A 230,686-nucleotide genomic window follows, 5' to 3' on the forward strand; every position below is an offset into this window, starting at 1 on the left:
AAATTAAAGATTTGGAAGATGGCAGACAAATGATCGATATGGTGATCTCAGCACCGGATCGGGATTACGCAACAGAAATCTATTACGATGTGAAGAAAATTGAACATGTAATGAGCGTAGAAGTGGAGCAATTGTAAAAAGAGCATGTCACCTCATGACTAGATGTGGTAATCTATCAAGTGGAGACAATTATCAGACACTGGAAGGGAGAACAATATATTATGTCAATCACAGCGTATGAAGGACAATATGAAGGAGAAGCAGCTATCTGGTTGAAAGCCGGTCGTTATGAGGCAGCTATTCTGCCAGGCATTGGCGGCAACCTGATCTGTTTCCGTGATACCGAAAACGGATATCGCTTCCTGCATGAGCCTGGAGCTGAAGAGATGGAAGCCTTTAAGGCAAGTCCGGGGATTCACGGAATTCCTGTATTATTTCCTCCAAATCGTTATGAGGATGGTAAATTTCCATGGAATGGTCAAACTTATCAATTCCCAGTAAATGAAGTTGCAACGGGCAACCATTTACACGGATTTTTACATACTGCAGCTTGGGAAGTCGAAGAATTTGGCAGCGGTAAGACTGAAAGCTTCGTAACCGTATTCATCAAGGTGGATGAGAATCATCCTTCTTATCAGTATTTGCCACATAAGTATACGATCAAATTGCGTTATACCCTCGGCGAAGGAGGATTATCTCAACAGGTGCTGGTACACAATGATGGAGAAGATGTGATGCCTTGCTTGCTGGCATTCCACACTGCAATTAACGCACCTTTCGCACCAGAAAGCAGTGCACAAGATTACCGCGTAAAAGCTACTATTGGCGAGCGCTGGGAGCTCAACGACCGCATGCTGCCAACAGGCAAATTCCAGGCGTTGGAGCCAGGAGAAGTTCAGCTTCGTGAAGAAGGTGTGAATCCATATTTTGCATCGATGGACAATCACTACACGGCTGTACCTCAGAACGGACGCAACCGGATGGAGCTTACTGATAGCAAAGCCGGAGTAACCTTGGTGTACGATGTAGGGACTTCGTACAAACAATGGATGATCTGGAATAATGGTGCTACAGAACAGTTCTTCTGCCCTGAGCCACAAATTAACTTGGTGAATGCGCCAATGGTAGATCTTCCTGCTGATGAAATCGGCTTGTTCAGCCTGAAACCAGGCGAATATTGGGAAGAAAGCAGCCGCCTGTACGTAAAATAGAGTTCAGTTGACATGAATAGGTTATAAAGAAGGGGCTGTCTCAAACGTAGTTTTTCTACGATTAGACAGCCCCTTAAATTTATCTCTTACTAATAATCTCTTCATTAATCTGTTCAATGATGTCTTGGATACTCTTCGAACCAAGATCACCTTCACCACGTTTTCTTACAGAGACAGTGTCGGAATTTTTTTCGTTCTCTCCAAGTACGAGCATGTAAGGTGCTTTTTCAAGCTGAGCTTCACGAATTTTGTAGCCTAACTTCTCATTTCGGATATCTACTTCGACACGAATGCCAGCCTTCTCCATGTGATGCTTCACTTGCAGTGCATAGTCAACATAGTTCTCAGAGACTGGCAATAACTTCGCATGAACAGGTGCGAGCCACAGTGGGAAAGCCCCAGCGAAATGTTCAGTAATAATCCCCATAAAACGATCGATCGACCCATAAACAGCGCGATGGATTACGACCGGGCGATGTTTAAGATTATCTTCCCCGATGTAAGTAAGATCGAATTTCTCTGGCATTTGCCAATCTAGTTGGATTGTTCCACATTGCCAGCTACGTTTTAGCGCATCTAAGATATGGAAATCAATCTTAGGTCCATAGAACGCGCCATCCCCTTCATTCACACGATATTCGATCCCGAGATTGTCTAATACATTTTGTAAAGATTGTTCAGCCTGATCCCATAATTCTTCAGATCCCATATAATCTGCCGGCCGAGTTGACAATTCAATCTTATACTCAAAGCCGAACACTTGATAAATATGGTCAATCAGTGAGATTACCCGTCTTATTTCATCCTCAATTTGCTCTGGCAAAACGAAGAGGTGAGCATCATCCTGGCAGAAAGTGCGGACTCTCATCATCCCGTTCAGTGCTCCGGAATATTCATGGCGATGCACTTGACCGAATTCCGAGATACGGATAGGCAGTTCCCGGTAGGAATGCAGATTATTTTTGAAAATTAGCATATGCCCAGGGCAGTTCATCGGCTTAAGGGCAAATTTTGTTTCATCTACATCTGTGAAATACATATTGTCCTTGTAGTGATCCCAGTGTCCTGACTGCTCCCAAAGCCGATTGTTCATCATCAGCGGTGTACGAACTTCATCGTAATCTCTCTGTCTTTGTAATTCCCGGGCAAAGTTCTCAAGCTCTGTACGGATTGTCATTCCCTTGGGAAGATAGAAGGGCATGCCTGGAGCTTCTTCAGAGAACATGAACAACTCAAGTTCTTTGCCAAGCTTACGGTGGTCACGTTTTTTAGCTTCTTCAAGAAACAGTAAATGTTCCTCTAACTGCGCTTTTTTAGGAAAGGCAGTTCCATAAATACGTTGCAGCATTTTGTTATTGGAATCTCCACGCCAGTAGGCACCCGCTACATTCAACAGCTTAAAGGCTTTGACCAAGCCAGTAGAGGGAAGATGTGGCCCACGGCAAAGATCGGAGAATTCACCTTGATCATAAATAGTTAATACTGTGTCTTCCGGCAGATCATGAATAAGCTCCAGCTTTAAAGGCTCATTCAGCTCTTCAAAAAGTTTAATGGCCTCTGCGCGGCTCACCACACGGCGGACAATCTGGTGATTCTCTTGGATGATTTTCGCCATTTCTTGTTCGATTGCAGCAAGATCATCAGTGGATAGAGGTTTCTCAATATCAATGTCATAGTAGAAGCCGTCTTCGATAACAGGACCTATGCCTAGCTGGACAGCTTTATCTCCATATATACGTTTTATGGCCTGCGCCATGATATGTGCAGTACTGTGTCTATAAACCTCAAGACCGTCTTTGCTATCCAACGTAACAATATCGAGCCGGCAATCATGTTCGATCGCTTGGTTTAGATCAACAGATTTTCCATCAATTTTTCCAGCTACAGCATTTTTTTTCAGACTGGTACTTATGGCACCTGCTGCTTCTTTAATCGTTGTTCCTTGCAGTACCTCTCTAATTGTTCCATCTTGCAGTGTTACCTTGATCTTCATGATTTTAGCCTCCATTTCTCAAATATTGTTAGTTGTGAACGCAAAAAAACGCATCTCTCCCAGAAAGGGACGAGTGCGTTCAGCTCGTGGTTCCACCCTAATTCGACCTGTCATATAGACAGGACCTCATTGGTATCCGATATCGGGGATAAATCGGTGCCGCATACTACCGAAAAAACAAAGTTCTACGGATTCAGCGCCACGGCTACAAAGGGGTAACTTCACAACCGGTAACTGGAGAAGCTTGCAGCCTGGACTTCTCTCTCTGGACAGTTCGTGTAGGAAATCATGTCTTTGATCATTGCCATATTCTGTTGCTAGTTAATATTACTCAATAGTATTCGATAAAGTCAAGGGGGGAGGTGCACAGAAATCGGATGATCGTTTCTCCGCGGTCTTCATTTGCTTATTGGTAAAGGAAATGAGGATGGACTTGGCGAATTTATATTTCAACATGCTTAAGGGGGATTGTAATGCAGATTATTGCCATGCTGACGATGCTAATCGACCATATTGGCTATATCTTTTTCCCGGAGAATCTTGCTTGGAGATATGTAGGGAGAATAGCTTTTCCGATTTATTGTTATGGGCTTGTGCAGGGACATATCCATACTTCATCCAGACCTAAATATTTATTTCGGTTGCTCTTGATTGCGATTATTGCCCAGATTCCCTATAATCTAGCGCTAAATTCTGGTGGCTGGAACGTGGTGTTTACGTTATTGCTGTCAGCAATCGTACTGGTAATTTTGGACAAGCTGCCTTCACTATGGCTTGGTATACCTGTGGTAATTGCTGCTATAGTGTTAATGGATTATTACCCTATAGATTATAATGCGTACGGTTTGCTCTTAGTATTGATTTTTCGTTATACGAAATCGTACTGGCTTGTTGGAGCCCATCTGGCACTGAATCTTTTCTATATGTTTTATAATTATTGGGTTGTACAGATGCTCAGTATTTTACCTACCTTGCTGATTGCTTTTACGCCTTTAATTTGGGATCGCTTGGAGCGGCACCGGGTTCCGCGCTGGATGTGGTGGTCATTTTATCCTGCACATTTACTGATGTTGGCGATAGTTAAGGCTGTAATTTACAAGGATTGGGCTCAGATCGAATGGCGAAGTTTGTTGAATATCTAAACATTTTACAATAAAAGGAACTTTGATTTACAAAACTTACCTTAGCTGAGATAATGGATTGATTTCACAAAATAAGATGAAGGAGACATGCTATGAGTAGAGTTAAAGCGAAATTGAAGTGGTTTTTGCCTTTTGTCGCACTGATGCTAGTTCTTGCCGGCTGTCAGTCGGTAGGGGGGTTCGATGTTAATAAGGCGTTGATTGGGGATGTTGATGTTAAATCATCAGAATCCAGTATGACTTTTTCCATGAATGCTGAGCCCATAGAGGGAATTAGCGCGGAAGATAAGGAAATGGTTGATCTTATTAATTCTTTTTCCTTGAATATTAGTAAAGCTAAGTTACAAGATAATGGGAGTTTATCGGCCCAAGGAACTGTTGGTTATAAACAATTGAATATTCCATTCACCTTGTTTATGGACAAACAAACACTTGCTTTTACAGTTGAAGGAGCAAAACAACCGTTCTACTTCCCTGTACAAGGATACGATGAAATCTTAGGTGAAGTAGGCTTGGATACGGCAAAAGCTGAAGATGTCAGTAAGCTGTTGACGAAATTCGTTGTTAAGAATCTTCCAAATCCTGGCGTAATCAACATTACACCGGTTAGTGATGCTGTGTATGGTGAGCAGTTGAACATGACGAAGCTGCATGCAGAAGTGACTGGTGATGAGCTTCCTGCATTGTTAAAAGGCTTCCTGAAGTCTGTTTCCAAAGACACAGAAGGTTTTACTGAATTGGTGGGTGGTCTTTACGACTATCTGTACCCTGTGATCAAAGCTATGGATGAAGACGGTTCTGGCGATATTTTCAATCTGGGATTCGGAGATATTCCACTGGATGATAAAGAAGCTGTCGTAACTGTATTGCATGATGCTGCCAAATTGGCTGTTGATGCATTGCTGCTAGTATATGACAATCAAGTGGACAGTCTTTACAAATCAACTCCTGAGATGAAGACCGTGTTGAGTAAGGATACGAAGTTATCTGTTGATATTTTCGTTGATAGTGCTCAGCATGTGCGTAAACAGAATGTTGATCTGAAAGTGGCGCTTCCGGGTACCGAGGATTTCCCATTGAAGAGCCTCTCGCTTAAAGCTTCCAGTCAGATTTGGAACATTGGCGGTGCTGTAACCGCTGATCCAATCAGCACTGAAGGTGCACTTGATATTTCTTCCGGACTTACACCTGGAGAGACTTTGAGAAACTTTGCCCCAGATTCTGATGTATATCGTATATTGAAGGATGATCTGGGCATTACGAAGAGAACCATTGTTATCGAACCTGATGACGAATATTATTACCCGATTGTAGACAAGAACACTACTTATATCCCACTGCGTTATTTGGCAGAAGATTTAGATGCTACTGTAGAATGGGATACGGCCAATCGTGCAATTAACGTTACTGATGGTGTGTACGGAGATAAACTGGTATTCAAAATCGGTTCTTCCGAAGCCTTGATTAACGGCACGGCTGTAAAGCTTGCCCAACCTGTATTTGTTGACGAGTATGGCGATGCATATGTATCCTTGCGTCTGCTTGCTGAAGCGCTTCATGCTACTGTGTCGGTAGATGAAGATGGTTGGATTACTATTGTACGGAAATAGTTGTATCTTAACGATTAATTAACACAATAAACCCAGCTTCCATCTGACGCATAAATGCGGGTGGAGGCTGGGTTTTTTATATGAAATGCATAATCCAGTTATTGCTTCGTTAATACCACCTCTAAAGCTATATTACTAAGTTCTTTGTCCTCTGTCATACTTTGGATGTATCCACCTAAGAAGCCTTCTTGTAGGCCTTCCCAAAGCTTGTAGCCTGGCATCGCTTTAATATCTTCTGAGGAGCTGCCGGCTGTCCCCGCGAAATATCTTACATTTAGCTTGGCCATTACCTCTGCCATCGATGCCTTTTCAGACTGCGTAAAGGAACTCTCCTTTAAACCATCCATAGCTTTGTTATAAGAGTTTGTAGCAAAAGTATCCTCAGCATAGGTCTTGAAGTTTAAAAGATTCTGATCTGTATTGCCATTAGCTTTAGCCCATCCCTCTACATTTAAGGGCGTTGCTTCATAATTGACGGTTCTGCTCAGGGGATCGAAGGTCATCGCTCCGTATTGATGTGGATAGACAGCCATTGCACTTGTTGCGATATCATAAATTGGTGTTTCTTCCGAAGAAGTTACCGGGTCTACCCGGATGTCCTGCATATGGATATGGCCTGACAAGACTAAATTAAGTTCATTTTCACGAAGTACCTTTATTGTTTCCTGACTGTTATTCAGTTTAAAGCCTGAAACAGACATAGAGGTGTGGCTTAGTAGATTGTGGTGCATAACCGTGAGAACAGAAGCATGCTCCTTGGCAGCCAGTTTAACAGAATTATCTATCCATGATAGGGTAGAGGCGGTCAGGCGTCCGTCCGTTTGGGGGAAACCGTATTTCTGATTGTTATGATATTGGCTGCTGTCAATCATAAGGAGCCATAAATTTGGCGATGCCTTAACGATGTAACTTAGTGATTCTTTATCACGTGATACAGCTTCTTTGTAACCGAAATCCTCATACATCTTGGTAAAGTCTTTGTCTGTAATGGAATCCGTAACAAGCTGCTTATCCCCGCTGAAGGATCTGGCCCAAGGATTAAATAAATCGTGGTTGCCTGGAATGACATAAACAGAGGTTCCTTGTGCTTCGATTCGCTTTAATTTTTGGGTTAGCTCCTGATGGCTGCTGCGTTCTCCGTTATTTGTTAAATCTCCACTCAGGATGAGAAAATCAGGCTTCTGCTGCTCAGCGTCATAAACCAAGGTTTCAAGGATTTCATCACTGTAAGGCAGCATTTTTCCATCACCGCCAGTTACATATTTTTGAAAAGCTGTACCGCCATCCTGTAGCTTCTTATCTAAGAAGTGAGTGTCCGTTGCCACCCAGAAAGTGAGGGGGTGAAGATCATTCGGATCTTGTGCTGTTGAGGTTAAATTAGACGAATTTGTGTCTTTACAGCTAGTTAGAGCCAAGCTCATTGAAAGGAGCAGCAATAATGAGATTAAGGCTGATTTTCTATGCCGAACAAGGGCTTTCTCGCTTGGGAATTTCATGATTATAACCTTCCTTCTATACATTTGCTGCACTATTGTAGCGCATTTTAGCTCGTGGTGTATATCGGAAAAGGAAGAGGGCAGTTTCTAGCCCGCCTGAAGTGATTAATGATTAATAGATCAGGTGCATAATTAAGCCCATAAATGCGACAATAAGAGTTGGCAACGAATATATCCGACAAAATAAGTTGTGAATAACTGTTGTGTTTTCAGAAAAAAGGTGCTAAGATATACAAAAGTAAGTTACTAAAATTAATGGAGGTAGTTATTTTATGTCTAACAATTTCTTTGAAGCAGTAAAAGGAAGACGTTCCATATATGCCCTTAGTAAAGAATCTACGATTTCGGATGCACAAATTGTAGAAATCGTTGAACAAGCGGTGCTACATAGCCCAACTTCTTTCAACTCCCAAAGCTCAAGAGCCGTTGTTCTTCTTGGAGAACAACACGATAAACTATGGGATATCACTACAGAAACATTGCGTAAAATCGTTCCTGCCGAACAATTTGAAGGAACAGCGCAAAAATTAGCGTCTTTCAAAGCAGGTTACGGTTCCGTACTATTCTTCGAAGATCAAACGGTAGTGAAGAGCCTGCAAGAGAACTTCGCTCTATATGCTGAGAACTTCCCAATTTGGGCTAACCAATCCTCTGGTATTCTGCAATTTGTAGTATGGACAGCACTTTCTGAAGCAGGTGTAGGTGCATCCTTGCAGCACTATAATCCACTGATTGATGATGAAGTAAAAGAAGCATGGGGCATCCCGCAAGAATGGAAATTGATTGCTCAATTGCCATTTGGTAAAACAGTTACTCCTGCTGGTGAGAAACAATTCCAACCGATTGAAGATCGTGTTAAAGTCTTTAAATAAGTGAAATAAGCGTTTGAAACCTCCTTAACCAGGCTAAGTATGTATATAGACTGGTTAAGGAGGTTTTTGGTATGCCATGGAACAAAGAGGATTATCCAGAATCATTGAAGAACTTCACAGCACCTGTTCGCAATAAGGCAATCGATATTGCGAATGCGCTCCTCGAAGATGGTTATGAGGAGGGGCGGGCGATTTCAATTGCCACAGCGCAGGCGAAAGAGTGGGGGGAGAACCACGATAAACAAATCCGTAAAAAAGGTCATTAAGGCTTAATCAAAGGCCTGAACATAGAAATAAAAAAAGCAGGACAGCGTTTATTAACGCTTGTCCTGCTTTTTGACGGGCACAATTATTTAGTGGATTCATTTCCTGCTGCTGCGCTTGCAGTTGGCTCAGCTGTTGCAGCTGCATCTTCTTTAGCGTCAGTAAGTGTGTTCGTGATTTTTGCTTTTTCAGTTGTTTCTGACATCCAAGTGGAGGACAGAGTGGAAACCTTTTGCGAAACTAGTGTTTTACGAATTTCATCTTTCTTTTCTTCCAGTGTATAATCTTTAGCATCTTTATGGTCGGTTACTTTAATGATGTGATAACCATAATCGGATTTGACAGCATCACTGGTTTCACCAACTTTTAGCTTAAAGGCTACATCAGAGAATTCAGCTACCATATCGCCACGTTTGAAGAAGTCTAGATCTCCGCCATTATCCTTGGAACCCGTATCAGAGGATTTTTCCTTGGCAAGAGTAGCGAAATCTGCGCCTTCTTTCAGTTGTTTCAGAATTGCATCTGCTTCTTCTTTAGTCTCAACGAGAATGTGGGAAGCGCGAACTTGTTCTTCTTCACTGAAAGTAGCTTTATTTGTGTCATAGTATTCTTTGATTTCATCATCCGTTACAGTGACTTGTGGCTCAAGGATTTTACGCAGCTTTACTTGCAGCGGCATTTGCTTTTTCAAGTCGTCTACAGTCATTGAGCTTTGGGACAAAGCAGCATTAAAGGCAGCTTCTCCACCGAATTGTGCTTTAAGATCTTCAAGTTCAGTGTTGATGTCTTCATCTGTAACAGTTACGTTAGCTTTTTTAGCCTCTTGATCAACAAGCTCAGTTGTAATCATAGATTGCAGCGTGCTTTCTCCGCCTGCTTCGATCAATTTATCATAAAGTTGTTCTTTTGTGATTTTTGTTCCGTTTACTGTTGCAACAGCTTTTTTGCTGTCGTCTTTTTGGACGACCAGAACAATGATTAGTGCTGCAGCTAATACGATAGAGGCAATCATCCAAGCTTTATTGCTTCTAGGAGCTGTCGGAGGTGTAGGTGGCGTAGCGTTGTTCGCACCGACTTTGTTCATTACTGGAATACTGTCTGCTTTTGTTGTATTCACAGGTTCCTCAGCAGCAACTTGCGCTACTTCAACCTCTTCATTGATAATCTCGGAAGTGTTCAATTCTTCTTCCGTGGTACCGTTGTTTTCTAAGTTCTCATTTCCATTCAGATCTTTTTTGTCCATTATTAGTAATGACTCCCTTCAATATAGGTGTTGCTTGTCTATTTACAACTTTAACAGAAATCCTAATCCTAAACCTTAAGAAAGTATAAAAAAAGGCAGGATCTTTTTAAGTTTCTATTAATAAAAAGCAAAAAGCCGGAAATGGCATCAGTAACATGCCCTTCCGGCTAATGGGAATAAGATGTCTACTTCAGTCCTTTCAGAAGATGACGAATGCTTTCTTGTTTTCGTCTTGGGACACGTACGTTTTTAGCATACAGGCCCATTTCACCGAAATAAATGCAGTCATCTGCGATAGAGCTGATCTTGTTCAGGTTGACATAACAGCCACCGTACACATGATAATAACTTGAATTGGACAACAATCGATTTAATTGCTCGGCAGTCATTCTCTTTTTTATGTTATAGTTTCTGCCGTGAAAAATGACCAAATCATGGTCCCCGACCTTAAAGAACAGAATGTCTGTTTCCACCTCGAAGTCCTCGTACACATTTCTGGCTTCCAGCAGGATGCTACTCATTCATGTTCCCCCTTTATACGGAATAAAAGACTAATGTTAGCGCTTTCATTATATCACAACAGTTAATCGTTGGAAAGACCCATTTTTGAATTGTTTCGTACATTTCTAACTTTATCGTTTGTAATTAACGTTTAAAAATTGTAGATTATATAGATGATCACATCTAATGAGTGTGAAGTAGCAATACTTTTGAGGAGGAATATAGAGATGAATGAGCAGAATAAGTTATTGCTGTTTACAGGTTCTTATGCAAGTGCCGCGGAAAGCGGAGTGCAGGTGTTTGAATTCGATGGAGCTGCAGGTGGTACGCTAAAGCTGCTGGATTCGGTGCAGGGCTTAACTAATCCTACCTTTGTTAATGTAGATACCGCTGAAAAACGTCTATATGCTATAGGAGAAAAACCGAATGGTGAGGGTGGAAAAGAAGGCGAGGTTGTTACCTTTGCCATTGATCCAAAAGACGGGAAATTGAGTGAACTGAAACGCATTCCCTCCATGCCTGCTTCTGGCAACCGTCAAACAACCACCTGCCATATCAATAGAGATTTGAATGATGAATACGTTGTTGTATGTAGTTATCATGGTGGAAGCGTTGGTTTGATCAAATTAAATGAAGAGAAAGCTGCGGATCAATTAGTTGATGTGGCCGTACATTCAGGTCATGGCCAGCATCCTGAACGGCAGGACCGCCCTCATCCCCATTCCGCTATTTTCAGTCCGGACGGGCAGTATGTGTTTGTATCGGATCTTGGGCTTGATTTAATTCGTGCCTATAGAATCAATAGAGAAACCAACAAGCTAGAAGTGCATGGTGATACGGCGCTGCATCCAGGAGCGGGACCACGCCACTTCACTTTTCATCCAGACGGAAAGTCTGCTTATGTAATTAACGAGGTGGATTCCACCATTACATCGTTTACATATGACAGTGCCGCAGGCACTCTGCATACTGTAGATACAGTGCCGACGCTGCCTGATGATTTTAACGAAGAGAATACTTGCGCTGAAATCGCCATTTCCAAGGACGGAAAATATCTGTACGCTTCAAACCGTGGGGCTGATAATATCGCTGTGTATGCTGTGGATAATGCATCTGCTAAGCTTACACATCTGGAATATGTATCTACTCGTGGGGGACATCCACGTCACTTCGCATTGACACCAGATGGAGCTTATCTTATCGTGGCAAATCGTGATGCGAATAACCTGGTTGTATTTTCAATAGAAGCGGCAAGTGGCCGACTCGAATTTACTGGAAATACAGCTGAAGTATCCAAACCGGTATGTGTGAAGCCCGTAAATGTTCCTGTATAAAGTTACTCCATTTGAAGAGTGAATCAGTGATCTTGGGAAATGCTAAAGGGAACACCGGATATAAAGTCCGGTGTTCCCTTTTTTTGAAAATAAAAGCCTGTGATTATCTGGTTGATGAGGTGAATGAGGGAGTAGACTATTTGAGCGAAACGGGCTTAAGAGGTACAATAGTGGATACTGCAGATTTGAATAGTACATTTTGCCTGCCATCACCTTGACCTTGTAAAGTGATTGTGAAAGCATCGTACGAGGTTACGAGCCCTTGCATTTTCACACCATTCGTCGTAAAAATCGTCACAGGCACCTTTGTGGAAATGAACTGGTTCAACAATCGTTCTTGCAATTTTAAACTCTCCACTTTGGCAGCACTCCATCTTCTGTGAATTTTTTTCTCTCAATAATTATAACATGGGTTAGTCCCTCACTGGAAATGAGATCAACAGTCACCTGAATAGACATGGAGGTATTTATGCTTTATTATCAGAACTGGTCTAGAGCTTTTCGCTTTTTTTTAGGGTTTGCTGCTTGTTTCGCCGTTATAGCTGTCCTTGTAAGTATGAATAAGGTATCAACCTTTGATAACTATATTATTGATGGGGTACAATCAGCGGAATCACCGGGGTTGACCTCATTCGCCAAAGGTTTATCTCTGATTGGTTCCTCTAAGATCGCTATTGGCCTATCTATCGTTACCATGGCACTGCTCTATTTTTTGCTGAAACACCGATTTGAATTAATCTTGTTCCTGTGGGTTGGATTAGGCTCACAGCTCTTGAATACAATAATGAAGTTATGTTTTCACAGAGAACGTCCGAATTTACATCGCATTGTTGAAGAGATTGGTTATAGTTTTCCGAGCGGGCACTCAATGGCAGCATTCTCTTTGTACGGTGTTATTGCCTTTTTATTGTGGCGTCATCTGCGGCGGAGGCATGAACGGGTCTTATTAATAATGTTCGCCGTATTCATGACCGTGGGGATTGGCTGGAGCCGTATCTATCTGGGTGTTCATTACCCGAGTGACGTAATTGGGGGATATATGGCTAGTGGCGCTTGGCTGATGTTGTCCATTTGTTTATTTCAAATCTACAAGAGCTCGCGTAAGAAGTAGGATAGATACAAAAACGGATATCTTTCATAACGCATGAAGATATCCGTCTTTATGTGTAAGAGGATTGTTTAAGGAGTCGTCACATGTTGTTCAGATGTTTTGCGATCCTGGAATTGCCCCATTTTGCTTATTCTTTGCTTCAGCATCGCAGGAAGTCCTGCTTTAAGCTTTTGGGCTTCGTCTTTTGTCAGACGTCCTTCGGTGATGGCTTGATCCAGCCGTTGGTTTGCCGATTCGCAGAGCTTCTGAATATATTGATCTTCCGTCCAGCCTTTTTTCTCAAGAGCAAGCTGCGGGAGCGTTTTGCCTGCTTTCAGGCTATTGATTAGCTCTGTACGATCCATTTCCAGCAGTTTAGCCGTTTCAAAAATAATGAAATGTCCACCAGCCCTAACCTTTCCGTCTTTTCCTGGATGGTGACCGTGACCTTTCTCTGAAGGATGGGCACCAGGTGCGGTGGCTGTAGGGGTTACTTTCTCAGCAGAAGCACTTCCGATTGGCGCAAGAGCTGGAGACAGGCTGAGAAAAATAACGGTCGTGAAAGTCATTAATCTTTTGATATTGTTATTCATTCACTCACCTCGTATGTTATGTGATAGGCACTACTCGAATTAGTATTCCCTGAAAGCTGAAAGAAACATGAGTGAGAGCTTAAATGTTCTTAAAATTCATCAACTCCAGGCTGGGGTAATTAGAAGTACGAGGGTTCGCTGATGTTCATATTGTAGCGTGGGCTAATTTTTAGGAGGGATAGGTTTGGCTTTAGGAGCTCGCATATTTAAAACAGGTTTGGCCGTTACGCTAGCCCTGTATTTAGCTGTAATGCTTCAATTTCCTTCTGCCGTGGGTGCAGGGATTGCGGCGATTTTCGCTATGCAGCCCTCTATTTATCGCTCTTGGCGTTATTTTCTTGACCAGCTCACGACTAGTACAATGGGGGCCGTTCTGGCTTTACTCGGAGGGATGCTGTTATCCAACAGCCCAATAGCAGTCGGTTTGGTCTGTATTCTAGTCATTATGATCAGTATGAAAATCAACCGGGCGGATACGATAAGTCTTACGTTAGTTACTGTAATAACAGTGATGGAGGCTTCGGGTGAATGGCAATTCGCACTTAATCGTTTTTTATTAACTTTGACAGGTATTGTTTCTGCATTTCTAATCAATATTATTGTCGTTCCTCCAAAACCTCGTAAGCAATACATTAAGCAAATTGAGAATGTTTTTTCAAGCCTCTCTTTATTGCTGAGAACAGCGGTTTCTCATGAGATGAAGGAAAGTGTATTTCGTGATGAAAAAAATGCTTTGCATTCATCCATAAAATCGTTGGCTGATAAGTATGCATTGTTTGAGGAGGAGCAGAAGCAGTTAAAACGGGCCAAGTATAGCCAGACAAGACAAATGGTTGTGTATAAGAACCTGTTAGCTTCTTTGCAAAAAGGTTACGATGTTCTCGAGGCCGTAGATCGGCATTATTTCCAGGCGGATCGGACCGAACATACAGATGCTCTATTTGATAATCATTTGGAACATTTAATCAAATATCATCAGCACATCTTACTTAAGTTTGAAGACAAATTAAAGCCCAATGCCAATGAATCTGAACCCTTGGGAGAAGACAATGATGAATTCCTGAATACCGCGATTTTGGGGTATAATGCAGAGAAAATAGGTCAGCTGCGTTTATATGTTGTGGCTGCTGCAATTTATGATTACGGATATCAATTGGAGCGCTTAGATAAAGTGGCCGATCAGATGAATCGTATAGCGGAGGATAAAGAATCTGTGCATGAAGCCTAAACATAACCTTGTGAAGAGCAACATATAAGCTTTGTAACAGCAAAAAATCCGGTTCCACAGGGACCGGATCATCTATTTAAGAGAATACTTGAAATCTCAAACTGAAATTGCTAAAATGATAAGATATCGAATAAGTATGCATTTAAAAACATAAATATGCAAATTTATCATATCATGATTCAAATGGAATGTCAACCTTCCAAAAGGGGATGAAATGTAGTGGATAACAATGAAAGTCAGTGGAAAGAGGAACAGGAACGGGTTGACGGAGTAACCAAGCTTTTGTCCGCCCATATTCGCAATTTATCAGAGGAGCTTGGACTTCATCGTAGTGATGTAGTGGATATGCGGAAAGACTTCTGGGAAGAGGTAACCGTAAACTTCAGTAGCCCGGATGATTTGGGAGAAACCTCAACAAGTCTTCGCCAACAGTCCCAAATCCTAAATGAACGGGAACGTCATCATTTGCAATCAAGCAAGGCGCTGAAAAAATATAAAAAGCTGGTTGTCTCTCCTTACTTTGGCCGAATTGATTTCACAGAGGAACCAACGGGCGGGCTGGAAAAGATTTATCTAGGGATTGGATCTTTGATGGAGGATGATGGCACCTTTTTGATCTATGACTGGCGTGCGCCTATCTCCAGTCTGTATTATGACGGAGCACCAGGTCCTGCAGCTTATGAAACACCTGGAGGATTAGTCTCCGGAACAATGAATCTTAAACGCCAGTTTGTTATTGCTGACGGTGTAATTGAAGTTATGTTTGACACTGGGGTTACGATCGGGGATGAGCTGCTGCAGCAGGTGCTAAGTCATAGCGCTGACGATCGAATGAAAAGTATTGTTGCTACAATTCAAAAAGAGCAAAATGCGATAATCCGCAACGACAAAAGCCGGATGCTAGTTGTGCAAGGAGCAGCGGGAAGCGGAAAAACCTCTGCTGCATTGCAGCGGGTAGCTTATCTTCTATATAAATACCGTGAAGTATTATCAGCAGATCAAATGCTGCTGTTCTCACCGAATCCGCTGTTTAACAGCTATGTATCTACAGTGCTCCCGGAGCTAGGCGAAGAAAATATGCAGCAAACAACGTTTCAAATGTATTTAGAACATCGTCTTGGACATGAATTCCTGCTGGAAGATGTCTTTAGTCAGACCGAAAGTTTACTTAATGCTCCTGAGGGTCCTGAGGTTGCTATACGTAGAGAAGGCATTGCCTATAAATCGTCCGTCCCTTTCCTTGATGTGATTCGGCGGTATGCTACGTTGTTGGAACAGGAGGGTATGCTTTTTAAGCCTTTAATGTTTCAAGGGAAAGCAGTGGTCAGTAAAGAAGAAATGGAACGCCAGTTCTACGCGTACGATCCTGCCATAAAGCTTGCAAATCGTGTGGATTTGATGATCCGCTGGCTGCTTAAGAAAATTGCAGATTTTACTCATGAGGAAAGAAATGCGAAGTGGGTCGAAGATCAGATCGAGCTGCTGGATTCCAGCGATTATCACCGTGCATATCAGATGTTGCGTCGGAAGAAGAAAGCTTCGCAGGATAGCTTTGATGATTTTGATACGGAAAAAGAAGTGTTATCTCGTTATGTAGTCAGCCAGCGGCTCAAACCCCTGCGTGGTTGGACTAAACGGGGTCGATTTGTGGACGTTAAGGGCTTGTACAGCACGTTATTTACAGATCGCGAGCTTATGGCGCGCCTCAATGGAGATTATCCTTTACCAGAGGTGTGGGATGATATCTGTGAGCAAACATTGGAATCCATTGGAGTGAACGAGCTTGCTTATGAGGATGCTACGCCATTCCTTTATCTGAAGGAGTTAAGCCAAGGCTTCCGGACCAACACACTGATCCGCCATGTGATTGTAGATGAGGTACAAGACTATTCTCCATTCCAATTAGAGTTCATGCGGCGTTTATTTCCAAGAGCAAAAATGACCGTATTAGGCGACCTGAACCAGGCCATTTATGCGCAAGGTGAGGTACTGGGGGATTTGTCTAGTCTCGTAAGTATATATGGTGAAGAGAACACAGAAGTGATCTCGTTAACCCAAAGCTACCGTTCAACTTATGAGATCGTGGAGTTTACGCGGTCAATGATCCCTGGAGGAGAACGAATCGTACCTTTTAATCGGCGGGGAGAAGAACCCCAGATAAGTGTGGTATCCAGCGAGAAGGAGCTTCTGAATGCTGTGGAACAGGATATCCGCAAGCTGCATTCTGAGGGATATCATTATGTGGCGGTCATCTGCAAAACAGCGGAGGAAAGCGCAAGGGTTCATGCTGAACTGAATCGTAGCCTGCCGGTGAGACTTGTTACAAAGGAAACACCGAATTTTCAGAAGGGGACACTGGTTCTGCCTGCTTATTTAGCCAAAGGCGTGGAGTTTGATGCGGTCGTCATCTATGATGGCTCGGCTGAACAATATGGCAGAGAAAGTGAACGCAAATTGTTTTATACGGCGTGCACTCGGGCTATGCACTTGCTGCACATTTTTAGTCTGGGTGAACCTAGCCATTTTATACCGTCCGCTAATGTGGCATCTTTAAGCGCCGGGTCGCTGTAAGCATAGATTTCTTCATTTTAAGATCGTCCTTTCCGCAGCAGCGGAGGGACGGTCTTTTTGTTTTCATGAATAAAGAAGGGCGAACAAACCACAATAAAGAATGTTGTACACAATGACAAAGGTGGTCAGTTCATGAAGGAAAGAAAATGGGATCTGCTTGCCTTAGCATCAATCCCACTAATAATGACCCTCGGTAACTCCATGCTGCTGCCTATTCTGCCGCAGATCTCCAAAGAACTCGGCATTAGCGCTTTTCAAGTCAGTATGCTGATTACCGTGTATGGATTGATGGCAATTGTAATGATCCCTATTGCAGGTTATCTGTCAGACCGTTTTGGGCGAAAGAAGGTTATTCTTCCGAGTTTAATCATTGCCGCAATTGGCGGTGCTGTCTGCGTGGTGGCTGCTTGGTTTATGAAGGGGGTTAGCGCTTATTGGGTGATCTTAGCGGGGCGTCTGTTGCAAGGAATTGGTGCAGCGGGTGCTTTTCCAATTGTAATCCCCTTTGTAGGCGATTTGTTCAAGGAAGAAGAAGATGTGAGCAAAAGTCTGGGAATCATTGAGACCTCCAATACGTTTGGTAAAGTACTCAGTCCAATTCTTGGTGCCTATCTTGGGATATGGCTCTGGTTTGCTCCTTTTATTGCAATTCCCATTCTATGTCTAATTTCATTTTTGTTAGTCTTATTTCTGGTCCGAAAACCCGAAGCAAAGGATGAACCTGAGAAACAGGAACTTCGGGCGTTTTTATCTGGAATTGTGAGCGTTTTACGTAAAAAGGGACGTTGGTTGTACGCTATTTTTGCCATAGGCGGCATCTGTATGTTTGTGACCTTTGGTGTCCAATTCTATTTATCAGAAATGCTGGAAACTAAATATAAAATGCACGGAGCGACGAAGGGGTTTGTGCTGGCGATACCGCTTGCCCTCTTATGTCTGTCCTCCTATGGAACAGGAAAGATCATTGGTCAGAATAAAACGCTAATGAAATGGCTGGGCTTTGGGGGCATGGTGTTACTGACTGCGGCGATGATTTGTGCGGGATTCAACAAAGGCATTTATTTTTTAGTAGGGTTTATGGGTTTAGGCTGTGTTGGAATCGGAATTGTACTTCCCTGTATGGATGCTTTAATCACGGAGGGGATTGAGAAGGAGAACAGCGGCACAATCACCGCTCTTTATAGTAGTATGAGGTTTATAGGGGTAGCGTTGGGGCCACCGGTGGTATCGTTGCTGCTAAGCAGCGGGCATTGGGTCTTGTTTGCGTTGATGGCTACAGTAGGGGCAATTGGTGGATTGCTGACCTTGTTTGCAGTAACTCCGAGTAAGGGGGATAAGGGGGAGCCAGGCGTTAAAGACACAGAGAAGGTAATTCCTCCAATCTGGCCGAAACGTATTCGCCAAACCTCCTCAATGTCTCTGGATGGAAAAAAGGGCTATCCCTAAGCTGCGTTGCCGCAGCTTGTGGGATAGCCCTCTAGATAAAAGAATAAAAGATATTCTTAGGCTTGTGGAACAGATTCCCAATCCTTCAAGAAACGTTCAATACCGTTATCTGTCAGCGGGTGCTTCCAGAGGGTTGGCAGAAGTGAACCTGGGATTGTAGCGATGTGTGCACCAGCAATAGCTGCTTGCTCAACATGAGCAATGTTGCGGATACTTGCTGCAATGATCTCGGATTTCAAGTTGTAGTTAGTCAGGATAGTCTTCAGATCCTTGATCAGCTTCATTCCGTCAACACCGATATCATCCAGACGACCAACGAAAGGAGAGATATAAGTTGCGCCTGCTTTAGCAGCCATCAAACCTTGAGCCGCGGAAAATACTAGTGTAACGTTAGTTTTGATGCCTTTTTTAGTAAGCTCATAACAAGCTTCCAAGCCATCTTCAGTCATAGGGAGTTTAATTACAACGTTTGGAGCCCATTCAGCAATTTCGTATGCTTCTTTAAGCATTTCTTCTGCTGTAAGTCCGATTACTTCTGCGCTTACAGGTCCTGGAACGATTGCAACGATTTCTTTGATAACATCCTTGAACAATCTTCCTTCTTTAGCGATCAGCGAAGGGTTAGTCGTTACGCCATCCACTAGTCCTAGGCGAGTAATACGTTTGATTTCTTCAATGTTTCCGGTATCCAAGAAAAACTTCATTTTAAATTTCCTCCCTTGATTTCCATATGGATTGACAAGCAACATTCATATTTACATTATGAGACATGCAAATCAAAGTTTCAACTGTTATTTTGAATATTTCAAAATAACTTTATAGAATCAGTATTACCTGTATGCGCTGAATTTCAGATAATATAAGATTGGCTTAGGCCTCCCTCCATGATAATATATAACCGGAATTGTTATTTTGGAGTGGGAGGTGGGGATGGGATGATGTATGCGATATTGGTGATTTTACTTGTGCTTGTGCTGGCAGCAGCGGGATTCCTTGCCTACCAAAACAGCAAGTTGGTGTCTAATCAGAAGAAACTCGGTACTTCATCAAGTGATCCTTCCCTTATGTATTCTATCTTTGACCAATCTAGTGCAGCTGGTGTTGAAGAACCTGAGGCCATTCCGTTATTTCAATACACTGTATTTGCGCGGTCGAATGGAGCGGTTGTTGTGAACAAGCCTGTAGCTATGATTATTTTGTGCAGAGTTGCAGCGGGAAAAGGGGATTACTTATTGGCTGATGTCGAGCGTAATATGCTTGACAAGATTAGTAGGCCAATGCCTTTGGATGCGTATTCTGAGCATAAAGCCTACTTACACAGGACGGCTAATCACACAGAAAAAGAGATGATTCTCAATCTAGAGGATGCAGTGAATTTACAATATACATAGAGTAGGGTGAAAAATATTGATTTTTTGCTCTGCGCAAAGCATAATACAAATTTGGATATAAAAAAGAATCAAACAGCCGGAAGCAATCGCGTTTTATGTAAACACAGCTACCGGCATTGTTTGGTAAAATAATGGATGGCAGTCAGCCTTAGGCATGATATCTCCCTACGGGTGCATTAAGCACCCATTCCAGCATCATGACCATATCTTCAACTCTAGTGAGCTGAGCTTGTAGGTTATCTTGCTGTGGGCTGTTCTCTGTTAATGAAGCTAATCTTGATTCCAGAGATCTGCGCTGCAGTGTCAATTCGTTGATTTTAGATTGAATTTGGTTTTCGGTTCTCATCCGGAATCCTCCTGAACAATAGGTGATTTCAACATCATCATAGATCATTATAACGGATAACATGGGGGTAATAAAATGAGTATCAATGTTAAACAATTAGCCGCGGAAAAAGCAGTGGAATTTGTAAAAGATGGCATGAAGATCGGCCTTGGCACTGGATCTACAGCCTATTGGGCGATCAACAAGCTTGGTGAGCGCGTCAGTGAAGGTCTAAAAATTACCGCTGTAGCAACCTCCCGTGCTTCCGAAGAACAGGCGCGTGAACTTGGGATTCCAATCGTAGCTTTTGGAGATATTGATAGTCTGGACCTGACCATTGACGGAGCGGACGAGCTGGATAGTAGTCTACAGCTTATTAAAGGCGGCGGCGGCGCGCTGCTTCGGGAGAAGATTGTTGCGAGTAACAGTACTCGTATGATCGTTATTGCTGATGAGAGTAAAGTGGTAAACACACTTGGCAAATTCCCGCTGCCTGTGGAAATTGTTCCTTTTGCATGGGAATGGACTGTGGCTGAACTTGCCAAGCTGGGTTGCAATCCTGAATTGCGTCGTAGCGGAGAAGAGCTGTACAAGACAGATAACGGCAATTACATCGCAGACTGCCGGTTCGAAGTCATTGAGTCCGCACCGAAGCTGGCACTGACCATCCAAAGTATTCCGGGACTTGTGGAACACGGCTTATTTATTGGAATTGCAGAAATGGCTATTGTGGGTAAAAAAGATGGAAGTATTGAAATTATAGAAGCTAAGCCAGGCAATTGATCATTCGTAGATCTGGAGAATCTAGCAGATTACGGAAGCTGAGAGCATTGACACGGATAGGGCTGACTCTGTATAGTGCTACTGTTATCTATTGGATGTTTATCGGTTTTGGGCGAGAGATCCATACAGGTGGCCCGCTTCAGTACAATTTGATTCCATTACGTACGGTGTCACTTTATTTCGACATGAATAACGGGGTATCGCTGATCAGCCGGTTTGTGAATCTGCTTGGAAATGTTGTTGTGTTTATTCCATTTGGTATACTAATTCCACTTGCAAAGACACGGCCAATTTCTTGGAAAAGAATCTCTTTATATGCTGTTCCTTGCATCCTGCTTTTGGAGTTTCTGCAAATGCTGCTGCATGTCGGAAGCTTTGATATTGATGATCTATTCTTAAACATGTTAGGGATATGGACAGGTTACTGTATGTTTCGAATCGAGTACAGAAGCAACAGAGAAGGAGGAATGTGAACAATGTTGGTAGATCTTAAATCCCTTATTGGTTCGCCTGAGGTGAACGAGCTGTTGACGTATGCGGTCATTGATGACCCCAACGCGTTGGAGCAGACATCGTCTGAGTACAGCGAACAAGCCGGGCTGCAGTTATATGGCTGGGAAGAAGAAGAACTCCTGCTTGGTCTTGTAGGCTTCGAAGAAACCGAAGACGGTTCTTTGGACATTCGGCATATTGCCGTCTTGCCAGAGAATAGAGGGAAAGGTTATGCACGGGGAATGATTCTGGAGCTGCTCGCTACTCGTCAGCCGCGTTATCTGGTAGCTGAGACTGAGGATGAAATCGCCGCAGATTTTTATCGTAGTCTAGGGTTCATGGTGTACAGCTTAGGAGAGAATGAAGCCGGAATTGAAATGTTAAGATGTGTATACGAAGTTGAAGAGACCGAGGATGAGGACTAAAAAATCTTTGAAGGTCATAAAATGGCAGGTCGAGAGGAATCTCGGCCTGTTTTTTTTGCGTTTTGCCTTTAAATGCCCGAAAAAAAGCCAATTGACTTTTATAAAAGCAGGTATTATAGTTTGACAATGAAACTGTTCGATAGTTGAACTATATTTTGGAGGTAGGAAGCTTTGGATAACGAAGTGCAACATTGGATCAATCGCTACATGGATGCTTATTTGATTGTGACAAGACAAGTAGCAGCAAGAATTAAAGATAGTATTGCGGCGGAGACAACGAATGATCAGTATCAAATTCTTCGGTTGATTAATGCTCAGGAACAATGTACGTCTACATATCTTGCTGAATCTTTTTGCGTGGGTAAAAGCTCCATTACTGCAATCATCAACAGATTGGTGCAAGCGGGTATAATCGAGCGAACTCGTGACGAGAATGATCGCCGCCAGGTGTATTTGTCGATGTCTGAGCACGGAAAAAAAGTTTTTGAAGCAGCGGAGACGCAGGTACATGAAGTGATTTCCCCGTATTTGTTTCATTTTGAAGAGAAGGATATTGAAATGTTCGTCATGATGTTCGAGAAGCTGGCGAATTTAATTCAGAATGATGATGGAGGGAAGAATCCATGAAGACGATTCTAAAAGCAAGATGGGCGGTTATCGCAATCTGGCTCGCTGTGGCCGTAGTTTTGGTCATGACGGCCCCTTCGTTCTCTGATCTTGTACGTGAGAAGGGGCAGGTTACTGTACCTGATGGCTATTCCTCATCTAGAGCGGCAGAAATCTTAAAGGAAGCGGCGAATGATAAGGGCGGAGAGACACTGCATCAGGTAGCTCTTGTATTCAATAATCCAGAGGGAATCGGAGCCAATGAAACAGCTAGTATCCAGCAGGGCGTTGAGAAGTTGGCTGCGAATAAGGAGACGCTGCAGATCGATTCCATCACCGATCCTTTTTCACAAAGTGAGCTTAAGGATACGTTGATTGCCAAGGATGGCAAGACGATAATGGTGGCGTTGTCTATCAAAGGCGGAGGAGAGTCTGTCACCGCACTTCCTGATAAAGTGGATGAATTACTCACAGATGTTAAGGCGGATCATTATTTAACCAGTGAGGGTTTGATTACTGAGGATATGATTGCTAGCTCGGAAGCCGGGCTTAAGAAATCGGAGTATATTACGGTAGTCTTTATTTTACTTATCCTGTTCGTGGTATTCCGTTCGTTCGTGGCACCGTTTGTTCCGCTACTGACGGTAGGACTCAGCTATATTGTTTCTCAGTCCGTTGTGGCTTTTTTAGTGGACCGTTATGATTTTCCACTATCTACATTTACTCAAATCTTTATGGTTGCGGTCATGTTCGGGATTGGTACGGATTATTGTATCCTGTTAATCAGTCGCTTTAAAGAAGAAATGATGACAGCAGAAGATACCAAAAGTGCTATTATTGCAACCTACCGTAAGGCTGGGGGAACGGTGTTCTATTCCGGACTTGCGGTATTCGTAGGTTTTGTAGCGATTGGATTATCCAAATTCATTCTGTATCGATCGGCGGTAGCCGTTGCCGTGGGGATTGCGGTTATGCTGCTGGCGCTTGTAACCATTGTTCCATTCTTCATGGCGGTACTTGGCAAAAAGCTCTTCTGGCCTTCACGCGGCAAGCTGGAGCACAGTGAGAGCCGTATTTGGGGAGCAGCAGGTTCTTTTTCCTTAAAAAGACCATGGGCCGCGCTGCTAATTGTTGCAGTAATCGTAGCTCCGTTCCTTGTTACCTATAGCGGAAAGCTGTCCTTCAACAGCTTGGAGGAAATTGGCTCAGAATATGCCTCGGTAAAAGGATTTAACATCATTTCGGATAGCTTCGGGCCGGGTGAATCCATGCCTGGCAAGATCGTAATCAAAAATGATGATCGGATGGATACTTCAGAATATCTTGGACTTGCAGAAAAAATCAGCCGCGAGCTGGAAAAAGTGGACAGCGTAAAATCGGTGCGCAGCATGTCTCGTCCAACGGGAGAGCTGATCAGTGATTTCTTAATCCCGAATCAGGTGGGGACTTTATCTGACGGTCTGGATCAGACCAGTGAGGGATTGACCAAGATTCAAACGGGATTGTCTGAAGCTAGTAAACAGCTGAGTGAAAATGCACCTAAGCTTACAGAGGCTGCTCAAGGCAGCGCTAAGCTGACGGAAGGCACAGCAGAACTGAAAGATGGGATCGTCGCGTTAGGCGATGGGCTGGCACGTATTGAGAGCGGAATAAAAAGCGGCTCAGCTGGTGCAGGAGAAATCAAAGCAGGACTTCAACAGGCAGCTGCTAGTGCCAAGCAGCTTGCGGATGCCAATACGAAGCTGCTGGAGGGATATAAAAAAATCGGCAGCGGTTTAACTGCGCTGAATCAAGGGCTTGGGCAGCTTCCGCAGCAGCTGCAAGGTGTGGCAGAAGCGTTGAAGGGACTGGATGGTTCTTTTAATGGTCTTGAGAGCAGTTATCCGGAAATTCTGCAGGATGTTAATTACCTGACCATTAAAGGCACCGTAACGCAGAGTGGTACTGGGGCAGCACAGCTGGCAGCGGGTCTCGGGCAGATCTCAGAGCAGCTTAAAGGAGCAGCAGCTGGCTTAAATGAGGCGAATGCTGGCTATGCCAAAGCTTCGGCAGGGCAAACCGCACTCGCACAAGGTTTAGCTAAGCTTGTTGCGGGCATCGGTCAGCTGCAATATGGGCTGGAGCAGGCCGCAGCAGGCCAAGGACAGATCGTAGATAAAATTCCATCCATTACTAGTGGACTAGATCAATTGCAAGGCGGACAGCAGCAGCTTGCGGATGGTTTTGGTCAATTAACTGGGCAGATAGGAGCCTTAACTACTGGTTTAAGCGACAGTGCAAACGGCTTGAAACAAATTACCAGTGGGCTGGGCTCTGCACAAGATTATTTGAATCAGATTCAAGCGGCTAAGGATGATGAGCTGAGTGGATTCTTTGTACCGGCTGAGGCTCTTGAAGCTGAAGGTATAGAGCAGGTATTTAATACCTACTTGTCTGACGACCGTAAGGTAATGACGCTGGATGTAGTATTCACTGAGAATCCATATAGTTCAGAAGCTATTGACAGTGTTGATGATATTCAAGCAGCAGTAGATCGTGCAGTGAAAGGAACGAAGCTGGAAAATGCAGAGTCTGCAATCAGCGGGGTTACAAGCAGCCAGAACGATTTACGTAATATTTCCAACGAAGACTACACACGTACAGTAATTTTGATGCTGGGTGGGATCTTCATTATCTTGGTGTTGCTGCTTCGTTCAATCGTAATGCCGATTTACCTTATTATTTCTCTTTTGATTACTTATTTTTCAGCATTGGGTGTTACAGAGGCTATATTCGTTCACCTTCTGCACTTTGAAGGGATTACCTGGACAACGCCATTCTTCAGCTTTGTTATGCTGATTGCACTTGGTGTAGATTATAGTATTTTCTTAATGGCCCGCTTTAACGAATATAAAACATGGGATGTACGGGAAGCGATCCTGCATGCTATGCGCAATATGGGAACAGTCATTCTTTCGGCGGTAGTTATTTTGGGCGGCACCTTCGCATCGATGTACCCTTCAGGGGTATTGTCGATGATGCAGATTGCAACAGTGGTGCTTGTAGGGTTGGCCTTGTATGCACTAATCTTCTTGCCGTTTTTTGTTCCTGTTATGGTGCGGATCTTCGGCCGTGGGAACTGGTGGCCATTTGCGGTCAAACAAAGTGGAGAACCCACTAAACAAGATGTAAACATGTAATCACTCTACACAGCAAAAAACCTCTAGTGTTTGCCTAAATAGGCGGCTAGAGGTTTTTTTGTGAAAATATAAGTACAAAGTTTATTTCATTTTGGCAAAAAAGCTACGTAACGCCCAGCCGCGTTCTTGCCGTTTTTTATATTTGGGTAGCGAACGGTAAATGGCGGTGGATTCGTCGAAAGCACGTTTAGCATCCTCAGTTCTGCCCAGTGCTTTGTACATGGAGCCGGCTAAATAATAGGCTTCACTAGAGGAAGATTGAATCTCTTGAAATTGAGTAACGTAATGCAACGCTTTATCGTGATTTGTATGGCGAAAGGTTTCCGCTAACCGAAGATATGGCTGACCATATTGGGCTTTTCGGTTGATTTCTAGACCTCGAAGCATCTGATCTTCGCCTTCTTCCAAAGCGCCCAGCTTAAGATTCACATGACCCAGCTCCACCCAATATTCGGCAGATTGTTCGTAACGGTCTTCGATCTGTAGCAGGATATCCTTGGCTTCCTTGTATTTTTTACGTTCTGACAGATTCCGGGCTAAATCAAATTTAGCAGAAACATCATTTGGATTCAAAGATACTGTTGTGCGCAGCTTGGAGATTTGCCGCACTCGTTTGAAGGGCTTTGTAATACTAGGGAAAATTCCCACGTATCGCCGATCTAAGAAATATAAGATAACAAGCAGGATGAATAAAGCCAGAAAAGGGTTGCCCACTAATCTGAAAAGCATCATAATACCTATAAATTTAAGCATGATTTCCCTCCATGATCATTTGGTTCCGGTATTGCGGTTGAATAAGAGTAGATCTAAGGCAGCGTAATTATATCATAATTCAAACCAATCTGAATCCCGGGATTTAAGATAAACTACAACTTTTGTCAGCTTTATAGCGTCTTAGTGTAATAGAAATAATAATTACAATAATATCATAAGAAGGGAAAATCAAGATGCACTTATTTTCAAGGAAGCTAAGGCTGTTTAGTTTGTTGGTTTGTTCAAGTCTGGTGACTGCATTGTCTGTCCCTCAAGTTATAAGTGCAGCTCCATCACCTGGGAAGTTGGGTGGGATTAAGGAGATTGTTGCTTCGCCAGGTTTTTGGGGTGGAAGCTCTTTTGCGGTGGGAACTGACGGAGATGTTTGGTCCTGGGGGAGTAATGTTTTTGGTCAATTTGCTAATGGTACCGCCGGGCCTGAGGGGTGGACGATTACTCCCCATAAAATAGCTGGGCTTGAACATACGAAACAGCTGGCGATCGGCGAAGCGTACTATGTAGCGCTGAACGAAGACGGTACGGTTAAGGCTTGGGGAGATTATCGGGATAAGAGTGTAGCAGAAGCTGGCAATGGGGCAAGTGCTAAACAACACAAGGTTCTGCTTCCTCAAGGGATCTCAGGAATGAGTGATGTGGTTAGTATATCGTCAGGATTGCATAGTGCATTAGCTTTGAGAAACGATGGAAGTCTACTCCAGTGGAATCCTCCAGAAGCTTCAGATGTGGGCTATACAGAGCTGCCTGCTGCCACTAAGGTACAGGGTTTGAGCGAAGTGAAGTGGATCGGAAGCAGTATTTATCATGCCGCCATTCGAACTAACGGTACGCTGTGGATTTGGAGTGCTATCCCGCAAACAGAGAACACGAATGTGATGAAGAAACCGACCCCAGTTAAGGATTTATACCATGTAAAGTCCGTCTCTATGAGCGATCTCAGTATACTGGCTTTAACCGAGAGCGGGAGCGTCTGGGGAACAATTGACAGCAATAATTATAACGAAGTCACGATGAGCAAGATGCCAGGTCTTACGGATATTGTATCTGTCCAGACGAAAAACGGGTTCAATCTTGTTGGCAATAAAAAAGGAGAATACTGGGTATGGAAAGCTGGTACCTCACTACAAGGTCTGCAAAAGATTACAGCCGTAAAAACGATCTCAAAACTTACGCTGGATTTAGACAACTTTGCAGCTGTTAAAAAAGATGGCACCGTGTGGACTTGGAGTACCCAACCATCAACCGACAACCGTTTAGTTTTTACGCAGCCTAAGTTAATAAAAGGATTGAGTGATCCTGTTTCTTTTGCCATGGGTGAGAATAGTAAGTATGCAGTCCTGAAGGATGGAACAGCTGTGGCTTGGGGAACAAATAGGTTTGGTCAACTCGGAATTAGCGCGGTTGATTCACGTCCTTTTACTATATCTCCTATTTTAAAGCCTGTTACTGTAATTGTAGATGGTCAAAAAATGGATTCCGCACAGTCTGCTATTTTTATGGATGGAAGTGTAAAAGTACCGATTAGGGATGTAGCAGAAAGTCTGGGATATACCCTGTCTTTGGAGGGGGAACTGACGTTGACGAAAGCTGGGAAGAAAATTTCATTACCATCAGCAGAATCCATTAAAGTAAGCTATACTTCTCTAGTGCCAGCAGCGGCTTTGGCCAAAGCTACAGGTCTATCTGCGGAGTGGAATAGTACGCTGTACCAATTAACATTACAAACAAAAAGATGACTTACATTTAACACATATATTAATATTCTGAGGTACAATAAGTGAATTAATCTCAATTTCACCATAATAACCAGTCTGGAGTGATAGGAATGGCTTTTACAATATGTGTGTTTGCCGGATCGAATCCAGGTCTTAACTCTGAATATACGGAAATGGCTAGGGAATTAGGTTATCATATAGCGGCACAAGGCTGTAGGTTGGTCTATGGAGGTTCGCGGAATGGCCTTATGGGACAGGTTGCGGACGGGGTACTCGCTAATGGTGGCGAAGCTGTAGGAATTATGCCAGTGGATCTTTTTCAAGATGAAATCAGACACTCCGGATTGACGAATCTGATTGAGGTCTCTAGTATGCATGAACGTAAGGCGGTAATGAGCGGTATGGCGGATGCTTTTATTGCTTTGCCGGGAGGTCTTGGAACCTTCGATGAGCTATTTGAAATTCTGTGCTGGATGCAGATTGGTATTCATCAGAAGCCTATAGGGCTGCTGAATGTTCGAGGTTATTTTAATCCACTGCAAGCCTTGATCTCCCATAGTGTGGCTGAAGGTTTTGCACCAAAAACTGCACTTCAAATGCTGCATATGAACTCAGAACCCGAATATCTGCTTGAACTGATGAGAGGGCGAGTGGATCATAATAATGATGAGAAGGGGAAAGCAAGGTTCCCGTCTCAGCGCTAGAGCAATAAGAAATATGAACAACCTCCAGCTATTTTTATATGGCTTGGAGGTTTTTTGACATTAGAAGAGATAAAACTGTTTAAACTTTGGAGAAGATGGGTAAATAAGCCGTAAGTAACCAAGCAGAAATGCAAATTTCAGGAACATCACGGAAGGAGGTTGAAATCCAATGAATGTGATCGTACATAATCTTATGGCTTACAATCATCAGTTTTTTAGACCTCAGCCCGTGGTCAATCCCAAGCAAGGAAAAGCAGACAAGAAGAGAATGAGTTTCCAGGAAGTTCTGAATGAGAAAATGAAAGCGTACAGCACCTACAACAAAAATTAAAGATGAAAGCTATACCCTATGTCTGTTAAAGAAAGCCGGAACGCGATGATCCTAGAGATCATTGCATTCCGGCTTTCTTTAGGGTCTAACCTCAAAAAATTCGCAGCTCTTGCGTGAGTAGTAAGTCAGATCACTAACTCTAGATTGAATAACAACATCGAAATCAGTGAAGCGGACAACGGTTGCTCCTGAATTTACTAAATGATCGTCCTGAAATACACGAACAGGTAATTTGCGGTCAACGGCTTCTTGGAAATCGCTGTCGCTTAGCAGCGGGCGGTTAATGGGCATGGGAAATAACTCCTTTGATCATGTAATGAAGTAAGAAATAAAAATAGTATACCTGCGGAAGCACAAGAAATCCAATTTAAGATGAAGTACACGTATTCTGTGAGGAACATATTTGGACGAAATTTTATACTCCCTCCTTAGACATAACATAGATATGAATGGTTTCGTAATTATTTCCACCATAAATCGGAAGTTTACCTCCTCAAAAAAAGAATTTAAACCCTGTACACTAATTCTTGTAAGAGAAACCTTTGAAAGGGGTACAGGGGAATGAATAAAGTAAAACACTTGGCGCTATCGTTAGTCGCTATCATGCTCGTAGGTTCACTGGCAGCATGCGGAGGCAACAACGCCGAGAACAACAACACATCAAACAAAAATGCAGGTAACAACGCAGCAAGCACAAGTGAACCTACTAAGGATGAGGGAACAGAACCGGCTGAGAAAATCGAACTTTCTTTCTGGACACTGGGCAACGTGAACTACGAGGATTTAGCGAAGGAGTACACTAAGGAACATCCAAACATTACGATCAAAGTGCAAAATACCGGTGACCAAACCGCTCACCATAATAATTTGACCACTGCTTTGTCGGCTGGATCGGGTGCGCCTGATATTTTCCAACTTGAAATCGGTTTCATGGAACGTTTCATCAACGCTCAGGACAAGTTCTATAACCTGAATGATCTGGGTGCCAAAGATATTCAAGCCAACTATCTGGATTGGAAATGGAAACAAGCTTCTTCCGTAGATGGCAGCTTCCAGCTAGGTCTTCCAACAGATATCGGTCCAACGGTTGTATATTACCGCACAGATTTGGCTGAAGAAGCTGGACTGCCAAGTGATTCAGAAGGATTCGGCGCTGCTATTGATACTTGGGATAAGTTCGCAGCTGTTGCCAAAGCTTTCAAAGAGAAAACAGGCAAACCATTTGTAGACCTTACGGATCTTACCTTTAATGCTTTGCGTGATCAATCTGCTGATGAAATCTATTTCAGCAAAGCTGATGGCAGCTTTATCGGAGATACCAATCCGCAAGTCAAAAAAGCTTATGATTTCACGGTTAAAGGTATTCAAGAAGGCTGGATCAGCAATGTTATGCTCTGGTCTCCTGAATGGGGTCAAGGCATGAACGACGGTTCATTTGCAGTAGTTATGGGACCAGCTTGGATGGCGGGAAATGTTAAGAGTAATGCTCCAGACTCCTCTGGCAAATGGAAAATTGCTCAGCTCCCTGAAGGTGCTGGTAACTGGGGTGGCTCGTTCCTGACGCTGCCAAAAGAAGGCAAACACTCGAAAGAAGCTTATGACTTTATCGCATGGATGGATAACAAGGAAAACCAACTGGAATCTTTCAAAACCAAAGGCCTTATGCCTTCCATTCCTGCCCTGTATGAAGATCCTGCATTCGTAGATTTCAAAGATGATTTCTTCGGTGGACAACAAACCGCTGTAGAATTCGGTAAAGCAGCAAACCGGGTAAAACCTGTATACTACGGTCCGCTTCACGACCAAACCGATACTTTCTTCAAAAACGCCTTGAAAAATGTGTTGGAGAAAAAAGCAGATCCGACCAAAGAATGGAACGAAGCAGTAAAACAAGCGAAAACATTGGCTGAACGCAGCTAAGATTTCAAGCTTATGAAATTCAATTTCTAGAAGGTCCGGATTCATAGAGTGAAACATTCTCTGTGAATTCGGATTTACACGTTAGATTACCTGGAGGTGTGACATGGCACAACCTGTTATTTCAAGTCCGCATGCCGAGAGCAAGCGCCGCTTTTTAACTGAACAAAGAAGGAGCCGCATCACTGCTTACACGTTTATTTCGCCCTTTTTTATTCTGTTCTCGATATTTGGACTATATCCGATCTTTTTCACGATCTATCTCTCGTTCTTTAAATGGGATGCCCTGAATCCTATGAAATTTGTAGGGTGGAAAAACTATGATCTGGTCACAAGTGATCCGACCTTTTGGATTTCTTTTAGCAACACGTTAATTATGGGGCTTATGGGTACTGTTCCACAGATATTACTAGCTCTATTGATTGCTGTTTTGTTGAATTCGGCGATGACTCGCTTTAAGAAGACGTTCCGGGTTTTATTTTTTATGCCTAATATTACGTCTATCGTTGCGGTTACGCTCGTGTTCAGTACACTGTTTGGCAACAACGGAATGATCAACTGGATACTAAACGGCTTGGGACTGGATAGTATGGCCTTCAACTCTGGCTGGTGGGGCGTTAAAATCGCCATTTCTACGATGGTAATGTGGCGCTGGACGGGATATAATGCCATTATTTTTCTATCAGGCTTGCAAAGTATCCCTACGGATCTATATGAAGCGGCCCGTATTGACGGTGCGAACAGAAGACAACAGCTAACCTTTATAACGTTACCGCTATTGAAGCCATTCATTGTATTTGTTACCTTGCTTTCAACTATAGGTGCCTTGCAGCTGTTCACTGAGCCTTATGTATTTTTGGGCCAAGCGGGAACTGGATCTACACGTCAGGAAGGAATCACTATGGTTACTTATTTGTATAGCGAAGCATTCCGCAACGGATTTTTTGGTACGGCAGCAGCTACGGCAGTCTTGCTGTTCCTGGTCACGATTATTTTCTCTGTCCTCAATATGCTGGTCTCAAATCGCATGGGTGGAGATACGGGAGGGGGTAAAGCGTGAGTACGCTGCGTGTATTTAAAAAAGATCCGGATGATCTAGGGATCATCGGCAAGTTAGGATTTTATCTGCTGTTGATTGTTGGTGCGCTCGTGTCCATCTTTCCTTTCTACTGGATGTTTGTAGTTGGCACTAATGACAGAGGCGCAGTATTCCATGTGCCACCTTTGCTTACGGTTGGAGACCAGTTTTTTGAGAATTTCCAGCGGGTACTGGACAAAACAGACTTCTTTCAAGCCTTGGGCAATTCTTTATTTGTCTCATCTATGGTTACAATATCAGTCGTGTTTTTCTGTACACTGGCAGGTTATGCCTTTGCCAAATATGAATTTCCGTTTAAAAATTTTCTGTTCTACTTTGTAATTGCTACATTATTTGTGCCACAGCAGCTTGGTGTATTACCTACTTACGTAATTATGGCCAAGCTCCACTGGATAGACTCTTTCAAGGCACTTATTGTTCCGGCGATGGTTAATGCCTTCGGGATCTTCTGGATGCGGCAGTATATCACTACAGCTGTACATACGGAATTGATTGAAGCAGGTCGGATCGATGGCGGCGGACATTTCCGGATCTTCTGGAACATCGCTATCCCGGTCATTACTCCAGCTATGGCTACACTAGGTATACTGAATTTTATGACCGTTTGGAATGACTTCTTCTGGCCTTTAGTGGTACTGAAGAATCAAGAGCATTTCACAATTCAGATTGCGCTCCAGCAGCTGTTCTCCAATCGCGATGGTCTAGACTACGGAATGATCATGTCAGCAACATTTACGGCAACCTTGCCACTGCTGATTGTATTCCTGTTATTTAGCCGCTGGGTGATTGCTGGACTTACTTCAGGAGCTATTAAGAGCTGATCTTACTTTTTGATCTTTACAGGGAATAGGCGGTTTTGTGAAGAATACTAGAGGACAGAGACAGCAGGGGGAAGGGGAATATCATGAAACTCCGCCGTAAAATCTTGTTCGCTATTATTCTTCTCGTCTTTATTCCGGTTATTCTGATGGGGATCGTCACTTACGTTAATTTTTCTAATGCAATGGAGAAAAAATCAAGCAACTTCTACTGGATTTCACTGCTTGAAACGGATCGAAAGCTTAAATTCGCGCTTAGTGAAATCACCTCGATCACGAATTCAAAAATTACGCAGCCGGTTGTTCAGCAATCACTGAAGCAGAAGAACTTTGTAATCACTTATGATCGAAAGCAGGAGCTTAGCAGTTATCTCATTGATCATCCAATGATTACTTCATTTAGTTTTTATAGTAAAGATCGTTTAATTTATCAATACAATGCATCGATGTCTTTTGAGGACTTGAAGAGACAAAGCTGGTTTGACGCAATGGAAGGCGCCGAAGGGCGGCCTGTGTGGTCAGGACCGGGAGAAAACGGCTCGGAGATCTCCGGCAATCCGGTACTTGTACAAGCAAGAGTAATCAAAGATTCATATTCTCTCGAAGATATCGGATATCTGGTTGTTAATGTAAAACCTGATTTATTGGATCAGATTTTCTGGGAAGCAGCAACCCTTAAGAAGGGGGATATTTTGCTGGTCAACAAGCTAGGAAATATCGTTTTTAATAAATCCGGTGAACATATTGGACAACGCACAGAGTTCCCCTTTTTACAAAATGATTATGCTAAGGAACATGACTATTACATCGACAACTATCAGGGGGAAAAATCACTCATAACCTTCCTACCTTCTCATAATGCAGCCTGGTATTTAGTAGCCATTACACCTATGAATCTCATCTCGTCAGAATCTGTATCCATCCGGAATATTGCGATTATTTTAAGTACAGTTTCGCTGTTGTCCGCCATTTTGTTCGACCGCTATTTCGTACGGAGGCTCGTTCATAGTATTAATAGTGCGGTTAACGGGATGAAGCGGGTGAAGCAGGGGATATTTACGCCGATCACTACACCCTATCGTGCTGATGATGAAAGTGATTTGCTGATTGATGGCTTTAATCGGATGAGCACGCAGATCAATGAACTGCTTGTGCAGGTGGAGACTGAGCAGGGACGTAAGAAGGAAGCAGAAATGCAAGCGCTAATGGCGCAGATTAACCCTCATTTTATTTATAATTCACTCGAATCGATTAATTCGATGGCAGTGCTGCAAGGCAATAAAGATATTAGCAAAATGGTCATCTCACTCGGCAAGCTGCTGCGAATCAGCATCAGTCAGAATCAGGAGCTGATTCCGCTGCATATGGAGTTCGAGCATGTCCGTCATTATTTGGATATCCAGAAGTTTCGTTTTGAAGATAAATTCTCGTATATCATAGATCTTTCGGATGGTCTTAGGACGTTCATGACACAAAAGCTGATCGTTCAGCCGATTGTTGAGAATGCGCTGTATCATGCGATTGAGCAGATGGAGGACCCAGGGGTCATTGAGATTACGGCCTATGAAATGGGCATGGATATGATCATTATCGTAAAAGATAACGGCCCCGGCTTTGACCTTGCCAAGATGATGAGTCTTTGGGATAACGAGGGAAGTGCTCAGAAGAAATACAGTGATAGCGGCGTGGGGCTTAAAAATGTGCATGAACGCTTGAATATTCGGTTCGGCAGTCCATACGGCATACTAGTGTGTTCATCCCCCGGCTTTGGTTCAACCATCCGAATCCGAATACCAAAAATACTGCCGTAATCGACCGTACGGAAAGAAAGGGGGAGAATGTTATCAAAAAATGGTTATTGAAATGGGGCTGGATGTGGTTATATCTAGTGCTGATTTCGGGTGCGGTTTTATTTATAACTTTAGGAAAGCAAGAACCCATTGAAGATGATTCACCAGAGAAAATCACATTAACTTTCCGTCATTTCTGGATTAAAGAGCATGATCGGCCACTGTTGACTATTTATGAAGATATCGTGGACAAATACCAGTTAGAGCATCCAAATGTGAAAGTTAACTTTGAAGGTGTGGATCAGACGTTGCACCGTGATCAAAAGCTGAAGAACGAGATGGTTACTGGCACCCCGCCAGATATGTTTGTTTTGTTCGGTGGAGCGGAAATTGAGCCCTATGTGCGCTCTAAGCGTCTGATTGATCTGACGGATTTCGTCCGGGAGAATGCGCTAACCAATCAATTCAAGGATCTGGATCTCTGGACCTTTGACAACCATATTTATGGCTTGCCCATTGAAGGGAATGCTGAACCTTTATATTTTAATAAAACCATATTCGAAAAGCTCGGTTTGAAGCCGCCAGAAACGCTGCAAGAGCTTGATGCTGCCATACTAAAGCTGAAGTCGGCAGGATATATTCCATTTGCACTTGGCAACGAGGATCGTTGGCCCGCAGGAATTTTTGCACATTATTTAATGGATCGTTATGCCGGCGCCGACTTGATCGAGAAGCTGATCACTGGTGAAGATCAAGCCAGCTTTCAGAATGAGGCGTATTTAAAGGCTTTTCAGCACTTGGAGCAATGGATCAAAGAAGGTGCCTTCAGTACGAAATCGAATGCGTTATCCACAGAAAATGCGGTGGGACTATTTACGAGCGGCAAGGCTGCGATGTATCTGAACGGAAACTGGGATATCAATTTATTTGCCGGAACAGCAGCTCCTAAGGATTTTCAAAATGAGGTAGGTGTTATTCCGTTTCCCACATTGAAGAAGGGGGAACAACCTTCGATTGCCGGCGGTTATACATTTGGCATCGGTCTTTCCTCCGAACTAAGCGGAGCGAAGCGGGAGGCTGCACTCGATCTCATGAAAGCTTTTTACACCCAGGAGGTTCAGACTCGGATTGTATATGAAGGGTTGAGAATTCCGTCCATGCGCATCGCCTTTGATCCTGACAAGACAGGACCCGTATTCGCGCAAGTCATGAATATGATGGAAGTTAACCGCAAGAGCTTTGTCCCTTATGATAATGTATTGTCACCAGAAGTGAAAAAAACGTTCCTGAGTGTTATAGAACAGATGATTAACGGAGAAATGTCTGCTGAGCAAGCGTTAAAGCAAGTGCAGGCATCCTCCATTCAATATTGGAATTTGATCCAAAGCTCAAGTGTACAATGATGCTGGAGGTACAGGGAATGGATGAGTTACAAGAGAAATATAAAGTAATAATCGTGGATGATGAGCCGATTATTCTTCGTAGCTTAAAAGCAGCCATTCCATGGAATGATCTTCAGATGGAGATTGTGGGAGAGGCCCGAAATGGAGAATTAGCTCTCCGCTTGATAGAAGACACTTCACCACATATCGTGATTAGTGATATTCGCATGCCCGTAATTGACGGGATTACGTTGATGAAGGAAGTATTGTCTAAAAACCCGAAGCTGGTGTTTATTTTTATAAGCGGGTACGGAGAGTTCGAATATGCAAGAGAAGCATTACGTCAAGGCGCTTTTGATTATTTATTGAAGCCGATCGATCATGATGAACTGGTTGAAATGCTAAACCGCGCCAGAACCAAGCTGGATGAACAGAAGCAAAATGATCAGCTGATTCATTCTGTCCAGATGTTGTCACTGCTTGCACGTGAACGTCTGTTTGCAGAAATCACTTTGGGAAATGCAAGGCCGCTTGAGCATCTGAAATGGCTGGAGAACAGTGAACTGGAGAGCGGATATTTCATGGCTGTTGTCCAGTTAGATGACTACACCACACTGAGCAGTCAATGGAGTGTAGAAGAAAAACGGCTATGGCTGTTTGCAATCCGCAATATTGTGGAAGAATGGTCACTGGAGCATGGCGTGCTGACGGTTTTCCCGTTTCATAATGGAGAGTGGATACTACTGTTCCCTGGATCTTTAAGCGCCAGCAGGAGAGAACTTGGTGAACATTTGATAGCGGGAATCAAGAGATACTCCAAGCAGTCTTGTTCCGTAGGCATCAGCCGCACCACACAAGGCATTGATCAATTAAGTACGGTTTACCCTCTGGCCGCGAAGGCCTTATATCAACGGTTCTATTCGGGTCTTGCCGGGGTCTTTATTGATGAAGAGATATCGTTCCCAAGCAGTAAAGAGGTGAAATACCCAAAAGAGCTGGAAACCGCGCTGATAGAAAGTATACGTACCTTAAATAGAGACCGGATGTGGTCTTTATTTGATAAGCTTGCTTTATTTATTGAGTCACAAGCTGTTCCTAAGGATATGGCTGAACGTCTTCTTGTTGAACTGATTGTTGTTTTGTATAGAAATTATGAGTATTTGAATATAAATTCAGATTGGTCCTTGCATGGATTACTTAGCAAGATGCACAATCTCGGCACTTTAAATGAAGTGATCTCTGCTCTGAAAGAAGAGTTTGGTGTGCGATTGGAGCAAGGGAACAAGCCTGTGAATCGCGAGGATACGCGTAGCGCCATCGAGAAAGCGAAACGTTATATTGAGAGTAATTACCATAAAGATTTAAGTATTGAGGAAGTAGCGGAGCTGGCTGATCTCAGCATCAGTCATTTCTGCACTTTATATAAGCAAATAACGGGATATACCTTTTTGGAGTATGTTACACACTGCCGGATGGAGAGGGCAAAGTATATTTTGCAGAGCAGCAACGTAAAAGTGTATCAGATAGCTCCTCTTGTCGGTTATCAGGACCCACGTTATTTTACACAGGTTTTTAAAAAGGCTAGTGGTCAAACACCAACAGAATACCGAGAAGAGCATACTAAGCAGAGCCATTAACGAGGAGGTAAGGGATGGAATTTCATTTGGAGATGATTGTTAAGTGTTTAACGAACCACAAGCTGCAGAAATATTGGAAAGGGTTCGAGGCTGTTTCTTTTGCATTTTATAATAAGGATAACGTGTATCTGTACAATCATCCCAAATTCAAAACGGTAGGATATCATCCACATTTGCTTCCTTGGAGTAATGAATTCTCAGGAGATACCATCATCTTATATGAGGATCACCCTACAGCCATCGTTAATCTGGAATTACATGAAGAATTCGAAGACTTGTACGCCATTTGTGTACACGAATTATTTCACGGTTATCAATTCCTGATGGGAGATGAACGTTATGCAGATGAATTATTGATGATTACCTACCCTTTATCCCTCGAAAATATGGAATTGCGGATTCAAGAAAGACATCATTTATATCTTAGTGTAATGGCAGCTACTATTGAAGAGCGTAATCACGCAATGTACAGATTTATTGCCATCCGTCAACAAAGAGAACAACTGCTTGGGGAGTACGTGCTAAATGAATATCTTATCGAAACGCTGGAAGGACCCGCTTGGTATGTTGAATTAAATGCCTATGCCGAAAAATCCACCCTACCTAATGAGGAAGTATTGCACAAATTCAGTTCGTATTTAATAGATGAACTTGAATCTTCGGCTAATATCAGAAGAAGCTGCTACGGTTCTGGTCTGTTTATATGTTTGCTGCTGGATGAGCTTCGGACCGATTGGAAAGAAGAGTTTATGAAGTCGGAGTTAAGTTTATATGCGTTTTTTAAGCAATTTGTGGATCAAGTCATCATTCCCTTCGAGGAGATATCCATCAGCAAAGAAACGGAAGATATTATGCGATCGGTCAAAACAATCAGGGAGAAGGAATTCATTGATTTTATCAGCCTGGAAGGGTACCACCTGTATATTGAAGGAGATATAAAATCTACGGGTTTTAATCCTATGGGTATTATTGGTGGAGATGAGAAATGCATTCATAAGAATAATTTACGAATCCAAATCAATGATGCGGAGTATTTTCTGGAAAAGCCAGTGATTAGCTACTATACAGCTGACCTTCGAAATATTAATAAACTGCACCTCGTACTAGATGAACCTCCAACTTTTAATAAAGATTCGTTAATCCTTAATGGAATTGGTGAGATCAAAGGTCAATACGAAGTGAAGGAAGATGGATGTTGGCTGCAATGCTAACGTAATTTAAATGAGAAGGAGAGTATGACATTTGTCATACTCTCTACTTGATGTTTATGACTTATAGGATGACACTTTATCTTCTATACTTAGAGTAGATGAAAAGATCCTTAGCCGGACACATCAAGGAGGAAACGATATAGATGACTACAAAACAGACATCACAGCTCTCCAGCCTTAAAAAGAGTGTAGCCCCTTACGAGAAAAATGACCGCAACGCAAGTATAAGACAGCTCATCAATACTTTAGGACCACTTGTGCTGTTATGGGGCGGAGCTTATTTCTCTTTATCCGTTTCCTATTGGCTCACCCTTCTGTTAGCTATTCCTGCAGCAGGATTTGTAATTCGAACCTTTATTATTTTTCATGATTGCACACATGGATCGTTTTTTAAGAATCGTAAAGCGAATGATATTATCGGAACGATCACAGGTGTACTGACACTGGTTCCTTATCGGCAGTGGAAACATAGTCATTCCATTCACCACGCCAGCTCCAGTAATCTCGATAAAAGAGGGATCGGCGATATTTGGATTATGACGGTCGAGGAATACGCAGCGGCTTCCTTCTGGAAACGTCTATATTACCGGATTTACCGCAATCCCATCGTGATGTTTGGTCTTGGACCGATTGCTGTTTTTATGATTCAGTATCGTTTCAATGTTAAAGGTGCTAGACGCAAAGAGCGGATGAATACCTATTTGACGAATATTTCAATCGCAGCGCTTTATGGCTTGCTAATATGGGCTATTGGCTGGCAGGCATTTCTTATGGTGCAGCTGCCTGTAGCATTTGTATCAGGGTTTCTCGGCATATGGTTGTTCTACGTCCAACATCAGTTTGAAGACTCTTATTTCGAGAATGAATCTGAATGGAGTTATGTGATGGCCGCGGTTGAAGGTAGCTCATATTATAAGCTGCCGAAGGTGCTGCAATGGATTACGGGCAATATCGGCTTCCACCATGTGCATCATTTAAGTCCAAAGGTGCCGAACTATAATTTGGAAAAAGCGCATAACGCGACGCCACCGCTACAAAAAGCAACAACGATTACGATTGGTACCAGCTTGAAGGCCCTTAATTTCCGTCTTTGGGATGAGGAAAATAAACGATTCATTAGCTTCAAAGAGATGAAGTCCATATTAAATAAACCGAAAACTGCAGGCGAGGTCCTGCAAGTTCATAAGCCCAGACTCCAGGGAGAATAATGGCTACATTGTAATCAAATAGCAGCAATATGGAAGGTTAGAGCCGGAGAACTCATTCGCGCTCTAATCTTTTTTCTCTTTATCGTTGTGGTTCACCGGATTTTACCGGATTTATGCTAGAATAAGGTGAGTGGCATATGGCAAAAAGGAGAGCAAACATGCAGAAGTGGCATCATATTTTTCATAAAAGTACAGGTCTTAGCCCTTATGTATGGGTCGTATTTTATATTCTACCGTTTTATTTCATCTTTCGGTCCTCTTCTCCCTACCAGGTAGTTTCGGGAATCTTGATGATCGCTGTGTTTTTTGTTTGTTATGTGCTTTCTTTTGTCTCCAAGGGTTGGTTAGTTTATTTTTGGACGAGCGTGCAGATACTGGTCTCTATAACGATGACGTTGTTGTTCGGATATATGTATTTTGCGCTTTTTTTAGCCTTTTTTATTGGGAATATCCAGAATCGAGTAGGGTTCTTCACCCTGTACTCCATTCATTTGCTGACTACGATTATTACGATCAATTATGAGCTGCTGTCGCGTAATCCCGTATTTATCAGCCAGCTTCCCTTTGTGCTTGTCAGTATGATTGCAGTGATCCTGCTGCCAATCAGTACCTATAACCGCAATAATCAAGGGAAGCTGCAAGACCAATTGGAGGATGCTAATAAGCGTATCTCAGAATTAGTTAAGCTCGAGGAACGCCAGCGGATTTCACGTGATCTTCACGATACATTAGGTCAGAAGCTTTCGTTAATTGGTCTGAAAAGTGATTTGGCAGGAAAGCTTATCGACAGTAATCCGACGCAAGCCAAAGCCGAGATCAATGATGTACGCCAGACGGCAAGAAGTGCACTGAAAGAGGTCCGGGAGATGATTACGCGAATGCGCGGCATTCGGCTTGAGGACGAACTCGTTCATATTCAGCAGTTTCTTGCGGCTGCGGAGATTGACTATGTTTTGCAAGGCAATCCTAAACTGTCTAATACTTCATTGATTACGGAGAATGTGCTCAGCATGTGTATTAAGGAAGCTGTCACAAATGTTGTGAAGCATAGTAATGCACAATCTTGCGCAATTATCATTGAACCCACACGCACAGATCTCATCATTAAAGTGAAAGATGATGGAACTGGCATCCCGGGCAATGATCTTTATTTTAAAGGACATGGCCTGCAAGGTATGCGGGAACGTCTTGAATTTGTAAATGGCTGTATGGATATCGTGCGAGATGAGGGTACTACGATAGTGATTAAGGTCCCAAATGCATTTAAGCATCCGGAACAGGAGGTAACCGTATAATGATTAAGATTGTAATCGCTGAGGATCAGCGAATGCTCCTTGGAGCGCTGGCATCTTTGTTGGATTTAGAAGAGGATATGAAGGTCGTGGGCCGGGCAAGCAACGGGGAAGAAGCTGTAGCGATGGTTCAGCAGCATAAGCCGGATATCTGTATTATGGATATTGAGATGCCAGCGATGAGTGGTCTCGACGCTGCGGAAGCGCTGAAGAATAGCGGCTGCAAAACGATGATATTAACCACCTTTGCCCGTGCGGGATATTTCGAACGTGCGCTCAAGGCGGGAGTTCATGCTTATCTGCTGAAAGACAGTCCTAGCGAAGAACTGGCACTTTCGATACGTAATGTGATGGCAGGCCGACGCATGTATGCACCGGAGCTAATGGATGAAGCCTACAGCGGTGAAGTAAATCCTCTGACTCAGCGGGAGAAGGAAGTACTTGGACTCATTGCCGACGGTAAAAATACAAAAGAGATCGCCAGCCAGTTGTACATTACCACGGGAACAGTCCGGAATTACATCTCAGTTATACTAGATAAGCTGGATGTAGGTAACCGCATCGAGGCGATCACTCGATTTAAGGAAAAAGGTTGGTTTAAGTGAGCGGGGGTAAGAAACGATTAGTTGGTTGAAGCAGCTTGTAAACGCTAATCGCTGAACGCTAATCGCTGAACGCTAATCGCTGAACGCTAATCGCTGAACGCTAATCGCTGAACGCTAATCGCTGAACGCTGATCGCTGATTGCTAATCGCTAATCGCTGATTGCTAATCGCTGAACGCTGAACGCTGAACGCTGAACGCTGAACGCTAATCGCTGAACGCTAATCGCTGAACGCTGATCGCTGATCGCAGATTCCTGATTTATGCTCACCAATCGCAAATAGATGTATTTCCTACAACTATATGCTATAAAATGCTCTGCAGATGCGATTTAGTTGCATTTCTTACATCTAAAAGTTCACTTAGAGGGCATTTCCATTATTTTTCGGGGAAATAGTTGTAGAGAATGCAGTTAAAGAGTTGTCTAAGCAGAAAATAGACTTATAATTGTACTGAGTGCAGCTATTTCTTTTATTAGCATTAGTGAAATTCAATATAATCCGCTAAAAATAAAATTTTTAATGTTATTTTGATGTTAACACTCGCCAAATGTTCCCGCGCCGTATATCATTAATTATCGGCCTATTATCCACAATAGGACAGTTAATCAAAAGGAAGTGTATTTTCTGATGTCAAGAAAGCTAAGAGCCGGCATAGTTGGCGGCACAGGTATGGTAGGACAACGTTTTATTGCCCTTCTAGAGAATCATCCTTGGTTTGAAGTAACTGCGATTGCTGCCAGTGCTAGATCTGCTGGAAAAACGTATGAAGAATCGGCCAAGGGCAGATGGAAGTTATCTACTCCAATGCCTGAGAACGTAAAGAATATTATGGTCCAAGATGCTTCTAAGGTAGAAGAAGTTGCTGCGGACGTGGATTTGATTTTTTGTGCTGTAGACATGAAAAAAGATGAGATTAAAGCGCTCGAAGAGGCTTATGCTCGCACCGGAACACCAGTAATCTCCAATAACTCAGCGCATCGCTGGACGCCTGACGTGCCTATGGTCATTCCTGAGATTAATCCGGAGCATCTTGAGGTTATTGCACAGCAAAGAAAACGTCTGGGAACAGAGACAGGTTTCATTGCGGTTAAACCTAACTGCTCCATTCAAAGTTATGTGCCTGCACTTCATGCGCTCAAAGACTTCAATCCATCTAAAGTGGTGGTCACCACCTACCAAGCCATTTCTGGTGCAGGAAAGACTTTTGCAGACTGGCCAGAAATGCTGGACAACGTGATTCCTTACATCGGTGGCGAAGAAGAGAAAAGCGAGCAAGAGCCTTTGCGGATCTGGGGAAGCGTTCAAGAAGAGGGTATCGTAAAGAGTGAAGCGCCAACGATTACTTCGCAGTGTATCCGTGTGCCTGTAGCGGATGGACATATGGCTGCTGTATTTGTTTCTTTTGAGAAAAAACCGTCCAAAGAAGAGATTCTGAATCTCTGGAAGAGTTTTAAAGGACGTCCTCAGGAGCTTGAACTGCCTAGCGCACCTAAACAGTTCATTACCTATTTTGAAGAGGACAATCGTCCACAGACTAAGCTGGATCGTGATATCGAGAACGGAATGGGCGTATCGACGGGCAGACTCCGGGAAGATGCCCTCTATGATTACAAATTCGTAGGTCTCTCCCATAACACCCTGCGCGGAGCAGCTGGCGGTGCTGTGTTGATCGCAGAGCTTCTGAAAGCAGAAGGTTATATTCAACCGAAATAAGTCCATGCATGAGCTGCAAAGCTGATGTGAATAGACACCTCATCAAAGCTTAGTCTTTGGTGGGGTGTTTTTATTTTAATTTTGAATTTGGTAAAATAAGTTATGGAAGGAGAGGATACCATTGAATAAATATTTATTAGCTTTTATATGGTTACCATTAATCCTGTTTACAAGCGGTTGTACATCGTCAACTCAAGAGGAACAAGAGTATGGAGTGTCCTCTATAAATGCCGAAATTCCTATTCCGAAGAATGCCAAAGAAATCGAAGTGACAACGACTTCAAGTAACCCCAATATAAAAATAGGTGTAAAGTACGAATTGGATAATATAGGGGGAGAACAAGGTCTTTATCGATCTGAACACTACTTTAATAAATTAAACGATGCTGGATGGATAGAGCAGGAGGACAAGCGGTTAGGACATGTGCAATTTTTTGAAAAAAAGGACACCGTCATCGCCATCGAAATACATCAGGATACCTTTGATATTCATGAAATGAATAAAGATGCTAAATTCTAAACAGTGGCTAGTTAGATGAAGCATTTGTTATTACTTAAACAGAAAGGTTGAGAGTGTGGTAAGATAGGTAAAGTGTATAAAATATACGAATTCTGAATGACTGACGGAGTGATATGATGGGTGCAAAAAGTAAAGGTGGCGGCACAGGCAGAGGTACGGGGAGTAAAGGCTGGACACGCTGGAACAAAACAGCAAAACCAGTTAAACCTGCTAAAAGTGATCCAACGACGGGTCCAGGTGCTAAAGGTGCAAGTGGAAGCAAGGGCAGTAACGTGAAAAAAAGCGGAAGCACCAAATAGCTCCCTTAAACTGGGTTATTCCTGAAGGTTAACATCTGATTTTGATCGTTAAAATCAGGTGTTTTTTTATGACTAGAGGTAAGGTAAGTATATAGAATGAAAGTAGGATCAGCAGTGAGAATCGATAAATATATAAGCGAAACAGGCTTTTGTTCCAGAAGGGAAACCAAACGATTAATTGCAGCAGGTCGAATCACTGTAAACGGTATTGTCTGTGAGGCGAACATTCTTATAGAGCCAGAGGATATCGTATGGATCGATGGGGAGCCGATAACAAGCAGTAAAGGGGAGCCAGTGTATCTCGCTTTGAATAAGCCGATAGGCATTACCTGTACAGCAGCCCCACATGTGGCTGGGAACATTATTGATTTTGTAGGGTATCCTTCACGGATCTTTGCGATTGGCAGATTAGACAAAAACTCGGAAGGCCTCATTTTGTTAACCAACGATGGAGAGATTGTAAATAAAATGATGCGTTCCGAGAATGGGCATGAAAAAGAATATGTAGTTCATGTAGACAAACCGGTTACGTCAGAATTCTTACAAGAGATGTCTAGCGGCGTGAACATTCTTGGAGTCACAACGAAACCTTGTGAGGTCTATCGGATCACAGAATGTCAGTTTAGAATTATCCTAACTCAAGGTCTTAATCTGCAAATACGCAGAATGTGCAAGGAGTTAGGATATAGAGTGCTAAAGCTGGAGCGCATAAGAATTATGAATATTACATTAGACGGCTTGGAGCTGGGACAATGGCGGCATTTAAGCAGTGAAGAGCTGTATGAGCTTATGTCCCGCTTAAACTGACTTTGTCAACGAAGCCTCTGGCAGTTGTGGTAATATCTTCAGCTCCGGCAATCGCTGAGATAACAGAGATCCCATCCGCACCAGCTGTTAATACTGGTGCAACATTTTGCAGCGTGATTCCCCCAATGCCAACCAAAGGGATGGTAATGCCTTTATTTCTTAGTTCTTCAATCATCGCAGTGCCTTGAACAGCTTTGGCATCCTCCTTGGATGACGTAGGATAAATGGGACCCACGCCCAGATAGTCGGCTCCATCGGCAATCGCCTGCTGAGCTTCAGCGAAGGAGTGAGCGGATACACCAATGATTTTATTCTCTCCAAGTAGCTGGCGGATCGCCAATGCAGGGGTATCCTCCTGTCCTACATGAATTCCGTCCGCATCAAGTGCGATCGCTAAATCAATGTCGTCATTCACGATAAAGGGCACGCCATTGGCATGACAGATCTTTTGAAGTCGTCTGCCAAGATTAAGTCGTGCCTTATCGCTTAAGGATCCGGTACCCTTTTCACGGAATTGAAACATGGTTATGCCTCCAGCAACCGCTTCCTGCAGCACCTTAACAGGAGCTTTACGGCAATTTACGCTGCCCATAATGAAATAGACTTTTAATAGATCTCGCAGATGTTCACTGTTCATTCGTTGCATTGTTTATCCCTCGCAGTCTGTTTTGATAAGCAAAATGATTGGTTGGTCCATGCCCAGCCCCTATGCCCAACTCGTCCTCAATCGCCGCTTGTATAAATGCTTTGGCAGTTTGAATGGCCTCAGCTACGGATTTGCCTTTGGCTAGCTCGGCGGTAACTGCTGCTGAATAGGTGCAGCCTGTACCATGCGTATGTCTGGTCTGAATCCGGCTACTCTCCAATAAGGTATATTCGTGACCATCATATAGAAGATCGGTTACGGCTGTGGTTGAGGTATCATGTCCCCCTTTTAGCACTACATATTTGGAGCCCATGCCATGAATGATTTTGGCTGCTTTTTTGCGTTCTTCGATGGTGGAGATCGTCATCTTTGTGATCATTTCGGCTTCGGGAATATTGGGTGTCGTCACCAATGCTAAGGGCAGCAGATGGCTGATTAAGGATTGAACCGCCTCCTGCAGCAGCAGTGTGGACCCTCCTTTAGCGACCATCACAGGATCAATTACAAGATTAGACCAGCCGTAATACTTAATTTTATCTGCCACAATGCGGATGATGTCGCTGTTAAATAACATCCCGGTCTTTACGGCATCTGGTTGCAGGTCAAGTCCTATAGAATCAAGCTGCTGATTTATAGCTTCCAGAGTCACTGGATAAACCCCTTGGACACCCAGCGTATTCTGCGCTGTCACAGCTGTGAGGACGGACATGCCATAGACAGAAAGCTCCTGAAAGGTTTTTAGATCGGCCTGAATGCCAGCACCACCGCCGCTATCGGAGCCGGCAATGGTTAGAGCTTTGGATATAATCATCGAATTCACTCCTTTGAGGGTCATTAACTGAGCTGTTTGATGCTAGATCTTTCTAGGAAGACTTCTGGCGTGACCCATGTCAGTTGATTTAGAAACTCAACCTGAAAGCTTCCCGGCCCTTGACCAGTTGTTAGTTCAGCGGCGATTTCAGCGGCTACTCCATAGAAGGAGAGAGCTTCCACTGCGGCCTCCAACGAGGCACCGCCACTTACCGCGAGAAATGCACCCACAACAGCGCTGAGCAAGCAGCCAGTTCCTGTAACCTTCGTGAGAATAGGGTGACCGTTGCTGGAAATATAAGTGTTTTTTCCATTCGTGATCACATCGTCTTTTCCAGTTATGATGACCACACAGCTTAACTTCCTCGCAGCAGCTTCAGCCAAAAGGACTACATCGCCTTCACCTTCGCCAGCATCCACCCCTTTAATGGACCAACTCTCCCCAATCACATTAGCGACTTCAGCCACATTCCCCCGCAGTGCGGTGATTTGCATCTCATTCACTAGTTTTTGAGTGACAGCGGTCCGATAAGAAGTTGCGCCTGCACCTACCGGGTCAAGCACTAGGGGAACCCCGTGTTTATTAGCGGATTTACCAGCAAGCAACATAGATTGAATGGCGTAGTCATTGAGTGTGCCTATATTTAGAACTACAGCAGACGACATAGCGGCGATGTCGGTCACTTCTTCGTGGGCATCCGCCATAAAGGGAGAGGCACCCAGCGCCAACAGACCGTTGGCTGAGAAATTGGCTACTACAATATTAGTGATGTTGTGGATCAACGGGTTGGATTCCCGTACTTTGGCTAAGTAACTCATCATAATTCCTCCTCAAGCTTGTATGAATAACTAACTAAACGTTACAGATTGATAAAAGCTTCCTGTGCTTTAATATCTTCTGGTAGAAGATCGTTGGTGGATAACCACAGCTGAACCTTTTCCCAAGATGTCGGGTCTTGATAACCAAAAGATTGATCGCCAGCATTCATCAGTGGCAGTAGAATCTCAAGACTTTTTTTCTCAATCTCCTTGTCGAGCGGTGAAGTTGCATCTTCATGTGCAACCAGTAAATCCAGGGCTTGTTCAGGATTCTGCTCCACAAATTCCTGTCCTTTTGTTATGGCATTTAGAAATTTTTTGAAGTAGGCTTCAGAATTTTGCAATCCTTGTTCGCTGGCCACCAGCACAAGCTCATAATAGTCAGGTACTCCGTAATCCGTTGGATTAAGCGAGGTGACCGGATGTCCCTCTTTTTCAAGGATCAGTTGTTCATGGTTGATGAACCCGCCCATTATTGCGTCCACTTGTCCTGTAGAGATCGCAGGGATAAGGTCAAAACCTACGTCAATCAGCTTGGCGGATGAAGGATCGCCTCCATCACTCTGGATCATTGTCCGAATCATTGCTTCATAGAGCGGAATGGAGGAATAGCCGATTTGTTTTCCTGCGAGCTCTTTGGGACTATGAATACTGCCTGCCTGAGGAACCATCAGATGATTCAGTGGATGCCGCACGATAGCTGCAATCGAACGAACAGGGATTTTCTCGCCGCGTGCCATAAGCACCTGAGGCTGATAGCTGAGCGCTAGATCAATTTGATTTGCTGCTACAAGCTTTAGGGCGTCATTGCTGTCCGCAGGCATTTTGATCTCGACATCCAAATCTTCCTCTTGGAAAAATCCTTGCTGTTGCGCAGCGTATAGAAAGGAATGAACGGCATTGGGATACCAATCAAGCATAATCGTCAGCTTGTGTGACTGCTTATTATCGGTATTGGAGGAACCGGTTTGGGAGTTGTTATTTAGCTTGTCTGCCTTCCCGCAGCTGCTTAAGAGCAAAAGTGTGCATACTAGAAATACAGAAATAAGTCCTCGTTGTGGGGATTTTAAATGATTCATTGGTTAGATCCTCTTTTCTTTAAAAATAATTGTTCGAGTAAAGCTATCGCCAGAAAAAGCACAACACCAAGCGCGGACAGCAGAAATACAGCCGCGAACATTTCATCGCTCTGCATATTTCCGGCCATTCTGCGGCTGAAGTAACCGAGTCCTTTACTGCCGCCGAGCCATTCCCCGATAGTAGCTCCGATGACGCAGTATACAATGGACAGCTTTAAGCCAGAGAAAAAAGCAGGCAATGCCAGTGGAATTTGGGTTTTGACAAGCAGCTGCCAGCGGTTTGCACCAAATGTTAATAATAAGTCCTTGTAAGTCTGGCCACTTGTACGAAGTCCATCATATGTACTCACTACGACTGGAAAAAAAGCCGTCAAAAACACCACAGCCACTTTGCTCCACAGCGTATATCCGAACCACATAATAAAAAGGGGGGATAGCGCAATTAATGGGACCGTCTGGCTAATGATAAGGAAGGGATAGATGGCCTTTTCTACGGGGCGAAACAGGAACATTCCAATGCCCAGCAATACACCAAAAATCACAGAAAGGACAAAACCCACCAGTATCTCCTGTAACGTCGCCAATAAATGCTGTCCAAATAATAATTGCCTGTGCTCGATCAATGCGATGCCAATAGATGAAGGTGCAGGGAGAATAAAGGCTGGAATCAAGTGAAGGCGAACAGCTGACTCCCAGATTACAAGAATGAGCAGTACCAGAAGAAGGAAGGGACCATAGTTGTCTAGATGTTTTTTAAAAGGTATAGGTTGCATGCAATCTTCGCTCCAACTCTGCCCGTAGTGCTATAAACCGGGGTTCATAGTTCATCTTATAATGTCTTGGTTTTGGTAGATCGACAATGATCTCCTGTAATTCGCTGTGCGCACCGCCAGATAATAAATAAATCCGGTCACTGAGCAATAGGGCTTCTTCCAGATCATGAGTGATGAGCATAATCGTCTGATTCAGTTCACCCCATAACTCCAACAGCCAACGGTGTATCTCACGTTTGGTCATGGCATCGAGAGCGCCAAAGGGCTCATCCAGCAGCATAAGACCACTTCCGCCTCCAGCCACTAAGGTGCGCAGAAATGCTACTCGCTGTTTCATACCTCCCGAAAGTTCATGGGGATAAGCCTTCTCTACATCTGTTAAGCCGAAGCGGGCCAACATTTCCCGAATCTGAGTGATCGTTTTCTGTTTACTAAATCTGGGCTTGATCTCCCAGGGCAAAAGGCAGTTGTCGAGCACTGTTCTCCAAGGCAGCAATAAATCCTGCTGAGGCATATAAGCGATCTGACCTAAACGACTAGCGGTTGAGGGGAGCGTAGGGAGTTTTATTTTTCCATGAGTAGGTTCGAGTAAACCGGCAACCGTTTTGAAAAATGTGCTTTTCCCGCATCCGCTAGCACCTACTACGGAGACGAATTCCCCTTGCCTGATATCCATGGATAGATTTGCGAATACAGGGGGTTGTTCAGTTTCCGGAAAAGAGTAGGTTAGGCCTTGAATAGATAAAATGGTCGTGATGATCTAACCTCCTAATATTTTTGTGGAGCGCCCAAACAAATAAAGACCCATCCATTTCCAGAGGAAATGAATGGGTCAAAAAGTTCATTCTGCATAATAACACTTAACATGCTTGATGAAAATTCTGCTCCACTTCCCTCCGCTGGTATGATCCAGATCAGGTTCCAAGGGTCCGGAGCTTGAAGCTCCGTCTCAGTCAACCGACTCCCCTAGTGAAATAACAGGTCCATATTAATTTGTTTATAAATATACCATATCTTTCTGAGAAGTAAAGAGAGAAAGAAGTGAAGGATTAATCCAAGATTGGGTAAGATATAAGTAGAAATCTAGTTAATATTACAATTCCGATGCATATAATCGGAAAAAAGTATTGACGATCATGTGATGGCAGTGTACTATTCAATTTACCGGAAAAAAACCGGATAGAGAGAGGGGATTTAATAATGAAAAAATGGAGTTTAACTATTATATTGGCGTTAACCGTGGTCCTTGTAGCGGCTTGCGGCAATAATTCGAATACCAATACGGCTGCTGAACCAACAGCTGGAACGAATGGTGGAGCAGCATCTTCAGCGCAAAACAGTTTGGAGGCTGTGAAGGCCAGCGGCAAATTGCGGATAGGTACAGAAGGGACTTATGCACCTTTTACTTATCATGACACTGCGGGGAAATTGACGGGTTTTGACGTGGAAATTGCCGAAGAAGTAGCCAAACGTTTAGGTGTTGAAGCTGAATTTTTTGAAACTCAGTGGGATGGTATTTTTGCTGGGATGGATGCGAAACGGTTTGATGTCATTTTTAATGAAGTTTCCATTAACGAAGATCGCAAAGTGAAATATGATTTCTCTGAACCCTATATTGTATCCAAGGCAGTATTGATCGTGAGCGAAAACAATGAGGATATTAAGACCTTTGCTGATCTAAAGGGTAAAAAAGCCGGACAATCCCTGACCAGTAACTTATCCGACATCGCTCGTGAGAACGGTGCTGAAATCGTAGCTACGGACGGTTTCAATCAAGCGATGGACCTGCTGACTTCGGGACGTATTGATGCAACTGTGAATGATGGCTTGTCTTATCTGGATCTGAAAAAACAAAAACCAGATGCAAAAATTAAAGTGGTTGATGAGATTCCTGAAGGCTCACAAAGTGCCGCGGTATTCCTGAAAGGCAATGATGAGCTGGTGAATGCGGTCAGTGATGCGATTAAAGAGATGAAAAGTGATGGAACGTACTTGAAAATTTCCGAGAAATACTTTGGAGCTGACGTTTCAAAATAATACAAGGCTAGCAAGGCTAATTAAGCCTAGAAGCTAAAAAGGATGTCTGAATAATGGATGACCGCAAAATACAAATTTTCTTAGATACACTGCTACCCCTGCTTAAAGCCGGGGTGGCTTTTACCATTCCGTTGGCGCTACTTTCCTTTGTGCTTGGATTGATTTTGGCGATCCTAACCGCGTTGGCACGTCTTTCACCGTGGGTAATTCCGAAGCTAATCGCCCGTTTTTATGTATGGGTCATTCGGGGAACCCCGTTGTTAGTGCAGCTATTTATTATATTTTATGGTTTGCCGGCTGTTGGTATTGTACTCGACCCTTTCATTGCCGCCACCATTGGATTTACCCTTAGCGTAGGGGCTTATTCATCGGAAATCGTACGCGCTGCTATCCTGTCGATACATAAAGGCCAGTGGGAAGCTGCCTTCTCAGTCGGGATGACTCGTGGGCAGGCTCTGCGCCGCGTAATTCTGCCACAAGCTGCACGCGTTTCTGTACCGCCGTTATCCAATTCTTTTATTAGCTTGGTCAAAGATACATCGCTTGCAGCGATCATCACCTATACGGAGATGTTTAGAACTGCTCAGCAGGTAGCCTCTACCACTTATGAGCCTCTGCTGGTATACTCCGAAGCAGGATTGTTTTATTTAGTGTTCTGTTCTGTGCTGTCGGCGCTGCAAAATTACTTGGAGAAACGACTCGATCGTTACTCTGCGACCTAAAGGAGAGATACTTGTGATTGAAATCATTAATTTGCATAAATCCTTCGGTGCACTCCAAGTGTTAAAGGGTATTGATCTGAAAATGGAGCATGGAAAGGTACTTGTCATTATTGGGCCATCCGGCTCCGGTAAAACTACACTGCTGCGCTGTTTTAATCTGTTGGAAATCCCGGATCAAGGCAGCCTGTCACTCGGGGATATCACCATCAATTTTACAGATCATAAGAAAATTCCTCAGAATTCCGTATTAGCTCTTCGGCAGAAAACAGGGATGGTCTTTCAATCGTATAATTTATTTCCGCATATGACTGCGCTAGGCAATGTGATGGAGGGACAGGTAACTGTCTTGAAACGAACCAAGGAAGAAGCGCGTAAGCGGGGCCTTCAACTGCTGGCTAAGGTGGGTTTGGCTGATAAAGCTGATAACTATCCACATCAGCTGTCAGGAGGACAGCAGCAGAGAGTGGCCATCGCCCGGGCTATGGCAGTAGATCCAGAAGTGCTGTTGTTTGATGAGCCCACTTCGGCGCTCGATCCCGAGCTGGTAGGGGAAGTGCTTAAGGTCATCAAACAATTAGCAGCAGAAGGTATGACTATGGTGATTGTGACCCACGAGATGAAATTTGCCGCCGATGTAGCGGACCGGATCATTTTGATGGATGGCGGTCATATCTTAGAGCAAGGAACTCCGCAAGAAGTGCTGGAGCATCCGAAGAATCCCCGGGCTCTGCAATTTCTGAATAGACTGAATGGTGAAGAAGAGTAGAAAGACAATATATATGAAAAAGCAGCTCGGGAATCATCCGGAGCTGCTTTTTCGTGTGTAGATTATTCAAATGAGAAGAGTAACTGAAATTTGGCTTATACTCCAGTTTTCAGGAACTCCAAAGCGTTGTAGAGCATAATCGCAGCTTCGGCACGGGTGAGTTCGCTTTTTGGATTAAACTTTCCGTTAGCGTCTAGAGTATTGATCTTGTATTTCAGGGAGCGCTGAATACTGCCTTGATATGCAGGGGTCAGTGACGCTTCATCAGCGATATCTACTGGAACGATATTGATCATCGGCAGATTACCTACGCCTTCGATCGCTTGCACTAGATAGTTAGTGAATTGCTCTTTGGTCATAATTAGGCTAGGATCAATGTCTTTTGGTAGCTTAACTTGATTGTAATAAGCATTGATAAAGGCTTCAGCGTACCAGGCTTTGTCTTTTACTTTTGTGAACAAGCCGCTGGCAACAGGAGCTTTGTTAAAGTCAATGGCTGCGAGGCTGAGCTGAAGACCGCCGGAGATAAACTGAATCCCTTGGGCTGTAGTTACCTTAGAGCCAGGGAGAAATTGAGATTCGCTGACACCTTTAATTAACCCTTGATTTTTTAAAGAAATGATTTTTTCTTTGCCGTTTATGTTATCAATATCCTTAAAGGTGTTCCCAGCTGCAAACATCTGACCACCCAAAGAAAAGGAGAAAATGGCTACGGTTGTGATTACTGCTAGTGTGCTTTTTTTCATGTTCATGTCTTTTCACCTCGTTGTATGGATAGACTCCTTAGCCTTTGTCACTCCTTTAACGTTGTAAATTATGGAAAGGTTGCGGTCTAATCTGTATTATTTCACGAAAAAGTAGATTTTAATAGAAATATAGGCCAGATTGGGGTGTAGTACTTTGGATAAGTGGCATGAAATGATATAATGATGTCAGGCTCTTTTCATTCGTGGTTAATTTTGTTATGATTATATCGTAACGATTACTATTTATGGTTTGTCTTAACTGCATAAATAGGAGCGTCTCAGAGGGTACGGATGTTAAATCGTTCCGGGAAGGTAGGAGACCAAATGGATCAAATATCAAATATCAGTCAATTGTTTGCGGCGCAAAAATATAAATTAACGCCTCAGCGTGAAGCTATAGTGAACGTTCTGCTCGACAATGAGAAGGATCATTTAAGCGTAGAAGAAGTATATATGCTTGTTAAGAACAGCTATCCACATCTGGGCCTGGCAACGGTATACCGTACACTTGAGCTTTTATGTGAGCTACACATTGTAGAGAAGATGAACTTCGGAGACGGAGTTGCCCGTTACGATTTGCGCGGGAACGATCATTCGCATATGCATCATCATTTGATATGCAGCGTATGCGGTCGGTTGGAGGAAATTAAGGACGACTGGCTTGTGGAGCTGGAGAGAAGAGTGGAACGTGAATATGGCTTTAACGTCACGGATCACCGCCTTGATTTCAAGGGTACTTATGGAACATGTAAACGTACTGGCTGCAAAAAAGCAAAAGCAGAAGCAGATAAAGCAGTCTCGTAAGATTGCTTTCTAACCTAAAGACACAGGCTTTCTCTAAGCCTGTGTCTTTTTTGATTACTGCGTTCTAGGAAGTCTAGCTTCGAGTAGGTACAAAGGATTTGATCCACGTTCCGAAACTGCCAGGGTTACGGCTCTGAACGAGAATTACACCTTCTCCACGGAAGCGGCAGACAAGTGCTTCACCACTGGTTATGCTGTTAAGCCAGCCAGAGGCTGCCTTTTCCACCTTGTAGTCCATATAGTCTGGCCATGCTACGAGGTGTCCGTTATCGATAATCATTTCTTCACCAGGTCCTAAATTTATTGCATGGATAGCACCGAAGGAAGACAGGAACACCGTTCCTCTGCCACTGATTTCTACAATGAAGAAGCCTTCACCGGAGAAGAGCCCTCTGGTTAAATTCTGCATTTTGGTATTTACTTGAATGCCTTCAGTTCCGGCGAGAAATCCGTCTTTTTGAACTAACAGTTTATACGATCCGTCTAATTCTATCGCCTGAATATCGCCGAGTGAGCCAGGTGACAGCAATACCTCACTTTGACCACGGGTCGCTCTAAGTTCTTGAAAGAAGAATTTCTCACCGCTCAGCATTCTCCCGAGACCGCGCATTAAACCACCATCCACGGTTCCTTTTAATTCTACGTTAGGTGACATCGCGACCATTGCGCCCATTTCAGCCTTTACGCTTTCACCGGGATTTAGTTGGACCTTTAACATAGCAAAAGCACCTTCATACAAAACCTGGTAATTCATCCTTTAAACCTCCGCATCTATTTAGATAAGATAGAATACTAGCTTTGCTCTAAGTGTAACGGAATTCTTGCTTCGCTCATAGTCTGGAATATGTTAAAATGAAGTTGTCTTATAGATGTAAGATCAATAATCATTCACCCATGAATAGGAGAGTGGTGTCACATGGCACGAACCAAGACACAAAAAGCCTTGCGTAAGGCAGAGCGCTCCGGAGCCTGGTGCACAGCACAGAGTCGTAGATTGAATAGTGATTATGGAGCCATTTCACAGCATGTACGATTAACACCAAGCAAGCAGGAACAATTGAATAAGAATAGATATAAGGGGCAGATCTTCCAAGATGATGCTCCTTTTTTATTGGCTATTTGATAAGAGAACATCGCTCAGCGTATAGTAATTGAAGAAATAATATATAGGAGATGTATCCCTGATGAAACAAAATAAATATGACGATTCGAATTTCTTCTCTGCCTACCAGCAAATGCCCCGTTCTATTGGAGGGCTTGCAGCAGCAGGAGAATGGCATGTATTAAAGGCGCTTCTTCCAGACTTACATAATAAAAGTGTGCTTGATCTGGGCTGCGGCTTTGGCTGGCATTGCCTATATGCCCGTGAGCAGCAGGCGAGTTCAGTTATAGGTGTGGATATCTCTGAAAAAATGCTGCAACAGGCGCGTGAAAAAACGAACGATCCTGCTATAACTTATATCCAGCTGCCGATTGAGGACATTGATTTTGCGAGCGAGCAATTTGATGTGGTTCTCAGTTCATTGGCTTTCCACTATATTGAATCTTTTGCAGCCATCTGCCGAAAGGTGCATTCGTTTCTTAAGCCTGGCGGGAGTTTTATTTTTTCAGTGGAGCATCCAATCTTTACTTCACGTGAAGAGCAAGACTGGTATGCCGATGAACAAGGAAACCGCCTGCATTGGCCCGTAGATCATTATCAATCAGAAGGACTTCGTGAAACGAAATTCTTAACAGAAAATGTGATTAAATACCATCGCACGATTTCCACCTATTTCAATGACCTGATTGAAGCTGGCTTTACTATTAAAGCGGTTAAAGAACCAAAGCCTTCAGCAGAAATGAGTAATGATCCATGGATGAAGGATGAGGAGCGTAGACCGATGTTCCTGATCATTTCGGCTGTAAAAGAGTAATCTCATGCTCACGAGTTATGTTCGAATATAGAAGCAGGGGTTGTCTTAAAAGTAGCTTTTTCTACTAAGGGACAACCCTTTTGCAATGAAACGGGTTTTCTTCATTTACACCTGCTCTCTGCTGTGCACACGATATTCTCTTGGTGACATCCCGAAACGACTTCGGAAGACCCGGTGAAAATAGGTGTAGTTCGCAAAACCACAAGTTTCTGCTACTTGCTCCAGCGGCATGGGACTGAAGGTTATCCGTTCTCTGGCCATTTCCAGTCGGACATCGTTTACATATTTAATAATACTGGTCCCAAAGGCTTCCTTAAATAAATGAACGGCCCGCGAGACGGATATACCCACAAAACCTGCTACATCTTCCAATAGAAAGGGTAGGGTTGCGTGCTCCTCAACATATTGCTTCATTCGGTATGCCAGATAACCTTTTGGAGTAATTGCTGGCTGGTCTGTAATTAGCCGGTCGATTTCCATACATAGAATTTGCAGATAGCAGGCAGATATTTCTGGAGAGAAGTCGGAAAGTCGACGGTGCTCCAGAATCAATTGGCGAAACAAGCCAAGAAAATTCTCACTAAGCGGCACACTTAGGCGAGTGGGTCTTTGTGAACGTTGCCACCATTCATCAATCCATGTTCCTCCGCAAAAGATATGATAATCTCCGCTTTCAATTCGTGGCTTGCCTACAGGGTACTCTTCTTTATCTATGATCAAATAGTAAGGATCATTTGGAGCGAATAACATAATATCCCCGCTTTCCACAGGTGACATTACACCATCGATCAATGCACGGCTTCTTCCTTCTGTTTGCAGACGTATAAGAAAGTTCTGGTTCCCTTGACTTTGAGACATATGAAAAGGCTTGCGATGAAAAGAAAATCCGGCTGATAATACGTGACAGGTAGCAGAATGTGTCATAGGTCCTCCTGGGTGTATTGAAATGATAAGCAGATTGTTCATGTTTTAATCATATTATTCATTTTAATATATACGCTTTCATATTACTATGTAGCTAAGCAATAAAGAAAGAAATCGACCATCAACGCTAGAAACAGTCGGTATTAGCTGTGCTTACAAGAATGACAGTTTAAGGAAACTGATGTGAATCAGATTAGTCAATTCTGTTACAGCATTATTGTTCAAGTGATTGTCACTACAGAAAGCTAACTTTAAATCCAATTGGAGTGATTCGAAAATGCTGAAGATAGGCCTGCAATTGTATACGCTCAGAGAAGAACTGGAACAGGATTTTGAAGGGACACTGCGTAAAGTAGCAGCCCTTGGTTATAAAGGTGTGGAGTTTTTTCATTACTTCGGCCGTAGCGCAGCAGAAGTCAAACAATTGCTTGATGAACTTGGACTAGTAGCGCTGGGCGCACACCGTCCCTATGACGCGTTGTTGAATGATACAGAGGCAGAGATCGCGTACAACCTGGAGATTGGAAATCATCATCTAATTGTGCCGTATCTGTCAGAAGAACAACGTAACTATGAAGAAGTTGCTGCGAATCTGAAGATTATTGGAGAAAAGTGTAAGGCGCGTGGAGCGGTTCTTTTGTACCATAATCATGACTTTGAGTTAACTGATCGATATGGTGACCGTACAGCGTTTGACGGTTTGTTTGAAGAGGTGCCGGCTGATTTGCTGCAAGTTGAAATGGATACATGCTGGGTACATCATGCAGGTTATGATGCCGTAGAATATATCAACAAATACGCTGGCCGGTTGCCAATCATCCATCTTAAAGATTTGAAGAAACATGAGGATGGTTCACCGGAAACGGTTGTTCTAGGTGAAGGAGAAGTAAACCTTACAGCAATTCTTGATGCGGCTGTACAGGCAAAGGTAGAGTGGGCGGTAGTGGAGCAGGATTATTGCAGCCGTTCACCATTAGGAAGTGTAGAAGATAGTTTGAAATGGGTAAAAGCATACGCTAATCAAGGGGGAAATGTTCATGTCTAAAAAGTTGAGAATTGCTATTGTCGGTTGCGGTGGAATTGCTAATGGAAAACATATGCCAAGTTTGTCACGTCAAGCAGATGCTGAAATGGTAGCCTTTTGTGATATCGTCGAAGAACGTGCACAGGAAGCAGCAAAAACCTATGGTGCTGAAGGCGCGGCTGTATATACAGATTATCAAGAGCTTTTGAAAGCCGGAGGATTCGATATCGTGCATGTATGTACACCGAATGACAGTCACTCCGTGATCACAATCGCAGCATTGGAAGCTGGCAATCATGTAATGTGTGAGAAGCCAATGGCGAAGACTACAGCTCAAGCACAGGAAATGTTAGAGGCTGCCAAACGTACAGGCATGAAATTGTCTGTAGCTTATCAGAACCGTTATCGTGCGGATAGTGAATATCTTAAAGACGTTTGTGAAAACGGTGAGCTTGGTGAGATCTATTATGCAAAAGCGATTGCCGTTCGTCGTCGTGCGGTTCCTACATGGGGCGTATTCCTGGATGAAGAAAAGCAAGGCGGCGGTCCACTGATCGATATCGGTACGCATGCGCTTGATCTAACATTATGGATGATGGACAATTATAAACCGCGTAGTGTTATGGGCTCGACTTTCCATAAGCTTGGTAACCGTAAAAACGGCGGAAATGCCTTTGGTCCATGGGACCCTGAACAATTTAAAGTAGAAGATTCAGCATTTGGATTTATTACCATGGAAAATGGTGCTACAATTGTACTGGAATCAAGCTGGGCTCTTAATGTATCTGAATTTGGAGAAGCGAAGACGCTCCTAGCAGGTACAGAGGGTGGTGCAGATATGAAGGACGGGTTACGCTTAAATGGTGACCGTGGTGGCCGTCTATTCGAGACTAAAATTGACTTGTCCGCAGGGGGAGTAGCTTTCTTTAACGGAGGACAAGAGAGTGAATCCGATCGTGAAGCTCGCTTGTGGCTTGAAGCAGTTCGGGAAGATAAAGAACCAGTAGTTAAACCTGAACAAGCCCTTGTCGTTACCCAAATTTTGGAGGCTATTTACGAATCTTCCCGTACAGGTCGTGCTGTGTATTTTGACGGAACATCAGATAACTAAACGAGAAGCAGGTGTGAAGTTCATGAGTTCAAACAGACATTCTGTAGTCATTGTTGGTTTTGGAGGAATGGGAAGTTATCACGCAGGGTTGATAAAAGAGACCTCTACCTTAATCGTAGTTGGAACGTACGATGTGCTTGAAGCACGTCGTACCAACTCCAACGACGCTGGCTACAAGGCGTACCAAAGTTATGAAGAAGTATTGGCAGATTCTTCGGTCGAAATTATTCTAATTGCCACACCGAACGATGTGCACAAAGAAATTGCGATTCGTGCATTACAAGCTGGCAAACATGTCATTTGTGAGAAGCCAGTTGCTCTATCTAAGGTTGAATTTCAAGAAATACTGGCGGCGGCTGATCAAGCTGGACGTGTGTTTATGGTGCATCAGAACAGACGTTGGGATGAAGATTTTTTAACCATCAAAAAAATGTACGACGAGGAGACGATTGGATCCCTATTCCAGATCGAATCCCGCGTGCACGGAGCGAACGGAATTCCTGGAGACTGGCGTCATGTTAAGGCACAAGGCGGAGGGATGCTGCTGGATTGGGGCGTTCACTTATTGGACCAGCTATTATTCATGATTGATAGCAAAATTACCAGTGTGAGCAGTAGTTTAAGCTTTATTTTAGGAAACGATGTCGATGACGGTTTTGAAGCTATTCTGCAATTTGAGAATGGAATTAAAGCGATCGTAGAGGTTGGCACGACTAACTTTATTACTTTGCCAAGATGGTATGTGAAGGGTATCGAAGGCACTGGAATTATTGAAGACTGGTCTTTAACTGGAAGATTGGTGACAAGAAATAATGCAGGCGAAAAAATCGAACCGAAGCCGATTCGTGCAGGTGTAGGACTAACTAAAACTATGGCACCTCCATCGGAGGGGGCAACGATCACTGAGGAATTACCTCAGCCGTCGGAGTTAAGCTCTAGCTTTTATGATAATTTCGCTGCTGTCATTGAGGGTACTGCAGAACCTATCGTTAAGAACGCTGAGGTTATGCGGGTACAGAATTTGATTGAAGTTATTTTTGAAGCTGCTGAGAGTAATCAAGTGGTGAAGAATTTTGATATCTACGATAAATAATAAGTAAACTATTTCCAAGAGGAGGTGGCCTACAATGAAACTTGGAGTATTTATGGTCTTGTTTGGAGGTCGTAAGCTGGAGGATGCTCTTGATTACGTAGTATCCAAAGGGCTAAAGGCGGTAGAAATCGGTACGGGAGGCAATCCTGGCAACAGCCACTGCGACCCTAAAATGCTGCTGGAGAATGAAACAGCCTTACAAGAATTCAAACATGCCGTGGAATCTCGCGGACTTACAATCAGTGCTTTGAGCTGCCACGGTAACCCATTGCACCCGCAAAAAGAACTTGCTCAAAAGGATCATGAGGATTTCGTAAACTCGGTCAAATTGGCGCAGAAGCTAGGGGTTCCGGTTGTGAATACCTTCTCTGGATGTCCTGGAGATCATGAGGGTGCTAAATATCCGAACTGGCCTGTAGCTCCATGGCCCAATGATTATCAAGAAATTCTGGACTGGCAATGGGAGAACAAGGTTATTCCTTATTGGAAAGAATGGGGTGCCTTTGCCGCTCAGCATGATGTAAAGGTAGGTCTTGAGCTGCATGGCGGATTCTCTGTACACACACCAGGTACTCTGCTGCGGCTGAGAGAAGCAGCAGGTGAAGTGATCGGTGCGAACCTTGATCCGAGTCACATGTGGTGGCAAGGAATTGATCCTGTGCAAGCGATTCATATTTTGGGACGCCAAGGTGCAATCCATCACTTCCATGCGAAGGATACCGTTATTGATCCTGTGAATGTCAATATGCACGGATTAACTGATATGCAGTCGTATACCAAGATGCTTGACCGTGCTTGGCAGTTCCGTTCTGTCGGCTTTGGACATGATCTTAAGACTTGGGCTGACATTATTAGTGCACTTCGTTTGGTTGGGTATGACTATGTGGTTAGTATCGAGCATGAAGATGGGCTGATGTCTATTGAAGAAGGTTTCTCCAAAGCTGTAAGTAACCTTCAACAAGTATTGATTGAGGAGCCACTGACAGAAATGTGGTGGGTTTAAACGAAATGGAGAGCTTCACGAAAGTTAAATTAAATGATGAACAGCTGGATATTTTGGTGAAAGCGGTTTTCGGTTCAGAAACTGCGGTTAACCTTAGTTCAGAACTTACGGGAGGCTTTTTTAATACAGCCTATGATTTGGAACTCAGCACTGGGAAATCTGTCATTCTAAAGGTTGCCCCTGCTGTAGAGACAGATACGTTAAGTTACGAGAAGAACATTATGCGAACTGAAGTGGAAACTCTCCGTATGGTTGCAGATAAGGGTGTTGTGCCCGTGCCTGCCGTCTACCATTATGATGAAAGTCTGCTGCTTATTCCTATTCCGTATTTCTTTATGGAGAAGGTGGAGGGCCAGCCCTACAGTGATGTAAAGGAGAGTCTTTCGCTTCCGGAGAGAGACGCTATCGAAACGGAGCTGGGGCGTTACAATCGCATAATCAATGAGATACGCGGAGAACGTTTTGGCATTTTTGGAACGGATTCAGAGGAGCCAAGAGCCTCGTGGAGAGAGACCTTTTCATGCCTGATGGAAAGTGTACTTGCTGATGCCAAGAGGCTGAATGCAAAGCTACCTGCGTCCTGTGAAGAGATTATGCAGGAGGTTTCCAAGTATCTCCCTGCATTAGATGCCGTAACCGAGCCACGACTGGTGCATTGGGATTTATGGAATGGGAATGTATTTGTGAAGGATGGAGTCATCGTATCGCTGATTGACTGGGAGAGAGCCCTATGGGGCGATGTGCTGATGGAGTATTATTTTAGGCATTTTGAGAATTCTGCCGGTTTCTATAAGGGGTACGGAACAACCTACGACAGTCCGAACGAGATTCAGCGGAAGAAGCTTTATGATCTTTATCTTGATCTTATTCTTACTATCGAATGTTATTCACGCAAATATGCAGACGAAGGTTATGTCCGTTGGACGCATGATAACTTGACTGAGGGTTGGAACCGTTTTAAAGGCAGCAGTGAATGAAGGTTATAGGTGTGAAAAATGACGTGCGAAAGCACGTCATTTTCCTGTATCTAACTAGATTGGAGGATTACCATGCAGCCGTTAAAAATACCGAGAGAACATAAGCTTCAGATTACAGCTAGTATTCAAGAATATTTTGACACAGAGCTGTCCAGTGAAATTGGGCAATTAGCCAGCGAGAACCTTCTCGATTTTATGCTCAAAGAACTTTCGCCTTATATTTACAATCAAGCGTTGGCAGATGCACGAAAAATGATTGAGCAAAAGATGATTTCTCTGGAAGAGGAGATTTATGCTCTCGAACAACCCTTATCCTCAGGCAGAAGATAATCCAAAAACACGATTAATTTTAGCGCAGATTTATAACAGTTACGTCTGGATCAGTATCAGCTTCGTAATCTACACCTTCAGTCTCGAATCCAAATAGCTGGAAGAATTCCTGTTTATAGCTATGCAGATCCGTTAGGTCGTAGATATTGTCTGAAGTAAGCTGGTCCCAGATTTCTATTACTTCTTGCTGGACTGCCGGAGACAATTCCCAATCATCTATACGGATACGCCCTTCTTCATCCACAGGAGTTCCTTTCGCTGCGTAGAGATGTTCAGCAAACAACCGATAGGTTTGCTCAATACAACCTTCATGAAGACCGTGCTCTTTCATGACTTTGTAAAGGGCGGAAATATAGAGGGGCACGACAGGAATCGCCGAGCTGGACTGTGTGACAAGACCTTTTGTGACCGCTACATAAGCTCTACCGTGAGTAACAGCTAACGCTTCGTTAAGTGTTCTTGCCGTAGCTTCGAGATGGTCTTTAGCAAGTCCAATCGTTCCCTGGCGATATACGGCTTGAGTAAGCTCTGATCCGATATACGAATAAGCAATAGTGGTTGCGTGATCAGCTAATACTCCGGCTTGCTGGAGTGCTTCTATCCATAACTGCCAATCATCACCGCCCATCACCCGTACGGTATCATGAACTTCCTTATCGGTCGCGGGTTCGATGGAGATTTGAGTGACTTCACCCGTATGAAAATTTACAGTTTTGTTGGTAAAGGTGTCGCCAATAGGTTTGAGAACAGAGTTATATACTTCACCTGTCTCCGGGTCTGTACGGCGCCCAGAAGCAACACTGTAGATGACCAAATCGACTTGTCCTAATTCGCTGCGAATCAGCTGAATCGTTCTTTCTTTGGTCTCTTTGGAGTAAGCATCTCCGGTAACGCTGTAGGATTGCAGGCCTGCAGACTCCGCAAGTTGTTCGAAGGCGGCGGAATTGTACCACCCAGCAGAGGCTGTACGGGCTCCATTGCTGCTGCTCGGCCGATATACGCCTACTGTGCTGGCTCCAGCCCCAAAGGCGGCTGTAACCCGTGAGGCGAGGCCGTAGCCTGTGGATGCGCCAATGACAAGCACCTTCCGGGGTCCTTTGATCGCGGGTTGTGCCTTAATATACTCAATTTGCCGCTTGACTTGACGAGCGCAGCCTTGCGGATGTGCGGTTGTACATATAAAGCCACGTGTTCTAGGTTTTATGATCATAATAATAGTTTCCTCTCTTTCATGAAAAGCAGCTAATGATACGTGTTATTTCTAATTTTAACAATTTTCATTCCAATGGAGAAGGATTGTTTATCTTTCTTGTATCAAATACAATGAATCCCGGGCTTTTATGAGGTTGGATTTTTACTTAACTCTGTATGGTGGTGAAGTCTTGGAAAGTCAGACTAAAACAAAATTGACGGTTGAGCAGCAGGACATCCTGGTGGGTGCTGCTTTTGGAAGCCATGTGAAAATCATTCAAAGTACGGAATTGACGGGAGGTTATTTCAACGCAGCTTATGACCTCCTATTGTCAGATGGCAGAGCTACGATCCTTAAAATATCGCCATCCGATGAGACAGACACGCTAAGTTACGAGCACGATATCATGGCTACAGAGGTTGCGGCAATGCAGCTAATGAAGTCTAAAGGAACGGTACCTGTGCCTGAGGTATACGCTTATGATAACAGCAGAAATTTAATATCGAGTGACTTTTTTTTCATGGAGAAAATAATCGGCCAGCCCTATAATGAAATTAAGGAAGAGCTTAGTCCGCAGCAAAGAAGTTGTATTGAGGAAGAATTAGGTCGTTATAGCCGGATTATCAATGAGATTCAAGGGGATCATTTCGGATTATTTAATGTATCCTCGAAGATAAAGGGGACTTCTTGGCGGGAAACCTTTCAAAATTTGATTGGCAACCTCCTTGATGATGCTCGGCGCTTAGAGGCAAAGATGCCCATTCCTTTAGAAAAGATTGAGGCGGAGATCAACAGCCGTATACATGTGATGGATGTGGTCACTGAGCCACGTTTAGTTCACTGGGATCTATGGGATGGGAATGTGTTTGTGCGAGAGGGAAGCATTGTTGCCTTAATCGATTGGGAACGGGCGTTATGGGGCGATCACCTTATGGAATATTATTTTCGCTATATTGAGGATTCTGAGCATTTCTGTAGAGGTTATGGGGACAGTTTTGATAGCCCTAATGAATGTGCACGCAAAAAGCTCTACGACTTATATATCGATTTAATTTATTTCATTGAGTGTTATTCGCGTAAATACGATAGCCAAGGCCATTTCCAGTGGGCACAGGATAATCTGCTGGAAGGTTGGGAACGTTTCATGGGTTAGGACATTTTCAGCAAGATTACAACATAAGAAGGTAAGGAGGCTGAGCAGGAGAAGGGAGAGGATTCTCATGTTTGAGTGGCTAAGTGTACATATTGATATCGTAAGTTTGCTGTGGCTGTTGCCGATCCTATTTATGTTTCATGATTTTGAAGAAATATTAACGATTGAAGCATGGGGGGCAAAGTATAGAACCAGGTTAGAGGACGCAATTCCTTCGTTTATGCGCAAGACGTATCATTCGATGTTACAAATGACTACACGTAATTTTGCAATGGACGTATTATTCGTGTATATTTTTATAGTGACGGTAACTTGTATTGCAGTATTCTTTTCTAATTACTTATTGTACTTGGCAGTGCTTGCGGTATTTTTCTTACATGTATTTACTCATCTAGGACAGACGATATATTTAAAGATATATACACCAGGGGTAGTTACAGCAGTACTAGTAGTTCTTCCCTATTCTCTTTATGCGTATTATCGACTATTGAATGACAACTTGGTATCCCTTGGAGATATCGGATGGTCTCTGCTGTTAGTTCTTTTGCTGCTTCCGCCAATATTGTGGTTGTTAGTGAAGAATAGAACTCGCATTAAACAGAACTAGTACATAAGGCTGCTGCTGGCCATATCTTTTTCAGAAAAATCTTGACTAGAACCCTTAGAACTAGATAAAATAATACTTATTGCTTACAACTTGGTGAGAATCATTATCATAATTGACGAGGAAATGAGAGGGTGACAAGATGGAGCGCCTTTTAGAGGTAAAAGATCTAGCGATATCATTCAAAACACACGGTGGAGAAGTACAAGCGATCCGTGGTGTTAGCTTCCATGTAGATAAAGGTGAAACTCTAGCGATAGTTGGGGAATCCGGTTCCGGTAAAAGTGTAACTTCACAAGCGGTAATGAAGCTAGTTCCAACGCCGCCAGGAGAATATAAACGTGGACAAATTTTATTTGATGGACAAGATTTGATCGGTAAGACTGAGAAGCAAATGCAGAAGATTCGTGGTAAAGAGATCGGTATGATTTTTCAGGATCCGATGACTTCCTTGAACCCGATGATGAAGGTCGGCAGACAAATTACTGAAGTACTGCACAAACATGAGAAAATCTCCAAAGAAGCTGCCAATAAACGTGGGGTTGAACTGCTTACGCTAGTAGGTATTCCTTCACCAGAGCGCCGCTTCAATCAATATCCGCATGAGTTCAGTGGCGGTATGCGTCAACGTGTCGTTATCGCAATGGCACTTGCAGCAAACCCTAAGCTTCTGATTGCGGATGAGCCAACTACAGCGCTCGACGTTACCATTCAGGCACAGATTCTTGACCTGATGAAGGAATTGCAGAAAAAGATTGATACGGCGATTATTTTTATCACCCATGATCTTGGTGTTGTAGCAAGAATGGCGGATCGTGTAGCGGTAATGTATGCCGGACAAATTGTTGAAATGGGAACTGCAGAAGAGATCTTCTACGATCCAAGACATCCTTACACTTGGGGATTGCTTGCATCCATGCCAAGTTTAGAGAGCAAAGGTTCTTTGCTTACCGCTATTCCTGGTACCCCTCCAGATTTGATCAAACCGCCTAAGGGTGATGCCTTCGCACTTCGCAGCACCTATGCTATGCAAATCGATATGGAGAAAGAGCCTCCAATGTATAAGGTTTCGGATACCCATATGGTGAAGTCTTGGTTAATGCATCCGATGGCACCTAAGGTGGAACCACCAACAGTCGTTAAGAATAGACAACGTATACTTAAGAACGCTTATCCAGAGCCAGTTTTAGTGCAAGAAGGCGCTAAGTAAGCAACTTGTTTTAACTAAATAATAAGAGGAAACGCTAGGCCATTTAGTTGGCTTAGCGTTTTTTTTTATTTTCTACAATGTTCAATATTATTTAAATAAATATGAATTAATACGAACTTAATTAAATAAAAGGGTTGACTATTTATCGTTTTCATCTCAAAATGAAAAGGCATACATAGGGGGTATAACGATGAAGAAGATAATTATTACTACTTTACTTAGCGTTTCATTATTAGCTGTAACCGCGTGCAACAACGACACGGATAATTCTGGCAACACAAACAGCGGACCTGAGCCTGTTCAGCCTGTCTTCAAGAATGTTTCTGTACATGATCCTTCCATTATTTTGGCTGATAATAAGTACTATGTGTTTGGCTCGCATTTGGCTTCTGCTAAATCCGACGACCTGATGTCCTGGACTCAATTGTCCTCTGGAGTTGTTGATGGAAACGTACTCATCCCGAATGTCAAAGAGGAATTAAAAGAGGCCTTAACCTGGGGAAAGACGGACACTTTATGGGCACCGGATGTCATTCAATTGGCGGATGGTAAATATTATATGTATTACAACGCGTGTAAAGGTGATTCCCCATTATCAGCACTTGGTATAGCCGTGTCAGACCATATTGAAGGACCTTATAAGAACAAAGGGATCTTCTTAAAGTCAGGTATGGTGGGTGTAGGCGATGACGGAGAAACTTATGATGCCGCACAAAAGCCGAATGTTGTAGATCCGGATGTGTTCTTTGATAAAGAAGGCAGATTGTGGATGGTGTATGGTTCTTATTCCGGTGGTATTTTTATTATGGAACTGGATACAAGCACAGGATTCCCACTGCCAGATCAAGGTTATGGCAAAAAGCTTCTAGGCGCAAATCATGCGCGGATAGAAGCTCCCTATATGCTGTACAGTCCTGAGACGGATTACTACTACCTGTTCCTATCCTACGGGGGGCTGGCTGCTGATGGCGGATATAACATCCGTGTAGCTCGCTCGAAGACACCTGATGGACCTTTTGAAGATTCTGAGGGCCAGGATATGATCGATTCACAGGGCACAGCTGGCGTATTGTTTGATGATCCTGCTTATGCTCCTTACGGAGTTAAACTCATGGGGAATTTCGAATTCCTGAATAATGACGATGAGCTCCCAGTAAGTGGGGAAGGATATGTATCACCAGGACATAACTCCGCATTTTACGATGAAGAGACTGGCAAGTATTATTTGATCTTCCATACACGGTTCCCGAATCGTGGTGAAAAGCATGAGGTTAGAGTACACCAGATGTTCATGAACGCTGATGGCTGGCCGGTGGTCGCACCACACCGTTATGGTGGCGAGACCATTGATAAATATACGAAAGAGCAAATCGCAGGCGAATACAAATATGTGAATCATAATAAAGAAATTACGGCAGATATCGTGCAATCGGAGCTAATTCAATTGACGAAGAGTGGTAAAATCAAAGGCGCAGTAAAGGGCAAGTGGAAGCTTATCGACGATCATACTGCAGAGTTAACGATAGGTGGTTCTACTTACAAGGGTGTGTTCCTGAAAGAGTGGAATGAAGCTACAGCCAGTAATGTTATGACGTTCACCGCGGTTTCTAATGAAGGGATCTCTATCTGGGGAAGTCAGGTATCACCTTCGGAATAAGATAGTTTAAAAGGATTAACAGCAGAAGGGGTTTCAACTAGTCATGTGTAATGGCTAAGTTGAAACCCTTTTATAATGTAGGATTAGTCTACGAACTTTCGGATCACAATAACAGCATTATGGCCGCCGAAGCCAAATGAATTGGAGATGCCTATTTCGAGATTAGCTTTTCGTGCATTGTTAGGTACGTAATCTAAATCACAGATGGAATCAGGCGTGCCCTGATTGATGGTAGGAGGAATGATCCCTTCTTGGATACTCTTAACTAAAGCGATGGCTTCTAAGCCGCCAGCGGCCCCTAAAGCATGTCCAGTCATGGACTTATTAGCGGTTACGGGGATGTGGTAGGCATGCTCGCCAAATAATTTTTTAATCGCTAGGGTTTCAGAATGGTCTCCTACTACTGTACTTGTCGCATGCGCACTGATTACATCTACGTTGTGGGGCTGGAGATTAGCTTCATTTAGCGCTAACTTCATAGCTTGATAGGCACCAATCCCCTCTGGATGAGTGGCAACCATATGATAAGCATCAGAGCTAGCACCATACCCGATCACTTCACCGTGAATCTTGGCGTTTCTACGCTGAGCATGGGAGAGTGACTCAAGAATGACTATGCCGCCACCTTCACCGATTACAAAGCCATCCCGTCCTCCATCGAAAGGGCGGCTCGCTTTAGTAGGCTCTTCATTTCGTGTAGATAAAGAGGTGGCATTCCCGAAGCTGGCCAACGAGATTTCAGTAATAGCAGCTTCAGAACCCCCGGCTATAACAATGTCCGCACCGCCATAACGAATTAAACGGAAGGCCTCACCAATCGCAGTATTTCCAATAGAACAAGCTGTTACTGGAGACATGGTCGGGCCGAGAGCTCCAAATTTAATGCTGATCATCGCCGCAGCCATATTGGAGATCATCATGGGAATTAAGGTAGGGCTGACTCGATCAGGTCCACGCTCTTTCAGGACCGTACCTTGATCCATCAAGGTCTGAATTCCTCCAACACCAGATCCTACATAAACGCCAAGTCTCTCCTTGTCAATCTTATCAAGCTGGAGGCCAGAATGTTTCCAAGCCTCTTCAGTAGCTGCGAGGGCAAACTGACTGAATCTGTCCATTCGCCGTGCCTCTTTACGCCCAAATCTGCCCTCTGCATCGAAATCACGTACTTCGCCGGCAATTCTCGTCTTAAAACCTGTTGTATCAAATGAAGTGATCGGGGATATACCCGATTCACCAGAAATTAGCCGATCCCAAAATTGTTCGATTGTATTTCCAAGTGGTGAGATTAAGCCCATGCCTGTAATCACTACGCGTTCCATAATGAACCTCCTCAGCTAGTGTATACTAGTATTTTTCCACTTTATTTATCCTATTACAAGTTATCGTTTATCCTAGTATAATTTGTACTATACTAAAGGAACAGAAATCCCAAAGTGGAGGTAGCTTATGGCTAATCAAACAAGATTACAAGCATTATCCGATTTTTTGAAAGCACGTCGTGCGGCAATTTCACCAAGCGCTGTAGGCTTGCCAGAAGGCACACGCAGAAGAACGCCAGGACTCCGCAGGGAAGAGGTTGCACAGCTTGCAGGGGTAAGCAGTACCTGGTATACGTGGCTTGAACAAGGCAGAGATATAAAAGTCTCGTCCTCTGTTTTGGACTGTATTGCCACTGCACTTAGGCTGACTAAAGATGAGCGGAAGTATCTTTTTGCACTGGCTTTAGAAACTGGAACCGGAACCACACCCTATCCGCAAGATGAATCTTCCGTAATTAGTCCTTCGCTGCAGAAAATTTTACAGGAACTTAAATATTGTCCTACGATTATTTCTGATAGACGTTGCGGAATCGTCGGTTGGAATGAAGCTGCCGCCCATGTTTTTCTTGATTTCTCAAAGCTGCCTATCGAAGAGCGGAATATGATCCGATTGTTATTTGTTCGTAAGGAGTTTAGGCGCTTAGCAGTGAATTGGGAACAATTCGTCAGCGGTTATCTTTCTATCTTCAGAGCGTATTACGGACAGTATGTAGAGGATCATTGGTATGATGAATTTATAGAGGAATTGAAAGAATTGCATCCGGCTTTTAATGAGATGTGGGAGCAAAGTCGGGTTAGTTCGGCCCCGGATGTGTTATTAGAATTCAGACATGCCAAGGCGGGAAAAATGTTATTTCATCTAACCTCTTTGCAGGTTCATGGCAGTGCAGATTTACGCTGCAGCATCTATACTCCTGCGGGAGATTCGAATACTGAAACCAAGCTGAAGCAGCTTATGGAGCAGCATACAATAGAAGGATTAAGCTAGATTCACATAGAGAAGCATCCCTAGCTGAACTTCCAGCTAGAGATGCCTAATGCTACACTATTAGAAATCTGATGTTGAAATTTCAATAGTTCCGAATGTGGTGCCAGCAGGAGTGCTTAAGAGTGCAGCTACCAAAAGGGCATGAACTGCGAGCGTAAGGCTATTGAATGCTGGAATCGTGTATGTGATAACTGGAGCATTCACACGAGTGATTACTAAATCTACTGGGAAGTTGGAGTTGTTGTTCACAGTAACAGCAGCGTTAATTCCACCTGCAAGGTTTTCATAATAAGATTTACCAATGACAGGGGCTAAATTGAAATATTGAAGCGGTAATACGATGGCCATAGTAACGACCTCCTTTTCGTTTGATAGGATATTCTATGTTGAAAATCTATTAATGCTAGAGCGAATGCCATGGTGAATTAGCACTTTTTAATAGAAAAAACCGGGGATGTCCAATAGCCACTTAGAAAGCGGCTGGGACATCCCCGGTTTATTTTCGTACGCTTATTCCGTTTTTTTTACGATAAATCAGATACAGTATCAATCCGAATAGCATGCCGACAAACGACATTGCGGAGATCGTTAAGTAAAGAGCTTTACCCCCAAAGGCATCATATAATGCTCCACCAGCATAAGAAGCCAGGATACCTGATACACCGAAGAACAATAGTGCAAGGACGGTTTGCCCTGTAGCACGCCATTCCTCGGGTACAATGCTGTACAGGTATTGAATAGCAGCCGAGTAGAACACAGGGAAGGTAAGAATTTGCAGAATCTGCAAATACGCTAACAAGTGTGGATCAATGATCCAAGCTGAAATAAAGAAACGAAGGAAATAGAAGGCTCCGGAAATCGATATGATAATCAGTTCTTTTCCTTTTCGCAACCACCAGAAGCTTAATGCAAAGACAATGATTTCACTTATTGCCGCGAGGAAAAATGATTGGCCTACCAGTTGAGGACTGCCACCAAGCTCACGAATATAAACTCCAATAAATGTATCGTTCATTCGTGCGGGTACAGAGCTAATAAATATGAGCACCAGAAACATCAATGTCTTTTTGTTGCCAAAAAAGTGCTTGAGGCTATCCAGCGTGACCGGCTTACCTGTGACGGGGGCATCTGGCATGTTCCAGCTTACTATAAAGCTTATAAGGCAAATGGCAACAAACAGAAGAGCTATTCCATGAGAGCCGAAAAAACCAAGCACATAGCCAGTAATCAGAGCCATTACACCATAACCTAGCGCACCATATGTACGGATAGAACCATAGCTAATTCCAGCCGCCTCAGAGACTCGGAAATTCAAGCTTTCTGTCAGCGGATCAATGGGCATCAAGAAGAAATACAGCAGCATAGCAAAAAGAATGAGAACAACGTAACTGCTGGAATCGAACAAAAAGTATCCGGTTACCGCTGAGCATAACAGCAGAGCTAACAGCACTTTGCGGATGGTTTTTGTTTTATCACTGATCATCCCCCATAAAGGCTGGGCAACGATGGTAACAAAACCACCAGTTCCAATAATGAAGCCGATTTGCGATGGGCTTAGACCTTGTTCACTTAGATAGACTGGCAGAAAGGGAATAAACATGGCTAGCAGAGCAAAATACAAAAAGTTAAACCCTCGTAAAAGATTTGGTGCATTCATAAGTTTTTTTACCTCACGTGTTAGAAAATTTGTATAGAGTCAATTTTGCTATTGTATCATGGATAATAAATGATTAGGATATAAATCTATTCGCGGAACTGCTTAAGATGACCCTAACCCTCTATAAATTTCTGGTCGTAATATGATAAACTGGTTACTATTAAAGCAAAATGCAAGGAGAAACGTTAATGATAAAGTTGGTATCATGGAATGTGAATGGTCTTCGGGCCTGTGTGAAAAAAGGGTTTGATGATTATTTTAAGGAAGTAGAAGCAGATATTTTCTGTGTACAGGAGACGAAGCTGCAAGAAGGGCAGATTGTTCTGGAACAGGGTGAAGAATACTATCAATATTGGAATTATGCAGTGAAAAAAGGGTATTCAGGCACAGCTATATTCACCAAAATCAAGCCGATCTCTGTGAGATACGGAATGGAAGAGGATGAGGAAGCGGAAGGCCGGATTATTACGCTGGAGTTCGAACATTTTTATCTAGTGAATGTGTATACACCAAATGCCAAACGAGATCTGGCTAGATTGGATTACAGAATGGAATGGGAGGACCGCTTCCGCAATTACCTTTTGGAACTGGACAAGCTAAAACCAGTCGTTGTATGCGGCGATATGAACGTAGCCCATCAGGATATTGATATCAAAAATGCTAAAGCTAACCGCGGAAACTCTGGCTTTACCGATGAAGAAAGAGGAAAAATGAGTACGCTGCTGGAGTCCGGCTTCATAGATACCTTTAGATATTTTCATCCAGAGCTTGAAGGCGTTTATTCATGGTGGTCTTATATGCCGAAGGTGAGAGAACGGAATGTAGGCTGGCGGATTGATTATTTCCTAGCTTCTTCTAGACTTGCACCTAATCTGCTGGATGCCCAAATCGATTGCCACATTATGGGGAGCGATCATTGTCCGGTCATCCTCAAGCTTGCTGATTTCACAGATTAGAATCGAATATTTAAAAGGCCGCTAAGTCTCTTTAAAGGACGAAGCGGTCTTTTGTATTCATTATAGTCTGCCAATGATCTCAGGGAATTCAGTCGGTCCCATATTCACATTAAACTTTTGTTTAAGAATTAGCTGATTCTCTAGTAAGATTATTTCAAGAGTTATGCAGAAAGGCATTTCAATAAACAATAAAGTAAGCTGTAGCTGATCATCAGCAACCCAAGTAAAGCTGGACATGATTCGGTTCAAGGAAGCATCAATGACCTGTGCGAAGCTTTCGAGCCATTCCCCTCGACCAAGACAGATCACAGAATCCTCTCCAGTCTTAAATTGTAAAGTAACTGCAGCTTCGTTGTTATTGAAAGAGATAGAGAAGGTGTCCAAGGCAAATTGGTTGTCATCGAGCTTATAGGTTAAGCCGTTTATTCGTTCTTCTTGTGATGAAGAGGGCTGCAGTTGTGGCGGATGGATAGATAAATTCTTTAATTGTTCAACCAAGTGGGCAGAAGCAGCCGGCTCTAATGGCAAGGGAGCTGGCTTCATCGCGGGAAGCAGATGTTCCCACACAGCATTCAACATTCCTTGTATACTGTCTGATGCAGCAGTAGTAATAATTACGGCATCTTGCTCCGGAAGCACAACACAGAGTTGACCGAAGGCGCCATCTGCCCGGTAGCCACCGTGCTGGCATTGCCAGAACTGATACCCATATCCCATTGCCCAGTCATGATCACCTTCGCCATTGGAAATATGTTTGGAAGTAGCCTCATTAATCCACTTTTCAGGCAGAACCCGTTGATTATTCCAGATTCCTTTTTGTAAGTATAGCTGGCCGAATTTAGCGATATCCTCGGTTGTAATGTTTAAGCCAAATCCCCCTGTGTTAATTCCACGTGGACAAGACTCCCACGTTGCACCGTGAATGCCCAGAGGAACGAAGAGGCGCGGTTCTAAATATTCTAGCAGTGTTTGGCCAGTAACCCGTTGAAGGATCGCGGCCAGCATGTAAGTAGCACCGGTATTATATAGGAAATGTGTACCCGGTTGTTTCTCGACGGGGACGGAGAAGAAAGCTTTCACCCAATTCCCGTCGGTACTTTTGCGAAGGGTGTCCATAGTATCCACGACATGCCCGGTACCCATCATCAATAGATGTCTGATTGTCATATTGGATAGATTCTCCGTGATAGTCGAAGGAGCCTCTTCAGGGAAAAAGGAGAGGACAGAATCATCGAGGGTGACAAGTTTCTCAGTAACAGCAAACCCGATTGCGGTTGAGGTGAAGCTTTTGCTAAGGGAAAATAACATATGCGGAAGAACGGACCTGTAAGGAGCCCACCAGCCTTCAGAGACCACATAACCATGTCGTAGTAGCATAATGCTGTGAAGGCCTAAATTTTGTTCCTCTACTGCACTAATAAAGCTGGATATTGCGGTTGATGAAATCCCCTGTTCTTCTGGAAGACTTCTAGATAACTGCAAGCTGCTTGTAGTTTCCATACGCTCATCTCCTAAATTTTGAGAATGCTCACCTCCTAATTCTATAATAATTTCCAATGTAAAAATACCATTTAAAAAATAACTAGTTTAGCTTTCTACAGGGCTGTTGCTGGATACATCAGATTGGAGCCGTTTCTCTGGCCAAGAAATAACATGAGAAGTTCGACTTAGTTTCTCATATATTAGCTGAGTTTCTTTTTTGAATATACTAATGACTAAATGAATAAAGAAAGCCAAGTCTATCAATAGAACAAACAGATGAATAAGCATATTCCATACGGAGGAAAGATTCCCTAGAAGGGCGGAATCAAGCAAAAGAGCGTGAATCCCAAGCAGCACCCAATATAGCAGGCCATATCTGATCATCAGAGCCCAGAAAAAAGCATGATTCCCGCTGCTCTTCACCCGAATCCGCACCATCCATTTCCCTAAGGTCCGTCCGCCCGTGAGAGCCGGAACAAGCATGAAGTAAATACCAGTTACAATCCAGAAGGCAGCTTTTATATCGAATCCGAAGAGTACCCCAAACCCGATGCTCCACACCATACTATCGATTAGAAAAGCTATTCCTCTGCGGGTATAGGAGACTCTTTTGGCAGAGCGGTCAATGTTTGTATCCAGTTGTTCTATACGTGGCAATAGCCCGGAGATCCAAATGGAAATTCGAAATCCAAAAATCCCTCCGATTGTGTTGGTAATGAGATCATCGACATCAAAAAGACGGTAAGGATGATCGAAGAAACCATAAATTCCTGTAATCTGCGTGATCTCAAAGGACAAGGAAAAGGCAAAGGATAGTAGAATGCACACGACCCAGCGTGTACGAAAATAATAGCCCAAAAACATTCCAAACGGTACAGTCAATGCAACGTTAAAAATGACCTGTAAAAATGCAGGCTCACGCAGTAATGACCAGTAGGTCGAGATTTGTTCAGGGATGATTGACGATCCATCCACAATATCCTGAATAAACTGAAGGGGAATGAATTGGACGACACTCCCAGAAGGTGCAGCATTGTGCCGGGAGGATGGAAAAGGAAGCAAGACAAGAAAATAAGCGTTCATCAGATAGAGCAGCAGCAGATATAGGATTAAAGCTCTAAGCTTATGTATATAGCCATGTCTGCGGTATTGTACGATAAGAAAAGGTAGTGTGAAGACCAGCGCTGCTATTGGAAACATCATGAACGCATACGAAATTGGAAAAAAGTACGAATGAAACATAAGTCACCTGCCGTGGAATTGTTTTTATAAGAAATTTGACTCTACTTGGAAATTAGCTATCCCCGGCTCATTATAAGTTTTTATGATAGGGAACTCAACTAATTTATCCAACGTTTCCGGCATACATATGTCTATGAAGGAGCGTGAAGTGGATGGAGAAAAAGGTTCAGCAGTATTATCGGCTCAAGCAAAAGCAAAAGGATATTGAAAAAGAATTGGCCGAGCTTCGTCAGGATATTTTAAATTATTGTAGTGAGCAGGAAACTAACGAGACTGAAATTGGCCGCTATAAAGTGAAGCTGGTCGTGCAAAACCGCAAAGAATATGATGATGCAAAGTTATATGAGACCTTATCAGACCCCGAAGTGTGGCGTTTGCTCTCCAAATCAGATCCGGCAAAGGTGGCAAGCTTGACCAAGTTGAATGTAATTTCAGAGGATAAAATCATGCATACTTATGCTTTGAAGACAGTGACACTGTTACAGGTGGATAAAAAATAGGGATTGAAGTGAGCGGTTCCTCGCGGGAGCCGCTTAATTTGGCTCATAACTGTCCAAATTAAGGAAATATGTTACAGTATTAGGGTGGAAGGGAGGTTGAATAGTGAAAAAAATAATCATCGGAGGCGTCATGGGCTTAACGATTTTACTTTTTTTCTTCTTTATTTTGCGGCATAATAATCAATCACTTGAGTTAAAACCGGATGTTATGTTCCCAACAGCGGAATACAGGGTGACTGATAGTAGTGCTCCAGGATTACCTATGCTTATAACTGCTGAAGGGGCGGATGTTATTAAGATACAGGCTACATCCGGCAATTTATTGTTATGGACTCCCCCTGACTACAAGGTGCATAACAAAGGTCTTGAGCTGAAAATCAAATCTGGAGATCAAATTTATTGGAGTCCAATGGATGGGGGGAATAAGCAAATAGATGAACCTCAGGATACCAAGATCACAGTGATTGCTTACCATAATGATAAGCAGATCGGAACGTCCAATGTAGAGATTCATAAGAATGATCTAGGTGTCTATACAGGTGAAATACCTGAAGTGAAGTAGCTGAGAATCTAAATCGAATCGCAACTATCCTCGTTTTGCGTTAAAATAAGAAGTGAAGCTGACCGAGTGCTTATAGCAACCCTAGAGATGGAGGAAGAGAATTCATGAAAGATTTTGAAGTAATGCTGGAGAAATATGCGAACCTAGTTGTAAAAGTAGGAGTAAATGTACAGCCTGGACAAGTCCTTATGGTACATGCACCGATAGAAACCGCAGAACTTACTCGCTTGATTGTAGCGAAAGCCTATGAAGCGGGAGCTAAATATGTAGTTGTTGACTGGGACGATGAAGCAACTACACGGATCCGTTATGAAAAAGCCCCAGAGGATTCTTTCGATTACTATCCACAGTGGCAGGCTGAGATGATGGAGAAATTCGCGGAAGAGAATGGTGCCATCTTACATATTAAAGTACCTGATCCTGAACTGTTTAATGGCATTGATTCTTCTAAGGTATCTAGAGCAGTCAAAGCAGCGGCTGTTGCTCGCAAGAACTACTCCAAATATACTCGGAACAGCAAAATCAGCTGGTCTCTGGTCAAAGCGCCAACACGTGCTTGGGCGAACAAGGTTTTTGCCGATCTTCCTGAAGAAGAGCGGGTAGAGGCGATGTGGGAAGCTGTATTCCAGATGAATCGTGTGGGCAGCAATGATCCGGTAGCTGCTTGGAGAGAGCATATTGGTCAGTTGAAAGAAAGTCAGGACAGAATGAACGCTAAACGTTATAAAAGCTTGCATTACCGTGCTCCGGGAACGGATCTGCATGTAGAGCTTCCGGAAGGCCATTTATGGCGCGGGGGTGGCGGTGAGAATGATAAAGGCGTTTATTTTGTAGCTAATATGCCAACGGAAGAGATTTATTCCATGCCCCATCGTACTGGCGTTAATGGCACAGTTAGAAGCACGCTCCCTCTTAATTTGAATGGACGGTTAGTTGAAGGACTTTCATTCACTTTTGAAAAAGGGAAAGTCGTAGCTTATGAAGCTGAATCCGGACGCGAACATTTAACCTCACTGCTGGCAACGGATGAAGGTGCATCTTATCTAGGAGAAGTAGCCTTAGTGCAGCATGATTCTCCAATCTCTCGCTTGAACCGCATTTTTTACAATACAGGGATTGATGAGAATGCCTCCTGCCATTTCGCGTTAGGAAGTGCTTATCCTGTAAATATTGAAGGCGGCACAAAGCTTACGAACGAAGAGCTTATGGCTAGAGGAGCTAATGTCAGCTTAACTCATGTCGATTTTATGATCGGTTCAGCAGAGCTGGATATTGACGGAGAGCTGGCGGACGGCACGATTGAACCCGTATTCCGTAAGGGAAATTGGGTGTTGTAAGGAGAAGAAAAAAGCCGGATCTCTTCCAATGAGATTCCGGCTTTTTTTGAGTGCCTATACTGGTCATTTTTAGATTGAAAAATAGTTAAGACTCATAGCCTCACGTACTTCGGCCATTGTTTCTTGAGCAATGCTGCGGGCATGCTGTGTTCCAGAGATTAAGATTTCCTGCACAAGCTTGGGCTTAGTAGCATAATAGGAACGACGCTCTCGCATCGGTTCTATAAGCTGATCTAGAGCTGTCGAAATCAACTGTTTGCAAGCAGAACAACCCATGGTACCCCGCTCACAGCCTTCACGAATTTCGGTTACCCCCGCTGAGCGAAAAGCACCATGATAAGCAAAAATAGGACAGATATCTGGATGTCCAGGATCATTTTTATGCACACGCGCTGGATCGGTTGTGGCTTTTCGTATCTTAAAGATAATCTCTTCCTTAGTGGAGTCCAGCTCGATGGCATTGCCAAGGCTTTTACTCATTTTAGCGTTGCCATCCGTACCCACAAGCCTCGGCGTCTCACTGATCAGCGCTTTGGGTTCCACCAGTATCGGGCTGTACAGCTCGTTGAATCTGCGGACGATTTTACGGGTTAATTCCAGATGAGGGAGTTGGTCTTCCCCTACAGGAATTATCGTTGCTTTACAAAATGTTATGTCAGCAGTCTGACTAACTGGATAACCAAGAAAACCGTAATACAATTCATCTAAGCTCGAATTTTTCGATTCGGCTTTAATCGTGGGATTATGCCGTAAAGAATTCACAGTAACAAACATAGAGAACAAGAGGGTCAGCTCTGCGATTTCAGGGATCATCGATTGAATAAATATAGTTGTTTTCTCCGGATTTATACCCGCAGATAAATAGTCCAGTGTGATCTCATGCAGATGTTGACCCAGCAGCTGTGGACGATCAAAATGGGTCGTTAGGGCTTGAATATCCGCTAAAAACACAAAAGTTTCATATTGCTCCTGAAGGGCTACCCGGGTCTGCAAGCTGCCGGCGTAATGGCCAAGGTGAAGCTTTCCCGTCACTCGATCTCCAGTTAAGACACGTTCGTTCATCATATAAATTCCTCCTGTTATTTAGCACTTGGTTACACTCGAGTCGCCACCACCAGCCATCATCCATGGCCATCACCTCCTTTAAATGACAAAAAAACCTCATCCAATAAGGACGAAGTTGTCGTGGTACCACCTTAAATGATCGTGTCACCTTACGATTCTTGGCTTTCGATCTTCTCTTACCTGTACGGAGAGGTTGAATTTATTCTCGATACAGGTCCCTTGATAACGGCGCGAACCCCGGTTTTCCCTACTGCATCCATTAAGATAGTTCGGAAAAACAACTATAAAGGCCATTCGAGCATACGCTGGTCACCGGTTCGCACCTACCACCGGCTCTCTGAAGACCATGTTCGTCTGTCTACTTACCCTTTGTCATCGTTGTTCATGATATGTGAATTATTGTAATTCTGAACAGGGGTGTTGTCAATGAGTGGAAATCGTATGGTGATTGACGAGGTATCTAGGTTTATATGATCTAGCAAAGTATACCTTAAATGTATATAATCATCAGGAATTAAGTCCAATCTATCATTGTGGATTCACAATATACTACTCTATAACCTTGAAATGGAGTGATGATAAATGGCGACAATAATAAGTTATGGGTCACAGGCAAAAATCCCGTTAGATCCGTTTACTACTGCTATAACGGTTGCAGGGATTCCTGGAGCTGGAGCGGGTTTAGCTACAGCGCAAGTAAATATTAGTCCGGCTAATCCGGCATCTTTCTCCAGTAGAGTCGAGTTAAATGGAAGTTTTAGTCTTACTGCACTTGCTAATAGCCAATTTCTTGTTATCATCCGACGAGCTGGAGTCGATATTTATAGATCCTTTTATCGTTTCACTACAATTACTGATATTCAATTAAGTGCTCAGTGGGTCGATGGTGCTTATATTGGAGTCCACAACTATGAATTGGTAATTCAGAATGATAGCAACTTGCCTATCAATCTATTTGGACCCATATCATTCACAGCAACTGCTATAGGAGGAGAAGGCGTAATTTAAGTTATGTTCCTGTGCGCCATTCAAGGGACGGGTGAATCAAAGCTTTGGACAGTTGAATCGATCTGATTCAGCTGTCCTTTTTTCGTGGGTGTATAATTGAAGTCCAACTCTCGCAGCATAAATCTCCAACCATTACCTTGATATAGCGGTTTATTTATTTAAGATGTTATCCTCTAAAACAGCGTATTTATCACCGTATTGCTTAATGATATGTTGTTCTCCCCAATTACATAATGCAGTCAAAATATCGCTTAAACTATCCCCATATTCACTAAGCTCGTATTCTACTTTTGGTGGAACCTGATTATAAACAATTCGGTTGATGATTCCATCTGCCTCAAGCTCGCGTAGCTGCTGGGTTAACATTTTTTGAGTAATGCCGGGCATCAACTGTTTTAACTCGGAGGTGCGTTTTTTGCCATGAGTTAAATGACATAGAATTACGCATTTCCATTTCCCTCCGATGACCTCTAGGGTGGCTTCAACAGAAATATTGTATTTTTTCTTGACAGTTGTTGTAGATGTTGTTGTCATGATAACCTCCAAGGTATGGGTACTTTTTAGCACCTATGGCACTTTTGAGTGCGTACTATTGATTATGTCCAATTTAACCTATCATAACATTTTTCATTCAATTTTTATAGAATGCTATAATTTAGAGAGCTTTGAGCAAAAAAAGAAAAACGAAATTAAAACCGTTTCTATACCTCCCCCGTCTTAATCTATGAAAGGTTGAAGAGAGGAGGCTAAGGAGAGACATGACGATGACTAATGCAGAAATGAAAAAAGTAACGATTCTTGATACTCGGAGCGAGACGGATTTTTACGATTCGATATTGGTACATAGAGAACAATTGTACAGTATTGCTTATAGTTACTTGCGGAACCGAAACGATGCGCTGGAAGCGATGCAGGAAATGACTTGCCGGGCTTGGATTAAAAGAAAAACTTTAAAGGACCCCAAAGCATTCAAATCATGGATTATTAGAATTCTAATTTATGTCTGTATAGATGAACAAAGACGAAGAAAACGTTCCATGCCGCTGGTAGATGAAAGAATAGGAGAACAGGTCACACACATTGGCCATCATCGGATGGAAATGCTGTGGGCACTCGAGCAGGTTAAGCCCAAGTATCGCCATGTGCTGCTGCTAAAATACTACAACGATATGACCTTGACTGAGATCGCTAACATTATGAATAAACCCGAGGGGACGGTTAAGACTTGGCAGCATAAGGGGCTGAAGCAGTTGCGAACCATCATAAAGAATCGGGGTGAATGGAACAATGAGTAGTCAAGAGGAGCTTGCCATGTTAAGCGATGCCGGACGTATCCCACAAGAACAAAAAATAGAGAATGCAGCCGCTCAGATCTATGCGATCCAAGCAGGTTTGGAATTAGGCAAGAAACGTGGCAGAAGGTTAATATTCACAAAAAGCGCGATGTCTGTGCTGGCGGCTGCAGTGATGATAGCGGGCTTGCTGTTCTTCAATCCAACCCAGCTGTTGCCACAGCAAGGGACTTCGAGTGTTGACACGTTCGATTGGGGCGTATTGGAGCCTTTTAAAACATTGGCTGCAGCTGATATTGATGCTCTTACACTAGAGTCTGCAATCCGGAATGATTATGTACAAATCGTTAATAAGAGTGCTGAATCAAATGGATATAAAATTACGCTAAATGCTGTGCTTGCTGATGAAAATAAAATCATGCTGCTGTATACAGGGACAACAAGTGATGGTCAGGAAGTGTACAGTGTAAATAGTGTGAAGCTGATAGAAGCTGAAACTGGACGAGATGTAATGGAGGAGAATGGGAATAGAGGCGGAATGGGAGCACACGCAGAGGGAACCATATATACTTGGCTCGGCAAAACTGTATTTTCACTGGACCGAAATAGACCAAGGCCAACAGACGTAGTGGCGGATTTTCAGATTGCCTCTGTAGACCCGGGAATGTTAAGTAAACCGAAAACAGGAACGGTTTTATCCGACATGCGGTATTCTGATCGTTTAAAAGTGAACTTCTCTATTGATCCTAAGTTTTGGGAGCTGAAGACGGAGACATTAGTTGTAGACCACCCCTTCAAAATTGACGGACAGGAAGTAAAACTAGCCGAAGTCGAGCTTTCTCCGTTAAGCATAGCGCTCAAATTTACGATAAATGAGGAATTGAAAACGGATTGGATCGTCCGAAATGAACTGTTTCAAAAGCTCCCCTATGAATTAACAGCGCAGGTTGGGAAGCACGACATTAAAATTAATCCGAATTCTGGTAGTGGATCTGATGATGGATTTATAAGTTACTTCAGCAGTAATGTGTTGGATCACCCGAAGTCACTGCGACTGAAACTTAATGCGGGGGCAGATCGAGAGAAAGAAGAGTATATTGATATTCTGAAAAAATGAGCGGTAAGCGATATTAGTGAATATGCGTTGGGAGTTGTAATATAGAAAAAGGCCGCAGGTTGCGGCCTTTTTGTTATTGTTGGGACATTATACTAACTTTGCGAGTTACCTTTTAACACCAAACACGCCACTTGTTAAATGAGAACAAACTCCTGATGCTCCTATCGGGATTGTATGTGCATAATGCTCCTCATGTTCCTCACGCTTCTCACGTTTCACAGGCTTCTCACGTTCCTCATGTTCCTCACGCGCGTAACACTCCTAACGGACTGTATTGCAGCTATTTTAGCTTTTTTGAGCATTTTGCTGAGTTTTCGGACTGCATAGCTCTTATTGGTCTAAATCCACACCAAAATTGAGCATATTGGGTTGAATAGCTGCATCTGAGTCCGATAGCACTGCGAAATGCCCGGATTCTTCGAAATAAGGGCTCCTGAGTCCGAACCATCTGACCTCGTAAATACTGCACTGTAAACTAAAATCGTCGTCTGAGCGTCTTAGCTATTTCGGCGGTACAAAAGTGGCGTTAGTGTGGCATTAGTGCGGTACAAATGAGTTGCTAATGTGGCAACTAAGTTAATAACGCTCCTCAGGTTTCTCATGCTCCTCATGTTCCTCACGCTCTTAGCACTCCTAACGGACTGTATTGCAGCTATTTTGGCTTTTTGGACCATTTTGCTTAGTTTTCGGACTGTATAGCTCTTATTGGTCTAAATCCACACCCAAAATGAGCATATTGGGATGAATAGCTGCATCTGAGTCCGATAGCACTGCGAAATGCCCGGATTCTTCGAAATATGGGCTGCTGAGTCCGAACCATCTGGCCTCGTAAATACTGCACTGTAAACTAAAATCGTCGTCTGACCTCGTAAATACTGCACTGTAAACTAAAATCGTCGTCTGACCTCGTAAATATTACACTCTAAACTGTAAAATCACTGTCTGAGCGTCTGAGCAATTTCGGCGGTACAAAAGTGGTGCTAATGTGGTGCTAATGTGGTGCTAATGTGGTGCTAATGTGGCGTTAATATGGCGGTAGTAGCACTAATATGGCGTTAGTAGCACTAATATGTCGCTAATTTGTTGCAAAGGTGGCGCTAGTGTGACAACTAAGTTAGTAACTTTTCTCGTTGTAGTAATGGGATATGTGTTCAGTAATTAGTTAGTCGAGTTAGTTGCTGTAATTTGTTTTCAACCATTCCTCGTTTGACCAGGACAATTTGCCTGCCCCTGAGCCGTCAACAGCGGTAAGTCTGGATTTTAGACTAGCTGGGTCATCTGAAGTGTAGCTGTAAGGTAGTGTTGTGAATCCGTTCCATGCAAATGCTTTAACGGCAGCGGGTGCAGGGGAGAGAGGGCTGTTCTTTGCTGTACTGTCTCCTCTGAATGTTGCTCCATCTAGTGAATAGATCGTATCTAAAGCTGCGATTGCACCTGTATATTTGCTATTATTTGCATCCGCTTGATTGTTGCGAAGAGGATACACTACATCAATGATTACAGAACTTTCAAGTAATACAGCTCCTCCTTCTGTCGAGATGGCTCCGTTACTTGTAACCCCGAAATGATACCCCTTGCTTGAGATCGCTTTTTCCATAGCGGAGGTTAGACGTTTTTTAGCCAATCTGGTATCTTCGTTGTCCATTACAATGTTATAGGCATGCGCATTACCACTACGAAGGCGGGGCATGCGGTCTTGTATATCTTTATAGTAGTTGTGATGGAGCGTCACAGAAAGAAGCGCATTATCAGCTGCAAACTCTGTTGCGCCTATTAAGTGGCCCTTTTTTTGACTAGCGGCAATCGCAATGATGTCGTCTTTACTTAGGCCAACTGAGCTGCTTCTTAAATAAGCGTACATGGGATAGGCAGCCTTGTTGGCTTCCATAGCATTAATTTGCTGAGTAACCCAGCTGTTTGCGTTTCTATCATCCCCTAAGAAGGATGACCATGAAATGGTGACGCCGTTGCTGCCTTTTTTAACATCAACAACTCCGTCATAAGATTTATTGAAAGTGCAGTGGTCGATCCATACGTTGTTGCTGTTCTCAATGGTGATGTAGTCCCAGTCGTTTTTATCGTAATTCCCTTTGGTTGCTTCATCCCATTCCCACAGCTCATCAAATTCAAGGTTGCGGATGATGACGTTAGAGCTTCTTTTAAAGGTAAAAGCGGCATGTTTAATGGTTGCACCCTTAGCAGAGAAAATGGTCAAACCGTCGAAGTTGTCTATAGACACTTTGCTGACACCAGTCTCTATTAATACGGGATGTGTTAAAGCATTGTTATGAGCGCTAAATGGGGAGATCTTTGCTGCATCAGAAATTTCATTCCATCCCAGATCCAAGTCGTTCATAATTTCAATAACCTTTATTTTGGATCCTTTTCTCAGTGCAGTGGCAAGATCTTCTGCGGTATATACCTTTTTATAGAGTGGACTGGTTTTTTGGATATTTCCACCACCTGTAGTTCCTGTGGCAAACCCAGCCAAATCATATTCACTAACCTGAACCGGTGTAGGCGTTGGTGTAACAGTCGGAGTCGGCATAGCAGTTGGTGTTGGTGAAGCAGTCGGTATCGGCGTAGCAGTTGGTGTTGGTGAAGCAGTCGGTATCGGCGTAGCAGTTGGTGTTGGTGAAACAGTCGGTATCGGCGTAGCAGTAGGTGTCGGTGAAGCAGCAGGTGTTGGTGAAGCAGTCGGTATCGGTGTAACAGTCGGAGTCGGCGTAGCAGTAGGTGTTGGTGTAACAGTCGGAGTCGGTGAAGCAGTCGGAGTCGGCGTAGCAGTAGGTGTTGGTGTCGGTGTAGTGCCAATGGTGTCAGAAACGGTCACGTTGTCGAACATCGTAATAGTTTTAAAGGTAACGAGCCCTGCTGCACCTTTTTTTAATTTGGAATCGGAAGCTGAGAGCTCCAGCGTATCATTTACATACATGTTGATGGTATTTCCGCTCATTTCGAGTTTTACATTATACCAAACTCCTGTTTGCAGAGCGTAAGGTTTGCTGGACAAAGTTGTAGTAGATCCAGAAACTTTCTTTCTGATTTCCAGCATGCCATCATTATTATTATACAAAGAAGCTGCATAAAAATTATTTCCATCTATGTATCTGCCCGCAACATAAGTTCTGTTTGAGCCATTAAAATCAACAACTTTTACATCCGCTTCCACAGTGTAATCGCTCCAGGCTGGATCACCTGCAGAAGTACGTCCTTCTTTTGTGGCAGACTGGTAATATACGCTGTTGCCTTCGTCCTCAACAATAGTCCAATTCCCACTAGTGGATGTCCATAGATTATCGCCCTCTTCAAAGCGGTCTTGGAAGAAGGTAGAAGCACTTGCCGGATACACAATAAAAAGAGAAAAGAGCAGGGTAATGCACATAATAACACTCGCATTTTTCTTGAATGATTTTAGCAAACTCATTGTAATCCTCCTTATGTATTTATAAATTTATATTAATATAAATACATATATCGGAAATAAATATAAGTAATAATATGATTATAAAGTCCTTTTTTTAATTAGTGCTATAATAGCTTTTTGGGTATTCAACGATGAATTCTGATCTATACGAACTAGGAGTGATAGATTTGAGCGTAATCCGAATGGAGAACGTAACTAAGAAATATGAGAATACATTGATCTTTCGAGATATTTATTTTCGTGTGAGCAAGGGCGAACGTATTGGCTTAATCGGACGAAATGGAGCAGGTAAATCTACTGTTTTTAAGCTAATCATGGGAAAAGAGGAGCCAACGGCAGGAAAAGTAGAGTTAGATCCCAATGTGAAGATCAGCTACTTCTCTCAATTTTCGGAGCTTTCCGGGTCTTTGTCTGTACAACAAGAGTTAGAACTTTGCTTCGAAGAGGTAGCACGCATTGAACAGGAGCTTAACCAAATAGGAGAACAGCTTGGGCAGGTGTCGGATGATGTCCAGATGAATGCACTTTTAGAGCGCCAAGCTGAGCTTTTTGAACAAATGGAGCATTTGGATGGCTGGAATGTATCTGTGGAAATCAATACGGTGCTGACTAAATTAGGATTCGATGAGAGATCGCGGCATCAACCTGTAGAGGAGTTATCCGGAGGCTGGAGGAACCGCGCGGCACTGGCTAAAGTCTTAATTGAAGCGCCCGATGTTGTATTGCTCGATGAGCCTACTAATTTTTTGGATATGGAAGGAATCGTATGGTTGGAGCAGTGGCTGCACCGTTTCAATGGGGCGATGCTTCTGGTTTCTCATGATCGGCAATTTATTGACAGAGTGGTCACGCGGACGATAGAAATCGAGAACTATCATTTTCAGGAATATGAAGGCAATTATACCGATTACGTTCGTAAAAAGAAGATGCGTAAAAAAGTGCTCGATCGGCAATTTGAGTGGGAAGAAGAACTTCTCCTTATGGAGTCCGAGGCCATTGAAAACCGTGGTAGTAAGAAGTCTTCTAAGGACCGTCTATCCCGTAAGCTAACGGATATGAAAAAACGAGTGGAACCTCATCCAGTTAACGTATTAATCACTGATATTTATAGTAATTTACGTTTTCCTGACAAGCTGGGGGAAGTGAAGCGGATTGGACAAAGTTATGATGGCCGCTCCATTTTCCAGAACATTAGCTTCGATATTCAAAAGGAAGACCGGATAGCTATCGTAGGTCCGAACGGCAGCGGAAAATCGACACTAATCAAAGTACTGACTGGACAAGAAGCACCGGAATCGGGGGAAGTGACTTGGGAACGCGGGTTCGGTTATGCGTACTTTAATCAGATGTGGGATGAGCTGGATCATAAAGATACCGTCAGCCATGCCGTAAATGTTTATGGACTGGGACTGGACGCACCGCGGAAAAAGGTGAATAAATTTCTAGCGATGCTGCAATTCTCGGAAATGGATCTGAGTAAAACGATTGGCAGCCTTTCAGGCGGACAGCAGGCCAGAGTGGCTTTAGCGAAATGCCTTCTCTCCGGAGCTGCTGTCATTATTTTAGATGAGCCCACTAACCATTTGGATTTAACCAGTATTCAGGTGATGGAGCAGGCGTTGATTCATTTTCCTGGCGCTGTAGTAACAGTTAGTCATGATCGGTTTTTTATTGATAAAATAGCGACGAAAATGCTCACCTTTGATCCTGAATTAGGCATTACTGAGCAAAATGTCTAGGATTACGCGGGAAGTCGGATGATCACTGTCGTTCCTTCACCTACGTGACTGGAAATTTCAATTCCATATTTTTCGCCAAAATGAAATTGAATGCGATCATGAACATTTTTAATGCCAATATGTTCTTCATCTAAGGTATCTGAGGGTTGAGAGAGACGGAAACGCAGCTGTTTAAGTTTCTCTTCCTCGATGCCAATGCCGTTATCTTTAACGATAATCAGCATATCCTCCCCCGATATCACCGAGGATACCTCAAGCAGACCTGGTTCACTGCGGCTTTCTAGGCCGTGTACGATAGCATTCTCTACGATGGGCTGCAAGGAGAAGTGCATGACCTTAACGATTTCGCATTGCGGATCTAGCTGCTCCATGTACTGTAATTTATCCCCAAAACGCAACTGCTGAATCTTCACATATAGCCGGACATGCTCAAGTTCTTCGCGCAGGGTAACGGTGATTTTTCCAGTCTGGATATGAATCCGAAACAATCTGCCCACGATCCCCACCATCTCGCCAATCTCTCTTTGCCCATTGATGATGGCTTTCATTTGAATAGATTCAAGGACATTTGCCAGAAAATGCGGATTGATTTGGCTTTTGAGCGCACCATACTGGGCTACTTTTTGTTGAGCCTTGGCCATCGAAGATCGCTCAATATAGTTTTGCAAATCTTTTACCATCTTACGAATTCCATTATATAGAACCCCAAATTCATCTTGACGATTACTATACAAATCTACATCGAAATTCCCCATCCCCACCAGCTTCACCTTCCGGCTTAACAGAATAATAGGTTTGGTTACGCGTTCCGAGAGGATATACATAAATAAGAGTGCAGTGACAAGCGATAAGAGCGCCAAGGTTAAAATGATTTTGCCAAGAAAAGAAGCCTGCTTAGTCATCTCTTTTTCATCAATATATTGAATGACCTTCCAGCTGGAGTAAGGAGAGGTAACAAAATTAATGTACGAATCCTTGTCATCAAAAGTACCATATAAGCTCCCGGCGTCATTGTTCATAAAAGTGTTAAGCGCCTGTTTGTCGATAGGGACTGGCTCTAAAGGACTCGTCTCCAATGAATCTGAGCTGTAAACGTTGCCCCCCTTATCGTCTAAAATAATAAATTTCCGCTTGCTATTCTCGGACAGCTTTAAGATTTCCCGTAATGAATCCAGCCGGATATCGATTAACATGACACCTAAGGGCTGCTTGCTTCCTTTTTTATTAATGACTCTGGCGATGGAGATGACGGATTGTTTGGAATTGGTGCGATAGAAGGGGAGATGACTTCCAAACAGGATTACACCCCCCTTTTTTTGCTGCGTCTGTAAATACCAATCCTCTTGGGTGTAGTCCTTCACATCATAATCCGCACGATTGAAATTGGCGGAGTAGAATACACGTGACCCCGCGAAAATCTGCACACTGTCGACATTTTTAATCGTCATTTCAATCCCGCTGATGAACTGTTCAATCGTGTTTCCATACTGAATACTTAGATCATTCCCGATATTATCTTTGTTGATAGTCCAATGCTCGAGAGCGGTTTGTAATTGACTATCTACCTGGGCGTTAAGGGTCCCTTTTTCAATACTTTGCAGATACTGGTCGATGTTGAAAGAAAGATTATTAAGGATGAGATTAGAGCTGCTTTGATATTCATTTTTGACGGCTTGATTTGAAAAAATATAGATAATCGCGGATATAATCAGCAAAGGAATAGTAATGGTCAGGATCATCAGCACAAAAATCTGCCGATTGACATGCCGCATCCGATAGCGTTTTTTTGGCTGGTTTATTTGCATCATTTTGCTTACCACCCCGATTGTTTTCTATAGTCTGATGGGGTCATGTTGGTGAAGAGCCGGAACGTTTTAACGAAATGCTTATAGCTCTTGTAACCACACATTGTGCAGACATCGGTCACTAGAATCTCCGGTTTTTTTAAGCATTCCTGCGCGTATTCCATACGGATTTCGGTTACAAATCGCATATAGTTCTTATCGAGTTTTCTTTTGAACAGACGGCTTAAATAAGAAGGGTTATAGAAAAAGCGATCCGCTACCATTTGTAGAGTAATATCTTGATCAATATTAGCTCTAATGAAGGATTTAATATGTTCAAAGATAATCACATCCTGCTGATGGTTATCCGTCAGACCTTCGGTATATATGTTCCCCAGATGAACCATCCAATTCCCCAGCCACTCGAACATGACCTCAAGGGAGTGAAAATCCTCAACAAAAGTAAGGTTTAATAGTTTATCGCTGTACACACCATCCCTATGAATGTGGTTTTTATTAGCGAAGCGGATAATGACACTTATGATTTCTTGTACATACGCAAGCCATAGATCAGGTGAAGGGCCATCTGCTTTATGCAAAATATCTTGTGCCAATCGTTGCATTAATTGTAGAATTTCTTGTTTATTGGCATTTTCGATGCAGGAGATTATTCGTTTCTTATCGTTGTCATCTAGTTGGATAAGCATTGGTTTAGTAGCTGTGGCGCCTGCCTTTATGGAAGAGATATGGAATATATTCTGTTCATTCTGATAGAAGCGTTGATATAACAGCTTTTCAGACTCGTGAAGTAATGAAGTGATTTGAGACAGTTCGTTCGTCACTGTACCTATGGCAAGATAAAGGGCAAGATGATGTTCTAACGTAAGCTTGTTCAAATGCTGATCGAGTTCAGTAAGTACTTGGGTCTCAAAAGGGACAATGCTCGTTGCAGTCTGTGATCCCATGACTATTAGCCCGTAGAGTTTGGATTTAGCAGCATATGTAAAAATAGATCGTGGCAGACTCGCCGGGAGATAGGCCTCCGTTGCAAGATGTATGAACTTAGTCGCCTGTTCTCGCATCCACCTTGTGGATGGTGAAGGTGTTTCTCTGATAGGGAAACCTGCCAAAACAAAAGGGAGATACAGATAATGTTTACTTTTAAAATTACATAATTCAGCGATCAAATTAGTGTCAATTGCAGGTTGTTCTTCTTCGAGTAGTAGCTTTATAAGTTGTGAGCCTTCCAGAGTAGAACGTTTCCTTTGTTCTTGTTGTTTAAGTTGCAGCTTGTTCATGCATTCTTGAATCACGGTTAGGCTTTCTTCATATTCCAGAGGTTTGAGCAAAAAAGCATGCACACTCCCAAGTTTAATGGCTCGTTGAGCGTATTCGAAATCATTAAATCCTGTCAAAATAATAAACAAAGTATCAGGAAGGAATTGGCGAAGCTCTTCTATCATCTGAAGACCATCCATTTCGGGCATGCGAATATCAGTGATCACTAAATCTGGCTGCTCACGTAGTGCGGTAGCGACGCCTTCTTTTCCATTCTCCGCTTCAACAATACTCTGAACACCAAGCTCCTGCCACGAAAAGTAATGTTTTAATCCCGTCCGTATTAACGGTTCATCCTCTACAATCATAAGCTTGTACATGAAATCCCTCCGGAAGACTAGATTTATAGTGGATTTTTCAACAACGATATCATCAAATGTAAGTTATAAGCTAAAAATTAAAATAATTATAGGTGAAATATGTAATGTATTATAACATTGAAGAGGGGCTGAAAGAAGGTATAGGTCAGAATACGACCCTAAATGTAAAAGGAGTGGGATTCTCCTGAATTTATAATTGATTTATGATTAGCGCAAGGAATGAGAAAGCATTCTATTCCACAAAAATAATAGGGGGTAGCACATGAGAGCAATGAAAAAAGGGCTAATGAGCATTGTTGGTGTCGCACTTTTAGGTACACAGTTAGTTGCATGCGGAAATACGAATACAGCGAATTCCGCCAATGAACCAAGTAATAATACTGATAAGAGTGAGCCCGCGGCCACTGAGACTGCTGCTAAACCAGTAGAAATAACATGGTGGAATTTTCCGAGCTTTCAAGCTTTAGATGGTGAAGTTGGCAAATATGAGAAGGAAATCATTGCAGCTTTTAATGAGAAGAATCCGGAAATTAAAGTCAACCTTGAGATGATCACCTTTGAAGGCGGCCCTGAAAAACTGAATGTGGCAATTGCTTCGAATACCGCACCTGATGTAATTTATGATGCTCCTGGACGGATTATTGACTGGGGTAAAAAGGACTTATTAGCACCTCTTAATGATATGGTGACCGATGAAGTGAAAAATGATATTTCGGAAGCCTTTTGGAAACAGTCTAGTGTTGGCGAAGAGATCTTTATGTATCCGATCAATACAGCTCCTTTTATGATGGCGGTAAACAAGACCGTTTTTGAGAAGATTGGCGCGCTAGATTTGCTTCCTCTGGATAAGGAAGACCGAACTTGGACGTTTGAAGAATATAAGAAAGCGCTGGAAGCTGTTAAAGAAAAAGCACCTGATGTTATTCCTACCGGATTCTTCGCGAAGAGCCAGGCTGGAGATCAAGGAACTCGTGCATATCTTGCTAACTTAGGTGTATCCAGATTTCTAAATGAAGATAATTCCGCAGTCGCGATCAATACTGATAATGCTGCGAAAGCGTTGGATTGGATCGTTCAAGCTACAAAAGATAAACTTAGCGTTTCTGGTGCGGCTTCCCTTGCGGCTGCTGACGTGAACGACTTATTTTTACAAGGAAAATTAGCCTTTACACTCAACTATTCTGCAGTACTTAAAGCTCAGAACGTATCCAAAAAAATGGTTGAATTCGAAGATGTTCTGCTTCCATTCCCTACTTTAGATGGATCGGAACCTAAGCTTGAACCTTACCTCGGCGGTATGGCGGTATTCAATAATGGTGATGAAGCTAAGATTGCAGCTTCTAAGAAGCTGATTGATTTTATTGCTAATGATCCTGTATGGGGGAAGAAAAACTTGATTCAAACAGGTGGTTTGTCTGTTCGTAATTCGATTACAGGTCTCTATGATGATGCAGAGTACAAATACGCTGAGTATGCTCGTAAATTCACAACAGATGCACCTACCATTGCCGATGGATATGCTGATATTCGTACCTTCTGGTTCCCTGAATTACAACGTGCTTTAACTGGAGGAGCAACCGGTAAAGAAGCTTTGGACAGCTTTGCTGCAAAAGCAAACGAAGCGATTACGAAAGCAAAGGCTGCAATGAAATAAAAAAAGTGAATGGTGTCCAAAAGAATAGAGTGCGGGAAGCACTCTTTTCTTTTTAAATCATCGAAGAAATGGGGAAGGACTGTGGGGACAACGGTTCGCAAAATAAAAGGTTATGTGATTCGTGACTGGATGATGAGTTATCTCTTTTTAGTGCCGGCATTTGGGTTTTTCCTGCTTTTTGTAGCTTATCCGATGGTGAAAGGGGTCTATATTAGTTTCTTTGATTACTCCTTGAGAGATTTCAGCTTTATTGGCCTCGATAATTATATCTCCTTAATAAAAGATGATAACTTCAGGAAGTCGATGGGAAATACATTATTGCTTGTACTCATCACCGTACCCATCGTTATTATTTTCTCGTTATTTATCTCTATGAATATTTATAAGAAAAAAGAGTTTGCCAGATCGTTTTTCCGCGGAGTGTTCTATTTGCCGGCTGTATCCTCGGTCGTAAGCATCACAGTCGTTTGGGGCTGGATCTATCATCCGAACTATGGGATTCTAAATTATTTGACCAGCTTTTTGGGAATGGAGCCTATATCCTGGTTAGGAGATACGAGGACTGCACTGCTTGCTATTATCGTGGTTCTGATAACGACCTCTGTAGGGCAGCCGATCATTTTATATGTGGCATCTATTGGGAACATTCCTACTTCTTACATAGAAGCAGCTGAGATTGATCGAGCGACGCCTTGGCAGATTTTCCGGAAAATATTATGGCCAATGCTAATGCCAACGAACTTATATATTATCGTGATTACCACGATCAACACCTTTCAATGTTTTGCACTAATTCAGTTGCTCACCTCGGGTGGACCTGTGTATAGCACATCGACTGTTATGTATGGCGTTTACGAACAAGCCTTTATGCTCGGTCATTTTGGATATGCCTCGGCGATGGGTGTCATCCTTGCGATTGTGATCGGGATCATTTCTATCATTCAATTCAAATACTTTGGCAGTGATGTTGAGTATTAAGGAGGGGACATCATGAATTCTACGAATCCGTTAGAACTGAGAGCACCTATTGGCCAATCTAAGAAAGTAAGCAAATGGAAAAAAGAATTGACGATTCCAAAAATATTAGCGACCATCCTGTTGATTCTAGCAACGTTGTTTTTTATCTTCCCTTTTTATTGGGTGGTTTCAGGGGCATTTAAGCTTCAGACTGTAGCAACAACGATTCCCCCGGAATGGTTTCCGGCTAAGCCGACTCTGCAAAACTGGACCGAGTTATTTAAGAATCCCGTTGAGCGCTGGATGTTTAACAGTTTCATCATTGCTTTTTGTGAAATGGCAGCGATTTGTATCGTTTCTTCCTGTGCTGGATATGTGCTAGCCAAAAAGTCTTTTCCTGGCCGAGGGATTATCTTTACGATGTTTGTTGCCGCTATGGCATTGCCTAAGCAAGTTATTCTTGTCCCGCTGTTTACGATGCTTGCAGATTTTGGGTGGGTCAACACGTATAAAGGGCTTATTTTACCAGCGATTGGCTGGCCATTTGGAGTCTTCCTAATGAAGCAGTTCGCGCAGACGATTCCAGGAGAATTAATTGAAGCAGCCAAAATAGATGGCAGCTCTGAGATTCGTTTGTTCGGAACCATCATTTTACCTTTGTTAAAGCCTGCAATAGGGGCACTGGCAATCTTTACCTTCATCACTTCTTGGAATGATTATTTCAGTCAGCTGATCATGACCAGATCGACTTCAATGATGACATTACCACTTGGGGTAGCGACTCTTCGGGGTGAATTCACAACAAACTATGGATTGCTTATGGCGGGTGCTGCGTTAGCCTCTATTCCTATGATTGCAATTTTTCTAATGTTCCAAAAAGCCTTTACCCAAGGGATTACTATGGGGGCTGTAAAAGGCTAATTATTCCTATAACAACGAAAATTAATAGTAATGAATTAAACGATGGAGGCTGTAATTTATGAAATCATATGATCTTGAATCCTTTAAAGGCATTATTATTGCTATGTACTCCAGTTATGATCCTGAGGGGGAAATCGATAAAGAAGCAGCCCGGAAATTAGCTCGTCAGTATGCTTCTACGGGAGTAAAAGGTCTTTATGTTGGCGGAAGCTCTGGCGAAGGTATGCTGCAATCTGTAGAAGAACGCAAACAAATGCTCGAGGCAGTTATAGCAGAGGTTGGAAAAGAGCTTACAATCATTGCTCACGTGGGTGCCCCATCTACAAGAGACAGTGTTGAACTAGCTATCCATGCTGAGAAAGTTGGCGCACATGCCGTATCGGCTGTTCCAGCGATCTATTATCGTCTTTCACCGGACAGTGTTGAAAGTCATTGGCAGGCGATTATTGATAGTACGGCGCTTCCATTTATTATCTATCACATCCCGCAAACTACAGGCTTTCAATTATCGAAAAGCTTGCTGATTAAGATGGCAGCTCAGGATAAAGTAATCGGGGTGAAAATTTCGGCGGAGAGCACGTTTGAGCTTCAGCAATTTAAAGCCGCAGGCGGGAAGGATTTTCTAGTCTTAAATGGACCTGATGAGCAGTATTTGGCGGGCCGCAGTATTGGGGCAGATGGCGGGATTGGTGGAACTTATGGGGTGATGCCCGAGTTATTCCTAAAAGTGGAACAATGTTATGTGCAAGGAGAGATGGCTGAGGCGCAGAAATGGCAGTTTATCATCAATGATCTCATTGTTGAATTGCTATCCTTTCCTTCATTATATGGTGCGTGTAAAGCTATCCTTAGTGTGCGCGGATTTGAAACAGGTCAGCCAAGAATGCCGCTTTTACCGATTAAGGATTCCGATCAGGAGCGGGTGGAAGCTCTGAACAATAGAATATTAGATTATATTCTTGAAGCGAAGGGATAGGGTTAATAATGACTCGAATAAGTGATATCTTTCCGGTGAAAGGTCTGATTGTTTCCTGTCAGGCACTTGAGCATGAGCCGCTTCATGGTGGGGATACAATGGCTAAAATGGCAAGAGCAGCGGTTCAATCAGGAGCTATAGGAATCCGGACAAATGGTGTTCCAGATATTGTAGCTATCAAAAAAGAAGTAAATGTACCGGTCATTGGACTTATTAAACGGGATATTCCCGGATCAGCCATATTTATAACACCAACCTTAGATGAAGTGAAGGCGATTGTTTCTGCAAAAGCAGAGATTATTGCGCTTGATGTAACGAATCGGGAAGAACGCTTAGAGTCAGTAAAGCCATTAATAGAATATGCACATCTGAGAGGTGTGCTGGTTATGGCGGATATTTCGACATTTGAGGAAGGGCTTGCCGCTGAGAAATTAGGTGTGGATTTCATCGGTACCACGCTTTCAGGCTACACCCCATACAGTACACAGCAGGAAGGACCGGACCTTGTCTTAATTCAACAATTAAGCAAATTAGTGAACATTCCTGTTGTTGCGGAAGGACGGATATGGACACCGGAAGACGCAGCAAAAGCTAAGAATGCGGGGGCATCCTATGTTGTTGTAGGAAGTGCAATTACTAGGCCACAATTGATCACTTCGAGATATGTTAAGGCCGTGAGCAATTTCAATGACTGACGGAGGTGAGTCCGCGATGGAAGGGTATGATCCTCATATAGAATATGCGATCGGAGTAGATATTGGCGGCACGAAAATTAATGCCGGACTCGTCTCTTCACAAGGGGACGTTTTACATACTGTAAGCCTAAGCACATTGGTTGGACAGACGAAAACAATGGATCGCATTATACTAGCAATTCGGACATTAATGGATGAAATAACAGCACAACAAGCGGGAATTCAGCTCCAAGGAATTGGCGTAGGATCAGCAGGGCAAATGGATTGGGAGGCGGGGCGTATCCGCTCCGCTTCGGATCTTATCCCTGGCTATGCTGGCACAGCTTTGAAGGATCTGCTTCTGACACAATTTCAACTTCCAGTAATCGTTGATAATGACGTGAATGTATTAGCAATAACAGAGAAATATTTAGGTTCAGGCAAAGAGGTAAAAGACTTTATCTGTCTTGCCCTTGGTACGGGCGTGGGTGGAGCGATAGTCGTAGACGGCCATCTTGTCCACGGTTCTTGGGGTGGGGCTGGAGAGTTAGGCCATATGTCCGTAGATTTCAAAGGACCTGCATGCGTTTGTGGTGGAACAGGCTGCTTGGAGCAGTATGCTTCAGGCACAAGTATCGCACGTCGCATGCGCGACAAGCTTTTATTACATAACCAGTCCCCAGAGAACGTAGACTCACGGGAAGTGATAGCGAGATGGCGGGCAGGTGACTCTCTGGCTACAGCGTTAATGGAAGACACGATTGCTGCGCTCGGATCCGCGATTGCTTCATTAATCCATATTTTTAACCCTAAAGTCATCGTCATTGGCGGTGGAGTTGCTGAAGCAGGCGAACTTTTGTTTGAAGGCATTAGAAGGGAAGTAAAGGGCAGAGTAATGCCATCGATGCTGGAAAATGTTCATATTGAAGCAGCCTATTATGGTAATTTATGTGGAATGATCGGTGCGGGGCTGCAGATGTGGGAGTATAGTCCCGATAAAGTAAAGAGAGCAGAGTTATAAGGGGCTATTCACCATCTATCTGTATAGAAAATCACGGGGAGCAATACGTAGAAGCGAGTTTAATTGTACATCGTACAACTATATTTCTCGAATCCCTCCAGCCGATGGGTATAAGTGTATTTTGTACAGCTATTTTCTTGATTTACAGCCTTAGTGGTGGCTTCTCGTGTTTTTAGTTGTAGAAAATGCAACTAAAGTCAAAATGATTGCATTCGCCTACGAAATAACTGTATAGAATACATTTATTCTATTTCTCAGATTCCCCTGAGTGCGGTAAAAACAATTGAACCATTGAAGATTGATTAGTGTTTTGGGATTGGTTAAATTTTTTAAATAATTTAGTTAGAACCACATGTGAATAATACTCCATGTGGTTTCTTTTATTAGTTATAGCCCGCCCCAGTACCCACTGCCGAATGAACCCTTCTTCGTTCAACCATCAACACAACTAACCCATGTTATGGGAAGTAGTTTTTCGCTTTTTACGTTGAATTTATGATGGTGATTCATTAATGTGAGCATATCACACGATATCGCTACGACGAATTCAATGTGTCCAAAGACTCGGGGAAATTCGACCTTAACTGGTCCGGCTCGGATAACTTGTTTGACCAAACCAGCCTAGCTAAGATTTTAATTAGGCTTAAGAAATACAAGATATCCAGTTTGTATCCCTTAACTTATATAACAAAGGATGGGAAAATTATGGTCGGTTATAATAACAACGAAGGAATAGGCGGTTTTCAACAAGGCAGCTATTGTCCATTAGCCATTCATCCCATTGAGGCGAATTGGACCAGACAATCCCGATTCAGAGCTCCAACATCGCTTTCAGTTTTGAAGCGAGTTGTTGACTCGGGGCGGCCGGATTTTTCATATGGATTAAGCTCGTTTACAGTGGATGAACAAGGGAGAGCCATTTTAGCTGTGGGGCAGGGTGATTTCGAGCTTAATCATCAATACGGCAAACTGTTTCGGGTTTGCTTTGAATCTGACACTGTGGAGCTGCTATTGGAGACTAAGTCATCCCTTATGTCTCCCCTGCTGATCAGCCCAGCCTCCATTTTGGTTGCGACCAATAGCATTCGAGATAATCAGCTCATTTCGGTTGACGAAAACGGCCGGATAAATTGGAAGACCGCAGTGGATGGTGTGCCGTATGGCAGGCCGGTGGTAAACAGCGAAGGGCATATTTACCTGTGTACATATGAAGATGAGTCACAAATTATTGGGAGACTCTATGCTTTTGATGCGGATGGAACCATAAGATGGGTTTACAAGTGCTCGTCCATATTTTGGTGCGATCCGGTTATTTCCCGTGAAGGAATCATATATATTGGTCAAAATGTGAATTCCAAACTTTATGCTTTTAGTCCTGATGGAGAGTTGTTGTGGGAGAAACGGATGGGTCAAGGAGAAGGGCACCGTCCCCCTGTCATAGATCAGGATGGGGTTATGTATGGGTGTCTTTCTAGCCAGTTATATGCCATTGCTCCGGATGGCGAAGTGAAATGGATATACCAACCGGAGGAAAGTTACGTTGACAACAGCCCTTCCCTGGGCGCAGACGGTAATTTATACGTAAATTTGACCGGCGGGGAATTCATTTGTTTAACGCGAGACGGTGAACAGCTATGGAGAGCGGAAACTAAAGGTTTTGCAATAACTCAGCCAATTCTCGGCCGATGCGGCAACGTTATTCAAAGTCGCTTAATGGATAACTCGATTGAAAGCTACTCCGTTGTTGATATTTTTTCCCAAAAAGGAGTGCATTTAGCAGAGACCGCAATCAAAGGTTCCATTCATTCGGTGATTTTGGCAAATGATGAAGTGATTTACGTCCTGTCCTCCTATTGGACGGCTAAGATGGAGCCTAAATGGGAACTTCATTTGCAAATCTCCATCGGGCAGTCCCAAGGCTGGACAACAGTACTGGGGGAGAAATTCAACTGGGAAACGATTGGTGAAGGCGCCAGATCTTTGTCTAACTTGATCTCTTCCCTTGTACTTGACTATAGGATACTTTGATGATGATGTGCGGGAGAGTGTAGAGCAACTGGAGACTGTTGTGCCTGCTCCGCTTATTCTGAAATATGACTGGGTAGAGGACGATGAGTCGCTTGGTCGGAGATTTGCTCCGGCACAGTGAATTATATAGTCCTAATTAGAAAAGTGTTTTTTTATAATGCTATAGATATGGTGGGAGAGCAAAAGCTCTGCCTATCAAAATCCCTTGATTTAATAGAATAATTTACCGATAATGTTAATGGGGGAACCCAGAATCAAATCCGTCATGAAGCAGGAGGCACTATCGGACAATGATGACTTTAATGAACATGGTGCGGGGAACGGAGAACGATCTTCCTGCTAAAGAGATGATTAAGTATTGGAATCATGAGCCTGGAACCTTAAAGATGGTAAGGGCCAGCAGCAATTTTATTTATACCTTTCAGTGGAATGGTAACCGCTTTTATTTAAGGTTTACTCATGAAGAGGATAATTCTCCAGACAATATCCAGGCAGAGCTGGATTTTATGATGTATTTATTAGAACAAGGTTATGAGACTGTCTCTCCAGTGCGTTCTAAGTCTGGCAATTGGATTGAAACGTTGTTAACGGATCACGGGCGATACCACGGGGTAGTTTTTGAACAGGCCCAGGGTGAATATGTTTCACTTGATGAGATGAAGGAACCTCATTTTTATCAATGGGGCCAATCGCTTGCACGTCTGCATAATTTTTCGGAAACCTATGCACCGAGCACACCTTATCGCAAAAGCTGGGTCGATTCATTGAATTTTATTTATTCCGTATTGAGCAGGCATCCTGAGGAGCATAAGGCGCTTAAGGAATATGAGCGGATTGAAGCTTGGCTATCAGAGCTTCCTTTTGGAGTAGGGCATACTGGGCTCGTGCATTATGATTTTGAGATGGATAATATCTTTTATATGCAAGAAGAATCCCGCTACAGTGCCATCGATTTTGATGACTCTATGTATCACTGGTTTGCGATGGATATTACATCGGCGTTAAGAGACCTGACGGAATCGGATGATAATGAGAGTAGAAGAAACATTGACCATTTTATTAGTGGATATAGATCGGTTAAGCAGCTAGATGATGAGTATATGAAGTTGATACCTGAATTTCAAAGATTTGCAGACTTATACAGTTTTGCTAGATTACTTCGGTGTATGGAGAATACGGATGATTCTATTTTCCCGGATTGGGCGAAACAGCTTAAACTGAAATTAGAAAGAGTTTGTGACCGATTACGAACCGGCTTTCAACCACATATAGTGCTGAAGGATATTACTGAAAAAAACTGGTACGCTTGTACTCAATTAGAAGTATCGGATGAGCAAAAGGCTATTTTTCCTGTACCGGTGGTCTATTGGTTAGCAGAAGCAGCTTATTGTGGTATGACCCCGCTCGCTTTATACGCAGATGAAGAATTGGTAGGTTTCTCTGTGTATAGCGTAGATCCTGAGGATGGAAGTTATTGGATTATGGCTTTTATGATTGACCAGAAATATCAGAACAGGGGTTTAGGCAGAACGGGTATGGATACCTTAATTCGTTATATTAAAGCAGAACATCATTGCGACAAAATCGTTATTGGCCATCGGATCGAAAACGAACGTGCTACGAATTTATATACATCACTCGGGTTCGTTGAAGTCAGTAGGGACGAGTTTGAAGTTATACGAGGGTTGGTAGTGTAAAAAGGGAAAAGCCGCCAAGGGTTTGGCGGCTCTTTTTTATATTAGGAAATAAATTAATCTACAGAGCCGGTTGTCAGCAGCTGATCAAAAGAGACAGGGAATAGTGGCTCAATTAGCGATAAAATTGCTTTTGCATACTCCTGAATTTCTTTCTGAGCGTCATGCTCCAGTCTTTGATTTAAAAAATGGGCTACAGATTGAACTGAAGCTGTCCAGTACCAACGAACGAATAATCCATAAGCAGGTAGAAACAGTCTTGCTTGTTCAGCACATATACCATCTGCTAAAGCTGCTTCATACTTAGATAATCCTAACTCGGTGTATTCTTGAAGCTCACGGGTGTATTTTTCACCAAGCTCCCATGCAATGATTTCACCACTGCCTTGTTTGGAATTCTCTGGTTTGGATCTCCATTCTCCCGCAGCAGGTTGATAAAAAACGGGTTCTTCTGTTATGTATCTGCGGCTGGATTCGTTCCAGGCTTCCAAGCTATCTCCAGTACCTTCGTAATGAGCAGAACCGACTACGTATTTCCACCACTGTCTCGCAACCATTAATGGGGCATAAACCTCAAATTGTGTGATGGCATGGCGGAAAGGAGAGGTATGTCCTTCACGGGCAAGGAATTTTATTAGTTTAATATCCCGATCACTAAGCTCAAAAGATTGTTTTGCATAAGAAACACGCGCAGCGTTAGCAACCGTTAAATCTGAGCCCATATGATCTACTAATCTTACATAACCTTCATTTAAAACTTTGATTGTTGTCAATTTAATGTAGCCTCCTTTTCCAAAGCAGAGTAAATGAGTTCGTCACACCATTGTTGATTGCAAAATCTAGTCTCTCTGAGGATTCCATCCCTAATCATTCCTGCTCTAATCATAACTTTTTCAGATTGAAGATTCTCTGCATTGGCATAGGCAACGACTCTATGGGCATTAAGAGAGCTAAAGGCGTAGCCTATCAGTGTTTTGACGGCTTCTGTCGCATAGCCCATTTTCCAGTATTCCGGCAGTAGGACCCAGCCAATCTCCCACTCTCTGATCTCTTCCCAATTTAACTTTATACTTACGTTGCCTATGGGGGTTCTATTTTGCTTTGTACATACTGCTAGATCATAATGCTCACGCGGATCGCTGGTAGTCTGAGTCAGAATCGAAAGGAAGTTCTCTTTAATTTGTTTTGCATCTGGTGCGGTGTTTTCATATTTGTGAGACAAAGGATTAAGTTCCAGTTCTTCATAAAAAGAAAAATCATCGCTTGTATAATCTCTTAATATCAATCTGTCGGCTATTATTTCCATGAGTTAATACCTCCTAATCCATGATTATAATGGAAGACTCTGTAATTATCACGGAGTAAATTCACTAGAAATACAAAAAAATATTTCTGTAAATTTTTCTCTAGTAAAATTGTGGAATTGTGATACAGTAATTAAGGTTTATATATTTAGAGGGGATGTAAGGAAAATGAAAGCTATTAAATGGAGCATCACTGCAGCGTTAGCAGTATCTATGTTGGGTCCAATACATACAGTGAAGGCGGCAGATACGCGTAACGTCGATTACGATCAAGGTAGTATTTTACGGAGTGCCAGTTCAGTTTCGTCATCATACAATGAAGGCAATCCGCAGGTTGAAGATTTGATTTTTCAGATGGATGCGACCGAAATCACTGTTGGGGACAATGTTCCGGTACAAATCTATGCTAAAGATGCCGATGGCATATCCGAACGCGTTCCGTTAGCTCAAGCAAATGTCGTAATTGAAAAACCTTATTTGCTGCAAAAGCAAGCCGATGGCACAATGAAAGCCTTAGCGGTAGGAGAAACGAACGTAACGGTCATTTCAGGATCAGATACCAAAACAATAAAAGTTTCGATCAGTGCGGACCATGATATTGATCAAGGTGCATTTGTTAATGGAACAATGTATTTGCCGGTTCAATCGGTTTTTCAAACGTTGGGAGCAACAGTCCAAGTTAATACAGCAACTAAAATCTTTAGCATTCGCCTAGGAGATTTGCCAATACAGCTTCAACTCGGAAGCGATATTGCAATGGTGAATGGTGCGAAGGTCAAAATGAGTGGTAAAGTGCAAAAGATCGACGGATCTACAGTTTTTCCTGCCACGCTTTTAAAAACTGCACTGTCAGCAGAGTTAATTTGGGATGGAAATTATCAGACGATGGAGATCTACTTCGGCAAAGCAGAGTTGTTCGCCTATACGAAACAAACTGCGCAGATTTTTAAGAAGGAAGAACAAGGAAACCTCGTTAAGTTCATTGGAAAAACATATTGGCTCAATCAATTCGACTCCGATTATAAGTTCCAAAAAGTCACTATTGTAGATATTCTACCTGATTATGAAGGTGAATTCGCCATTTCATTTAAGGTTTTATCAACGGGGCAAATTCTTAACTCTTATACAATGTCGGGGGATGAGTTGATCCGTACATTAGGAAATAAAGAATATTTCTTAACAACGGATCCATTTAAGACCTATAAGTGGTCAGATGCGATTTGGAGTAAGATTAAAAAGAGCATAGTTGCTACTGGGATGACCAAGCAGCAAGTGGAGTTTAGTTGGGGTAAGCCAATAAGTAAATCCACATTATCAGGTAGTGGCATTCAAGTGGAGACCTGGCAGTATGGTAATTATAACTATGTTACCTTTACGAACGGTGTTGTCTCCATGATTTATACGAATTAATTCTTCCTAACTTCTGCGTTACTTTAGTCATAGAGCCTGTCTTTGCGACATATCATTTTGGAGAAGCACTTTCAGAATTAAAGTGTTGACTATTGTTGGCCGAAATGAGGGGTTTATTCATGGCAAAGTCAAAACGTGGACATGCACTTTGGAATTTACCATCAAGGGGCAGGGGCACTTGCCCAATCTGTCAGAACACCCGTATTAAGCTGCTTTATCCCAAGAAAAAAACGGATGGAGCAGTCGTTAAGGTCTGTAAACGCTGTGACAAGGCTCCGCAGACGAAAGTGGATGCCGTGTTGATTTAAAAAGAGTACACAAAAAGAGGCTGTCTCAAAAGTGGATTTTTCTACGTATGAGGCAGCCCTTCTCATGAATAAAACAAAGAAGCGCTTCTCTAATAAGAGAGGCGCTTCTTTTAAATTCTACAGAGATTTAGTACGTATATGATTATTTCGTTATCCGATTAATGACCTGTTCGCGTCTAGGACCCACGGAAATCGTAGTAATACGCGTGCCAATAGAGGTTTCAATAAAATCAATGTAAAGCTTAGCTTGTTCTGGCAGATCTTCGAAGTCGGTGATCTGAGAGATATCGCAGTTCCAGCCAGATAAATGCGTGAATATCGGTTTTGCAGAGTTCAGTTTATTCGTAGCCGGGAACTTGTCGGTGATCTCTCCATTTTCAAGCTCATAAGCCACACAAACCGGAATCTCATCCAAATAACCAAGCACGTCAAGATTAGTCAACACGACTTCAGTGGCACCCTGCATTTGGCAACCGTAACGAGTAGCTACAGCATCAAACCAGCCCATACGTCTAGGACGGCCAGTCGTAGCCCCGAATTCCCCGGCATCGCCACCTCTTGTACGAAGTTCATCCGCAACGGGCCCTTCTAATTCCGTAACAAAAGGTCCAGCGCCGACACAACTGGAATAGGCCTTGGTTACAGCGATGACATTCGTGATAGCTGCTGCAGGAAGACCGGCACCGACAGGTGCAAACCCGGCAAGTGTTGAAGAGGAGGTGGAGTAAGGATAAATACCGTGATCAGGATCACGCAGAGCCCCAAGCTGACCTTCAAGTAAGATAGTCTCTCCCTTGGCATAAGCCTCTTGCAGCAAGTCTGTTGTATTGGCTACATAAGGCACTAGCTGTGCAGCTTCTTCTTGCAGCTGAATCATTAATTCCGAGATTTGAATCGGCGCTTTCTTATATAAATGCTCAAGTAAGATATTTTTGGAAGCGAGTAATTGTTCAAGACGTTTCTCAAGTCGGGCGGTATCAAATAAATCCGCTACCTGTATGCCTAGCTTTGCATATTTATCTGCGTAAAATGGTGCGATTCCCCGTTTTGTTGAACCGAATCCTTGAGATCCCAGACGTTCCTCTTCTAGTTCATCAAACAAACGATGGATTGGAAGCACGATTTGCGCCCGTTCGGATACGAATAATCTAGGCTTTGGCACACCTCTATCCGTTAAAGCTTTCAATTCTTTTATTAATACTTCTGTATCAAGTGCTGTTCCGGGTCCAATAATGTTTGTAACGGAAGGATAAAATACCCCAGATGGCAGCATATGCAATGAAAATTTTCCATATTGGTTTATGATGGTATGCCCAGCATTACTACCACCTTGAAAACGAACGACAAAGGAAGATTGTGCAGCTAGCACATCCGTCATTTTTCCTTTTCCTTCGTCGCCCCAGTTTGCTCCTACAATTGCAATTACGGTCACGCGTTTTCGCCTCCCAAGCTTGTTTTTGGCTACAGGACTAAGTATAATGCTAGTTAAATCATTAGAAAAATTGATATAAGTTATATCTATTATAAGGTGGAGTAATGACGTGGGGATGGACATTAATTTGGAGTGGTATCGCTCTTTTTATTGGGTAGCGAATACTGGGAGTTTAACTGCTGCGGCAGAACGACTCAATATTACACAACCGGCAGTAAGTCACACGATTAAACAATTGGAAGAAAAAATGGGCGGCCCGTTATTTTTTCGCACTTCTCGCGGGGTCGATCTAACAACAGAAGGAAAAGTACTGCTAAGCTTTATTGAGCAAGCCTTTCATCATGTAGACATGGGCGAAAGAGCGATCGCAGATATGAACAATCTGAACAGCGGCGAGATTCATATCGGAGCAAGTGACACCTTATGCAAATATTATCTGTTACCTTTTTTGGAGCAATTTCATGAACAATTTCCCAATATCCGCATTCATATTACAAATCGTACGACACCAGAAACACTTACGCTTTTAAAAGAAGGGAAAATTGATTTTGGTATCGTCAGCTTGCCGACATCTGATAAACAGATTGATTTTCGCAAAAGTACTCAGCTTCAAGATTGCCTGGTAGGGGGCAAAGGTTTTCGTCATTTAGCGGACAAGACCATGCCGCTTGCTGACATTCAGCAGTATCCGTTGTTATGCTTAGAAGCGGGTGGCAGCACCAGAAAGTATATGGATCAGTTTTTAGCTTCTAATCATCTGACAATTACACCTGAATTTGAACTGGGAAGTGTGGATTTGCTTGTTCAGTTTGCGAAACGTGGTTTTGGCCTTGCTTTTGTTATTCGTGATTACGTAACCGAAGAATTGAAGAAAGGTGAGCTTGTCGAAATTCCTCTGGACCCGCCTTTGCCAGAACGTAACATAGGAATTGCTACCCTGCGTGGAGTTCCTCTTACAGCTGCTTCAAAGTCTTTTCTAACATTATTAGAGTAGAATCAGGAAAGAGCTATTAGAGCATACATAGTGAAGAGGAGGAAAGGTAATGAATCCTTTACTGGCTCGGCTGCGAAAGGGATACGGGAAAAAGCTTCGGGCGCTTCATACCTGGAATGGCTGGCTGGTTGTGTTGCTCACACTCACAGGACTTGTACTTGTAGGTGGCTTCTGGCGTGGCTTCTTAGGGGAAGGCAGAGTATGGATCAAAGGGCTTCATATCGTGGTCGGTGTCGCTTCGATCATTCCGGTTATTTATTATTTGCTGCTGGCAGGGAAACATTGGAAACAACTGAAGGAGCGGCCTTGGCAACGTTTTAATGTAATCGTTGTACTTTCATTGCTGCTCGGCTGGTTCGTTTCAGGAGTACTACTCTGGCAATTCCGCGTGGTGGGTCCACATGTATCGAACGTTGCTCTGATCGTCCATGACTTATTGACCTGGATAGGCCTTCCTTATATTATTTATCATTCTTTGACTCGGGTAAAATGGCTTAAAGAACCGAGCCGGCGGATAGTGAAAAGTGGCATTGAGACAGGCAGCCCTTCGAATCATCGGGAAACCCCGCAGCCGGTTTATACACGTAGAGCTTTCATACGCGGATCGATTGGTGTTGGGCTTGCGGTAACTATAGGTCCATCGTTTATAAAATGGCTCGGCAGTTCAATTGGAAATATCGGAGGCAGCGAAACAATTGATAAGCTGATCGAAAGTGATCGTAATCAGTTGTTGCCTGCACCCCAGCCACTGGCGGCATCCTCACCCCCTCTCGGAGGAGGGGCGCAAGGACAATTCCGTGTTTACACAGTCACTCCGATTCCAGAGTTTACGAACAACAATTGGTCTTTTACGATAGATGGGCTTGTGGAGCAGAATTTCAAGTGGAACTGGGAACAGTTCGTAAAGCTGAAGCGGACCGTTCAGGTGAGTGATTTTCACTGTGTGACAGGCTGGTCAGTCTATAAGAATACCTGGGAAGGAATCAAGCTAAAAGATCTTTTGAGTCAGGCCGGTGTGAAGCCCACAGCTAAGACTGTGAAATTCTATTCGGGTGATGGTGTATACACGGATACGCTCACATTGGAACAAGCCGACATGGATGATGTGCTGGTCGCGGTAATGCATGATGGAAAGCCGATTCCTAGCGATCTCGGCGGTCCTGTACGGTTAATCGTTCCGAAGATGTTCGCATACAAGTCTGTGAAGTGGCTGAACCGGATTGAGCTGATCGAAGGCGATCATACGGGATATTGGGAGCAACGCGGGTATTCAAATGATGCGTGGGTATAAAATAGGGATCGTTAACCTTAATGGGCTTATTGCCTGTTAAGGTTTTTTTGTTGATTAATTCCTTATTTTTTTAGCATATAGCAAATGAAGAGACGTAATAACAGAAATTGCTCCATACAATAGAAGTGACTGGGATGCAGGAGGTGGTTGTGATGAACGGGGTTAGAGCCATAAAGCTGTTGGGACTTATTCTCGGTGTGGTACTACTGAACATTATCGTGTTGTCACCAGGTTTATTAGGGGTGGAAATCGGAGGAACCAGTGTATTTGAAATAGCTTTAGGTGTGACATTGTTGTTTGTTAGTCTACTTGTTGTTCTTTACGGAAGTTATATTTTATTGTTTAAACCTTCATCTATCCCTGCTGTGAAAACACTGAAATCTTATGAGGATTATATAGCCGCGCTTACTCAATACAAAAATGTCAAAGTGCTGAAAAAAGACATTGCGCTTGCTCTAGATCAGATATCCCGGATGGAAAAGAAGAGAAGTACCTTGTTAGATGTTTTAGGTCAGAGATTCGAATCCACTGAACTTAGCTTCAAAAAATTTAATGCAGTCAGTTATGAAGTAGCAAAGCTTTTTTACCTGAACATTCGAGGGATTCTGAATAAACTCAGTGTATTTGATGCCTCAGAGTTCACCCTTTTCTCCAGCCAGCATAGACCCTCGCAGTTCTCAGATAAACTGGTGCAAAAAAAGACAGCTTTGTACAATGAATATTTAGCCTACGTAACAGGGTATCTTGGGGCAAATGAAGAGATTCTGCTGAAGCTGGATAAGCTGCTGCTGGAAATATCGCTACTTGACAGTACAGATTATACAGATGTTGAAGAGATGCCTTGTATGAAGGAAATCGATGAGCTGATCAAGCAGACGAAATTCTATAAGCAATGAAGGGGAGATGTGTATGGCTAATAAAGGAAAAACAGTAGCAGTTTTAGGGACCATTACGGTGGTAGTTTTTGCTCTCGTGTATTTTGGAATCACCTTGACTTCTAATATAGGAAAAACCAAAACCCAGATTTCTTCCGAAGATGCGGGGAAGCAGCTTGAGAAGCTATATAAGAACATAAACGTGACCACTGCTGAGCAAATCAAAGGCCAGATTGATCTGGATCCTGTCGCGATTGGGGATTCACTACCAGATATCTCAAAGTTTCCTGTATCCGTAGACAATACAACAGATAGCTTTGTAGAGATATTTTCTTCTACAGAGAAATCAGGAACGGGTAATGATGGTTGGCTAAATGAAGTTGCTACAGATTTTAACAACTCTAATATTGAGGTGAACGGGAGTCATGTTTCTGTGAAAATCCGTAATATTGCTTCAGGTACAGCGACAGATTACATAAGATCTGGGAAGTATGTGCCAGATGCCTTTACCCCTTCAAATGAGCTGTGGGGCGAAATGGTAAAAGCAAACGGGATGAACACTCAGCTAATCACTAAACGTCTTGTAGGTAATGTAGCTGGTATTGTTACCAGTAAGGCGAAATATGATGAACTAATAGAGAAATACGGTTCTTTAAACGTCAAGACGGTTACAGATGCCATAGCAAATAATGAATTATCAATGGGCTATACCGACCCTTTTGCCAGTTCTACGGGTTTAAACTTTCTGGTAACAGCGCTTGGGACGTTTGGCGGTTCAGACTTACTTGGTGAGCAAGCGGTGCAGGGCTTTGAGAAATTCCAAGCAAATGTTCCCTTTATTGCCTCAACCACTTTACAGATGCGAGAGGCTGCAAAAACCGGTAAGCTTGATGCTTTTGTCTTAGAATACCAGATCTTTTTGAATGCAACAGATTTGAAAGGGGGGTATGTATTCACTCCTTTTGGTGTAAGACATGACAGCCCGCTTTATGCTTTAGGTGATCTTCCTCAGGAAAAACTCGATATTATTAAGAAGTTTGCTGAGTTTGTTGAACAGGATAAATACCAGGAGCTGGGTGAGAAAAAAGGCTTCAATGGTCTTAATGATTACCAATCAGAGCTTAGTACAGTGGATGGCAGTCTCATATCCTCAGCTCAGAAGCTGTGGAAAGAGAAGAAAAATGGCAATAAACCTATCGCCGCAGTATTTGTGGCAGATGTCTCAGGAAGTATGAACGGGGAACCCTTGAACCGCTTAAAGCAATCTTTATTAACAGGCCAGAAGTACTTGGGCAAGGATAACAGCATTGGTTTTGTCTCTTACTCTGATAACGTTACAATCAATCTTCCGATTGGAAAATATGACACGAACCAGCAGTCCATGTTTGTTGGTGCGATTGATAGTCTTCAAGCAAATGGGGGGACGGCTACTTTTGACGGGATCGCGGTAGCCATCCATATGCTTCAAACGGAATTACAGCTAAATCCGGATTTGAAGCCGTTAATCTTTGTATTAAGTGATGGAGAGACCAATGAAGGGCATTCCTTGAATGATATCAGAGGTCTTATTGAGACCTACAAAATCCCGATTTACACGATTGGCTACAATGCGAATATCAAGGCGCTTGAGAGTATTTCGAGTATAAATGAAGCGGCCAACATCAATGCAGATACAGATGATGTAGTCTATAAAATTGGCAACCTGCTCAATGTTCAAATGTAAGCTATTTTTTATAGGAGGGGTTCTATGTCGTTTACTATGGAAGTCGTAAGTCAGGAAAAGCTGAAATCAGTAATTGAAGAGCAGGTCAAACCTGAGCCTGAGGAAGTATCACAACTGAAAACACTGGCAGTAAACAATGTCTCCGCCATTCTGGATCTGAATTTAGAGTCACTGGATAAGCGGAAAGCGGTGCTGCAATCCATTGATAGCTTCGGTATGGAAACGATGAGATCCTCTTCGGACAAAAACTCCCTGTTGCAGGTTTCAGTGGGGAATTTATCAAAGACAGGGGATGAAGGCGGCCAAGTAGCAAAAGGTTTGACGGAGCTTAATCTCCAGCTGAAGGATTTGGATCCCAGTGCAGTAGATTTTGCCAAGACGGGTTTTCTTGGGAAGTTCTTTAATCCATTACGTAGTTATTTTGCTAAATATCAAAAGGCGGATGCTGTCATTTCAGATATTATAATTTCTTTAGACAAGGGTAAGACCGTTTTGAAGAACGACAATACTACGCTGGAATTTGAGCAACAGGCACTTCGGGAACTTACAAAAAAGCTACAAAAAGAAATTCAGCTCGGCATGCTGATGGATCAGGAAATAGAGACGCAACTGGAAGCGGCTAAGCTGCGTGATGAGGATGAGGAGAAAGTTCGGTTCATTACAGAAGAAGTGCTTTTTCCGTTGCGGCAGCGTGTCATGGATTTGCAACAGATGCTTGTAGTGAATCAACAAGGAATTATGGCCATAGAAGTGGTTATTCGAAATAATAAAGAGCTGATCAGAGGGGTGGACAGAGCTAGAAATGTTACCGTGTCTGCCTTGAAAATATCGGTTACGGTAGCTAGTGCGCTGTATAATCAACGAATTGTTTTGAAAAAGATCGAACTTTTAAATCAAACCACCGATAGCCTGATCAGCGGTACCTCAAAAATGTTGAAAAACCAAGGGGCGGAAATCCATAAACAGTCGTTAGAATCAAGTATTTCAGTGGATACATTAAAGCAAGCTTTTACAGATGTGCTATCCGCTCTCGATTCCATCAGTACTTATAAGCAGGAAGCTCTCCCCAAAATGCGTGAAACCATTAATCAGTTCAGAGAGCTGGCAGATAATGGCGAACAGCAGATTGTACGGCTGGAAAAGGGAAATAAGTTGGGGTTGTAGCCTAGCAAAATCATAAATCTGGTTAATTATGCGCTTCGAAGCAACAAATCCTAGCCTTTAGTCTGGTATGACTCCAGCCCCAAGACTGTTTTGAGCCTTCTTTTTCCCACGTATAATGAGATTAATTGAAAAACGTGAGAGGAAGGACAATAGAAATGAATGATAAGTTATACACTATGCCGATGGGAGCTCTTGATTCCATGCATATTCCAGCAGAATCACAACCCCAATCTAAAACGCGCAAACGTGGAGCAAGTCCAAAGACATATCGGAGTATTTTATACTTCTTAATCTCTTTACCGCTTACGATTGTATATTTCGTGTTTATGGTGACAGGGCTGACGTTATCCATTGCGTTAACCCCAATATTCATCGGAATTCCTTTGTTTTTTGCAGTAGCTAAGGGATTGGATTACATCGTACAATTTGAGCAAGAGCTGGTCAGATCATTGTTAGATATTCCTAGACCTAGTGAAGAGGCCAGATCGGATATGCAGCTAGAGGGAGCGGGCTTCCTGCAACGAATGAAGTTAGGTTTTCATGGAGCGAAGTTTGCCCGTAACGTCATGCTGATTATGGGTCGATTCGTATCCAGCATTATTTTCTTTTCAATAACAGTAACTGTAGTAGCGGCTGCATTGGGCCTGATTACACTACCTGTGCTGCACCAGATTTTCTTGCAAACCATGGATTTGAACATTTTAGAGAATAGTGTGTTTGCTTTGTTCCAGATCGACTGGACATTATCCCAACAATATATCTCCTATGTAGTAGCTGGATTTGTTGTTGCCTTGTTAGCAAGTTGGGTAATTCGTATGCTTATGGATGTGCAACGTAGAATGCTGTTCGTATCCTACGAGGAAAGACAACAGTACTAATTGAAAAGAAGAGATTGTCTCCAAACAACCCTTACTGAATCTGAATAAAACACCAGACAATGATCCTTCAGTTCGTGGAGAATCACTGTCTGGTGTTTTTGGTCTGCGGGGAGGTTTGCTTTTGCAAATGATGAGCTAGTGGAGGCTGCCTGATTGCTTCATTGATTTTTTTTAGTGTCGGTTACTGGTGATGGATGTTGATGGAATCTGCGAAATAGCTGTACTTTGTGCAGTTATTTCGAGTGCCCAAAGAATAATCCTGACTTTAACTGCACTTTATACAACTAAAAACTAGAGAATCCACTTATAAGGGAGTATTTTCAGAAAATAGCTGCATGAAATACACTTATATCCAGTGATCGAGCCTTCTGTTTGATTATAGTTGTATGAAATACAATTAAACTTGAGTGCTTTTACACATTGCCCCAACTTGTGAAAAAATGTTCATAATCCCATATAAATCCTGTATAATAAGAGTTGTGAAAACGTTTGAACAAAAATCAGGAGGGGTTCTATGCATTCAAATGGATTATTTAGATGGAGCTTTTTGGGGTTTGCAGTATTAGTTTTGTTAGCGCTTTCGGGATGTTCCAGTTACGAAAATGTAAATGAAAAAGTTGCTACATCACCAACCCCCAATCCAACGATAAGCAATACTTCTAATGCATCGGAGAACCCAACCAATGTGGGGGCGGCAAAAGGTACTGTGCACATAGAAAATATAGGTGAGCGGAGAATATTTGTTTATTTACCTGCAGGTTATGAAGCTGACAGTGAGCGTTATCCTGTTGTGTATATGCACGATGGGCAGAATATTTTCAATACAAATACCAGCTCTTTAGGCAAAGAATGGAGAGTTGAGGAGATTATTGATCAGCTCGTTGCTGATGGAACCATGGAGAAGGTTATCGTGATAGGAGTCGCTTCAAGTGATGGATCAGAACGGGGAATGGAGTATGTTCCATTTCCGGATGAGTCTATTCCTTCGGATGGAGCGAGTGCAGCCGAATTTACCCAATATTTTATCAATACAGTTATTCCCTATGTTGATGGTGCTTACCGGACCATTCCCGATCGGGATCACCGGATGATAATGGGATCGTCATTCGGTGCTATTCAGGCTTTATGGATGGGGTATCAGCACCCGGAGACCTTCTCAGCGATAGGGGCTTTATCCCCTGCCACTTGGGTAAGCAATGGACGTATATTGGATGAGTTGGCGAAAGAGTCCGGGAAGCCTGCATTGAAGATTTGGCTCGACATGGGCGTAACCGAAGGAATGCCAATTGATCCGCTTGTGACTGTACTAAAGTCGAAGGGATTTGTATTAGGGAAGGATCTATTCTTTCAGATGGACCCTTTGGGTACACATGAAGAGAAGTCATGGAATAGACGTGTACATAGTCCATTGATTATGTTCGCCGGGAAAGAGGCTGGACAAACGATCAAGCATGAAGTAAGTGACTATCTGACATTAATCGGACCAGAAGCTATCGATATACGTCTTAATTTACTAGTCACTATGGATAATGGGATGGATTTTACAATCCTTGATGGAGTTGAATATCAAGTGTTGAATCCTGAAGTAGGGCAGGTAGACAAGGCAGGTAAGGTGAGCTTCCTGAAGCCGGAATCCTTGAAAGTAAATGTTTCATTTCAAGGTGTTACTGAAGAGCATTTGGTTAACTATGAGCATTATGTAAAGGTATTTAAAGTTTATGTGAAATCTCTTGATGTTGACGAGCATGGGGATGAGTTCTCCATTAACCTGAAGCTTTCTGCTCGGAAATTAAATTCAACTCCTGAGTATATCTCAGCGTTAGTGAGCGCTGCTGAAAAAATCGGTATATATACAATTAAGGAGATTCAGGAGGATTCCATAAGTATAATCTTTAATACGAAGTAGTCATAGAAATTAAAATTCAACTGAGATTATGCTCCTTTTTTGAATTTACTATGATCGTAACTAAGGGGAAATGATTCTCTGGCTGATAATCAGGGAATTTCTCCCTGATTCTTTCAACTAAAAGAAGCTGAGTCAATAAGTAGCGGTTCCAACTTATTGACTCAGCTGTTTTTTATCGCAAAATATATCCCCCATCCGGAAATAAAGTACTTCCTGTTGTATAGCTATTGGTCATCAAATAAATCGTTGTATGCGCTGCTTCGTCGGCATGACCCACCCTGCCAAGGATATTGATATTCGTATATTCGTCGTAAGCCTTGTCTCTAGTTTCCTGTTCTGCGCCTTCCCAATTAAAGTTGGTATGAATGGTTCCAGGGGAGATGACATTTACCCGAATCGGAGCCAATTCTACTGCTAATGCTTTTCCCAGACTTTCAATCGCGCCGTTACAAGCTGCATAGGAGGCACCGTCTGCAAGTGGACGCTGGCTGAATGCGCCGGACATAAGAACAATGGAGCCTGTTGGGTTGATAAAAGGGATGGCATGCTTTACAGCATTATATTGCGGCCAGAACTTTGCATTAAAGCAACTGTGTGCAATCTCCAAGCTAGAAGTAATCGGTCCTCTAACATAGGAGGCTCCCGGAGTGAACAAATGGTCAAAAACGCCGATTTTTTCAAAGAAATCCTTCAAGTCCTGTTCATTTTGATTATCTAGTGAATGAATTTCAACAGAATCGAATCCCAGAAGGTGTTGAGCTTTCTCTAATTTATCTTGTGAACGCCCAGCGATTATGACAGCTGCGCCTTGTTCAACCGCTTGTTTGGCAGTCGCAAGCCCTATTCCGGAGCTTCCTCCGATAATGACGATGCGCTGGTTTTTTAATGAAATAGTGGACATATTTATCTTCTCCGTTCATAGTTAATTGGACTTATTAAGTTCTGTTTTTTATTATTAGCTATAAAATATAACCTGCACAGTACGCACTTTTTTCGTACTAGGTACGATTTTTCGTACTAGCTGGTTCGAACATACAGTTATATAACTATCGAAAGAGGGGATCGCATGGATTTGCTGGAGCCGAGATTAACCGGGGTTCTTACAACACTTGAAAAGATCGGTGGAAAGTGGAAGCCGCTCATTTTATTTATTTTATTGATAGATGGCACAAAACGATTTGGTGAACTTAGACGGATTATCCCAGATGTCTCCCAAGGTACGTTAGCTAAACAATTACGGGAGCTTGAAGAGGATCAGCTTATCGACCGGGTGAGTTATCATGAGCTTCCACTCAGGGTGGAATATAGTATTTCAGAACATGGCAAATCGCTAATTACAGTTTTGGATAGCATGTGTGGCTGGGGTAGGATGCATAAAGAATATTTGAATAATACAAGTAAGTAGAGGGGGTACATTATTATTCATACTATTTTGCAGGAACCAACGGGTCAGACCTACAAGACGCTGGTACAGGTAGCTATGGAAGTATGTGATGAATTTATTCTAGTAAAGCGTGATCAGATGGAGTTGGAGCCAGAAGGATATGAACTGCTTGAACAGCTGCAACCTTTTCTCAAAAAGGTCATAAAAGATGACTATTGGCCGGGGACTCGGCTTATGGGGCATTATGCAGATGTTTATTTTTTTGATTGTTCACCTGAAGCGGTCAATATTCTTTTATCCTATTCCACCAGCTTGTACTCGTGGGTACAGACCAGGCTGCCTGATGATCTTTGTTTTCTAAAACAGGGACAACCGTGGCTAATCAATACAGCCCATGAGAGAGAAAGCAATTTGATCACTGATGTGGATGAGGAACTTAATAGACTAGAGGCGTGCGGATTGTTGTTCCGTGACTTATCTGAGTTTTATAACGCAGATTAAAAAGTGGACTCATATTTATAGTGCAGAAGAACCCGCATTTGGTGCGGGTTCTTCTGCATGTTCACTAATCATTCAACGTATCTGTAAAATTACAAGATTTCATATAATCAAAGAAAAGTATTGATAATTATTCTCATATGATTTAATATGATAACGATTCTCATTATCATTACTTTAGTTTGAAGAATGATAAATAAAATATAGATGGGGAGATTGATTATGAATCAGAAAAAATATTTATTAGCTGGGGTATCAGCAGTATTAGCTTTGAGTTTGGCAGCTTGCGGTAACAATGAAAAGGATAAGACAGCTTCAGAAAAAAGCACAAATAATGCTGCAGTAGCAGCAGAAGGAACTGCAAATAACAAAGGAAATGCGGCTCAGGAGGCTGTTGCCACTGAACAAACCGTTACATATTTGGGCAAGGATTATGTCGTGCCTGCAAAGATTAATAATATTGTAGCAGCAAGTCTCGAATCTATGGAAGATGCTGCCATACTGGGAGTGAAACCTGTAGGTGTACTTGCAATAGCTGATGCTATTCCAGGTTATCTGTCAACTGACCTAGCGGGTGCATCCTTAGTGGGGGATAAATTTGCTCCAAGTAATGAAGCGATTCTGCAACTGGATCCAGATGTTATCTTAGGGTCTTCCAAGTTTGGGGAAGATGTGGCCGGCGCACTTAATAAAATTCAAACGATGATTCCTTATTCACATATTTCAACAAACTGGAAAGATAACTTGCTCTTATTAGGCCAATTATCCGGTAAGACCACAGATGCAGAAAAAATTATTAGTGATTATGAATCTAAAGCTGCGGGTGCAAAGGCTGAAATTGGAGAAAAGCTGAAAGATCAATCCATTCTAGTCATTCGTATTCGTCAGGGCAGTATGTGTGTGTATCCTGCTGGCGTTTATTTGAATCCGGTTATTTATGAAGATCTGGGTGCTGCCATTCCTGAGGTGATCTCCTCTACAGAAGCACAAGCAGAGCTTTCATTAGAAGCTTTGGCGGATATTAATCCGGACTATATTTTCTTGCAGTTTGAGACTAGTGAGAATACTGATAATGCAACAGCACTTGATGATTTGCTCAAGAATCCGATCTTCAAAAGCGTAACTGCTGTCAAAAATAAGCATGTGTTTGTAAATGCAATTGATCCGTTGGCACAAGGTGGAACGGCTTGGTCTAAAGTAAGATTCCTGGATGCGGCAATTGAAAACCTGTTGAAGTAAAACCGAAGGTGCGATGAATAAGATGAATACAAAAAATTGGAAAGTTATATTGATCCTATCAACTTCTCCATTATTCATCGTATTAGCAATTGTTGTATCCGTCTTATATGGTGTTAAAGATATTGGAATATTGACAATATGGCAGGCGATTACACACTTCGATGCTAATAATGTGGACCACAACATTATTATGACATCTAGATTTCCGCGTGTAATCGCCGCTTTATTAGTTGGAGCGGCTCTGGCTGTTTCAGGGGCGTTAATGCAGGGGGTTACACGTAACTATCTTGCATCACCATCGATTATGGGAGTAAATGACGGATCGGCATTTGTTATTACGTTGGCTATGGTGTTTTATCCGGGATTATCGAATGTTCAGATGATTATTTTATCTATGGTGGGTTCAGCCATCGGAGCAGGTTTGGTTTTCGGATTTGGTTCATTGGTTAAAAACGGTTTATCACCAGTCAGGTTAGCTATTATTGGGACTGTAATTGGTACTTTTTTAAGTAGTATCGCCTCAGCAGTAGCGATGTTTTTTCAAGTCTCACAAAATGTTAGCGTTTGGTATAGCTCGAAAATACATACCGTTAATCCAGATATGCTAATATTATCAGTTCCTTTTATAATCGTTGGACTGCTCTTGGCGGTTAGTATTTCTAAGTCAGTAATGGTTGCTTCCCTGGGGGATGAAACCGCGATTAGCTTGGGTCAACGAACAAAATGGGTGAAAATTGTCAGTATTATATCTGTTATATGTCTGACCGGGACAGCAGTAGCTTTAGTCGGCAAGATAGCCTTTGTGGGTCTAATCATTCCTCATATTACACGTTTTATCGTAGGTATAGACTATCGCTTTATCATTCCTTGCTCAGCGGTGATTGGAGCTGTTTTTTTAGCGTTTTGCGATGTCTTAAGCCGTTATATTAACTTTCCGTTTGAGACGCCAATTGGTGTTGTAACAGCCTTTATTGGCATCCCTTTCTTCCTTTATTTAATTCGGGTTAAAGGGGGAGAGCAGCGTGGATAGAAGTAAAGTACAGTTTAGCCGCTATATGCTTACACTATTAGTTTTTATCCTGTTAACCCTTGTGGCCGGATATTTTCATCTTACGAATGGCGTGTTTGATATGTCTGTAATGGATGTGATAAAAACACTGCTGCGAATAGATCCTAATGCTAAATTTGACCTGGTTATTTTTCAGTTTCGGTTACCACGGATCATTATTGCCTCATTAGTAGGAATAGGTCTGGGGATGGCGGGAACTGTCATTCAAGGGATTACCCGTAACGGGCTGGCTGATCCAGGTATCCTTGGGATTAATGCAGGCGCAGGAGCTGCCATCGTTGCGTTTATGTTTTTCTTTCAGATGTCGGGAGTTACTTTTTTCAAAGAAAGCTGGTTCTCGATACTAGCCATGCCGCTGTTTGGTTTTGTAGGTGGGCTTGCCGCAGTTGTCATTATCTTTATTTTTTCATGGCGGAATGGTGCACTCGATATGCAACGCTTGATTTTGACAGGGATCGCGATTAGCAGTGGTTTTGGTGCGTTGTCGTTGTATATCTCTCTGAAAATGAATGCAAGTGATTATGAGATGGCTGCGGTTTGGAGTGTCGGAAGTATTTACAGCGCGAACTGGACTTATATCATTATGATCGCACCTTGGGTGCTTATTTTAGGATTTATAATGTATCGAAAAAGCTATTTACTCAATTATTTTCAATTGGAGGATTCCAGTACAAAGAGCTTAGGGATCTCTGTAGAAAAAGAAAAGCTGATCTTTCTGTTATGCAGTGTGGGGATCGTAAGTGTTTGTGTATCTGTATCCGGTTCTATAAGTTTTATAGGCTTGATGGCTCCTCATATCGCCAGAAGATTAGTAGGGATTAATCACCGCTATATTATGTTATCCAGTGCAGTGGTAGGGATGTTTTTGCTGGTGATCTCGGATTATTTTGCCAAAACAATATTTCAGCCGGCAGAGTTACCCGTGGGTATAGTCGTTTCGATTATTGGAATTCCTTATTTCTTATATTTATTAGCAAAGTCAAGAGTGTAGGGGAGAGTGTACAGAAAAAATGACAACACAAGTAGAGCTCGAACACACAGAATCATGGAAACTTGAATCTCAGTATATGGGTTACACGTACGATATAAAGGTTTCTCTTCCCAGAGAAGCAGCACCAGAAAAGGGCTTCCCCGTGTATTACATGCTCGATGGTAATTCATATTTTCAATTGGGTCGGGATGTTGTGAAATTGCAGTCAAGAAATGCCCCAAAAACTTTTATTGCACCAGCAATTGTGATTGGCATTGGACATTATGGTTCAGATGAAGAGGTCTCTAAAAGAAGATTTTATGATTTCACACCTCCAGCGAAGCATTATGTATATCCGGACCGATTGAAAAATGCTGACATAGGTCCACATGGTGGGGCTGAGAATTTTTTGGCTTTTTTAGAATTAGAGTTAATGCCAGCAATCAACAAGAAATATAATGTGGATCAGTATAAACAAGCCTTGTTTGGTCACTCTCTCAGCGGTCTATTTGTCCTCTGGACGTTATTCACTCGTACGAAGCTATTCCAGTATTATTTGGCCTCTAGTCCATCCATTTGGTGGAATGATCATGAAGTCCTGACGTATGCGGAGCAGTTCTATCACAAGGGTCAAGAGCTGACGGCCGATAAACAAAAGGTATTGATTACCGTAGGGAGTGAAGAGTCGTTTATGGTCGATGACGCAGCAATATTATTTTCAAAATTGAATGAGTATGCTTTGCCTAATTTAGAGGTTAAGCACTATGTCGCACCCAATGAAAATCACGCTTCTGTAGTACCAACGATTATGAGTAGAGCGTTTCGAGTACTGAACTGTTAAGGAGTGGGGATATGACCCAAATGAGGGCAGGCGAGCTTGTGCTTTTTGAACATATGGATCGTCAGATTACCGTGTATTTACCGAAAGAATACCATTTATTCCCGGAGCGGTTATTCCCAGCGGTTTTCTTACAGGATGGAGATTTTTTGTTCAAAGAGGCGATTACAGCTATAGAGAAAGATATGGAAGAGGGAGTAACAGAACCGGTTATTTTTATAGGGATTGATTCTCAGTTGCGGAATGATGAATATACACCTTGGGAAATGCCTGCTCTTTTTAAGGATTGGTCCTTTGGGGGCAAGGGCGATGATTATTTGAATTATGTCTATCAGGATCTTGTACCCTATATCAAAAGCTCCTATCGCATCTCCAACGAGCCGGAGAAATTGGCTTTGGGTGGTGTTTCACTAGGTGGATTAATAAGTCTGTATGCGATGTACAAGACTGAAGTTACTGTTGGAAATTTTATATTGATATCTGCGTCTGTATGGTTTAAAGATTTCATTCATTTCATGGAGACTTCAAGACTAGATAGGGAATGCAGAATTTATATGTATGTTGGTGAACAGGAAGGGATCCACAAGACAAACGCCCAGAAGGACATGGTGCCTAACAGCAAACGTGCTTATGATATTTTAAAAGAGAAGATTGTTGGAACGGATCAGCGAGTGAAGTTTGAGACGGATCCGCTGGGCACGCATAATGACACGTTTTTCCTGCAATATTTTCCGAATAGTATCAGGTTCTTATTTCCTGCAAAATAAACATAATAGGACGAGCAGGAGAGAGTATCCTTGCATCGTCCTACTTATCGTGTGATAGCTGCTCTAGTTATTCTTCTGTAAATTCTCAAGATGGGCGTCCAAATTATCGAAGGTTTGGGAAATCCCCTCTAACATCCCCATATCAATCACTTGTTGCAAGGCTTCCGGAGAAGTGTATTTACCGGTGTTCACCAGCTTCGTTTGACCCTCCAGGTCGATAAAATCTAGCTGGACAAGCGTTTCAGGCAAATCTTTTGAAATATTACCCTCTGCATCTGAGAATCCATCTGTATAAATGACTTGTTCTGGGACTGTAATTTCCTTATACAACGCCTTGCCCCAAGACTCCATACCGTAGAAATCCCCTTGATTCTTATCCACGCACTTCATGCAATAATGCCAAGTACCCCCTGGACGGAAATCGACATTACATACGGGAAGCGTCCACCCTTTTGGACCCCACCAGTGCTTCAAATGCTCAGCCTCAGAAAAAGCCTTGAATACTAGCTCACGTGGAGCTTGGAATACGCGCTCTAATACTAATGTGTTGCCATCAACAACTTTGGATACCACTTGGTTGGACGGGTTAGAATTTGTCATGGGATAGATCCTCCTCAAATTTGTTTGCTTCCTGCCAATTTCGACCTGAGGCTATGATTTATTATTGTTTTCATTTCTCTGTAGCTTTTGTAAATAATCATCCAGTCGATCGTATCGTTCTTCCCATATATGGCGGTAGGAGTCTAACCAATCGTCTATTTCCTTAAATGGATCAGGACGGAGCTTGCAAATGCGCTTGTTAGCAACAGCTTGAACTTCAATTAAGCCCGCTTCACTAAGGACGCGCAAATGCTTGGACGCTTGAGGCTGCCGTAGCTGAAGACTTTCTGCAATCTCCCCAACGGTTAGAGGATTCTCGCGTAATAGTTCAACGATCTGCATGCGGTGGGGCTCAGCTAAGGCACTCATAACGTTAGTATTCATAAACAAGGATCACTTCGATTCATTAAATTCATTCGCATCTCTATTATGACATACTCTGGTTAAGCGGCTCTATAGCGCCTCCTTTTTGGTATTTCCTGTTTGTGATGATAATATACCACGGAGGGAATATTCCTGTAAAGGAATATATAATAACCATTGTATGACAACTGCTAGAGAAGGGCATGATACAAGCATTAAAAAGAAATATGTTCCATGATAACCAACAAACTTTACAAAAAACATAGGAATAGATATAATTAAGTATAACTTATCGGGTTTTAGAATTACGCAAGGGGCCTAACGCCAGTGGGCTCCTTTTGTATTTCTTGGCCATGTTACAGGAGGGTGAAGGTCATACACAATGAAAAGATTATGGTTTGTGTTCATTATGGTCCGCATGGGGAGCGTTTAATCCGGCGTGGTGTCCAACTATCTGAAATTATAGGGGCGCCATTGTTTGTATTAAATGTCGATAGTTCGGATATTGATGAATATAATCAGAGCAAAGAAATGTATATGACGGTCTGGAAACGTCTTGCCGATGAAGCTGGCGCAGAGTTTATCATTCGGAAACGTGAAGGCCGAAAAACAACAGATATTATTGTAGAAGTTGCTGAAGAGAATGAGGTTACACAGATCGTCATTGGACAATCTGCTCAAACTCGGTGGCAGGAGCTTACCAAACGTAATTTCATCAATGAACTCATTGGTAAAATGAAAATGATGGATCTGCATGTCGTGGCTGTGCAGCGGATGCGTGCAGGGCTGGAAGAAACCCATGAGGAAGGCGTTATCGCTTACCTGGTCAAAAACGGGGCTGAGTACCAGCTCAGTGATGAACCTCAGGGAGAGTATTCGCTTAAGGGAAAGTTCTTTCACGAACTACACACAGAATTTGAGAACGGTTTATTCAGAATTGAGCAAGAAGATGGAAAGGCTAGATATCTGCATATTTGTGATGGCACATTGACCGATTCTTTATAATCGGGCTTGCCCTTATCAACATTGGGGCCTTGTATAAAAGGCCCTACCAATCATATGATCTTTGGCTTTTGGTAAAAAAGTAAGTACTAAAGTTCACAACTTGATAAGCTCAAGTGGAAAAGGAGGACTGCCTTTGCTGCATGTAATCATACTTGTTCCGTTTCTAATGGCCTTAGTAATCGCACTTTTGTCCAAGAGAGCACCCAACCTTCATAGAGGATGGCTTGTTTTCCCTGGTTCACTCGTTTTGTTTGTTTATTTCTTAACCCGGATTCCCGTTATTAAAGGTGGAGATTTGGGATATGAAACCATTTCATGGATTCCTTCACTAGGAATTGATTTGGTTTTCCATCTGGATGGATTAAGTTTGTTGTTTGCTTTGCTAATCACTGGGATGGGTAGTCTTGTAATTATCTATTCAATTTATTATCTGGACCGGCGAAAAGAAGCGTTAACCCCTTTTTATATTTATCTAATGTTGTTTATGGGGGCGATGCTTGGCGTTGTGCTCTCGGATAACTTGATGGTGTTATACGGCTTTTGGGAATTAACAAGTGTTTCGTCATTTTTGTTAATTGCCTTTTGGCATCGGCGGCAAAAATCGCGGTATGGTGCTCTCAAATCTATGTTGATTACCGTATTTGGTGGTTTAGCGATGTTTGCCGGCTTTTTAATGCTTTATGTAATGACAGGCACCTTTAGTATCCGGGAAATTTGGAGTGAGGTTGGCGATATTAGCGGGCATGCTTTATTTATTCCGGCGATGCTACTAATTCTCTTAGGCGCCTTCACCAAATCAGCTCAGTTCCCGTTTCATATCTGGCTGCCGGATGCCATGGAGGCACCGACACCCGTCAGCGCCTATCTGCACTCGGCAACGATGGTTAAAGCTGGATTGTATCTTGTCGCCCGTTTCAGCCCTGTTTTTGCGGGGCAATATGAGTGGTTCTGGGTTGTGTCAGGCGTCGGTTTGATCACCTTGATTTATGGCTCCATCCAGGCGATGAAGCAGACGGACCTGAAGGCTCTATTAGCCTATTCAACGATTAGTCAACTTGGACTGATTATGGGATTGCTGGGAATGGGATCGGCAGCGGCATTTTATGTAGGGGAAGATTCAGTCTTTTACACTGCTGCAACAACAGCGGCTATCTTTCACCTTATTAACCATGCCATCTTTAAAGGCTCTTTGTTTATGATGGTCGGTATAGTTGACCATGAGACGGGTACCCGCGACCTGCGAAAGCTGGGCGGATTGATTTCCATTATGCCGGTTACCTTTACGGTAGCGATGATCGGCAGTTTCTCGATGGCTGGTTTGCCACCATTTTCCGGGTTTTTAAGTAAAGAGATGTTTTTTACGGCTGTTCTGAATATCCGAAACCTGGATATATTGTCTATTCCCTCGTTGTTTACGCTCTTCCCGGTTTTGGCCTGGATTGCCAGCGTGTTTACTTTTGCATACAGTATGATTTTGGTTTTCCACACCTTTTTCGGAAAATATCAGCCTGAGAAGCTGGACAAAAAACCGCATGAAGCCCCATTTGGACTTCTGCTTGCCCCGTGCCTGCTAGCAGTGCTGTCTATATTTATCGGTTTTTTCCCGAATATATTATCCAAAACACTTATTATCCCTGCAATGAATGCTATTCACCCTATCTTGCAGACCGGAGAACCCTTTGTTGTCAATATTCATTTCTGGCACGGCTTTACACCAGAAATATGGATGACACTTGGTGTTGTGATTCTTGGTATTATTGTATACCGAATCTACGGCCGCTGGAGTCTGGTCGATAAAGAATGGGGCAGTGGCTACACTTTAAATCAAGTCTATGACGGAGTAATCCGGCTGGTCGAGAAATCGTCTAGGGCGTTGACTGGCACCTATATGACAGGTTCCATGCGCCATTACTTGATGTATATCTTCGCTTTCCTGATCGTAGCCATTGGTGGAGCCGTGTGGTATACCGATGGAATAACGCTTGGGACAACTGAATATGCTCCGTTTTCTTTGTTTGAAGTTATTGTTGTTATGGTTATGCTTGTGGGCGCTTTGGCTATCCCCTTTGTTCGTTCCAGAATCACAGCCATTTTGTTAACAGGAATGGTTGGTTATATGGTTACTTTACTCTTTGTTCTGTTCCGGGCACCTGATCTGGCGCTTACCCAGATGATTGTCGAAGTAGTATCCGTTACATTGTTCCTGCTATGTTTTCGGCATTTACCTAAGCTGGAGAAAGAGCCGCTCAAACTTCGGTCCCGCTTGCCTAAGCTAATTATTTCCATCGGGATGGGAATAACCATGACATTGGTTGCACTTGCTGCTTTAGGCAGTAGTCCGTTTGAATCCATCTCGAAATATTATGTGGAGAATAGCTATACCTTGGGTGGCGGTAAAAATATTGTTAATGTTCTGCTCGTTGATTTCCGCGGCTTTGATACCATGTTTGAAATTACAGTGCTTGGCCTTGCCTCACTTGCTATTTATTCCATGATCAAACTGCAGTTGGACACGGATGGAACTATTGCCCCACTGAAGCGGGCTGTGAAGGATAATAAACCACGTTCTTCTGTAAGTGATGATGTGTTACTACAAGCGGTAGCTAAAGTAGCCTTCGTTATGATACTAATATTTTCACTTTATCTGTTTTTCGCCGGACATAATAATCCGGGAGGCGGATTTATTGGAGCATTGATGGCATCAGCCGCATTGGTACTGCTCGCCATTACTTTTGGGATTGATATGGTTGAGAAGGTATTGCCTATCGACTATCGTAAGTTAATCGCGGTTGGGGTATCTGTAGCTTTTCTTACAGGAATAGGTTCGTTTTTATTCGATGTACCTTTTCTGAGCCAAGCGTTTGGCTATTTCCAACTGCCACTTATGGGCAAAACAGAACTGACCACAGCAATGTTCTTTGATCTCGGTGTTTTCTTAGCTGTTATTGGTGTCACTATGAATATCATATTTACGATCGGGAGGGATAGCTAATGGAGCTTATTATTGCCCTGGCGATCGGTGTACTGTTTTCCGTAGGTGTTTATCTAGTTCTTTCCAAAAGCTTGCTGCGCATCCTTCTGGGAACCACTTTAATAACGCACGGCGTTCATTTGTTGTTACTGACAATGTCTGGCCTCAAGACAGGTGCTGCACCATTGCTGGGTGAGGAAGCGGAAGCTTATGTCGATCCTTTGCCGCAGGCGCTCATTTTGACCTCTATTGTAATTAGCTTTGGAGTAACAGCATTTTTTATTGTTTTGGCATACCGGACTTACCGCTCGACGGGTACCGATGATGTGGAAGGAACCAAGGAGGAGAGACGATGAACAACTTGTTAGTGCTGCCTCTGCTGATTCCGGCCATTACGGCAGTTATACTCATTTTTCTGAAAGAACGAGTACGTCTGCAACGAATCATAAGTGCCGTCAGTGTGTTTTTAAATATCTTTGTTGCAGGATTCATTGTGTATCAGGTAAATACAAACGGTATCCAGACCTTATATATGGGGGGATGGCGTCCACCTTATGGCATTGTGTTTGTTGCCGATATGTTTTCGGCATTGCTCGTGTTGACTGCGGCCATTGTTGGCGCGGCTTGTCTGTTTTTTTCCTTCGCTAGCATTGGGGAAGACAGGGAACGGTTTTATTACTATCCGTTTTTCCATTTTTTATTAACCGGGGTATTTGGCTCTTTCCTCACCGGGGACCTGTTTAACTTGTTTGTCTGCTTTGAGGTGCTGTTAGTTGCCTCTTACGCTTTGATCGTACTTGGTGGGTCCAAGGGTCAACTGCGAGAGACATTAAAGTATGTATTAATTAATGTGATTTCCTCTTCCTTGTTTGTGGCGACGATTGCTTATTTATATGCCGCGACAGGAACACTGAATATGGCGCATCTATCTATGCGTGTAGCAGAGGCGGGACAAGGCGGTGTAATGAACGTCATTGCGGTCCTGCTGCTAATTGTATTTTCGATTAAGGCAGGTTTACTGCTCTTTTTCTGGCTTCCCGATTCTTATAGTGCACCACCATTGGCTGTTAGAGCCCTGTTTGGGGCTTTGCTAACCAAGGTCGGATTGTATGCAATTACTCGTACCTTTACTTTGATTTTTATTCAAGAACCGGGACTCACCCATACATTGATTGCCTGGATGGCGGGGGCGACGATGATACTTGGGGCAATCGGGGCATTGGCATACAACGATTTGGGCCGAATATTTAATTATAATATCATCATCAGTGTAGGATTTATTGCTTTTGGGATCTCTGTCGCGACTCAGGATTCGTTAAATGGTGTAGTGTTTTATTTAATGCATGACATGGTTGCCAAAGCATTATTATTCTTTCTGGGTGGGATGATTATCTCAGCTTCAGGCACTGACCGCTTAAAAGAAATGGGTGGTTTAATCCGACGTTATCCGTGGACCGGCTGGATGTTTTTTGTACTGACTTTGGCATTGGTTGGTGTTCCGCCCCTTAGTGGTTTCGCTGGAAAAGTGATGATGGTGCGGAGTGGATTTGGCGAGAATCACGTGGCTCTGGCGCTGATTGCACTTGCGTCCAGCTTCGTAGTGTTATATTCCTTGATCAAGGTATTCCAGCAAGTGTTCTGGGGTGGCGAGAAAAGGGAAGAACAAGTCAAACCGCTTCATTATAAAGCTATGATGGCACCGGCAGCTGTTCTGTTCGCAATTGTAATTCTGATGGGTGTGGGTGCGGAGACGGTAAACGGACTTGTCAGCCAAGCCGGAGCTGTACTGGCTGATCCAGCACTATACATTAACGCTGTCATGAAGGAGTGATACTATGGCTTTTCAACTATTATTGAATTTCATGATAGCATTCCTGTGGATGTTCCTGCACAATGACTGGACTGGGCCACGTTTCGTCATTGGTTTCTTGATCGGTATCCTCATTCTGCTCGGAATGCGACGTTTTTGGCCCAGATTATATCTAGGAAAAGTGTGGGCAATTATTAAGCTAATCCTGTTGCTGCTGCGGGAGCTGGTCGTTTCAAGTTATGTAGTGGTAAAAGCTGTTCTGAGACCGGAGCTTAATATACGTCCGGCAATCTTGAAATATACTACAGAGCTGAAATCGGATTGGGAAGTGGCTACGTTGATCACATTGCTCTGCCTTACTCCCGGATCTGTGGTACTTGAAGTATCGGATGATAACCGGACTTTGTATATTCATGCCATGGATGTTGAGGATCCCGCACAGTTCAGAGCGAATATCCGTGACACCTTTGAGCGTGCGATATTGGAGGTGACCCGTTAATGATCCATTTTATTCTTATGCTCTCGCTTACGATTATGGCGCTGGCGATTGGTGTATGTGCCTGGCGGTTGTTGAAGGGACCTTCTTTGCCCGACCGGGTAGCGGCACTGGATACGATTGGAATTAATCTGTTAGCCATGGTAGCCGTTCTTTCTGTTTTACTCCGAACGCAGGCTTTTATCGAAATTATTTTGTTAATAGGCATTCTTTCCTTTATCGGCACGACGGCATTTGCCAGATACATCGAAAGGGGAGTGGTGCTTGAACATGGAAATGATCAAGACAGTCGGTGAATTGCTGTTTGCCTTATTAATACTGATGGGGGCATTGCTTAGTGCTGTAAGTGCTTATGGTCTGATTCGGCTGCCTGATGTTTATCTGAGATCACATGCTGCTGCCAAAAGTGCCACCCTTGGTGTTTTATGTGTTCTGAGCGGGGCCTTTCTATATTTTGCATTTTTTCTAGATCATATAAGTGCTAAGCTGCTACTGGGGATTGTCTTTGTATTTATGACCTCACCTTTATCTGCGCATTTGACGGGCAGAGCTGCTTATCGCTCAGGGGTTCCCTTATGGAATCGCAGAATTCAAGATGATTTAAGAGAGGTACTGGAGAAAGAAAAAGCTGTAGCAGCATCCCCTGAACGGGATGTGCCTCAAGAATAAAATCCATGAAATGGTGATCTGCGATTTCGGATTACAACAATAAGTTTGGATCGCAATAGCTAAAAAGAAACAACCCTGCATGAAAACGCGGGGTTGTTTCTTTTTTAGATTAAAACTACTCTTTTTTGTTATCTTAACGAACTAATATTTTGCCTTCTCCAGCAAGGATGCGAAGTACTCTTGGGAGCCGATCACCATCATTCTCAGGGATGTCCAATTGAATGCCGTAGTGGAAACTGCCTTGTTGTTCTTTGTTCCATTTCAATATTCCTTCTATGTACATAGATTCATCCGTAAGATTCATTTCCATGCCAATGCGTACTAGGTTATTTTCTGGGTTGATATTGAGGGGTAACGATAAGTGGCAACCCGATCGACTGATGTCGAACAATACAGCCCTTACAGGCTTGGAAGGAACCTGGATTCCGTTAATAGTAAGAATATGAAGATCAAATGTTACAGGTTCTTTAAGGGTATATCGAAAAGGTTCGGTTCTGCGATTAGTGTTCATATGCTCCTCCATACTTTTCCATGTAATATAAATTATCGACATAAAAGTAGGATTAGTGAAGAGCTGATTCCATTTTTGATTTATTTCACTACTTGAGCAGTCTCGTAGGTAAGGCAGCGCAGACTTTGATCAGGATAACGCATTTCTGCCGTGTAGCTGCTGCCATCTTCCAGCATCATCTGAACAGCGACCATGCCGCGTTTATCATTGGTGTCAGTGTTGATCAGTGTTGCTGTAGCAATTTTCCGGTTTTCTTTTTGTTTATCTGTAAGGATAGTTATGGCCGCATTGATCCAACGGGCATCTTTATAGATAGTGCTGGCAGCAGAAGCGCTAATTGGTGTTCTTTTCAGAGCAATATTAATCGCGGTCGTGTTCACTACCATACCGTTTATGGGATCAATTAGTACATCATATTCCCAGAATTCCTTACCTTGCCCTTCTAGGGTCTTGGCGTTATATGGACTGAAATGTACAGCCCATGTCCACGGCAGCGAGGTTCGGGTATCACTCAGAATAACCCGCATCTGCAGCTTGGCAATGTCCACATCGAATAATTTGCGTACGCTTGAAGCAGCCAGAATAACGGCATCAGTCTGACTCAAATTCTCTGCAGCAGGCGGTGTGACAGTGGTCCGTTTGGATTCAGAAGTCTCATGACCCGCCATGTCTATGAAATTGTTAATGTTTTGTATTTCTTTAGGACTCATCTGCGGTTGCAGATCGTCATTCACTGTGGACACCGGCGTTGGTGCTTCCAACTTCACCCCTGGGGTTTTGGTGCTGGTTAAAGCTAAATGGGTGGTGTTTTGAATGACTGCACTGACGATTAGCAGACTCCCCGAGAACAGGAGTATAGCTAAAGTAGTGGGGAATTTGTTATTCACTTGAATATCCTCCATTTGCTTCGGATGATGCTGAATCTTCCTAACCTTAAACTATAGATGTTATAGAGTAGGTGAACAGATGTTATGGAGTTGTAAAAAGATGCGGATACTTGTTCCTTGACCTAAAGTAGAATTGAGTGAAATTCTAGTTTGATGCGCATCTGCGATTTGCTTGCATAAAGATAAACCAAGACCCGCACCTCCGTATTCGCGTGTGCGCGATTTTTCACCTCGATAAAAGGGTTCAAAAACACGCGCGCTCTGTTCCGGTGTCATCCCAAATCCTGAATCACATACTTCCAATATGGCTTCATTTTGCAATACATAGGCAAGCAAGCGGATGGTGCTCCCTTGCGGAGAGGCATGAATGGAATTTTCGACAAGGTTAACCAAGAAGGAAGTTAGCAGATCATGATCACCCCAAACCGCAGGGATGGAATAATCCATTTCTAGTTTGATGCCTGCTTCGTCCAATTTAAGCTGCTCAATCTGTTTAACCGATTTGAACAAATCTGATATGTCTACTTGTTTCAGAGTCAGAGGATGATGCCGTAGGACGGACAAATCCAGCAGTTTGAAGGCTAAATTCTTCAGGCGTAAGGTTTCACTAAGGATATATTGACCAGCCATTTGCTGTTCTTCCTGGCCTATATTCGCGGAAGTCAGAAATTCAGCAAATCCCTGCATACTGGTTAAAGGTGTGCGCAGTTCGTGGGCGAGGTTATCGACCATTCTCTGCTTTTCATCGGCCATATTAGACAGTTCGATCACGTGCTGTTCCACTGCGTTTGCCATTCGGTTAAAGTTCAGGGCTAACTCACCAAATTCATCTTTACTGCGCAACTGCACGCGCTCGGTATATTTGCCTTCAGCGATCGTTTTTGTAGTCTTTGAAAGCTGTTTAAGTGGTTTGGTCAACTGCCGGATCAGCAAGTAGAGTAATAGGAGCAGAATTGGACCGATAATCCAGTTAATCATTACAAAAAAACGGTTCAGCTCATGCTGCTTAGCATAGAGGTCACTGATATCACGTTGATAAACGATCGTCAAAGCTTGATAGGGAGCAGGGAGCTCAGTAGAGAGTTGAATAGAATGTGACTCCGGTGTTGAGACTGATGGGACTCCGGCATTCGGATAAACCAGCTGGTCATTCTCCCAGAGCTGTAGTCCGATTCCCTGCTTATGATAAAATTCACCATAGGATTGAGCCACACTTGAGATTAAAGTAGAGGTAAGTGTGGCCCCACGGGTCTGAATCGATTCAAGATTTTCATAAATGTTGTTTGCAATTAATAGCTGTTCGCTTGAAGCACGCTGCATTTCGCTGTCCATGTTCAGCTGCCAGCTTTTTTTCATAATCATGATTACACTCACATCTAGGGCGACGATGAAGAAAGCGAGGACTGACAGCAGAATTTTATGCCAGAATCTCATACTAGACCTGAACTTCCAAGCGGTAACCAAGCTTAAATACGGTTTTAATTCGTTCTTCCCAGCCTAGTTTTTTGCGCAGCTGTCTGATGTGAACATCTACGGTACGGGTATCTCCTTCAAAATCATAGCCCCAGGCTAATTCCAGCAACTTTTCCCTTGATAAAGCAATATTTCTGTTGCGGATAAGGACCTCAAGCAGCTCAAATTCCCTAGCGGTTAAATCTACGGGTATCTGATCCACCATCACAAGCCTCTCAAGATAACGTACCTCAACGTTTCCACAGAGAAAATTGGAAATGCCTTTTTCGCTCCTGCGTAACACCACATTGATTCTTGCCAACAGTTCAAGGATTTCAAAAGGTTTAATAATATAATCATCGGCGCCCAGCTCAAAGCCTTTGATGCGATCAGCCAGTGAATCTTTTGCGGTGATCAGAATCACCGGAATTTGTAAGTGAGCAATCCGCTGCATGATCTCAAAACCGTCCAGTTCGGGCAGCATTATATCGAGCAGAATTAAATCGGCCTTTTCACGTTCCAGCAGTTCAATAACCTCCAGCCCGCGATAAGCCTTGCTATAGGTATGTCCGACTAATTTTAGATTCATAGTAATTAAGTCACTGATTGCACGTTCATCTTCTACGACTATGATATGGCCCATAGTTCATTGTTCCCTCCTAAGCTAGCAAATCACTTCCTAATGCTAATAAACTATAAACAACTTATTACAGAATTGTCCAGTGCAGGTAAGGAAAAGCATCTAGTTCTTCCTAATTTGGTTTGTTGATAAAGCTCAAAAAGGACTGAAAAAGAGAGCGGAAGCAGTCTCTTAATCAATCCTGAAAAACATCATTATAAACCTTCGCAACTCTTGATTAATTGGAAATTCCATCTGTTGTTGACTTAGACAAGTGGGCATCAGGGGCAATAAATTCGTGAACGATTTGACGAAAATACTCGTGATTATCATAGCTGTTGTACATACGCCAGGCCACTGTTTGGGAGTTGCCGAAAAATAACCGCTCAAACTGGGTTTGACGACCTCCGAATGCACCCGCTCCTAGTTCCCAAGCCAGCCGGAATAAGGCATTTCGATACCACGCATCCGAGACATTTCCCTTCAAATACTCATAAAGATACGAACCAGCGCTTGATGTAAAGTCGGCTTCAGAGGGGATCATGATGAGCCCGCTTGAACTGAGGTTTTGAACCATTTCAACCATCTCTGGATAAAACTCTGAAAAGTGAATGGTTGAAGCCAACAGTGGACCTTTATCTGGAACGAGATATCCAAATTTGTCGAGCGAAGCCCCTATTTCCGCTGCAAGTCTTAAGGCTTTGAAAGTTTCTAAATAGGTTAATATTCTGGAAATAGGCAAAATCGTGTAGGCCTCAAGGACAGCATTTTGTTCTTCCGCCAAAGACTCTAGCATACCAAGAAAAAACTCGGTCTTTGCAATATAGCGGGTGATAATTTGGTGGGCCATATGCGTATGAAAGTTACTCTCGCCGAATAATCGGGAACAGTACCTCTCATCGCCATAATAAAATATACGATCATGAGGGATCAGTACGCGGTCAAAGATAACAAGGGTATCCATTTCTTCATATCTTGAACTTAACGGATGGTCGTAGGTGGATGAGGCAGCGTAGCTTTCACGGCAAAAAAAAGTCATCCCAGGCAGATCATTAGGCACCGCAAAGGCAAACGCAAAGGGATTATCATCATCCACAAGTGAGGGTGAGGGAGTTGGGAATACAAGCATTTCATCGCATGTAGCTCCCTGTGTTGCCATCATAAAAGCACCGGTAACAAACATCCCTTGATCATTGATTTCTACGACTTTTGCAGCGATAGAATCCTCTGTAGCATCAATCTGGCCGGATATTTTGCTGGCTTGAGGCTGGATGAAAGCATGGGATAAGGTAATATCATGATCTCGACAGTAGGCATAGTATTTTCTGAGGTTCTCAGCATATTTCGGATTATGATCCTCAAGGATATCAGCAGCTGTGAACAGAGACATGATGGCCGTATTCATATAATCGGGGGAACGTCCTAAAAATCCGTGATGTCTGTTGGACCAGAGTTCAATCATTTTTCTCCGGCGTTCTAAATCTTCAGCATTTTTGGGTGGAAGAAAAGATAAACCAACCGGATCTCCAGTATCAGGTGAAGGATAGGTCATCTGCGCCAAATAACGTTCATCACACTGCATGTTATACATTTCGGCTTGTGTTTGTAAGAGACCTTGAAAGGCAGGGTGTTTGGATAAAGGACCTTCAACACGTGTTCCTTTGTACCAGATATTGATCTTTTGCCGGTCGATTCGTTCGATGTATTGATTACCTGTTTTTATAGGCATAGGTTCCCCCTCTTTGAAGTCATCTTTGACTAATAAAGCCGTATTATTGCTATTAATGTACGTAATCATGAATCTCCGTGTACATTGTCCATAAACCGTGGTGAGCTGGGAGTTTAGGGTTGACATAAACGATGCTGACTTGTATATTTTGGATATTGGATTACAAGTGTAGTCATACAGAGGAAAGAAAGGCGGATAGAATGATGTCTACGGAAACTCCAAAGATCTCGGATGCCGAGTGGGAAGTGATGAAGGTGCTGTGGGCAAGTGCCCCACGCACTGCAGGTGAGATTGTTGAAGCACTAGAAGGCAGCAGGGACTGGAACCCAAAGACGGTACGGACGTTGATTAAGCGTCTGACAGAGAAACGGGCTATTGGTTATAACCAGACAGGTAGGGTGTATTCCTATTATCCGCTGGTGCGGGAAGAGGAATGTGTCCAATCGGAGACAAGATCCTTTCTGAAGCGGATCTACGGTGGAACTCTGCGCCCGATGTTGGTCAATTTTTTGCAGGATGAAAAGTTGTCCCGGGAAGATATTGAAGAACTGAAGAGAATTTTGGATGAACGAAAGGACTGAGCCGCTTGCTGGAAGCTGCATACAATCTGTTCGTCAAGGTATTGTCGCTGTCTGCCATGGCGAGCGTGCTGGCTCTGCTGATCTTATTGACCCGCTTCCTGTTCAAGGATCGTCTGAAACCTACCTGGACGTATCTTCTGTGGATACCATTGATCGTGAGGCTGGTTATACCTTGGGCACCTGAAAGCACATTTAGTATTTTTAATCTGTTGCCGCTGGAGAAAGAAACGGCGCAGAGTTCCTTTATTCCGTCAGCGCAATCGGAAGTTGGCTTTACTTATGTCCCAGAGTTGACCGGAGGGGAAAAGGAACCGCCGTCAGTTACTGGAATTGCAAAAAGTGGACCTTTGCCGGGAGAATCGACATCGGATGTTATGGTACAAGTCAATCCGCAAACAGATTCAGGATGGCAGCCGATACATGTACTGGTTTTGGTGTGGTTTGGCGGAGCGGCGGTGGTGCTGGGCATGTCGGTTCGAGCGCAACTGCGATTTACCGCACGGGTTCGACAGGAAACGGAGATTCATTCCTCAGAAGTCCAACGGTTGTTCGAATCCTGTAAGCAGGAAATGCAGGTGCGTCGCCCAGTCAAGCTGATCGGGACGAAGCAGATTGCCGTACCGACACTACTTGGCGTTATGCGGCCCAAGTTGCTGCTGCCCACCTCTACTTTACACACTCTGGAGACGAACGGACTCCGTCATATATTCCTTCATGAGCTGGCACATGTGAAGCGCCATGACATTTTGCTAAATCTGCTGACAGGTCTGCTGCTGGCCATGCATTGGTTTAATCCGCTGTTGTGGTATGCCGTACGCCAAATGAAAGAGGATCAAGAGGTTGCCTGTGATGCTCTGGCCTTGAAGCATCTTGAACCAGCTTGCCACAGAAGTTATGCCTTGACACTTCTCAAATTGTTAGAAACCTTACCCGATCCGATCCGGTTGGCAGGTACAGCTGGCATTTCGAGCAGCAAAAAGGAAATGGAAAGAAGGATTATTATGATCACCAGGCACAAAAAATTTACGGCAAAAAGCTCAATGCTGGGCCTAGCTGTAATTATGATCTTAAGTGGCTGTACCCTTACAGGAGCAAAGCTGAATTCTGCATCAGCTCCGGCAATGAGCGCTCCTGCTACTTTTCAGGCAGAAGTGCAGGATAAAAATACAACGGATTCCAGTGTTAAAGGCACTTTATTGGCGGAAAAAAACGGAATCACGGTATCTGCTAATCCCACTGGTGAGAATACACTTTTGCATAAAGTCACGGTAGATGTGCGTGGTGAAGTAAGCCGTACGTTCTTGTGGAATGCAGGAGAAGATAAAACTCGGCCTCCATTGATTGAAGAAGCAGATGTGAACGGAGATGGAACGAAAGAAATTTTCATACGCATTACGACCGGCACGGGTACTGGACTTTCTATGAGTGAGATTCATGTGCTTCAGCCTGCTAGCTTGGAAGAGCTTGTGGTCGAAGATCCGATCGAAACGTTGAATCAGAAGCTGAAATCATCCATTACACATCGAAATAACCACACTTATGTATCTGCTGAACTGGACGGAAAGCATTTGACCAAAGTGTATGATTACACGGAGGGAGCTTGGGGAGAGAAGGTCGGATTTGGCTCTATAGTTTCATACGAACTGATAGATGACCAAATTGTAGCCCATATGTCCGGTGCGGCGTCTATGTCTGAGTTTCCGCTCGAAGTTATTGCCGTTTACGGGAAGAATCTGACCATTGAGAGCGCACAGATGTACTATGGATCGTTTATATCTCCACCACTCAGTGAACAGGATATCAAGTCCATGATGGAAAAACAGCTTCCGGCAAGTGGTTGGACCTTTAGCAAAGACGGAGATCAGTATAGGGTGGATATAGATCCACTGAATGGCGTAGGGGAAGGCAATAGCTATAAAATAAATCCGCTTACCGGAACGGTTCATGACGTAACTTCTGGCAGTCCACTGAGAAGTCTTGTAAACCGAGAAGCGATAGATCTGTGGAACATCTCTAACGGTACAGAATACCAGAAGGAACTGTATAAGTTACTCCAACCTATCTTTGATACAGAGGGTTTCAAGCCAACAGATACGGACTGGATTTCAGGCTTTATCGGGGATGGTTATTTGTTCAGTGATGTTAGGCAAGGAAGCAGGGAATTCACGATTAAAGTAGATGTCTTTACTGGTCAGTGGGAGGAAATTCCTGACCCGTATCAATAGTTAAGTTTCAAGGTCTGTACCGTATTATTGAAGAGACCATTACTAGCGAATTGAAACTAAAAGCAGCCAGTACGCGCCGATAGATTATCGGCATGCACTGGCTGCTTAATTTTTCTTGAAGGGAGGACAGTCTTACGACTGTGTAAATTACGGATGACTAAAGGACTATTCGACCTGGAACTGGTTTAATTCGTCCTGAAGCTTTTTGGACAACTGATTGAGCTGCAGGGACAGTTCGGCAACCTGTTCAATGCTGTCCAATTGTTCTTGCGTACTTGCGCTAACTTCTTCCGTTGAAGCGGAATTCTCTTCTGTAGTTGAAGAAATGATTTCGAGTGCCTGTAGGATTTCATCTTTGTGTTTATGGACTTTGGAGGTGTTGCTGCTGATTTGAATCATACGTAATCTTAAAGCCTCCAAATCGCTGTTGATGCTAAAGAATACCTGTTTCGTAGCCTGCACGGATTTTGCATTTTCTTCGGCAATTTCAAGTCCTTGGGCTGTGTATTCCACAGATGCTCTAGTTTTCTCTTCGATTTCATGAACCTTTCTGCCAATCTCCTGTGTAGCCTGTGCAGTCTGCTCCGCCAACTTGCGAACCTCTCCGGCAACAACGGCAAATCCGCGTCCCTCTTCTCCCGCACGTGCTGCTTCTATGGAAGCATTTAGTGCCAGCAGATTGGTTTGCGTAGCGATTTGATGTACCGTGTCCACGATGCTCGAAATTTCATGACGGCTTTGATCAATATCATGGATGGCAGACGATATCGAATGAGTGGAGTTATGATTTTCTTCTGCCCATTTTGATAACTGATCTAATACACCCAACCCCAGTTCGCTCTGGTCGGCAGAAGCCTGCACCATCGTCTCTATGGCTATGGCATCATTAGCGATTTCGTCAATTTGACCAGATAATGATCCGGTTTTTTGCAAAATCGTATCCGTTTCGATCGACTGATAGTTGGTTGCATTCGCAATCTCATTAATGGCTGTGGCTGTATCGTTCATCGTTATAGCTGTACGGGAAGAAATAGATTGCAGATCCTTTGAGGACTGGTTTAATACCTGAGCGGAGGTACCCACTATTTGGAGCATCCCTTGAATTTTCTGGACCATGTTGAATATTCCGTTGGAGATTTGTCCAATTTCGTTGTTGGAATAGGCATCAAATTGAACCGTCAAATCCCCATTTTCCACCCGTTTGATTTTGGTAAGCAGCTTCGGTATGGATCTGAGCAGATAACGGAGCGTGATATACGAAAATAGAACGAGCAGAATCGCCGCTGCAACAAACCCGCCAATCGTAATCCAGGTGAACTTTTTTAATTCGGAGAGCACTTCCCGCTCTGAAATAGTTAAACCTACGGACCAGCTGGTATCTTTACTTGTAGCATAGCCGATGTAACGGCGTTCTCCGTTGTCATTAATCAGATGTACGCCGGATTCACCAGCGATCATTTTCTTGCCGATTTCCCCAAGTTCACCTGGCAGCTCATTAATCTTTTCCTTTGTGACCTTAGACTGGTCTGGGTGATACAGAATATCACCTGTTTTGGAGGCGAGAATGGAATAACCTGTGCTGCCTAGCTTATAGCTTTCCATTATCTCAGGGATATTTTTAGACGCTATATCAACCGCGACAAAACCGATTAATGTATTGTTGTCATTTTTTATCGGATAGAAAATACCCATCAGCATATCACCTGTAGTGATGTCAATATAAGGATCGGAGTAGTACAGGCCGTCTGCTTCGACTGCTGGCTTATAATACGGCCGTTCTTTAATGTTAAAAGCAGCATCTGATGTCGTACCATTGTTGAGGATATAAAAACCTTTGCCGGCAGTACTCGCAATCCATGCATCTGCAAAAGTGGGTTCCACCTTTACAATGGCAGCTAGTGTCTTTGCTACTTCAGCGGCATGCGGAGAAGTTTTGGCCATTTCAGGAGCTTCGGTGGTTTCGATGTATTGTTTGAATAAGTTATTCGTTGACATTTGCTTGACCAGTGAACCCTTTTCCTTAAATAGTGCATCAAATTGACTGACAAGTGCCTGTGTTTTGGTCTGAAGCATAGATTCTTGTTGTTTCACAAGTATGCTGCGAGTGCTGGAAAACATAAAGGTTCCCAAGATTGAGAAGACGACAACAATAATAACTAAAAGTACAATGGACAAAGTATTTGCTATGCTTGATGAACCAAACCGCCTTTTTTTTAGTTGTTGTAACATGCTACCATCTCCCCCAAGTTGTCTCTGAGCAAATAGCTCATAAGAACATATCGGAAGATAGTGAGATTTTCGAAATAGTAATTTTGAGAATGAAAAAATTAAATTAAAATGGATGATGCACAGAATAAATCCTTGACTGGTGCGGGATTTCAAGATGGTGGGGGGAGAGGGAGATCTTAACAATTAGCCTGTAGCTTGGCACATTGCATCTACTGATTAGAGGCGAACTGTTGTTTTTTTAGGTGATGCTTAACTGCCTTTATCAGACTTCTTGTTTGTAGATTGCTTCCAGCTCTTGCGGTTGATAATAATTATCAATTATACTTCCGATAGGAAGGAGGCGAGTGAAGATTTTAAATGCTGATGATAATTTGATGCTCTGGGATTATGCACATATCCGGCTGATTGATATTCGCCATATGTTGTTTAAGGCAGGAGACAAGCTGAACTCCTATAGGTTCCCGGCTGCAGGTTTTTTATATATGGTTCGCGGCAACGCGGTTTTTCGGCTCAATGGAAATAAACATGCTGCAGAACGTTTTCATATCCTACACAGCGGAAAGGGAGGGCAACTGGATATTGATTGGGTCAGGGAGGAAATGGAGTTTTATTTTATTTTCTATAAAGCCTCGCTTTCGCTAACGTCCGGATCAGGTGTACGTAGACTTTTTGAAAGAAACAGTCCTTTTCAAAAACAATATGAATTTGCTCCGAATGCTCCAGTGGCTTTGTTGTCTCAAGTAAAGGAGATGCACCGGAAATGGCTGGACTCAAGTTCACTTGAACGGATTCAGATCAAAGCAATGCTTTATCAATTTGTCTACGAAGTTGAGCGGCAGAGACAGGCATATGGAGTCTATCCCGTCAAGCCGGATCTGGTGGAGCAAGCAGTTCGATACATACGAGAATATTACAGTCAGCCTATTACCTTATCCTCTATTGCAGAGCAGCTTAATTATAGTGTGGCCTATGTGGCGAAGCAGTTCAAAAGCAAGACGGGTACCAGTCTGATTGATTTTCTTATTCGGACGCGAATAGATAAGGCGCAGGAACTGCTGCTAAATACCGATGCATCATTGCAGGAGGTTGCCGCCGGAGTGGGGTACACGGACCTGTCCTATTTCATCCGTATTTTCAAGAAAACAACCGGTGTGACTCCGGGTAATTTTAAGTCATTGGCCCTAGGCTCTGCCAAAGGATCAGATCGTCCTAAAATCAGGCTAAGATTGTCTAATGCAGGATGGGCTGAGCCAAGTTATATTGTTAATGATCATGATAATCATTATCAATATAGAAGAAAAGGGGATTTACCGATGGTTAGAAATACAAAAATGTCAATGGGAGCAGCGATGCTGTTATGTCTGGTTTTAATGCTTAGTGCTTGCTCTTCAGGGAGCAGTCCAGTTAATTCTGTGAATGCTGGCCCTAGTCCGGTATCCTCTGTGCAAACAGAGACAAGTTCACCGGACTCAGCCATCAATTCAAAATCTACAAGAGTATATAAAGACAGTCAGGGGCATGAGGTTGATATTCCAGAGCGTCCACAGCGGATTGTGCTGCAAGGTAATTCGATCGGAGACCTGCTGGCACTCGGGATTCAGCCGGTCGGTGTCGACCGCCGGTTTATTGAAGAATCAGTCTATTTAGACAAGGAGACAACCCCGGCACAGGATATTGGATTTCCTACAAATCTGGAACTTGTTTTGGATCTGGAACCGGATTTGACGATGCTGGGTTATGTGATGGACAAACAATATGAAGAAGTGTCCAAAATATCACCTACTGTTGTATTTGACCAGAGTAAACCCTTGTCTGAGCGTCTGCCTGTCATTGGTGAGATAGTGGGTAAAAAGGCTGAAGCAGAGCAACTGTTGTCCGAATATAATCGCAAGGCCGAGAATATGTGGAGCGGATTGCGTCAGGAAGGCAAACTTGCCGAAGGAGAAACAGCGGTAGTGCTGATTTATTATTGGAACAAGACAATGTATTTGATGAAAACTGGTGGTATTCCTGCACTGCTGTATCAGCCGCAGGGCTACAAAATGTCCGAGGCAGTGAAGGAAATCGAGCCGGCAGAAGGTGCACCCTATATTGAGGTCTCCCCTGAGCTAATGCATAAGATGCTTATTGGTGACCATTTGTTTGTCATCTATCCGGCCAATGCTGATGCGGAAAATTCCTTTAATGAGTTAATGAAAACTGCGTTGTGGAGCTCGCTCCCTGCTGTAAAGAGCGGAAAAGTTACTTTTGTGGAGACTAAATGGAATTATGACGATATGTTGACCAGCAGCATGCTGCTGGATGAGTTCCCTAAACTGCTGGCTAAATAAATGAGATCTCAGGTTAATCCGCAACAAAGAAGCAGAGGAGGAACTCGCTGCTTCTTTATTTTGTTTATAAAGTAAAGAGGGTTGAATATAGAATAGTAATCGGTCATTGTTTTTTGTTGATTAGCTAGACTCCAAGAGTAGCATCGATTAATCTGAAGAAGTGGAATGCGGGTTATGATTGAATCGTCGACATAGATAAACGGAGGCTGACTATGACTTACTCACAGATCTGGAACAACTCAGGAAATGAAGCCGATATTCTTTATTTGGAGCAGCAGATTAAGGCCGTTAAAAAAGAAATAAAACGAGCAGAAGCTGCAAAGCTTGAAGAAATATTGGATCAAGCGAATTGTAAGCTGGCTGAATTGGAAGCGAAGCTGGACGAGCTTGAGGATTAGGAGCTCGCCGCCCTTTTGTACCGTTTGAACTTTATGTTTCTGAATTTGCACCGGTGTCTATATAGTTTTATAATTGTAGTTTACTTAATCGTATTACTGGGAGGAATGGGGAAATGGATAAAAATAGAAAATATATGCTTGTCGGTGCGCTTCTGACAGGGGTAGGTGTCTCTTTGATGGCCTATACAGCAAGCCGCTATACTTCGTTTAAACGAATCGTAGCCAATACCATCCGTTTGGAAGAAATCGCCTCACTAGAAATCTCGCGATTGTCTTCAGTTCCCGGTGAAAAGAAAGACATCATTATAACTGATCCTGCTGTTATTGAGCGGATTTTTGCTGATTTCTCTCATGTTCAATTAATGAAATCGGCCCGAAATGTCAGTTCTGACAAAAACTTTAGCTATTATATTACGATAGTTCAGGCTGACTGCAAGCAACGATTTGATATTATTTTAAAAAGCAGACAGCATATGATCATTTATGATAATGATTTAAGCAATCCTCACTTGAATGCCTATAAAATTATCAGCCCTTATTATCCGCAAGCACTGGAACAGGTTTTTGACTGATTATATAGAGGTGCGCAATGAAGTAATATCATAGCCCATTTCCTGCATAGCATCCAATCCATTTATGATCTCTATTGTCCGGGTGCCGTCCCAGCCTTTAGCCGTTCCATATTCGATCCATTCGCGGATACGCTGTGGATGATTTAGATTATAGACATCTTCAAAACCCTTTTTATGGTTTTGCAGCAGATAGCCTGTATTTAGCGGACAACCGGCAATAGGATCATCCCATGTTAGGAGTTGGATGCGGAGGGGGTGGAGCTTTACATTTTTATGATAAATCTTTAATTCAAGCAGACTCCGTTCGTCATGGATTCTCATGCCCAATATATAGCTGTATTCCAGTTCCCTGAGCGTGATAGAACGCAGCTTTTTTTTCATGAAAATCGCCTCTCATCCTAATAATTTTGTTATCATAGCAAGCATAGGGATATTTTTCAAGCAATCAACAGGAAGGATGTTTATATGAAGTATGAATTTGGGGTCATGGCATCCATTACAGAATTGGTGGAGTACCCGGATGAGCAGAGTGATACCTATATTCCGCACCCGAATTTTCAGATCATCATGGATCAATTGGGTATTACAGTACCCGTTGCGGAGATTTATGAACATTTTTTTGCCAACCCTGTTCACACCGGACATGTGCTCGTTTACAGCAATCCAGAGCAACCAAACGCTTGTATTGTCCTCGACACTTACCGTGATCCGCTGGACCAGCTAGACATGATTTATTTCGGATGGCGCTGTTCGTCCGAGAAAGACAATATCCGTGAGCTGTCCCGGCGTTTTTATGATGAATGTGAATTTGCGGTCCGTTATGAAGAAGGTCAATCCGTGCTTTACAAGGTGTTGAAGGAGGATACCTATCCGCGAAAATTTTACTATAATACCGTGTTTGAGCAGCAGTTGAAACGATACCCGGCAAAATAGGCGCTAGAAATACATAACCGAATCACTTAGCACAAAAACGCGAGTTCAGGGCAATGCCGCCCAACTCGCGTTTTCTATATACCTGTTTTTGAAATGCTCTGCATCATTCAGGCAATTACTGTGCCGTCAGCAGCTGCTCCAGAATTTCGGCGCGAATCTTCAGCAGGCTCAGCTCTTTCAGCGAACGGCTGCGCTGTGGAGTATCAATTTCAATAATTTTTACAATCCTGCCCGGATGTCGGGACAAGATCATAATTTCATCCCCCAACAGCAGGGCTTCATCAATATCATGCGTAACAAAAACGATGGCGCATTTCTTGCGCTCCCACAATGCGATTAATTTCTGAACTAAATCAAACCGCAGATGATAGTCAAGGGAGTGAAAAGGCTCGTCCATCAGCAGCATATTTCCGCCGTGATAAAAAGCGCGGGCAATGGAGCAGCGCTGCCGCATGCCTCCTGACAGCTGATGAGGATAATGATTCTTGTAGGCAGCAAGCCCGACCTCTTCCAAAAATGCTTCGATTTCCGACGCAGAGGTCGGAGAAGCCTCCTTAACAAAGCTGATATTCTCACCAACTGTAGACCACGGCAGCAAACAATCCTCTTGAAAGACATAGGACAGCTTTAGCTCTGGATGCACAGTGACCCTGCCGGAATCGGCGCTTTCGGACTGTGACAGGATATTCAGCAACGTTGTCTTTCCCGCACCTGAAGGGCCTAGAATACAAATGATTTTCGGCATCTGGATTTCAAGACTGATTTTTTCCAGGATTGGAACTCCCGAATAGCGTTTGGAAACTTCTTGTAGTGTAATAAGCATAAGCCCCACCCTTATTTATTCAAATGCGTCGGCAGGCTTACCCTGCTGCGGAACAGAAATGTAATGCAAGATTTGATCACATTCCAGAAAATAGCCATAAACAACGCCAGGGCAAACACACGATCGGTCTCCAGATTTGTTCTGGCATCGGACAGCAGGCTGCCGATCCCGTCGACGGAGGTCAACAGCTCCGCCATTACGGCTAGCTTCCAGCCCAGTCCCGCTGAGGTGATCATGCCTGATTTCAGATAGCTTTTGAGCGAAGGCAATATGATATGCCGGAGAATCTTATTACCAGGTACATGATAGACCTTGGCCATCCGCATCAATTTGCCATCGATCGCCGCAAATCCCTCGTACAGATTGACCACCAAAACCGGTGTAGTGGACAACACGATAATAAAAATTGCAGGCAGATCCGTAAGCCCAAACCAAATGATCGCGATGCCCAGCCAGGCGATCGGCGGCACGGATTGCATTATATCGATGACAGGTTCCAGATAAGGCTTCCAACGCGGATAAAGTCCAAGCAGCAGCCCCAGACAGCCGCCCAGCAGCAGAACGCAGACCATGCCGATCAGCAGCTTGAGCAGCGTGCGATAAACTGCATAATAAAATTCCGGATCACCGAAATAGCTCAGGACCGTGCGCATCGTCTCCAGCGGGCCAGGCAGGACAAAAGGGTCCATCTGCATAGCTACAAGCTGCCACAGCAAGGCAATGCCCAACAGGGATATGGCTTTTTTACTTAGGCTGATAATAGAAATTTTCATCGGGAAGCTTGCCTCCAATGCTGTCCTTGCTGTAATTCATCAGCGTCTGGTAATACGTTGACAGAACCTCTTTGCTCTCGGAAGCGGAGGCGAAATCCAGCGCCATATGCGGAATCGCTTTCTCAACCACACCGGCATCCAGCTTGAAATACTTATTGGCCAACTGAGCCGCCTCTTTGGGGTTGTCCAGCGTCCATTGCAGCGCTTTTTGATATTCTTCCTGGAAGCGGGCGACCAGTTCCGGCTGGCTGGCAATTACTGACTGCTTGGTTGCGAGTCCGGCGTTGGGCAGATCGGTGTTTAATTTGGTAACCTGCTGCCATTCCTTTTTGTAATCCACGATCGAGCGCACCTGATCATTTTTCATTTGTATCGCGGTAATTTGCGGCTGAATGCTCACAATTGTGGAGGCCTTGCCGGATAACAACAGCTGAGCTCCCTCAGCCAGCTGGGTGTAATGCAATGTGATGTCTTTCTCTGGCTCCAGTCCGTTATGCTTCAAAAAGGTCTGCGTAATATAATCGACAGGCGAGGATTTCATAGGCACATACAGCGTTTTTCCTTTAAGATCCGCCCAGCTCTGGATGGACGGATCTGTTGTAATCATGCTCATCACTGACCAGGTATTCACATTCATCAAGGAAAGATCCATTCCCTTGTTATACATCACGACGGCATTGTTCAGCGGCAGAGCTAAGAAGCTTACTTGATTGTCCTTAGCCAGCGCGGTCAGCGTGTCGATGGACTCCCAGGTTTTGAACTCGATGTTGACCGATTCTCCCAATGCCTTGGATTCAATTAGCCTCAGAATAGGCAGAGAAGGCGGAGAAGGAGGGCCGCCGACCGTGATATTCAGTGTTTCTGCCGGGCCAGCGGAGGGAGCGGCGGATTTGGGCGAATTTTCATTTTTTTGTTGCGAACAGGCACTTAACATAAAAAATAAACTTAACAGTAAACTGAGGCACAAGGCATAAACAGATTTAGCTTTCATCGTGAGTTCCTTTCAAGCGGTTATTTTGACAGCTAGATGGTAATGCTGATGAATTTTATTGATAATTATTCTCAATTACAGTGAAAATAAAAACCTATCATAAGACATGATAGGCCTGCGCCCAACTATTTTTTGCTGCTGCAAACGGCAATATAATTCAGATCTTTACCCGTCGTATTAAAAAAGGTATACATCTTTTTGAACTGTTCCCGGTTCTCTTTCTTGAGCCCGTTTTTCACAATACGCAGCGCCCCGATAACCCCTTCATCGCGAATGAGTCCATTGATACTCATTAAGGACATGGGACCGGTAGCATTGTCTACTTGCTTAAAGCCTGCGGAGTGGAACAATCCCGCCCAATGCCCAACAGACAGCGGCTCGACATTGATGTGAATGGTGCGGCGAAGCTCGGCTAGATGTTCTTCCATATTTTCCTTGGCAAAGGTAATATCATGTGTTAGCAGAATGCCGCCAGGCTTTAGTACCCGATAGTATTCGGCGACTGCCTTTTCCTTCGCAGGCTGGTTAAGCATCGTGAGCATGGCTTCATTAATGACAACGTCAAAGCTCTCATTCTCAAAAGGGAGCTTCATCGCATTGCCTTGCCGGACATGGATATAGTTTTCCAGATTGGCATTTTTAATATTTCGGTTTGCTTTTTCCAGCGCCCGCGGGTCCATATCAATGCCGGTAATTTGACAGTGGTATTTCCCGGCCAGTTGAATGGAGGTGGTGCACATATTGCAGGCTACCTCCAAAACCTGGCTGTCCGTACTCAGATTGGCTTGCTGGATCAGCCAGTTGGTTGCTGCAACGCCGCCGGGCCGCAAACGTTTTTTTCCCAGCCGCGCCAAAAAATTATGGCCTACTTCCTTTTTCATCGCATTCACCCCATTAATTATCCGGCTTGACTACAACCAGAAGCATCTGAAACGCCTCTGTTGCGTATAGGGCATGCGGAATATTGGCCGGCATAACTAGGGTCTCCCCCGCATGAACTGTGTAGTTATCTTCTCCAATTGTAATTTCCGCTTGCCCGGACAATATGTTGACCATGGCATCGCCCGGGGAAGAATGGCCCCCAATCGACGAGCCTTTATCCAGCGAAAGTAAGGTCATTGCCAGATTTGGCCGCTGTACAAGGGTCAGACTGGAAACCTGCTGTTCCTCTATTGTGATGATTTCTTTCAAATCTATGACTGCGGATTGCGGCAGTTTTTTAATAAATAAACCTGTTTCCATTTTGAATACCTCCGTTTTATATACTGATTTGCAAAAATTTGCAGCTGCTGTGGGCGGAATAATCATGCCATGTGCCCGCTGGGACGATAACAGATGCGCCGGCTGTCAATTGATAGGGCTCTGCCGCCACCAGCAGATGAAGCTCGCCTTCCAGCACATGGATGATTTTAGATTTGGGGGAGGTCTCCGAACTGATAGTCTCCTCCTGATCCATGGCATACAATACCCATTCCGGTTGTGCTGCTGTTTCGGCTGCAGCTACGGGCAATGACAGCGTTCGGCTCGCAATCCGGTGCGGCTTGACGCTGATCATATCTGTTAAGAAAAATACCTTGCCTGCTGTAATTCCACTCATACGATCCCCCTGTTCAAAGTACAGTATTTTGATTATTTCCAAATTGCTTGATTGAATGATTCCTGCAATTTGATATAATGAGAATGACTAATGAGAATTGTTCTCATTTATTTTATTGTAGCAGAGTATTCATCATGACTCTGTTGCCATGGCAACAGGAGGCTGAGAAAATTGCAGAAATATCTGAGCAGGATACAGAGCACCACTTTGTTTAAGGGATTCGCGGACCGGGAGGTGCAGCAAGCACTGAGCTGTCTGCAGGGCACAATCAAGGATTTTGCGCGGAAGGAGGTTGTTTTTAGAAAAGACGATATTCTGGATTCGGTGGGCATTATTATCCATGGAAATGTTTTGTTATGCAAAGATAATATCTCAGGCATGAGATTTATTTTCTCGGAACTCGGGGATGGAGAAATCTTTGGCGAAACGGCGCTTCGCCTTGTCCAAGAGCACAGCGGCTACGAAGCGGTGGCGGGATCGGAATGCCGGATTCTGTTTATCAAAATAAATAAAATCGTCCGGCCCGGCCAGGACACTTGCCATTTAAGGGGACGGATCATTGAGAATATGTTGGCCCTGCTGCTTGAGAACAACCGGTCTATCTATCAAAAGCTGGATCTGGTCTCCCACAAATCGCTGCGGGACCGTATCCTGCATTATTTGGCCCTCCAGACCAAAAAAAACAATTCCGCCTGTTTTGAAATTCCGTTTACCCGCAGCGACCTTGCTGATTATTTGACTGTTGACCGCAGCGCCTTGTCCAGAGAGCTGCAGCGAATGGCACAGGACGGGCTGATCCGGTTTAATCGAAATCAATTCGAGCTGTTGGACGCGGAGAATCAGCTGCGGATCAGCGATTTTTAGAATAATTTCTCCAAACATTGAAAAGGAGTAAACAGAGGGAATAATCAGCTAGAAAGCGCATTGGGAGAGGATTTCACCGATCTAAACAGCATAAAAGACGTAGTTAAAGTTAGCTAACTGTTGACTTGAGTTTTGATTTGTTGATTTTAGCTATCTATCGGAGTTACTCATAAATACAAGAGCCCGCGTCGGACGCGGGCTCTTGTATTTTACTCTCCTCCAGTAGCCACCGGATTCTCCTCATATGAAATCCAATCACTCCAGCTTCCTGCATACAGCTTCACATTCTTGTACCCGGCTTTGCCTAGTGCGAGCACATTTGGGCAGGCACTTACGCCTGAACCGCAGTACACGATAATTTCTTGCTCAGGATTAATTCCTTCATAATGCTCTTTCAGCACCTCAGTTGATTTCCAGCGCCCTTGCTCATCCAGTACATCCTTCCAGAACTTATTGATCGCTCCGGGAATATGACCTGCCTTCGGATCAATAGGTTCTTCAAGTCCTTCATAGCGGCGGGACTCGCGGGAATCCATCAATAGTGCACCACCGTCGTTAACTACATTTTGCACATCTTCCATGCTAACAAGCATCTTCTTCTGAACATCTGCTTCATACTGGCTAGGAATTCGCACGGCTTGATGATCACTGACGGGAAACTTACCATTTTTCCAAGCAGAGTAGCCTTGATCCATTACATACACACGTTCATGTCCCAAATATTTAAGCATCCACCACAGACGGGAAGCGTAAGCTCCACCTTGATCATCATAAGCAACGACAATGCTATCTCTGTTAATGCCAACCTTGCTGAGAACGGTGGTTAGCTTCGAGATCTCAGGCAGTGGGTGGCGTCCACCGTGTGCGCTTACTGGAGCGGAAAGCTGTTCTTCCAGATGTAGATAAAGTGCTCCGGGAATATGATCTTCCGTATAGGCTTTACGCCCAGCTTCCGGATCCGTGAGTAAAAAACGGCAATCGACTATTACAAGTTCAGGCTCGTATAACCGAGCAAGCAGCCATCGAGTAGAAACGATCGGTTCCATAAAGTAGCCTTCTTTCCTGTTTAATATGTATGGAGTCATTATAGCGGAAAATAAAAGAGGGCGCACCTTAAGCTTATGGCTTAAACTGCGTCCTCATTGAATTAGATCAAACGATATCCTGATGGCAAGCTGCCGGTACGTTGAATGGTGCGAACCTGCGCCGGGGTCAGCCGTTGATTGCTTGAAATGAGCGATTCGACATCTCCTCTTCGCAGAAAGTCGTCCAGTTCGCGGATGCTGCGGTTACCACGCAAAATGACGAAATTATCGCGGAAGGCAGAACGATCGAATAACACAAGCGTAGCGTTCGGATTTGTGGAGAAGAAGCGCAAGCTTTCTATTCCTGTAAGGACTGAATCTATATCTGCAATGCCCAGGTTGCCGCGAAGAGTTCTGCGAAGCCCCCGAAAGTTCTCCTCACTAAACACTCTTAGCCTAGGATATATTACAGATGTTACTTTTTTTGTAATCATGGTTAATCCCTCCAAGTTCGATTGACGAACTGTCGTTTTCGACAACTCGCCGCCAGATTTACCATAAATGAATGCGGTAGTTTCGACTGGAAAAAGGAGTGACCTGGGCGCTAGGCTCCGGATTACTCCTTTTTGTTGTTGTAAGCAATTCCTAGATCAAACGATATCCCGAAGGCAAGTTACCGCTGCTGCGGATATTACGGATTTGTTCGAGGGTTAAGCGTTGGTTAGTAGAAATAATGGATTCCACGTCATTACCTGAAATGAAATCATCCAGATCCCTAATGTTGCGGTTCCCGCGAAGAACACGGAAATTTCCTCTAAACCGGGTTCTTGTGAAGAGTACCAGTGTAGCATTGCTGCTAGTAGAGAAGAACCGAAGGCTCTCAATACCATCGAGGATGTTGTCCGTATTACGAATACCCAGGTTGCCAGTATATACTCTACGGCGTCCATTGAAGTTTTCTTCATCGTACACGGTCAAGCGAGGGAAAGTCTGAGAAATGTGAACTTCTTTTTTCATTTGTAATTCCTCCTTTGTTATCTAATCTATGTTCATATAACTTTTTGGCTTGGCTGATAGTCTAATAGAAAGCCCTTATTTGCATGAATTTATTATTTTGGGCTTTACTCCAACAATATATTAGTGTACTATTTAACTATGACACTGACACAATATAATAAATGAACAATACATTAGTTGGCAGGGAGGATTCGCATGAAACAGGGGAGTGGTGTAGAAATGCAAGATTCAATCGTTCTGCAAATGAATGAGGTAAGTAAGATCATCAAAGGAAGACCAATTGTGGATAAGCTGACATTTGATATCCGTAAGGGTGAAATTGTTGGATTGCTAGGTCCAAACGGTGCAGGAAAGACCACAACGATTCGAATGATGACGGGTTTAATTAGGATGAGCGAAGGCGATGTGATTATCCAAGGCCACAGTGTGAAAAAGGATTTTAAGCAGGCGATTGGCCATATCGGTGCGATAATTGAAAATCCAGAGTTTTATCCCTATATGACTGGACTTGATAATTTGAAGCAGTATCAAAGAATGACGGATAACATTGAGGCTGGCAGAATAGATGAGGTTGTAGAACTGGTAGGACTTCAAGAAGCGATGAATAAAAAAGTAAAGGCTTATTCGCTGGGGATGCGCCAACGTCTTGGGATTGCTCAGGCGCTTCTCAATCGGCCGAAGTTATTGATTTTAGATGAGCCTACGAACGGACTTGATCCGGCCGGAATACGGGAAATGCGTGATTATATGCGTACCATCGCCGAAGTGGAAGGCATTTCTATTCTGATTTCCAGCCATTTACTTACTGAGATTGAACAAATATGCCATCGGGCTATTGTGATCCAGAATGGTAAGCTGGTGACCGTAACTACGATTGGTGAGGAGCAGGAAGCAACCGCACAAGTGAAGCTCACCATCCGTGTAGGATCAATCGAATCCGCTATAAATATCTTGGAGCGCTTGGATTATGCAGAATTGATCTCTATGGATAGCGCGCGATCTGAAGTGACAGTAAGTCTGCTTGATAGCAGAGTACCGGAGCTTGTATCTACTTTTAGTGATGAAGGCGTGGGGATTTTTCGGATTACGGAGAATAAACAAAGTCTTGAGGAAGATTTCTTGAAATGGACAGGAGGAAACCGCATTGCGTAACTTTAATAATCTGATTGTGAATGAATGGCTCAAGCTCTCAAAAAAACGCACATTTTTTATGCCATATCTGATATTAATTCTATTATCCCTGCTGTTAGGTTATATAGTTCATTCTGTCTCACCTGGCCTGTTTGAATCAGCTTATGATTTTTCAGCAATGATGCTGCTTTCCCAAGGGATTGGGCAAGTGATTACAATTCTTGCGATTATCGGAACAGCAGGTATTGTCTCAAAAGAGTATAGTCAAGGAACCATCAAGTTCCTGCTTATCCGCGCCAGAAGCCGTACAGCAATCCTCGCATCCAAATATGTGGTTGTACTGTTGTATGCTTTGACTTTGACTGTCATCGGAGGTATAGCCGTTTTTGGAACAGGAGCTTTGTGGTTTGGACTAAGTGGTGGAGAAGCGGGTATGAGTGAGATGCTTACAAACCTATTGTATAATCTCGTTAGTACGGTTGTGTATGGAACACTTGCTTTTATGCTGGGGATATTGACCACTTCAACGGGAGTAACGATAGGGGCTACTATGTTTGCGTTAATGATAGACAAATTGATTATTTCTCGTGATTTTTACAAATATGTTCTGTTTCCAAACTTAAATTTATCTGCTTATGAAGGTGGAGGAGCACCTATGCCTGGAATGACACTGACCTTTTCTATCGTGATGCTTGTCTTATACACAGCTGTCTTTCTTCTCGTAGGTTTCTCCGTCTTTAGACGAAGGGATGTTGCTTAATCATGACAATCGAATTCGATAACAACCTGCCGATTTATATACAGATCATGAATTACATCAAAGGTGAAATCGTCACAGGCAAGCTTAAACCGGGAGATAAAATACTCTCAGTACGAGAACTTGCCAGTGAACTGCAGATTAATCCGAATACGGTGCAAAGAACTTTTCAGGAACTGGAGCGTGAAGAAATCGTGGAAACCCGGCGTGGAATGGGAAGATACGTCACAAGTAATGAAGGTACTATCCTGACCATCAAAAAAGAAATGGCCAAAGATGTGCTAGATCGTTTCATTCGTGGTATGCAGGATCTTGGCTTTCAAGGCGAAGATATTTTAGCGGCGGTTGCGGAGAATATCCGTAACAAAGATAAAGAATAGGGGGATAAACAAGTTGGGAAATATACTTGAGGTTCATGAAGTTACAAAAAAATATAGATCCAAACATGCCCTCCACAAGGTATCTTTTAATCTGAGTGCGGGTAAGATCACAGGACTGCTGGGCAGTAACGGCAGCGGCAAAAGTACACTTATGAAAATCATCGCTGGACTGACACAAACTACCTCTGGTCGTGTATCCGTCATTGGGGGTTCTGTAGGAACAGAAAGTAAAGCGGTGGTGTCGTTTATGCCTGATAAGCCGCTTACAGAATCCTGGATGAGTGTTTCCGATGCTCTGAAATTCCAAACTGACTTCTATCCGGATTTTGATCAGACTAAAGCCTCGCGAATGTTGGAGTTTATGAAACTAAGAGCGCAAGATAAGGTAAAGGACCTGTCCAAAGGGATGAATGAACGTTTACAGCTTACACTTGCCCTATCACGCCGAGCTAGCCTTTATTTGCTGGATGAACCCATTGGTGGTGTAGATCCGGTAGCTAGAACAAAAATTCTTAACGCGTTAGTAGAGTTTTATGAAGAGGACAGTACCATTCTCTTATCAACCCATTTAGTATCGGATATTGAGCGGATCTTTGATGATGTGATTTTTATAAAAGAAGGAGAAATTCTGATGCATACTGCGGTGGAGGATATTCGGCTACGCCATGGCAAAAGTATTGACGAACTGTTCAGAGAGGTGTACGCAGAATGCTAAAGCTAGTGAAGTATGATTTTAGACGGGATAGGGATAAGTTTCTTGCAGTTTTTGTAATCATAATTCTGGCACAGATTGGGTTAGGATTTACCAAACTGCATGACTATGAACGGTTTACTTTGAACGGAATAGCTTATGTTATTGCAGGACTGATCTTTCTTGTCATGGCAGCAAAAACCTTTTTTAACAATATAAATTCCTATAATCGTCGCCTAGTGCCCGTAAGAACTTTGAACACAGTCCTTTCTCCGTTAGTGCTCTATTTAGCTCTAATGCTGGGTATTATTTTAATAGCTTTGATCCATTTTGGTGTGTATCTTTCAATGTATCCCTCCTCATTTCTTCCGGAGAATTTCTGGAAAGTGGGATTGTTAGTTCTCTTGCAGGCGTATTGGTTTGCCGGTTATATCATGCTTACCTTGATGGTCTCCATTACGGTTGCACGAAGTGTGAAATTTAAGGGGCGAGTATGGATTGGGCTGGCCACTGCGTATTTGTTACAGAATGGAATATTCTATTTGGAGTATTTTATTTTCAAAAGTAACTTCACTGCTTGGGAAAGTGTATTCCAGTTCGAGGTCATAGATGAGACGGATACCGCAAATGGGATACAGCTTATACAGGGTCATTTGAATCTAGCTCCTCTTCTGTTTGAAGCGGTGATAGCAGTTCTTCTTATAGTGGTCATCATCAAGCTAGTTAATAAAAGAGTGGACGTCTAGCCACAACTTGGCGGAATAGTTTTTTGAACGGAGGCAGAGCGATTTAGCTTTGTCTTCGTTTTTGTGCAAAAAAAAGACGTCCTTCTAAGTGAAGGGCATCTGTTAGGGTAAGTTCTACAGACCTTCAACCCGAAGGGTGGCGGTCCATGTTTCAAGCTCTCTTATTAGGCGTTCTTCCTCATTTTCGTCCAAGCGGAATTTAACTCCATATTGATATTGGCCCAGCCCAAACATCCAACCCCACCGGACGCTGCATAAGAGCTGAAGCTTCTCTTCATTTAATTGAAGATGAATAATAAGCCTAGTATCTCTTGCAGTGAATCGAAGATTCAAAGGAGTACGTACCTTACAACCCGAACGGCTAAGATCGAGTAATACAGCCTCTGTTAACTTTCCAGCACCTGGACCGGAATTGTTAAGCGGAACTTCAATCCAGCATTCAAGCGGATGGTTCATAACATAACGGAATGGTTCTTTCCTGCTGGACACATCCATAATTTTCCTCCCTGTTGTTTATTTGCTATTATATCGAAAGGGAATGTTGAGAACAATCTACTAAAGTGCTATTTTTAATTAAGAATTAATTTTTTTAATACTGATGAAGGTGATGAGATTTATATGTACCAATACCTTAATGAAACGTTCCGTAATCACAATTTTGATCAAGGAAGCTTGCAGGATGGTGAGTTAAATAACTGCACATTCGAGCAATGCTCCTTCAAAGGCACTTCTATGGAAGAGATGAACTCTATTGGCTGCCGATTTATTGATTGTGATTTTACTGGAGCCATGCTTAATGCGTCTCACCATAAAGGTTCAGCGTTTACCAATTGTAAATTTACGGGAGCGAACTTGTTTGTATCTAAATTTGAAGATTGCAAGATGGTAGGATCGGATTTCTCAAATGCATATTTGGACGGGATCTCCCTACTCGGAGGGGACTGGTCGTACACGAACCTAAGACATACTAATCTAAGCAGACAGGATCTGCGAGGGATTCGATTTACAGAAGCGGATTTAATGGGCTGTAATTTGCAAAAAAGTGACTTGCGCGGAGCGGATTTGAGCCGTGTACAATTGTCTCAATGCAAACTTAAGGGAGCGGATATGCGGGAAGCGATTGTTGAAGGAATTGATTTAAAGAGTCTGGATCTGCAGGGAGTGCGGATGGATATTGAACAAGCGGTACTCTTGGCACGTTCGTTTGGGGCAAAAGTAGGGAATTAGTAAACGGACGGCATTAGTTGCTAGCGTGGATCATAAAGACCTCCGCTAGCAAATCAATGCTTGAAGCGGAGGGGGTGGCAGCGCAGATTATTATGAGTATTCTAACTGCTGAACCTATGTATTATGGCATATGTAATAGTATGCGTTAACGTAACCGTTTTCTGGGTTTTGCCCACCATTTAATCCATAAGAATCCATCATCATCACGAAAAAACTTTATACCTACCCAGCGTAAGGGTGTCCATACTTCTTTAAAATAATATGAAGGCATAGTCTGTTAGACCCTCCTATATAGTAAATTATTACTATATATTACGCTAATTCTACGGGATTCACAAGCTAGATTTACTAATAATTACATATTGTCCGGGTGAAAGGGGTTGAGGATGCATTATGCAGGACCTAAGGCACCGCTTGAGCTACCGAGAAGTGCACCCCTCCATTTTACATAGACGCTCCACGTCATAGTGGATAGCAGTGGTCGATGTCATGAAAGACAAAGGAGTAGTAGTTCTCTAATAATAGGAGAACTACTACTCCTTTTTTTGGATCGTTGTTTGGCTGCTTTTACACCGCCGAGTCATATTCAGTCCACTGAAGCTTAAGGACCCGGATGACGTTATTAGCATATTTTTAACCTTTTGAGCGTGCTTTCGGACCTCAGAGACATTATTCTATATGAAGAGCCTGTTATTGAGTGTTTTTGGTGCCAATTGCGGCTGTGGTGTCCGTTAATATCCAAAAAGTGAGCTAACGCTGCGTATAAGGTCAGCTGAGTCCGATAGATGATTCGTAAGCGAATGAGATGTAATTAGGAAGTTAGATGTTCAGATCATTGAGGCTACTCCAGCAGTCATTTCATGGGTAATGGGATGGCTTTTTTTTTGTTGCCGAGTTGGATTCGAATCTAGTAAAAACACAATGTTAGAAGGGGATAAGCACAGTCATTTTATGATGCCTCGCATTTAATAAACGGAGAGGATGTGATGAGATGACAGAAGGCGAGTTTATAGCGAAGATTGCGAATTTTGCTGTAAAGGACATGCAGCTCACTAAGGTTCCTGCTTCGTTAACCATTGCTCAAGCGGCTCTGGAGTCAGGCTGGGGCAGCAGTGGATTGACTGTGAAAGCGAATAATTTGTTTGGGATCAAAGGAAGTGGACCTGCTGGCAGCATTACTGTACAAACTACCGAATATATTAACGGTAAAGCTGTTAAAGTGAATGCCCCTTTTCGAGCCTATAACAACTGGGGAGAATCTATCGCGGATCATTCCGACTTGATTGTGAATGGAGTCTCATGGAATCGCAACCTTTACAGCAAGGTTCTCGGTGCGAGTGGCAAGGTGGCCGCACAAGAGATTGCCGCAGCTGGTTACGCTACTGATCCGAACTATGCAGCTAAGCTGATTCAAATTATGAATACCTATAATCTGTATCAATATGACGACAAATCCATGGGAGGAGATGATGAGATGTCAGCAGAGGATAAGCAAAAGCTTGTTAGTCTAGAATCGGAAGTAAAGGAACTGCGTGCTCTTATAGCAGCTCTTACAGATAGCAGGGATACGCTGAAAACAGGTGTGCAAGAACAGGGGCAGTCGATTAATAAGCTTACGGATCGGGTGACATTCATTGAAAATCGGGCAGTCATGAATGTCCCTGCATGGGCTGAGGCGGCTGTGAAAGCAGCGACTGCGGCAGGACTTCTCGATACTTCATCGGGTGGCAGTTACGATTTCTATCGCATATTAACAGTGCTGAACCGTGCAGGTTTACTTGTAACAGGAAGTAAAAAATGAAATAAGGAGGATTAAAAAACATGTATAACGATGCTCTCAACAGTGTGCTTGCCTTTGCTTCAGTCCTAGCTGTTTTTGTAATGGCACTTGTACAACTTGTGAAGAATAGCATTGAACTTCCGCGGAATATTGTGCCAGTAGTGGGGTTGGCTATTGGCTTGCTGGTTGGAGCAGTTGCCTACCCGTTCACTGATATGAATCTGATTCTGCGACTCTGGGCGGGGGGTCTTGCGGGACTATCAGCGACCGGTTTGTTTGAACTAGCTTTTAATAAAAGGGAGGGGACGAAAAAAGATGATAAATAGATCTTGCCTATGAGTTTTATAAAACAATTGTTTTACACTGGTAATGTGGCTATGCATTCTATCGAGAACACTAATATATTATGGTATGCCAATTTATAAAGGGGGTGCAACGATGGGAACTTACCTTGATGCTAGAACATCTCAAAATGCCAGCCTCGCCAACTCTATATCTATTCCTATTACGGTACTTAACACGCCGCAGCTTTTTGGACAGATTGGGTTGTTAACGGCTGGAGTGACTACCAATCCACGTGTTCTCCTTAAAGGAACGATATCAGTGACGCTTCCGCTAGCGTTAGTGGGCATCACAATTACGATTGTAAGAGGAACCTTGGCTACTGATCCAAAAGTGTATTCTGCTACTTCAACTTTTGCTCTTAGTATATTGGCTCCGCAAGTAATAACCTTTTCAGCAGCGGATTTCTTACCAGCCATCACACCTCAGCTCACTTATACAGCATTTGTTTCTTCTAATCTTCTCGGTACAGTACGTGTGGGCCCAGAAAGCTTTGATGGTATTTTAGTTTCTGATTAATTGTAGAGCCTTTAACCTCGCTGGTAGCCCAGTAGAGGTCTTTTTTTTTAACTGAACGCCCAATCTTCTAAGGGGATCATTACATATCTTATGATGTATTCTAAATACGGAGGAGGTCTTCTCATGGGTGCTGAATATGGTCATGTTGGTGGTGCTTTTACTTCTACAGGCGCAATCTTAGTTTTGTTCATCTTATTAGTAATTATTACAAGCGCATGCATATTCTAAATCACTAAAATAGCAGAGCTCCATGTTGGCATTTTGCCGACTTGGGGCTTTTTTTTTTGTAGATATTTTGTCCATTAAGGTAATATAAAATAATAAGTTAAAAGAATACTAATCACGTAGTGAATAACATGAGTTTACAATACTATGATTTTGAATATTCAAATATACATGTTATCTTAATCTGATAACATAGATTAATACTGTTAAATTTTATTTAGGAGAGAGCTAGTTTGAAGAAAAAAATGATGATCGGAATTTCTTCTGTTATTGTACTTTTAATCATTGTTGTAACTGTGGGAAGCTTTTATTTCTATCATGTTGCTATTGCACGTGCTTCAAAGGACTTCTTAAATGAAAGCCCTGACCTGCAGTCCAGTCCAGAGGTAGAACAATCTAAAGATACCTCGAAGGCAGACCAAGAGTGGTGGGATACCCAGAGCTTTGATAGATGGGAAATGAATTCTGATGACGGAATACAGCTTAAAGCGTACTATTTAGCTGCTCCTGAACATTCCGATAAGACAGTGATTATTGCTCATGGCTATGCTGGAAATGCAACTCAAATGAGCGGTTATGCCAGAATGTATTATGAGAGACTTGGATATAATATTTTGCTGCCGGATGCCAGAGGACATGGAGAAAGTGAGGGGGACTATATCGGATTTGGATGGCCAGAACGTAAGGATTACCTGAAGTGGATACAGAACGTTCTGAAAGCAAACGGTGAGGATACACAGATCATACTGCACGGTGTTTCCATGGGGGGAGCTACCGTAATGATGACAAGCGGTGAGGATTTACCAGCTAATGTTAAAGCAATTGTGGAAGATTGCGGCTATACCTCAGTGAAGGACGAGCTTACCTTTCAATTAAAAAGAATGTACCATCTCCCCGCCTTTCCAATTGTAGATACGACCAGTATGCTAACAAAGATCCGGGCAGGTTATTCCTTTGGTGAAGCCTCGGCCTTAGAACAGGTGAAGAAATCTAAAACGCCAACTCTGTTTATTCATGGCGATAATGATACTTTTGTTCCTACGGAAATGGTTCATACGGTATATGAAAATAGTCCGGTCGAGAAGGAGCTTTACATCGTTCCTAATGCGGGTCACGGAGAAGCTTTCCGCATGGATCCGGTTAAGTATGAGAGCGTAGTTTCTGAGTTTATCGGAAGATTTGTGAAATAGTTGTTGCTGAAAAGGCTGCCGAAAGGTAGTCTTTTCGTGCTTATAATACCGTTAAACATAAATTCGGGGCCCTCTTTCGAGGGCCCCTTTCATGGGAGAGGAGAAACCGGACGAAGAGCTTATGGGGAAACGTAAGCCTGCTCCGCGGTTGTCTACGACATTTGTGGTGTCGATAATTACATGATGTCCCTGGAAGTCCAATCTTATACATTAAGATGACTTATTTCTCTGAATAAGCTGTTTCGCCTTCTTATTTCATATCTAGACAAATTTTTTATTTCATCGCGCAAATGTGTTACGATAGGCGTGGACTTATGCCCTTTTGGGCATAACAAACAGAGATATAGAGCGGGTGAATAACAGTGAGAGTGGTATCGGGAAGTGCAAAAGGAAGGCCACTGAAGAGTGTTCCGGGAAGTGGGACAAGGCCTACGACCGATAAGGTGAAGGAAGCTGTATTTAGCATGATAGGCCCATATTTCGAAGGTGGAGTGGTGCTGGATTTGTTCGCCGGTACTGGGGGTTTGGGGATCGAAGCCTTAAGCAGAGGGATGGAAAGTGGCGTATTTGTTGATATGGATCCTAAAAGTATCGACACGATACGCGCCAATCTGAAGGCTACTAAGCTGGAAGAACAAGCGCAGGTGTACCGTAATGAAGCTGGGAGAGCGCTAAGTGCGTTGGAGAAGCGGGGGAAAATTTTTGATTTGGTCTTTTTAGATCCTCCCTATCGCTTGAAGCACGGGGATGAGCTTATGCTTATGATGGTCGAAAAAGGAATGCTGCAAGAGGACGCAATTATTGTTCTGGAGCATGAATCAAGTTATGCCTATCCTGAAGACATTCCAGGATTTTATAGGCTGCGTCAGGCCGTATACGGAGAAACGACAATTTCTATTTACCAGTATGAAACTAATCCTGCAGAGGAAAGTGAAGCTGGTGAGGAGGTAGAGAATGAGTCAGCAAATTAGAAAAGAACGTGTTGCCATTTATCCAGGTACCTTTGATCCCGTGACTATGGGACATATGGATATTATTCGGCGCGCATCCAAGCAATTCGACCGTTTGATTGTAACGGTGCTTAATAATTTGAGTAAAAACCCGCTGTTTACTGTTGATGAACGGACAGAGCTATTAAGACAGGCGACCGCTGATATTCCCAATGTGGAAATTGACAGCTTCCGTGATCTGTTAGTGAATTATGTTCGTCAAAAAGATGCTCAAGTCATTGTTCGGGGTATCCGTACCGTTACTGACTTTGAATATGAGCTGCAAAACGCATCGATCAACCATAGCCTGGATCCCGATGCAGAAACGATTTTTATGATGACTAATCCGAAATATTCCTACTTAAGTTCCAGCGTTGTTAAAGAAATCGCCCACTTCGGCGGGAATGTGACTGATTTTGTGACGCCTGAGGTTGAACAAGCGATGAAGCGTAAATTTAACCGAGCCGATGGCGAATAGTACTTACTAGATACGTTCCAGCAGATAATCCCAACAGGATGATGAGCAGAAGGGCTTGCAGACTTAGCAGCTGTGGAAAAGAGCTCCATATGTCCGTTACATTAAGGGTGCCGCTTGGAGTCGGGCGTGAGTCTGCAAGTGCTGGTAAAGCAGCTTTAGGGATAGCCAACAATGGTTTCCAGAGCAATAAAGTTAACAGAAAAGCATAAAGTCCATGCATCAGACGAACCGTAGCGTAGGGTAGAAATCTGACTCTGGCTTGTTTGAGCATGGTCAGCACCTGTAGTTGCGCACAGAGTCCGCTCCAGCCCAGCGCAGCAGACAGCAAAGCTATCCCAAACATACTAGAGGGACCTGTTCCTATGCTTGCTAGCCCTTTGCTGATTGCGTCGGCGCCTAAATGAATTTCCAGCAAGCTTGCTGGCAGAGCAGCTGGCAATGCGGGAAGTACAGTAGTGATGATATTGATGACTACAGCGAACATAATCATGTAACCGCCCACGACCATCAGACTTTGCACGGCATTAGCGACGGACTCGCCGAGAAGCTTGCCGAAGCTGCGTCCGTCTTTTGCTCTGGCATCTGTTGCTGCAAGCTGAACGCGACTATATAAAGAAGGCTGTTTGGTGTCCGTAGAGATCTTATCAACTGGTTTCGTGTTCGCTGACCGCCCCTTTAATAGAGCATCGGTGTAGCTGGCTAGAAGTCCAGAGATCCAGTGGATGGCCAATAGGAAATAACCTGCTGAAGTACTGTGTAGAAAAGCTATGCCAATTACTATAAGCATGGTTACCGGGCTGGCGAAGTGTGTAAGTGCGGCAAGTCGGGCGGCTTCCTTGTCAGAAATGCTATTCTGCTTGTGTAGCTGCATGACCCCTCCAGCTCCACCGGGGAATCCGGCTGTGATTCCGAGTGCCAAGGTCCAGCCGCTGGCACCGGGCAGACGAAAGACCTTTTTCATCAATGGCTCCAGAAGCACTCCGAAACCATGCACGAAACCCGAGGCGGTAAGCATCTCTGACAGCATCAGGAAGGGGAGCAGGGCAGGGAATACGAGTGTCCACCAAAGCTTCAATCCTTGGAGTGAAGCCTCAAAGGAGCTCTCCGGTGAGATAATAATTGCAATGGCTGTCAGGATTGCCATAATCCCGGGTATAAATGGTGTGGAGCGTGTAGCTAGTCGGCGTATTTGAATATTTTTCATTTCTCAGATCACCTCTTCATAACTTAAGGCATGGACGATGTGTTATCAATTTATGCAGAGTAGACAACCATCATGCCAAACCACTAGTCGAAGCGGTAATGAAGTTCAATCATTCATATCCTAAAAGTGCCGCGGGAAAGAAGGGAAGAGCAGTGAAGCAACTGAAGCATCGGCCGGGTTTCCGCGCCACAGCTTATCTGTTTACGTTTGTAGTAATCGTGTATGTATTTGTCTTTATGAACACCCCGTACATCGTATATCAGCCAGGCAGTGCATCTGAGGTTGCCCCTATGATTAAGGTAGAGAATGCCGATCCGGCTGAAGAAGGAACGTTTATGATGACTACGGTGTCTGCTAGTTATGCTAATGTGGCCTTATTGGTCGCCTCTGCTTTTAATTCCAATTCAGAGGTTGTGCGAAAAGAAACCCGGCTAGGGGATAAATCAGAAGACGAATATGCTGCAGAGCAGGTTTATTATATGAATAGCTCACAGTCTTATTCTGTTCAGGCCGCTTATCATGCAGCGGGAATTCCATATGAGGATGTAGTGGATTATCTCTACGTCTTTTCGGTTCCTGTAGAAAGTAATAAAGGACAATTTCTGCCGGGTGACAAAATCATTAGTGTAGAGGAACAAAAAGTGCCCGATCCTGAAGCACTGTCTAAACTGCTCTCCTCTAAAAAAATCGGAGATCAAGTCGCTGTTGTTTTGCAAAGAAATGGCAAGGAAGTACAAGAACAAGTGACGTTGGTTGAAATAAAGGATAAAGAGGGCGCTGCCGTTCGACCTGGTTTTGGAGTCACTATTGCCGCCGTTCAAAAAGTAAAACCAAAAGAAGCAGGGAAAGCTGTCAGCTTTGTAGATACAAATGTTGGCGGACCTTCGGCAGGGCTAATGTTCACTATGGAAATTTACAATCGCCTTACTTCTGGAGATTTAACTAAGGGCCATAGGGTTGCAGGGACGGGTACGATTAACGCTGAGGGTGTAGTTGGTGCTATCGGTGGAGTGAAACACAAGATCGTGGCTGCGGACCGAGAAGGGGCGGAGATTTTTTTCGTGCCTGTTAAGAATTATGACGAAGCCAAAGCAAAAGCTGATAAAATCGGCACATCTATGAAGCTGGTGCCTGTATCTACGCTGGATGAGGCGCTGAAGTATATGGAGGAACTGCCGGTCAAACCATGACCGGAGGTTCCAAATAATCGCGGTACATATCAATTCTGCGTGGTTCCTTAAAAGCTCCCGCGAAAGCGGAAGCGGCTTGAAGATCTCGCTCAAGCTGCGGATGGGAACAAAGGGACGGGCGCATGACGATGGGCAACGTAGCTTTTTGTTTCATCTCTTTAAGCAGTGCTCGTCCGCTTTCTCTAAAACCAAGAATACGAATATATCCGGGCCCCTCTGCTAGTATGGAAGGGGTCATTTCTTTTTTAGAATGATTTAACAGAACATGTAGCAGCAGACGCTGTAACCGTGTATGCGTGTAGCGCTTGCTCTTAAGGGCGTGAAGCAGGCCTGAAACAGAGAATTGCTCCAACTCAGGCAAAAGCCGCAGTATTCGGTTCTCCAAGCCTTCATTCATATCATGGATCGCGTGTAACTCGGCAGCAGTATGGGTGGTCAGCAGATGGCGGAGCGGGATACTGAAGCTCTCCAAGCTCAGAGGGCCCCTTCCGGCTGCATGCTCTCTTTCCAAAATGGACACGCTATAATCCGGCATATAAGCAGCGGGAGATCCGCCTTCTTGCAGCAGCTTGCGGATGGCCGTCGCACTTGCAATAGAAGAGTCGGCTTGTAATGGGTCATGGAAGCCTGCTGCTGTGCGCGGAATGGTTAGTGGCATTATCTTGCTGTGCAGCCGCTGCAAGGCGATAAGATAATGCAGTCCAAGGCTGTTATTCGGCTGGCGCAGCAGCTCGCCTGCATCTCCGGGACTCTCCGTTTCCGGGAGAGTCCCTTCAAAGGCCACCGCCGCCGCTGCGCTGTACGCGGCGGGGAAGCTCGCTCCGAGCGCCATGCGGCGGCGGATCTCGCTCTGAAGCTCGCTGCTTTCCTCAGCCAGATATCTGGCCAGCGGGAGCAGCGAGCCCAAAGTGCCGGCTTCGGAGCCGAAGCACAAGCTGTCCACGACCCCGGTCGCTTCCAGCAGTGCAACTGCTCCGAACGCGAACCACTCGGCTGGCTGGACGGCATAAGCCACCGGCAGCTCAATGACGAGGTCGGCGCCCATATGCAGCGCCATCTCTGTCCGGGCTTGCTTGCTTACCGCCGCCGGCTCGCCGCGTTGGGTAAAGGGACCACTCATGACGACGATGGTGCGCTCTGCGCCGGAAAGTCTTTTGGCTTCCGTGAAGTGATGCACATGTCCGTTATGTAAAGGATTGTATTCTGCGATGATTCCAACCGTTGTCACTGTGGCTTCCCTCCGATAAGTAAGGTATATTTATTGAGTTTAGTAGGGTAGATTTCTAGAGATACTGTTAGCACAAGCTGATCTTTTGATTTACACTAATAGTTATATCATAATTCACCGCATTTTCTGAAACAATATAAAGGGAAAATGGTTGACAAAGGTATAGAATACTAGGTATAATAAATTTTGTTTGTTTGGGAGTGATAAGTATGCAGATTCACTTTCGCAAATTAGCGAATGCCGACGAACCGTTACATATTCACGATGTTGTGGATGTCAGCGAGGTAGTCAAAGGGCGCAAGGATATTCTAACTGTTGCTCCGCTCTCAGTAGACCTTAAAGCGCTGCCCGCGGGAACCGATTGTGTGAACGTGGTGGGGAAACTGAGTGGAGATGTGGACATGTTATGTTCACGTTGTCTCACGGAGGTCAAAAGTGATTTGAACATTCCTTTTGCTGAGACTTTCAAGTGGCTTAAGCAGCCAGTTCTTCCAGATGATGACGAAGATGAGGATCTCATTTACGTCAAGGATGAGGTTGTGGATCTTATCCCGTATGTGGAAGAAAATTTCGTACTGCACTTACCGGATTCGGTATTGTGCAAGGCAGACTGTCTTGGTCTTTGTCAGAAATGCGGACAGAACTTGAACGAAGGCACCTGCAGTTGCGACAACACAGTGATCGATCCTCGACTCGCTGGGTTGAAAGACTTTTTCAAATGAAACATTACAACAAAACACATCCTGCTCTGAGGAGCAGGCTGACAGAAATATCACGAGGAGGTGGAACACATGGCAGTACCACAACGTAGAACGTCTAAAACACGCCGTGACAAACGTCGCACCCACTTTAAGTTGGTTGTGCCGGGCATGGTGAAATGTGAACAATGCGGAGAGTTGAAACTAGCTCACCACGTATGCAAAGTTTGCGGAACTTACAAAGCAAGAGAAATCATCAAACAATAGTTTCAAAAATAAGTAGTACTTCACTTCGGTGAGGTACTATTTTTTTGTCCAAATTTAATAAAGATAGGGTATGCACCTATACTTTATGTTCCGCTCAGAAGTCAATGCTTTATTTTTGGTGCGGCATGCTTTATACTACATATTAGTACCTGGTTCTAAAAAATATTTATGATTGTTAGACCTAATATAACAGCGGCCATTCAAGCGGCCGGATGCTTTCTTTAAAATATAAGGAAGTATAAGTTATGCACCTATACTTTATGTCTTATATTTCTCGCTTAAACGCTTACTGTCCTTATTAGGGCGCCGAAGGCGTTTATGCTTGGCATGTGCCAGGAGGTGAGCCGCTATCGAGCGGATGTCCAAGAAAGAACGTCAGCAACAGCTGCTACATATAATTGCAGGCAATCCTTTTGTAACTGATCGGGAGTTGACTCGTCAGTTGAAGGTGAGCATTCAGACGATTCGGTTAGACCGGATGGAGCTGGGAATACCAGAACTGCGTGAAAGAATGAAACAAATGGCAGAGCATTCCTATGATCAGGTGCGCTCTTTGCCTGCGGATGAAGTGATCGGAGATATTGTCGATTTACAGCTCGATAAGAGCGGGATTTCGATCTTTGAAATTCGTGAGGATCATGTCTTTTCCAGAAATGGGATCGCCCGTGGCCACTACGTGTTTGCTCAAGCCAACTCGCTTGCGGTTGCTGTGATTAACGATGAAATTGCCTTGACTGCTTCAGCCGACATACGATTTGTTCGTATGGTTCTGCTTGGTGAGAAGTGCATTGCTAAAGCTCAAGTGCGGTCACTTGCAGGCAGAGGCGGCAAAGCAGAGGTGGACGTATTCACCTATGTCGGAGAAGAATTGGTATTTCAAGGCCACTTTATAGTGTATCGTTCCGCTAATGAAGAGTATAGTGAAGGGGGTAACCGTAGTGCTGATCGCCATTGATGCCATGGGCGGGGACAACGCTCCTGAATGTAATGTCGAGGGGGCGTTGTCCGCGGCCGCGGAATGGAAAGATACGCAGATTGTGCTCGTAGGTGACGAAGCCAGACTAGAGCCACTGCTGAAGGACAAGCCGTCCAACCTGAGTGTGCGGCATGCAGGAGATGTTATTGGTTCTGATGAAGAGCCGGTTAAGGCGGTTCGCCGCAAAAAAGATTCATCCATGGTTGTAGCTGGACGTATGGTGCGTGAGGGCGAAGCAGATGCTATGATTTCGTCAGGTAACACGGGGGCGCTTATGACTACAGGCTTACTTGTAGTAGGCCGTATGCAGGGGATTGAACGTCCGGCGCTGGCACCTATGATTCCGACGCTGGATGATGTTGGTGTGCTTGCGCTTGATCTTGGCGCTAACATGGATGCGAAGCCTGAACATCTGGTGCAATATGCGCTGATGGGCAGTATTTATCGGAATAAAGTGCATGGCATTGCTAAGCCGCGGGTTGGACTTCTAAATGTAGGGACGGAGCCTGGGAAAGGCAACGAACTGACCAAAGAAGCCTATCCACTGCTGGAGAACTTGCCGGGCATTCATTTTATCGGTAATGTTGAGGCACGCGACGTACTGACAGGAAACTGCGATGTGCTTGTCTGCGATGGATTTGCTGGTAATATCCTGTTGAAGTCGCTTGAGGGTACAGCGGGTGCATTGTTCTCTTTACTGAAGGAGCAATTCAGCCGTTCTCTGAAGACTAAACTTGGAGCGGCTATGCTGATGCCGGAGCTTAGAGCCCTGAAGGGCAAGATGGATTATAAAGAGCATGGCGGTGCACCGCTGCTTGGTCTTAGCGGATTGGTAGTTAAGGGGCACGGATCTTCAGACGGAAATGCGGTTAAAAATGCAGTAAGACAAGCGCGGATTGCTCTGCAAGCCGATCTTGTGCCAAGTATATCCAAGGAAATTAGCGGGAAGTGAGTGACGAAATGAAACAGTTGCGGCCGGTTGGGATTATCGGTACGGGTAAATATGTACCTGAGAAAATTTTAACAAACAGTGATCTAGAAAAAATAGTGGAGACTAACGATGAATGGATCGTCAGTCGGACAGGGATCCGTGAAAGACATATCGCTGCACCACATGAGGCAACTTCTGATTTAGCCTATGAAGCTGCACTTAAAGCTTTGGATTCTGCAGGCATGAAAGCCGAAGATCTGGATCTTATTATTATTGCAACGGTAACCCCTGATAGCTCCTTTCCTTCCACAGCCTGCATTTTGCAGGATAAACTTGGAGCAAAAGGTGCTGCGGCCTTTGACTTATCAGCAGCCTGCTCTGGTTTTGTATACAGCCTAGCTACTGCGGTTGGCTTTATTCAGAACGGAATGTACAATAATGCACTCATAATTGGTGCGGACACTTTATCCCGCATCACTGATTATACGGATCGTAACACCTGTGTACTGTTTGGCGATGGTGCAGGAGCAGTAATCATCGGTGAAGTTCCAGAGGGACGCGGTTTCCAATCCTTCGATCTGGGTGCTGAAGGTTCTGGAGGAAACTTGCTTAAGCTGGAAGCTGGGGGTTCGCGCTTGCCTGCATCTCAGCAGACGGTTGAAGACAAGAAACATTTCATCTATATGAATGGCCGTGAAGTGTTTAAGTTTGCCGTTCGTGTTATGGGCTCAGCTACAGAACGTGTGCTTACTAAAGCCGGATTAGGTAAAGAAGATATTGATTTGTTCGTACCGCATCAAGCGAATATTCGTATCATTCAATCCGCTATGCAGCGGCTTGACCTGCCACCGGAGAAATGTGTAATCAATGTTGATAAATATGCTAATACATCAGCAGCTTCTATTCCTCTAGCTCTAGTTGAAGCGGCGGAAGAAGGACGCATGAAGGAAGGCGACACGGTTCTGATGGTTGGATTCGGCGGTGGCTTGACTTGGGGCGCGTCCGTATTGATCTGGTAATAGAGGAAGGAGTTCTTACTTATGAGTAAAATCGCATTTGTCTTTCCCGGTCAGGGTGCACAGGCAGTTGGAATGGGTAGAGATGTATATGAAGCTCTTCCGCACAGCCGCGCGGTATTCGAAAAAGGTGATGAGGTGCTCGGATTTCCACTGAGCCAGCTGATTTTTGAAGGACCTGACAGTGATTTGAAACAGACCGTAAATACACAACCGGCTCTGCTAACAGCAAGCGTGGCTTATCTGGAAGCATTACGTGATCAAGGGATGAAGCCGGATTATGTAGCTGGTCATAGCCTAGGAGAATACAGCGCACTGGTTGCGGCAGGCGTATTGTCCTATGGAGATGCTGTAAGACTCGTGCGTTTACGCGGTCGTTTTATGGAGGAAGCTGTTCCAGGTGGACAGGGAGCTATGGCTGCAGTGCTTGGTGCGGAGCGGGATGCTCTGGCAGAATTATGCCGGAGCGTATCCGAGGAGAGCGGCGTGGTAGAACTGGCGAATGTGAACTGCCCGGGACAGATTGTTGTTTCTGGTTCACAGGCCGGGGTTAACGGTGTTGTGCAGCGTGTTAAGGAAGCAGGCGGAAAGCGGGCTATTCCGCTGGAAGTAAGTGGACCTTTTCACTCTTCGATGATGAAGGCTGCGGCAGACCGCTTGGCAGACGAGCTGAAGAGTGTTACTTTTAATGCTCCGGCTGTACCTGTTATTGTCAATGTTACCGCAGCACCTGTAACGGATCCTGAAGAAATCCGTGAACTGCTTGTCCGCCAGGTGTACTCCCCTGTGCTCTGGCAAGACAGTATTGAATGGCTGATTGCTGATGGTGTGGATACTTTTGTGGAAATTGGTTCTGGCAGTGTTCTGGCAGGTCTGATCCGCAAAATAGACAAAACAGTCAAAGTAATCAACATTAACACGCTTGAAAGTGTGCAAGCTGTCTTGTAAGATACGTTCAAACATTGTTTATCAATAGCAATATGATCGAAAGGGGAATAAATGATGTTCTCAGCATTGCGGGGTCAAACGGCCCTTGTAACTGGTGGCTCTCGCGGCATTGGCCGCAGTATTGCACTTGCTCTCGCGGAACATGGCGTGAAGGTGGCCGTGAACTATGCGGGCAGTGAAGCAGCCGCACAAGAAACCGTAGCTCGGATTGTCGAGCTTGGCTCGGAGGGTATTGCCCTTCGTGGCGATGTCGGCAATAGTGAACAGGCCGAGAACCTTGTCAAAGAGGTTCTGAATACCTGGGGACGTATTGACATTGTTGTCAATAATGCCGGCATTACCAGAGACAACCTGATTATGCGCATGAAAGAAGAAGAGTTCGATCAAGTGATCGAAACGAATCTAAAAGGGGTGTTTAACTGCCTAAAGGCAGCTACACGCCCTATGATGAAGCAACGCTACGGGCGCATTATCAATATTTCTTCCGTAGTAGGTGTAACAGGAAATCCTGGACAAGCTAATTACTCCGCAGCTAAGGCAGGTGTCATCGGTTTAACGAAGGCATCGGCTCGTGAGCTTTCCTCACGGGGGATCACGGTGAACTGTATCGCTCCTGGCTTCATTGATACAGATATGACGCGTGAGCTCTCTGAGGAAGTGCGCAGTGAGCTTGAGAAGGGCATTCCACTTGCTCGGCTGGGGCGCCCTGAAGAGATTGCTATGGCTGTAGTCTTCCTGGCCTCTGAAGGCGCTGCGTATATGACCGGCCAGACACTACACGTGGATGGCGGGATGTATATGTAACTCTCCGTCAAGGAGAAATTACACTGTTTTAATGCTGAAATGTGAGGGATAAAGAAAGCGTTTTTGACGCTCTATGGTATTTTGAACTCATATCTCGTATAATACCAAAAGAGGAGGTGAACCGGATGTCCGATGTATTAGAGCGTGTAAAACGCATTGTCATCGACCGCTTAGGTGCCGATGAAGCTGAGGTAACATTAGAAGCGTCTTTCAAAGATGATTTAGGTGCTGATTCTCTTGATGTAGTAGAATTGGTTATGGAATTGGAAGATGAATTCGATATGGAAATCTCTGATGAAGATGCAGAGACGATTACGACCGTGGGTGAAGTTGTGAAGTACATACAATCTCATACCTAGAGTCATATGATTGAGAGTCCCGTTCCTGCTAGGGCGGGACTTCTCCTCATTTATAGAGCATTAAAGATGAATCAAAGGTTGCCTTGAGCAACTATATAAGGGATATAACAGAACCGCAGGATGGTTAATGATGCGGTTATCGCTGTTCATATAGTAGCAACAGAAAGTATATAAGTTCTGAATATAATGTATACAACCTATAGATGGGGTGATTGTGTTTGAGTCATAGAGTGGTTGTTACCGGGATGGGCGTAGTTACATCATTGGGCAAAGATTTGGAGACGTTCTGGGATAATCTTATGAGCGGCAAATCCGGTGTATCACAGGTTGAGACCTTTGATGTCAGTGAGTATACTACGCAAATAGCATCCTCTGTTAAAGATTTCGATCCAGAGGCACTTTTTGGTCGTAAGGAAGCCCGCAAAATGGACCGTTTTGTACAATTTGCAGTGGCTGCCGGTGAGGACGCATTGCGAGATAGCGGACTTAAGATCGGTGAAGATATTGATGCCGAAAGAATAGGTGTATCTGTAGGATCAGGTATTGGTGGTCTTGGAACTTGGGAAGACAATCATAACTTGTTGCTTGAAAAAGGACCGAAGCGGGTTAGTCCGTTCTTCATTCCGATGATGATCGCTAACATGGGTTCTGGGCAGTTGTCCATTAACCTTGGTGCAAAGGGTCCTAATACGACGACAGTAACTGCTTGTGCTACAGGAAGTCACTCCATTGGGGAATCCTTCCGCTTGATTCAACGTGGAGACGCAGATGCAATGATCTGCGGTGGTTCCGAAGCGACCATTCGTCCAACAGGTATGGCTGGTTTTTGTGCTATGAGAGCAATGTCCACTCGCAATGATGAGCCTGAGAAGGCAAGTCGTCCGTTTGATGTGGATCGCGATGGTTTTGTTATGGGTGAAGGTGCCGGGATTCTTATTCTGGAATCACTCGAACATGCTGAGAAACGTGGAGCGAAGATCTATGCTGAGGTTATCGGTTATGGTCTAAGCGCAGATGCTCATCATATGACTGAGCCTGATCCAGATGGTGCAGCTCGCTGCATGAAGATGGCAATCCGGGATGCTGGTATCTCTCCTGAAGATATTGATTACATCAATGCTCATGGTACTTCAACGCCTGTAGGAGATAGATCAGAAACTGCTGCTGTTAAAAAAGCATTGGGTGACCATGCCTATAAAGTGGCAATTAGTTCGACGAAATCCATGACAGGTCACCTTCTGGGTGCTGCTGGTGGAGTAGAAGCTATTATCTGTGGCCTTTCTTTGCAAAAAGGGATGATTGCGCCAACGATTAATTTGGACAACCAAGACCCGGAATGTGATCTGGATTATGTACCAAATGTGCCACGTAAAGCTGATCTTGATATTGTAATGTCGAATTCGTTCGGCTTCGGGGGACATAACGCAACAGTTATTCTAAAAAAATATAATTAGTAAGGGGACAGTGCGGTGAAAGGAGAACTGAAGCAGTTACAACAGCAACTTCAAATCCAATTTCACGATTCTGTGCTTCTGAAGCAGGCCTTTACCCATGCATCCTATGTGAATGAACACCGTTTCAATCAGCATCAGGACAATGAGCGTCTCGAATTTCTTGGCGATGCAGTTCTGGAGTTAACGGTTTCTGAATATTTGTACAATCTATTGCCAGACCGACCTGAGGGAGAGTTGACCAAGCTGCGGGCCGCTATTGTATGCGAGCCTTCACTGGTCAAGTTTGCGGAGAGTTTAGGTTTTGGCCGTTATGTACTATTGGGCAAAGGGGAAGAACTTACGGGCGGACGTACTCGCCCGGCCCTGCTGGCTGATGTATTCGAATCCTTCGTGGGAGCGCTTTATCTCGACCAAGGACTGGAAACAGTGCGGAGTTTTCTTGATAATCACGTATTTCCTCTCGTGGAGACGGATGGGAAATTGCAAATGCAGATGACCGATTATAAGACGGAACTGCAAGAGCTAATTCAGCAGCACAATATGGGTACATTGGAATATCGAATTATAGAAGAACGGGGACCTGCACATGAGCGTGAATTCGTCTCAGAGGTGTATATGGCTAACCGTTCACTTGGTAAAGGAAGCGGCCGGTCCAAGAAGGAAGCAGAGCAGCAGGCTGCAGCAGCAGCACTTTTGCATCTGAAAGAGGACGGTGCCTGAGTTTTGCATCAAGGGGACAAGCGGAGGAGAGCAGCAAAGGTCTGAATACCGGCGTTTAGGCGGAGCTCAGACCGTTGCTGCTCTTTTTCGACAATATAAGAACTTATATGTTCCGCGTTACAAAGGATAAGGTACATCTTAATGGTTTTTTAGGGTACAAACGCTATGGTATAATGGGTCAGAGGTGATTGGCAAGTATGTTTTTGAAACGGATAGAATTAGCTGGTTTTAAATCATTTGCCGACAAAACAGAAATGGAGTTTGTGCGCGGTATAACGGCTGTAGTTGGCCCGAACGGAAGCGGCAAAAGCAATATTTCTGACGGCATACGCTGGGTACTCGGCGAACAGAGTGCTAAATCACTGCGTGGCGGCAAGATGGAGGATATCATTTTTGCTGGAAGTGATGCGCGTAAAGCTGTGAATTATGGCGAAGTATCACTTACGCTTGATAATGAAGATCACACACTTCCGCTGGATTTCAGCGAAGTTACAGTGACTCGGAGAGTCCACCGCAGTGGAGATAGTGAATATTTAATTAATAAGCAGTCCTGCCGTCTGAAGGATATCACAGAGCTGTTTATGGATACCGGTATCGGACGTGAAGCGTACTCGATTATCGGGCAGGGTAGGATTGAAGAAATTCTAAGTACTCGTTCCGAAGATCGGCGAGGCATCTTTGAAGAAGCATCAGGTATTGTAAAATATAAATCGCGCAAGAAAGACGCAAGTCGAAAGCTGGATGATACCGAGCAGAACCTGCTTCGTATTCATGATTTGATCAGTGAGCTTGAGGATCAGATTGGGCCACTTAAGGATCAGTCCGAGAAAGCTATCCGCTTTAAGGAACTTCGCGAACAATTAAAACATCAGGAAATTTCAGTATACGTACACCAGATTGAAGGCATTCATACCGCTTGGCAGGAAGGTAACGCTAAGCTTGAAACGTTGAAGGACGAGCAGCTGGAGCTGTCTACTGTGGTTTCGGCTCATGATGCCAAGCTGGAGAGCGGGCGCTCTGAACTGCGCACGATCGAAGCACAGATCGAGAAGCAGCAAGAGCAATTGCTGCGTTATAGCGAAGCATTTGAGAAGAGCGAAGGTTACGGTGAAGTGCTGAGGGAACGCAAGCGCAATCTGGAAAGTAATCGTGAGCAGTTAATGCTCACGTTAGGTTCGGTTGGCGAGCGTTCTGCAGATCGTCAGCGTGAAGTCGTGGATCTGGAGCTTAAGCTTGAACAATCGCGGCTTAAGCTTGTGGATCTTCGGAAACAGATCGAAGATGAAGAGACAAGGCTTGAAGGTGTGGCAGACGGGATTAGCCAGAGCCAGGAAGAAAAGCTCAAAAGTGCTCTTTTGGAGCTAATGAACCTTATGGCGAATGCACGTAACGAAATTCGTTACGCGGATCAGCAAAAGGAGAATCTGGAACGTCGTATGAGCCGCAGTGAAGAAGAAAGCGGCAAATGGACAGCCCGGCATGAAGAGTTGTCTGCCAACCAGAAAGGGCTGAAGGACAAGATTGCCCAGCTGGGGAAGGAGCTTAGCAATCTTCGCGGGGCTTATATCACTGAAAGTGAGCAGCTCAGTAAACGTCAGAAGCTGATCGAAGAAACACAGTCCGGTCTTCGGAAATGGGAACAGAAGCGGGAAGCGCAAGTCTCTCGTCATGAGACCATGAAAGAGATGCAGGATGATTTCGACGGCTTCATGCTTGGGGTTAAAGAAGTGCTCAAGGGTGCGCGCAAAGGACAGCTCAACGGTGTGCATGGTGCGGTTGCGGAGCTGATCTCTGTTCCGGAGAAGCTGGAAATGGCGATTGAGACTGCTCTAGGCGCATCACTTCAGCATGTGGTCATGGATAATGAGACTGTGTCCCGCCAAGCGATATCATTTCTAAAGCAACGTCAGCTGGGACGAGCTACCTTTCTTCCGCTAGATGTTATCCGGCCGCGCCAGATTTCTGGCAGTGACCGTGGTATGGTGGGTGATGCTGACGGATTTGTTGGAATTGGTTCCGAACTTGTTGGTTACGATGATAAATATACTAGCATTATTGGCAGTTTGCTCGGCAATGTGGTTATTGCGGAGAGCTTGGAGCAAGCGAACCGTATCGCCGCTAGATGTCAATATCGTTATCGGGTAGTTACCCTGGAAGGCGATGTAGTTAATGCCGGCGGTTCGATGACCGGGGGTAGCCAGCATAAGAAGAATAATAGCTTGCTTAGCCGTAAACGTCAGCTGGATCAATTAAGCAGTGAGATTGAAGAAAGCGAACGTCAAATAGTGAAGCTGAAGCAAGGCATTGCCAGACTTCGTGAGGAGCAGGAGAACGCTAGCGTGAAGCTGGAGGACCTGCGCCGTGATGGCGATGAGAAAAGACTGGAAGAGCAAAGTGTCTCCGGTGATTTGAAGCAGCTCGAGCATGAGCTTCGGCATGTGCAGGAGCAAGTGGAGAGCACAGGTGCGGAACGCAGCGGCTTTGAGAATGAAGTACGTGCGCTTGAAGAGACGCGGAAGCAAGCCACTGCTGAGCTTGAACGCCTTGAAAAGGAAGAAAAGGAAGCCCATGAGGGTATCCGTAACGCTGAATCAGCGCGTAAAGCGAATGAATCAGCTAAGGAAGAGCTGCAAGGCAAGTTGACCAGTATGAAAGTCTCGGAAGGCAAGCTCGATCAGGAGATATTCTCCCTGGAGGAGCAGTTACGTCGCCTAAGACAAGATGTGGGTTCACAGGACAAGGAGCTGCGCCAGAATCGAAATCTGTTACATACGATTGAACAGGATCTGGCTAACAATGCTTTGGAAGCTGTGAAGCAGAAGGAAGATTTGAACAGTTACCGCTTGAAGAAGGAAGAGACGACTGGAACTTTGGATTTTGCGCGTGCTGAGCGTACAGCGTTAACCCGTAAGCTGGAACTTGAGGAAGGCAAGACTAAAGATCAACGTCAGGCCCTTAAAGTAGTCGAGGACAAGCTGCGTGCCACTGAAGTTTCTGTCGGTCGACTCGATGTGGAGCTGGATAATATTCTCCGCAAGCTGAGTGATGACTACGAGCTAAGTTATGAATTAGCAAAACAGAGATATCCAGTGCCTGAAGATGTACCTGCCGCACAAGCCGATGTACAGCGTTTGAAGCGCAGTATTTCTGCGCTAGGAGAGGTTAACTTAGGGGCGATCGAAGAATATCAGCGGGTCCATGAACGGTATACGTTCCTCAGTGGACAAAAAGATGATCTAGTCGAAGCTAAGACTACCTTGTATCAAGTAATCCGCGAGATGGAAGATGAAATGTCCAAACGTTTCAAACAGACCTTTGATGCGATCCGCAAACAGTTCGGGACCGTGTTCTCAAAGCTGTTCGGCGGCGGGCGAGCGGATCTCATGCTTCTGGATCCGGAACATATGCTGGAAACAGGTATAGATATCGTAGCCCAACCACCGGGTAAAAAATTGCAAAATCTGCAGCTTTTATCTGGCGGTGAACGCGCTCTAACTGCGATGGCGTTATTGTTTGCTATTTTGCAAGTGAAGCCAGTTCCGTTCTGCGTATTGGATGAGGTCGAGGCTGCGCTCGATGAAGCGAACGTTGTTCGTTTTGCACAGTATTTACGCGAGTTCTCTGAACAAACTCAGTTCATCGTCGTTACGCACCGCAAAGGAACGATGGAAGAGGCGGACGTGTTATACGGAGTAACGATGGAAGAGGGCGGCGTCTCCAAGCTCGTCTCAGTACGTTTAGAGGATGAAGAAGCTGAGATTGCTTAAATTCATCAAAGAAGAGAAACTTTTAGGAGGAACCAAATGAGCTTTTTTAGAAAATTAAAAGAAAGCATTTCCGGCAAAACGGAAAGTGTAACGAAACAATTCCGCGACGGATTAGAGAAAACCCGTAAAGGTTTTGTAGAGAAGGTCTCCGACCTTATCATCCGCCGCAAAAAGATAGATGAAGAGTTCTACGAAGAGCTGGAAGAGATTTTGATTGGTGCAGACGTGGGTGTAAACACTGTTATGACCCTTGTCGAGGATTTGCGTGCCGAAGTGAAGCAAAATCGGATTGAAGATGCTGCCGAGCTGAAGCCGATTTTGTCCCGTAAGCTTATGGAGCTGCTGCGTGGAGATGATGATAACAGCCTGAAGGAAAATCCGAATGGAATTACGGTTATTTTGTTCGTTGGGGTCAATGGCGTGGGCAAGACGACTACCATCGGCAAGCTGGCTCATCGTTACAAACAAGAAGGTAAAAAAGTTCTTTTGGCTGCAGGGGATACGTTCCGTGCCGGAGCGATTGAGCAGCTTGAGGTTTGGGGCCAACGCGCAGGCGTAGATGTCATTAAACAACAAGCAGGCTCTGACCCGGCGGCTGTAATGTACGATGCGGTCCAAGCGGCAAAGCAACGCAACGTGGATATCTTAATCTGCGATACTGCTGGCAGACTGCAGAATAAAAGCAATCTGATGGAAGAGCTCAACAAAATCTTCCGCGTCATTCAAAGAGAAATCCCAAGTGCTCCACATGAGGTACTGATGGTGCTAGATGCTACGACGGGTCAAAATGCACTTACACAAGCCAAGTTATTTGGTGAAAAGAGTGGCGTCACTGGCTTGGTCTTGACGAAGCTGGACGGTACGGCTAAAGGCGGAATCGTTGTAGCGATTCGTCAGGAAATGAATTTGCCGGTGAAGTTTGTAGGTCTTGGAGAAAAAATGGAAGACTTGCAGCCATTTGATTCGCAGCAGTTCGTACATGCTCTTTTTGCCGGATTAATTGCCGAGGAAGAAGAGTCAGAAGAATCGGAAGAGCAAGTGTAATCAACAGCACAATATAATCATAAAGAAGTCATATTTACAAGGAATGCCCTCGAAGCTATATTTAGTTAGGAGGGCATTCCTTTTCTTTTTTATAAAGGGTTTGTCCGTCATTTTGTAGCAACTGCTAAGCGACTTTTAGAAAGTATAAATGCATCGCGTAAGGGATCCCTTTAAATAACAGCTTTCCCTCACTAATTAGCCTCCAGAAGCGATATTCTATGAATGAGGTACTGAGATACAAATTCCATTGCCCTATAATTGTGCCTACAACTAAACCTGCATTTACGTAGCCATCTCTTTCCTCACACTGTTGAAGTTGCAGAATTAAAGAAAGAATTTCTTCGTCATAGTAACTCTCGGGAACATTCATAAGCTGGCCCTCAGCCCAAACTCTAAGCATATCCTCGGTGTTGCTGATTTTTTGCCATTCTAGTTCATACTGTTTTCTTTGAGCGGAGGTGATAGGGGGTGTGTTTTCGGTAATTTTTATAATTTTTTGCAGAACTTCATTTGGGAGCTGACTAAGTGCTCTGGGATATAAGCCGATTTCAAATGGAGCAGCAATCTCCCTATAAGCCTTGACTGGATCAATAACATGAATAGGTTGCGTCCTCTCACTAAGAATAGAAAGTGCAAATCGTAAACCCGTTTGATCATGGGAGTTATCTCCGCACCAAATAGTGATTTTTTTGTCCTCGGGAATTTCTTTTAAGGTCTGAATCATGGCTGCCAGTTTATGCTGGGGATTTAAATGATAACCCTGATCCGGAAATCGTTCCTGAAACCATAACTCACGGGTATGATAGCCTTCATTATTATGTAATCCACGCAACGGTCCAGCAGAGAACATCTCATTAAATGAAAGTACTCGTATTAAATGACGACAACCCAGATGACTAAGGGCTACCTTCATTGATCCCGCTTCAGACAGGCCAAATAACAGATAAATGTGATTCCGCCTAGTCTCTTCCTGCTCAATTGACATAGTATATTTGTGCTCCATAGGTCACTCTCCCATCGCAACAAATTATACCATACTCAATGAATCCACATCCTCAGGCAACTATATAAAAAATACATTATATGAAAAATTCATAACAGTAATGCTTGTCACACTTCCTGCATACAATTCAATGATGAATCTACATTTCATCTCCGGCAACCTATATAAGAGAGAAAGGAAGCGATTCCAAAAAATACAAATATCTCCGGAATCACATTTCTCTGTTATATATGTTGACATGAACGAGTGGATTTACGTATTATGAGAATATAAACCAATATTTCCATGGATGTTTTCTGAAATGAAAGTATAAGTTGTTAACAAAGATTACATCTATCGAAAGGAGTCGGGCTCATGTCCAAATTAGATCCTCTGCCAGGTCTGTCTCCGTATCCATTACAGCATTTTTTCGATGAAATGTATGCTGATAAGAGGAATGTCCGGCCGCACTACAGACATGTGAATCGCATGTTTTCCGGAATGAGCTCCGAAGAGCTGCAAGGGAAGCAAAATTTAATGCAGCGTAGGATGATGGAAGAAGGAATTACCTTTACGCTTTACAACCCGGCTCAGGATCATCCTATGGAGCGAACGATCCCCTTCGATATGATTCCACGTATTATCCCTAAGAATGAGTGGGAGAGGCTAGAAGCTGGAATTATTCAGCGTATCACAGCTTTGAATTTATTCATTCATGACATTTACCATGAGCAATACATTGTTAAAGATGGCATCGTCCCTAGGCGTATGATTATTTCCAACTGTTATTTCCGGCCAGAAATGTCAGGTCTGCGAGTGCCCGGTGGAGCTTATATCACCACCTCAGGAATCGATCTGATCCGCCACCACGATGGACATTATTATGTACTTGAAGACAACCTGCGAACACCCTCCGGCTTTTCCTATCTTTTTAAAGGCAGAACCCTTATGAATCAATTGTTTCCTGAATTGTCCTTTGCCAGCTCCATCCGAGATGTAGATCATAGCTTAAATCGCTTCTTATCCGTGCTTCGTAGTCTATCTCCTTCAAGAAGGTCAGATCCGGTTATAGCACTCCTAACGCCTGGAGAATACAATTCTGCATATTATGAACATGCTTTTTTGGCACAGCAGATGGGTATACATTTGGTCGAAGGACGAGATTTGGTAACAAAGGATCACAAAATATATTTGAAAGAAATGAACGGACTGCGTCGCGTGGATGTGCTGTATCGTCGGTTGGATGATGATTACATTGATCCGCTAGCCTTTCAACCTGATTCTTTATTGGGTGTGGCAGGACTTATGAATGCGTATAGGGCAGGCAACATAGCGATTGCTAATGCGCCGGGAACCGGTGTTGCAGATGATAAAGCGATGTATGTCTATGTACCGGATATGATTCGTTATTATCTGAATGAAGAGCCGATCCTTGGTAATGTGCCGACGTATTTGTTGTCCCGACCCGATGAACGCCTGTATGTTCTTGAGAACCTATCCGAAATGGTTGTTAAAGAAACCTCATTATCCGGAGGATATGGGATGTTGATCGGAAGTGAGGCGACCAAAGAAGAATTAGCGGAGTTCCGAATGAAAATTATTGCCGATCCGGACCGTTATGTGGCACAGCCAATTATGTCCTTGTCCAGAGCACCCGTATTGTCGGGAGGCACTATGGCACCCCGGCATATAGATCTTCGGGCTTTTGTATTAATGGGCGCAGACCGGAAGCCACATGTCATACCTGGTGGATTAACACGAGTGGCTATGAAAGAAGGTTCACTGGTTGTGAATTCCTCGCAAGGCGGTGGAGTAAAGGATACTTGGGTTATGGCTTGATCTATTATCTTGTAAGCCTTGATTGTGAATCAAAAATATGCAGCATCAATTTGGAGGATAAAGGAGTGGCTAAAGATGCTGAATCGAAATGCGGAGGCTTTATTCTGGATCGGCCGATATATTGAAAGGGCAGAGAATCATGCGCGGCTAATCAATGTACATTATCATATCCAGCAGGAAGAGGATTTTCAGGAAGAAGGACATAAATGGTCGAGGCTTATCGATGCATTAGGAGTTCGAAGTGAGTATTTGCAGCAGTTCGAAACCTTTTCTGAACAGGACGTGTTATCCTTTATTACACTCGATTTGGGCAATTCGAATTCATTATTCTCTTGCGTACATCATGCTAGAAATAATCTTCGCACACTGCGTCAGCATCTTCCAAGTGAGCTATGGGATATCGTCAACAGCTTTAATCTATGGCTTGGGGAGCGGTCAGTCGCTGATATTATGAGTGGCCCACATCATTTCTACCAGCAGGTGAAGGAACGTGCGGCTATGTTTCTAGGAGCAGAACAATCCGTAATGCTTAGGGGAAATGAATGGCATTTTATAGAGAGCGGCCGTTTTCTGGAACGGGCAGAGAATACGACGCGTATTTTGCAGGCAGTTATTGCCTCTTGCCGTTTTAAAGAGCTTCATGCAATTTATATTCAGTTACAGGCTGTGCTGAAATCGGTAAGTGGTTATCAGGCGTTTCGCCGTTATTATGCAGATGCTATGTCACCGGAGAGCATTTTAGATTTTTTGATCGCAAATCCCAAATTTCCACGTTCGATCCGCTTTTCTTTTCACCAGCTGGAAGAGCATTTAGCTAGACTTGAATTAGATTCCTCAGAAAAAGGCTCAGGTCATGAGAAGGTCATCCGTCAAGCAGGAAAGCTGAAGGCAGAGCTGGATTATATGGAGAAAGAGGAAATGTCCGGTGAACTGGTGGAAGATGTGCTGCAATCACTCGTAATATCTTGCCAGAGACTGGGCAAAACGATGGAGGGCGCCTTTTTTCGGCGAGAAGGAGTATCTGTATGAAGATTCAAATCAATCACACCACCACATACAGTTATCCAGAGCCGGTTACGGACAGTGTCAATGAAATCAGGCTTACCCCACGCACCAACTATCGGCAATCCTGTTATCACCATGAGGTTGAAGTATCTCCGGCAGCTAATCTATTAACGTATGAGGATTTCTTCGGTAATCGGGTGCATGCCTATTCGGTTAATAAGCCACATACGGAAATGGTAATCCATACGAAAGCTACTGTAGTAACGCTGGATAAAGCCCAAGGTACCGATCTTCCGCGAACCAGCCTTGAAGAGCAAGTTAAACTATTAAATGATGAAAAGTTTCAGAACCGTTATATTGAGTTTATTTTGCCGACCCGTTATACCGAGGTGACTCCTGAATTAGTGGAGTTCGCTTCCCAGTACCCTTTTAGTGAAGCTGAGGATATGTATGAATGGATTCTGAAGTTATCTTCGACGATTTATGAACAGTTCACCTATGATCCTGAGGCAACAAGCGTAAATACAACGGTAAAAAAAGCCCTCAAGCTCAAGCGGGGGGTCTGTCAGGATTATGCTCATCTTATGATCGCTGTCTGCCGCAGTGTGGGTCTGCCTTCAAGATATGTTAGTGGATATCATTTTGTCGGTGATCTACAGAGCAGCAATGCTAATTTCGAGCAGGCTTCACATGCTTGGGTGGAGACCCATATTCCGGGTACGGGCTGGCTTGGTTTTGATCCGACGAATAATGTTGAAGTGAACTGGCGTTATATCAAGCTGGGTCATGGACGGGATTATAAAGATATAGTACCTGTAAAAGGGGTATATCGCGGTGGAGCAGGCACACTAACTGTAAAAGTGGACGTACGCAAGCTGGACAACTGAACTGAAATAATTGAAACATCGAACATCGAACATCGAAACAATCAAAAAAATCAAAATATTCGAAACAAACTCTCCGCTCATCTTATTGAATGGGGAGATTTTTTTGTGCGGCGTGCCTAAATTCGGAAGATTTATGAACGAGATGATTCCATTACAGGTTTATTTGGGTAATCTTGATCCATAGTACTTATCTTACAGACATTAGAGGAGAGATTACATATGAGCCCAAACATATCTAAGAAACAAAGATTTATTGGAAAAACAGCGATTATAACCGGAGCGGGCTCGGGAATTGGCCGTGCTACCGCTATTAAGCTGGCGCGGGAAGGTGCAAATGTAGCATTGTTCGATTTAAATCTTGAAAGAACCTCTTCCTTGGCAGAAAAGCTTAATAAGCTACGAAAAGATTGCGCGCTGGCCATAGAGGTAGATACTTCGGATGAGAAAAAGATGGAGGAAGCCGTACGTTGTACGGTGGAACAATTCGGAGGTGTGGATGTAGTATTCGCTAACGCGGGGATTAATGGCGCTGTGGGCCCGATAGAAGAACTAAGCTTGAGCGACTGGGAGCGTACGATGTCGGTGAACTTGACGGGGACTTTTTTGACTCTGAAATATACTATTCCTCATCTGAAAGATAAAGGGAAGGGCAGTATTATTATTACTAGTTCCATTAATGGGAACACTAGATTTGCCAGCTTTGGGTGGTCTACTTATAGCACTACCAAAGCTGGACAGGTGGCTTTTGCCAAAATGGCAGCTCTCGAGCTTGCTAAGTTTAAGATTCGTGTAAATGTGATCTGCCCTGGGGCTATTGCTACGAATATAGATGAAACCACTGAAATGAGCGAGGATGTTGAAGCAATCGTCATTCCGATTGAATTCCCTGATGGAGCGCAACCCTTGGCAGATGGACCGGGCAAGCCGGATAATGTCGCTGATCTCGTTGCTTTTCTGGCTTCGGATGAATCTATCCATATTACAGGTGCGCAAATCGTGATTGACGGCGCGGAGTCCTTGTTATCCTAATTTCGAGATCGCTTCCCGGTATTGCTCGTACCATTTATTCCATTCGTCTTTCCGTGACTTCAGCGTCGTGCCTTCCAAAAGATGCTGGATCACTTCTAGACAAACATGCCAGCCAGCGAGATCTCGTGGTGTATGCGGGGTAAGCGTTTGTAGTGTTTCGTTCAAGACGAGTAAACAGCCTTCTGAATTAGGGTATAACTCAAAACGAACAAGATCCTCAGCCCAAGTAAACTCAAAAATAGATTGATGCTGCAGCACGGTAATTTCCATATCCACAAACGTTCCGTTTTGCATATCAAACTTTATAAGTCCGCCTTCACGCAGGTCCTCGATTTTTAATTCAGAGAACCATAAGGCAAGCTTCTCATTTTCGGTCAAATAGGACCAAATCTCAGTTGCGGAATGCTTTAACTGGCGTTCGAAACGAGCGACATAATATTGATCTTCTTTTTGGATGTTAGCTAACATTTATATTTCTCCTTTGGACTACTGCGGTAGTCCTTTTTTTATTGAGTTGAGGCTCATTAGAAAGAGTATAGCAATCGCCTGTGTTAATTGCACGATCCGGCTGTGTGGCTGAAGCGTAACTTATAGGGTATAGAGGGCAATAAAATAGCGGGAGAAATAAGGTCATAGGCAAGTCCACGAGCTCGATTTGCGTACGGCGCGGAGTTAGTGTTGGCGGAGAAAAGGGAGTGATGTAGGAGATAAGTGTGCAAGACGGGGGAAAGGGAGTGATGTAGGAGATAAGTGTGCATGACGATGAAAAGTGAGTGAAGACAGGGATAAGTGCGTGATGAATGGCGGAAGTAAACAGTAGCATCTACGGTGGCGAGGATGCATCGGCATTGCGGACTGTATTGCAGCTATTTGGAGTTTTTGGTGTGTTTATTAGAAGTATCGGACTGCATAGTACTTATTGCTGCGATTTTGAACAAAAGTAGGGCGTATTTGAGCGAATAGGTGCAACTGAGTCCGATAGTATAGCGAAATGGACTAAATTAGTGAAATAAGGGCTGCTGGGTCCGAACGATCTATGGCGACGAAGATGTAATGAGGGTGTAAAGGATGTAGTATACGAGCAAGAGCTACTGGGTCCAATCGATTTGCGGAGGCCTGGATTCGCTGACGTTGCGGACTGTATTGCAGCTATTTGGAGTTTTTGGTGTGTTTATTAGAAGTATCGGACCGCATAGCGCTTATTGCCGCGATTTTGAACAAAAGTAGGGCGTATTTGAGCGAATAGGTGCAACTGTGTCCGATAGCAGAGAGAATAAGCCTGAATTAATAAAATAAGGTCATCTGAGTCCGAACGTTATATGGTGGCGAGGATGCATCGGCGTTGCGGACTGTATTGCAGCTATTTGGCGTTTTTGGTGTGTTTATTAGAAGTATCGGACCGTATAGCTCTTATTGCTGCGATTTTGAACAAAAGTAGGGCGTGTTTGAGTGAATAGCTGCATCTGTGTCCGATAGTACAGCGAAATGGACTTAATTAGTGAAATAAGGGCTGCTGGGTCCGAACGATCAATGGTGACGTAGATGTAATGAAGGTACAAAGGATGTAGTATATGAGCAAGAGCTACTGGGTTCGATCGGTTTGCGGAGACCTGGATTCGCTAATGGATCGGACTGTATTGCAGCTATTTGGTGTTTTTGGTTTGTATTTTGAACATATCGGACCGCATAGCGCTTATTGCCGCGTTTTTGAACAAAAGTAGGGTGTGTTTGAGCGAATAGGTGCAACTGAGTCCGATAGTACAGCGAAAAGGACTAAATTTGTGAAATAAGGGCTGCTGAGTCCGAACGATCTATGCGACGAAGATGTAATGAATGTGTAATGAATGTGTAATAAAGGATGTAGTATACAAGCAAGGGCTCCTGGGTCCATACGTTTCACGGTGGCCAGTGTATGCTGACATTGCGGTTATGGGCTTAGAATATGCATTGTGTACGATAGTTACAGAGTCTGAGCTATTCAACTGTGCGACGAGGGCAAGGGGCATTTGAGTAAATAGCTCGCCATCCCTATAGATAACAGAATAGGAAATATCTGAGAAATCATTCCGGCACCTTGATGCAAATCCTAAGTCTTTTATGCTAAAATTAACGCAATTCCGTAAAATCTACTTTTGCTTAGGCAGGGTAGTTAATAGTGTGGTATTAGTGAAGGAGGCTGCGTATATGGGGATGATGTCTTGGTTAGCTGAGCAGCGAATTCAGGAGTCTATGCGTAACGGGGAATTTCGAGATTTACCTGGGCATGGCAAGCCGCTGGAGCTCGAGGATTTATCGGGTGTGCCGGAAGAATTGCGGATGTCTTTTAAAATCATGAAGAACTCCGGACTAGTGCCTGAGGAAATCTCTCTGCGAGCTGAATGTGTTACGTTGGAAGGATTGCTAGCGGCGTGTCATAATAGCGGAAGTGCAGAAACAAGTGAGGGCAAGGCTTTGCGGTCAAAACTGTCTATGAAAAGACTGCGTCTACAGGAGTTATTACGTGAACGCGGCTTGGATAGTAACCCTGCTTTTATGCAATACAGTGCTCAAATACACGAACAGATGATAAAGGAAGAGGAATAACGCTGGTTACGTTACTGCCTAAATGCCTACAGTCATTTGGACATCAGAATAAATAGTGTAAAATAAAAAGGCATCTCTTGGTCGTTTTAGACAGAAGAGCTGCCTTTTTGCTTGTTATGTGTAACTAAACATGTATACTCATCTAATTTGTTTAAAATATACCCATTCCGGATCGCCATCATCTAAATTCTCAATGACTCCGCTTTTAACAAACCCTTGAGAAAGACATAGTTGCTGCATGATCGTATTGGATTCATTGGTGGAGGTGAAAAGCTTGGGGGTTGGGCATTGTTCCTCGATGTAGCTAAGGAGTGTTTTGGCTATGCCTAGGCGTCTGAACTCAGGATCCACAATGACCAGCTGAATAAAACAACATTCGAAAAAGGTGGTATCGCAGCAAGCAAATCCTACAAACGTTCCATTATGTGATGCTACGTAACACTGCTCATGCTTGATATATTTTTCAATCTTCGATTTGCGGCTTTCATTGCCAATGATCTTGCTGTCTATTTTGGTGAGCATGGGTAGATCTGAAATTGTAGCTTTTGTTACGAATATCATAGTAAGTCTCCTTATTAATATTATAGAGGGTATGAATGGTAAGTCTTGATCTTTAAGGTTTTTTCACACATGATGAAGATGATCTAAGATAACTTCAAGGGAAATTATAACATATGATTATAGACGATGGAGAGATAGAATGAAACAACTTCCGATTATACAGGTGCTTCCTGACCTGAAAAACATACTTAACACTGCGCAGGCAGCAGTACTTATCGCTGAACCGGGTGCAGGCAAAACAACAGGAACGCCTCCGGCGTTTTTGGACGAGCCCTGGATGGCGGGTAAAAGCATTTTAATGTTAGAGCCTAGAAGGCTTGCTGCTAGATCTGCCGCCACTTACATGGCATCCTGCCTTGGAGAAAGTGTTGGACAGACGGTAGGTTATCGGATGCGGAATGACACTAAAGTAGGCAAAAATACGCGGATTGTTGTAGTCACTGAAGGAGTATTAACGAGAATGCTGCAAAGCGATCCTTCTTTGGGTGATGTGGGTTTAGTTATTTTTGATGAGTTCCATGAGCGCAGTCTTCATGCGGATTTGGGACTTGCCCTTACACTGGAAGCACAGGCTGTGCTGCGGGAGGATCTAAGGATTCTTATCATGTCAGCTACCTTGGACAGTGAGCGGGTGTCTGCTTTACTAGGCGATGCGCCCGTAGTAAATTGTCCGGGCAGAACCTATCCTGTAGAAACAATCTATGTGCCAACTACTGGGAATCTTCCACTGGAAAAAACTGCTGCTGCTGCTGTGAGACGTGCGCTTGTTGAACAACCCGGAGATATTCTCGTCTTTTTACCGGGGGAAAGAGAAATACGCAGAACTCAAAGTGAGTTGGAAAATGGAAGCTTGGCAGAGCAGACGGTAATTCGCCCTTTATATGGCCAGCTGCCACAAAATATCCAAGATGCAGCTGTGGCTGCATCTGTTCAAGGTGAACGAAAAGTAGTGCTCGCGACTTCTATCGCTGAGACAAGTCTAACGATTGAAGGCGTGCGAACGGTAATTGACACAGGGCAGCGCCGTACACAGGTATTCTCACCACGCACAGGAATGCCAAGTCTGACGACAGTCCCGGTATCGAAAGCCTCCGCGGATCAACGGCGGGGACGTGCCGGACGAACAGCCCCTGGCGTGTGCTACAGGCTGTGGAGTCAGGAGGAGCATAATCGACTTCCGGATGACAATGTGCCGGAGATTATGCAGACGGACCTTGCGCAGCTCGCTTTGGAGCTGGCGCTGTGGGGCGTGCGCGATCCTGCCGCGCTATCTTGGCTTGACGCGCCGCCCGCTGCGCCTTATGCGCAGGGCACCGCGCTGCTGCGCCAGCTCGGCGCGCTGGACGCCGCGGCGCTATTACGCCGCACGGCCACAGCATGGCCGCGCTTGGCGCGCACCCGCGAGCCGCGCATATGCTGCTGCGCGCGGCAGAGCTTGGCACAGCACCGCTCGCCTGCCGGCTGGCGGCGCTGCTGCAAGAGCGGGACCTTTTCAAGGGTCCCGCGGCCCTAGATTGCGACCTCACGCTCCGCGTTGAGGCGCTGCTCCGGTTCGAGCGCTCCGCTGATAGCGGCGGAGCGGACCCGGCGGCTCTGCGCGCTGTGCAGCGCGAGAGCCGCCATTTCCTGGCGCAGCTGCAAGCCGCGCCGGGCGAGAACGTGAACGACATCAGCCGCTGCGGGCTGCTTCTGTCGTTCGCCTATCCCGACCGGATCGGGCCGAAACGCGGCGATGGCGCGTTTCTGCTCTCCTCCGGTCGGGGGGCGGCCATGCGGGAAGGGCAACCGCTGGCCCGGTCATCTTATATCGTAGCTGCTTCGATCGATGATCGCGCTACACAGGGCGCAATTATGCTGACAGCTGAGATAGAAGAAGGACAACTGCTTTCCTATCATGCAGACCGCATCACCGAGGAAGCGGATGTGTATTGGGATAAAGAAAGTGGAAGTGTGAAGAAACGTCGTCGCACAATGCTCGGCGCGTTGGTCTTAAAAGAAACTTCACATGAAAGACCCTCCGCGGAAGAAATGGCAAATGTACTATTAAGTGTCATCGCTACAGATGGCATTGAAATCCTACCGTGGGAGAAGGGAACCATACAGCTTCGCGAACGTTTGATGTTTATGCATACCTTACGTTCAGATTGGCCGGATGTATCAGATGTTTCTTTAATTGCTACGTTGGATGAATGGCTTTTGCCATATCTGCAAGGTATGAGGAACCTCCGCGACCTTCAGCGTGTACCGTTAGCGCGAGCGCTTGAGGGGATGTTAGACTGGAATCAGCGGCAGATGCTGGAAAAGGAGGCACCTACACATATATCTGTTCCCAGTGGCTCGCGTGTGCCTGTAGATTATACTAATCCTGCTGCCCCGGTATTGGCAGTAAGATTGCAAGAGATGTTTGGACAGCTGGACACACCTCGAATTGGAGGGGGGAAAGTGCCAGTATTGCTGCATCTTTTGTCACCAGCTAGACGACCTGTGCAGGTAACCTCTGATCTAGCAAGTTTTTGGCGGGGGACCTATTTTGAGGTCAAAAAAGATCTGAAAGGACGGTACCCGAAGCACTATTGGCCAGATGACCCATTACAGGCTATTCCGACTAATCGTACACGTCCTGTAAAATAATTTATGGTTACATATGCTCTTGAAATTTTTCCTTAGATGTTTGGTCTCCCGTTTAAAGGGTAATTACTAGCGAAGACAATTACTAAGGAGGGCTTCAAGTGACTAAAAAAATCGTAGGTATTTTCGACACAGAACAAGAAGCAACCAGAGCAATTGAAGGACTTCACAATCAAGGATTTAATAATGATGAAATATCAGTAATCACACGTGATCGTGATGAGCTTAGAAACATCTCAGAGGATACAGGCACAAAAGCTCCAGAAGGAGTAGCAACAGGCGCTGCTACAGGTGGTGTAGTTGGCGGCGTTGCCGGACTATTAGCAGGGATCGGAGCATTGGCGATTCCGGGGATTGGACCGATTCTGGCGGCAGGGCCTATAGTTGCAACCCTTACAGGTGCAGCAGTTGGTGCAGGCGCAGGTGGATTAGTCGGCGGCTTGATCGGACTCGGTATTCCTGAGGATGAGGCTAAAGAGTACGAAGGTTATGTGGAAAGCGGCAAAATCCTTGTACTAGTCGATGATAATGGACGCGGCTATCAAGCACATGATGTGTTCCGCGGTAACCGTTCGCTGAATACTCAGCGTTACGAAGGCGTCTATAACGAAGACACTAGACTAGGAAATTCGATGGCTAACAGAGCGGATCGGACGGCTGAAGTCTACAACCGCGATAAAATATAACATTATAATAACCTGCTTTAAAAGCGGTAAAAGGTTACAAGGAGCGATTCTCCGATTTAATGGAGAATCGCTCCTTTTGTATTTTTAGTCCATCGCGCCTCCCGGAATCCCCCTTTGCTCATCCTCTTCTGAGGTGTACGGACCCAGATGACGCTATTGGCTAATTTTTGGTCTTTGCAGCAGGATTTCGGACTCCATGGACGCTATTCTATAGAATGAGGCTCATATTTGCTGTTATTTATGCCAATAGCTGCAATGGGGTCCGATAGGGCTCCAAATATTGAATAATATTGCGGTTAAGGTCCGCTGTGTCCTTTGCTACTACGTTCCTGCATCGTTTCGGAGTGTCCTTATGCTGCTACGCACGTGCTGTCCTTGTATTGCTACGTAAGCGCACCCGGTCACGTGTCCTTATGCTACAGAGTATTCGTATCGGATTGCAACTCTGAACGTGCCCCGTTACGCAGTGTCCTTAATACTACTACGCACGTGCTGTCTTTGTACTGCTATCTATGCGTACCCGATCACGGTGACCTTTGTTGGAGGTGCATCGTTCCGCTGTGTCTTAATGCTGTTACGTACATGCACCGTTCCCTAGAGTCCTTTTACTATTATCGTTCCACTGTGTCCTTGTATTGCTACGTAAGCGCACCCGGACTCTGTGTCCTTATCCTACTGAGCATAAGCCCCCGGTTTGCAGCTACGAAATCCCCCCGTTCCGCAGCGCCCTTATGGTTGCTAAGCACGTGCCACGTTCCGGAGTGTCCTTATGTGCTGCTACCAGCACGATCTTAATCAAGGATACGAAGCATGCGGATGAAAGAATCAGCTGCCACGGATAACCTCATATCGCGATGGATTGCGAAGCCTATATTCCGGGGGGGAGGGGGATCATCTAATTGCAACTCGAAAAGTTCTCCTTTTTGAATCTCCTCAATTACAAAAGAACGGCTAATAAAGGCTACCCCGTAACCAAGTCTTGCGAATTCAGAGAGTAAATCGATGCTGCCCAGCTCTATATCTGGTTTAACGGACAACCGCTTACCAGCAAACCAATGATCAACAAACAGTCTGGTGCTGCTTTCTGGGGATAATAAAATAAAAGGTAACTCTGCAAGTTCTTTTGCCGTAAGCGAACGGTTTGCCAGTTCCTGAAAGGCTCGTCCCACTACAAAACAATCCTCAAGGGTGGCAAGCGTCTGAATACTTAATTGTGGATCGTCAATAGGCATATGGACGAGCGCACAGTCTATTTCGCCTTCTTTCAAACGTTTGGTGATCTCATGCGTTTTTCCGTGTGATAGCCGAATTCGTATGCCGGGATATTGTTTGTGGAATGCGTTCAATTGCGGCAGCAAAAGATTTTTTATAAGGGAATCACTTGCTCCAATCCGAACTTCTCCCTCGTTTAATTGCTTTAGATTATGAAGATGCTTTTGTGCAGAATCCAGCATGACTAAAGAGGGCTCAACATATTCCAATAACGCCCGTCCTTCCTCGGTTAGCTCTACACCTTTAGATAAACGATGAAATAATTTGAGGCCTAAAGAATCCTCCATTTGTTTAATGGCATAACTTACGGATGGCTGTGTAATATGCAATTCATTTGCAGCCTTTGTTAGATTTTTGTAACGAGCCGTATATAAAAAAATACGATACCATTCAAGGTTAAAGAATTTGATATAGATCACCTCTATGACAGTCTGTTGAAAATGTGATTTCATTAATCGCAACAATCTTATTATAATTTGGATATATAAATAATAAAAGAGTCGGCAATGGAGGTTTGAATATTATGGCAGGTAACACATTTGGAGAAGTATTTAAGATTACTACCTTTGGAGAGTCACATGGTGCAGCGGTTGGGGTCATAGTGGATGGAGTTACACCTAATGTTGAAATTGATGAAGCATATATTCAGAAACAGATGGATAGAAGGAAACCAGGCCAGTCCTCTGTAACTTCACCGCGTAAGGAATATGATGTGGTGCAAATACAATCAGGAATATTCGAAGGGAAAACAACCGGAACTCCACTCTTTGTAGTTCTGTACAACAAAGATATGAAACCGGAGGCCTATAACGATATTCAGCATTCATTTAGACCCGGGCATGCGGACTATACTTTTTTGCAGAAATACGGAATTCGCGATCATAGAGGCAGTGGACGGGCATCAGGCAGGGAAACAGCGGCAAGAGTAGCTGGCGGAGCGATCGCTCGGAAACTGCTCGAAAGAAGAGGGGTTGAGGTACTAGCCTACACGCAAGAGGTCGGAGGGATTAAGTGTCAAACCTTTGATGAAGATGTTATTGAACAAAATGCAGTCCGCGCCTGTGATGCTAAGGCTGGAGCTGAAATGATTAAAAAAATTGAACACTTAGCTTCGATTGGAGACAGCTGCGGAGGTATCGTGGAGTGTCGGATTAGAGGGGTTATTCCGGGTCTTGGAGAACCCGTATTTGATAAATTGGATGCAGAGTTAGCTAAAGCGATGTTATCTATTGGTGCTGTAAAAGGAATAGAGTTTGGAGCTGGATTCGAAGCGGCCTCTATGCTTGGAAGTGAACATAATGACGCGATGAATAAGGATGGATTTCTTAGTAACCATTCCGGTGGGATTATAGGCGGAATCAGCACAGGAGAAGAGATTATTTTTCGAATAAGTGTAAAGCCTACATCCTCGATTTCTGTTACTCAACAGACCATAAACACGAATGGTGAAGAAGTTGAGATTAAAACGGAGGGCAGACATGATCCATGTATCTGTCCGAGAATCGTGCCGGTTGTTGAAGCAATGGCTTGCTTAGTATTGGAAGATCTTTATAAAAGACAAGCTGCTATTTTTGGATGAACCACTTTATAAAATGAAACAAATCAAAGACTGCACCTCTTAGCAATAGACTGTGAGGTGCAGTCTTTTTTGCATATGTGGTATCATATGGATAATCATTCAAATTATGTTTTGTCTCTAGTTATGCCATAAGATACAGTACAGCGAAAAGGAGGGAATAGATGAGAATCTTTGTTGCAGGTGCTGCTGGTGTGATTGGACGGTTATTGCTTCCTAAGTTACTACAAGCGGGGCATGAGGTTATCGGTCTGACCCATAAAGAAGAAAACAAAACAATCCTTGAGAGCATAGGGGCACAAGCGGTAATCGCGGATGTGTATGAGCGTGAGTCTATATTTGCGGCTATTCAAGCAGCCCAACCTGAAGTGGTAATTCATCAGCTGACTTCATTAAGTCAGCGGAATTTTGCAGATAATTCAAGGATAAGAATAGAAGGAACACGAAATATTGTCGATGCTTCACTGACAAACGGGGTTAAACAGATTATTGCTCAAAGTATCTCTTGGGCTTATGAAGCTGGTGAGGGACCTGCCACGGAGAATACTCCATTAGATACTAATGCTTCTGAATCCCGGATGAGAACCATTGAGGGTATCCGCTCACTTGAAAAGGCAGTTGCAGAAATTCCTAATCATGTGATTTTGCGGTACGGAATGTTGTACGGCCAAGGGACTTGGTATGATACTGCGGGATTAATGACAGAAGAAATTCGACAAGGGAGACTGACTGCAACAGAAGCGGTTACGTCATTCCTTCACGTGGAGGATGCAGCTAACGCGGCGGCGCTTGCTCTGAACTGGCCTTCTGGTCCAGTTAATATTGTGGACAATGAACCTGCGCGAGGAATAGATTGGGTGCCTGTTTTTTCTGAAATCTTGGGAGCTCCTAGACCTCCTTTGCAAATGGGCAGAGAAGGCTGGGAACGGGGGGCGTCCAATACAAAAGCTCGAATGGATTACGGATGGAGTCCATCTTACCCTTCATGGAGGTCAGGTTTTGCTCAGAGCTTGAAAGGTTAGAGATGAATCCAAACATGTACAAGGAGAGATAACATGAGTAAATTAAAGAATTTTTCTTTAGTAGTCGTGAATTTAATTGCTGATCTATGGTTTGGAATCGTTCGAAAACCAGAGTTTTATGATAAACACACCGTTACTAGAACAAAGAAAGGGTATGTCCTGTTTGTATCTATGGCAGGCATTATCGCAGTGGGTTCAGCTTTTTGGTTATGCTCAAGAATATATTAGAAAAAAGGCTGCCAATTGGCGGTCTTTTTTTTGAGATTGGATGTCAGAAAGCTAGAATGTTATGTTACTACTTAATAGATGGTTAAAACAGGCTCCTTATTATGATCAGCGCATAAGATTAATGTCTAAACTCATGGATGAAAATCGTGCCAAAGTGACGCTTATTGCCGCCTCAGCTGGATTCGGAAAAACGACACTTGCAGCTGAATGGGCTCGCACTCATTCCGATGAGGTTGCATGGTTGTCACTGGAACTTGCAGATAACCATCTTGTACGGTTCTGGTTAAATTTGCATGCTGCAATTGAGAGAATCTTTCGCCCCTTTTTAAATCGCTTGGATTTGTTTATCCAGTCTATTCGTGACGGTTCAGTAGAAACTGCGATTCCTCTTTTATTAAACGATCTGCATTCTCTTCCAGGCTCTATTACACTTATAATGGATGAATATCATGCGATTACGAATCAATCGATTCATGAGAGTATGGGCTTTTTCATCGGACATCTTCCGGCTAATGTGAAGCTTGTAATATTGAGTAGAACTCTCCCGCCACTCGCCTTATCCCGCCTAAGAGCACAACAGGAACTACTAGAATTAAGTTACGATGATCTGAGGTTTACATTTGACGAAATAGATGAGCTACAATCTCAATCCTTGAGCGAGCAGCTTTCACAAGATGAGTTATTTTTGCTTGGAAAAAAAACAGAAGGATGGGCAGCGGGTTTAATTCTTGCCTTCCGCTCTTTTTCAGGAAGGGCTGGTCTTGGAAGCTATCCAGCATGCTTTTGAGGCAGAGGATTATACGTTTTCTGCATCATGTATGGATAGGCCTTTCAATTCAATTATCAAAGATGGCGATGAATCTACATTGCTAGATTTACTAGATAAGTTGCCGATCAAAAATATGATTGTGCACCCTGATTTATTTTATTTTCAAGCGGGTTCGATGGCTGTCGCTGGACGATCAGATGATGCCAAACGCTTCTTACAAAGGTTGAACTTTTCATGGAAGAGGAATTTATTATTCCGGAAAAAGAGCAAGCCGTAATTCAAATGCGGTTGGATCTGTATCGTGCTTCGGTTGCATTTTATCAGGGGGACGTGGATACGTTCGTTGAGCTATTGGACCAAAACAGGGAAGGCATAGAGAAATTTGCATCTATAGTAAACGTTACAAGGACATGGTTTTGTATTTTTGGCGGATCTTTTCTATGAACGGAATCATCTTAAAGATGCAAATGTCCAACTGGACAAAGCGCTTGTTATGTGTAATTCCTCGAGGCATGTGAGCGTGTGGGTGCCAGGGGTTATTTTGCAAGCTAAAATGTTAAAAGCAATGGGTCATGTGGAACCTAATTACACAAATGAAGAATTACTGACAGCGTCAACGCTTGTGTATGATAAGAAATCAGGACAGCTAATTGCGAATTGTCTTTTGGGTTTACAAGATGATTACGCAGCAGTTTACAGTATTGGTGTAATACCTGCTTACAGAGGAAAAGGGATTGCTACACTGATGTTGAAAAGAGGACTTAATCTCCTGAAAGATAAGTATCCGATCCTAAGATTATATGTCATGGAAGGTAATGATGCGGAGTCTGTTTATTTAAATCTAGGATTTGTCCCTGGAGTACAAGAGATACAGAGTATGTATATTCCTATGCACGACTAAGAAAGGCTGCCAGATGGCAGCCTTTTTTTTGTTAACTAGGCATGAGAGGTAATAGGAAACATGAAATGTTGAGGGAGTTCTTTTAATAGCGGACGTATAAATAAGGTATCTTCACTCTGTGAAATTAATTCTGCCTTAACTTGATCGATTGGATAATCTGGTGTGAAATAAAAATGTATAACTTCAGTATCCGGAGAAATAATGCTTTTCAATACTGTATTGATATCAAAACTTGTTGTACTAATAATATCAAAAATATGAAGCTGATGATCCTCATGTTTAAAGATCACAATAACGTCAGCCTTTTCAATATAATAAAAGGAATCGTGAAAAGGAAGAATAAAATAAAACAGCAGCTGATGTTCATTATTTATCACACTTAGCGCAGAGGATACCGGTGTTCTTTTGACTGCAAAATTTTTGATCATGCTAAAATCAACGGGGTTACCTATAGATAAAGGCCGCACAGAGTAGGTTGTAGTTGGCTGATTGCTAAGATGAGCAGCGTTAAGTGAAAAGCTGCTTTCTTGCATGCGTTCAAACCCGAATTTAGGATAAAAATCCAAAGCGCGCTCATTAGCAAATAAGTAGAGAAAGTCGTATTCATGTTCGTACTTAGCGATAATGTGGTCTATTAATTTTCGGGATAAACCTTGCATACGATAATCAGGATGTGTCATCACCGTCCCAATTTGGATGGCGTTGTATTCTTTTTTGTTGATGAGAATAGTCATTTTATTAATAGATGCATTCGCAATGACGTGATCTTCATCGATAAAGGAATAACAAATATATTTGTCATTCCAGCCCCCTTGTTCATACCAAGGTTTAAAATCAATACCAAAGATTGATTGGGCTAAAGAATTGAAGCTAAGCTTATATTTATCGATGTATTTATAATCGCTAATCAATTGATATTCATTCATAGAATATACCTCTATTTCAGATGATTTTGGGATTCGCATTTTATGAATATATAATACTATGCTTTTTAACCGTAAAGTTGATTTTAAAAATACTATACCAATATAATCCTGTAGATGTGTTATCATAATCTCTAAATTATTGACTCGGAGGTATAAGATGAGAGAGATAGATTACTGTCATTATTTTTGGCAGGATGAGAAAATAAGACTAAGATCTGTTCACATTTGCAGAATTCTCATCACAGCGGCTAATGTTTACGATCGAAAATCTGAATGGTGAATATGTGGGTGGATTAAATCTTAATAGCATAGACGAGAAAAATGGTACGTTCAGTATAGGCGTGCAAGTGGATAGAGATCATCGAGGTAAGGGGTATGGGACAAGAGCTATCAACATCCTGTTGAAGTATGCTTTTTAGGAGCTTAGACTCAACAAGTTTAACGAATGTACGCTCGAAGGTAACGAACCCTCAGCAGCTATGCTTAGAAAAGTGGGTTGTGTTCAAGAAGGCGTGCGCCGTAAAGTTATTTATACAAATGGACAGTATTTAGACTTACTGTTGTTTGGATTGACGAAGGATGAATTTATGGAGAAAAACGCTATGAAATAGTGCTTAGGAGAGGTTACTTGGAAAGCAGAGTGGCGCAGGGATTATAGCTGAGAAGGACGTTTAGAAAATGAACTTGGCAAAGTGGAACTTATTAGTTACCTAAAAAGCGATTCTTCAATACATGGAGGATCGCTTTTTTGCGTTTTGCTGTTCGAATTGATGTTCTATTGAAGCTTGCGGACCCAGAAGACGCTATTTGCAAATATTAAGCTTTTTCAGAGTAGTTTCGGACTCCAGTGCAGCTATTCCCCAAGAATAGCTGTATATATGTTACTTTTTATGCCAATAGCGTCCATGGGGTCCGATAGCACACCAAAAGTGGGAAAAAGCAGCGAATAGAGTCAACTGGGTCCGATAGCAACTCGAACGAGCAAACTTGAACAAACTAAACAAAGAATGGGAGGGGAGCGTGCTGAAGCCTGTGGATTCAGATAGAGTTTGTATCGTGCTGAAGCATGCGGGTTCAGATGGAGTTTGTATCGTGCTGAAGTATATTGATCCAGATGGAGTTTGGTTTGCGCAGAAGTATGTGGGCTCAGATAGAGTTTATTTCGTGCAGAAACCTGTGGATCCAGATAGAGTTTAGTTCACGCAGAAACTTTCGGACCCAGAAGACGCTATTTGCAAATATTAAGCTTTTTCAGAGTAGTTTCGGACTCCAGTGCAGCTATTCCCCAAGGATAGCTGTATAAATGTTACTTTTTATGCCAATAGCGCCCATGGGGTCCGATAGCACAGCAAAAGTGGGGAAAAGCAGCGAATAGAGTCAATGGGGTCCGATAGCAACTCGAACGAGCAAACTTGAACAAACTAAACAAAGAATGGGAGGGGAGCGTGCTGAAGCCTGTGGATTCAGATAGAGTTTGGTTTGCGCAGAAGTATGTGGGCTCAGATGGAGTTTATTTCGCGCAGAAACTTTCGGACCGAGAAGACGCTATTTGCAAATATTAAGCTTTTTCAGAGTAGTTTCGGACACCAGTGCAGCTATTCCTCAAGAATCGCTCTATATATGTTACTTTTTATGCCAATAGCCTCCATGGAGTCCGATAGCACACCAAAAGTGGGGAAAAGCAGCGAATAGAGTCAACTGGGTCCGATAGCAACTCGAACGAGCAAACTTGAACAAACTAAACAAAGAATGGGAGGGGATCATGCAGAAGTATGTGGCCTCAGATAGAGTTTATTTCGCGCAGAAACTTGCCGATCTAAATAGAGTTTGGTTCGCGCTGAAGCTTTCGGACTCAAAAGACGCTATTTGCAAATATTTAGCTATTTGAGAGTAGTATCGGACACCAGTGCAGCTATTCCACAAGAATAGCTGTATATATGTTACTTTTTATGCTAATAGCGCCCATGGGGTCCGATAGCACACCAAAAGTGGGGAAAAGCAGCGAATAGGGTCAACTGGGTCCGATAGTAGCTCGAACAAGCAACTGATCAAACTAAACTGATCAATCCAAACGGATCAAACCAAACAAACCAAACGAATCAAATTAAACAAAGAATGGGAGGGGGTGCCGAAGCATGCGGGTTCAGATAGAATTTGTATCGTGCCGAAGCATGTGGACCTAATTCTTCGAGGATCATTCTACGAAATCAACGATGTACAATCATTTATTCCATAATTTCATCATATGAAAAATTCACAATAGAAAACCACAAAAAAACTAAGCTCTACCTACTCACATCCACATAAATCATCCAATATCCCACCAAATCTCTATAAACAACGTAATAAGTGAACCCTCTATCAAATTTCAGGTTGTGAAAGTTGGAAAATAGTGCTTATACTAGAGTAATAGAAGGAAAGATTAGCCAACAACATTTACAACATGAGGAGGGTTTATATGGCGTTTATGATTGCTCAACGAGCGTTTATCAAAGTGTATCTTATAACAATGGTAGAACAACACCGCGGTTACGGATATCAAATGCTGGAGGATTTACGTCGGGATTTCAAAGCCCATGGTTATTCCCCTCCACAGAGTGAAATCTATCGCGCCCTGCATGAGCTGGTGCAGCAAGGGATTTTATATCGAACCAAGCAGCTGAAAGGCAATGACCCTAAAGTGGATTTTCAAGAAATCGTACTTTACCATTTCACCTCAGATGGAGAAGAGAAAGCAAAGTTATATAAAAAGCAGGTAAAGACGGATCTTGACCGCTGCTTAGGCATTTTGAATAAAGCTGTTGTGGACAACTATTAGAACTGCAACTATAGTAATATTTTCAGGATGCTCTCACCCTGTTATAATGGTTACTGCCGGATGATTGCAGTATATACTTGGAGGTAGCAAAAGATGGATGAACATATGAAACGCCGGTTAGACAAACAGCGGAAGCTGTTCAGTCAACTTGGCATCACATTAGACGCTCTAACCATACATGAAAAAGAATTCAGCATGAAGCTGCGTGGCTACGATGCGGAGGAAGTAGATACATTTCTGGACAGCGTAATCAAAGATTACGAACGTTTCTATGCGACGATAGCTGATCTGATGGATAAATGGCAAGAGCAGCAGCTGGAAATGCGGGAATTAAAGGCAGAAACAAAAACAGAGGTTATCCAGGTTCCTGTTTCCCGAGGCATTGATCCAAAAGAATTGGAAGAGGTTATTCTGAGGCTTGAAACTAACGTCCGCCAGCTTAAAGATAAGCTTCCTCGCGTGGAAGAGTTTTTATAAGGCGCTGTTTGGGATAATGGGAGCTCCGCTTGACATTTCTAAATTTACCATTGACGAGTTAGCAGTTCATGAATTATGATATGTTCATAAATGATCATTTATATTTTAGTGGCGTGTTACCGTTAAGGGCATGAGCCAAGAATTGTCTTTATTTCCATTAGACAATTCTTGGCTTTTTTTGTTCCAATTTGACGATAATTAGGGAGAGGAGTGATGAGCTTGTCGCGAGAGATCGAGCAATTTCAAGTACAGCGTGTAATTGGGAATAACGTTGTAATGGTTCAGGGAAGCAAAAACGGGAAGGAATATGTCATCATTGGCAAAGGTATTGGATTTGCAGTGAAGGGTTCTGGTGTGATCGAAGGAAATGATGCTCGGATTGAGAAATTGTTTCGTCTAGAAGATCGCGAAGCCTGGAGCCAATATCAAGTTTTGCTGGAAGATATAGATCCTAAGGTAATGAAAATAACTGATGAGATAATTGCAGATATCCAAAGTCAATTTCCTGACAAGTTAAACGACAAGATTTATCTGGCACTCCCGAGCCACATACAGTTCACCATCTACCGTCTGCGCAACGGGATGGATATTATTAATCCGTTTTTGCAAGAAACCAAAATGTCATTTCCGAAGGAATTTGAGATCGCTTACAAGGCATCGGAGAAAATCAATGCTGAATTTCAAGTGCAAATCCCCGAAGATGAGATTGGATTTCTTACTTATCATGTGTATTCAGCAGTCAATAATGTATCGGTTGGTCAGTTAGTCAAGGCCTCTAATATTGTCAATGAGCTTCTAGACATGATTCAGCAAGAACGAAAGATAACTTTTGAGCACGGCAGTATGAATCATATCCGATTAATGATCCACTTGCGTTTTTCGCTGGAACGTATTTTAAAAGGATCACTAATAGATAATCCCTTTGTGAAACATATTAAGAAAGAATACAAAGAGGAATACAAGCTGGCTAAAAAGCTCGGTAAAGTAATGCAAAGATCGCTTGAGGTCGAAATTCCGGAAGAAGAACTATGTTTTCTAGCCATGCATTTGCATCGGTTATTTCAGACCTTAGTGAAATCAAATTAACATCTTAAGAGGAGTGGAGCATATGTTTTCCAAATGGAAATCAAAAAAAGAAGAGAAACATACTGAACATACCATCGAAATCATGGCACCAATCAGCGGGGAGTCAGTTCCACTAGCACAGGTTCCGGATGAAACCTTTGCTGGCGGTCATATGGGTAACGGAATTGCAATAAAACCCTCTGAAGGAATTTTGAAAGCGCCTTTTGACGGTAGGGTTGCTCATATCGTGAAATCGAGTCATGCAGTCATTCTGGAACATTCCTCCGGTATGCAATTGCTATTACATATCGGAATCGATACTGTCAGCCTCAAGGGCAACGGTTTTGTCAGTCATATAACCTCTGGAGATCAAGTAAAAGCAGGTCAAACCCTAATCGAATTTGATCTGGACGTAATTCGCGCGGCAGGTTGTGACACAATTTCGCCTGTAATCGTGACCAGTACAGAGGAGAATCCACCTCAAGTAAGCGGACATTATGGTCAGGTTACAGCAGGACAGGATCTGATTCTTACCGTGGCTTCAAAGTAAATGGTTTATAGAGCACTACTACTATTGAACCGAAAGGATGATTTTAAATGTTGGCTTTTCTACAAAAACTAGGTAAGTCGTTAATGCTTCCTGTTGCAACCATGCCGGCGGCAGCTATTCTTCAAGGGTTTGGTTTGCTTAACTACGAAAAAGATATTCCGCTAGGAGCGACCATTGGTGGATTTCTGAATCAATACTTTGCTCCATTTCTAAACGCCGGAGCGAATGCGATCTTCGGTAACCTAGCCTTAATCTTCGCGGTAGGGGTTGCCATTGGATTTGCCGGTGACGCCGTAGCAGCTTTGTCAGCAGTAATTTCTTACATGGTACTGACTAAGATTCTGCTTATCGTACCGCTTCAATTCTCTTTCATCAATGATGATGTTGTATTGAACATGGGTGTGCTTGGTGGTATTTTTGCTGGTGCTTGGGCAGCGTTCTTATACAAGAGATACCACAATATAAAAATGCCTGATTGGCTCGGATTTTTTGCAGGTAAACGTTTTGTCCCAATCATTACGGCAGCTTCTATGATGGTTCTTGCTGTATTTGTGGGTATGATCTGGAGTCCGATACAAGATGTTATCAGTGACTTCGGGAACTGGGTTGTGTCACTGGGGGCTGTTGGAGCATTCATCTTCGGTACAGCTAACCGCTTGCTGATTCCGTTCGGTCTTCACCACGTGCTTAATACGATTGCTTGGTTCCAAATTGGTGATTTTACGAATGCAGCTGGTGAACTGGTGCATGGTGACTTGTACCGCTTCTTCGCTGGAGATAAAACTGCTGGGATGTTTATGACTGGATTCTTCCCAATTATGATGTTTGCGCTTCCAGGGGCAGCACTTGCATTTATTCATACAGCTAAACCGGAAAAACGTAAAATGGTTGCTTCCATCTTCATCGGTTCTGCCATTGCCTCTTTCTTAACAGGGATCACTGAACCACTTGAGTTCTCCTTTATGTTCGTAGCACCACTCTTGTACGGAGTTCATGCTTTATTAACAGGATTCTCCATGGCCTTGATGTACATTTTAGATGTTAAGCTTGGTTTTGGTTTCTCCGCAGGTTTGATCGATTATCTTGTAAACCTGAAACTGTCTACTAATGCATGGATACTTATTCCTGTGGGTCTTGGATTCTTCGTCTTGTATTATGTACTATTCCGCTTTATTATCTCATTGTTCAAGCTAAAAACACCTGGACGTGAAGATGATGATGAAGAAAGTCTATTAGCACCACCTGGAGGTAATGGAACGCCTTCATCGTCTTCTAAAGCTGCTCAAATTCTTGAGAACATCGGCGGTCCATCGAACATCCGCAATATCGATGCATGTATCACACGCCTTCGTCTGATTGTTAATGACGAAAAAGCCGTTAAAGATTCCGCATTGAAACAGCTCGGAGCTTCCGGTGTTATGAGACTGGGTCAAGGGGCTGTGCAGATCGTATTTGGTCCAAAATCAGAGCAAATTAAAGATGATATTCAAAAGCTTTTATAACTAAATTGATCATGTTGAAATCCTTAAACAGGGCTGGTTCTCATACCAGTCCTGTTTTTTTTGCTGTGTCCAGAGATAAAGGGTTGCTTTATAGATAATGCCTAGTATAATACTTGGTATAAGTAAGCAAAGGAGTCGGTACACATGTCAGTCGATGATTATTTGGATCTTTTAAATTACGCCAAGGCGATTAAAGATGGGCAGTGGCAGGCTGACATCATTGAGCGTTTAAAGAATCTTAGTGCAGCAGCGGAAAGTCCTCAGATACAAGAAGAAAGTGTAATAGAACTTTGGTCAAGGTTTGATGCCATTAACATAATGATTATGAAGCTGTTTGAGAAGTTACGGGAGAATGAACATTCAGAGCAACAGTTTCAGTGGAAAGAGCAGCTCTGGGAGCTTAGGCTGGAACGGAGTATTTTATCTAAAAAGATTCTTAATCGTTACATTCGAATTAGGTAAACACTAGAAGACAGTTTCCTTATTAATTTAGGGGCTGTCTTTTTTTACGTAATCTTGATACAAAAATACATTGATAGTCGTCTTACTTATAGCTGCAGCTGATAAGGAGGATTTACAAGATGGGAATTCCGGAATCTGAAATTTTTAAAGCAATATTCTATGAACATTATCCTATTGTCAGACGTAAGCTGACCGCTTTGGTTCGTGATGAGTCGGCAGCAGATGATTTGGCACAAGAAGTTTTTCTGAGATTGTATCGTAACCCCCCAGATGATCCAGCAGCGCTGGGTGCCTGGCTTCATAGAGTCCTTACTCGTATTGGATATGATTATCTGGACAAAAAAGCAAGGGAACGGCGGCTGCAAAATAAACAAGAACAGTTATACGAAGTGGGGGAATCACCTCCTTCAGGAGAGGAAGTCTTAATCAGTAAGCTGGATCAGGAGGATGTTCATGAATGGTTGAACGAGCTGCCTGACAGGGATAGACAAGCGCTTCTGCTTAGATACTCTGGTTACAGTTATGCGGAAATAGCAGGCGAGCTTGGTCTAAGACCTCCCGTAGTAGGGACATTACTGCACCGTGCGACCCAGAGGTTAAGACAAAATGCAGCAAAATCACTGTCTCAGACGGAATAATAAAACGAGATAAGCGAAGCTAAATTATTTAGGAGGGATTACTAATGACTAAACAACCGCTAAATCAAGATCATAATAAACAACATACAGATGAAGCCTGGGCCAAATTGCAAAACAAGTTAGCGTCTGAGCCTGCAAGTCCCAAATGGTCTGTGTGGAGTCAGCAGTTGTCTGTGGATGTTATGAAAGATGATGACAAAACAGATCCACATATAGACCAGCCTCAATCTACGGATGACAATCCAACAGCTAATCGCCCATCCAAGCGTCCTCGCATGAATCGTCGGCGCAAATGGGGAGTAGCAGTGGCAGGTGCCGCGATCTTTGCGGTTATACTTGGAACTCCAGTAGGAAATACGGCTATGGCATCGCTGCTGAATCAATTTCGGATGGAAGAAGTTACAGTTGTGAATGAAAATGATATCCGGGATATTTTTTATCAGGTAAATGAAAGTCAATCCATGAATGAAGCTATGAACAAATTTGGTGTGTTTACAAGTTCCTTTGGTTCAAATAAAGGGATTATTCCGCTAAATCAGGTGGAAGAGACTCTAGGTTTTACACTTCCAAGCGGAACTTTGCTCGAGAATGTGAAGAGCGCATATATAACCAATTCACAAGAAATAACCTTGAAGCTTAATATTGAAGCAGTTAATAAAGCAATGAAAAGATTGGGTGCAAAACAGCTTCTTCCAGAAGCCATAGATGGGAAAGAAATTAAATTAGATCTTTCGGAGATCGTGAATTATGATCTTTCGATTGATAATGATAAATGGGCTAATCTTACCCAGACGAAGACTCCTTTAATTACGGTAGATCCAACTATAAAGGTTGATGAAGCTTTGGAAGCTATAATCGATTTTCCATTGCTGCCAGATTATCTGAAATCCAGCTTAAAGCAGAGCCGCATTTTATCGGGTGAAATTCCTCTGCCACTGGTAAAAGGCCTGAATACCGATCAAATAAAGATTAAAGATACAACGGTTTTACTGAATCAGAATGAATATAGTCAAGGGATTGTGTACTCGGCCGTTTGGGTACAGAACGGACAACTGTTTGATTTCAACGGAGGAAGCGTGTATACAGATAAAGCTGTATTCTTAGAGAAGTTAGGGGAGTTGATTGAATAATGACGGCTGCTGCAATAGAAGCGAAGTCTTTGACCAAAGAATATGATAACGGACGTGGTTGCCGTGATGTAACGATTACTGTTGGGAAAGGGGAAGCCTTTGGCTTCCTCGGCCCTAATGGTGCGGGGAAAAGTACCTTTGTCAAAATGTTGGTAGGTCTCATTCGTCCATCGAATGGTAGTGCTACTCTATTTGGTCATAAGATCGGTTCACTAGAAGCCAAGTCCCAAATCGGATATTTACCGGAATTATATCGCTATCAAGAATGGCTTACGGGGGAAGAAGTAGTAAGACTGCATGCCAAGCTGTGCCGTGTAGATCGATCTGTAGCCGACAAAAGAATTCCAGAGCTTCTAGCGGAAGTTGGAATTGGAAACCGTGGACGGGATCGTGTGAAACATTATTCCAAAGGGATGCAGCAGAGATTAGGGCTTGCTTGCGCTCTTGTAAACAATCCGGCCATCGTTTTTCTGGATGAGCCCTCATCGGCGCTAGACCCGATTGGACGTCAGGAAGTTCGGAATATTTTGCAGAGGCTAAAAGAGAAGGGAGTTACAATATTTCTTAACTCTCATCTACTGGAGGATGTTGAACTCATCTGCGACCGTATGGCACTGCTGAATAACGGAGTTATACTGCGGCATGGGAAAGTATCTGAGATCTTAAATAAGCGAACAAGCTGGCATTTTAAAGTGGGCGGTTTTACGCCTATTTTGTTGTCTTGGTTACAGGATAGTACTGAACTTCAGATCAAAGTTTCAGCGGATATCGGAGCTCAATCTGAAAAAGGAGCTTCATTCCCAGCTACATTGGAGAGTAGCACAGTTTGGCTGGAAGCGGAATTGGAGAATGAGGAGCAAGTAGGCTGGCTGAACACGTTAATTATTGAACAGGGCATGACCTTATATGAAGTCTCACGGAAGCGAGAACGTCTGGAAGACTGGTTTATGAGTGCTGTATCCGGCCTAAGTCACAGAGGTGAACACGAATGAGAATAATCATAGGAATGACCTGGAAGGAATCGCTGCGTAAACGAGTAATGGTATTAACATTGCTTATGACCATTGTCTTTCTTATAGGATTTTGGTTTGTGGCAAATACGATCGGACAAAGCGGAATACCGAACAGAACAGATATTAGCAGTGGCGAGCATCTCTTAGCTAATTTTACAAATGGTGCTTTTATATTATCACTTGGATTCTTTTTTGGCGCTTTTGTACTCGCCTTTTTGGCGATCTTCAGTTCCTTCTCAGCTATTGCAGGTGAAGCGGAACAAGGGGTTATGCAGGCTTTACTGCCAAGACCGCTGCCGCGGTGGAAATGGTACACAGGTCGCTGGCTTGGATATGTGACGCTTGGGATCGGTTATGCCTTGATTTTATTTATTTCTATTTTATGGATTACTGAGATCCGTGCCACCGTTCCTAGAGACGTCGTAGTCCTATTGAAATCATTTTTGTTATTCTCCTCTGTAGTGCCTTTGCTAATTACGATTTCTATGCTGGGTTCTGGATTCTTCTCAGCAGTGGGGAATGGTGTCTTTATGACAATGTTATATGGAGCTGGCTGGTTAGGTGGGATGATTGATAAGATCGGAGGATCGCTGAGATTAGAACCCGATGTCCTTGACACATTAAATAATCTGTCAGGAATGATGGCACTGCTTATGCCAGTGGATGGTTTACAGCGGAAAATGACCGCCGTCCTGTTCAGCGCTAATGAAATGAGTGGAATGATGGGGTTGTTCGGCAGCATGAATGGATTGCTGGATTTTAATACGGTTCCGTCAAATATGTTTATTTTTTATGCGATAGGATATACCCTGTTAGCTTTTGTTATAGGTCTACTTCGCTTCGAGCGAAAAGACTTATAAAGGGGATGTTAATCCAAAAAGAGCCCTCTTATCTCATGATCGGGACAATTAGGGCTCTTTGTGTTGTGTAGCGGGAATCATTTCTTAATACCAAGCTCAATCCATTCGGTAGACCAGTTTCCAATTTCACCAAGTATAGGAGCAAGCGCTGTGCCTTTTGGAGTCAGAGAGTACTCAATACGTACTGGCATTTCAGGATATACAGTTCGCTCTATAATGCCTTCGGTTTCCATTTCCTTCAATCGGTCAGATAACACCTTGCCACTGAGATTGGACAGACAGCTCTCAATTTCACCAAAACGGCGTGGCCCTGGCATAAGCACGAAAACGATCAGCGCGACCCAACGTTTACTTAGCAAGTCTACCGCTTTTTCAAAGCGAGGACACATGTTGAAATCATTCATAATATCACCTCGACATTCATTATATCATAAACTTACATAAAGTAATTATAAATATTTAAAGATATATTATAACTTGACGAAGTTATATTACAATGATAAACTTACTTACAAATAGTTACTTATAATTTAACTAATATTTTATCCTTATGCTTAGCTCTATCTAAGCATTGATGAACAATGAGGAAGGTGTAATTATGATTAAACCAGAAATCACTTCTATTTTACAGAATAAAATCACGCGAATTCCTTTAGCAAATTCCACAAATATATTGGTTGGACCCATTACGTTACCGGTGAATTTAGACGGCGAGACCGTTGTTTTTAAATGGTACAACTGGCTGAATACAACGGATGCAGAGCTTCTTCAAGAGGATAGCAGTAAAGCAACGGCAGCTTTAATTTCACGTTTGCCATCCATGAACTTAGCAGAAGGACAACAATCCAGTGTGTTGGTATATGGCGATTTCGAAGAATCTGAGGATGCATTGATCCGGATGCATAGCATCTGCCATACTGGCGATATTTTTGGCAGTAAACGTTGCGATTGCGGCTTCCAGCTGCATCAATCCATGAAAATGATTGTTGAGCATGGCTCTGGGGCATTATTTTATCTCGCGAATCATGAAGGAAGAGGCATTGGCCTGTTCAGTAAATCTTTAGCGTATCTTTTACAGGAAGAAGGATACGATACAGTTGAGGCTAATTTAGAGTTGGGATTTGCTGATGATTCAAGAAACTACGAAGAGGCAATCAGTGTTCTGCAAACTTTACGTCACAAACCAGTGACGCTGATTACGAATAATCCGAAGAAATTGGATGCGCTCAAGGCTGCAGGGATGAATGCCGTGAAAAGAGTAGCGTTATGGGGAGATGTATCTTCTTTTAACGAGAAATATTTGCGGACTAAAGTCGCTCGCTCAGGGCATTTAGAAGCTGTGAAGGACACCCATTCGCTAAATGAAAGACTGGCTAAGTAAAGATTGAAGTAGTGCTTTTGCGCTTCTTCTATTATAATGGGGTACTGGGAACCAACTCTAAGCTTAGTGAGGTACAATATGACTGCTATTCAAGTACAAGACTTACGCAAAACATTCAAAGTACAAAAAAACCGCGAGGGTCTCAAAGGGGCCTTCGCTGATTTGTTTAAAAGGGAATATACGGAAGTGACTGCGGTGAAGGACATTTCCTTTTCCATTCCTGAAGGTGAGATCTGTGGATATATCGGCGAGAACGGTGCTGGGAAATCGACCACGATCAAAATGCTCACAGGTATTCTCGTGCCGACTTCCGGAAACCTGACAGTAGGTGGGTATGTTCCGTATTTGGAGCGCGAGAAATTCGTGAAAAATATCGGTGTGGTATTCGGGCAACGCAGTCAGCTATGGTGGGACATTGGCGTGATTGAGTCGTTCCAGCTCCTGCGCAAGGTTTACCGGGTATCTGAACAAGATTTCAAGAAACGGCTGGATGAATTGGTCGAACGACTGCAACTGCAAGAACTGCTGAATCGTCCGGTTCGTAAGCTTAGTCTAGGTCAGCGGATGCGTTGTGAATTAGTGGCAGCATTGCTTCATAATCCATCGATTGTATTTCTGGATGAACCGACCATTGGCTTAGATATTGTGGTGAAGTCAGAGATCCGTGAATTTCTAAAAGATATGAACCGCGAGCATGGGACAACTATACTGCTGACTACACATGACCTGCAAGATATTGAGGCGCTTTGCTCCCGAGTGATAATGCTTGATGATGGCCGTATCATTTATGACGGAGGACTGAAAGACCTGAAGCAGCGTTGGGGAACCGGACGTGAGGTTCAATTTCAATTTGGAAATGCTACGAAACGTCAGCAACTTGAGTTATGGACTGAGGGATTGCCTGTTACTTGGTCTGCGGAGAACGATTTAGGGGCGTCTGTCTGGATACCGCTTGAGCTAAATGTATCGGATGTATTAGGCAGAGTAGTGGGAAAAGCAGACATTACTGATATCAAAATCATAGAGACCAATACGGACGATATTGTTCGCAGTATTTATCAATCCGGGTCTGCAGACAAGCCTGATGAAATGGCTGCCGCTCTGAAGGATGAAAGAGAGGCTTTACATGTCTGATAAGCTTAATCCTGCAACGGCTATGTCTTCCTCCTCAGGAGGCGCGTCTTCTGGTGGTCCTCAGGAGAATAGCCGTAAATTACTATTCGGGGCTTACTTAGATTTTATACGCATCCGTTTTCTTACCATGCTTGCTTATCGGATTAACTACTACTCAGGTATTCTTATCTATTCACTGAATATTGGGGTTAACTATTTCACTTGGATGGCCATCTATGGCAATGGGGATTCATTGGGTGGCTTTACTGCAACGCAAATGACATCATATGTTGCTGTGTCGTGGATGGCTCGAGCCTTTTATTTTAATAACCTAGACCGCGAGATTTCTACGGATATCCGTGATGGAAGTATCGCTATCCAGTTTATAAGGCCCTATAACTATGTTTTAGTCAAAATGATGCAAGGTCTTGGAGAGGGAATGTTCCGCTTCCTCTTATTTATGATTCCCGGCATGGCCATAGCGATGCTGCTGTTCCCGGTTCAATTGCCAACAGCGCCATCTGCTTGGGCAGGGTTCCTGGTGATGCTCTTTTTCAGCTTTTTAATTAATTCACAGATCAATATCATTACAGGGCTCTCGGCATTTTTCGTGGAAAATAATGAAGGCATGATGCGAATGAAGCGGGTGATTGTAGACTTATTCTCCGGCTTAATCGTACCGATCAGTCTGTTTCCTAACTGGTTATCTTCCGTACTTGAGGTGCTGCCGTTTCAGGCGATTACCTACTTGCCAGGTTCAGTGTTTACGGGACGGGTGCAAGGGGTTGGAATATGGAATGTATTAGGGATACAAATTATTTGGTTCCTGGTATTGCTGATTCCAATTGTCTGGTTATATCATGCGGCGCGGCAGCGTCTCTTCGTGCAGGGAGGTTGAGGAAACATGTATTACCTGGGATTATTAATTGAATATATCAAAAACTATATGAAGAGCCGGCTCACCTATCGCGCTGACTTTTGGGTAGAGGTCATTTCAGACTTACTTTTTCAAGCTACCAACTTTATCTTTATTCTCGTAATTTTTATGCACACAGATAGCCTGGGCGGCTGGAATCAGAATGAAGTAGTGTTCGTTTATGGATTCTTTATGGTGCCTTTTGGGGTGTTTAGTTGTTTTGTGAATCTATGGGGATTTAGTGAACGTTACATCGTTAAAGGTGAGATGGACCGTATTTTGACACGCCCAGCTCATAATTTGTTCCAGATCTTTTTGGAAAATGTTGATCCACCAGCACTTATGGGCTCATTCATAGGTATTATTATTATGGCCATCAGTGGCAGCAATCTGGGTCTTCCTTTTGAATGGTGGACGATACCGGCTCTGATCGTTCTAACGTTAAGTGCGGTCGCCATCTATACGGGGATTTACACAACGTTGACTTCATTGTCTTTCTATTCGGATGCTCCTACTGGCATTCTTCCGTTAATGTACAACATTCAGACTTATGGCCGTTACCCGGTAACGATTTACAATCGTGCTATACAGGTATTGCTTACTTGGATCATTCCATTTGCATTCGTCGGAGTGTATCCAGCCGCGCTTTTTCTACAGCGGGAGGAGATGACCAGCCTTGCTCTGATGACACCTGTAGTAGGCGCTATATTCCTGGGGATTGGTTTGTTAGCCTGGAGTTATGGCGTACGAAGATATAAAGGTGCGGGGTCTTAAGTTAAGCTAGTGTTTTGTTAAGTTGGAAAGGCTACCTTCGGGTAGTCTTTTTTTTCACCCGGAATTCATGAATATGCTAAAATCATTTATATCTACAATGGGGAGGAATCATAGATGAATGTGTTAGATATTTTACCAGCACCCGAAAACTTAAAAAAACTTATGAAAACACTTGCTTCTCTAAATATTGTCCTATGTCCAGAGGACTGGCTTCGCTATCATAGTTTTGATTCTAAATTTGATAAGAATGTTTCTCTAGCATCGATCGATAATGGCTCAGGCGATAATTTGTTTATTATTTTTACACCTCAAGGAACGATAATTAAAGGTTTTGATCATGAGTCCGAAGTAAGTCCATATGCGCGTGACGAACATGAAATTTGGCCAGGAATCTATGAAGAGGTCCCAACCTCGCTATTGTCTTTACTGGAAGATGAGGCGATAGCTAAGGATGATGTTACTTTTTGTTTTTGGCGTGAAAATAATGATTTGACGTGGCAGAAGGGGAAGGTAGAGATTCCAGCGGAGGTAGAAGATGGTTCGGACTTTTTGCTAGGGACTATTTTCCGCACAGCTGAGGATTTTGTGGAATTTGCCGAAGGTTATTTTGAACTCACACTCCCTTTAGAGGTTGTTGCACAAGTTTATGAGGGGGCAGCCATTACAAAAGAGATGATCAAAGCGTTAAATCCTGATGGTGATGTAGAGACAATCCTTCAGGAGTTAGCAGAGCTAGACTCTTAAGGACTTATCGATTTTGAAAACAAAGGGGGATGCGAAATGGAACTTTACGTGGAAAAGCTGAATGCTGATGCTGCTAAGGATATTTTAAGCTGGCAATATGATCCACCCTATGATTTTTACAATAATGAACTAACTCCTGAAGCTATAAGTGAAATGCTAGAGGAAGCGTTTTTTTCTGTACTTGATACAGATGAACAATTGATTGGTTTCTTCTGTGTAGGAAGTCCGGCACAGGTTCCAAATGATATATATACATATTCTCAGGATTTTATAGATGTGGGTTTAGGAATGAAGCCTGAGTTAACCGGACAGGGGAATGGGACACTATTTTTCACTACAGTCCTTAACTATATTAATGAGAGATGCGAGGAAAAACCAAAGCGGCTGACAGTGGCGAAGTTCAACGATAGAGCGATACGCTTGTATGAAAAACTAGGATTTAGCAGGGAAGCTGAAATCGTTAAAGGAACTACAGAATTTATAATTATGATTTGTAATGAAAATGATAATCTTGCTTTCGTGTATGAGCGGGCAAAACCCGGCGAACTAATTACTTTTGGCTCTTATCCGCAAATGGCGGACGGAGCAGACCAAATGCCGATAAAGTGGCGAGTGCTGCAAAATTCAGGTAGAGAACTGTTCATTTTGAGCGAGTACATTTTGGATTGCAGGCGGTATCACAGTGAATATGTTGACGTTACATGGCGTGACTCCGATTTGCGAAAGTGGTTGAACGATGAGTTTTATAATGCCGCTTTTAATGACTCCGAGCACAGGCTCATCAAGACTACACAGTGCACAGATAACGGAGAGGGAAGTATAAACACGGAAGATAAGATTTTTCTGCTTAGTGTTTCGGAGGCGAATGAATTCACCTTTAAACTTGGAGAAGATACTTTACGTGCGAAGCGTAGGGCGATAGGAACGGGATTCTCTAAAGTGAAAAAGAACGATGGATGTAAATTGTATGTGTATGATAAAAAAGTCAAAGCTGATTATATCCTTGAGAAGGATGAAGAGTTTGGCTGCTCATGGTGGTGGCTGAGAACTCAACCTGCGATTTCCTCACGTGCGTATTTTGTAGGTACTCGTAGCAGTATTCGCAGTTACGGACATGTCAACTTAGCTTGTTACGGTGTGCGCCCCGCTTTAATCCTTAATCTTCAATGAGATAATTTCCAGAGCCTTGCCCATCTGCTCTTCGCGGGAAGTGAACCCTACCACAGAAACAAAACAGCCTGAACCCCTAGGAATACAGGTCTCAGGCTGTTTATTATTGTATCTATTTCATGGAATTAGATTTGTCTTTAGCATTGAGTGTAGCAATCAGTTTCTCGCCTTCGACATCCAGGTTTGGCAGAATACGGTCGAGCCATTTTGGAAGTGCCCAAGCTTTGTTGCCGAAAATAGACATTACAGCAGGAACTAATCCCATTCGAATAATGAAAGCATCGATTAAGATCCCTACGGCCAGTGTAAAGCCGATTTGTTTAATCATGACATCATCCGTAAAAATAAACCCTGCAAAAACGGAGATCATAATTATAGCAGCGCCTACTACGACACGACTCACCTGGTTGTATCCATGAACAACGGACTCTGATCCCTCATGACCATGAACGTACGATTCACGCATGGAACTGACAAGGAAAACCTGATAGTCCATCGCAAGCCCATATAGGATACCCGTAACGATGATTGGCATAAAGCTTAGCAATGGGCCACCGGTGTCGAAACCAAAGAGAGAATGGAGCCAGCCCCATTGGAACACGGCTGTGGTGATCCCGAAGGTAGCGAGTATGCTAAGCAGAAAGCCGATCGTAGCTTTGATAGGAACGATAATCGAACGAAATACCAACAGAAGAATAATGAGCGATAAGAGAATGATGATTCCTACATAAATGGGAAATACATCTGCCAGTTTGGCCGACATATCGATGTTAACAGCGGTAAAGCCGGTAACCCCGAGTTTAACATCATTACTTTGAGCGATACTAGATTCCGTAGCCCGTAAATCATTCACCAGATTTTTGGTTGTTATATCGCTAGGACCCGTTTCTGGAATCAGACTGAAGATAGCCAAATCCTTAGTCATGCCCAGAGGAGTGACCAACGCGACATTCTTTTGAGCTTGGAGCTCTTTTACAAGATTTCCTTGGAGCTCCGGAGTGACTGGATTGGAAGAATTCTTTGGTTCTGCAACCAAAATAAGCGGTCCGTTAAAGCCCTCTCCAAAACCCTCGGATATAGCATCATAACTTTGTCTTGCTACCGTGTCCAAATTCGCTGAGGCAGCTCCGGGAATGCCCATTTCCATTTTGGCTATAGGGGTTGCTGCTACGCCAAGTACCACGACGATGGCAACAATAGTGACCCAACGATACTTGATGACGAATTTAACCCATCTATCAGCTATACCGCGGTTACCCGTTGTATGATGATCCTTGTTTTTCTTGCGAGCTTTAGGCGAACAGATGCGTTCACCCACCAATCCGAGCAATGCCGGCAATAGGGTTAAGGCAACAAATACGTTGATAAGGACGGTAGCAGCTGCTACTAACGCCATCGTTGATAAGAAAGTAAGCCCGATTACAAGCATACCGCAGAGAGCGATAATAACCGTCAAACCGGCGAAAAATACGGCGCTGCCGGATGTGCCAATAGCTCTAGCCGCACCTTCTTGTGCGCTTAATCCTTGATCAATAATCATCCGGCGTTGGCGATTTACAATGAAAAGAGCATAATCGATTCCGACGGCTAATCCAATCATAAGCGCCAAGACGGAAGTGACACTAGGCATTTCAATGAATTTGGAAATAGAAAATGCTCCACCTACACCGATGCCGACTCCAAGCAGTGCAGTTATAAGGGGCAGACCTGCTGCAACGACAGAGCCAAGCGTCACCAGCAAAACAATTGCAGCAATGACAAGTCCGACAATCTCAGCTGATCCTACACCGATAGATACTGATTTGAGTGTCTCGCCCGGCAGTACAGTGATGTTGGTATCTTTCTCGACATTCATGACGGTATCAATTACAGAATCAAAAATATCTTGAGAGATAGCAGATTGCTCAATGGTAAACTGGAACTGGAACAATGCAATGCTACCGTCTGCGGAAAGAATAACACCAGGTACTGGAACGCCATCTGCCATCAGAGGACCATAGGAAGGGGGGGCTGTGGCTGCTGCAGACTGATCCATACTGGCGGCCTGAGTTGTTTCAGTGGTTGAACTACTTGCTTCCGCTGCATAATCCGCAGGATTAATCACTTCGTTTATACCATAAACCTCATTAACACCTTTAGTGATCGCTGCCAAACGTTCTGGCGTATCCAATCGCTCATTTTCAGGTGCTTTGAACACGACACTTCCTTGTCCACCAGATGCAGCCGGAAGTTCTGTTGCTAATTGATCCAAAATCTTTTGCGATTCTGTGCCTTCAATCTTCATTTCTGAACTGATATGAATACCATTCATGCTGATCATAGAGATGACAATTCCTAAAATTAAAATCCAACCTAAAATGAAGTACCCAGGTTTGCGATAAGCGGTTTTTCCCACTCTGTATAATAATGTTGACATGTATCTATTTTACACTCCCTCGTTGATGAAAACTGATTGTTAGCCTATTAGAATCCGTTGCGTAAATATCCGTAAATAGTTTCCAAAAATTGATCGAACGTAAGCGTTTCAGGACTTGGATCGTCGCTCGTCGTTTGTCCCGGAAGCAGCACATTAAGTTTTCCGTCAATTAAGGGAAGTACAGTTCCGTAAACCGAATTTATAAGCAGATAAGTATAGACCTCGTCATACTTACCATTTGACAAGTGCAACAATGTTTTTTGTGCTCCAGTTTGCGTAAGATGTATTGCTCTTAGATAATGGGGCTCGAGAGCTGGGAATTTTCGGGAAAGTAAAGAAAGCTCACGCAACCTCCCTATAAGCTCAGATGTAAGTTGCATCTTAATTAGTTGATATAAGGTATCCAGCAGGGAGGCATTTTCAGGGATTTTGGTGAGCAATTCTTCATACTCATTTGTGTTCCGTACGGTAACTGCTCCCATCGCAACTGCCTCTTCCTTGCATGTGAAATAGTTTGCGAAAGTTCTTCTGGAGTAGCCGGCTTTTTGCACGATATCTTCAACAACAAAACCGTCCAACCCATGTTCAAGTGCAAGTTCGAATGCCGCTTCTGCTAGCGCTTTTTCAGTGGCTTCTTTTTTGAAATCTCTCAACGTTTGTTTAATCATAATTTATGTATACACCTCCCATATAGCTGTAATTGTGGTGAAGATTAGGATTGCTGACTATATACTAATTTAAACTTGCCCAAAGTGCAAACTTTCTCATTGGGCAAGTTTATGCTTTGGAATCTGCTTATAGAAAATTCCCAGTAGTTTCACAGCAGAAAACAGGAAATAAAAATAGAATAATTTCTCTTTATCAACAGATGAAAAGAGTACATAATTACAGACGACCTCATTAACTCTAGAAATATTTTGTGAGTATTATAAATGATCTTTTCAAAGAGGGGAGTTCGTTGTATGTATGGAATTCTGGCTGTTTCCGGCCTGTCTTTTCTTCTGGTGGCGGTGTTTACGCCTCTATTAATCTGGACGCTGCATAGACTGAGGTTAACGCAACCGATTCGTGCCGAGCTTCCAGCAGAGCATCAGGCCAAACGGGGTACACCACTAATGGCAGGGTTGATCCTGCTTATCGGGATAGCGATTTCGCTGCAGTTTCAACCCGGGCCTCTAATGTTACTCTTATGCGTTACGTTTTTGTTGTTTAGTTCAGTCGGATTTTTGGATGATTTCAAAAAGGCTTTTTGGCAAAATCCATCCGGCATCAGCGGCCGCTCAAAACTAGTGCTTCAATTTCTTTTTACTGGAATTATATTATATGTGTTGTTCCATTCGTTCGGCCTGACGAGTAATATCGAGTTATTTAAAGGGCAAAATCTGCAGTTGCCTTTATACCTTTATGTGACTATCATTTTGCTGTTTGTGGTCGGCTCCGCGAATGCCATCAATTTTACAGATGGTCTCGATGGGCTACTGATCAATGTTGCCATACCGTCGTATTTTTTCTTTTTTATGATTTCGGACAAACCTGAAGTGCAGACTTTTTCACTTGTTATGATCGGTTGTCTGCTAGGGCTTTTGCTTTACAATATTTATCCAGCAAGAGCGTTTATGGGCGATACTGGATCACTCGCGATCGGTGGCTCCCTTTCCGTTCTGGCTGTCATTGAAAAGGTTGAGCTTTTGATTCCGATTTTGTTTTTCGTTTATTTTGCGGAGCAGTTGTCGGTCATTTTACAAGTTTGGTACTACAAACGGACGAAGCTGCGGCTATTCCGGATGGCTCCGATCCATTACCACTTCAGCTTAAAATACGGATGGAGTGAGAACAAAATCGTGATGATTTTCGGTTTCATTTCTTGGGTATCCGTACTGCTGTGCTGGTTGATATGGAAATATTTAATTCACTAAACGAACAATTCGATACGAAACATGAATCTACATAATGTTATTGCAACAACGAGACATCGGCATCTTTTGTATTTACAAATCTATAAAAATAGATATAATGGAACACATGGAACCTTTATTGATATTCAAAGCGTTGTCTAACGAGACTCGTAGTCAAATTATGATGTGGCTAAAAACTCCCGAGGAATTTTTTGATGAAAAGCCTTATTTACAACAAGGCCTAAATTTTCAAATTGGGATTTGCGTGGGAGATATTCAAGCTAAAGCGGGGCTTGCACAGTCGGTTATTTCGAGCTATCTATTGACTATGCAAAAAGCTGGTTTGCTGGAATCTGAGCGAATTGGGAAGTGGACGTATTATCGTCGAAACGAAAAGACAATTCAAGAGTTTTCCGATTATATTAAAGAGAAACTATAGGAGAAAGGAGGAAGAGCTTTTTTTTGGTAATACATATCTACAAATCTAAATATGTGAATATAAATGGAGGATTATTTTAAAATGAAAAAGGTTAACCCTTTGCTTATTATTATTTTGGCTTTAGGCGTATTTGGCATTATTACAACGGAAATGGGGATTATAGGTGTTCTGCCACAGGTAACTCAAAAATTTAATATATCAACTTCTCAGTCTGGATGGCTTGTAAGTATATTTGCTTTAGTTGTTGCTATTTCAGGTCCATTTCTGACCTTATTGGCTTCTGGAATTAATCGTAAAATAATTCTATTAACTGCTGTACTTATTTTTGCAATTTCAAATATTGTTTATGCGTATACGACCATGTTTGAAGTAATGCTGATTTTCCGTATTATCCCTGCTATTTTTCATCCCGTGTTTTTTTCAGTTGCACTTGTTACCGCTGCCCAACTTGTCCCTCCGGAAAAGAGCACCAAAGCAGTTACAAAGGTTTTCGCCGGAATAACGGTCGGGTTTGCTTTTGGTGTGCCTTTGACTTCTTATCTCGCGAACAAAATTTCGTTAGAAGTCGCTTTTCTGTTTGGAGCTGTCGTAAGTATAATTGCCTTTTTAGGAATACTAGCTTGGCTTCCTTCCATGCCAGTTAAAGAAAAAATGTCATATGGTAAACAACTTGATATTTTACGCAAACCCCTATTGTGGTTAAATATTGTGGCAGTTATTTTTATCTTTGCAGCTATGTTTTCTGTGTACAGTTACTTTGCTGAATATCTTGGGCAGGTAACACATATGAACGGGTCATGGATTAGTATCATGTTGATGGCCTTTGGGATAATCATGATTTTTGGGAATTTTTTATTTGGAAGCCTTTTGCATAAAGGCATTACAAAGACCGTTATCATGTTTCCATTGTTATATGCGGTAACTTACTTATTCGTATATTATCTAGGTTCTTATTTCCTTCCGATGGTTGTTATCATAATCATTTGGGGGGCAGTGCATTCCGGCGGACTGATTGTCAGTCAAGCATGGTTAACGACCGAAGCGAAAGAAGCTCCCGAATTCGGTAACAGCTTGTTTATCTCATTTTCCAACCTTGGAATTACTATAGGGACTGCTATCGGTGGTTGGGTTATTTTTCACGCAGGAATACATCAACTCATCTGGATCGGAATTATGTTTTCCCTGCTTGCTTTCTTATCGATCATAATCAAAATAAAGATTTCCAAATTAAACGTGGTGGAAGTAGAGTAAAGGCGAAACAGCGATAGCCAAGTATCTTTTTTCTGGTACATGGCTGTCGCTGTTTTCTATGATTAGTTGTACAGTCTTGTGTTTTTAAGTTTTTTAATTTATTTTTAATAGACCCCATGAAATTACATACGTGTATAAGAAAGAGGTTAACAATGAATAAGATTTATCTAGTAAAAAGATTTTTAGCTATCACACTCTTACTTGGAACAACAACTGCCTGCAACTTAGCCGAGCAGATTACTTTAGAGCCAGTTCCAACGATTACGGCTGATTCCAGTTCTGGATTGGGTTCTACGCCAGACAATACAACAGAGGACAACAAACGTTTAATAGATGCAAAGGTAACACGAGTAGTCGATGGTGACACCATGAAGCTGACTATAGGCGGCAAAAAGGAAACCATTCGTTTATTGCTGGTCGATACTCCAGAGTCAGTGAATCCGAACATCCCCGAACCACAGCCCTTTTCGCTAGAAGCTTCTGATTTCGCCAAAAAGATGCTTACGGATAAAGATGTACAAATTGAACTAGATGTATCGGAGCGGGACAAATATGGCCGCCTACTTTGTTACCTCTATATAGATGGGAAAATGTTCAATGAGATTCTGCTAGAGCAGGGTTATGCACGTGTAGCCTATGTATTTGCACCTAATACAAAATACGTAGATCAATTTAGAGCGATTCAGGATAAGGCGCGAGAGCGGGGAAGAGGTATTTGGAGCATTGAAAATTACGCGCAAGACAATGGTTTTCATGTGCAGAAAAAGAAATAAACTTTAATTAGCTTAGGATATTTGAGCCTATTAGAAGAAAGGATGTAGTTTTTTGAGCGATTATATTATGGAGTTAAGAAAGCTGGTAGGTACCAGACCGCTTATAATGGCAGGAGCCTGTGTTTTATTGTGCAGCAATCATCAATTATTATTACAACGTAGAACGGACAACGGATGCTGGGGTTTGCCAGGTGGCTCGATGGAGCTTGGGGAGACTTTAGAAGAGGTAGCTAAGAGGGAGCTTTTTGAGGAAACGGGCTTAACAGCCAAAGGTCTTGAATTGTTCGACATGTTCTCTGGAAAAGATCTTTATTATAAATACCCGCACGGGGATGAAGTATATAATGTTGTGGCTGCGTATCTATGCACAGACTTTGATGGGGCGCTAAAAGTAGATGGAATTGAAGTGCAAGAATTGCGTTTTTTTAATTATGCAGAATTGCCAAGCGAGCTGTCTCCTCCAGATGTTCCCGTCATTAAGAGGTTTTTGGATCGTTTTGTTTGAAACTGAATTATCTAACGAAACCACATCTCACTCAAAGCGTCACCTTTCCTTGGGTACATTAATAAGATGAACAGTGAAACATGACATCAGCCCGGAAAGGTGTGCGATTATGGACGGAACAATCCTGAATTTCTTTGCTGGCGGCAACACAGCTCACGGCTTCTCTAACCTCTATGAGTCGTCATTGCAAGGTTTAACACGTTTGTTTGTTTTAAAAGGAGGCCCCGGTACGGGGAAAACTAGAATCATTCGAGAAATCGGAGATCTTCTGGCTCAACAAGGTTATGAGATCTGGTTAATTCACACAGCGTCAGATAATGATTCACTCGACGGAGTGGTTATTCCTGAATTAAAAGTAGGAATTATAGATGGTACGGCTCCACGGGTCATTAAGCCAGAATTGCCTGAAGAGGCCATCGTACATGTGAATTTGGAGCAGGCCGTCGATACGCTCCAGTTAAGCCAGCGTTGTGTTGAGATCGACAGCTTAGTTGATCAGTACACGGAAGAGCATGAACTAGCTTATTCAGGCTTTGCTGAAGCACTCCGCATTCATGACGAATGGGAAGCGATTTATATTGCGACAATGAATTTCCAAGCCGCTGATGAGCTGACTCAGGAGTATATTCAACTTCTGTATGGTGATCAGAACTTCGAAAAAGTAAGCCGGGTGGATCACCGTTTTTTAGGTGCAGCTACGCCTAAGGGTGCAGTGGATTTTGTACCTAATTTAACCGCAGGGCTAAAAAGATATCTTGTAAAAGGTCGCGCGGGTTCCGGTAAATCTACACTTTTAAAAAAATTGGCGGCTGAAGGAATAAAACGTGGTGTCGATGTTGAGATTTACCACTGTGGTTTCGATCCGAACAGCCTTGATATGATTATCGTACGCGAGCTTGGGTTTGCTATTTTTGACAGCACAGCTCCGCATGAGTATTTCCCTGATCGTGCTACCGACGAGATTGTTGATATGTATTCACGGTGCATTCAGCCAGGTACGGATGAAGCTTTTGCCGAAGCCATCGCAAGTATTAAAGAGCGATATTCCAGCACCATGAAACAATCCATTCAACATCTGACAGATGCCAAAGTATTTTTGGATGAGTTAAAGACAATCTATGCCGCAGCTACAGATTTTGACCATATAGATCAGATTAAATCCCAAATTCAACAAGAAATCAGCGGGATTGTGGAAAGTCCTCAGGAGGTTTAACCTTCATTAAAGATCGCTCTCTTAGCGGGCGGTCTTTTTTCTATGTCAAGAAATTGGTATGGTACATACGCACCCATGCGGTTATTCCCACCAGAATTGTATCCAAGTATGCTCTCTCTAGGGACAACGATAAGGGAGAGAGAAACTTATGAGTGATCAGAAAGTGATGTTTAGAACGGGTCTTAAGGATTCTGTAGCTATTGTTGCAGGATTTATTCCTGCTTGTTTTACGTTTGGATTGGTCGGTAAGGGATTAGGCCTGGGGAGTCTGGAAGTGTTCTTATTGTCAGCGCTCGTATTTGCGGGAGCCAGCCAATTTATTGGCGTGAAAATGCTTGCCGCTGGTGCCGCCGCTCCAATGATCCTGCTGCTTACGTTGATCATTAATTTAAGATATTTGTTTATAAGCCTATCTTTTGGGAGTCAGCTTGACCGTACAATCAATCCGCTGGCCAAAGTCTGGATTGGGTTCAGTTTAACAGAAGAAGTGTACGCTGTTAGTATGATCCCCCGCAATCATTCAAAAGAAAATATAACTCTTCCATATTTGCTGGGTCTACAAATTCCTCCGTATATAGCAAATTTACTGGCAACAGCTGCGGGAATATCGCTGGCATCCTACATTCCGGCTGTATACTTACCTGCTTTGAACACCTCATTATATGCCTTACTGATAGCACTAATAGTGCCACAACTAAAGGGAAGCATTCGGAATTTGGCCATATGTTTAGCAGCGGCGGGTTCTTCATGGCTCCTACATCCCGTACTTGGAAACTCCTCGATACTTGCAGCTATGTTAATGGGTATGGCAGTAGGCTCCTTATTTCGAGAGCAAGCTGAAGTAGAAAAGGAGGTATCCGTATGACTATTCTGATCATTATCGGGATGGCAATCCTTACATTTTCATTTCGTTTTGTACCTTTGCTGCTGACAAAGCATACGAATGGCTCTTCCAAAGTCCAAGCTTTGTTGGAATATTTGCCTATCGCGGTTCTTAGTGCTTTAACGGTTCCTGGGATATTTCAGGTGGACGCAGATGACAATCTTGTAGGTATCGCTTCGGGTATAGTCGCTGTTATACTGGTATTAATTAGGAAAATCCCGCTGTTACTCGTGATCTTAGGCGCTGTTTCTGCAGCACTAATTGTAAAAATCCTTACTATGAACCATTAAGAAAACCCGGATTAGAAGGGTAGGAAATCTTATGAAGCATGAATTGCTGATTACTCTCGATAAACAAAGACCCATTCCATTAAGCCGTCAAATTTATGAGCAGGTTCGTAATGCTATCCATTCAGGAGCTTTAAGTGGGGGGGATTCACTGCCTCCATCAAGGACTTTGGCTAATCAACTGGAAGTATCCAGAAGTGTAATTCTTCAATCCTACGAGCTACTTCAAGCAGAGGGTTATCTGGAGATGAGAAAAGGGGCAGGAACCTATATAACGGGGCTGCCGGTGGAGGAGAAAGACCCCCAGGATTCTGAGAACCCTTACAATTTTATAACGAAGGGTCCTGATTTCCTAACACTCAATCCTACTTCTATTATAGAAAACGACTTGAACACAGTATTATGTAATTTTCGGCACGGTGTACCTGCATGGGACGCTTTTCCAATGGATCAGTGGCAAAAAGCATTAATGAATGCCTGTCGTCGTGCATCTCCTGATACTTTGGGTTACGGCCCGGTCGAGGGCTCTTTGGGACTACGCCAAGAGATTGCACGTTTATTACGGTCTACTCGTTCGATGCCCGTGGTTCCGGAACAAATTGTGATTACATCCGGGGCGACGCAGGCATTGGATATATTATCGAGAATTTTTGTTTCAAAAGGTGATCAAGTTATTGTTGAAGATCCATCACATAACGTTGTGCGGGAGATTTTTTCGTTCGCTGGAGCGGTGGTTACACCCATCAGAGTTGACCTAGAGGGTATCTGTGTAGATGAGCTCCAAGCAAGCTGTGATACCATCAAAGAAGATCCTCATAAAAAACCAAAACTAGCTTATGTCACTCCTTCGCATCAGTTTCCTTTCGGGGTGACCCTGTCGATGAAACGAAGAGTGCAGTTACTGGAATGGGCCAAAGCCAATCAAGCTTTTATTATTGAAGATGATTATGACAGTGAATACAGGTACGAGGGTCCGAAGCTATCATCACTTGCTGGACTAGATGTTGAGGGTAGAGTAATTTATGTAGGCAGTTTTAGTAAAGTGTTATTTCCTTCTCTGCGCATAGGTTATGTTGTATTGCCTCCGACTTTGATTCAACCTTTTTTGGCGGTCAAATGGATAACAGATCGTATGTCTTCTGCTTTGGATCAGGAAGCGTTGGCGGAATTTATTCAGAATGGACATTATGCAAGGCATGTTACGCAGATGGGGAAACTTTATGCTGCCCGCAGGGCTTGTCTAGTAAAAAGTTTGGATGCTGAATTTGGCAGTCATGTCCGCTATTATGGGGAAGAGGCGGGTCTTCATTTATTAATTGAGCTGGAATCCAATGCCGAAGAGCATCGTATAGCTGAATTGGCGTTACGATATGGAGTTCGGGTTTATCCTGCGTCTTCTTATTTTGTGGGCATTAAACCTCAAGGTCCTGTCTTTCTACTTGGTTATTCCAATCTCACCGAGAATCAGATTAAAATGGGTGTGAACCGCTTGATGTTAGCTGAAACGGAAGCGGCAGTTAGTACTAGAACTTAATCGAAAGCGATAGAATATCTAATTCTGGAGGTTTTTATGAAACGGTATATGTTAGGGATTGATCTTGGCGGAACCAATATTAAAGCAGGGATTTACGATACTGATTTTATGGCTGTAAAAGAAAGATCTATACCAACAGAGGCTGCTAAGGGCCCGGCCCATGTGTTGGGACGGATTAGAGAAGCAGTACGTTTAATCACGGATGAAGCGAATATTCCATTAGATTTGGTAGAAGGAATGGGAATGGGAGTGCCAGGATTACTTGATCCAGTAACGGGAATTTCTTTTTTCTCACCGAATTTTCCGGATTGGGAGCATGTACATGTTGTAGATGAGATGAAAAAATTCTATGACTTTCCTACTTTTATTGATAATGATGTTAGGGTTAATCTTTATGGTGAATGGCAACAAGGTGCAGGAAGAGGGTATAACAATCTGGTTCTGATTACCTTGGGAACGGGATTAGGGTCGGGTATTGTGAACGACGGAAAAGTGATCTATGGTACGTCTTATAGCGCGGGTGAAATTGGGCATATGAATATGTACAGGAACGGGCGTCCCTGCAAATGTGGAAGCTCCGGTTGTTTGGGGCGATATGTGTCCGCGATTGGCATGGTGAATACTTTTAAAGAGAAGCTGAAAGAAGGTCGAACAAGTATTATTCAGACTTGGACTAAGGATCAAGATGAGCAAATTACCGCGTTAATGATATCTGAGGCTTACGAACTTGGAGACGCTCTCTCTATGGAAGTAATGCAGGAGACTGGAACTATACTTGGATTTGGATTAGCGAATGTTGTGAATATCCTCAACCCGGATCTTATTATTGTAGGTGGGGGAATGGCAGCGGCGGGAGATAAATTGCTCCAACCTGTAAGAGAGACTGTGCATCAGCATGCGTTGAAGCTATCAAGCAGTAAGTGTAAAATTGTTCAAGCAGAGCTTGGGAGTCGAGCAGGAACTATAGGTGCGGCCTCTTATGCGTATAGTAAGCTGCAAGATGCAGGGAAATTAAACTTTGCTTAGTGTTATTTGTTTTTTTACATGAAATGGAACCAGATCGAGCCGCCCGGAATACAACTGTATAAAACCGTGGAGGTGCTCTTATGTTTGCAATCATGCAATTAATAGGTGGAGTGATTCTTTCTTTGGGATGGATCCCGCAGATTGTTCAAATCCTCAAATCAAAATCCGTAGCCGATTTAAATCTCAAATCGTATTTACTTATGCTGCTCGGGATTAGTTTAATGGAAGCTTATGCGATCAGTTTGGCGGTTACGGGGGTTGGATTAGCTTTTTTGATTACGAATACGATGTCTTTATGTGTTGTGTTGCTGGTTATTATTCTAGTGATTAAATATCGAACAAGACCATGAATGAAGCTAATAGATATATTCTAGATAATGAATGCAGGAGGTTAATTTGCGCGAAAAATATTATACATATGAAATCGATGCGGTAATTTTTCAATTGCAGGAAGCCTGTGATTTTGCTTGGTTAACTAAGCTGGGAAAAGTGTTTAAAGTGTTCGATCAGCAAGACTCCGGAAATCTTTCTTTTGGTGTGGAGCAGGAGGGGAAGAAGTATTTTGTGAAATTTGCTGGGGGGAAACCTTTGACTTATGCCGGGAATCCTCAGGATGCTGTTAACCGTTTAATTGAAGCTATTCCGTTATATAACGAACTTAGATATGATGCGCTGATCGCGCTACTGTCGCATTTTGAAGTTGAGTCGGGGTATGTAGCAGTATTTGATTGGTTTGCAGGTGAATGTTTACATTCGCATTGGCTGTTTGCGGGAGAAGCAAAGCTGAGTCATCCGGAGTCGCCTTTTTTTCGTTATAAGCAATTATCCGTTGAAAAACGTCTGTCTTCATTAGATGTAATCTTTTCGTTTCATGAACATGTGGAGGTACAGGGTTATGTGGCTGTCGATTTTTATGATGGAAGTATTCTTTATGATTTTGTAAACGATAAAACTAAAATTTGTGATATTGATTATTATAGAGGTAAGCCTGCTGTAAATGATCTGGGAGAGAACTTCTGGGGTTCATCCAGATTCAAGTCACCGGAAGAGTTTAGCTTGGATGCGCCGATTGATGAAGTTACGAATGTATTTAATATGGGCGCCACAGCATTTGTTTTATTAGGAGGAGCATCCGATCGATCGTTTGCAAAATGGGAAACCAGCCAAGCTCTCTACGAGGTTGCTTTGCGGGCTGTCAGTGCGGTGAGGGAGCAGCGGTATCGGAATATAGCGGAATTTAAATTGGCTTGGGATGCGGCAAAAAATGTTTGAGGCTGGAGGGAAGACGAGGGATATAATTGCTGGTAAACTTTTATGATTTGGATAAGGAAAAAGAAGTTGAGCTGAAGTACGTTGTTATTATGGTTAAACATGGTGAAGAATGGATCTTAGCGAGACATCAGAACCGTTCGACGTGGGAGTTTGCCGGAGGGCATATAGAGGTTGGCGAAATCCCGGAGCAGGCTGCTGCCAGAGAATTATATGAAGAAACGGGTGCGGAACAATTCTCACTTTTTCCAATAGCTATTTATAGGGTCACTAGTATCGACGCTCCAGAAAATTATGGTAAGTTATATTTTGCAAATGTGGAACAGTTCGCAGAACTTCCTCCTTATGAGATGGCAGAAATCAGAGGATTTACTGAGATACCAAAAGAGCTGACGTATCCCTTGATTTACCCAGCCTTGATATCAAAAGTTCAGGATTTCATTAACCATTCATCTTCAGCTGTAGGATAAGAATGATAGCCCTGCTGTTGTCACATGATATGATTAATAAATAGAACAAGCAGGAGGGATTTCATTGAAAAGAGACATTCAGCATGTACCCTATGGCTATGAGCCGCCAGTTGAGCAACGTAAAGGGACTTTAGTGTTTTACGACTCTTTTGAACATATAACAGATCAAGAGCTTGAAGTGGCGGCAAAAACTGCAACAGACCGGCGTTTCACCAAACTGGTGTTATATCCACTTCATGAGGAAACGGTGCGACGGATGACCAAAGAGCCGGTGAGCGCTTATTATAAGCGAGAGGACCGGCTGCATGAATGGAAAAGGGAGCAAGGGCGTAGCTTTATCACGGTAGAGAGTTTGGAAGGGAAGCGAAAGAAGTATACTCCGCTTGATTCAGCGTTGCGGCATCTTTTGGAGATCTATCCTTCGCCGATTTTTCTGTATTTAACGCCTGAGGTGGCGAATCAGTTTGCGTCTTATTCTTCTTTTGAAGAGTGGATTGTAAAGATTCGGTTATTGTTGCCAGCTGCACCTTTATCACTGCATCCACGGTTACTAAAATTTCGCCATCGCTGGGATGTTGTTGGAGAAGAGAGAGATTAAAATTAACAAATTTAATTTGTGCTGCTTTGTTTACGTCTGTAATTGTACATTCTCCATTGATAATGGATAAAACATCCGATACAAAAACCTAGGATTGCCACAGTGGCGGCCACCGCAACGAGCGCTGTGAAAATGTAAGCTGCGATCGTCCAGCCAACGATGAAGCTGATCAGACCCCCTGCGAGGCAGAAGACAGCAATGCTTTGATTAAACTGTTGTTGTGACCAGTCTTCGAGTACATAGTGGGAACGCTCTTTTGTCAGAAACCTGGCAGCTAGCTTAATGATGGGATTATAACCGAACAAAAGACCGAGCAATCCGGCAAACAAGGGCAGCGCTAGTATCCAGTGTTGTCCTGTTAGCCAGGTTAATATTACAGAAATGACGATAAACGCCTGATTAGTTTTTACTAATGGCCGGGGAATTCCTTTGGGCACGTTTTGCATTTTATTCACACCTTTCTCATTGGAATAATTATAGTATACGCTGGGATTGCGGGAATGGGAAGTAGAGAATTTCAAGCGGACGTGGGGTGTCGGGAGTTAATTTAGTGAGGGAGAGAGAAGGTATGGAGATGGCTGGAGGCGGATGGGGAAGATGGGGCGGGCGGATGGAGGTAGGTGGAGCAGATGGGCGGATGAAGCAGACGGGCTAGAAGGGGGCAGATGGAGCAAATGGGGCGAGTGGGGGCAGAAGGAGCAGATGGGCTGGATGGAGGCAGGTAGTAATTTATTGCGAAAATACAGATGGACATTAATAGCATCCCACCCCAAGCACATTACGTCCTCACCTCCTCTCCACAGCACATTGGGCCTTCTCTCGTTCACACCATCTCGTTCACCTCATCTGCTTCACACCATCTCCTGCACACCATCTCCTTCACCTCATCTCATTCACTCCATCGGACCCCAGAGTCCTTATTTGCGGGAAAAGTAACCTTTTGAAAGATTAACGGACCCCATTGCAGCTATGAGCACAAAAATGGATGAAAACAGTCCGGTTTGAGGGGAATAGCGGTGCTGAGGTCCGATAAATTTTGAAAAGACATGATTTAGCGCAAATAGCTGCATCTGAGTCCGATAGGAATGTTAGCTTGAGAGCAAGTGTAGTACATGGAAAACAAAAGTGTGGGAGTAAGTGTGAAGCAAGGGAGTAGACGGACAAATGCAAGCGCGGAAATAGTGTGAGGCAAGTGTGCGATCTAATGAAGCTTAATAGCTCGATGAGAAGTAAATGTGAAGTAGAAGGATGTACGAAATTAGGAGCTATCGGACCCCAGAGTCCTTAAATGCTGGAAAAGTAACCTTTTGAGTAATTATCGGACTCCATTGCAGCTATGTGCACAAAAAGGGATGAAAGTAGTCCGGTTTGAGGGGAATAGCGACGGTGAGGTCCGGAAAATTGTGAAAAGACATGATTTAGCGCAAATAGCTGCATCTGAGTCCGATAGGAATGTTAGCTTGAGAGCAAGTGTAGTACATGGAAAACAAAAGTGTGGGAGTAAGTGTGAAGCAAGGGAGTACACGGACAAATGCATACGCGGAAATAGTGTGAGGCAAGTGTGCGACCTAATGAAGCTAATAGCTCGATGAGAAGTAAATGTGAAGTAGAAGGATGTACGAAGTTAGGAGCTATCGGACCCCAGAGTCCTTATATGCTGGAAAAGTAACCTTTTGAGTAATTATCGGACTCCATTGCAGCTATGTGCACAAAATGGGATGAAAACAGTCCGGTTTGAGGGGAATAGCGACGGTGAGGTCCGAAAATGAGCCCAAAAGCATGTTTTAGCGCAAATAGCTGCATCTGAGTCCGATAGGGAGGATGGAGCTAACCCAACCAACCCCCACGATCTTCCACCAAAATTACTTTGAATTTAAGTAATTTATGTGTTGACATATCTCTTTGAAATATGGTTTTATTATGTAGACCAATTGTTATAATGCAAAGGAAGTGTCAGCTTGTCAAACA

At 43.5% G+C, this 230,686-nt stretch carries 237 protein-coding genes, 1 riboswitch and 1 other annotated feature (2 of these 239 only partly in view); of the genes, 173 read left to right on the forward strand and 64 right to left on the reverse strand.

Annotated elements, in window-relative coordinates:
* On the forward strand, window positions 1–137 hold the final stretch of the coding sequence (locus tag MHH89_RS03770; RefSeq protein WP_036686231.1) for an MgtC/SapB family protein. The gene continues 580 nt to the left of window position 1, outside the view; 137 of the gene's 717 nt are visible here — the last part of the coding sequence; its start codon lies beyond the left edge, outside the window; its stop codon occupies window positions 135–137.
* Window positions 138–221: 84 nt separating this feature from the next.
* Window positions 222–1,211 (forward strand): aldose 1-epimerase, encoded by a 990-nt coding sequence (locus MHH89_RS03775; RefSeq protein ID WP_076125895.1) that lies wholly within the window; start codon window positions 222–224, stop codon window positions 1,209–1,211.
* A gap of 79 nt (window positions 1,212–1,290) precedes the next feature.
* On the opposite strand, the gene thrS is transcribed toward MHH89_RS03775, so the two are convergent.
* Window positions 1,291–3,204 carry a threonine--tRNA ligase gene (thrS, locus tag MHH89_RS03780; RefSeq protein WP_076125897.1) on the reverse strand — a complete coding sequence of 638 codons (1,914 nt, stop codon included), beginning with the start codon at window positions 3,202–3,204 and terminating at the stop codon, window positions 1,291–1,293.
* Between the two features lie 473 nt (window positions 3,205–3,677).
* Between thrS and MHH89_RS03785 the strand changes: the two genes are divergently transcribed.
* Together MHH89_RS03785 and MHH89_RS03790 are read left to right on the forward strand one after the other, a co-directional pair.
* Complete coding sequence (locus MHH89_RS03785; protein ID WP_076125898.1) at window positions 3,678–4,346, forward strand: TraX family protein; 669 nt, start codon at window positions 3,678–3,680, stop codon at window positions 4,344–4,346.
* 92 nt (window positions 4,347–4,438) lie between these two features.
* Complete coding sequence (locus tag MHH89_RS03790; RefSeq protein ID WP_076217719.1) at window positions 4,439–5,956, forward strand: copper amine oxidase N-terminal domain-containing protein; 1,518 nt, start codon at window positions 4,439–4,441, stop codon at window positions 5,954–5,956.
* 98 nt (window positions 5,957–6,054) lie between these two features.
* On the opposite strand, the gene MHH89_RS03795 is transcribed toward MHH89_RS03790, so the two are convergent.
* Window positions 6,055–7,452 (reverse strand): metallophosphoesterase, encoded by a 1,398-nt coding sequence (locus MHH89_RS03795; protein WP_076217720.1) that lies wholly within the window; start codon window positions 7,450–7,452, stop codon window positions 6,055–6,057.
* A gap of 272 nt (window positions 7,453–7,724) precedes the next feature.
* On the opposite strand from MHH89_RS03795, the gene MHH89_RS03800 reads away from it, so the two are divergent.
* Both MHH89_RS03800 and MHH89_RS03805 read left to right on the forward strand, forming a co-directional pair.
* The gene (locus MHH89_RS03800; protein WP_076125903.1) at window positions 7,725–8,324 is read left to right on the forward strand and encodes a nitroreductase family protein; all 600 of its coding nucleotides are present in this window, start codon (window positions 7,725–7,727) and stop codon (window positions 8,322–8,324) included.
* A gap of 71 nt (window positions 8,325–8,395) precedes the next feature.
* Window positions 8,396–8,590 carry a hypothetical protein gene (locus MHH89_RS03805; protein ID WP_036686240.1) on the forward strand — a complete coding sequence of 65 codons (195 nt, stop codon included), beginning with the start codon at window positions 8,396–8,398 and terminating at the stop codon, window positions 8,588–8,590.
* 83 nt (window positions 8,591–8,673) lie between these two features.
* Here the strand turns inward: MHH89_RS03805 and MHH89_RS03810 are convergent, their stop codons facing one another.
* Both MHH89_RS03810 and MHH89_RS03815 read right to left on the reverse strand, forming a co-directional pair.
* A complete protein-coding gene (locus MHH89_RS03810; protein WP_076125905.1) occupies window positions 8,674–9,831 on the reverse strand; it encodes a peptidylprolyl isomerase in 1,158 nt (385 codons plus the stop codon).
* Between the two features lie 185 nt (window positions 9,832–10,016).
* Window positions 10,017–10,352 (reverse strand): LytTR family transcriptional regulator DNA-binding domain-containing protein, encoded by a 336-nt coding sequence (locus MHH89_RS03815; RefSeq protein ID WP_036686243.1) that lies wholly within the window; start codon window positions 10,350–10,352, stop codon window positions 10,017–10,019.
* 207 nt (window positions 10,353–10,559) lie between these two features.
* On the opposite strand from MHH89_RS03815, the gene MHH89_RS03820 reads away from it, so the two are divergent.
* Complete coding sequence (locus MHH89_RS03820) at window positions 10,560–11,666, forward strand: lactonase family protein (protein WP_076217722.1); 1,107 nt, start codon at window positions 10,560–10,562, stop codon at window positions 11,664–11,666.
* Between the two features lie 136 nt (window positions 11,667–11,802).
* On the opposite strand, the gene hfq is transcribed toward MHH89_RS03820, so the two are convergent.
* The gene (gene hfq / locus MHH89_RS03825; protein ID WP_036686247.1) at window positions 11,803–12,024 is read right to left on the reverse strand and encodes an RNA chaperone Hfq; all 222 of its coding nucleotides are present in this window, start codon (window positions 12,022–12,024) and stop codon (window positions 11,803–11,805) included.
* A gap of 111 nt (window positions 12,025–12,135) precedes the next feature.
* Between hfq and MHH89_RS03830 the strand changes: the two genes are divergently transcribed.
* Complete coding sequence (locus tag MHH89_RS03830; RefSeq protein ID WP_076125909.1) at window positions 12,136–12,777, forward strand: phosphatase PAP2 family protein; 642 nt, start codon at window positions 12,136–12,138, stop codon at window positions 12,775–12,777.
* Window positions 12,778–12,845: 68 nt separating this feature from the next.
* Here the strand turns inward: MHH89_RS03830 and MHH89_RS03835 are convergent, their stop codons facing one another.
* Complete coding sequence (locus MHH89_RS03835) at window positions 12,846–13,349, reverse strand: hypothetical protein (RefSeq protein ID WP_076183438.1); 504 nt, start codon at window positions 13,347–13,349, stop codon at window positions 12,846–12,848.
* Between the two features lie 184 nt (window positions 13,350–13,533).
* Between MHH89_RS03835 and MHH89_RS03840 the strand changes: the two genes are divergently transcribed.
* The 3 genes from MHH89_RS03840 (at window position 13,534) to MHH89_RS03850 (ending at window position 18,594) form a co-directional block, all read left to right on the forward strand.
* Complete coding sequence (locus tag MHH89_RS03840) at window positions 13,534–14,577, forward strand: FUSC family protein (RefSeq protein ID WP_076125912.1); 1,044 nt, start codon at window positions 13,534–13,536, stop codon at window positions 14,575–14,577.
* Between the two features lie 219 nt (window positions 14,578–14,796).
* A complete protein-coding gene (gene helD, locus MHH89_RS03845) occupies window positions 14,797–17,148 on the forward strand; it encodes an RNA polymerase recycling motor HelD (protein ID WP_076125914.1) in 2,352 nt (783 codons plus the stop codon).
* 132 nt (window positions 17,149–17,280) lie between these two features.
* Window positions 17,281–18,594 (forward strand): MFS transporter, encoded by a 1,314-nt coding sequence (locus tag MHH89_RS03850; protein ID WP_076310403.1) that lies wholly within the window; start codon window positions 17,281–17,283, stop codon window positions 18,592–18,594.
* A 56-nt stretch (window positions 18,595–18,650) separates the two neighbouring features.
* Here MHH89_RS03850 and fsa read toward each other — a convergent pair whose 3' ends face one another.
* Window positions 18,651–19,298, reverse strand: coding sequence for a fructose-6-phosphate aldolase (fsa, locus tag MHH89_RS03855; protein ID WP_036686257.1), 648 nt, complete (start codon window positions 19,296–19,298; stop codon window positions 18,651–18,653).
* A gap of 231 nt (window positions 19,299–19,529) precedes the next feature.
* Between fsa and MHH89_RS03860 the strand changes: the two genes are divergently transcribed.
* Window positions 19,530–19,985, forward strand: a complete 456-nt coding sequence (locus tag MHH89_RS03860; RefSeq protein WP_076279787.1) for a hypothetical protein — start codon at window positions 19,530–19,532, stop codon at window positions 19,983–19,985.
* Window positions 19,986–20,133: 148 nt separating this feature from the next.
* On the opposite strand, the gene MHH89_RS03865 is transcribed toward MHH89_RS03860, so the two are convergent.
* The gene (locus MHH89_RS03865) at window positions 20,134–20,331 is read right to left on the reverse strand and encodes a hypothetical protein (RefSeq protein ID WP_076183447.1); all 198 of its coding nucleotides are present in this window, start codon (window positions 20,329–20,331) and stop codon (window positions 20,134–20,136) included.
* Window positions 20,332–20,412: 81 nt separating this feature from the next.
* Here MHH89_RS03865 and rpiA point away from each other — a divergent pair, with 81 nt between their 5' ends.
* The 5 genes from rpiA (at window position 20,413) to MHH89_RS03890 (ending at window position 25,795) form a co-directional block, all read left to right on the forward strand.
* On the forward strand, window positions 20,413–21,093 hold the full coding sequence (gene rpiA / locus MHH89_RS03870; protein WP_341088788.1) for a ribose-5-phosphate isomerase RpiA: 681 nt from the start codon (window positions 20,413–20,415) through the stop codon (window positions 21,091–21,093).
* A gap of 47 nt (window positions 21,094–21,140) precedes the next feature.
* A complete protein-coding gene (locus tag MHH89_RS03875; protein WP_143759968.1) occupies window positions 21,141–21,566 on the forward strand; it encodes a VanZ family protein in 426 nt (141 codons plus the stop codon).
* Window positions 21,567–21,569: 3 nt separating this feature from the next.
* Window positions 21,570–22,010, forward strand: a complete 441-nt coding sequence (locus MHH89_RS03880) for a GNAT family N-acetyltransferase (protein ID WP_076125920.1) — start codon at window positions 21,570–21,572, stop codon at window positions 22,008–22,010.
* A 171-nt stretch (window positions 22,011–22,181) separates the two neighbouring features.
* A complete protein-coding gene (locus tag MHH89_RS03885; protein WP_038570382.1) occupies window positions 22,182–22,637 on the forward strand; it encodes a MarR family winged helix-turn-helix transcriptional regulator in 456 nt (151 codons plus the stop codon).
* Entirely contained in the window at window positions 22,634–25,795 is a 3,162-nt protein-coding gene (locus MHH89_RS03890) for an MMPL family transporter (protein ID WP_076308121.1), read from the forward strand. Before MHH89_RS03885 ends, MHH89_RS03890 begins: the two co-directional genes overlap by 4 nt.
* Before the next feature lie 81 nt (window positions 25,796–25,876).
* Here MHH89_RS03890 and MHH89_RS03895 read toward each other — a convergent pair whose 3' ends face one another.
* Complete coding sequence (locus MHH89_RS03895) at window positions 25,877–26,548, reverse strand: tetratricopeptide repeat protein (RefSeq protein ID WP_076218208.1); 672 nt, start codon at window positions 26,546–26,548, stop codon at window positions 25,877–25,879.
* 194 nt (window positions 26,549–26,742) lie between these two features.
* On the opposite strand from MHH89_RS03895, the gene MHH89_RS03900 reads away from it, so the two are divergent.
* The 3 genes from MHH89_RS03900 (at window position 26,743) to MHH89_RS03910 (ending at window position 29,316) form a co-directional block, all read left to right on the forward strand.
* Window positions 26,743–28,302 (forward strand): hypothetical protein, encoded by a 1,560-nt coding sequence (locus tag MHH89_RS03900; protein ID WP_076310407.1) that lies wholly within the window; start codon window positions 26,743–26,745, stop codon window positions 28,300–28,302.
* 89 nt (window positions 28,303–28,391) lie between these two features.
* Window positions 28,392–28,985: an LOG family protein gene (locus MHH89_RS03905; protein WP_076125930.1), complete on the forward strand. Its 594-nt coding sequence runs from the start codon at window positions 28,392–28,394 to the stop codon at window positions 28,983–28,985.
* A 169-nt stretch (window positions 28,986–29,154) separates the two neighbouring features.
* Window positions 29,155–29,316 (forward strand): hypothetical protein, encoded by a 162-nt coding sequence (locus tag MHH89_RS03910; protein ID WP_172628809.1) that lies wholly within the window; start codon window positions 29,155–29,157, stop codon window positions 29,314–29,316.
* Between the two features lie 78 nt (window positions 29,317–29,394).
* On the opposite strand, the gene MHH89_RS03915 is transcribed toward MHH89_RS03910, so the two are convergent.
* Window positions 29,395–29,607, reverse strand: coding sequence for a hypothetical protein (locus tag MHH89_RS03915; protein WP_076125931.1), 213 nt, complete (start codon window positions 29,605–29,607; stop codon window positions 29,395–29,397).
* Between the two features lie 270 nt (window positions 29,608–29,877).
* Between MHH89_RS03915 and MHH89_RS03920 the strand changes: the two genes are divergently transcribed.
* The 14 genes from MHH89_RS03920 to MHH89_RS03985 all read left to right on the forward strand — a co-directional run bounded on the left by MHH89_RS03920 (window position 29,878) and on the right by MHH89_RS03985 (window position 45,614).
* Entirely contained in the window at window positions 29,878–31,236 is a 1,359-nt protein-coding gene (locus MHH89_RS03920; protein WP_076218205.1) for an ABC transporter substrate-binding protein, read from the forward strand.
* A gap of 103 nt (window positions 31,237–31,339) precedes the next feature.
* Window positions 31,340–32,293 (forward strand): carbohydrate ABC transporter permease, encoded by a 954-nt coding sequence (locus MHH89_RS03925; protein WP_036686279.1) that lies wholly within the window; start codon window positions 31,340–31,342, stop codon window positions 32,291–32,293.
* Window positions 32,290–33,153, forward strand: a complete 864-nt coding sequence (locus tag MHH89_RS03930) for a carbohydrate ABC transporter permease (RefSeq protein WP_038570403.1) — start codon at window positions 32,290–32,292, stop codon at window positions 33,151–33,153. The genes MHH89_RS03925 and MHH89_RS03930 overlap by 4 nt, the downstream gene beginning before the upstream one ends.
* Window positions 33,154–33,236: 83 nt before the next feature.
* Window positions 33,237–34,961, forward strand: coding sequence for a cache domain-containing sensor histidine kinase (locus MHH89_RS03935; protein WP_076125934.1), 1,725 nt, complete (start codon window positions 33,237–33,239; stop codon window positions 34,959–34,961).
* A gap of 62 nt (window positions 34,962–35,023) precedes the next feature.
* Complete coding sequence (locus MHH89_RS03940) at window positions 35,024–36,343, forward strand: ABC transporter substrate-binding protein (protein ID WP_341086377.1); 1,320 nt, start codon at window positions 35,024–35,026, stop codon at window positions 36,341–36,343.
* Between the two features lie 17 nt (window positions 36,344–36,360).
* Window positions 36,361–37,959, forward strand: a complete 1,599-nt coding sequence (locus MHH89_RS03945; protein ID WP_076306336.1) for a response regulator — start codon at window positions 36,361–36,363, stop codon at window positions 37,957–37,959.
* Window positions 37,960–37,973: 14 nt separating this feature from the next.
* Window positions 37,974–39,170, forward strand: a complete 1,197-nt coding sequence (locus MHH89_RS03950; RefSeq protein WP_341086379.1) for a hypothetical protein — start codon at window positions 37,974–37,976, stop codon at window positions 39,168–39,170.
* Window positions 39,171–39,313: 143 nt separating this feature from the next.
* Window positions 39,314–40,378 (forward strand): fatty acid desaturase, encoded by a 1,065-nt coding sequence (locus MHH89_RS03955; protein WP_076125939.1) that lies wholly within the window; start codon window positions 39,314–39,316, stop codon window positions 40,376–40,378.
* 158 nt (window positions 40,379–40,536) lie between these two features.
* Window positions 40,537–41,673: a sensor histidine kinase gene (locus MHH89_RS03960; RefSeq protein WP_076179017.1), complete on the forward strand. Its 1,137-nt coding sequence runs from the start codon at window positions 40,537–40,539 to the stop codon at window positions 41,671–41,673.
* A complete protein-coding gene (locus tag MHH89_RS03965; protein WP_036686291.1) occupies window positions 41,673–42,275 on the forward strand; it encodes a response regulator transcription factor in 603 nt (200 codons plus the stop codon). The genes MHH89_RS03960 and MHH89_RS03965 overlap by 1 nt, the downstream gene beginning before the upstream one ends.
* A gap of 627 nt (window positions 42,276–42,902) precedes the next feature.
* A complete protein-coding gene (gene asd / locus MHH89_RS03970; RefSeq protein ID WP_036686293.1) occupies window positions 42,903–43,988 on the forward strand; it encodes an aspartate-semialdehyde dehydrogenase in 1,086 nt (361 codons plus the stop codon).
* A gap of 121 nt (window positions 43,989–44,109) precedes the next feature.
* The gene (locus MHH89_RS03975; protein ID WP_341086380.1) at window positions 44,110–44,508 is read left to right on the forward strand and encodes a hypothetical protein; all 399 of its coding nucleotides are present in this window, start codon (window positions 44,110–44,112) and stop codon (window positions 44,506–44,508) included.
* Window positions 44,509–44,624: 116 nt separating this feature from the next.
* Window positions 44,625–44,807 (forward strand): DUF3934 family protein, encoded by a 183-nt coding sequence (locus MHH89_RS03980; RefSeq protein ID WP_076218200.1) that lies wholly within the window; start codon window positions 44,625–44,627, stop codon window positions 44,805–44,807.
* A 114-nt stretch (window positions 44,808–44,921) separates the two neighbouring features.
* On the forward strand, window positions 44,922–45,614 hold the full coding sequence (locus tag MHH89_RS03985; protein ID WP_341088789.1) for a pseudouridine synthase: 693 nt from the start codon (window positions 44,922–44,924) through the stop codon (window positions 45,612–45,614).
* On the opposite strand, the gene thiE is transcribed toward MHH89_RS03985, so the two are convergent.
* Genes thiE through MHH89_RS04015 form a run of 6 tightly spaced genes read right to left on the reverse strand, consistent with a single transcriptional unit; the run spans window position 45,595 to window position 50,417 of the window.
* Window positions 45,595–46,260: a thiamine phosphate synthase gene (gene thiE, locus MHH89_RS03990; protein ID WP_076280800.1), complete on the reverse strand. Its 666-nt coding sequence runs from the start codon at window positions 46,258–46,260 to the stop codon at window positions 45,595–45,597. The two genes, MHH89_RS03985 and thiE, sit on opposite strands and share 20 nt — an antisense overlap.
* Entirely contained in the window at window positions 46,241–47,071 is an 831-nt protein-coding gene (thiD, locus tag MHH89_RS03995; RefSeq protein WP_341086381.1) for a bifunctional hydroxymethylpyrimidine kinase/phosphomethylpyrimidine kinase, read from the reverse strand. The genes thiE and thiD overlap by 20 nt, the downstream gene beginning before the upstream one ends.
* Before the next feature lie 23 nt (window positions 47,072–47,094).
* Window positions 47,095–47,889, reverse strand: coding sequence for a hydroxyethylthiazole kinase (gene thiM / locus MHH89_RS04000; protein WP_341088790.1), 795 nt, complete (start codon window positions 47,887–47,889; stop codon window positions 47,095–47,097).
* 41 nt (window positions 47,890–47,930) lie between these two features.
* The gene (locus MHH89_RS04005; RefSeq protein ID WP_341086384.1) at window positions 47,931–48,968 is read right to left on the reverse strand and encodes an ABC transporter substrate-binding protein; all 1,038 of its coding nucleotides are present in this window, start codon (window positions 48,966–48,968) and stop codon (window positions 47,931–47,933) included.
* Window positions 48,965–49,741, reverse strand: coding sequence for an ABC transporter permease (locus MHH89_RS04010; RefSeq protein WP_341086386.1), 777 nt, complete (start codon window positions 49,739–49,741; stop codon window positions 48,965–48,967). Before MHH89_RS04010 ends, MHH89_RS04005 begins: the two co-directional genes overlap by 4 nt.
* Window positions 49,722–50,417 (reverse strand): ABC transporter ATP-binding protein, encoded by a 696-nt coding sequence (locus tag MHH89_RS04015; RefSeq protein ID WP_081393938.1) that lies wholly within the window; start codon window positions 50,415–50,417, stop codon window positions 49,722–49,724. The genes MHH89_RS04010 and MHH89_RS04015 overlap by 20 nt, the downstream gene beginning before the upstream one ends.
* Before the next feature lie 198 nt (window positions 50,418–50,615).
* Window positions 50,616–50,719, reverse strand: a riboswitch (TPP riboswitch).
* Window positions 50,720–50,941: 222 nt separating this feature from the next.
* On the opposite strand from MHH89_RS04015, the gene MHH89_RS04020 reads away from it, so the two are divergent.
* From MHH89_RS04020 to MHH89_RS04030, 3 genes are read left to right on the forward strand one after another with little or no spacing between them, the layout of a single operon-like run.
* Window positions 50,942–51,778, forward strand: coding sequence for an amino acid ABC transporter substrate-binding protein (locus tag MHH89_RS04020; RefSeq protein ID WP_076183478.1), 837 nt, complete (start codon window positions 50,942–50,944; stop codon window positions 51,776–51,778).
* A 53-nt stretch (window positions 51,779–51,831) separates the two neighbouring features.
* The gene (locus MHH89_RS04025; RefSeq protein ID WP_036686309.1) at window positions 51,832–52,500 is read left to right on the forward strand and encodes an amino acid ABC transporter permease; all 669 of its coding nucleotides are present in this window, start codon (window positions 51,832–51,834) and stop codon (window positions 52,498–52,500) included.
* Between the two features lie 13 nt (window positions 52,501–52,513).
* Window positions 52,514–53,266 carry an amino acid ABC transporter ATP-binding protein gene (locus tag MHH89_RS04030; RefSeq protein WP_076189904.1) on the forward strand — a complete coding sequence of 251 codons (753 nt, stop codon included), beginning with the start codon at window positions 52,514–52,516 and terminating at the stop codon, window positions 53,264–53,266.
* A gap of 95 nt (window positions 53,267–53,361) precedes the next feature.
* Here the strand turns inward: MHH89_RS04030 and MHH89_RS04035 are convergent, their stop codons facing one another.
* A complete protein-coding gene (locus MHH89_RS04035; protein WP_339248402.1) occupies window positions 53,362–54,018 on the reverse strand; it encodes an S-layer homology domain-containing protein in 657 nt (218 codons plus the stop codon).
* Window positions 54,019–54,336: 318 nt separating this feature from the next.
* On the opposite strand from MHH89_RS04035, the gene MHH89_RS04040 reads away from it, so the two are divergent.
* The gene (locus MHH89_RS04040) at window positions 54,337–54,816 is read left to right on the forward strand and encodes a Fur family transcriptional regulator (RefSeq protein ID WP_036686314.1); all 480 of its coding nucleotides are present in this window, start codon (window positions 54,337–54,339) and stop codon (window positions 54,814–54,816) included.
* A gap of 73 nt (window positions 54,817–54,889) precedes the next feature.
* Here MHH89_RS04040 and MHH89_RS04045 read toward each other — a convergent pair whose 3' ends face one another.
* Entirely contained in the window at window positions 54,890–55,570 is a 681-nt protein-coding gene (locus MHH89_RS04045; RefSeq protein WP_036686316.1) for a TIGR00266 family protein, read from the reverse strand.
* A 162-nt stretch (window positions 55,571–55,732) separates the two neighbouring features.
* On the opposite strand from MHH89_RS04045, the gene MHH89_RS04050 reads away from it, so the two are divergent.
* Both MHH89_RS04050 and MHH89_RS04055 read left to right on the forward strand, forming a co-directional pair.
* Window positions 55,733–55,939, forward strand: coding sequence for a hypothetical protein (locus MHH89_RS04050; protein ID WP_341086390.1), 207 nt, complete (start codon window positions 55,733–55,735; stop codon window positions 55,937–55,939).
* A gap of 61 nt (window positions 55,940–56,000) precedes the next feature.
* Window positions 56,001–56,732 (forward strand): class I SAM-dependent methyltransferase, encoded by a 732-nt coding sequence (locus MHH89_RS04055; protein ID WP_076218191.1) that lies wholly within the window; start codon window positions 56,001–56,003, stop codon window positions 56,730–56,732.
* Between the two features lie 105 nt (window positions 56,733–56,837).
* On the opposite strand, the gene MHH89_RS04060 is transcribed toward MHH89_RS04055, so the two are convergent.
* Entirely contained in the window at window positions 56,838–57,656 is an 819-nt protein-coding gene (locus MHH89_RS04060) for an AraC family transcriptional regulator (RefSeq protein WP_076135544.1), read from the reverse strand.
* Between the two features lie 277 nt (window positions 57,657–57,933).
* Between MHH89_RS04060 and MHH89_RS04065 the strand changes: the two genes are divergently transcribed.
* The 6 genes from MHH89_RS04065 to MHH89_RS04090 all read left to right on the forward strand — a co-directional run bounded on the left by MHH89_RS04065 (window position 57,934) and on the right by MHH89_RS04090 (window position 63,194).
* Window positions 57,934–58,701, forward strand: coding sequence for a sugar phosphate isomerase/epimerase family protein (locus MHH89_RS04065; protein WP_076125967.1), 768 nt, complete (start codon window positions 57,934–57,936; stop codon window positions 58,699–58,701).
* On the forward strand, window positions 58,694–59,791 hold the full coding sequence (locus MHH89_RS04070; protein ID WP_341086392.1) for a Gfo/Idh/MocA family protein: 1,098 nt from the start codon (window positions 58,694–58,696) through the stop codon (window positions 59,789–59,791). The genes MHH89_RS04065 and MHH89_RS04070 overlap by 8 nt, the downstream gene beginning before the upstream one ends.
* Window positions 59,792–59,813: 22 nt before the next feature.
* Window positions 59,814–60,884, forward strand: a complete 1,071-nt coding sequence (locus MHH89_RS04075) for a Gfo/Idh/MocA family protein (RefSeq protein ID WP_076125969.1) — start codon at window positions 59,814–59,816, stop codon at window positions 60,882–60,884.
* A 34-nt stretch (window positions 60,885–60,918) separates the two neighbouring features.
* The gene (locus MHH89_RS04080; protein WP_076101695.1) at window positions 60,919–61,887 is read left to right on the forward strand and encodes a sugar phosphate isomerase/epimerase family protein; all 969 of its coding nucleotides are present in this window, start codon (window positions 60,919–60,921) and stop codon (window positions 61,885–61,887) included.
* Window positions 61,875–62,864 carry a phosphotransferase family protein gene (locus MHH89_RS04085; RefSeq protein WP_341086393.1) on the forward strand — a complete coding sequence of 330 codons (990 nt, stop codon included), beginning with the start codon at window positions 61,875–61,877 and terminating at the stop codon, window positions 62,862–62,864. The genes MHH89_RS04080 and MHH89_RS04085 overlap by 13 nt, the downstream gene beginning before the upstream one ends.
* A gap of 72 nt (window positions 62,865–62,936) precedes the next feature.
* A complete protein-coding gene (locus MHH89_RS04090) occupies window positions 62,937–63,194 on the forward strand; it encodes a DUF2164 domain-containing protein (protein ID WP_076125970.1) in 258 nt (85 codons plus the stop codon).
* Between the two features lie 19 nt (window positions 63,195–63,213).
* Here MHH89_RS04090 and fabV read toward each other — a convergent pair whose 3' ends face one another.
* Window positions 63,214–64,404: an enoyl-ACP reductase FabV gene (gene fabV / locus MHH89_RS04095; protein ID WP_312147881.1), complete on the reverse strand. Its 1,191-nt coding sequence runs from the start codon at window positions 64,402–64,404 to the stop codon at window positions 63,214–63,216.
* Window positions 64,405–64,576: 172 nt separating this feature from the next.
* On the opposite strand from fabV, the gene MHH89_RS04100 reads away from it, so the two are divergent.
* The 4 genes from MHH89_RS04100 to MHH89_RS04115 all read left to right on the forward strand — a co-directional run bounded on the left by MHH89_RS04100 (window position 64,577) and on the right by MHH89_RS04115 (window position 69,010).
* On the forward strand, window positions 64,577–65,539 hold the full coding sequence (locus MHH89_RS04100; RefSeq protein WP_076190157.1) for a phosphotransferase family protein: 963 nt from the start codon (window positions 64,577–64,579) through the stop codon (window positions 65,537–65,539).
* 67 nt (window positions 65,540–65,606) lie between these two features.
* Complete coding sequence (locus MHH89_RS04105) at window positions 65,607–66,146, forward strand: HXXEE domain-containing protein (RefSeq protein WP_076125975.1); 540 nt, start codon at window positions 65,607–65,609, stop codon at window positions 66,144–66,146.
* A gap of 139 nt (window positions 66,147–66,285) precedes the next feature.
* Window positions 66,286–67,353 (forward strand): ABC transporter ATP-binding protein, encoded by a 1,068-nt coding sequence (locus MHH89_RS04110; RefSeq protein WP_076135552.1) that lies wholly within the window; start codon window positions 66,286–66,288, stop codon window positions 67,351–67,353.
* A 184-nt stretch (window positions 67,354–67,537) separates the two neighbouring features.
* A complete protein-coding gene (locus MHH89_RS04115) occupies window positions 67,538–69,010 on the forward strand; it encodes a family 43 glycosylhydrolase (protein ID WP_445739139.1) in 1,473 nt (490 codons plus the stop codon).
* Between the two features lie 83 nt (window positions 69,011–69,093).
* Here MHH89_RS04115 and fabF (MHH89_RS04120) read toward each other — a convergent pair whose 3' ends face one another.
* Window positions 69,094–70,332 (reverse strand): beta-ketoacyl-ACP synthase II, encoded by a 1,239-nt coding sequence (gene fabF / locus MHH89_RS04120; RefSeq protein WP_339190721.1) that lies wholly within the window; start codon window positions 70,330–70,332, stop codon window positions 69,094–69,096.
* A 127-nt stretch (window positions 70,333–70,459) separates the two neighbouring features.
* Here fabF (MHH89_RS04120) and MHH89_RS04125 point away from each other — a divergent pair, with 127 nt between their 5' ends.
* Window positions 70,460–71,320: a helix-turn-helix transcriptional regulator gene (locus MHH89_RS04125; protein ID WP_076280796.1), complete on the forward strand. Its 861-nt coding sequence runs from the start codon at window positions 70,460–70,462 to the stop codon at window positions 71,318–71,320.
* 60 nt (window positions 71,321–71,380) lie between these two features.
* On the opposite strand, the gene MHH89_RS04130 is transcribed toward MHH89_RS04125, so the two are convergent.
* Both MHH89_RS04130 and MHH89_RS04135 read right to left on the reverse strand, forming a co-directional pair.
* The gene (locus MHH89_RS04130) at window positions 71,381–71,668 is read right to left on the reverse strand and encodes a hypothetical protein (protein ID WP_076125983.1); all 288 of its coding nucleotides are present in this window, start codon (window positions 71,666–71,668) and stop codon (window positions 71,381–71,383) included.
* Window positions 71,669–71,816: 148 nt separating this feature from the next.
* Complete coding sequence (locus tag MHH89_RS04135) at window positions 71,817–72,977, reverse strand: MFS transporter (RefSeq protein ID WP_341086396.1); 1,161 nt, start codon at window positions 72,975–72,977, stop codon at window positions 71,817–71,819.
* Window positions 72,978–73,168: 191 nt separating this feature from the next.
* Here MHH89_RS04135 and MHH89_RS04140 point away from each other — a divergent pair, with 191 nt between their 5' ends.
* Window positions 73,169–73,933 (forward strand): exodeoxyribonuclease III, encoded by a 765-nt coding sequence (locus MHH89_RS04140; protein ID WP_076279814.1) that lies wholly within the window; start codon window positions 73,169–73,171, stop codon window positions 73,931–73,933.
* Window positions 73,934–73,993: 60 nt separating this feature from the next.
* Here the strand turns inward: MHH89_RS04140 and MHH89_RS04145 are convergent, their stop codons facing one another.
* Both MHH89_RS04145 and MHH89_RS04150 read right to left on the reverse strand, forming a co-directional pair.
* The gene (locus tag MHH89_RS04145; protein ID WP_076310415.1) at window positions 73,994–75,433 is read right to left on the reverse strand and encodes a serine hydrolase domain-containing protein; all 1,440 of its coding nucleotides are present in this window, start codon (window positions 75,431–75,433) and stop codon (window positions 73,994–73,996) included.
* 87 nt (window positions 75,434–75,520) lie between these two features.
* Complete coding sequence (locus tag MHH89_RS04150) at window positions 75,521–76,657, reverse strand: VanZ family protein (protein WP_076279803.1); 1,137 nt, start codon at window positions 76,655–76,657, stop codon at window positions 75,521–75,523.
* Between the two features lie 152 nt (window positions 76,658–76,809).
* Here MHH89_RS04150 and MHH89_RS04155 point away from each other — a divergent pair, with 152 nt between their 5' ends.
* The 3 genes from MHH89_RS04155 (at window position 76,810) to MHH89_RS04165 (ending at window position 79,056) form a co-directional block, all read left to right on the forward strand.
* On the forward strand, window positions 76,810–77,157 hold the full coding sequence (locus MHH89_RS04155) for a hypothetical protein (protein WP_076219158.1): 348 nt from the start codon (window positions 76,810–76,812) through the stop codon (window positions 77,155–77,157).
* 103 nt (window positions 77,158–77,260) lie between these two features.
* Window positions 77,261–77,719: a hypothetical protein gene (locus tag MHH89_RS04160; protein WP_341086398.1), complete on the forward strand. Its 459-nt coding sequence runs from the start codon at window positions 77,261–77,263 to the stop codon at window positions 77,717–77,719.
* Between the two features lie 104 nt (window positions 77,720–77,823).
* Window positions 77,824–79,056, forward strand: a complete 1,233-nt coding sequence (locus tag MHH89_RS04165) for an aminopeptidase (protein ID WP_341086400.1) — start codon at window positions 77,824–77,826, stop codon at window positions 79,054–79,056.
* Between the two features lie 69 nt (window positions 79,057–79,125).
* On the opposite strand, the gene trpS is transcribed toward MHH89_RS04165, so the two are convergent.
* Complete coding sequence (gene trpS, locus MHH89_RS04170) at window positions 79,126–80,121, reverse strand: tryptophan--tRNA ligase (RefSeq protein ID WP_076279806.1); 996 nt, start codon at window positions 80,119–80,121, stop codon at window positions 79,126–79,128.
* A gap of 102 nt (window positions 80,122–80,223) precedes the next feature.
* Window positions 80,224–80,506: a binding site (T-box leader), on the reverse strand.
* A gap of 197 nt (window positions 80,507–80,703) precedes the next feature.
* Here trpS and MHH89_RS04175 point away from each other — a divergent pair.
* Window positions 80,704–81,129, forward strand: a complete 426-nt coding sequence (locus tag MHH89_RS04175; protein WP_036686349.1) for a hypothetical protein — start codon at window positions 80,704–80,706, stop codon at window positions 81,127–81,129.
* Window positions 81,130–81,279: 150 nt separating this feature from the next.
* On the opposite strand, the gene MHH89_RS04180 is transcribed toward MHH89_RS04175, so the two are convergent.
* Window positions 81,280–81,663, reverse strand: a complete 384-nt coding sequence (locus MHH89_RS04180; protein ID WP_076125996.1) for a winged helix-turn-helix transcriptional regulator — start codon at window positions 81,661–81,663, stop codon at window positions 81,280–81,282.
* A 230-nt stretch (window positions 81,664–81,893) separates the two neighbouring features.
* Here MHH89_RS04180 and MHH89_RS04185 point away from each other — a divergent pair, with 230 nt between their 5' ends.
* Both MHH89_RS04185 and MHH89_RS04190 read left to right on the forward strand, forming a co-directional pair.
* Window positions 81,894–82,424: a sigma-70 family RNA polymerase sigma factor gene (locus tag MHH89_RS04185; protein WP_249267714.1), complete on the forward strand. Its 531-nt coding sequence runs from the start codon at window positions 81,894–81,896 to the stop codon at window positions 82,422–82,424.
* Entirely contained in the window at window positions 82,417–83,538 is a 1,122-nt protein-coding gene (locus MHH89_RS04190) for a DUF4179 domain-containing protein (protein WP_341086403.1), read from the forward strand. The genes MHH89_RS04185 and MHH89_RS04190 overlap by 8 nt, the downstream gene beginning before the upstream one ends.
* A gap of 1,171 nt (window positions 83,539–84,709) precedes the next feature.
* On the opposite strand, the gene MHH89_RS04195 is transcribed toward MHH89_RS04190, so the two are convergent.
* Window positions 84,710–86,965, reverse strand: coding sequence for a pectate lyase family protein (locus tag MHH89_RS04195; protein ID WP_341086405.1), 2,256 nt, complete (start codon window positions 86,963–86,965; stop codon window positions 84,710–84,712).
* A gap of 167 nt (window positions 86,966–87,132) precedes the next feature.
* On the opposite strand from MHH89_RS04195, the gene MHH89_RS04200 reads away from it, so the two are divergent.
* A complete protein-coding gene (locus MHH89_RS04200; RefSeq protein WP_076308108.1) occupies window positions 87,133–88,704 on the forward strand; it encodes an ABC-F family ATP-binding cassette domain-containing protein in 1,572 nt (523 codons plus the stop codon).
* 2 nt (window positions 88,705–88,706) lie between these two features.
* Here MHH89_RS04200 and MHH89_RS04205 read toward each other — a convergent pair whose 3' ends face one another.
* The gene (locus MHH89_RS04205) at window positions 88,707–90,512 is read right to left on the reverse strand and encodes a cache domain-containing sensor histidine kinase (protein ID WP_076308107.1); all 1,806 of its coding nucleotides are present in this window, start codon (window positions 90,510–90,512) and stop codon (window positions 88,707–88,709) included.
* A gap of 5 nt (window positions 90,513–90,517) precedes the next feature.
* On the reverse strand, window positions 90,518–92,146 hold the full coding sequence (locus MHH89_RS04210) for a response regulator transcription factor (protein ID WP_076304194.1): 1,629 nt from the start codon (window positions 92,144–92,146) through the stop codon (window positions 90,518–90,520).
* A 262-nt stretch (window positions 92,147–92,408) separates the two neighbouring features.
* Here MHH89_RS04210 and MHH89_RS04215 point away from each other — a divergent pair, with 262 nt between their 5' ends.
* The 8 genes from MHH89_RS04215 to MHH89_RS04250 all read left to right on the forward strand — a co-directional run bounded on the left by MHH89_RS04215 (window position 92,409) and on the right by MHH89_RS04250 (window position 102,074).
* Window positions 92,409–93,800, forward strand: a complete 1,392-nt coding sequence (locus MHH89_RS04215; protein ID WP_076183515.1) for an ABC transporter substrate-binding protein — start codon at window positions 92,409–92,411, stop codon at window positions 93,798–93,800.
* Between the two features lie 81 nt (window positions 93,801–93,881).
* Window positions 93,882–94,778, forward strand: coding sequence for a carbohydrate ABC transporter permease (locus MHH89_RS04220; RefSeq protein ID WP_428323518.1), 897 nt, complete (start codon window positions 93,882–93,884; stop codon window positions 94,776–94,778).
* A 12-nt stretch (window positions 94,779–94,790) separates the two neighbouring features.
* Window positions 94,791–95,678, forward strand: a complete 888-nt coding sequence (locus MHH89_RS04225) for a carbohydrate ABC transporter permease (protein ID WP_051491452.1) — start codon at window positions 94,791–94,793, stop codon at window positions 95,676–95,678.
* Between the two features lie 58 nt (window positions 95,679–95,736).
* Entirely contained in the window at window positions 95,737–96,654 is a 918-nt protein-coding gene (locus MHH89_RS04230; RefSeq protein WP_341086410.1) for a dihydrodipicolinate synthase family protein, read from the forward strand.
* An 8-nt stretch (window positions 96,655–96,662) separates the two neighbouring features.
* Window positions 96,663–97,349: an N-acetylmannosamine-6-phosphate 2-epimerase gene (locus MHH89_RS04235; RefSeq protein ID WP_076301845.1), complete on the forward strand. Its 687-nt coding sequence runs from the start codon at window positions 96,663–96,665 to the stop codon at window positions 97,347–97,349.
* Between the two features lie 16 nt (window positions 97,350–97,365).
* Window positions 97,366–98,349: an ROK family protein gene (locus MHH89_RS04240; protein WP_341086412.1), complete on the forward strand. Its 984-nt coding sequence runs from the start codon at window positions 97,366–97,368 to the stop codon at window positions 98,347–98,349.
* Window positions 98,350–99,054: 705 nt separating this feature from the next.
* Window positions 99,055–100,377: an outer membrane protein assembly factor BamB family protein gene (locus tag MHH89_RS04245; protein WP_341086414.1), complete on the forward strand. Its 1,323-nt coding sequence runs from the start codon at window positions 99,055–99,057 to the stop codon at window positions 100,375–100,377.
* A gap of 290 nt (window positions 100,378–100,667) precedes the next feature.
* Window positions 100,668–102,074, forward strand: coding sequence for a GNAT family N-acetyltransferase (locus MHH89_RS04250; protein WP_081388252.1), 1,407 nt, complete (start codon window positions 100,668–100,670; stop codon window positions 102,072–102,074).
* 53 nt (window positions 102,075–102,127) lie between these two features.
* Here MHH89_RS04250 and thyX read toward each other — a convergent pair whose 3' ends face one another.
* Entirely contained in the window at window positions 102,128–102,844 is a 717-nt protein-coding gene (thyX, locus tag MHH89_RS04255; protein ID WP_341086415.1) for an FAD-dependent thymidylate synthase, read from the reverse strand.
* Complete coding sequence (locus MHH89_RS04260; RefSeq protein WP_076275817.1) at window positions 102,841–103,377, reverse strand: GNAT family N-acetyltransferase; 537 nt, start codon at window positions 103,375–103,377, stop codon at window positions 102,841–102,843. The genes thyX and MHH89_RS04260 overlap by 4 nt, the downstream gene beginning before the upstream one ends.
* 166 nt (window positions 103,378–103,543) lie before the next feature.
* Between MHH89_RS04260 and MHH89_RS04265 the strand changes: the two genes are divergently transcribed.
* Both MHH89_RS04265 and MHH89_RS04270 read left to right on the forward strand, forming a co-directional pair.
* Window positions 103,544–104,785: a stalk domain-containing protein gene (locus MHH89_RS04265; protein ID WP_340394142.1), complete on the forward strand. Its 1,242-nt coding sequence runs from the start codon at window positions 103,544–103,546 to the stop codon at window positions 104,783–104,785.
* Between the two features lie 119 nt (window positions 104,786–104,904).
* Window positions 104,905–105,093, forward strand: coding sequence for a hypothetical protein (locus MHH89_RS04270; RefSeq protein WP_036686376.1), 189 nt, complete (start codon window positions 104,905–104,907; stop codon window positions 105,091–105,093).
* A 142-nt stretch (window positions 105,094–105,235) separates the two neighbouring features.
* Here the strand turns inward: MHH89_RS04270 and MHH89_RS04275 are convergent, their stop codons facing one another.
* Window positions 105,236–106,525 (reverse strand): adenylosuccinate synthase, encoded by a 1,290-nt coding sequence (locus MHH89_RS04275; RefSeq protein ID WP_076189928.1) that lies wholly within the window; start codon window positions 106,523–106,525, stop codon window positions 105,236–105,238.
* 115 nt (window positions 106,526–106,640) lie between these two features.
* Here MHH89_RS04275 and MHH89_RS04280 point away from each other — a divergent pair, with 115 nt between their 5' ends.
* The 7 genes from MHH89_RS04280 (at window position 106,641) to MHH89_RS04310 (ending at window position 115,356) form a co-directional block, all read left to right on the forward strand.
* On the forward strand, window positions 106,641–107,519 hold the full coding sequence (locus tag MHH89_RS04280) for a LysR family transcriptional regulator (RefSeq protein ID WP_036686616.1): 879 nt from the start codon (window positions 106,641–106,643) through the stop codon (window positions 107,517–107,519).
* 49 nt (window positions 107,520–107,568) lie between these two features.
* A complete protein-coding gene (locus MHH89_RS04285; RefSeq protein WP_339190749.1) occupies window positions 107,569–108,810 on the forward strand; it encodes a molybdopterin-dependent oxidoreductase in 1,242 nt (413 codons plus the stop codon).
* Window positions 108,811–108,962: 152 nt separating this feature from the next.
* Window positions 108,963–109,706 (forward strand): hypothetical protein, encoded by a 744-nt coding sequence (locus tag MHH89_RS04290; RefSeq protein ID WP_076217794.1) that lies wholly within the window; start codon window positions 108,963–108,965, stop codon window positions 109,704–109,706.
* A gap of 13 nt (window positions 109,707–109,719) precedes the next feature.
* Window positions 109,720–111,408 (forward strand): VWA domain-containing protein, encoded by a 1,689-nt coding sequence (locus MHH89_RS04295; protein ID WP_076279088.1) that lies wholly within the window; start codon window positions 109,720–109,722, stop codon window positions 111,406–111,408.
* A 24-nt stretch (window positions 111,409–111,432) separates the two neighbouring features.
* Window positions 111,433–112,572: a toxic anion resistance protein gene (locus tag MHH89_RS04300; protein WP_076279087.1), complete on the forward strand. Its 1,140-nt coding sequence runs from the start codon at window positions 111,433–111,435 to the stop codon at window positions 112,570–112,572.
* Window positions 112,573–112,727: 155 nt separating this feature from the next.
* Entirely contained in the window at window positions 112,728–113,450 is a 723-nt protein-coding gene (locus MHH89_RS04305) for a sensor domain-containing protein (protein WP_076217792.1), read from the forward strand.
* Window positions 113,451–113,964: 514 nt separating this feature from the next.
* Window positions 113,965–115,356 (forward strand): alpha/beta hydrolase, encoded by a 1,392-nt coding sequence (locus tag MHH89_RS04310; RefSeq protein ID WP_341086416.1) that lies wholly within the window; start codon window positions 113,965–113,967, stop codon window positions 115,354–115,356.
* 172 nt (window positions 115,357–115,528) lie between these two features.
* Here the strand turns inward: MHH89_RS04310 and MHH89_RS04315 are convergent, their stop codons facing one another.
* Window positions 115,529–116,257, reverse strand: a complete 729-nt coding sequence (locus MHH89_RS04315; RefSeq protein ID WP_076308099.1) for an SDR family oxidoreductase — start codon at window positions 116,255–116,257, stop codon at window positions 115,529–115,531.
* Window positions 116,258–116,422: 165 nt separating this feature from the next.
* On the opposite strand from MHH89_RS04315, the gene MHH89_RS04320 reads away from it, so the two are divergent.
* The 7 genes from MHH89_RS04320 (at window position 116,423) to MHH89_RS04350 (ending at window position 122,121) form a co-directional block, all read left to right on the forward strand.
* Complete coding sequence (locus MHH89_RS04320) at window positions 116,423–116,761, forward strand: winged helix-turn-helix transcriptional regulator (protein ID WP_076126032.1); 339 nt, start codon at window positions 116,423–116,425, stop codon at window positions 116,759–116,761.
* Window positions 116,762–116,836: 75 nt separating this feature from the next.
* Window positions 116,837–117,241, forward strand: coding sequence for a hypothetical protein (locus MHH89_RS04325; protein ID WP_139329839.1), 405 nt, complete (start codon window positions 116,837–116,839; stop codon window positions 117,239–117,241).
* 219 nt (window positions 117,242–117,460) lie between these two features.
* Window positions 117,461–118,477: an ABC transporter substrate-binding protein gene (locus MHH89_RS04330; protein ID WP_341086420.1), complete on the forward strand. Its 1,017-nt coding sequence runs from the start codon at window positions 117,461–117,463 to the stop codon at window positions 118,475–118,477.
* Between the two features lie 22 nt (window positions 118,478–118,499).
* A complete protein-coding gene (locus MHH89_RS04335) occupies window positions 118,500–119,507 on the forward strand; it encodes a FecCD family ABC transporter permease (RefSeq protein ID WP_370510757.1) in 1,008 nt (335 codons plus the stop codon).
* A gap of 25 nt (window positions 119,508–119,532) precedes the next feature.
* Window positions 119,533–120,537 carry a FecCD family ABC transporter permease gene (locus MHH89_RS04340; protein WP_076144064.1) on the forward strand — a complete coding sequence of 335 codons (1,005 nt, stop codon included), beginning with the start codon at window positions 119,533–119,535 and terminating at the stop codon, window positions 120,535–120,537.
* Window positions 120,538–120,556: 19 nt separating this feature from the next.
* Entirely contained in the window at window positions 120,557–121,357 is an 801-nt protein-coding gene (locus MHH89_RS04345) for an alpha/beta hydrolase (RefSeq protein ID WP_076301859.1), read from the forward strand.
* Between the two features lie 11 nt (window positions 121,358–121,368).
* Complete coding sequence (locus MHH89_RS04350) at window positions 121,369–122,121, forward strand: alpha/beta hydrolase (RefSeq protein ID WP_081390618.1); 753 nt, start codon at window positions 121,369–121,371, stop codon at window positions 122,119–122,121.
* Window positions 122,122–122,184: 63 nt separating this feature from the next.
* On the opposite strand, the gene MHH89_RS04355 is transcribed toward MHH89_RS04350, so the two are convergent.
* Window positions 122,185–122,721 carry an SRPBCC domain-containing protein gene (locus MHH89_RS04355; protein ID WP_076183573.1) on the reverse strand — a complete coding sequence of 179 codons (537 nt, stop codon included), beginning with the start codon at window positions 122,719–122,721 and terminating at the stop codon, window positions 122,185–122,187.
* Between the two features lie 51 nt (window positions 122,722–122,772).
* Window positions 122,773–123,105, reverse strand: coding sequence for an ArsR/SmtB family transcription factor (locus MHH89_RS04360; RefSeq protein WP_076280772.1), 333 nt, complete (start codon window positions 123,103–123,105; stop codon window positions 122,773–122,775).
* Between the two features lie 345 nt (window positions 123,106–123,450).
* Here MHH89_RS04360 and MHH89_RS04365 point away from each other — a divergent pair, with 345 nt between their 5' ends.
* The 7 genes from MHH89_RS04365 (at window position 123,451) to mnhG (ending at window position 130,035) form a co-directional block, all read left to right on the forward strand.
* Complete coding sequence (locus MHH89_RS04365) at window positions 123,451–124,089, forward strand: universal stress protein (protein WP_232061321.1); 639 nt, start codon at window positions 123,451–123,453, stop codon at window positions 124,087–124,089.
* A gap of 127 nt (window positions 124,090–124,216) precedes the next feature.
* Window positions 124,217–127,081 (forward strand): Na+/H+ antiporter subunit A, encoded by a 2,865-nt coding sequence (locus tag MHH89_RS04370; protein WP_076126230.1) that lies wholly within the window; start codon window positions 124,217–124,219, stop codon window positions 127,079–127,081.
* The gene (locus MHH89_RS04375) at window positions 127,081–127,416 is read left to right on the forward strand and encodes a Na(+)/H(+) antiporter subunit C (RefSeq protein ID WP_036686402.1); all 336 of its coding nucleotides are present in this window, start codon (window positions 127,081–127,083) and stop codon (window positions 127,414–127,416) included. The genes MHH89_RS04370 and MHH89_RS04375 overlap by 1 nt, the downstream gene beginning before the upstream one ends.
* Window positions 127,413–128,891: a Na+/H+ antiporter subunit D gene (locus tag MHH89_RS04380; RefSeq protein ID WP_076183579.1), complete on the forward strand. Its 1,479-nt coding sequence runs from the start codon at window positions 127,413–127,415 to the stop codon at window positions 128,889–128,891. The genes MHH89_RS04375 and MHH89_RS04380 overlap by 4 nt, the downstream gene beginning before the upstream one ends.
* Before the next feature lie 4 nt (window positions 128,892–128,895).
* Window positions 128,896–129,369 (forward strand): Na+/H+ antiporter subunit E, encoded by a 474-nt coding sequence (locus MHH89_RS04385; RefSeq protein ID WP_076126047.1) that lies wholly within the window; start codon window positions 128,896–128,898, stop codon window positions 129,367–129,369.
* Window positions 129,369–129,662, forward strand: coding sequence for a Na(+)/H(+) antiporter subunit F1 (locus tag MHH89_RS04390; protein WP_036686407.1), 294 nt, complete (start codon window positions 129,369–129,371; stop codon window positions 129,660–129,662). Before MHH89_RS04385 ends, MHH89_RS04390 begins: the two co-directional genes overlap by 1 nt.
* Entirely contained in the window at window positions 129,637–130,035 is a 399-nt protein-coding gene (gene mnhG / locus MHH89_RS04395) for a monovalent cation/H(+) antiporter subunit G (RefSeq protein WP_076126049.1), read from the forward strand. The genes MHH89_RS04390 and mnhG overlap by 26 nt, the downstream gene beginning before the upstream one ends.
* A gap of 133 nt (window positions 130,036–130,168) precedes the next feature.
* Here mnhG and MHH89_RS04400 read toward each other — a convergent pair whose 3' ends face one another.
* The 5 genes from MHH89_RS04400 to MHH89_RS04420 all read right to left on the reverse strand — a co-directional run bounded on the left by MHH89_RS04400 (window position 130,169) and on the right by MHH89_RS04420 (window position 135,233).
* The gene (locus MHH89_RS04400; protein ID WP_076126051.1) at window positions 130,169–130,546 is read right to left on the reverse strand and encodes a PilZ domain-containing protein; all 378 of its coding nucleotides are present in this window, start codon (window positions 130,544–130,546) and stop codon (window positions 130,169–130,171) included.
* A gap of 80 nt (window positions 130,547–130,626) precedes the next feature.
* On the reverse strand, window positions 130,627–131,433 hold the full coding sequence (locus MHH89_RS04405; protein ID WP_076310431.1) for a hypothetical protein: 807 nt from the start codon (window positions 131,431–131,433) through the stop codon (window positions 130,627–130,629).
* Window positions 131,434–131,493: 60 nt separating this feature from the next.
* The gene (locus MHH89_RS04410; RefSeq protein WP_340034416.1) at window positions 131,494–132,867 is read right to left on the reverse strand and encodes a sensor histidine kinase; all 1,374 of its coding nucleotides are present in this window, start codon (window positions 132,865–132,867) and stop codon (window positions 131,494–131,496) included.
* Window position 132,868: 1 nt separating this feature from the next.
* Window positions 132,869–133,528 (reverse strand): response regulator transcription factor, encoded by a 660-nt coding sequence (locus MHH89_RS04415; protein WP_076280769.1) that lies wholly within the window; start codon window positions 133,526–133,528, stop codon window positions 132,869–132,871.
* Between the two features lie 214 nt (window positions 133,529–133,742).
* Complete coding sequence (locus tag MHH89_RS04420) at window positions 133,743–135,233, reverse strand: 4-hydroxyphenylacetate 3-hydroxylase family protein (protein ID WP_076280768.1); 1,491 nt, start codon at window positions 135,231–135,233, stop codon at window positions 133,743–133,745.
* Between the two features lie 203 nt (window positions 135,234–135,436).
* Here MHH89_RS04420 and MHH89_RS04425 point away from each other — a divergent pair, with 203 nt between their 5' ends.
* From MHH89_RS04425 to MHH89_RS04435, 3 genes are read left to right on the forward strand one after another with little or no spacing between them, the layout of a single operon-like run.
* Entirely contained in the window at window positions 135,437–135,814 is a 378-nt protein-coding gene (locus tag MHH89_RS04425; protein ID WP_076126059.1) for a BlaI/MecI/CopY family transcriptional regulator, read from the forward strand.
* On the forward strand, window positions 135,798–135,998 hold the full coding sequence (locus tag MHH89_RS04430; RefSeq protein WP_254847649.1) for a hypothetical protein: 201 nt from the start codon (window positions 135,798–135,800) through the stop codon (window positions 135,996–135,998). Before MHH89_RS04425 ends, MHH89_RS04430 begins: the two co-directional genes overlap by 17 nt.
* Window positions 135,901–138,039 carry a M56 family metallopeptidase gene (locus tag MHH89_RS04435; RefSeq protein WP_341088791.1) on the forward strand — a complete coding sequence of 713 codons (2,139 nt, stop codon included), beginning with the start codon at window positions 135,901–135,903 and terminating at the stop codon, window positions 138,037–138,039. Before MHH89_RS04430 ends, MHH89_RS04435 begins: the two co-directional genes overlap by 98 nt.
* Window positions 138,040–138,204: 165 nt before the next feature.
* Here the strand turns inward: MHH89_RS04435 and MHH89_RS04440 are convergent, their stop codons facing one another.
* A complete protein-coding gene (locus MHH89_RS04440; RefSeq protein ID WP_341086425.1) occupies window positions 138,205–140,268 on the reverse strand; it encodes a methyl-accepting chemotaxis protein in 2,064 nt (687 codons plus the stop codon).
* A gap of 344 nt (window positions 140,269–140,612) precedes the next feature.
* On the opposite strand from MHH89_RS04440, the gene MHH89_RS04445 reads away from it, so the two are divergent.
* The 3 genes from MHH89_RS04445 to MHH89_RS04455 all read left to right on the forward strand — a co-directional run bounded on the left by MHH89_RS04445 (window position 140,613) and on the right by MHH89_RS04455 (window position 143,568).
* Window positions 140,613–142,598, forward strand: coding sequence for an AraC family transcriptional regulator (locus MHH89_RS04445; protein WP_341086426.1), 1,986 nt, complete (start codon window positions 140,613–140,615; stop codon window positions 142,596–142,598).
* Window positions 142,599–142,810: 212 nt separating this feature from the next.
* Window positions 142,811–142,996 (forward strand): hypothetical protein, encoded by a 186-nt coding sequence (locus MHH89_RS04450; protein ID WP_076308090.1) that lies wholly within the window; start codon window positions 142,811–142,813, stop codon window positions 142,994–142,996.
* A gap of 113 nt (window positions 142,997–143,109) precedes the next feature.
* Window positions 143,110–143,568: a hypothetical protein gene (locus tag MHH89_RS04455; protein ID WP_076126068.1), complete on the forward strand. Its 459-nt coding sequence runs from the start codon at window positions 143,110–143,112 to the stop codon at window positions 143,566–143,568.
* On the opposite strand, the gene MHH89_RS04460 is transcribed toward MHH89_RS04455, so the two are convergent.
* A complete protein-coding gene (locus tag MHH89_RS04460; protein ID WP_076126069.1) occupies window positions 143,569–143,949 on the reverse strand; it encodes a hypothetical protein in 381 nt (126 codons plus the stop codon).
* 84 nt (window positions 143,950–144,033) lie between these two features.
* On the opposite strand from MHH89_RS04460, the gene MHH89_RS04465 reads away from it, so the two are divergent.
* The gene (locus tag MHH89_RS04465; RefSeq protein ID WP_076126071.1) at window positions 144,034–144,501 is read left to right on the forward strand and encodes a hypothetical protein; all 468 of its coding nucleotides are present in this window, start codon (window positions 144,034–144,036) and stop codon (window positions 144,499–144,501) included.
* A gap of 115 nt (window positions 144,502–144,616) precedes the next feature.
* Here MHH89_RS04465 and MHH89_RS04470 read toward each other — a convergent pair whose 3' ends face one another.
* From MHH89_RS04470 to MHH89_RS04495, 6 genes are all read right to left on the reverse strand, one after another.
* The gene (locus MHH89_RS04470) at window positions 144,617–145,324 is read right to left on the reverse strand and encodes an ABC transporter ATP-binding protein (RefSeq protein WP_076126073.1); all 708 of its coding nucleotides are present in this window, start codon (window positions 145,322–145,324) and stop codon (window positions 144,617–144,619) included.
* 11 nt (window positions 145,325–145,335) lie between these two features.
* Entirely contained in the window at window positions 145,336–145,977 is a 642-nt protein-coding gene (locus MHH89_RS04475) for an ABC transporter permease (protein ID WP_341086430.1), read from the reverse strand.
* 91 nt (window positions 145,978–146,068) lie between these two features.
* Window positions 146,069–147,088 carry an ABC transporter substrate-binding protein gene (locus MHH89_RS04480; RefSeq protein WP_341086432.1) on the reverse strand — a complete coding sequence of 340 codons (1,020 nt, stop codon included), beginning with the start codon at window positions 147,086–147,088 and terminating at the stop codon, window positions 146,069–146,071.
* Between the two features lie 125 nt (window positions 147,089–147,213).
* Window positions 147,214–147,969 (reverse strand): class I SAM-dependent methyltransferase, encoded by a 756-nt coding sequence (locus tag MHH89_RS04485; RefSeq protein ID WP_076126079.1) that lies wholly within the window; start codon window positions 147,967–147,969, stop codon window positions 147,214–147,216.
* Between the two features lie 13 nt (window positions 147,970–147,982).
* Window positions 147,983–148,330 carry a cupin domain-containing protein gene (locus tag MHH89_RS04490; protein WP_076126081.1) on the reverse strand — a complete coding sequence of 116 codons (348 nt, stop codon included), beginning with the start codon at window positions 148,328–148,330 and terminating at the stop codon, window positions 147,983–147,985.
* A gap of 16 nt (window positions 148,331–148,346) precedes the next feature.
* A complete protein-coding gene (locus tag MHH89_RS04495; protein ID WP_076126083.1) occupies window positions 148,347–148,685 on the reverse strand; it encodes a cupin domain-containing protein in 339 nt (112 codons plus the stop codon).
* A gap of 171 nt (window positions 148,686–148,856) precedes the next feature.
* On the opposite strand from MHH89_RS04495, the gene MHH89_RS04500 reads away from it, so the two are divergent.
* The gene (locus tag MHH89_RS04500) at window positions 148,857–149,549 is read left to right on the forward strand and encodes a Crp/Fnr family transcriptional regulator (protein WP_076126085.1); all 693 of its coding nucleotides are present in this window, start codon (window positions 148,857–148,859) and stop codon (window positions 149,547–149,549) included.
* Window positions 149,550–149,758: 209 nt separating this feature from the next.
* On the opposite strand, the gene MHH89_RS04505 is transcribed toward MHH89_RS04500, so the two are convergent.
* From MHH89_RS04505 to MHH89_RS04515, 3 genes are all read right to left on the reverse strand, one after another.
* Window positions 149,759–150,595 carry a sulfurtransferase gene (locus MHH89_RS04505; protein ID WP_076126086.1) on the reverse strand — a complete coding sequence of 279 codons (837 nt, stop codon included), beginning with the start codon at window positions 150,593–150,595 and terminating at the stop codon, window positions 149,759–149,761.
* Between the two features lie 101 nt (window positions 150,596–150,696).
* On the reverse strand, window positions 150,697–151,068 hold the full coding sequence (locus MHH89_RS04510) for a hypothetical protein (protein WP_076126088.1): 372 nt from the start codon (window positions 151,066–151,068) through the stop codon (window positions 150,697–150,699).
* Between the two features lie 151 nt (window positions 151,069–151,219).
* Window positions 151,220–151,591: a hypothetical protein gene (locus MHH89_RS04515; protein WP_076126089.1), complete on the reverse strand. Its 372-nt coding sequence runs from the start codon at window positions 151,589–151,591 to the stop codon at window positions 151,220–151,222.
* Between the two features lie 195 nt (window positions 151,592–151,786).
* On the opposite strand from MHH89_RS04515, the gene MHH89_RS04520 reads away from it, so the two are divergent.
* Genes MHH89_RS04520 through MHH89_RS04540 form a run of 5 tightly spaced genes read left to right on the forward strand, consistent with a single transcriptional unit; the run spans window position 151,787 to window position 155,296 of the window.
* Window positions 151,787–152,743: an ABC transporter ATP-binding protein gene (locus MHH89_RS04520; protein ID WP_081383247.1), complete on the forward strand. Its 957-nt coding sequence runs from the start codon at window positions 151,787–151,789 to the stop codon at window positions 152,741–152,743.
* On the forward strand, window positions 152,736–153,482 hold the full coding sequence (locus MHH89_RS04525; protein ID WP_076126091.1) for an ABC transporter permease: 747 nt from the start codon (window positions 152,736–152,738) through the stop codon (window positions 153,480–153,482). Before MHH89_RS04520 ends, MHH89_RS04525 begins: the two co-directional genes overlap by 8 nt.
* A 2-nt stretch (window positions 153,483–153,484) precedes the next feature.
* The gene (locus MHH89_RS04530) at window positions 153,485–153,859 is read left to right on the forward strand and encodes a GntR family transcriptional regulator (protein ID WP_076101764.1); all 375 of its coding nucleotides are present in this window, start codon (window positions 153,485–153,487) and stop codon (window positions 153,857–153,859) included.
* Between the two features lie 13 nt (window positions 153,860–153,872).
* The gene (locus MHH89_RS04535) at window positions 153,873–154,574 is read left to right on the forward strand and encodes an ABC transporter ATP-binding protein (protein WP_341086434.1); all 702 of its coding nucleotides are present in this window, start codon (window positions 153,873–153,875) and stop codon (window positions 154,572–154,574) included.
* Entirely contained in the window at window positions 154,568–155,296 is a 729-nt protein-coding gene (locus MHH89_RS04540; protein WP_340975859.1) for a hypothetical protein, read from the forward strand. The genes MHH89_RS04535 and MHH89_RS04540 overlap by 7 nt, the downstream gene beginning before the upstream one ends.
* A gap of 114 nt (window positions 155,297–155,410) precedes the next feature.
* On the opposite strand, the gene MHH89_RS04545 is transcribed toward MHH89_RS04540, so the two are convergent.
* Complete coding sequence (locus MHH89_RS04545; RefSeq protein ID WP_076126099.1) at window positions 155,411–155,791, reverse strand: PilZ domain-containing protein; 381 nt, start codon at window positions 155,789–155,791, stop codon at window positions 155,411–155,413.
* Window positions 155,792–155,914: 123 nt separating this feature from the next.
* On the opposite strand from MHH89_RS04545, the gene MHH89_RS04550 reads away from it, so the two are divergent.
* From MHH89_RS04550 to coaD, 8 genes are all read left to right on the forward strand, one after another.
* Window positions 155,915–156,523, forward strand: a complete 609-nt coding sequence (locus MHH89_RS04550; RefSeq protein ID WP_076126101.1) for a pentapeptide repeat-containing protein — start codon at window positions 155,915–155,917, stop codon at window positions 156,521–156,523.
* Window positions 156,524–157,514: 991 nt separating this feature from the next.
* The gene (locus MHH89_RS04555) at window positions 157,515–158,324 is read left to right on the forward strand and encodes a glycoside hydrolase family 73 protein (RefSeq protein ID WP_341086435.1); all 810 of its coding nucleotides are present in this window, start codon (window positions 157,515–157,517) and stop codon (window positions 158,322–158,324) included.
* Between the two features lie 20 nt (window positions 158,325–158,344).
* A complete protein-coding gene (locus MHH89_RS04560) occupies window positions 158,345–158,629 on the forward strand; it encodes a holin (protein ID WP_076126104.1) in 285 nt (94 codons plus the stop codon).
* A gap of 112 nt (window positions 158,630–158,741) precedes the next feature.
* On the forward strand, window positions 158,742–159,164 hold the full coding sequence (locus MHH89_RS04565; RefSeq protein WP_076126105.1) for a hypothetical protein: 423 nt from the start codon (window positions 158,742–158,744) through the stop codon (window positions 159,162–159,164).
* Between the two features lie 123 nt (window positions 159,165–159,287).
* Window positions 159,288–159,392 (forward strand): sporulation protein YjcZ, encoded by a 105-nt coding sequence (locus tag MHH89_RS04570; RefSeq protein WP_111503812.1) that lies wholly within the window; start codon window positions 159,288–159,290, stop codon window positions 159,390–159,392.
* A 230-nt stretch (window positions 159,393–159,622) separates the two neighbouring features.
* Window positions 159,623–160,579 carry an alpha/beta hydrolase gene (locus MHH89_RS04575; RefSeq protein WP_076126107.1) on the forward strand — a complete coding sequence of 319 codons (957 nt, stop codon included), beginning with the start codon at window positions 159,623–159,625 and terminating at the stop codon, window positions 160,577–160,579.
* A gap of 362 nt (window positions 160,580–160,941) precedes the next feature.
* Window positions 160,942–161,550 (forward strand): 16S rRNA (guanine(966)-N(2))-methyltransferase RsmD, encoded by a 609-nt coding sequence (gene rsmD / locus MHH89_RS04580; protein WP_076190033.1) that lies wholly within the window; start codon window positions 160,942–160,944, stop codon window positions 161,548–161,550.
* Window positions 161,534–162,046 carry a pantetheine-phosphate adenylyltransferase gene (gene coaD, locus MHH89_RS04585; RefSeq protein ID WP_076126111.1) on the forward strand — a complete coding sequence of 171 codons (513 nt, stop codon included), beginning with the start codon at window positions 161,534–161,536 and terminating at the stop codon, window positions 162,044–162,046. The genes rsmD and coaD overlap by 17 nt, the downstream gene beginning before the upstream one ends.
* Here the strand turns inward: coaD and MHH89_RS04590 are convergent.
* The gene (locus tag MHH89_RS04590; protein WP_076308084.1) at window positions 162,024–163,250 is read right to left on the reverse strand and encodes a nucleoside recognition domain-containing protein; all 1,227 of its coding nucleotides are present in this window, start codon (window positions 163,248–163,250) and stop codon (window positions 162,024–162,026) included. The genes coaD and MHH89_RS04590 overlap by 23 nt on opposite strands.
* A gap of 152 nt (window positions 163,251–163,402) precedes the next feature.
* On the opposite strand from MHH89_RS04590, the gene MHH89_RS04595 reads away from it, so the two are divergent.
* Window positions 163,403–164,440 (forward strand): SepM family pheromone-processing serine protease, encoded by a 1,038-nt coding sequence (locus MHH89_RS04595; protein ID WP_341086437.1) that lies wholly within the window; start codon window positions 163,403–163,405, stop codon window positions 164,438–164,440.
* On the opposite strand, the gene MHH89_RS04600 is transcribed toward MHH89_RS04595, so the two are convergent.
* Window positions 164,430–165,668, reverse strand: coding sequence for a nucleotidyltransferase (locus MHH89_RS04600; RefSeq protein WP_341086438.1), 1,239 nt, complete (start codon window positions 165,666–165,668; stop codon window positions 164,430–164,432). The two genes, MHH89_RS04595 and MHH89_RS04600, sit on opposite strands and share 11 nt — an antisense overlap.
* A 209-nt stretch (window positions 165,669–165,877) precedes the next feature.
* Between MHH89_RS04600 and MHH89_RS04605 the strand changes: the two genes are divergently transcribed.
* From MHH89_RS04605 to ftsY, 12 genes are all read left to right on the forward strand, one after another.
* The gene (locus tag MHH89_RS04605; RefSeq protein ID WP_036686482.1) at window positions 165,878–166,390 is read left to right on the forward strand and encodes a YceD family protein; all 513 of its coding nucleotides are present in this window, start codon (window positions 165,878–165,880) and stop codon (window positions 166,388–166,390) included.
* 69 nt (window positions 166,391–166,459) lie between these two features.
* Window positions 166,460–166,633: a 50S ribosomal protein L32 gene (gene rpmF, locus MHH89_RS04610; RefSeq protein WP_019911234.1), complete on the forward strand. Its 174-nt coding sequence runs from the start codon at window positions 166,460–166,462 to the stop codon at window positions 166,631–166,633.
* A 358-nt stretch (window positions 166,634–166,991) separates the two neighbouring features.
* Window positions 166,992–167,588, forward strand: coding sequence for a transcription factor FapR (gene fapR / locus MHH89_RS04615; protein WP_036686484.1), 597 nt, complete (start codon window positions 166,992–166,994; stop codon window positions 167,586–167,588).
* Window positions 167,572–168,561, forward strand: a complete 990-nt coding sequence (gene plsX, locus MHH89_RS04620) for a phosphate acyltransferase PlsX (protein ID WP_038570599.1) — start codon at window positions 167,572–167,574, stop codon at window positions 168,559–168,561. Before fapR ends, plsX begins: the two co-directional genes overlap by 17 nt.
* Before the next feature lie 8 nt (window positions 168,562–168,569).
* A complete protein-coding gene (locus MHH89_RS04625) occupies window positions 168,570–169,559 on the forward strand; it encodes a beta-ketoacyl-ACP synthase III (protein ID WP_139329841.1) in 990 nt (329 codons plus the stop codon).
* Window positions 169,560–169,580: 21 nt separating this feature from the next.
* Window positions 169,581–170,504 carry an ACP S-malonyltransferase gene (gene fabD, locus MHH89_RS04630; RefSeq protein ID WP_341086440.1) on the forward strand — a complete coding sequence of 308 codons (924 nt, stop codon included), beginning with the start codon at window positions 169,581–169,583 and terminating at the stop codon, window positions 170,502–170,504.
* Between the two features lie 54 nt (window positions 170,505–170,558).
* A complete protein-coding gene (fabG, locus tag MHH89_RS04635) occupies window positions 170,559–171,308 on the forward strand; it encodes a 3-oxoacyl-[acyl-carrier-protein] reductase (protein WP_036686492.1) in 750 nt (249 codons plus the stop codon).
* Window positions 171,309–171,433: 125 nt separating this feature from the next.
* A complete protein-coding gene (locus MHH89_RS04640; RefSeq protein WP_036686493.1) occupies window positions 171,434–171,667 on the forward strand; it encodes an acyl carrier protein in 234 nt (77 codons plus the stop codon).
* 218 nt (window positions 171,668–171,885) lie between these two features.
* Window positions 171,886–173,121 (forward strand): beta-ketoacyl-ACP synthase II, encoded by a 1,236-nt coding sequence (fabF, locus tag MHH89_RS04645; RefSeq protein ID WP_076101782.1) that lies wholly within the window; start codon window positions 171,886–171,888, stop codon window positions 173,119–173,121.
* A 15-nt stretch (window positions 173,122–173,136) separates the two neighbouring features.
* On the forward strand, window positions 173,137–173,841 hold the full coding sequence (rnc, locus tag MHH89_RS04650) for a ribonuclease III (RefSeq protein ID WP_038570606.1): 705 nt from the start codon (window positions 173,137–173,139) through the stop codon (window positions 173,839–173,841).
* Between the two features lie 197 nt (window positions 173,842–174,038).
* Window positions 174,039–177,608: a chromosome segregation protein SMC gene (smc, locus tag MHH89_RS04655; RefSeq protein WP_076309329.1), complete on the forward strand. Its 3,570-nt coding sequence runs from the start codon at window positions 174,039–174,041 to the stop codon at window positions 177,606–177,608.
* A gap of 36 nt (window positions 177,609–177,644) precedes the next feature.
* A complete protein-coding gene (ftsY, locus tag MHH89_RS04660) occupies window positions 177,645–178,652 on the forward strand; it encodes a signal recognition particle-docking protein FtsY (RefSeq protein ID WP_036686498.1) in 1,008 nt (335 codons plus the stop codon).
* A gap of 124 nt (window positions 178,653–178,776) precedes the next feature.
* Here ftsY and MHH89_RS04665 read toward each other — a convergent pair whose 3' ends face one another.
* Entirely contained in the window at window positions 178,777–179,655 is an 879-nt protein-coding gene (locus tag MHH89_RS04665) for a DUF1835 domain-containing protein (protein WP_339190812.1), read from the reverse strand.
* Between the two features lie 354 nt (window positions 179,656–180,009).
* On the opposite strand from MHH89_RS04665, the gene MHH89_RS04670 reads away from it, so the two are divergent.
* The 4 genes from MHH89_RS04670 to MHH89_RS04685 all read left to right on the forward strand — a co-directional run bounded on the left by MHH89_RS04670 (window position 180,010) and on the right by MHH89_RS04685 (window position 184,394).
* Entirely contained in the window at window positions 180,010–181,473 is a 1,464-nt protein-coding gene (locus MHH89_RS04670; RefSeq protein ID WP_036686502.1) for a circularly permuted type 2 ATP-grasp protein, read from the forward strand.
* A 75-nt stretch (window positions 181,474–181,548) separates the two neighbouring features.
* The gene (locus tag MHH89_RS04675) at window positions 181,549–182,502 is read left to right on the forward strand and encodes an alpha-E domain-containing protein (RefSeq protein ID WP_076126125.1); all 954 of its coding nucleotides are present in this window, start codon (window positions 181,549–181,551) and stop codon (window positions 182,500–182,502) included.
* Window positions 182,499–183,365 carry a transglutaminase family protein gene (locus MHH89_RS04680; protein ID WP_076126126.1) on the forward strand — a complete coding sequence of 289 codons (867 nt, stop codon included), beginning with the start codon at window positions 182,499–182,501 and terminating at the stop codon, window positions 183,363–183,365. The genes MHH89_RS04675 and MHH89_RS04680 overlap by 4 nt, the downstream gene beginning before the upstream one ends.
* Before the next feature lie 219 nt (window positions 183,366–183,584).
* Window positions 183,585–184,394, forward strand: coding sequence for an SDR family oxidoreductase (locus MHH89_RS04685; protein WP_036686506.1), 810 nt, complete (start codon window positions 183,585–183,587; stop codon window positions 184,392–184,394).
* Here the strand turns inward: MHH89_RS04685 and MHH89_RS04690 are convergent.
* Window positions 184,386–184,862 (reverse strand): SRPBCC family protein, encoded by a 477-nt coding sequence (locus MHH89_RS04690; protein ID WP_076126128.1) that lies wholly within the window; start codon window positions 184,860–184,862, stop codon window positions 184,386–184,388. The two genes, MHH89_RS04685 and MHH89_RS04690, sit on opposite strands and share 9 nt — an antisense overlap.
* Window positions 184,863–185,194: 332 nt before the next feature.
* Here MHH89_RS04690 and MHH89_RS04695 point away from each other — a divergent pair, with 332 nt between their 5' ends.
* The 3 genes from MHH89_RS04695 to MHH89_RS04705 all read left to right on the forward strand — a co-directional run bounded on the left by MHH89_RS04695 (window position 185,195) and on the right by MHH89_RS04705 (window position 186,977).
* Window positions 185,195–185,338, forward strand: coding sequence for a hypothetical protein (locus MHH89_RS04695; protein WP_341086445.1), 144 nt, complete (start codon window positions 185,195–185,197; stop codon window positions 185,336–185,338).
* A gap of 627 nt (window positions 185,339–185,965) precedes the next feature.
* Window positions 185,966–186,115, forward strand: a complete 150-nt coding sequence (locus MHH89_RS04700) for a hypothetical protein (RefSeq protein ID WP_175619945.1) — start codon at window positions 185,966–185,968, stop codon at window positions 186,113–186,115.
* Between the two features lie 463 nt (window positions 186,116–186,578).
* Window positions 186,579–186,977, forward strand: coding sequence for a DnaJ family domain-containing protein (locus tag MHH89_RS04705; RefSeq protein WP_076218040.1), 399 nt, complete (start codon window positions 186,579–186,581; stop codon window positions 186,975–186,977).
* Between the two features lie 138 nt (window positions 186,978–187,115).
* Here the strand turns inward: MHH89_RS04705 and MHH89_RS04710 are convergent, their stop codons facing one another.
* Window positions 187,116–187,538, reverse strand: a complete 423-nt coding sequence (locus MHH89_RS04710; protein WP_076280750.1) for a GNAT family N-acetyltransferase — start codon at window positions 187,536–187,538, stop codon at window positions 187,116–187,118.
* Between the two features lie 139 nt (window positions 187,539–187,677).
* Here MHH89_RS04710 and hrpB point away from each other — a divergent pair, with 139 nt between their 5' ends.
* From hrpB to MHH89_RS04725, 3 genes are all read left to right on the forward strand, one after another.
* Window positions 187,678–189,051 carry an ATP-dependent helicase HrpB gene (gene hrpB / locus MHH89_RS04715; RefSeq protein WP_341086448.1) on the forward strand — a complete coding sequence of 458 codons (1,374 nt, stop codon included), beginning with the start codon at window positions 187,678–187,680 and terminating at the stop codon, window positions 189,049–189,051.
* Window positions 188,952–190,169, forward strand: coding sequence for an ATP-dependent helicase C-terminal domain-containing protein (locus MHH89_RS04720; protein WP_341086449.1), 1,218 nt, complete (start codon window positions 188,952–188,954; stop codon window positions 190,167–190,169). The genes hrpB and MHH89_RS04720 overlap by 100 nt, the downstream gene beginning before the upstream one ends.
* Window positions 190,170–190,267: 98 nt before the next feature.
* The gene (locus MHH89_RS04725; RefSeq protein ID WP_076126136.1) at window positions 190,268–190,852 is read left to right on the forward strand and encodes a general stress protein; all 585 of its coding nucleotides are present in this window, start codon (window positions 190,268–190,270) and stop codon (window positions 190,850–190,852) included.
* 791 nt (window positions 190,853–191,643) lie between these two features.
* Here MHH89_RS04725 and MHH89_RS04730 read toward each other — a convergent pair.
* Entirely contained in the window at window positions 191,644–192,576 is a 933-nt protein-coding gene (locus MHH89_RS04730) for a LysR family transcriptional regulator (protein WP_340034428.1), read from the reverse strand.
* Between the two features lie 71 nt (window positions 192,577–192,647).
* Here MHH89_RS04730 and aroC point away from each other — a divergent pair, with 71 nt between their 5' ends.
* The 6 genes from aroC (at window position 192,648) to MHH89_RS04760 (ending at window position 196,620) form a co-directional block, all read left to right on the forward strand.
* Window positions 192,648–193,703 carry a chorismate synthase gene (gene aroC / locus MHH89_RS04735; RefSeq protein ID WP_076126139.1) on the forward strand — a complete coding sequence of 352 codons (1,056 nt, stop codon included), beginning with the start codon at window positions 192,648–192,650 and terminating at the stop codon, window positions 193,701–193,703.
* Window positions 193,704–193,864: 161 nt separating this feature from the next.
* Window positions 193,865–194,722, forward strand: a complete 858-nt coding sequence (locus tag MHH89_RS04740) for an NAD-dependent epimerase/dehydratase family protein (RefSeq protein ID WP_340398048.1) — start codon at window positions 193,865–193,867, stop codon at window positions 194,720–194,722.
* A gap of 33 nt (window positions 194,723–194,755) precedes the next feature.
* Window positions 194,756–194,950 carry a hypothetical protein gene (locus tag MHH89_RS04745; RefSeq protein ID WP_076126143.1) on the forward strand — a complete coding sequence of 65 codons (195 nt, stop codon included), beginning with the start codon at window positions 194,756–194,758 and terminating at the stop codon, window positions 194,948–194,950.
* A gap of 61 nt (window positions 194,951–195,011) precedes the next feature.
* Complete coding sequence (locus MHH89_RS04750) at window positions 195,012–195,737, forward strand: hypothetical protein (protein WP_340034432.1); 726 nt, start codon at window positions 195,012–195,014, stop codon at window positions 195,735–195,737.
* The gene (locus tag MHH89_RS04755; protein ID WP_076218034.1) at window positions 195,712–195,996 is read left to right on the forward strand and encodes a hypothetical protein; all 285 of its coding nucleotides are present in this window, start codon (window positions 195,712–195,714) and stop codon (window positions 195,994–195,996) included. Before MHH89_RS04750 ends, MHH89_RS04755 begins: the two co-directional genes overlap by 26 nt.
* 264 nt (window positions 195,997–196,260) lie before the next feature.
* The gene (locus MHH89_RS04760; RefSeq protein ID WP_340398049.1) at window positions 196,261–196,620 is read left to right on the forward strand and encodes a GNAT family N-acetyltransferase; all 360 of its coding nucleotides are present in this window, start codon (window positions 196,261–196,263) and stop codon (window positions 196,618–196,620) included.
* Between the two features lie 35 nt (window positions 196,621–196,655).
* Here MHH89_RS04760 and MHH89_RS04765 read toward each other — a convergent pair whose 3' ends face one another.
* The gene (locus MHH89_RS04765) at window positions 196,656–197,546 is read right to left on the reverse strand and encodes a GNAT family N-acetyltransferase (RefSeq protein ID WP_341086452.1); all 891 of its coding nucleotides are present in this window, start codon (window positions 197,544–197,546) and stop codon (window positions 196,656–196,658) included.
* 251 nt (window positions 197,547–197,797) lie between these two features.
* Here MHH89_RS04765 and MHH89_RS04770 point away from each other — a divergent pair, with 251 nt between their 5' ends.
* The 12 genes from MHH89_RS04770 to MHH89_RS04825 all read left to right on the forward strand — a co-directional run bounded on the left by MHH89_RS04770 (window position 197,798) and on the right by MHH89_RS04825 (window position 208,061).
* The gene (locus MHH89_RS04770) at window positions 197,798–197,965 is read left to right on the forward strand and encodes a GNAT family N-acetyltransferase (RefSeq protein ID WP_340034440.1); all 168 of its coding nucleotides are present in this window, start codon (window positions 197,798–197,800) and stop codon (window positions 197,963–197,965) included.
* Window positions 197,966–198,566: 601 nt separating this feature from the next.
* The gene (locus MHH89_RS04775; RefSeq protein ID WP_340034442.1) at window positions 198,567–198,743 is read left to right on the forward strand and encodes a hypothetical protein; all 177 of its coding nucleotides are present in this window, start codon (window positions 198,567–198,569) and stop codon (window positions 198,741–198,743) included.
* Window positions 198,744–200,004: 1,261 nt separating this feature from the next.
* A complete protein-coding gene (locus MHH89_RS04780) occupies window positions 200,005–200,364 on the forward strand; it encodes a helix-turn-helix transcriptional regulator (RefSeq protein ID WP_036686667.1) in 360 nt (119 codons plus the stop codon).
* Window positions 200,365–200,457: 93 nt separating this feature from the next.
* Window positions 200,458–200,841 carry a DivIVA domain-containing protein gene (locus MHH89_RS04785; RefSeq protein ID WP_036686669.1) on the forward strand — a complete coding sequence of 128 codons (384 nt, stop codon included), beginning with the start codon at window positions 200,458–200,460 and terminating at the stop codon, window positions 200,839–200,841.
* Window positions 200,842–201,054: 213 nt separating this feature from the next.
* A complete protein-coding gene (locus tag MHH89_RS04790; RefSeq protein ID WP_076126156.1) occupies window positions 201,055–201,927 on the forward strand; it encodes a PRD domain-containing protein in 873 nt (290 codons plus the stop codon).
* A 22-nt stretch (window positions 201,928–201,949) separates the two neighbouring features.
* Window positions 201,950–202,456 carry a PTS sugar transporter subunit IIA gene (locus MHH89_RS04795; protein ID WP_076126158.1) on the forward strand — a complete coding sequence of 169 codons (507 nt, stop codon included), beginning with the start codon at window positions 201,950–201,952 and terminating at the stop codon, window positions 202,454–202,456.
* Window positions 202,457–202,503: 47 nt separating this feature from the next.
* Window positions 202,504–203,958 carry an N-acetylglucosamine-specific PTS transporter subunit IIBC gene (gene nagE, locus MHH89_RS04800; RefSeq protein ID WP_036686675.1) on the forward strand — a complete coding sequence of 485 codons (1,455 nt, stop codon included), beginning with the start codon at window positions 202,504–202,506 and terminating at the stop codon, window positions 203,956–203,958.
* 144 nt (window positions 203,959–204,102) lie between these two features.
* Entirely contained in the window at window positions 204,103–204,420 is a 318-nt protein-coding gene (locus MHH89_RS04805) for a hypothetical protein (protein WP_036686678.1), read from the forward strand.
* A gap of 119 nt (window positions 204,421–204,539) precedes the next feature.
* Window positions 204,540–205,058: a sigma-70 family RNA polymerase sigma factor gene (locus tag MHH89_RS04810; RefSeq protein WP_076218030.1), complete on the forward strand. Its 519-nt coding sequence runs from the start codon at window positions 204,540–204,542 to the stop codon at window positions 205,056–205,058.
* 44 nt (window positions 205,059–205,102) lie between these two features.
* Window positions 205,103–206,188, forward strand: coding sequence for a DUF4179 domain-containing protein (locus MHH89_RS04815; protein ID WP_076218029.1), 1,086 nt, complete (start codon window positions 205,103–205,105; stop codon window positions 206,186–206,188).
* Window positions 206,188–207,180: an ABC transporter ATP-binding protein gene (locus tag MHH89_RS04820; RefSeq protein ID WP_076126163.1), complete on the forward strand. Its 993-nt coding sequence runs from the start codon at window positions 206,188–206,190 to the stop codon at window positions 207,178–207,180. Before MHH89_RS04815 ends, MHH89_RS04820 begins: the two co-directional genes overlap by 1 nt.
* Entirely contained in the window at window positions 207,177–208,061 is an 885-nt protein-coding gene (locus tag MHH89_RS04825; RefSeq protein ID WP_341086456.1) for an ABC transporter permease subunit, read from the forward strand. The genes MHH89_RS04820 and MHH89_RS04825 overlap by 4 nt, the downstream gene beginning before the upstream one ends.
* Before the next feature lie 77 nt (window positions 208,062–208,138).
* Here MHH89_RS04825 and MHH89_RS04830 read toward each other — a convergent pair whose 3' ends face one another.
* Entirely contained in the window at window positions 208,139–208,465 is a 327-nt protein-coding gene (locus MHH89_RS04830) for a winged helix-turn-helix transcriptional regulator (RefSeq protein ID WP_036686688.1), read from the reverse strand.
* A 194-nt stretch (window positions 208,466–208,659) separates the two neighbouring features.
* On the opposite strand from MHH89_RS04830, the gene MHH89_RS04835 reads away from it, so the two are divergent.
* The 6 genes from MHH89_RS04835 to MHH89_RS04860 all read left to right on the forward strand — a co-directional run bounded on the left by MHH89_RS04835 (window position 208,660) and on the right by MHH89_RS04860 (window position 214,159).
* Entirely contained in the window at window positions 208,660–209,442 is a 783-nt protein-coding gene (locus MHH89_RS04835) for a GTP cyclohydrolase II (protein ID WP_076183786.1), read from the forward strand.
* A gap of 78 nt (window positions 209,443–209,520) precedes the next feature.
* Window positions 209,521–210,576: an ABC transporter ATP-binding protein gene (locus tag MHH89_RS04840; protein ID WP_341086457.1), complete on the forward strand. Its 1,056-nt coding sequence runs from the start codon at window positions 209,521–209,523 to the stop codon at window positions 210,574–210,576.
* Window positions 210,577–210,703: 127 nt separating this feature from the next.
* Window positions 210,704–211,453, forward strand: a complete 750-nt coding sequence (locus MHH89_RS04845) for an ABC transporter permease (RefSeq protein WP_051491475.1) — start codon at window positions 210,704–210,706, stop codon at window positions 211,451–211,453.
* Window positions 211,454–211,459: 6 nt separating this feature from the next.
* The gene (locus MHH89_RS04850; protein WP_076190041.1) at window positions 211,460–212,245 is read left to right on the forward strand and encodes an ABC transporter permease; all 786 of its coding nucleotides are present in this window, start codon (window positions 211,460–211,462) and stop codon (window positions 212,243–212,245) included.
* 114 nt (window positions 212,246–212,359) lie between these two features.
* Window positions 212,360–212,989, forward strand: coding sequence for a hypothetical protein (locus MHH89_RS04855; protein ID WP_076301892.1), 630 nt, complete (start codon window positions 212,360–212,362; stop codon window positions 212,987–212,989).
* A gap of 36 nt (window positions 212,990–213,025) precedes the next feature.
* On the forward strand, window positions 213,026–214,159 hold the full coding sequence (locus tag MHH89_RS04860; protein ID WP_341086461.1) for a GNAT family N-acetyltransferase: 1,134 nt from the start codon (window positions 213,026–213,028) through the stop codon (window positions 214,157–214,159).
* A 112-nt stretch (window positions 214,160–214,271) separates the two neighbouring features.
* On the opposite strand, the gene MHH89_RS04865 is transcribed toward MHH89_RS04860, so the two are convergent.
* Both MHH89_RS04865 and MHH89_RS04870 read right to left on the reverse strand, forming a co-directional pair.
* The gene (locus MHH89_RS04865) at window positions 214,272–216,575 is read right to left on the reverse strand and encodes an MMPL family transporter (RefSeq protein ID WP_341086463.1); all 2,304 of its coding nucleotides are present in this window, start codon (window positions 216,573–216,575) and stop codon (window positions 214,272–214,274) included.
* A gap of 47 nt (window positions 216,576–216,622) precedes the next feature.
* On the reverse strand, window positions 216,623–217,243 hold the full coding sequence (locus MHH89_RS04870) for a TetR/AcrR family transcriptional regulator (RefSeq protein ID WP_076218025.1): 621 nt from the start codon (window positions 217,241–217,243) through the stop codon (window positions 216,623–216,625).
* 294 nt (window positions 217,244–217,537) lie between these two features.
* Here MHH89_RS04870 and mraY point away from each other — a divergent pair, with 294 nt between their 5' ends.
* The 14 genes from mraY to MHH89_RS04940 all read left to right on the forward strand — a co-directional run bounded on the left by mraY (window position 217,538) and on the right by MHH89_RS04940 (window position 228,718).
* Window positions 217,538–218,491 (forward strand): phospho-N-acetylmuramoyl-pentapeptide-transferase, encoded by a 954-nt coding sequence (mraY, locus tag MHH89_RS04875; RefSeq protein WP_339248556.1) that lies wholly within the window; start codon window positions 217,538–217,540, stop codon window positions 218,489–218,491.
* A gap of 106 nt (window positions 218,492–218,597) precedes the next feature.
* Entirely contained in the window at window positions 218,598–218,909 is a 312-nt protein-coding gene (locus MHH89_RS04880) for an ArsR/SmtB family transcription factor (protein WP_076190171.1), read from the forward strand.
* An 81-nt stretch (window positions 218,910–218,990) separates the two neighbouring features.
* Window positions 218,991–220,160, forward strand: a complete 1,170-nt coding sequence (locus MHH89_RS04885; protein WP_076309269.1) for an MFS transporter — start codon at window positions 218,991–218,993, stop codon at window positions 220,158–220,160.
* Window positions 220,161–220,312: 152 nt separating this feature from the next.
* The gene (locus MHH89_RS04890; protein ID WP_340012529.1) at window positions 220,313–220,933 is read left to right on the forward strand and encodes a thermonuclease family protein; all 621 of its coding nucleotides are present in this window, start codon (window positions 220,313–220,315) and stop codon (window positions 220,931–220,933) included.
* A 67-nt stretch (window positions 220,934–221,000) separates the two neighbouring features.
* Window positions 221,001–221,438 (forward strand): NUDIX hydrolase, encoded by a 438-nt coding sequence (locus tag MHH89_RS04895; protein ID WP_076218042.1) that lies wholly within the window; start codon window positions 221,001–221,003, stop codon window positions 221,436–221,438.
* A 109-nt stretch (window positions 221,439–221,547) separates the two neighbouring features.
* Window positions 221,548–222,651 (forward strand): PRK06851 family protein, encoded by a 1,104-nt coding sequence (locus MHH89_RS04900; protein WP_076309344.1) that lies wholly within the window; start codon window positions 221,548–221,550, stop codon window positions 222,649–222,651.
* 148 nt (window positions 222,652–222,799) lie between these two features.
* A complete protein-coding gene (locus tag MHH89_RS04905; RefSeq protein ID WP_076309345.1) occupies window positions 222,800–223,516 on the forward strand; it encodes an AzlC family ABC transporter permease in 717 nt (238 codons plus the stop codon).
* Window positions 223,513–223,824 carry an AzlD domain-containing protein gene (locus tag MHH89_RS04910; RefSeq protein ID WP_036686713.1) on the forward strand — a complete coding sequence of 104 codons (312 nt, stop codon included), beginning with the start codon at window positions 223,513–223,515 and terminating at the stop codon, window positions 223,822–223,824. Before MHH89_RS04905 ends, MHH89_RS04910 begins: the two co-directional genes overlap by 4 nt.
* 31 nt (window positions 223,825–223,855) lie before the next feature.
* Window positions 223,856–225,355: a MocR-like pyridoxine biosynthesis transcription factor PdxR gene (gene pdxR / locus MHH89_RS04915; RefSeq protein WP_076309346.1), complete on the forward strand. Its 1,500-nt coding sequence runs from the start codon at window positions 223,856–223,858 to the stop codon at window positions 225,353–225,355.
* Window positions 225,356–225,391: 36 nt separating this feature from the next.
* The gene (locus MHH89_RS04920) at window positions 225,392–226,381 is read left to right on the forward strand and encodes an ROK family protein (RefSeq protein WP_076309347.1); all 990 of its coding nucleotides are present in this window, start codon (window positions 225,392–225,394) and stop codon (window positions 226,379–226,381) included.
* An 80-nt stretch (window positions 226,382–226,461) separates the two neighbouring features.
* Window positions 226,462–226,731: a PQ-loop domain-containing transporter gene (locus MHH89_RS04925; RefSeq protein WP_076126195.1), complete on the forward strand. Its 270-nt coding sequence runs from the start codon at window positions 226,462–226,464 to the stop codon at window positions 226,729–226,731.
* Window positions 226,732–226,762: 31 nt separating this feature from the next.
* Window positions 226,763–227,653, forward strand: coding sequence for a serine/threonine protein kinase (locus tag MHH89_RS04930; RefSeq protein ID WP_445739122.1), 891 nt, complete (start codon window positions 226,763–226,765; stop codon window positions 227,651–227,653).
* 26 nt (window positions 227,654–227,679) lie between these two features.
* Entirely contained in the window at window positions 227,680–228,120 is a 441-nt protein-coding gene (locus tag MHH89_RS04935) for an NUDIX hydrolase (protein WP_076218016.1), read from the forward strand.
* Between the two features lie 64 nt (window positions 228,121–228,184).
* On the forward strand, window positions 228,185–228,718 hold the full coding sequence (locus MHH89_RS04940) for a hypothetical protein (protein ID WP_076218015.1): 534 nt from the start codon (window positions 228,185–228,187) through the stop codon (window positions 228,716–228,718).
* Window positions 228,719–228,729: 11 nt separating this feature from the next.
* Here the strand turns inward: MHH89_RS04940 and MHH89_RS04945 are convergent, their stop codons facing one another.
* Entirely contained in the window at window positions 228,730–229,164 is a 435-nt protein-coding gene (locus tag MHH89_RS04945; protein ID WP_076126204.1) for a DUF4395 domain-containing protein, read from the reverse strand.
* Between the two features lie 1,512 nt (window positions 229,165–230,676).
* On the opposite strand from MHH89_RS04945, the gene MHH89_RS04950 reads away from it, so the two are divergent.
* A protein-coding gene (locus MHH89_RS04950) for a TetR/AcrR family transcriptional regulator (RefSeq protein ID WP_076186025.1) crosses the window boundary here: on the forward strand, window positions 230,677–230,686 show its 5' portion. The gene runs 560 nt beyond the window's last position; 10 of the gene's 570 nt are visible here — the first part of the coding sequence; it begins with the start codon at window positions 230,677–230,679; its stop codon lies off the right edge, out of view.

This window comes from Paenibacillus sp. FSL H7-0323 (genome assembly GCF_038002725.1).
Classification (GTDB): domain Bacteria; phylum Bacillota; class Bacilli; order Paenibacillales; family Paenibacillaceae; genus Paenibacillus_AQ; species Paenibacillus_AQ odorifer.

Bases quoted from the DNA above. Each gene is read 5' to 3' on its own strand.
- MHH89_RS04090 (WP_076125970.1), top strand. From the start codon at position 62,937: ATGCAGCCGTTAAAAATACCGAGAGAACATAAGCTTCAGATTACAGCT.
- MHH89_RS04010 (WP_341086386.1), bottom strand. From the start codon at position 49,741: ATGCAACCTATACCTTTTAAAAAACATCTAGACAACTATGGTCCCTTC.
- MHH89_RS04750 (WP_340034432.1), top strand. From the start codon at position 195,012: ATGTTACTACTTAATAGATGGTTAAAACAGGCTCCTTATTATGATCAG.
- MHH89_RS04680 (WP_076126126.1), top strand. From the start codon at position 182,499: ATGAAGATTCAAATCAATCACACCACCACATACAGTTATCCAGAGCCG.
- MHH89_RS04260 (WP_076275817.1), bottom strand. From the start codon at position 103,377: ATGGAAATAATAGCCGACAGATTGATATTAAGAGATTATACAAGCGAT.
- MHH89_RS04765 (WP_341086452.1), bottom strand. From the start codon at position 197,546: ATGAATGAATATCAATTGATTAGCGATTATAAATACATCGATAAATAT.
- MHH89_RS04390 (WP_036686407.1), top strand. From the start codon at position 129,369: ATGATCCATTTTATTCTTATGCTCTCGCTTACGATTATGGCGCTGGCG.
- MHH89_RS04505 (WP_076126086.1), bottom strand. From the start codon at position 150,595: ATGGAACCGATCGTTTCTACTCGATGGCTGCTTGCTCGGTTATACGAG.
- MHH89_RS04045 (WP_036686316.1), bottom strand. From the start codon at position 55,570: ATGAATTACCAGGTTTTGTATGAAGGTGCTTTTGCTATGTTAAAGGTC.
- MHH89_RS03805 (WP_036686240.1), top strand. From the start codon at position 8,396: ATGCCATGGAACAAAGAGGATTATCCAGAATCATTGAAGAACTTCACA.
- MHH89_RS04440 (WP_341086425.1), bottom strand. From the start codon at position 140,268: ATGTTACAACAACTAAAAAAAAGGCGGTTTGGTTCATCAAGCATAGCA.
- MHH89_RS04890 (WP_340012529.1), top strand. From the start codon at position 220,313: ATGAATAAGATTTATCTAGTAAAAAGATTTTTAGCTATCACACTCTTA.
- MHH89_RS04355 (WP_076183573.1), bottom strand. From the start codon at position 122,721: ATGACAAATTCTAACCCGTCCAACCAAGTGGTATCCAAAGTTGTTGAT.
- MHH89_RS03905 (WP_076125930.1), top strand. From the start codon at position 28,392: ATGGCTTTTACAATATGTGTGTTTGCCGGATCGAATCCAGGTCTTAAC.
- MHH89_RS04710 (WP_076280750.1), bottom strand. From the start codon at position 187,538: ATGATATTCGTAACAAAAGCTACAATTTCAGATCTACCCATGCTCACC.
- MHH89_RS03800 (WP_076125903.1), top strand. From the start codon at position 7,725: ATGTCTAACAATTTCTTTGAAGCAGTAAAAGGAAGACGTTCCATATAT.
- MHH89_RS04705 (WP_076218040.1), top strand. From the start codon at position 186,579: ATGGGGATGATGTCTTGGTTAGCTGAGCAGCGAATTCAGGAGTCTATG.
- MHH89_RS03890 (WP_076308121.1), top strand. From the start codon at position 22,634: ATGAAGACGATTCTAAAAGCAAGATGGGCGGTTATCGCAATCTGGCTC.
- MHH89_RS03895 (WP_076218208.1), bottom strand. From the start codon at position 26,548: ATGCTTAAATTTATAGGTATTATGATGCTTTTCAGATTAGTGGGCAAC.
- MHH89_RS04410 (WP_340034416.1), bottom strand. From the start codon at position 132,867: ATGAGATTCTGGCATAAAATTCTGCTGTCAGTCCTCGCTTTCTTCATC.
- MHH89_RS04455 (WP_076126068.1), top strand. From the start codon at position 143,110: ATGGATAAAAATAGAAAATATATGCTTGTCGGTGCGCTTCTGACAGGG.
- MHH89_RS04745 (WP_076126143.1), top strand. From the start codon at position 194,756: ATGAGTAAATTAAAGAATTTTTCTTTAGTAGTCGTGAATTTAATTGCT.
- MHH89_RS04215 (WP_076183515.1), top strand. From the start codon at position 92,409: ATGAGAGCAATGAAAAAAGGGCTAATGAGCATTGTTGGTGTCGCACTT.
- MHH89_RS04235 (WP_076301845.1), top strand. From the start codon at position 96,663: ATGACTCGAATAAGTGATATCTTTCCGGTGAAAGGTCTGATTGTTTCC.
- MHH89_RS04945 (WP_076126204.1), bottom strand. From the start codon at position 229,164: ATGCAAAACGTGCCCAAAGGAATTCCCCGGCCATTAGTAAAAACTAAT.
- MHH89_RS04695 (WP_341086445.1), top strand. From the start codon at position 185,195: ATGGCGGAAGTAAACAGTAGCATCTACGGTGGCGAGGATGCATCGGCA.
- MHH89_RS04190 (WP_341086403.1), top strand. From the start codon at position 82,417: ATGAGTAGTCAAGAGGAGCTTGCCATGTTAAGCGATGCCGGACGTATC.
- MHH89_RS04540 (WP_340975859.1), top strand. From the start codon at position 154,568: ATGCTAAAGCTAGTGAAGTATGATTTTAGACGGGATAGGGATAAGTTT.
- MHH89_RS04905 (WP_076309345.1), top strand. From the start codon at position 222,800: ATGAGTGATCAGAAAGTGATGTTTAGAACGGGTCTTAAGGATTCTGTA.
- MHH89_RS03785 (WP_076125898.1), top strand. From the start codon at position 3,678: ATGCAGATTATTGCCATGCTGACGATGCTAATCGACCATATTGGCTAT.
- MHH89_RS04305 (WP_076217792.1), top strand. From the start codon at position 112,728: ATGAATGATAAGTTATACACTATGCCGATGGGAGCTCTTGATTCCATG.
- MHH89_RS04700 (WP_175619945.1), top strand. From the start codon at position 185,966: ATGAGCAAGAGCTACTGGGTTCGATCGGTTTGCGGAGACCTGGATTCG.
- MHH89_RS04155 (WP_076219158.1), top strand. From the start codon at position 76,810: ATGGAGAAAAAGGTTCAGCAGTATTATCGGCTCAAGCAAAAGCAAAAG.
- MHH89_RS04245 (WP_341086414.1), top strand. From the start codon at position 99,055: ATGGTCGGTTATAATAACAACGAAGGAATAGGCGGTTTTCAACAAGGC.
- MHH89_RS04080 (WP_076101695.1), top strand. From the start codon at position 60,919: ATGAAACTTGGAGTATTTATGGTCTTGTTTGGAGGTCGTAAGCTGGAG.
- MHH89_RS04060 (WP_076135544.1), bottom strand. From the start codon at position 57,656: ATGACACATTCTGCTACCTGTCACGTATTATCAGCCGGATTTTCTTTT.
- MHH89_RS04840 (WP_341086457.1), top strand. From the start codon at position 209,521: ATGACTGCTATTCAAGTACAAGACTTACGCAAAACATTCAAAGTACAA.
- MHH89_RS04845 (WP_051491475.1), top strand. From the start codon at position 210,704: ATGCTTGCTTATCGGATTAACTACTACTCAGGTATTCTTATCTATTCA.
- MHH89_RS04475 (WP_341086430.1), bottom strand. From the start codon at position 145,977: ATGCGCACGGTCCTGAGCTATTTCGGTGATCCGGAATTTTATTATGCA.
- MHH89_RS04420 (WP_076280768.1), bottom strand. From the start codon at position 135,233: ATGCCTATAAAAACAGGTAATCAATACATCGAACGAATCGACCGGCAA.
- MHH89_RS04510 (WP_076126088.1), bottom strand. From the start codon at position 151,068: ATGATTACAAAAAAAGTAACATCTGTAATATATCCTAGGCTAAGAGTG.
- MHH89_RS03795 (WP_076217720.1), bottom strand. From the start codon at position 7,452: ATGAAATTCCCAAGCGAGAAAGCCCTTGTTCGGCATAGAAAATCAGCC.
- MHH89_RS04105 (WP_076125975.1), top strand. From the start codon at position 65,607: ATGTTTGAGTGGCTAAGTGTACATATTGATATCGTAAGTTTGCTGTGG.
- MHH89_RS03960 (WP_076179017.1), top strand. From the start codon at position 40,537: ATGCAGAAGTGGCATCATATTTTTCATAAAAGTACAGGTCTTAGCCCT.
- MHH89_RS04050 (WP_341086390.1), top strand. From the start codon at position 55,733: ATGGCACGAACCAAGACACAAAAAGCCTTGCGTAAGGCAGAGCGCTCC.
- thiE (WP_076280800.1), bottom strand. From the start codon at position 46,260: ATGCAACGAATGAACAGTGAACATCTGCGAGATCTATTAAAAGTCTAT.
- MHH89_RS04280 (WP_036686616.1), top strand. From the start codon at position 106,641: ATGGACATTAATTTGGAGTGGTATCGCTCTTTTTATTGGGTAGCGAAT.
- MHH89_RS03830 (WP_076125909.1), top strand. From the start codon at position 12,136: ATGCTTTATTATCAGAACTGGTCTAGAGCTTTTCGCTTTTTTTTAGGG.
- MHH89_RS04150 (WP_076279803.1), bottom strand. From the start codon at position 76,657: ATGTTTCATTCGTACTTTTTTCCAATTTCGTATGCGTTCATGATGTTT.
- thiD (WP_341086381.1), bottom strand. From the start codon at position 47,071: ATGATTATATCCAAAGCTCTAACCATTGCCGGCTCCGATAGCGGCGGT.
- MHH89_RS04340 (WP_076144064.1), top strand. From the start codon at position 119,533: ATGCTTACACTATTAGTTTTTATCCTGTTAACCCTTGTGGCCGGATAT.
- MHH89_RS04530 (WP_076101764.1), top strand. From the start codon at position 153,485: ATGACAATCGAATTCGATAACAACCTGCCGATTTATATACAGATCATG.
- MHH89_RS03940 (WP_341086377.1), top strand. From the start codon at position 35,024: ATGTGGTTATATCTAGTGCTGATTTCGGGTGCGGTTTTATTTATAACT.
- MHH89_RS04225 (WP_051491452.1), top strand. From the start codon at position 94,791: ATGAATTCTACGAATCCGTTAGAACTGAGAGCACCTATTGGCCAATCT.
- MHH89_RS04770 (WP_340034440.1), top strand. From the start codon at position 197,798: ATGTTTACGATCGAAAATCTGAATGGTGAATATGTGGGTGGATTAAAT.
- MHH89_RS04135 (WP_341086396.1), bottom strand. From the start codon at position 72,977: ATGAATGCACCAAATCTTTTACGAGGGTTTAACTTTTTGTATTTTGCT.
- smc (WP_076309329.1), top strand. From the start codon at position 174,039: ATGTTTTTGAAACGGATAGAATTAGCTGGTTTTAAATCATTTGCCGAC.
- MHH89_RS04480 (WP_341086432.1), bottom strand. From the start codon at position 147,088: ATGAAAGCTAAATCTGTTTATGCCTTGTGCCTCAGTTTACTGTTAAGT.
- fapR (WP_036686484.1), top strand. From the start codon at position 166,992: ATGTCCAAGAAAGAACGTCAGCAACAGCTGCTACATATAATTGCAGGC.
- MHH89_RS04720 (WP_341086449.1), top strand. From the start codon at position 188,952: ATGCTGCTGCGCGCGGCAGAGCTTGGCACAGCACCGCTCGCCTGCCGG.
- MHH89_RS04375 (WP_036686402.1), top strand. From the start codon at position 127,081: ATGGAGCTTATTATTGCCCTGGCGATCGGTGTACTGTTTTCCGTAGGT.
- fabF (WP_339190721.1), bottom strand. From the start codon at position 70,332: ATGGAACGCGTAGTGATTACAGGCATGGGCTTAATCTCACCACTTGGA.
- MHH89_RS04330 (WP_341086420.1), top strand. From the start codon at position 117,461: ATGAATCAGAAAAAATATTTATTAGCTGGGGTATCAGCAGTATTAGCT.
- MHH89_RS04020 (WP_076183478.1), top strand. From the start codon at position 50,942: ATGAAAAAATGGAGTTTAACTATTATATTGGCGTTAACCGTGGTCCTT.
- MHH89_RS03935 (WP_076125934.1), top strand. From the start codon at position 33,237: ATGAAACTCCGCCGTAAAATCTTGTTCGCTATTATTCTTCTCGTCTTT.
- MHH89_RS04310 (WP_341086416.1), top strand. From the start codon at position 113,965: ATGCATTCAAATGGATTATTTAGATGGAGCTTTTTGGGGTTTGCAGTA.
- MHH89_RS04385 (WP_076126047.1), top strand. From the start codon at position 128,896: ATGGCTTTTCAACTATTATTGAATTTCATGATAGCATTCCTGTGGATG.
- MHH89_RS04320 (WP_076126032.1), top strand. From the start codon at position 116,423: ATGGATTTGCTGGAGCCGAGATTAACCGGGGTTCTTACAACACTTGAA.
- MHH89_RS04065 (WP_076125967.1), top strand. From the start codon at position 57,934: ATGCTGAAGATAGGCCTGCAATTGTATACGCTCAGAGAAGAACTGGAA.
- MHH89_RS03920 (WP_076218205.1), top strand. From the start codon at position 29,878: ATGAATAAAGTAAAACACTTGGCGCTATCGTTAGTCGCTATCATGCTC.
- MHH89_RS04810 (WP_076218030.1), top strand. From the start codon at position 204,540: ATGGGAATTCCGGAATCTGAAATTTTTAAAGCAATATTCTATGAACAT.
- MHH89_RS04605 (WP_036686482.1), top strand. From the start codon at position 165,878: ATGCAGATTCACTTTCGCAAATTAGCGAATGCCGACGAACCGTTACAT.
- MHH89_RS04520 (WP_081383247.1), top strand. From the start codon at position 151,787: ATGAAACAGGGGAGTGGTGTAGAAATGCAAGATTCAATCGTTCTGCAA.
- MHH89_RS04415 (WP_076280769.1), bottom strand. From the start codon at position 133,528: ATGGGCCATATCATAGTCGTAGAAGATGAACGTGCAATCAGTGACTTA.
- MHH89_RS04230 (WP_341086410.1), top strand. From the start codon at position 95,737: ATGAAATCATATGATCTTGAATCCTTTAAAGGCATTATTATTGCTATG.
- MHH89_RS03880 (WP_076125920.1), top strand. From the start codon at position 21,570: ATGTTGGTAGATCTTAAATCCCTTATTGGTTCGCCTGAGGTGAACGAG.
- MHH89_RS04185 (WP_249267714.1), top strand. From the start codon at position 81,894: ATGACTAATGCAGAAATGAAAAAAGTAACGATTCTTGATACTCGGAGC.
- MHH89_RS04740 (WP_340398048.1), top strand. From the start codon at position 193,865: ATGAGAATCTTTGTTGCAGGTGCTGCTGGTGTGATTGGACGGTTATTG.
- MHH89_RS04895 (WP_076218042.1), top strand. From the start codon at position 221,001: ATGGAGTTAAGAAAGCTGGTAGGTACCAGACCGCTTATAATGGCAGGA.
- MHH89_RS04495 (WP_076126083.1), bottom strand. From the start codon at position 148,685: ATGAGTGGAATTACAGCAGGCAAGGTATTTTTCTTAACAGATATGATC.
- MHH89_RS04265 (WP_340394142.1), top strand. From the start codon at position 103,544: ATGAAAGCTATTAAATGGAGCATCACTGCAGCGTTAGCAGTATCTATG.
- MHH89_RS04640 (WP_036686493.1), top strand. From the start codon at position 171,434: ATGTCCGATGTATTAGAGCGTGTAAAACGCATTGTCATCGACCGCTTA.
- MHH89_RS04175 (WP_036686349.1), top strand. From the start codon at position 80,704: ATGGCGACAATAATAAGTTATGGGTCACAGGCAAAAATCCCGTTAGAT.
- MHH89_RS04565 (WP_076126105.1), top strand. From the start codon at position 158,742: ATGGGAACTTACCTTGATGCTAGAACATCTCAAAATGCCAGCCTCGCC.
- MHH89_RS04485 (WP_076126079.1), bottom strand. From the start codon at position 147,969: ATGAAAAAGGAAGTAGGCCATAATTTTTTGGCGCGGCTGGGAAAAAAA.
- thiM (WP_341088790.1), bottom strand. From the start codon at position 47,889: ATGAGTTACTTAGCCAAAGTACGGGAATCCAACCCGTTGATCCACAAC.
- MHH89_RS04880 (WP_076190171.1), top strand. From the start codon at position 218,598: ATGGAACCTTTATTGATATTCAAAGCGTTGTCTAACGAGACTCGTAGT.
- MHH89_RS04545 (WP_076126099.1), bottom strand. From the start codon at position 155,791: ATGGATGTGTCCAGCAGGAAAGAACCATTCCGTTATGTTATGAACCAT.
- MHH89_RS04570 (WP_111503812.1), top strand. From the start codon at position 159,288: ATGGGTGCTGAATATGGTCATGTTGGTGGTGCTTTTACTTCTACAGGC.
- MHH89_RS04205 (WP_076308107.1), bottom strand. From the start codon at position 90,512: ATGATGCAAATAAACCAGCCAAAAAAACGCTATCGGATGCGGCATGTC.
- nagE (WP_036686675.1), top strand. From the start codon at position 202,504: ATGTTGGCTTTTCTACAAAAACTAGGTAAGTCGTTAATGCTTCCTGTT.
- MHH89_RS03815 (WP_036686243.1), bottom strand. From the start codon at position 10,352: ATGAGTAGCATCCTGCTGGAAGCCAGAAATGTGTACGAGGACTTCGAG.
- MHH89_RS04515 (WP_076126089.1), bottom strand. From the start codon at position 151,591: ATGAAAAAAGAAGTTCACATTTCTCAGACTTTCCCTCGCTTGACCGTG.
- MHH89_RS04870 (WP_076218025.1), bottom strand. From the start codon at position 217,243: ATGATTAAACAAACGTTGAGAGATTTCAAAAAAGAAGCCACTGAAAAA.
- MHH89_RS04470 (WP_076126073.1), bottom strand. From the start codon at position 145,324: ATGCTTATTACACTACAAGAAGTTTCCAAACGCTATTCGGGAGTTCCA.
- MHH89_RS04125 (WP_076280796.1), top strand. From the start codon at position 70,460: ATGGCTAATCAAACAAGATTACAAGCATTATCCGATTTTTTGAAAGCA.
- MHH89_RS04195 (WP_341086405.1), bottom strand. From the start codon at position 86,965: ATGAGTTTGCTAAAATCATTCAAGAAAAATGCGAGTGTTATTATGTGC.
- MHH89_RS04930 (WP_445739122.1), top strand. From the start codon at position 226,763: ATGCAGGAGGTTAATTTGCGCGAAAAATATTATACATATGAAATCGAT.
- ftsY (WP_036686498.1), top strand. From the start codon at position 177,645: ATGAGCTTTTTTAGAAAATTAAAAGAAAGCATTTCCGGCAAAACGGAA.
- MHH89_RS04055 (WP_076218191.1), top strand. From the start codon at position 56,001: ATGAAACAAAATAAATATGACGATTCGAATTTCTTCTCTGCCTACCAG.
- MHH89_RS03810 (WP_076125905.1), bottom strand. From the start codon at position 9,831: ATGGACAAAAAAGATCTGAATGGAAATGAGAACTTAGAAAACAACGGT.
- MHH89_RS04830 (WP_036686688.1), bottom strand. From the start codon at position 208,465: ATGAATGATTTCAACATGTGTCCTCGCTTTGAAAAAGCGGTAGACTTG.
- MHH89_RS04250 (WP_081388252.1), top strand. From the start codon at position 100,668: ATGATGACTTTAATGAACATGGTGCGGGGAACGGAGAACGATCTTCCT.
- MHH89_RS04555 (WP_341086435.1), top strand. From the start codon at position 157,515: ATGACAGAAGGCGAGTTTATAGCGAAGATTGCGAATTTTGCTGTAAAG.
- MHH89_RS03900 (WP_076310407.1), top strand. From the start codon at position 26,743: ATGCACTTATTTTCAAGGAAGCTAAGGCTGTTTAGTTTGTTGGTTTGT.
- MHH89_RS03865 (WP_076183447.1), bottom strand. From the start codon at position 20,331: ATGAGAACCGAAAACCAAATTCAATCTAAAATCAACGAATTGACACTG.
- MHH89_RS03850 (WP_076310403.1), top strand. From the start codon at position 17,281: ATGAAGGAAAGAAAATGGGATCTGCTTGCCTTAGCATCAATCCCACTA.
- MHH89_RS04670 (WP_036686502.1), top strand. From the start codon at position 180,010: ATGTCCAAATTAGATCCTCTGCCAGGTCTGTCTCCGTATCCATTACAG.
- MHH89_RS04400 (WP_076126051.1), bottom strand. From the start codon at position 130,546: ATGAACACTAATCGCAGAACCGAACCTTTTCGATATACCCTTAAAGAA.
- MHH89_RS04625 (WP_139329841.1), top strand. From the start codon at position 168,570: ATGAAACAGTTGCGGCCGGTTGGGATTATCGGTACGGGTAAATATGTA.
- MHH89_RS04460 (WP_076126069.1), bottom strand. From the start codon at position 143,949: ATGAAAAAAAAGCTGCGTTCTATCACGCTCAGGGAACTGGAATACAGC.
- MHH89_RS04270 (WP_036686376.1), top strand. From the start codon at position 104,905: ATGGCAAAGTCAAAACGTGGACATGCACTTTGGAATTTACCATCAAGG.
- aroC (WP_076126139.1), top strand. From the start codon at position 192,648: ATGGCAGGTAACACATTTGGAGAAGTATTTAAGATTACTACCTTTGGA.
- MHH89_RS04675 (WP_076126125.1), top strand. From the start codon at position 181,549: ATGCTGAATCGAAATGCGGAGGCTTTATTCTGGATCGGCCGATATATT.
- MHH89_RS04295 (WP_076279088.1), top strand. From the start codon at position 109,720: ATGGCTAATAAAGGAAAAACAGTAGCAGTTTTAGGGACCATTACGGTG.
- MHH89_RS04850 (WP_076190041.1), top strand. From the start codon at position 211,460: ATGTATTACCTGGGATTATTAATTGAATATATCAAAAACTATATGAAG.
- MHH89_RS04360 (WP_076280772.1), bottom strand. From the start codon at position 123,105: ATGAATACTAACGTTATGAGTGCCTTAGCTGAGCCCCACCGCATGCAG.
- MHH89_RS03790 (WP_076217719.1), top strand. From the start codon at position 4,439: ATGAGTAGAGTTAAAGCGAAATTGAAGTGGTTTTTGCCTTTTGTCGCA.
- MHH89_RS03950 (WP_341086379.1), top strand. From the start codon at position 37,974: ATGGAATTTCATTTGGAGATGATTGTTAAGTGTTTAACGAACCACAAG.
- MHH89_RS04835 (WP_076183786.1), top strand. From the start codon at position 208,660: ATGATTAAACCAGAAATCACTTCTATTTTACAGAATAAAATCACGCGA.
- MHH89_RS04795 (WP_076126158.1), top strand. From the start codon at position 201,950: ATGTTTTCCAAATGGAAATCAAAAAAAGAAGAGAAACATACTGAACAT.
- MHH89_RS03980 (WP_076218200.1), top strand. From the start codon at position 44,625: ATGGGTGCAAAAAGTAAAGGTGGCGGCACAGGCAGAGGTACGGGGAGT.
- fsa (WP_036686257.1), bottom strand. From the start codon at position 19,298: ATGAAGTTTTTCTTGGATACCGGAAACATTGAAGAAATCAAACGTATT.
- asd (WP_036686293.1), top strand. From the start codon at position 42,903: ATGTCAAGAAAGCTAAGAGCCGGCATAGTTGGCGGCACAGGTATGGTA.
- coaD (WP_076126111.1), top strand. From the start codon at position 161,534: ATGAGTCAGCAAATTAGAAAAGAACGTGTTGCCATTTATCCAGGTACC.
- MHH89_RS04180 (WP_076125996.1), bottom strand. From the start codon at position 81,663: ATGACAACAACATCTACAACAACTGTCAAGAAAAAATACAATATTTCT.
- MHH89_RS04855 (WP_076301892.1), top strand. From the start codon at position 212,360: ATGAATGTGTTAGATATTTTACCAGCACCCGAAAACTTAAAAAAACTT.
- trpS (WP_076279806.1), bottom strand. From the start codon at position 80,121: ATGATGAACGAACGTGTCTTAACTGGAGATCGAGTGACGGGAAAGCTT.
- MHH89_RS04315 (WP_076308099.1), bottom strand. From the start codon at position 116,257: ATGTCCACTATTTCATTAAAAAACCAGCGCATCGTCATTATCGGAGGA.
- MHH89_RS04015 (WP_081393938.1), bottom strand. From the start codon at position 50,417: ATGGATATCAGGCAAGGGGAATTCGTCTCCGTAGTAGGTGCTAGCGGA.
- MHH89_RS03945 (WP_076306336.1), top strand. From the start codon at position 36,361: ATGGATGAGTTACAAGAGAAATATAAAGTAATAATCGTGGATGATGAG.
- MHH89_RS03915 (WP_076125931.1), bottom strand. From the start codon at position 29,607: ATGCCCATTAACCGCCCGCTGCTAAGCGACAGCGATTTCCAAGAAGCC.
- MHH89_RS04730 (WP_340034428.1), bottom strand. From the start codon at position 192,576: ATGAAATCACATTTTCAACAGACTGTCATAGAGGTGATCTATATCAAA.
- MHH89_RS04665 (WP_339190812.1), bottom strand. From the start codon at position 179,655: ATGGAGCACAAATATACTATGTCAATTGAGCAGGAAGAGACTAGGCGG.
- MHH89_RS03925 (WP_036686279.1), top strand. From the start codon at position 31,340: ATGGCACAACCTGTTATTTCAAGTCCGCATGCCGAGAGCAAGCGCCGC.
- MHH89_RS04450 (WP_076308090.1), top strand. From the start codon at position 142,811: ATGACTTACTCACAGATCTGGAACAACTCAGGAAATGAAGCCGATATT.
- MHH89_RS04290 (WP_076217794.1), top strand. From the start codon at position 108,963: ATGAACGGGGTTAGAGCCATAAAGCTGTTGGGACTTATTCTCGGTGTG.
- MHH89_RS04825 (WP_341086456.1), top strand. From the start codon at position 207,177: ATGAGAATAATCATAGGAATGACCTGGAAGGAATCGCTGCGTAAACGA.
- MHH89_RS04560 (WP_076126104.1), top strand. From the start codon at position 158,345: ATGTATAACGATGCTCTCAACAGTGTGCTTGCCTTTGCTTCAGTCCTA.
- MHH89_RS04075 (WP_076125969.1), top strand. From the start codon at position 59,814: ATGAGTTCAAACAGACATTCTGTAGTCATTGTTGGTTTTGGAGGAATG.
- MHH89_RS04040 (WP_036686314.1), top strand. From the start codon at position 54,337: ATGGATCAAATATCAAATATCAGTCAATTGTTTGCGGCGCAAAAATAT.
- MHH89_RS04920 (WP_076309347.1), top strand. From the start codon at position 225,392: ATGAAACGGTATATGTTAGGGATTGATCTTGGCGGAACCAATATTAAA.
- MHH89_RS03955 (WP_076125939.1), top strand. From the start codon at position 39,314: ATGACTACAAAACAGACATCACAGCTCTCCAGCCTTAAAAAGAGTGTA.
- thrS (WP_076125897.1), bottom strand. From the start codon at position 3,204: ATGAAGATCAAGGTAACACTGCAAGATGGAACAATTAGAGAGGTACTG.
- MHH89_RS04425 (WP_076126059.1), top strand. From the start codon at position 135,437: ATGTCTACGGAAACTCCAAAGATCTCGGATGCCGAGTGGGAAGTGATG.
- MHH89_RS04210 (WP_076304194.1), bottom strand. From the start codon at position 92,146: ATGTACAAGCTTATGATTGTAGAGGATGAACCGTTAATACGGACGGGA.
- MHH89_RS04790 (WP_076126156.1), top strand. From the start codon at position 201,055: ATGAGCTTGTCGCGAGAGATCGAGCAATTTCAAGTACAGCGTGTAATT.
- MHH89_RS04145 (WP_076310415.1), bottom strand. From the start codon at position 75,433: ATGGAAACTACAAGCAGCTTGCAGTTATCTAGAAGTCTTCCAGAAGAA.
- MHH89_RS04785 (WP_036686669.1), top strand. From the start codon at position 200,458: ATGGATGAACATATGAAACGCCGGTTAGACAAACAGCGGAAGCTGTTC.
- MHH89_RS04345 (WP_076301859.1), top strand. From the start codon at position 120,557: ATGACAACACAAGTAGAGCTCGAACACACAGAATCATGGAAACTTGAA.
- MHH89_RS04325 (WP_139329839.1), top strand. From the start codon at position 116,837: ATGGAAGTATGTGATGAATTTATTCTAGTAAAGCGTGATCAGATGGAG.
- MHH89_RS04005 (WP_341086384.1), bottom strand. From the start codon at position 48,968: ATGAATCATTTAAAATCCCCACAACGAGGACTTATTTCTGTATTTCTA.
- fabD (WP_341086440.1), top strand. From the start codon at position 169,581: ATGAGTAAAATCGCATTTGTCTTTCCCGGTCAGGGTGCACAGGCAGTT.
- fabG (WP_036686492.1), top strand. From the start codon at position 170,559: ATGTTCTCAGCATTGCGGGGTCAAACGGCCCTTGTAACTGGTGGCTCT.
- MHH89_RS04025 (WP_036686309.1), top strand. From the start codon at position 51,832: ATGGATGACCGCAAAATACAAATTTTCTTAGATACACTGCTACCCCTG.
- MHH89_RS03775 (WP_076125895.1), top strand. From the start codon at position 222: ATGTCAATCACAGCGTATGAAGGACAATATGAAGGAGAAGCAGCTATC.
- MHH89_RS04690 (WP_076126128.1), bottom strand. From the start codon at position 184,862: ATGTTAGCTAACATCCAAAAAGAAGATCAATATTATGTCGCTCGTTTC.
- MHH89_RS04820 (WP_076126163.1), top strand. From the start codon at position 206,188: ATGACGGCTGCTGCAATAGAAGCGAAGTCTTTGACCAAAGAATATGAT.
- MHH89_RS04685 (WP_036686506.1), top strand. From the start codon at position 183,585: ATGAGCCCAAACATATCTAAGAAACAAAGATTTATTGGAAAAACAGCG.
- MHH89_RS04035 (WP_339248402.1), bottom strand. From the start codon at position 54,018: ATGAACATGAAAAAAAGCACACTAGCAGTAATCACAACCGTAGCCATT.
- MHH89_RS03820 (WP_076217722.1), top strand. From the start codon at position 10,560: ATGAATGAGCAGAATAAGTTATTGCTGTTTACAGGTTCTTATGCAAGT.
- MHH89_RS04350 (WP_081390618.1), top strand. From the start codon at position 121,369: ATGACCCAAATGAGGGCAGGCGAGCTTGTGCTTTTTGAACATATGGAT.
- MHH89_RS04780 (WP_036686667.1), top strand. From the start codon at position 200,005: ATGGCGTTTATGATTGCTCAACGAGCGTTTATCAAAGTGTATCTTATA.
- MHH89_RS04805 (WP_036686678.1), top strand. From the start codon at position 204,103: ATGTCAGTCGATGATTATTTGGATCTTTTAAATTACGCCAAGGCGATT.
- MHH89_RS03965 (WP_036686291.1), top strand. From the start codon at position 41,673: ATGATTAAGATTGTAATCGCTGAGGATCAGCGAATGCTCCTTGGAGCG.
- fabV (WP_312147881.1), bottom strand. From the start codon at position 64,404: ATGATCATAAAACCTAGAACACGTGGCTTTATATGTACAACCGCACAT.
- hrpB (WP_341086448.1), top strand. From the start codon at position 187,678: ATGAAACAACTTCCGATTATACAGGTGCTTCCTGACCTGAAAAACATA.
- MHH89_RS04165 (WP_341086400.1), top strand. From the start codon at position 77,824: ATGAAAGATTTTGAAGTAATGCTGGAGAAATATGCGAACCTAGTTGTA.
- MHH89_RS04070 (WP_341086392.1), top strand. From the start codon at position 58,694: ATGTCTAAAAAGTTGAGAATTGCTATTGTCGGTTGCGGTGGAATTGCT.
- mnhG (WP_076126049.1), top strand. From the start codon at position 129,637: ATGGAAATGATCAAGACAGTCGGTGAATTGCTGTTTGCCTTATTAATA.
- rpmF (WP_019911234.1), top strand. From the start codon at position 166,460: ATGGCAGTACCACAACGTAGAACGTCTAAAACACGCCGTGACAAACGT.
- MHH89_RS04860 (WP_341086461.1), top strand. From the start codon at position 213,026: ATGGAACTTTACGTGGAAAAGCTGAATGCTGATGCTGCTAAGGATATT.
- pdxR (WP_076309346.1), top strand. From the start codon at position 223,856: ATGAAGCATGAATTGCTGATTACTCTCGATAAACAAAGACCCATTCCA.
- MHH89_RS04130 (WP_076125983.1), bottom strand. From the start codon at position 71,668: ATGGCCATCGTATTACCGCTTCAATATTTCAATTTAGCCCCTGTCATT.
- MHH89_RS03910 (WP_172628809.1), top strand. From the start codon at position 29,155: ATGAATGTGATCGTACATAATCTTATGGCTTACAATCATCAGTTTTTT.
- MHH89_RS04590 (WP_076308084.1), bottom strand. From the start codon at position 163,250: ATGAAAAATATTCAAATACGCCGACTAGCTACACGCTCCACACCATTT.
- MHH89_RS04925 (WP_076126195.1), top strand. From the start codon at position 226,462: ATGTTTGCAATCATGCAATTAATAGGTGGAGTGATTCTTTCTTTGGGA.
- MHH89_RS04490 (WP_076126081.1), bottom strand. From the start codon at position 148,330: ATGGAAACAGGTTTATTTATTAAAAAACTGCCGCAATCCGCAGTCATA.
- MHH89_RS04550 (WP_076126101.1), top strand. From the start codon at position 155,915: ATGTACCAATACCTTAATGAAACGTTCCGTAATCACAATTTTGATCAA.
- MHH89_RS04380 (WP_076183579.1), top strand. From the start codon at position 127,413: ATGAACAACTTGTTAGTGCTGCCTCTGCTGATTCCGGCCATTACGGCA.
- MHH89_RS04430 (WP_254847649.1), top strand. From the start codon at position 135,798: ATGAACGAAAGGACTGAGCCGCTTGCTGGAAGCTGCATACAATCTGTT.
- MHH89_RS04465 (WP_076126071.1), top strand. From the start codon at position 144,034: ATGAAGTATGAATTTGGGGTCATGGCATCCATTACAGAATTGGTGGAG.
- MHH89_RS04300 (WP_076279087.1), top strand. From the start codon at position 111,433: ATGTCGTTTACTATGGAAGTCGTAAGTCAGGAAAAGCTGAAATCAGTA.
- MHH89_RS04910 (WP_036686713.1), top strand. From the start codon at position 223,513: ATGACTATTCTGATCATTATCGGGATGGCAATCCTTACATTTTCATTT.
- MHH89_RS04335 (WP_370510757.1), top strand. From the start codon at position 118,500: ATGAATACAAAAAATTGGAAAGTTATATTGATCCTATCAACTTCTCCA.
- MHH89_RS04885 (WP_076309269.1), top strand. From the start codon at position 218,991: ATGAAAAAGGTTAACCCTTTGCTTATTATTATTTTGGCTTTAGGCGTA.
- MHH89_RS04110 (WP_076135552.1), top strand. From the start codon at position 66,286: ATGGAGCGCCTTTTAGAGGTAAAAGATCTAGCGATATCATTCAAAACA.
- MHH89_RS04900 (WP_076309344.1), top strand. From the start codon at position 221,548: ATGGACGGAACAATCCTGAATTTCTTTGCTGGCGGCAACACAGCTCAC.
- MHH89_RS04865 (WP_341086463.1), bottom strand. From the start codon at position 216,575: ATGTCAACATTATTATACAGAGTGGGAAAAACCGCTTATCGCAAACCT.
- MHH89_RS03860 (WP_076279787.1), top strand. From the start codon at position 19,530: ATGATGTATGCGATATTGGTGATTTTACTTGTGCTTGTGCTGGCAGCA.
- MHH89_RS03835 (WP_076183438.1), bottom strand. From the start codon at position 13,349: ATGAATAACAATATCAAAAGATTAATGACTTTCACGACCGTTATTTTT.
- MHH89_RS04815 (WP_076218029.1), top strand. From the start codon at position 205,103: ATGACTAAACAACCGCTAAATCAAGATCATAATAAACAACATACAGAT.
- MHH89_RS04240 (WP_341086412.1), top strand. From the start codon at position 97,366: ATGGAAGGGTATGATCCTCATATAGAATATGCGATCGGAGTAGATATT.
- MHH89_RS04285 (WP_339190749.1), top strand. From the start codon at position 107,569: ATGAATCCTTTACTGGCTCGGCTGCGAAAGGGATACGGGAAAAAGCTT.
- mraY (WP_339248556.1), top strand. From the start codon at position 217,538: ATGTATGGAATTCTGGCTGTTTCCGGCCTGTCTTTTCTTCTGGTGGCG.